This is a genomic window from Actibacterium naphthalenivorans (genome assembly GCF_014196965.1).
GTDB classification, from domain to species: domain Bacteria; phylum Pseudomonadota; class Alphaproteobacteria; order Rhodobacterales; family Rhodobacteraceae; genus Actibacterium_A; species Actibacterium_A naphthalenivorans.
The window spans coordinates 1,403,302-1,631,308 of record NZ_JACIEQ010000001.1 but is presented as its reverse complement, the minus strand read 5'-3'; the positions used below and the strand labels follow the sequence as shown (position 1 = coordinate 1,631,308).

The 228,007-nt window shown below is 63.8% G+C and carries 213 protein-coding genes, 4 tRNA genes, 3 pseudogenes and 1 riboswitch (1 of these 221 cut by a window edge); of the genes and pseudogenes, 121 read left to right on the top strand and 99 right to left on the bottom strand.

Translation table 11 applies throughout. From position 1 onward, the window contains the following. On the bottom strand, positions 1–460 hold the beginning of the coding sequence (locus tag GGR17_RS08025) for a porin (protein WP_054540131.1). 524 nt of this gene lie to the left of the window's left edge; the window shows 460 of its 984 coding nt (coding positions 1–460); it begins with the start codon at positions 458–460; its stop codon lies beyond the left edge, outside the window. 255 nt (positions 461–715) lie between these two features. Between GGR17_RS08025 and GGR17_RS08020 the strand changes: the two genes are divergently transcribed. The 5 genes from GGR17_RS08020 to GGR17_RS08000 all read left to right on the top strand — a co-directional run bounded on the left by GGR17_RS08020 (position 716) and on the right by GGR17_RS08000 (position 6,417). Next, positions 716–1,222 (top strand): DUF3576 domain-containing protein, encoded by a 507-nt coding sequence (locus tag GGR17_RS08020; RefSeq protein ID WP_054540132.1) that lies wholly within the window; start codon positions 716–718, stop codon positions 1,220–1,222. Positions 1,223–1,313: 91 nt separating this feature from the next. Next, a complete protein-coding gene (gene leuS, locus GGR17_RS08015; protein WP_054540496.1) occupies positions 1,314–3,869 on the top strand; it encodes a leucine--tRNA ligase in 2,556 nt (851 codons plus the stop codon). Then, positions 3,856–4,350: an LPS assembly lipoprotein LptE gene (gene lptE, locus GGR17_RS08010; protein WP_054540133.1), complete on the top strand. Its 495-nt coding sequence runs from the start codon at positions 3,856–3,858 to the stop codon at positions 4,348–4,350. Before leuS ends, lptE begins: the two co-directional genes overlap by 14 nt. Beyond that, complete coding sequence (gene holA / locus GGR17_RS08005) at positions 4,347–5,366, top strand: DNA polymerase III subunit delta (protein ID WP_054540134.1); 1,020 nt, start codon at positions 4,347–4,349, stop codon at positions 5,364–5,366. The genes lptE and holA overlap by 4 nt, the downstream gene beginning before the upstream one ends. Positions 5,367–5,424: 58 nt before the next feature. Further along, a complete protein-coding gene (locus GGR17_RS08000; RefSeq protein ID WP_054540135.1) occupies positions 5,425–6,417 on the top strand; it encodes an LLM class flavin-dependent oxidoreductase in 993 nt (330 codons plus the stop codon). Here GGR17_RS08000 and GGR17_RS07995 read toward each other — a convergent pair. The 3 genes from GGR17_RS07995 to GGR17_RS07985 are packed head-to-tail and all read right to left on the bottom strand — an operon-like array spanning position 6,414 to position 8,963. Then, positions 6,414–7,595: a TIGR03862 family flavoprotein gene (locus GGR17_RS07995; RefSeq protein WP_082386698.1), complete on the bottom strand. Its 1,182-nt coding sequence runs from the start codon at positions 7,593–7,595 to the stop codon at positions 6,414–6,416. The genes GGR17_RS08000 and GGR17_RS07995 overlap by 4 nt on opposite strands. Next, a complete protein-coding gene (locus GGR17_RS07990) occupies positions 7,588–8,211 on the bottom strand; it encodes an enoyl-CoA hydratase/isomerase family protein (protein WP_054540136.1) in 624 nt (207 codons plus the stop codon). The genes GGR17_RS07995 and GGR17_RS07990 overlap by 8 nt, the downstream gene beginning before the upstream one ends. Continuing rightward, the gene (locus GGR17_RS07985; RefSeq protein WP_054540137.1) at positions 8,208–8,963 is read right to left on the bottom strand and encodes an SDR family oxidoreductase; all 756 of its coding nucleotides are present in this window, start codon (positions 8,961–8,963) and stop codon (positions 8,208–8,210) included. Before GGR17_RS07985 ends, GGR17_RS07990 begins: the two co-directional genes overlap by 4 nt. 129 nt (positions 8,964–9,092) lie before the next feature. On the opposite strand from GGR17_RS07985, the gene GGR17_RS07980 reads away from it, so the two are divergent. The 6 genes from GGR17_RS07980 to lpxK all read left to right on the top strand — a co-directional run bounded on the left by GGR17_RS07980 (position 9,093) and on the right by lpxK (position 15,367). Continuing rightward, positions 9,093–10,607, top strand: a complete 1,515-nt coding sequence (locus GGR17_RS07980) for a DUF2125 domain-containing protein (protein WP_054540138.1) — start codon at positions 9,093–9,095, stop codon at positions 10,605–10,607. Between the two features lie 105 nt (positions 10,608–10,712). Further along, positions 10,713–12,065, top strand: coding sequence for a TldD/PmbA family protein (locus tag GGR17_RS07975; RefSeq protein WP_054540139.1), 1,353 nt, complete (start codon positions 10,713–10,715; stop codon positions 12,063–12,065). Next, positions 12,052–12,825 carry an inositol monophosphatase family protein gene (locus tag GGR17_RS07970; RefSeq protein ID WP_054540140.1) on the top strand — a complete coding sequence of 258 codons (774 nt, stop codon included), beginning with the start codon at positions 12,052–12,054 and terminating at the stop codon, positions 12,823–12,825. Before GGR17_RS07975 ends, GGR17_RS07970 begins: the two co-directional genes overlap by 14 nt. A 90-nt stretch (positions 12,826–12,915) precedes the next feature. Next, positions 12,916–13,161 carry a DUF4170 domain-containing protein gene (locus GGR17_RS07965; protein ID WP_054540141.1) on the top strand — a complete coding sequence of 82 codons (246 nt, stop codon included), beginning with the start codon at positions 12,916–12,918 and terminating at the stop codon, positions 13,159–13,161. 11 nt (positions 13,162–13,172) lie between these two features. Continuing rightward, positions 13,173–14,366, top strand: a complete 1,194-nt coding sequence (locus tag GGR17_RS07960) for a 3-deoxy-D-manno-octulosonic acid transferase (RefSeq protein ID WP_054540142.1) — start codon at positions 13,173–13,175, stop codon at positions 14,364–14,366. Continuing rightward, a complete protein-coding gene (gene lpxK, locus GGR17_RS07955; protein WP_054540143.1) occupies positions 14,366–15,367 on the top strand; it encodes a tetraacyldisaccharide 4'-kinase in 1,002 nt (333 codons plus the stop codon). The genes GGR17_RS07960 and lpxK overlap by 1 nt, the downstream gene beginning before the upstream one ends. Before the next feature lie 36 nt (positions 15,368–15,403). Here the strand turns inward: lpxK and GGR17_RS07950 are convergent, their stop codons facing one another. Together GGR17_RS07950 and GGR17_RS07945 are read right to left on the bottom strand one after the other, a co-directional pair. Next, entirely contained in the window at positions 15,404–16,039 is a 636-nt protein-coding gene (locus GGR17_RS07950; protein WP_054540144.1) for a DsbA family protein, read from the bottom strand. A 13-nt stretch (positions 16,040–16,052) separates the two neighbouring features. Further along, positions 16,053–16,574, bottom strand: coding sequence for a DUF721 domain-containing protein (locus GGR17_RS07945; protein ID WP_054540498.1), 522 nt, complete (start codon positions 16,572–16,574; stop codon positions 16,053–16,055). 87 nt (positions 16,575–16,661) lie between these two features. Between GGR17_RS07945 and mutY the strand changes: the two genes are divergently transcribed. The 4 genes from mutY (at position 16,662) to GGR17_RS07925 (ending at position 20,713) form a co-directional block, all read left to right on the top strand. Beyond that, on the top strand, positions 16,662–17,720 hold the full coding sequence (mutY, locus tag GGR17_RS07940; protein ID WP_054540145.1) for an A/G-specific adenine glycosylase: 1,059 nt from the start codon (positions 16,662–16,664) through the stop codon (positions 17,718–17,720). 12 nt (positions 17,721–17,732) lie between these two features. Next, complete coding sequence (locus tag GGR17_RS07935; RefSeq protein WP_054540146.1) at positions 17,733–18,890, top strand: alkane 1-monooxygenase; 1,158 nt, start codon at positions 17,733–17,735, stop codon at positions 18,888–18,890. 93 nt (positions 18,891–18,983) lie between these two features. Continuing rightward, positions 18,984–19,913 carry a diacylglycerol/lipid kinase family protein gene (locus GGR17_RS07930; protein ID WP_054540499.1) on the top strand — a complete coding sequence of 310 codons (930 nt, stop codon included), beginning with the start codon at positions 18,984–18,986 and terminating at the stop codon, positions 19,911–19,913. Continuing rightward, the gene (locus GGR17_RS07925) at positions 19,910–20,713 is read left to right on the top strand and encodes a metallophosphoesterase family protein (protein ID WP_054540147.1); all 804 of its coding nucleotides are present in this window, start codon (positions 19,910–19,912) and stop codon (positions 20,711–20,713) included. Before GGR17_RS07930 ends, GGR17_RS07925 begins: the two co-directional genes overlap by 4 nt. An 83-nt stretch (positions 20,714–20,796) precedes the next feature. Here the strand turns inward: GGR17_RS07925 and GGR17_RS07920 are convergent, their stop codons facing one another. Both GGR17_RS07920 and GGR17_RS07915 read right to left on the bottom strand, forming a co-directional pair. Then, entirely contained in the window at positions 20,797–21,909 is a 1,113-nt protein-coding gene (locus GGR17_RS07920) for a site-specific DNA-methyltransferase (protein WP_054540148.1), read from the bottom strand. A 90-nt stretch (positions 21,910–21,999) separates the two neighbouring features. Continuing rightward, positions 22,000–22,638, bottom strand: coding sequence for a ribonuclease HII (locus GGR17_RS07915; protein WP_037204617.1), 639 nt, complete (start codon positions 22,636–22,638; stop codon positions 22,000–22,002). 153 nt (positions 22,639–22,791) lie between these two features. On the opposite strand from GGR17_RS07915, the gene GGR17_RS07910 reads away from it, so the two are divergent. Continuing rightward, positions 22,792–23,082, top strand: a complete 291-nt coding sequence (locus GGR17_RS07910) for a hypothetical protein (RefSeq protein ID WP_054540149.1) — start codon at positions 22,792–22,794, stop codon at positions 23,080–23,082. 18 nt (positions 23,083–23,100) lie between these two features. Here GGR17_RS07910 and GGR17_RS07905 read toward each other — a convergent pair whose 3' ends face one another. Further along, on the bottom strand, positions 23,101–24,084 hold the full coding sequence (locus tag GGR17_RS07905) for an aldo/keto reductase (protein ID WP_054540500.1): 984 nt from the start codon (positions 24,082–24,084) through the stop codon (positions 23,101–23,103). 109 nt (positions 24,085–24,193) lie between these two features. Between GGR17_RS07905 and GGR17_RS07900 the strand changes: the two genes are divergently transcribed. After that, positions 24,194–25,054 (top strand): LysR family transcriptional regulator, encoded by an 861-nt coding sequence (locus GGR17_RS07900; protein WP_054540150.1) that lies wholly within the window; start codon positions 24,194–24,196, stop codon positions 25,052–25,054. Positions 25,055–25,061: 7 nt separating this feature from the next. Here the strand turns inward: GGR17_RS07900 and GGR17_RS07895 are convergent. Then, a tRNA-Arg gene (locus GGR17_RS07895) sits at positions 25,062–25,138 on the bottom strand. A gap of 139 nt (positions 25,139–25,277) precedes the next feature. On the opposite strand from GGR17_RS07895, the gene GGR17_RS07890 reads away from it, so the two are divergent. The 9 genes from GGR17_RS07890 to rfbA all read left to right on the top strand — a co-directional run bounded on the left by GGR17_RS07890 (position 25,278) and on the right by rfbA (position 34,823). Continuing rightward, entirely contained in the window at positions 25,278–26,315 is a 1,038-nt protein-coding gene (locus GGR17_RS07890; protein WP_054540151.1) for a LacI family DNA-binding transcriptional regulator, read from the top strand. Positions 26,316–26,393: 78 nt separating this feature from the next. Further along, entirely contained in the window at positions 26,394–27,125 is a 732-nt protein-coding gene (locus GGR17_RS07885; protein ID WP_081940063.1) for a glycosyltransferase family 2 protein, read from the top strand. Then, positions 27,118–27,426, top strand: a complete 309-nt coding sequence (locus tag GGR17_RS07880; RefSeq protein WP_037204657.1) for a lipid-A-disaccharide synthase N-terminal domain-containing protein — start codon at positions 27,118–27,120, stop codon at positions 27,424–27,426. The genes GGR17_RS07885 and GGR17_RS07880 overlap by 8 nt, the downstream gene beginning before the upstream one ends. Continuing rightward, on the top strand, positions 27,401–28,861 hold the full coding sequence (locus GGR17_RS07875) for an ArnT family glycosyltransferase (RefSeq protein ID WP_054540152.1): 1,461 nt from the start codon (positions 27,401–27,403) through the stop codon (positions 28,859–28,861). Before GGR17_RS07880 ends, GGR17_RS07875 begins: the two co-directional genes overlap by 26 nt. 129 nt (positions 28,862–28,990) lie before the next feature. Next, complete coding sequence (locus tag GGR17_RS20550; protein ID WP_054540153.1) at positions 28,991–31,345, top strand: calcium-binding protein; 2,355 nt, start codon at positions 28,991–28,993, stop codon at positions 31,343–31,345. Positions 31,346–31,479: 134 nt separating this feature from the next. Then, a complete protein-coding gene (gene rfbC, locus GGR17_RS07865; protein ID WP_054540154.1) occupies positions 31,480–32,046 on the top strand; it encodes a dTDP-4-dehydrorhamnose 3,5-epimerase in 567 nt (188 codons plus the stop codon). Further along, entirely contained in the window at positions 32,046–33,086 is a 1,041-nt protein-coding gene (gene rfbB, locus GGR17_RS07860; protein ID WP_054540155.1) for a dTDP-glucose 4,6-dehydratase, read from the top strand. The genes rfbC and rfbB overlap by 1 nt, the downstream gene beginning before the upstream one ends. Further along, positions 33,083–33,928, top strand: coding sequence for a dTDP-4-dehydrorhamnose reductase (gene rfbD / locus GGR17_RS07855; protein WP_054540156.1), 846 nt, complete (start codon positions 33,083–33,085; stop codon positions 33,926–33,928). Before rfbB ends, rfbD begins: the two co-directional genes overlap by 4 nt. Before the next feature lie 10 nt (positions 33,929–33,938). Then, on the top strand, positions 33,939–34,823 hold the full coding sequence (gene rfbA / locus GGR17_RS07850) for a glucose-1-phosphate thymidylyltransferase RfbA (RefSeq protein ID WP_054540157.1): 885 nt from the start codon (positions 33,939–33,941) through the stop codon (positions 34,821–34,823). A gap of 13 nt (positions 34,824–34,836) precedes the next feature. On the opposite strand, the gene GGR17_RS07845 is transcribed toward rfbA, so the two are convergent. Both GGR17_RS07845 and GGR17_RS07840 read right to left on the bottom strand, forming a co-directional pair. Then, the gene (locus GGR17_RS07845; RefSeq protein ID WP_054540158.1) at positions 34,837–38,586 is read right to left on the bottom strand and encodes a translocation/assembly module TamB domain-containing protein; all 3,750 of its coding nucleotides are present in this window, start codon (positions 38,584–38,586) and stop codon (positions 34,837–34,839) included. Further along, positions 38,586–40,376 carry an autotransporter assembly complex protein TamA gene (locus GGR17_RS07840; RefSeq protein ID WP_054540501.1) on the bottom strand — a complete coding sequence of 597 codons (1,791 nt, stop codon included), beginning with the start codon at positions 40,374–40,376 and terminating at the stop codon, positions 38,586–38,588. Before GGR17_RS07840 ends, GGR17_RS07845 begins: the two co-directional genes overlap by 1 nt. Before the next feature lie 336 nt (positions 40,377–40,712). Here GGR17_RS07840 and cysG point away from each other — a divergent pair, with 336 nt between their 5' ends. The 6 genes and pseudogenes from cysG (at position 40,713) to GGR17_RS07815 (ending at position 46,090) form a co-directional block, all read left to right on the top strand. Next, entirely contained in the window at positions 40,713–42,107 is a 1,395-nt protein-coding gene (gene cysG / locus GGR17_RS07835; RefSeq protein ID WP_054540159.1) for a siroheme synthase CysG, read from the top strand. Further along, positions 42,104–42,412, top strand: a complete 309-nt coding sequence (locus GGR17_RS07830; RefSeq protein ID WP_037204683.1) for a DUF2849 domain-containing protein — start codon at positions 42,104–42,106, stop codon at positions 42,410–42,412. Before cysG ends, GGR17_RS07830 begins: the two co-directional genes overlap by 4 nt. Next, positions 42,405–44,081, top strand: a complete 1,677-nt coding sequence (locus GGR17_RS07825) for a nitrite/sulfite reductase (RefSeq protein WP_054540160.1) — start codon at positions 42,405–42,407, stop codon at positions 44,079–44,081. The genes GGR17_RS07830 and GGR17_RS07825 overlap by 8 nt, the downstream gene beginning before the upstream one ends. Further along, positions 44,071–44,817 (top strand): annotated as a pseudogene (locus GGR17_RS20335) (phosphoadenylyl-sulfate reductase); the annotation flags it as partial. The gene GGR17_RS07825 and the pseudogene GGR17_RS20335, both read left to right, overlap by 11 nt. 9 nt (positions 44,818–44,826) lie before the next feature. Next, a complete protein-coding gene (locus GGR17_RS20330) occupies positions 44,827–45,252 on the top strand; it encodes a DUF934 domain-containing protein (protein WP_173585984.1) in 426 nt (141 codons plus the stop codon). 19 nt (positions 45,253–45,271) lie between these two features. Then, complete coding sequence (locus tag GGR17_RS07815) at positions 45,272–46,090, top strand: ferredoxin--NADP reductase (protein ID WP_037204688.1); 819 nt, start codon at positions 45,272–45,274, stop codon at positions 46,088–46,090. An 87-nt stretch (positions 46,091–46,177) separates the two neighbouring features. On the opposite strand, the gene GGR17_RS07810 is transcribed toward GGR17_RS07815, so the two are convergent. Then, positions 46,178–46,253 (bottom strand) — tRNA-Lys (locus tag GGR17_RS07810). Between the two features lie 108 nt (positions 46,254–46,361). Between GGR17_RS07810 and dapF the strand changes: the two genes are divergently transcribed. The 4 genes from dapF (at position 46,362) to GGR17_RS07790 (ending at position 49,826) form a co-directional block, all read left to right on the top strand. Further along, entirely contained in the window at positions 46,362–47,198 is an 837-nt protein-coding gene (gene dapF, locus GGR17_RS07805; RefSeq protein WP_054540161.1) for a diaminopimelate epimerase, read from the top strand. Continuing rightward, entirely contained in the window at positions 47,198–48,460 is a 1,263-nt protein-coding gene (gene mtaB, locus GGR17_RS07800; protein ID WP_054540162.1) for a tRNA (N(6)-L-threonylcarbamoyladenosine(37)-C(2))-methylthiotransferase MtaB, read from the top strand. Before dapF ends, mtaB begins: the two co-directional genes overlap by 1 nt. After that, on the top strand, positions 48,457–49,104 hold the full coding sequence (locus GGR17_RS07795) for a glutathione S-transferase (protein WP_054540163.1): 648 nt from the start codon (positions 48,457–48,459) through the stop codon (positions 49,102–49,104). The genes mtaB and GGR17_RS07795 overlap by 4 nt, the downstream gene beginning before the upstream one ends. A 113-nt stretch (positions 49,105–49,217) precedes the next feature. After that, entirely contained in the window at positions 49,218–49,826 is a 609-nt protein-coding gene (locus GGR17_RS07790) for a glutathione S-transferase (RefSeq protein WP_054540164.1), read from the top strand. Positions 49,827–49,829: 3 nt separating this feature from the next. Here the strand turns inward: GGR17_RS07790 and GGR17_RS07785 are convergent, their stop codons facing one another. Continuing rightward, positions 49,830–50,480: an outer membrane protein gene (locus GGR17_RS07785; RefSeq protein WP_054540165.1), complete on the bottom strand. Its 651-nt coding sequence runs from the start codon at positions 50,478–50,480 to the stop codon at positions 49,830–49,832. Between the two features lie 255 nt (positions 50,481–50,735). On the opposite strand from GGR17_RS07785, the gene petA reads away from it, so the two are divergent. The 5 genes and pseudogenes from petA to GGR17_RS20465 all read left to right on the top strand — a co-directional run. Continuing rightward, positions 50,736–51,308 (top strand): ubiquinol-cytochrome c reductase iron-sulfur subunit, encoded by a 573-nt coding sequence (petA, locus tag GGR17_RS07780; RefSeq protein WP_037204857.1) that lies wholly within the window; start codon positions 50,736–50,738, stop codon positions 51,306–51,308. 11 nt (positions 51,309–51,319) lie between these two features. Then, positions 51,320–52,666: a cytochrome b gene (gene petB, locus GGR17_RS07775; RefSeq protein WP_054540166.1), complete on the top strand. Its 1,347-nt coding sequence runs from the start codon at positions 51,320–51,322 to the stop codon at positions 52,664–52,666. A gap of 17 nt (positions 52,667–52,683) precedes the next feature. Further along, positions 52,684–53,472, top strand: a complete 789-nt coding sequence (locus tag GGR17_RS07770) for a cytochrome c1 (RefSeq protein ID WP_054540167.1) — start codon at positions 52,684–52,686, stop codon at positions 53,470–53,472. Between the two features lie 362 nt (positions 53,473–53,834). Then, entirely contained in the window at positions 53,835–54,038 is a 204-nt protein-coding gene (locus GGR17_RS20625; protein ID WP_369817425.1) for a hypothetical protein, read from the top strand. Between the two features lie 31 nt (positions 54,039–54,069). Beyond that, positions 54,070–54,315: pseudogene (locus tag GGR17_RS20465) on the top strand (transposase); the annotation flags it as partial. Between the two features lie 59 nt (positions 54,316–54,374). Here GGR17_RS20465 and GGR17_RS07755 read toward each other — a convergent pair. The 5 genes from GGR17_RS07755 to thiB all read right to left on the bottom strand — a co-directional run bounded on the left by GGR17_RS07755 (position 54,375) and on the right by thiB (position 58,571). After that, positions 54,375–54,476, bottom strand: a tRNA-Pro gene (locus GGR17_RS07755). A 52-nt stretch (positions 54,477–54,528) separates the two neighbouring features. Continuing rightward, positions 54,529–55,053 (bottom strand): hypothetical protein, encoded by a 525-nt coding sequence (locus GGR17_RS07750; protein WP_157445623.1) that lies wholly within the window; start codon positions 55,051–55,053, stop codon positions 54,529–54,531. Positions 55,054–55,349: 296 nt separating this feature from the next. Beyond that, a complete protein-coding gene (thiQ, locus tag GGR17_RS07745; RefSeq protein ID WP_054540169.1) occupies positions 55,350–56,042 on the bottom strand; it encodes a thiamine ABC transporter ATP-binding protein in 693 nt (230 codons plus the stop codon). Next, the gene (locus GGR17_RS07740) at positions 56,029–57,603 is read right to left on the bottom strand and encodes a thiamine/thiamine pyrophosphate ABC transporter permease ThiP (RefSeq protein ID WP_054540170.1); all 1,575 of its coding nucleotides are present in this window, start codon (positions 57,601–57,603) and stop codon (positions 56,029–56,031) included. The genes thiQ and GGR17_RS07740 overlap by 14 nt, the downstream gene beginning before the upstream one ends. Next, positions 57,579–58,571, bottom strand: a complete 993-nt coding sequence (gene thiB / locus GGR17_RS07735) for a thiamine ABC transporter substrate binding subunit (protein ID WP_054540171.1) — start codon at positions 58,569–58,571, stop codon at positions 57,579–57,581. Before thiB ends, GGR17_RS07740 begins: the two co-directional genes overlap by 25 nt. Positions 58,572–58,610: 39 nt before the next feature. Further along, a riboswitch (TPP riboswitch) is annotated at positions 58,611–58,710 on the bottom strand. 121 nt (positions 58,711–58,831) lie between these two features. Between thiB and GGR17_RS07730 the strand changes: the two genes are divergently transcribed. The 3 genes from GGR17_RS07730 to aroC all read left to right on the top strand — a co-directional run bounded on the left by GGR17_RS07730 (position 58,832) and on the right by aroC (position 62,362). Further along, positions 58,832–60,574: a SulP family inorganic anion transporter gene (locus GGR17_RS07730; RefSeq protein ID WP_054540172.1), complete on the top strand. Its 1,743-nt coding sequence runs from the start codon at positions 58,832–58,834 to the stop codon at positions 60,572–60,574. 120 nt (positions 60,575–60,694) lie between these two features. Continuing rightward, positions 60,695–61,135, top strand: a complete 441-nt coding sequence (locus tag GGR17_RS07725) for a c-type cytochrome (protein ID WP_054540173.1) — start codon at positions 60,695–60,697, stop codon at positions 61,133–61,135. Positions 61,136–61,258: 123 nt separating this feature from the next. Further along, entirely contained in the window at positions 61,259–62,362 is a 1,104-nt protein-coding gene (gene aroC / locus GGR17_RS07720; protein WP_054540174.1) for a chorismate synthase, read from the top strand. 53 nt (positions 62,363–62,415) lie between these two features. Here aroC and GGR17_RS07715 read toward each other — a convergent pair whose 3' ends face one another. The 3 genes from GGR17_RS07715 to GGR17_RS07705 form a co-directional block, all read right to left on the bottom strand. Continuing rightward, positions 62,416–63,282: a DMT family transporter gene (locus GGR17_RS07715; protein WP_054540175.1), complete on the bottom strand. Its 867-nt coding sequence runs from the start codon at positions 63,280–63,282 to the stop codon at positions 62,416–62,418. Between the two features lie 74 nt (positions 63,283–63,356). After that, positions 63,357–63,644 (bottom strand): HU family DNA-binding protein, encoded by a 288-nt coding sequence (locus tag GGR17_RS07710; RefSeq protein ID WP_037204725.1) that lies wholly within the window; start codon positions 63,642–63,644, stop codon positions 63,357–63,359. A 132-nt stretch (positions 63,645–63,776) separates the two neighbouring features. Then, positions 63,777–65,261, bottom strand: a complete 1,485-nt coding sequence (locus GGR17_RS07705; protein ID WP_054540176.1) for an AMP nucleosidase — start codon at positions 65,259–65,261, stop codon at positions 63,777–63,779. Positions 65,262–65,415: 154 nt separating this feature from the next. Here GGR17_RS07705 and GGR17_RS07700 point away from each other — a divergent pair, with 154 nt between their 5' ends. Further along, complete coding sequence (locus GGR17_RS07700; protein ID WP_054540177.1) at positions 65,416–66,276, top strand: SDR family oxidoreductase; 861 nt, start codon at positions 65,416–65,418, stop codon at positions 66,274–66,276. A gap of 47 nt (positions 66,277–66,323) precedes the next feature. Next, entirely contained in the window at positions 66,324–66,908 is a 585-nt protein-coding gene (locus tag GGR17_RS07695; RefSeq protein WP_054540178.1) for an exopolysaccharide biosynthesis protein, read from the top strand. Here GGR17_RS07695 and dxs read toward each other — a convergent pair. The 6 genes from dxs to GGR17_RS07665 are packed head-to-tail and all read right to left on the bottom strand — an operon-like array spanning position 66,901 to position 72,173. Next, positions 66,901–68,832 (bottom strand): 1-deoxy-D-xylulose-5-phosphate synthase, encoded by a 1,932-nt coding sequence (gene dxs / locus GGR17_RS07690; protein WP_054540179.1) that lies wholly within the window; start codon positions 68,830–68,832, stop codon positions 66,901–66,903. The two genes, GGR17_RS07695 and dxs, sit on opposite strands and share 8 nt — an antisense overlap. Before the next feature lie 24 nt (positions 68,833–68,856). Beyond that, positions 68,857–69,726: a polyprenyl synthetase family protein gene (locus GGR17_RS07685; protein ID WP_054540180.1), complete on the bottom strand. Its 870-nt coding sequence runs from the start codon at positions 69,724–69,726 to the stop codon at positions 68,857–68,859. Then, on the bottom strand, positions 69,726–69,968 hold the full coding sequence (locus GGR17_RS07680; protein ID WP_037204739.1) for an exodeoxyribonuclease VII small subunit: 243 nt from the start codon (positions 69,966–69,968) through the stop codon (positions 69,726–69,728). Before GGR17_RS07680 ends, GGR17_RS07685 begins: the two co-directional genes overlap by 1 nt. Further along, a complete protein-coding gene (locus GGR17_RS07675) occupies positions 69,965–70,900 on the bottom strand; it encodes a histone deacetylase family protein (protein ID WP_054540181.1) in 936 nt (311 codons plus the stop codon). Before GGR17_RS07675 ends, GGR17_RS07680 begins: the two co-directional genes overlap by 4 nt. A gap of 59 nt (positions 70,901–70,959) precedes the next feature. Beyond that, positions 70,960–71,664 (bottom strand): response regulator, encoded by a 705-nt coding sequence (locus GGR17_RS07670; protein WP_037204744.1) that lies wholly within the window; start codon positions 71,662–71,664, stop codon positions 70,960–70,962. After that, entirely contained in the window at positions 71,661–72,173 is a 513-nt protein-coding gene (locus tag GGR17_RS07665) for a MarR family winged helix-turn-helix transcriptional regulator (RefSeq protein ID WP_054540182.1), read from the bottom strand. The genes GGR17_RS07670 and GGR17_RS07665 overlap by 4 nt, the downstream gene beginning before the upstream one ends. Positions 72,174–72,356: 183 nt before the next feature. Here GGR17_RS07665 and GGR17_RS07660 point away from each other — a divergent pair, with 183 nt between their 5' ends. Beyond that, positions 72,357–73,223 carry a branched-chain amino acid aminotransferase gene (locus GGR17_RS07660; protein WP_037204749.1) on the top strand — a complete coding sequence of 289 codons (867 nt, stop codon included), beginning with the start codon at positions 72,357–72,359 and terminating at the stop codon, positions 73,221–73,223. Positions 73,224–73,294: 71 nt separating this feature from the next. Continuing rightward, a complete protein-coding gene (locus tag GGR17_RS07655) occupies positions 73,295–73,747 on the top strand; it encodes a hypothetical protein (RefSeq protein ID WP_054540183.1) in 453 nt (150 codons plus the stop codon). Between the two features lie 60 nt (positions 73,748–73,807). On the opposite strand, the gene GGR17_RS07650 is transcribed toward GGR17_RS07655, so the two are convergent. Further along, entirely contained in the window at positions 73,808–74,479 is a 672-nt protein-coding gene (locus tag GGR17_RS07650; protein ID WP_037204755.1) for an ABC transporter ATP-binding protein, read from the bottom strand. 7 nt (positions 74,480–74,486) lie between these two features. Then, complete coding sequence (locus GGR17_RS07645; protein ID WP_369817417.1) at positions 74,487–75,758, bottom strand: sugar transporter; 1,272 nt, start codon at positions 75,756–75,758, stop codon at positions 74,487–74,489. 93 nt (positions 75,759–75,851) lie between these two features. Between GGR17_RS07645 and GGR17_RS07640 the strand changes: the two genes are divergently transcribed. The 8 genes from GGR17_RS07640 to GGR17_RS07605 all read left to right on the top strand — a co-directional run bounded on the left by GGR17_RS07640 (position 75,852) and on the right by GGR17_RS07605 (position 85,960). Further along, positions 75,852–76,652 carry an ABC transporter permease gene (locus tag GGR17_RS07640; RefSeq protein WP_054540184.1) on the top strand — a complete coding sequence of 267 codons (801 nt, stop codon included), beginning with the start codon at positions 75,852–75,854 and terminating at the stop codon, positions 76,650–76,652. A gap of 224 nt (positions 76,653–76,876) precedes the next feature. Then, positions 76,877–77,860, top strand: a complete 984-nt coding sequence (locus GGR17_RS07635; RefSeq protein ID WP_054540185.1) for a glycosyltransferase family 2 protein — start codon at positions 76,877–76,879, stop codon at positions 77,858–77,860. Then, positions 77,853–79,667, top strand: coding sequence for an FkbM family methyltransferase (locus tag GGR17_RS07630; protein ID WP_054540186.1), 1,815 nt, complete (start codon positions 77,853–77,855; stop codon positions 79,665–79,667). Before GGR17_RS07635 ends, GGR17_RS07630 begins: the two co-directional genes overlap by 8 nt. An 80-nt stretch (positions 79,668–79,747) precedes the next feature. After that, a complete protein-coding gene (locus tag GGR17_RS07625) occupies positions 79,748–80,773 on the top strand; it encodes a sulfotransferase family protein (RefSeq protein WP_054540187.1) in 1,026 nt (341 codons plus the stop codon). A 120-nt stretch (positions 80,774–80,893) separates the two neighbouring features. Next, positions 80,894–81,910, top strand: a complete 1,017-nt coding sequence (locus GGR17_RS07620) for a hypothetical protein (protein WP_054540188.1) — start codon at positions 80,894–80,896, stop codon at positions 81,908–81,910. Beyond that, positions 81,907–83,712, top strand: a complete 1,806-nt coding sequence (locus GGR17_RS07615) for a glycosyltransferase family protein (protein ID WP_054540189.1) — start codon at positions 81,907–81,909, stop codon at positions 83,710–83,712. The genes GGR17_RS07620 and GGR17_RS07615 overlap by 4 nt, the downstream gene beginning before the upstream one ends. Positions 83,713–83,813: 101 nt before the next feature. Next, positions 83,814–84,839 (top strand): hypothetical protein, encoded by a 1,026-nt coding sequence (locus tag GGR17_RS07610; RefSeq protein WP_157445625.1) that lies wholly within the window; start codon positions 83,814–83,816, stop codon positions 84,837–84,839. Beyond that, entirely contained in the window at positions 84,836–85,960 is a 1,125-nt protein-coding gene (locus tag GGR17_RS07605) for a hypothetical protein (RefSeq protein WP_054540191.1), read from the top strand. Before GGR17_RS07610 ends, GGR17_RS07605 begins: the two co-directional genes overlap by 4 nt. 4 nt (positions 85,961–85,964) lie before the next feature. On the opposite strand, the gene GGR17_RS07600 is transcribed toward GGR17_RS07605, so the two are convergent. The 8 genes from GGR17_RS07600 to GGR17_RS07565 all read right to left on the bottom strand — a co-directional run bounded on the left by GGR17_RS07600 (position 85,965) and on the right by GGR17_RS07565 (position 95,717). Beyond that, entirely contained in the window at positions 85,965–86,909 is a 945-nt protein-coding gene (locus GGR17_RS07600; RefSeq protein ID WP_037204767.1) for a glycosyltransferase, read from the bottom strand. A gap of 10 nt (positions 86,910–86,919) precedes the next feature. Then, positions 86,920–88,074 (bottom strand): UDP-galactopyranose mutase, encoded by a 1,155-nt coding sequence (gene glf, locus GGR17_RS07595; RefSeq protein ID WP_054540192.1) that lies wholly within the window; start codon positions 88,072–88,074, stop codon positions 86,920–86,922. A gap of 743 nt (positions 88,075–88,817) precedes the next feature. Continuing rightward, the gene (locus GGR17_RS07590; protein ID WP_207642722.1) at positions 88,818–89,087 is read right to left on the bottom strand and encodes a hypothetical protein; all 270 of its coding nucleotides are present in this window, start codon (positions 89,085–89,087) and stop codon (positions 88,818–88,820) included. 81 nt (positions 89,088–89,168) lie between these two features. Continuing rightward, on the bottom strand, positions 89,169–89,831 hold the full coding sequence (locus GGR17_RS07585) for a YjbF family lipoprotein (protein ID WP_054540194.1): 663 nt from the start codon (positions 89,829–89,831) through the stop codon (positions 89,169–89,171). Beyond that, positions 89,828–91,975, bottom strand: coding sequence for a YjbH domain-containing protein (locus GGR17_RS07580; RefSeq protein WP_054540195.1), 2,148 nt, complete (start codon positions 91,973–91,975; stop codon positions 89,828–89,830). The genes GGR17_RS07585 and GGR17_RS07580 overlap by 4 nt, the downstream gene beginning before the upstream one ends. Before the next feature lie 115 nt (positions 91,976–92,090). Continuing rightward, positions 92,091–93,974, bottom strand: a complete 1,884-nt coding sequence (locus tag GGR17_RS07575; protein ID WP_054540196.1) for a polysaccharide biosynthesis protein — start codon at positions 93,972–93,974, stop codon at positions 92,091–92,093. A gap of 250 nt (positions 93,975–94,224) precedes the next feature. Further along, positions 94,225–94,836, bottom strand: a complete 612-nt coding sequence (locus GGR17_RS07570) for a sugar transferase (protein WP_054540197.1) — start codon at positions 94,834–94,836, stop codon at positions 94,225–94,227. Then, the gene (locus GGR17_RS07565; RefSeq protein ID WP_054540198.1) at positions 94,833–95,717 is read right to left on the bottom strand and encodes an NAD-dependent epimerase/dehydratase family protein; all 885 of its coding nucleotides are present in this window, start codon (positions 95,715–95,717) and stop codon (positions 94,833–94,835) included. The genes GGR17_RS07570 and GGR17_RS07565 overlap by 4 nt, the downstream gene beginning before the upstream one ends. Before the next feature lie 105 nt (positions 95,718–95,822). Here GGR17_RS07565 and GGR17_RS07560 point away from each other — a divergent pair, with 105 nt between their 5' ends. Next, the gene (locus GGR17_RS07560) at positions 95,823–96,947 is read left to right on the top strand and encodes a polysaccharide biosynthesis/export family protein (protein WP_054540199.1); all 1,125 of its coding nucleotides are present in this window, start codon (positions 95,823–95,825) and stop codon (positions 96,945–96,947) included. A 21-nt stretch (positions 96,948–96,968) separates the two neighbouring features. On the opposite strand, the gene GGR17_RS07555 is transcribed toward GGR17_RS07560, so the two are convergent. From GGR17_RS07555 to GGR17_RS07540, 4 genes are all read right to left on the bottom strand, one after another. After that, positions 96,969–98,792, bottom strand: coding sequence for a M10 family metallopeptidase C-terminal domain-containing protein (locus GGR17_RS07555; RefSeq protein ID WP_162231839.1), 1,824 nt, complete (start codon positions 98,790–98,792; stop codon positions 96,969–96,971). A gap of 320 nt (positions 98,793–99,112) precedes the next feature. Next, positions 99,113–100,240, bottom strand: a complete 1,128-nt coding sequence (gene ribB / locus GGR17_RS07550) for a 3,4-dihydroxy-2-butanone-4-phosphate synthase (protein WP_054540201.1) — start codon at positions 100,238–100,240, stop codon at positions 99,113–99,115. A gap of 298 nt (positions 100,241–100,538) precedes the next feature. Continuing rightward, positions 100,539–101,222: a GntR family transcriptional regulator gene (locus GGR17_RS07545; protein ID WP_054540202.1), complete on the bottom strand. Its 684-nt coding sequence runs from the start codon at positions 101,220–101,222 to the stop codon at positions 100,539–100,541. Between the two features lie 147 nt (positions 101,223–101,369). Then, on the bottom strand, positions 101,370–101,924 hold the full coding sequence (locus tag GGR17_RS07540; RefSeq protein ID WP_054540203.1) for an NADPH-dependent FMN reductase: 555 nt from the start codon (positions 101,922–101,924) through the stop codon (positions 101,370–101,372). A 135-nt stretch (positions 101,925–102,059) separates the two neighbouring features. On the opposite strand from GGR17_RS07540, the gene GGR17_RS07535 reads away from it, so the two are divergent. The 4 genes from GGR17_RS07535 to GGR17_RS07520 all read left to right on the top strand — a co-directional run bounded on the left by GGR17_RS07535 (position 102,060) and on the right by GGR17_RS07520 (position 105,804). Further along, a complete protein-coding gene (locus GGR17_RS07535) occupies positions 102,060–102,917 on the top strand; it encodes a fumarylacetoacetate hydrolase family protein (RefSeq protein ID WP_054540204.1) in 858 nt (285 codons plus the stop codon). A 60-nt stretch (positions 102,918–102,977) separates the two neighbouring features. Further along, entirely contained in the window at positions 102,978–103,574 is a 597-nt protein-coding gene (locus GGR17_RS07530) for a VOC family protein (RefSeq protein WP_054540205.1), read from the top strand. Between the two features lie 78 nt (positions 103,575–103,652). Continuing rightward, on the top strand, positions 103,653–104,585 hold the full coding sequence (locus tag GGR17_RS07525; protein WP_054540206.1) for a BKACE family enzyme: 933 nt from the start codon (positions 103,653–103,655) through the stop codon (positions 104,583–104,585). Positions 104,586–104,817: 232 nt separating this feature from the next. After that, the gene (locus tag GGR17_RS07520; RefSeq protein WP_162231840.1) at positions 104,818–105,804 is read left to right on the top strand and encodes a SphA family protein; all 987 of its coding nucleotides are present in this window, start codon (positions 104,818–104,820) and stop codon (positions 105,802–105,804) included. Positions 105,805–105,858: 54 nt separating this feature from the next. On the opposite strand, the gene GGR17_RS07515 is transcribed toward GGR17_RS07520, so the two are convergent. Further along, complete coding sequence (locus GGR17_RS07515; RefSeq protein ID WP_054540208.1) at positions 105,859–106,680, bottom strand: SDR family NAD(P)-dependent oxidoreductase; 822 nt, start codon at positions 106,678–106,680, stop codon at positions 105,859–105,861. Between the two features lie 388 nt (positions 106,681–107,068). Between GGR17_RS07515 and GGR17_RS07510 the strand changes: the two genes are divergently transcribed. Further along, positions 107,069–107,794 (top strand): alpha/beta fold hydrolase, encoded by a 726-nt coding sequence (locus GGR17_RS07510; RefSeq protein WP_082386708.1) that lies wholly within the window; start codon positions 107,069–107,071, stop codon positions 107,792–107,794. Between the two features lie 27 nt (positions 107,795–107,821). Here GGR17_RS07510 and GGR17_RS07505 read toward each other — a convergent pair whose 3' ends face one another. Next, a complete protein-coding gene (locus GGR17_RS07505) occupies positions 107,822–108,211 on the bottom strand; it encodes a winged helix-turn-helix transcriptional regulator (protein ID WP_054540209.1) in 390 nt (129 codons plus the stop codon). 119 nt (positions 108,212–108,330) lie between these two features. Here GGR17_RS07505 and GGR17_RS07500 point away from each other — a divergent pair, with 119 nt between their 5' ends. Beyond that, the gene (locus GGR17_RS07500) at positions 108,331–109,188 is read left to right on the top strand and encodes an NAD(P)H-binding protein (RefSeq protein ID WP_054540210.1); all 858 of its coding nucleotides are present in this window, start codon (positions 108,331–108,333) and stop codon (positions 109,186–109,188) included. 43 nt (positions 109,189–109,231) lie between these two features. Here the strand turns inward: GGR17_RS07500 and GGR17_RS07495 are convergent, their stop codons facing one another. The 3 genes from GGR17_RS07495 to GGR17_RS07485 form a co-directional block, all read right to left on the bottom strand. Continuing rightward, entirely contained in the window at positions 109,232–109,642 is a 411-nt protein-coding gene (locus GGR17_RS07495) for a MaoC family dehydratase (RefSeq protein ID WP_054540211.1), read from the bottom strand. Beyond that, positions 109,632–110,078: a hypothetical protein gene (locus tag GGR17_RS07490; protein ID WP_054540212.1), complete on the bottom strand. Its 447-nt coding sequence runs from the start codon at positions 110,076–110,078 to the stop codon at positions 109,632–109,634. The genes GGR17_RS07495 and GGR17_RS07490 overlap by 11 nt, the downstream gene beginning before the upstream one ends. Before the next feature lie 115 nt (positions 110,079–110,193). Continuing rightward, positions 110,194–111,072 carry an alpha/beta fold hydrolase gene (locus GGR17_RS07485; RefSeq protein WP_082386709.1) on the bottom strand — a complete coding sequence of 293 codons (879 nt, stop codon included), beginning with the start codon at positions 111,070–111,072 and terminating at the stop codon, positions 110,194–110,196. Between the two features lie 476 nt (positions 111,073–111,548). Here GGR17_RS07485 and GGR17_RS07480 point away from each other — a divergent pair, with 476 nt between their 5' ends. Continuing rightward, entirely contained in the window at positions 111,549–114,104 is a 2,556-nt protein-coding gene (locus GGR17_RS07480) for a helix-turn-helix transcriptional regulator (RefSeq protein WP_054540214.1), read from the top strand. Positions 114,105–114,200: 96 nt separating this feature from the next. Here GGR17_RS07480 and GGR17_RS07475 read toward each other — a convergent pair whose 3' ends face one another. From GGR17_RS07475 to GGR17_RS07450, 6 genes are all read right to left on the bottom strand, one after another. Then, positions 114,201–114,707, bottom strand: a complete 507-nt coding sequence (locus GGR17_RS07475; RefSeq protein WP_054540215.1) for a nuclear transport factor 2 family protein — start codon at positions 114,705–114,707, stop codon at positions 114,201–114,203. A 379-nt stretch (positions 114,708–115,086) separates the two neighbouring features. After that, on the bottom strand, positions 115,087–115,743 hold the full coding sequence (locus tag GGR17_RS20545) for a c-type cytochrome (protein ID WP_157445627.1): 657 nt from the start codon (positions 115,741–115,743) through the stop codon (positions 115,087–115,089). Positions 115,744–115,838: 95 nt separating this feature from the next. Further along, positions 115,839–117,455 carry an FAD-dependent oxidoreductase gene (locus tag GGR17_RS07465; RefSeq protein ID WP_054540217.1) on the bottom strand — a complete coding sequence of 539 codons (1,617 nt, stop codon included), beginning with the start codon at positions 117,453–117,455 and terminating at the stop codon, positions 115,839–115,841. 114 nt (positions 117,456–117,569) lie between these two features. After that, positions 117,570–118,544 carry a SphA family protein gene (locus tag GGR17_RS07460; protein ID WP_054540218.1) on the bottom strand — a complete coding sequence of 325 codons (975 nt, stop codon included), beginning with the start codon at positions 118,542–118,544 and terminating at the stop codon, positions 117,570–117,572. A 344-nt stretch (positions 118,545–118,888) separates the two neighbouring features. Continuing rightward, a complete protein-coding gene (locus GGR17_RS07455) occupies positions 118,889–119,116 on the bottom strand; it encodes a hypothetical protein (RefSeq protein ID WP_037204819.1) in 228 nt (75 codons plus the stop codon). A 19-nt stretch (positions 119,117–119,135) separates the two neighbouring features. After that, entirely contained in the window at positions 119,136–120,719 is a 1,584-nt protein-coding gene (locus GGR17_RS07450; protein ID WP_037204822.1) for a phytoene desaturase family protein, read from the bottom strand. Between the two features lie 271 nt (positions 120,720–120,990). Between GGR17_RS07450 and GGR17_RS07445 the strand changes: the two genes are divergently transcribed. Next, on the top strand, positions 120,991–122,217 hold the full coding sequence (locus tag GGR17_RS07445; RefSeq protein WP_054540219.1) for an acyl-CoA dehydrogenase family protein: 1,227 nt from the start codon (positions 120,991–120,993) through the stop codon (positions 122,215–122,217). Positions 122,218–122,311: 94 nt separating this feature from the next. Here the strand turns inward: GGR17_RS07445 and GGR17_RS07440 are convergent, their stop codons facing one another. The 10 genes from GGR17_RS07440 to GGR17_RS07395 all read right to left on the bottom strand — a co-directional run bounded on the left by GGR17_RS07440 (position 122,312) and on the right by GGR17_RS07395 (position 131,982). After that, on the bottom strand, positions 122,312–123,091 hold the full coding sequence (locus GGR17_RS07440) for an SDR family oxidoreductase (protein ID WP_207642723.1): 780 nt from the start codon (positions 123,089–123,091) through the stop codon (positions 122,312–122,314). 82 nt (positions 123,092–123,173) lie between these two features. Next, positions 123,174–124,349: a beta-ketothiolase BktB gene (gene bktB, locus GGR17_RS07435; RefSeq protein WP_054540220.1), complete on the bottom strand. Its 1,176-nt coding sequence runs from the start codon at positions 124,347–124,349 to the stop codon at positions 123,174–123,176. A gap of 72 nt (positions 124,350–124,421) precedes the next feature. Next, positions 124,422–125,195 carry an enoyl-CoA hydratase gene (locus GGR17_RS07430; RefSeq protein WP_054540221.1) on the bottom strand — a complete coding sequence of 258 codons (774 nt, stop codon included), beginning with the start codon at positions 125,193–125,195 and terminating at the stop codon, positions 124,422–124,424. Beyond that, positions 125,192–126,073 (bottom strand): 3-hydroxyisobutyrate dehydrogenase, encoded by an 882-nt coding sequence (mmsB, locus tag GGR17_RS07425; RefSeq protein ID WP_054540505.1) that lies wholly within the window; start codon positions 126,071–126,073, stop codon positions 125,192–125,194. Before mmsB ends, GGR17_RS07430 begins: the two co-directional genes overlap by 4 nt. A 29-nt stretch (positions 126,074–126,102) precedes the next feature. Further along, positions 126,103–127,155 carry an enoyl-CoA hydratase/isomerase family protein gene (locus tag GGR17_RS07420; protein WP_054540222.1) on the bottom strand — a complete coding sequence of 351 codons (1,053 nt, stop codon included), beginning with the start codon at positions 127,153–127,155 and terminating at the stop codon, positions 126,103–126,105. A gap of 10 nt (positions 127,156–127,165) precedes the next feature. Continuing rightward, positions 127,166–128,308 (bottom strand): acyl-CoA dehydrogenase family protein, encoded by a 1,143-nt coding sequence (locus GGR17_RS07415; protein ID WP_207642743.1) that lies wholly within the window; start codon positions 128,306–128,308, stop codon positions 127,166–127,168. Between the two features lie 43 nt (positions 128,309–128,351). Next, positions 128,352–129,278, bottom strand: coding sequence for an electron transfer flavoprotein subunit alpha/FixB family protein (locus GGR17_RS07410; protein WP_054540224.1), 927 nt, complete (start codon positions 129,276–129,278; stop codon positions 128,352–128,354). Then, the gene (locus tag GGR17_RS07405; RefSeq protein ID WP_054537793.1) at positions 129,278–130,036 is read right to left on the bottom strand and encodes an electron transfer flavoprotein subunit beta/FixA family protein; all 759 of its coding nucleotides are present in this window, start codon (positions 130,034–130,036) and stop codon (positions 129,278–129,280) included. The genes GGR17_RS07410 and GGR17_RS07405 overlap by 1 nt, the downstream gene beginning before the upstream one ends. 21 nt (positions 130,037–130,057) lie before the next feature. Then, a complete protein-coding gene (locus tag GGR17_RS07400) occupies positions 130,058–131,191 on the bottom strand; it encodes a CaiB/BaiF CoA transferase family protein (RefSeq protein ID WP_054540225.1) in 1,134 nt (377 codons plus the stop codon). Between the two features lie 2 nt (positions 131,192–131,193). After that, on the bottom strand, positions 131,194–131,982 hold the full coding sequence (locus GGR17_RS07395; RefSeq protein WP_054540226.1) for an SDR family NAD(P)-dependent oxidoreductase: 789 nt from the start codon (positions 131,980–131,982) through the stop codon (positions 131,194–131,196). A 341-nt stretch (positions 131,983–132,323) separates the two neighbouring features. On the opposite strand from GGR17_RS07395, the gene GGR17_RS07390 reads away from it, so the two are divergent. From GGR17_RS07390 to GGR17_RS07370, 5 genes are all read left to right on the top strand, one after another. Next, positions 132,324–133,592 (top strand): cytochrome P450, encoded by a 1,269-nt coding sequence (locus GGR17_RS07390; RefSeq protein ID WP_162231841.1) that lies wholly within the window; start codon positions 132,324–132,326, stop codon positions 133,590–133,592. Positions 133,593–133,610: 18 nt separating this feature from the next. After that, entirely contained in the window at positions 133,611–133,925 is a 315-nt protein-coding gene (locus tag GGR17_RS07385) for a 2Fe-2S iron-sulfur cluster-binding protein (protein WP_054540228.1), read from the top strand. A gap of 88 nt (positions 133,926–134,013) precedes the next feature. Next, the gene (locus GGR17_RS07380) at positions 134,014–134,793 is read left to right on the top strand and encodes an SDR family NAD(P)-dependent oxidoreductase (protein ID WP_054540229.1); all 780 of its coding nucleotides are present in this window, start codon (positions 134,014–134,016) and stop codon (positions 134,791–134,793) included. A gap of 146 nt (positions 134,794–134,939) precedes the next feature. Next, positions 134,940–136,583: an FAD-dependent oxidoreductase gene (locus GGR17_RS07375; RefSeq protein ID WP_054540230.1), complete on the top strand. Its 1,644-nt coding sequence runs from the start codon at positions 134,940–134,942 to the stop codon at positions 136,581–136,583. Between the two features lie 42 nt (positions 136,584–136,625). Then, entirely contained in the window at positions 136,626–137,585 is a 960-nt protein-coding gene (locus GGR17_RS07370; RefSeq protein ID WP_054540231.1) for a helix-turn-helix transcriptional regulator, read from the top strand. Positions 137,586–137,669: 84 nt separating this feature from the next. Here GGR17_RS07370 and GGR17_RS07365 read toward each other — a convergent pair whose 3' ends face one another. The 4 genes from GGR17_RS07365 to GGR17_RS20315 all read right to left on the bottom strand — a co-directional run bounded on the left by GGR17_RS07365 (position 137,670) and on the right by GGR17_RS20315 (position 140,876). Beyond that, positions 137,670–138,050, bottom strand: a complete 381-nt coding sequence (locus GGR17_RS07365) for a carboxymuconolactone decarboxylase family protein (RefSeq protein WP_054540232.1) — start codon at positions 138,048–138,050, stop codon at positions 137,670–137,672. 12 nt (positions 138,051–138,062) lie between these two features. After that, on the bottom strand, positions 138,063–138,896 hold the full coding sequence (locus tag GGR17_RS07360) for an NAD(P)-dependent oxidoreductase (protein WP_054540233.1): 834 nt from the start codon (positions 138,894–138,896) through the stop codon (positions 138,063–138,065). Positions 138,897–139,036: 140 nt separating this feature from the next. Then, the gene (locus tag GGR17_RS07355; protein WP_054540234.1) at positions 139,037–140,263 is read right to left on the bottom strand and encodes a cytochrome P450; all 1,227 of its coding nucleotides are present in this window, start codon (positions 140,261–140,263) and stop codon (positions 139,037–139,039) included. 298 nt (positions 140,264–140,561) lie between these two features. Next, positions 140,562–140,876: a 2Fe-2S iron-sulfur cluster-binding protein gene (locus GGR17_RS20315; RefSeq protein WP_054540235.1), complete on the bottom strand. Its 315-nt coding sequence runs from the start codon at positions 140,874–140,876 to the stop codon at positions 140,562–140,564. A 466-nt stretch (positions 140,877–141,342) separates the two neighbouring features. Here GGR17_RS20315 and GGR17_RS07345 point away from each other — a divergent pair, with 466 nt between their 5' ends. From GGR17_RS07345 to GGR17_RS07305, 9 genes are all read left to right on the top strand, one after another. Beyond that, a complete protein-coding gene (locus GGR17_RS07345) occupies positions 141,343–141,903 on the top strand; it encodes an NADPH-dependent FMN reductase (protein ID WP_052071184.1) in 561 nt (186 codons plus the stop codon). A gap of 105 nt (positions 141,904–142,008) precedes the next feature. Continuing rightward, complete coding sequence (locus GGR17_RS07340; protein ID WP_054540236.1) at positions 142,009–143,184, top strand: acyl-CoA dehydrogenase family protein; 1,176 nt, start codon at positions 142,009–142,011, stop codon at positions 143,182–143,184. Between the two features lie 94 nt (positions 143,185–143,278). Next, positions 143,279–144,046, top strand: a complete 768-nt coding sequence (locus GGR17_RS07335) for an SDR family NAD(P)-dependent oxidoreductase (protein ID WP_054540237.1) — start codon at positions 143,279–143,281, stop codon at positions 144,044–144,046. 131 nt (positions 144,047–144,177) lie between these two features. Then, a complete protein-coding gene (locus tag GGR17_RS07330) occupies positions 144,178–144,657 on the top strand; it encodes a VOC family protein (protein ID WP_052071173.1) in 480 nt (159 codons plus the stop codon). A gap of 171 nt (positions 144,658–144,828) precedes the next feature. Continuing rightward, the gene (locus tag GGR17_RS07325; protein ID WP_207642724.1) at positions 144,829–145,848 is read left to right on the top strand and encodes a quinone oxidoreductase family protein; all 1,020 of its coding nucleotides are present in this window, start codon (positions 144,829–144,831) and stop codon (positions 145,846–145,848) included. Between the two features lie 4 nt (positions 145,849–145,852). Then, positions 145,853–146,629: an SDR family oxidoreductase gene (locus tag GGR17_RS07320; protein WP_054540238.1), complete on the top strand. Its 777-nt coding sequence runs from the start codon at positions 145,853–145,855 to the stop codon at positions 146,627–146,629. Positions 146,630–146,722: 93 nt separating this feature from the next. Next, positions 146,723–147,886, top strand: coding sequence for an acyl-CoA dehydrogenase family protein (locus GGR17_RS07315; protein WP_054540239.1), 1,164 nt, complete (start codon positions 146,723–146,725; stop codon positions 147,884–147,886). A gap of 127 nt (positions 147,887–148,013) precedes the next feature. Further along, positions 148,014–149,639, top strand: a complete 1,626-nt coding sequence (locus GGR17_RS07310) for a class I adenylate-forming enzyme family protein (protein WP_054540240.1) — start codon at positions 148,014–148,016, stop codon at positions 149,637–149,639. Between the two features lie 47 nt (positions 149,640–149,686). Next, on the top strand, positions 149,687–150,037 hold the full coding sequence (locus GGR17_RS07305; protein ID WP_054540241.1) for a DUF4286 family protein: 351 nt from the start codon (positions 149,687–149,689) through the stop codon (positions 150,035–150,037). Positions 150,038–150,087: 50 nt separating this feature from the next. On the opposite strand, the gene GGR17_RS07300 is transcribed toward GGR17_RS07305, so the two are convergent. The 3 genes from GGR17_RS07300 to GGR17_RS07290 are packed head-to-tail and all read right to left on the bottom strand — an operon-like array spanning position 150,088 to position 154,626. Next, complete coding sequence (locus GGR17_RS07300; protein WP_054540242.1) at positions 150,088–151,245, bottom strand: acyl-CoA dehydrogenase family protein; 1,158 nt, start codon at positions 151,243–151,245, stop codon at positions 150,088–150,090. 13 nt (positions 151,246–151,258) lie between these two features. Further along, a complete protein-coding gene (locus tag GGR17_RS07295; RefSeq protein WP_054540243.1) occupies positions 151,259–153,400 on the bottom strand; it encodes a 3-hydroxyacyl-CoA dehydrogenase NAD-binding domain-containing protein in 2,142 nt (713 codons plus the stop codon). A gap of 17 nt (positions 153,401–153,417) precedes the next feature. Then, positions 153,418–154,626 carry an acetyl-CoA C-acetyltransferase gene (locus GGR17_RS07290; RefSeq protein WP_054540244.1) on the bottom strand — a complete coding sequence of 403 codons (1,209 nt, stop codon included), beginning with the start codon at positions 154,624–154,626 and terminating at the stop codon, positions 153,418–153,420. Positions 154,627–154,928: 302 nt separating this feature from the next. Between GGR17_RS07290 and GGR17_RS07285 the strand changes: the two genes are divergently transcribed. From GGR17_RS07285 to GGR17_RS07265, 5 genes are all read left to right on the top strand, one after another. Beyond that, positions 154,929–156,161, top strand: coding sequence for an ABC transporter substrate-binding protein (locus tag GGR17_RS07285; RefSeq protein WP_082386714.1), 1,233 nt, complete (start codon positions 154,929–154,931; stop codon positions 156,159–156,161). 75 nt (positions 156,162–156,236) lie between these two features. Beyond that, positions 156,237–157,136 (top strand): branched-chain amino acid ABC transporter permease, encoded by a 900-nt coding sequence (locus GGR17_RS07280; RefSeq protein ID WP_054540246.1) that lies wholly within the window; start codon positions 156,237–156,239, stop codon positions 157,134–157,136. Positions 157,137–157,138: 2 nt separating this feature from the next. Next, complete coding sequence (locus tag GGR17_RS07275) at positions 157,139–158,101, top strand: branched-chain amino acid ABC transporter permease (RefSeq protein WP_054540247.1); 963 nt, start codon at positions 157,139–157,141, stop codon at positions 158,099–158,101. After that, the gene (locus GGR17_RS07270) at positions 158,098–158,865 is read left to right on the top strand and encodes an ABC transporter ATP-binding protein (protein ID WP_054540248.1); all 768 of its coding nucleotides are present in this window, start codon (positions 158,098–158,100) and stop codon (positions 158,863–158,865) included. The genes GGR17_RS07275 and GGR17_RS07270 overlap by 4 nt, the downstream gene beginning before the upstream one ends. Continuing rightward, complete coding sequence (locus GGR17_RS07265) at positions 158,852–159,559, top strand: ABC transporter ATP-binding protein (RefSeq protein WP_054540249.1); 708 nt, start codon at positions 158,852–158,854, stop codon at positions 159,557–159,559. Before GGR17_RS07270 ends, GGR17_RS07265 begins: the two co-directional genes overlap by 14 nt. A 12-nt stretch (positions 159,560–159,571) precedes the next feature. Here the strand turns inward: GGR17_RS07265 and GGR17_RS07260 are convergent, their stop codons facing one another. The 7 genes from GGR17_RS07260 to GGR17_RS07230 all read right to left on the bottom strand — a co-directional run bounded on the left by GGR17_RS07260 (position 159,572) and on the right by GGR17_RS07230 (position 166,357). Continuing rightward, complete coding sequence (locus GGR17_RS07260) at positions 159,572–160,603, bottom strand: FUSC family protein (RefSeq protein ID WP_054540250.1); 1,032 nt, start codon at positions 160,601–160,603, stop codon at positions 159,572–159,574. A 9-nt stretch (positions 160,604–160,612) separates the two neighbouring features. Further along, entirely contained in the window at positions 160,613–161,761 is a 1,149-nt protein-coding gene (locus tag GGR17_RS07255) for an HlyD family secretion protein (protein WP_082386715.1), read from the bottom strand. 40 nt (positions 161,762–161,801) lie between these two features. Next, positions 161,802–162,401 (bottom strand): TetR/AcrR family transcriptional regulator, encoded by a 600-nt coding sequence (locus tag GGR17_RS07250; protein WP_054540251.1) that lies wholly within the window; start codon positions 162,399–162,401, stop codon positions 161,802–161,804. Positions 162,402–162,675: 274 nt separating this feature from the next. Next, positions 162,676–162,751: transfer RNA gene (locus tag GGR17_RS07245), tRNA-Thr, on the bottom strand. A gap of 44 nt (positions 162,752–162,795) precedes the next feature. After that, the gene (locus GGR17_RS07240; protein ID WP_054537516.1) at positions 162,796–164,289 is read right to left on the bottom strand and encodes a heme biosynthesis protein HemY; all 1,494 of its coding nucleotides are present in this window, start codon (positions 164,287–164,289) and stop codon (positions 162,796–162,798) included. Between the two features lie 11 nt (positions 164,290–164,300). Then, the gene (locus GGR17_RS07235; protein WP_054537517.1) at positions 164,301–165,542 is read right to left on the bottom strand and encodes a COG4223 family protein; all 1,242 of its coding nucleotides are present in this window, start codon (positions 165,540–165,542) and stop codon (positions 164,301–164,303) included. 86 nt (positions 165,543–165,628) lie between these two features. Next, positions 165,629–166,357 carry a uroporphyrinogen-III synthase gene (locus tag GGR17_RS07230; protein WP_162231799.1) on the bottom strand — a complete coding sequence of 243 codons (729 nt, stop codon included), beginning with the start codon at positions 166,355–166,357 and terminating at the stop codon, positions 165,629–165,631. 87 nt (positions 166,358–166,444) lie between these two features. Between GGR17_RS07230 and tsaD the strand changes: the two genes are divergently transcribed. The 4 genes from tsaD to GGR17_RS07210 are packed head-to-tail and all read left to right on the top strand — an operon-like array spanning position 166,445 to position 169,202. Further along, positions 166,445–167,542, top strand: coding sequence for a tRNA (adenosine(37)-N6)-threonylcarbamoyltransferase complex transferase subunit TsaD (gene tsaD, locus GGR17_RS07225; protein ID WP_054537519.1), 1,098 nt, complete (start codon positions 166,445–166,447; stop codon positions 167,540–167,542). Continuing rightward, complete coding sequence (locus tag GGR17_RS07220; protein WP_054537520.1) at positions 167,539–168,507, top strand: NAD(P)H-dependent glycerol-3-phosphate dehydrogenase; 969 nt, start codon at positions 167,539–167,541, stop codon at positions 168,505–168,507. The genes tsaD and GGR17_RS07220 overlap by 4 nt, the downstream gene beginning before the upstream one ends. Next, on the top strand, positions 168,508–168,783 hold the full coding sequence (locus tag GGR17_RS07215) for a YciI family protein (protein WP_054537521.1): 276 nt from the start codon (positions 168,508–168,510) through the stop codon (positions 168,781–168,783). Beyond that, a complete protein-coding gene (locus GGR17_RS07210) occupies positions 168,783–169,202 on the top strand; it encodes an EVE domain-containing protein (RefSeq protein WP_054537522.1) in 420 nt (139 codons plus the stop codon). Before GGR17_RS07215 ends, GGR17_RS07210 begins: the two co-directional genes overlap by 1 nt. A 268-nt stretch (positions 169,203–169,470) precedes the next feature. On the opposite strand, the gene GGR17_RS07205 is transcribed toward GGR17_RS07210, so the two are convergent. Continuing rightward, on the bottom strand, positions 169,471–169,812 hold the full coding sequence (locus tag GGR17_RS07205) for a DUF2853 family protein (RefSeq protein WP_037203828.1): 342 nt from the start codon (positions 169,810–169,812) through the stop codon (positions 169,471–169,473). Positions 169,813–169,963: 151 nt separating this feature from the next. Further along, positions 169,964–171,358, bottom strand: a complete 1,395-nt coding sequence (gene ahcY, locus GGR17_RS07200; protein ID WP_054537523.1) for an adenosylhomocysteinase — start codon at positions 171,356–171,358, stop codon at positions 169,964–169,966. A 208-nt stretch (positions 171,359–171,566) separates the two neighbouring features. Here ahcY and GGR17_RS07195 point away from each other — a divergent pair, with 208 nt between their 5' ends. Then, the gene (locus GGR17_RS07195; RefSeq protein ID WP_054537524.1) at positions 171,567–172,175 is read left to right on the top strand and encodes an HD domain-containing protein; all 609 of its coding nucleotides are present in this window, start codon (positions 171,567–171,569) and stop codon (positions 172,173–172,175) included. A 3-nt stretch (positions 172,176–172,178) separates the two neighbouring features. Here GGR17_RS07195 and GGR17_RS07190 read toward each other — a convergent pair whose 3' ends face one another. The 3 genes from GGR17_RS07190 to GGR17_RS07180 form a co-directional block, all read right to left on the bottom strand. Beyond that, positions 172,179–173,336 (bottom strand): glycosyltransferase 61 family protein, encoded by a 1,158-nt coding sequence (locus GGR17_RS07190; RefSeq protein WP_054537525.1) that lies wholly within the window; start codon positions 173,334–173,336, stop codon positions 172,179–172,181. 28 nt (positions 173,337–173,364) lie between these two features. Then, on the bottom strand, positions 173,365–173,919 hold the full coding sequence (locus GGR17_RS07185) for an ActR/PrrA/RegA family redox response regulator transcription factor (RefSeq protein ID WP_037203825.1): 555 nt from the start codon (positions 173,917–173,919) through the stop codon (positions 173,365–173,367). Between the two features lie 80 nt (positions 173,920–173,999). Next, positions 174,000–174,629 (bottom strand): SCO family protein, encoded by a 630-nt coding sequence (locus GGR17_RS07180; RefSeq protein ID WP_054537526.1) that lies wholly within the window; start codon positions 174,627–174,629, stop codon positions 174,000–174,002. 95 nt (positions 174,630–174,724) lie between these two features. On the opposite strand from GGR17_RS07180, the gene regB reads away from it, so the two are divergent. From regB to trxA, 8 genes are all read left to right on the top strand, one after another. After that, positions 174,725–176,125: a sensor histidine kinase RegB gene (gene regB, locus GGR17_RS07175; RefSeq protein ID WP_054537527.1), complete on the top strand. Its 1,401-nt coding sequence runs from the start codon at positions 174,725–174,727 to the stop codon at positions 176,123–176,125. 83 nt (positions 176,126–176,208) lie between these two features. Then, complete coding sequence (locus tag GGR17_RS07170; protein ID WP_054537528.1) at positions 176,209–177,783, top strand: PAS-domain containing protein; 1,575 nt, start codon at positions 176,209–176,211, stop codon at positions 177,781–177,783. Between the two features lie 42 nt (positions 177,784–177,825). Next, positions 177,826–178,335: a tRNA (adenosine(37)-N6)-threonylcarbamoyltransferase complex ATPase subunit type 1 TsaE gene (gene tsaE / locus GGR17_RS07165; protein WP_054537529.1), complete on the top strand. Its 510-nt coding sequence runs from the start codon at positions 177,826–177,828 to the stop codon at positions 178,333–178,335. Then, positions 178,328–179,359 (top strand): aminoglycoside phosphotransferase family protein, encoded by a 1,032-nt coding sequence (locus GGR17_RS07160; RefSeq protein ID WP_054537530.1) that lies wholly within the window; start codon positions 178,328–178,330, stop codon positions 179,357–179,359. Before tsaE ends, GGR17_RS07160 begins: the two co-directional genes overlap by 8 nt. Then, positions 179,335–180,033, top strand: a complete 699-nt coding sequence (locus tag GGR17_RS07155) for a nucleotidyltransferase family protein (RefSeq protein ID WP_054537531.1) — start codon at positions 179,335–179,337, stop codon at positions 180,031–180,033. Before GGR17_RS07160 ends, GGR17_RS07155 begins: the two co-directional genes overlap by 25 nt. Continuing rightward, a complete protein-coding gene (gene addB, locus GGR17_RS07150; protein WP_054537532.1) occupies positions 180,026–182,959 on the top strand; it encodes a double-strand break repair protein AddB in 2,934 nt (977 codons plus the stop codon). The genes GGR17_RS07155 and addB overlap by 8 nt, the downstream gene beginning before the upstream one ends. Further along, entirely contained in the window at positions 182,956–186,339 is a 3,384-nt protein-coding gene (gene addA / locus GGR17_RS07145) for a double-strand break repair helicase AddA (RefSeq protein WP_054537533.1), read from the top strand. Before addB ends, addA begins: the two co-directional genes overlap by 4 nt. Positions 186,340–186,396: 57 nt before the next feature. Then, positions 186,397–186,717, top strand: coding sequence for a thioredoxin (gene trxA / locus GGR17_RS07140; protein ID WP_037203817.1), 321 nt, complete (start codon positions 186,397–186,399; stop codon positions 186,715–186,717). Between the two features lie 56 nt (positions 186,718–186,773). Here trxA and GGR17_RS07135 read toward each other — a convergent pair whose 3' ends face one another. After that, positions 186,774–187,757, bottom strand: coding sequence for a glycosyltransferase family protein (locus GGR17_RS07135; protein WP_235974409.1), 984 nt, complete (start codon positions 187,755–187,757; stop codon positions 186,774–186,776). Between the two features lie 26 nt (positions 187,758–187,783). Between GGR17_RS07135 and hslV the strand changes: the two genes are divergently transcribed. The 3 genes from hslV (at position 187,784) to GGR17_RS07120 (ending at position 190,817) form a co-directional block, all read left to right on the top strand. Beyond that, the gene (gene hslV / locus GGR17_RS07130; RefSeq protein ID WP_037203816.1) at positions 187,784–188,341 is read left to right on the top strand and encodes an ATP-dependent protease subunit HslV; all 558 of its coding nucleotides are present in this window, start codon (positions 187,784–187,786) and stop codon (positions 188,339–188,341) included. Continuing rightward, positions 188,338–189,645 carry an ATP-dependent protease ATPase subunit HslU gene (gene hslU / locus GGR17_RS07125; protein WP_054537535.1) on the top strand — a complete coding sequence of 436 codons (1,308 nt, stop codon included), beginning with the start codon at positions 188,338–188,340 and terminating at the stop codon, positions 189,643–189,645. Before hslV ends, hslU begins: the two co-directional genes overlap by 4 nt. Positions 189,646–189,713: 68 nt before the next feature. Next, complete coding sequence (locus GGR17_RS07120; RefSeq protein WP_054537536.1) at positions 189,714–190,817, top strand: alpha/beta hydrolase; 1,104 nt, start codon at positions 189,714–189,716, stop codon at positions 190,815–190,817. A gap of 8 nt (positions 190,818–190,825) precedes the next feature. On the opposite strand, the gene GGR17_RS07115 is transcribed toward GGR17_RS07120, so the two are convergent. Genes GGR17_RS07115 through GGR17_RS07105 form a run of 3 tightly spaced genes read right to left on the bottom strand, consistent with a single transcriptional unit; the run spans position 190,826 to position 193,110 of the window. Further along, positions 190,826–191,407: a Smr/MutS family protein gene (locus GGR17_RS07115; protein ID WP_054537537.1), complete on the bottom strand. Its 582-nt coding sequence runs from the start codon at positions 191,405–191,407 to the stop codon at positions 190,826–190,828. A gap of 3 nt (positions 191,408–191,410) precedes the next feature. Continuing rightward, on the bottom strand, positions 191,411–192,445 hold the full coding sequence (gene mltA, locus GGR17_RS07110; protein ID WP_054537538.1) for a murein transglycosylase A: 1,035 nt from the start codon (positions 192,443–192,445) through the stop codon (positions 191,411–191,413). Next, entirely contained in the window at positions 192,442–193,110 is a 669-nt protein-coding gene (locus GGR17_RS07105; protein ID WP_054537539.1) for a Tim44/TimA family putative adaptor protein, read from the bottom strand. Before GGR17_RS07105 ends, mltA begins: the two co-directional genes overlap by 4 nt. Positions 193,111–193,218: 108 nt before the next feature. On the opposite strand from GGR17_RS07105, the gene GGR17_RS07100 reads away from it, so the two are divergent. Together GGR17_RS07100 and secB are read left to right on the top strand one after the other, a co-directional pair. Continuing rightward, complete coding sequence (locus GGR17_RS07100) at positions 193,219–193,695, top strand: FxsA family protein (RefSeq protein ID WP_054537540.1); 477 nt, start codon at positions 193,219–193,221, stop codon at positions 193,693–193,695. A 61-nt stretch (positions 193,696–193,756) separates the two neighbouring features. After that, positions 193,757–194,257 carry a protein-export chaperone SecB gene (secB, locus tag GGR17_RS07095; RefSeq protein WP_054537541.1) on the top strand — a complete coding sequence of 167 codons (501 nt, stop codon included), beginning with the start codon at positions 193,757–193,759 and terminating at the stop codon, positions 194,255–194,257. A 3-nt stretch (positions 194,258–194,260) separates the two neighbouring features. Here the strand turns inward: secB and dnaQ are convergent, their stop codons facing one another. Genes dnaQ through GGR17_RS07075 form a run of 4 tightly spaced genes read right to left on the bottom strand, consistent with a single transcriptional unit; the run spans position 194,261 to position 196,980 of the window. Continuing rightward, positions 194,261–194,956: a DNA polymerase III subunit epsilon gene (gene dnaQ / locus GGR17_RS07090; protein WP_054537542.1), complete on the bottom strand. Its 696-nt coding sequence runs from the start codon at positions 194,954–194,956 to the stop codon at positions 194,261–194,263. Continuing rightward, positions 194,949–195,554 carry a dephospho-CoA kinase gene (gene coaE / locus GGR17_RS07085; protein WP_054537543.1) on the bottom strand — a complete coding sequence of 202 codons (606 nt, stop codon included), beginning with the start codon at positions 195,552–195,554 and terminating at the stop codon, positions 194,949–194,951. The genes dnaQ and coaE overlap by 8 nt, the downstream gene beginning before the upstream one ends. After that, on the bottom strand, positions 195,551–196,384 hold the full coding sequence (locus tag GGR17_RS07080; protein ID WP_054537544.1) for a shikimate dehydrogenase: 834 nt from the start codon (positions 196,382–196,384) through the stop codon (positions 195,551–195,553). Before GGR17_RS07080 ends, coaE begins: the two co-directional genes overlap by 4 nt. Then, positions 196,381–196,980 carry a Maf family protein gene (locus tag GGR17_RS07075; RefSeq protein WP_054537545.1) on the bottom strand — a complete coding sequence of 200 codons (600 nt, stop codon included), beginning with the start codon at positions 196,978–196,980 and terminating at the stop codon, positions 196,381–196,383. The genes GGR17_RS07080 and GGR17_RS07075 overlap by 4 nt, the downstream gene beginning before the upstream one ends. Before the next feature lie 425 nt (positions 196,981–197,405). Here GGR17_RS07075 and GGR17_RS07070 point away from each other — a divergent pair, with 425 nt between their 5' ends. The 7 genes from GGR17_RS07070 to GGR17_RS07040 all read left to right on the top strand — a co-directional run bounded on the left by GGR17_RS07070 (position 197,406) and on the right by GGR17_RS07040 (position 204,795). Further along, positions 197,406–197,855: a CopD family protein gene (locus tag GGR17_RS07070; protein WP_054537546.1), complete on the top strand. Its 450-nt coding sequence runs from the start codon at positions 197,406–197,408 to the stop codon at positions 197,853–197,855. A gap of 130 nt (positions 197,856–197,985) precedes the next feature. Next, positions 197,986–199,257 (top strand): transcription termination factor Rho, encoded by a 1,272-nt coding sequence (gene rho, locus GGR17_RS07065; RefSeq protein WP_037203784.1) that lies wholly within the window; start codon positions 197,986–197,988, stop codon positions 199,255–199,257. 27 nt (positions 199,258–199,284) lie between these two features. Beyond that, positions 199,285–200,574 (top strand): tRNA uridine-5-carboxymethylaminomethyl(34) synthesis GTPase MnmE, encoded by a 1,290-nt coding sequence (mnmE, locus tag GGR17_RS07060; protein WP_054537547.1) that lies wholly within the window; start codon positions 199,285–199,287, stop codon positions 200,572–200,574. A gap of 12 nt (positions 200,575–200,586) precedes the next feature. Beyond that, complete coding sequence (mnmG, locus tag GGR17_RS07055; protein ID WP_054537548.1) at positions 200,587–202,452, top strand: tRNA uridine-5-carboxymethylaminomethyl(34) synthesis enzyme MnmG; 1,866 nt, start codon at positions 200,587–200,589, stop codon at positions 202,450–202,452. Further along, complete coding sequence (gene rsmG, locus GGR17_RS07050; RefSeq protein WP_054537549.1) at positions 202,449–203,066, top strand: 16S rRNA (guanine(527)-N(7))-methyltransferase RsmG; 618 nt, start codon at positions 202,449–202,451, stop codon at positions 203,064–203,066. Before mnmG ends, rsmG begins: the two co-directional genes overlap by 4 nt. Beyond that, the gene (locus tag GGR17_RS07045) at positions 203,059–203,868 is read left to right on the top strand and encodes a ParA family protein (RefSeq protein ID WP_037203781.1); all 810 of its coding nucleotides are present in this window, start codon (positions 203,059–203,061) and stop codon (positions 203,866–203,868) included. The genes rsmG and GGR17_RS07045 overlap by 8 nt, the downstream gene beginning before the upstream one ends. A 15-nt stretch (positions 203,869–203,883) precedes the next feature. Continuing rightward, positions 203,884–204,795 (top strand): ParB/RepB/Spo0J family partition protein, encoded by a 912-nt coding sequence (locus GGR17_RS07040; protein ID WP_054537550.1) that lies wholly within the window; start codon positions 203,884–203,886, stop codon positions 204,793–204,795. On the opposite strand, the gene GGR17_RS07035 is transcribed toward GGR17_RS07040, so the two are convergent. From GGR17_RS07035 to rph, 4 genes are read right to left on the bottom strand one after another with little or no spacing between them, the layout of a single operon-like run. Continuing rightward, complete coding sequence (locus GGR17_RS07035) at positions 204,770–205,123, bottom strand: YbaN family protein (RefSeq protein WP_054537551.1); 354 nt, start codon at positions 205,121–205,123, stop codon at positions 204,770–204,772. The two genes, GGR17_RS07040 and GGR17_RS07035, sit on opposite strands and share 26 nt — an antisense overlap. Positions 205,124–205,129: 6 nt before the next feature. Beyond that, positions 205,130–206,293, bottom strand: coding sequence for a radical SAM family heme chaperone HemW (hemW, locus tag GGR17_RS07030; protein ID WP_054537552.1), 1,164 nt, complete (start codon positions 206,291–206,293; stop codon positions 205,130–205,132). Next, positions 206,283–206,891: an RdgB/HAM1 family non-canonical purine NTP pyrophosphatase gene (gene rdgB / locus GGR17_RS07025; RefSeq protein ID WP_054537553.1), complete on the bottom strand. Its 609-nt coding sequence runs from the start codon at positions 206,889–206,891 to the stop codon at positions 206,283–206,285. The genes hemW and rdgB overlap by 11 nt, the downstream gene beginning before the upstream one ends. A gap of 4 nt (positions 206,892–206,895) precedes the next feature. Further along, positions 206,896–207,612 carry a ribonuclease PH gene (gene rph / locus GGR17_RS07020; RefSeq protein ID WP_037203775.1) on the bottom strand — a complete coding sequence of 239 codons (717 nt, stop codon included), beginning with the start codon at positions 207,610–207,612 and terminating at the stop codon, positions 206,896–206,898. Between the two features lie 135 nt (positions 207,613–207,747). Here rph and hrcA point away from each other — a divergent pair, with 135 nt between their 5' ends. Together hrcA and GGR17_RS07010 are read left to right on the top strand one after the other, a co-directional pair. Continuing rightward, complete coding sequence (gene hrcA, locus GGR17_RS07015) at positions 207,748–208,800, top strand: heat-inducible transcriptional repressor HrcA (protein WP_369817418.1); 1,053 nt, start codon at positions 207,748–207,750, stop codon at positions 208,798–208,800. Positions 208,801–208,803: 3 nt separating this feature from the next. Continuing rightward, on the top strand, positions 208,804–209,361 hold the full coding sequence (locus tag GGR17_RS07010) for a nucleotide exchange factor GrpE (RefSeq protein WP_054537555.1): 558 nt from the start codon (positions 208,804–208,806) through the stop codon (positions 209,359–209,361). On the opposite strand, the pseudogene mutS reads toward GGR17_RS07010, so the two are convergent. Further along, a pseudogene (mutS, locus tag GGR17_RS07005) lies at positions 209,358–211,988 on the bottom strand (DNA mismatch repair protein MutS). The gene GGR17_RS07010 and the pseudogene mutS overlap by 4 nt on opposite strands. Before the next feature lie 165 nt (positions 211,989–212,153). Here mutS and GGR17_RS07000 point away from each other — a divergent pair. Together GGR17_RS07000 and GGR17_RS06995 are read left to right on the top strand one after the other, a co-directional pair. After that, the gene (locus GGR17_RS07000) at positions 212,154–214,412 is read left to right on the top strand and encodes an NADP-dependent malic enzyme (RefSeq protein ID WP_054537557.1); all 2,259 of its coding nucleotides are present in this window, start codon (positions 212,154–212,156) and stop codon (positions 214,410–214,412) included. Position 214,413: 1 nt separating this feature from the next. Further along, complete coding sequence (locus GGR17_RS06995) at positions 214,414–215,277, top strand: ribokinase (RefSeq protein ID WP_054537558.1); 864 nt, start codon at positions 214,414–214,416, stop codon at positions 215,275–215,277. On the opposite strand, the gene msrA is transcribed toward GGR17_RS06995, so the two are convergent. Further along, positions 215,278–215,943, bottom strand: a complete 666-nt coding sequence (msrA, locus tag GGR17_RS06990; protein WP_054537559.1) for a peptide-methionine (S)-S-oxide reductase MsrA — start codon at positions 215,941–215,943, stop codon at positions 215,278–215,280. A gap of 203 nt (positions 215,944–216,146) precedes the next feature. On the opposite strand from msrA, the gene GGR17_RS06985 reads away from it, so the two are divergent. Continuing rightward, entirely contained in the window at positions 216,147–216,554 is a 408-nt protein-coding gene (locus GGR17_RS06985) for a DUF7282 domain-containing protein (protein ID WP_054537560.1), read from the top strand. Between the two features lie 48 nt (positions 216,555–216,602). Here the strand turns inward: GGR17_RS06985 and GGR17_RS06980 are convergent, their stop codons facing one another. Both GGR17_RS06980 and GGR17_RS06975 read right to left on the bottom strand, forming a co-directional pair. After that, positions 216,603–217,823: an argininosuccinate synthase gene (locus tag GGR17_RS06980; protein ID WP_054537561.1), complete on the bottom strand. Its 1,221-nt coding sequence runs from the start codon at positions 217,821–217,823 to the stop codon at positions 216,603–216,605. Positions 217,824–217,900: 77 nt separating this feature from the next. After that, entirely contained in the window at positions 217,901–218,236 is a 336-nt protein-coding gene (locus tag GGR17_RS06975) for an Hpt domain-containing protein (RefSeq protein ID WP_054537562.1), read from the bottom strand. A gap of 160 nt (positions 218,237–218,396) precedes the next feature. Between GGR17_RS06975 and GGR17_RS06970 the strand changes: the two genes are divergently transcribed. Then, positions 218,397–219,671 carry a SpoIIE family protein phosphatase gene (locus GGR17_RS06970; RefSeq protein WP_054540252.1) on the top strand — a complete coding sequence of 425 codons (1,275 nt, stop codon included), beginning with the start codon at positions 218,397–218,399 and terminating at the stop codon, positions 219,669–219,671. A 3-nt stretch (positions 219,672–219,674) separates the two neighbouring features. Here the strand turns inward: GGR17_RS06970 and GGR17_RS06965 are convergent, their stop codons facing one another. After that, complete coding sequence (locus GGR17_RS06965; RefSeq protein WP_054537563.1) at positions 219,675–220,121, bottom strand: NUDIX hydrolase; 447 nt, start codon at positions 220,119–220,121, stop codon at positions 219,675–219,677. A gap of 76 nt (positions 220,122–220,197) precedes the next feature. Here GGR17_RS06965 and hslO point away from each other — a divergent pair, with 76 nt between their 5' ends. The 6 genes from hslO (at position 220,198) to GGR17_RS06935 (ending at position 227,950) form a co-directional block, all read left to right on the top strand. Further along, positions 220,198–221,202 carry an Hsp33 family molecular chaperone HslO gene (gene hslO, locus GGR17_RS06960; protein WP_054537564.1) on the top strand — a complete coding sequence of 335 codons (1,005 nt, stop codon included), beginning with the start codon at positions 220,198–220,200 and terminating at the stop codon, positions 221,200–221,202. Continuing rightward, positions 221,186–221,791 carry a CoA pyrophosphatase gene (locus tag GGR17_RS06955; protein WP_054537565.1) on the top strand — a complete coding sequence of 202 codons (606 nt, stop codon included), beginning with the start codon at positions 221,186–221,188 and terminating at the stop codon, positions 221,789–221,791. Before hslO ends, GGR17_RS06955 begins: the two co-directional genes overlap by 17 nt. A gap of 53 nt (positions 221,792–221,844) precedes the next feature. Next, a complete protein-coding gene (locus GGR17_RS06950; protein ID WP_054540253.1) occupies positions 221,845–222,939 on the top strand; it encodes a CCA tRNA nucleotidyltransferase in 1,095 nt (364 codons plus the stop codon). A gap of 93 nt (positions 222,940–223,032) precedes the next feature. Further along, on the top strand, positions 223,033–224,877 hold the full coding sequence (locus GGR17_RS06945) for an ABC transporter ATP-binding protein (protein ID WP_054537566.1): 1,845 nt from the start codon (positions 223,033–223,035) through the stop codon (positions 224,875–224,877). After that, positions 224,874–226,742 (top strand): ABC transporter ATP-binding protein, encoded by a 1,869-nt coding sequence (locus GGR17_RS06940; RefSeq protein WP_157445485.1) that lies wholly within the window; start codon positions 224,874–224,876, stop codon positions 226,740–226,742. Before GGR17_RS06945 ends, GGR17_RS06940 begins: the two co-directional genes overlap by 4 nt. Next, positions 226,739–227,950 carry a class I SAM-dependent RNA methyltransferase gene (locus GGR17_RS06935; protein ID WP_054537567.1) on the top strand — a complete coding sequence of 404 codons (1,212 nt, stop codon included), beginning with the start codon at positions 226,739–226,741 and terminating at the stop codon, positions 227,948–227,950. The genes GGR17_RS06940 and GGR17_RS06935 overlap by 4 nt, the downstream gene beginning before the upstream one ends. Positions 227,951–228,007: the final 57 nt, after the last annotated feature.

Here is a 228,007-nt window from a genome sequence, read left to right as displayed (position 1 = left end):
AGTCGTAACGCAGAACCTGGTTGTCTTCGGTTCCGTCGAAGTTACCGTTGCCGTTGAAACCAGCGTGGGTGGTTTCATCGTCAGCGATCGTGCCGCCGGCCAGAGCAACTTCTTTCAGCTGCTTATCGAATGCACCGTCGGTTTCACCCAGGGTCAGCGTACCGAACGCACCCGAGATGAACGCGGCTTCGTTGTCGTACGAAGCGCCGCCGTTGATCGAATGGGGGCTGTTCGACTCTTCGAGTTCGATGTGCAGACCGAAGGTCAGGCCGTTGTCGGTTTCACCCGAACCATCGAAGGTGATGGTGAAGTCGTTGTGAAACTGCATGTCTTCGTTGTCGGAGCCGTAGAAATCACCGCCGACGACACCCATCTCGGCGAAACCGCTGATGGCCAATTCAGCAGAAGCGATGCCAGCGGATGCAACCAGCGCCGTGGTAGCAAGAAGAACCTTTTTCATGGTTTTCCCTCATTCATTAAAAGGAGCACCTCAATCCAAGGAGCGAATTGAGTATGCCGCTGTGTCGCTCTTTGACTGTCTGATTGCAAGAAAGCGGGAATGCCGCGATCCAATGCAGCTTCGATTGATGCAGCTTTGCCACACCGATGTCACACTGCTGACAGCATCCTGCGCAAGCCCGGACAGCCTGAAATCCCTTGTCCGCTTGCGCCGCCTCGGCTAGAGAACGGGGACTATCAAAGGGGGCGAAGTTTCATGACCTTCCAGAGCGGGGTTCTTTCGGCAGCCGTACTTGTGGTTGCACTAGGTCTGAGCGGTTGCGGCCGCAATCAGAATCCCACGGCTGCGCAAACCGCGCCCGATTCCGACAGGCCAGCGGCCAGTTCGAGCTATGATCCGGACAACACCAACAAAAACAGCTCTACCGTCTGGGATCTTTTCGCCAATGCCGATGATCCCAACACGACCATCGAAGTGAACAAATACCTCTGGAACGCCTCGCTGGAGGTTCTCAACTTCCTGCCGGTCGAAACGGTCGATCCGTTCTCGGGCATTATCGTCACCGGGTTCGGCACCCCGCCCGGCGGCGGCCAGGCTTACCGCGCCACGGTTTATGTTCAGGACCCCGCGCTTGACGCGCGCGCGCTGAAAGTGGCGCTGGCCACCCGCAACGGCCCGGTCAGCGCGGCCACATCGCGCGCGGTCGAAGACGCGATTCTGACCCGCGCCCGGCAATTGCGCATCCGTGACGGCAATCTCTGACCAGAACCGTGCTGGACGATCTCCCGCGCCGCCATTATCACCACGCCGGGCCGCCATCGCGCCCGGCGTTTGACTGACAAGGACCATGAACATGTCCCGTTTTGCACCCGGTGAGATCGAACCGAAATGGCAATCCGCCTGGGAAAAGGCCGGCACCTTCACCGCGACCCGCGATGAAACCCGCCCCAAATACTATGTGCTCGAGATGTTCCCCTACCCGTCGGGCAACCTGCACATGGGGCATGTGCGCAACTACACGATGGGCGATGTGGTGGCGCGCTACAAGGCATCGCAGGGGTTCAGTGTTCTGCACCCGATGGGCTGGGATGCGTTCGGCCTGCCGGCCGAGAATGCCGCGATGGAACGCAAGGTGCATCCCGGCGACTGGACCTATGCCAATATCGACAACATGAAGGCGCAGTTCCGCTCGCTGGGCCTGTCGCTGGACTGGAGCCGCGAGTTTGCCACCTGTGATCCGGAATATTACGGCCAGCAGCAGGCGATGTTCATCGACTTCATGGAAAAGGGCCTGGTCTATCGCAAGAACGCGGTGGTCAACTGGGATCCGGTGGACATGACCGTTCTGGCCAACGAGCAGGTCGAGGATGGCAAGGGCTGGCGCTCTGGCGCACCGGTGGAGCGGCGCGAGCTGACGCAGTGGTTCTTCAAGATCTCCGATTTCTCCGAAGAGCTGCTCGACGCGCTGGACGGGCTGGATAACTGGCCCGACAAGGTCAAGCTGATGCAGCGCAACTGGATCGGAAAGTCGCGCGGGCTGCAGTTCGCCTTTTCCACTGTCGACGCGCCTGATGGTTTCGACCGGATCGAGGTTTACACCACCCGCCCCGACACGCTGATGGGGGCGTCGTTCGTGGGCATCTCGCCCGATCATCCGCTGGCAAAGGCGCTGGAACGGGACAGCGCCGAAATCGCCGCGTTCAACGCCGAATGCCGCAAGATGGGCACCAGCGAAGAAGAGATGGAAAAGGCCGAGAAAAAGGGCGTCGACACCGGCCTGACCGTGCGCCACCCGTTCGACACGGGATGGGAACTGCCGGTCTATATCGCCAATTTCATCCTGATGGATTACGGCACCGGCGCCATTTTCGGCTGCCCCGCGCATGATCAGCGCGATCTGGATTTCGCCCGCAAATACGACCTGCCCGTCACCGACACGTTCGTGGCGCTGGAAAACGGCGCGCCGGTGGAAAACACCGCCTTCACCCCGCCCAAGACCGAAAAGGTCCGCTGGCTGAGGTCTTTCGCATGGGATGAGACCGCCACCGGCGAAGAGGCCATCGCCGCCGCGATCCGCTTTTGCGAGGAAAACGGCGTGGGCCACGGCGTCACCAAGTTCCGCCTGCGCGACTGGGGGCTGAGCCGCCAGCGCTACTGGGGCTGCCCGATTCCGGTGATCCATTGCGACGATTGCGGCGTGGTGCCCGAGAAGAAAGAAAACCTGCCGGTCGAACTGCCCAAGGATGTCAGCTTCGACAAGCCCGGCAATCCGCTGGACCGGCACCCCACCTGGCGCGACTGTGCCTGCCCCGCCTGCGGCAAGCCCGCACAGCGCGAGACCGACACGATGGATACGTTCGTCGATTCGTCCTGGTACTATGCGCGCTTCACCTCTCCGGGGGCGGCGACGCCGACCAACGCCGCGGATGCCGAATACTGGATGAACGTCGATCAGTATATCGGCGGCGTCGAACATGCGATCCTGCACCTGCTCTATTCGCGGTTCTTCGCCCGTGCGATGCAGATCTGCGGCCACCTGCCGCAAAAGGCGGTGGAACCGTTCGATGCGCTCTTCACGCAGGGCATGGTCACGCATGAGATCTATGTCACCCGCGATGAGCGCGATCGCCCGGTCTATCACCTGCCCGAGCATATCGAATGGACAGAAAGCGGCGCCCGCCTCGGCGCCACCGGCGAAGCGGTGGAGGTGATCCCCTCTGCCAAGATGTCGAAGTCCAAGAAGAACGTGGTCGATCCGGTGAACATCGTTCAGGCCTACGGTGCCGACACCGCCCGCTGGTTCGTCCTGTCCGACAGCCCGCCCGAACGCGATGTGGAATGGACAGCCGCCGGCGCCGAGGCCGCGTTCAAGCATCTTTCACGCGTGTGGCGCATCGCCACCGATATCGCCGGCGCCGAAGGCCCCGGCACAGGCGATGACGATCTGCTGCGCGCCATGCACAAGGCCATCCACGACGTGACGATGGGCATCGAAAGCTTCGGCTTCAACACCTCGGTGGCCAAGCTCTATGCCTTCACCAACACGCTGCAGAAATCCAAGGCCGGGGCCGACGCCCGGCGCGAGGCGATGCGCACCCTGGCGCAGCTCATGTCGCCCATGACCCCGCATCTGGCCGAAGAGATCTGGGCCCTGCTGGGCGGCGAAGGGCTGGTGGCGGCCGCGCCCTGGCCGCAGGCCGACCCGGCGATGCTGGTCGAGGACACGGTGATCATGCCGATACAGATCAACGGCAAACGACGCGCTGAAATCTCCGTTCCGAAGGACATGTCGAAGGAAGAGGTTGAAAAGCTGGCGCTGGCCCATGATGCTGTGATCAGGGCGCTGAACGGTGGCGCGCCGAAAAAGCTCATCGTCGTGCCGGGCCGCATCATCAATGTCGTCATCTGACCGCCGCGCGTTTCTGCTGTTACTGGCCGCCCTGCCGCTGGCCGGATGCGGGTTCGAGCCCGCCTATGGCACCGGCGGCCCCGCCGAACGGCTGAAAAACAGCATCCGCGTGGCCGACCCGACGGACCGCCACAGCTATAACCTTGTCGGCCGGCTGGAAGAGCGGCTGCGCCGCCCTGTCACCCCCCGCTATATGCTCGACTATACGCTGACGACTGAATCGGTACGGCTGGCCATCACCCCCGCCCAGGAAATCACCCGCTACAACATCACCGGGAAGGTGGATTTCACCCTGACAGAGATTGCCACCGGCGAAACCGTTTATACCGGTTCGGTCAACAGCTTTACCGGCTATTCCGCCTCGGGCACCCCCGTCGCCACCCAGACAGCCGAGCGTGACGCCTATGACCGGCTGATGATCATCCTTGCCGATCAGATGGTCACCCGCCTGATCGCCAGCTCGGGGAACTGGGGCGTATGAAACTCTCGGGCCGCGACGCCGCGCGCTATTTCGCCAAACCGGAGCCGCACCGCACCGGCGTGCTGATCTTCGGCGCCGACGCGATGCGGGTGGCGCTGAAACGGCAAGAGGTGATCGCCGGCCTGATCGGACCCGAGGGCGAGGCCGAAATGCGCCTGACCCGCATCGCCGCATCTGAACTACGTTCAGACCCCGCGCTTCTGTCTGACGCGATGAAGGCGCAGGGATTTTTCCCCGGCCCCCGCGTCGCCTTTGTCGAGGATGCGGCCGACGGGCTGGCCGGCACCATCGGCGCCGCCCTTGCTGACTGGCGCGAGGGCGACGCGCAGCTTATTGTCACCGCCAAACAGCTCAACGCCCGCTCGGCCCTGCGCAAGGCGTTCGAGGCGCATAACAACGCCTTCGCCGTCGGCATCTACGACGAACCGCCCAGCCGCGAAGAGATCGAGGCAGAGCTGGCCCGCGCCGGCCTGAAACCCGACCGCGATGCGATGATCGACCTGACCGCCCTGTCGCGGATGCTCGACCCCGGCGATTTCCGGCAGACGCTGGAAAAGCTCTCGCTCTACAAATATGGCGATGACAGCCCCGTCACCTCCGACGATGTGGCCGCCTGCGCCCCCAGCTCGACCGAGGCCGCGCTGGATGATGTGCTGAACATCGTGGCCGAGGCCCGCAGCGGCGAAATCGGCCCCGTGATGCGCAAGCTCGAAAGCCAGGGGGTGCAGCCGGTCGGCCTGTGCATCGGCGCCACCCGGCACTTCCGCACCCTGCATGCCGCCGCCTGCGATCCGGGCGGCGCCGGCGCGGGCATCGCCCGTGTGCGCCCACCCGTATTCGGGCCGCGCCGCGACCGGATGGTGCGGCAAGCCTCCAAATGGGGCGTGCACCGGCTGGAACAGGCCATCGGCATCCTGATCGACACTGATCTGCAACTGCGATCGGCCCAGCGGGCGCCCGCGATGGCCCTGATGGAGCGCGCGCTGATCCGCCTTGCGATGCTTGGCGCGCGCTAAGGCTTTTCCCGCGCCCGATCCGCCCCACATAAGGCAGAGTGAACAAGGATACCCACCCATGACACCCTATTCCCTGCTGGACCTCGCCCCGATCCCGGAAGGCTTCACCGCCGTCGACGCGCTGCGCAACACCGTCGATTTGGCCAGGCATGCCGAAACCTGGGGCTATCAGCGCCACTGGATGGCCGAACATCACAACATGCCCGGCATCGCCAGCGCCGCCACCGCCGTGCTGATCGGCCATGTGGCCGGGGCGACGCAATCCATCCGTGTCGGCGCGGGGGGCATCATGCTGCCCAATCACGCGCCGCTGGTGGTGGCCGAACAGTTCGGCACCCTGGCCACGCTTTATCCCGGCCGGATCGACCTTGGCCTGGGCCGCGCGCCAGGCACCGACGGTGCCACGGCCCGCGCCCTGCGGCGTGGCATGCAGGCCGGTGACACTTTCCCCCAGGACGTGCAGGAGCTGATCGGCTATTTCGGCGAGGCCGACCCCAAGGCGCATGTCCGGGCCATTCCGGGCACCGGCACCCATGTCCCCGTGTGGATACTGGGTTCAAGCCTCTACGGCGCGCAGCTTGCCGCCCATTTCGGCCTGCCCTATGCCTTTGCCTCGCATTTCTCGCCCGACGCGCTGGAACAGGCGTTCGAGGTTTACCGCCGCAGCTTCCGCCCCTCGCCGCATCTGGATGCGCCCTATGCGATGATGGCCATCAACGCCTTCGCTGCCGACACCGATGCCGAGGGCGTGCGCCTGAAAACCTCGATACAGCAAACCTTTGCCAACCTGCGGCTTGGACGCCCCGCCGCGCTGGCCCGGCCCGTGAACAACATTCACGATGTGCTCGATCCCGGCACCGCCGCCTCGGTCGACCGGGCGCTTTCGATCTCGGCCACCGGCGCGCCAGATACGGTGCGTGCAGCGCTTGCCGGATTTATCGAACGCCTCGCCCCCGACGAGATCATCATCACCGGCCAGATCCACGACCATGCCGCGCGGCTGAAATCATTCCGCCTCGTGGCCGAGGCAATGCAGAGCCTCGCGGGCTAGCGGCCCCATTCCGCCGCCGCCCGCCCGGCCCAGAGACCCGTCGCCAGACAGCCGGTCAGAAGATAGCCGCCGGTCGGCGCCTCCCAGTCGAGCATCTCGCCGGCGCAGAACACGCCCGGCAGATCGCGCAGCATCAACCCCGCGTCCAGCGCGCGCCACATCACCCCGCCCGCGGTCGAAATCGCCTCGTCCAGCGGGCGCGGCCCGGCATGGCGCACCGGCAGCGCCTTGATCAGCCGCGCCAGCGCCGCGCCCTCGGGCAGGGGCCGCCCGAATTCCATCAACAGCGCCAGCCGCGCCGGATCAAGCTGCAACGCCTTGCGCAAATGGTTGGAAAGGCTTGTCTTTCCGCGTGGCCGGGCCAGCCGTTCGGCAATCTGGCTTATGCTGCGATCCGGCATCAGATCAATCCACAGCGCCGCGCCTTCGCGCACCGCGCGCGAGATGGCATAGACGCCGCCGCCTTCCAGCCCGCGCCGCGAAATCACATATTCACCGCGCGCCACCTCATCCCCGGCCATCAGCGCCGTGCCCTTCACCGGGCGGCCGAACTGCCGCGCCATCGGTGCCGACCACTCCACCGCCAGGCCCATGTTCGCCGGCTTGAACGGCGCCACGGCAAAGCCGCGCTCTGCCAGCAGCCCGGCCCAGGCCCCGTCGGCGCCCAGCCGCGCCCAGCTTGCCCCGCCAAGCGCCAGAACCGTGACCCCGGGCGCGATCCGCGCCGCGCCCTGCGGCGTGTCGAACAGAAAATCCGCCCCCTCCCATCCGGTCCAGCGCCAGCGGGTGCGAAGCTCGACCCCCATACCCGCCAGCCGCCCCAACCAGGCGCGCAACAGCGGCGAGGCTTTCATCGCCACCGGAAACACCCGGCCGGAGCTTCCGGTGAACACCTCCTGCCCCAACCCGCGCGCCCAAACCTGAACGTCGTTCATATCAAACGCTTCCAGCATCGGCCGCAACGGTTCAGCAGCCTCGCCAAAGGCCGCAAGGAAGGTATCGAACGGTTCGTCCTTCGTCAGGTTCAGCCCCGACTTGCCCGCCATCAGGAACTTGCGCCCGGCCGATGGCTTGCCCTCGGCCACCACGACGCGCCGCCCGGCCTGCGCCAGGGCATCGGCCGCCATGAGCCCCGCCGGCCCGCCGCCGATCACCAGCGCATCCACCGCCTCAGCCATCCGTGCGGCACATGCCCTTGATCGCCACGCGCACCCCGGCATCGCCGGTCTCGGCGGCGGCGACAAGCGCATCCACCGCGTCGGGCAGATCGGCGCCCGGAACGATCCTGTCGATCAGGCCGAAGGCAAAAGCCTCTTCCGCCGTCAGCTTCGCCGCGCCTAGCAGGATCATCTTGGCCCGCGCCGGACCCACCAGCGCCACGAGGCGGCCCGGATCGGACGGCTGCGGCAGATAGCCCAACTGCATCACAGGGTAGAAGAATTTCGCGCCGGGCACCGCAATCCGCATGTCACAGGCCAGCGCCATGCCGAACGCACCCCCCGCCAGCGTGCCGTTCAGCGCCGCCACAGTCAGACAGTTCAATCCGGCGAGCCGCCCCGATACCCGCTCCCACACGCCATCGGTGGCCAGCCCGGCCCTGGCCTCGTCCAGATCGGCCCCGGCGGAAAAGACCTTGCCAGCCCCCGTCAGCACCAGCACCCGCACATCCGACTGCGCGGCATCGGCGAAGATCGCCTCCAGCTCGTCCAGCATCGCGCGCGTCAGCGAATTCGCCTTCGCGGGCCGGTTCAGCGTGACGGTCCAGCGGGCCGCCGTCTGCTCCAGCCCGATCACTGACCAACCCCGACGCGCGCGCGGATCGCCGGATCACGCAGCGAAATCTCCTGGCCGACAAACTCATCGGCATCCGCCGAACACATCCACAACAGCGCCTTGGCGGGCCAGTCCGGCGGAATATGATCCGACCAGTCCAGCGCGCTGACAGGGTTCAGCCCGCTGGCCTTGATCTCGCGCTGCATCCGGGTGGCCACCGTGCCGGGCGACAGGCCCATGGCGCGAATGCCCTTGCCGCGCGTCTCTTTATCCAGGCACATGGTCAGCATCGCGTCACCGGCCTTTGACGTGCAGTAATGGCTCCACCCTTCCAGCGCACTATGCGCCGCGCCCGAACTGATCGTCAGCACCGTACCGCCGCCCGCGGCCACCATCACCGGAACCGCCGCGCGCATCCCGTGGAACACGCCCTTCAGGTTTATGTCGATCACCTGGCCCCAGGCTGCGGGATCAACCTCCAGCATCGGCGCGATCGGCTCTATCACGCCGGCATTGTTGATCAGAACGTCCAGCCCGCCGAACCGGTCCACCGCCGTCCGCACCGCCTGTTCGACATCGCCGTAGCGGCTGACGTCGCAGGAAATCGCCAGGGCCGCCGGCCCGATCTCGGCCGCCAGTTGATCCAGCGCCGCGCCGCTGCGCGCAACAAGCGCCACCTGCGCCCCCGCCGCCGCGAACACCCGCGCCGCCGATGCCCCGATCCCGCGGCTGGCCCCGGTGATCAGCACGCTCTTTCCATTCATATCCGCCATGGTATTCATCCTTTCGGTCGCCCAGACCGTAACCCGCGCGACAAGGTGATTCCCAGCGCCATCCTGCCCTTGACCCTTCCCATTCGAAAGCCGAAGCTCCGGCCAACGAACGCATCGGAAGGCCGCGCCATGACTCACCGCAAACCCGCCTTTGCCGCGGCCCTGCTGGCCGCCGCCTTTTCGGCATCCGGCGCCATGGCCGATATCACCGCCGCGGAAGCATGGGAGAGCATCGGCGCCCTCGGGCAGAGCTTCGGCGAAACCATCACCGGCACGCCGACGATGGCAGGCAATGTGATGACGGTGCGGGGCGTTACGATCACGATGGACATGCCCGAGGCGCAGCTTCAGGGCAAAATCGGCGACATCACCCTGACAGAGCGCGGCGACGGCACCGTCGCGATCACACTTCCGCCGGAAAGCCGGTTCACCTATTCGGGTGGCGCCGACGGGCAGCGCCTGTTCGAGGCGGCGCTGACCATGGCCCAATCCGGCATGACGACCATCGTCAGCCGCACCGGTGCCGAGACCACCTATGATTTCACCGCTGACACGCTGTCTTTCGACATGCGCGATATGGACATGGCCGCCGAAGACAGGCCGGCGGATTTCGGCCTCAGCCTTACCCTGGGGGGGCTGGCCGGCCAGTATCTTGTCGGCGAAGGCCCGCTGATCAGTTTTACGTCGCAGATCAGCGCCGAAAACGCGGCGCTGAGCCTGAACGGCACCGATCCCGCCAGCGACAGCAAAGTCACCCTGTCCGCGCGCATGCAGGATCTGCAGGGCCAGTCCCGCGCCACGCTGCCCGAGGACACCCCGCTGTCTGAAGACATGGGCGCCCTGCTGCGCGCGGGCTTTGGCACCGACGGAGAGTTCCGCTATGGCGCCACGACCTATGCGCAAAGCCTGGATGGCCCCGACGGGCCCCTGCAGGTCATCGGCAGCGCGGCCGGCGGCACCCTGCAGGTTTCCATGATCGGCGACCACCTGTCGTACAGCGGCACGCAGAGCAGCACCGACCTGATCGTGTTGAGCGCGCAGCTTCCCGTGCCCGAGATCGGCGCCCGGATCGACGAAAGTGCCTTCAACCTGACCATGCCAGTCACCCCGACCGAAGAGCCCGCCGATTTCCGCCTGCTGACCGCGCTCAACGGGATCGAGATCGACGAAAAGGTCTGGGCGCTGTTCGACCCCGACAGCCTGCTGCCCCGCACCCCGGCCAACCTTGTGATTGATCTGTCGGGCAAGGCCCGCTGGCTGATCGACATCCTTGATCCCCGGGCTGTCGAAAGCGCCGAGGATCTGCCCGCCGAGATCGAAAGCCTGACCATCAACGAGCTGGAAGTCTCGGCCGCCGGCGCCGCGCTAACCGGGCGCGGCGCGTTCACCTTCGACAATGCGGGCCGCGGCCCGTTCAGCCCGCTGCCCGTACCGCAGGGCAACGTCAGCCTGCGCCTGTCGGGTGCCGATGCGCTGATGGATGCGCTGGTTCAGATCGGCCTGGTGCCCGAGGAACAGGTAATGGGTTATCGCATGATGCTTGGCATTTTCGCCACTCCGCTGCCCGGTGAGGATACGCTGGTGTCGGACATCGAACTGACGCCGGATGGCGGAATACTGGCCAACGGCCAGCCCCTGCGCTGAGGCAGGCACCGCCCCGCACGGCCAAAACGCCCCGTGTTTGCTTGCGCCGGGCGTTCGTGCGCATTACCTCCAACGGATCACAAGCAGAACCGGAACGCCAATTTCATGCCCGAAACCCTTGCCCCGCTTACCGCCCAGCTTCTGGAGGCCGCGAAACGCGCCGGCGCCGATGCCGCCGATGCCATCGCGGTTGAAGGCAGATCGCTGTCGATCGACGTGCGGCAGGGCCGGCTGGAGCAGGCCGAACGCTCCGAAGGGACCGATATCGGGCTGCGGGTGATGGTGGGGCAGCGTCAGGCCTGTGTGTCGGCCTCTGACACCCGGCCCGAAACCATGGCGGAAATGGCCGCCCGCGCCGTGGCGATGGCGCGCGAAGCCCCCGAAGATCCGACCATCGGCCTGGCCGATCCGTCGCAGCTGGCCACCGCATGGGATATCACCGCGCTGGAACTGGCCGACCCCGCACCGGAACCCGCCCCCGGCACGCTGGAAGAAGACGCCCGCCGGGCCGAAGCGGCGGCGCTGGCCGTGCCGGGAATCTCTCAGGTGCAATCGGCCTCGGCCGGGTATGGCCGCCGCCACATCCATCTGGCCGCGACCAACGGCTTCGCGGGCGGCTATGCCCGCACCGACCGGGCGCTGTCCTGCGTCGCCATCACCGGCACCGGCACCGGCAGCGCGATGGAACGTGACTATAACGGCGAAATGCGCATCTTTCAGGCCGACCTGCCCGATGCCGCCGAAATCGGCCGCATCGCCGCCGAGCGCACCGTGGCCCGCGCCGGGGCGCGCAAGCCCAAAACCGGTGCCTTTCCGGTGCTGTTCGACGAGCGTATCGCCGTATCGCTGATCGGCCACCTGCTGGGCGCGATCAACGGGAACGCCATCGCGCGCGGCGCCTCGTGGCTGCGCGATGCGATGGGCGAGCAGGTGCTGCCCGCCGGCCTGTCGCTGATCGAAGATCCGCATCGCCCGCGCATCGCCGGCTCGCGCCCGTTCGATGCAGAAGGCCTGCCGACCAGGCGCAATGCCATCGTCGAGAACGGCATCCTGCAACACTGGATCCTGGATCTTGCCACCGCGCGCAAGCTGGGGCTGGAAAGCAGCGCCAATGCCGCGCGCGGCACGTCTGCGCCGCCGTCGCCCTCTGCCACCAACGTGGCGCTGACCCAGGGCGGCAAAAGCCGTGAGCAGCTTCTGGCCGACATGGGCACCGGCCTGCTTGTCACCTCGATGATCGGCAGTTCGATCAACCCGACCACCGGCGACTATTCGCGCGGGGCCGCCGGCTTCTGGGTCGAAAACGGCCAGATCGCCTATCCGGTCAACGAATGCACCATCGCGGGCAACCTTCGGGATATGCTGAAAACCATCATCCCCGCCAATGATGCCCGCCCGCACCTGTCGCGCCAGGTGCCCAGCCTTCTTGTCGAAGGGCTGACGCTTGCCGGAGAGTGACCTTGCCCTGCTGATCGACGCCGCCCATGCGGCCGGTCACGTCGCCGCGCGCTTCTGGCGCCAAAGCCCCCGAACCTGGACCAAGGACGACCATCAAGGCCCGGTCAGCGAGGCCGACTATGCCATCGACAACATGCTGCGCGATACGCTCACCGCCGCCCGGCCCGATTACGGCTGGCTGTCCGAGGAAACCGAGGATGGCACGGCCCGCCTGTCGGCCCGGCGCACCTTCATCGTCGACCCGCTGGACGGCACCCGCGCCTTTCTGAACAGCGACCGCACCTTCGCGCATTCGCTTGCCGTGGCCGAAGAGGGGCGCGTCGTCGCCGGTGTCGTCTTCCTGCCGCTGCGCGACAAGCTATACACCGCCTCGCTGGGCGGCGGCGCGGCGTTGAACGGCACGCCGATCCGCAGCGGCAGCCGCAGCGGGCTGGACGGTGCCGAGCTTCTGGTCGCCGGGGCGGCGATGCAGCCGAAATACTGGCGGGGCCACGCGCCGCAGATCCACCGCCATCTGCGCCCGTCGCTGGCCTACCGGCTGTGCCTCGTGGCCGAAGGGCGGTTCGACGCGATGCTGACGATCCGTGACAGCTGGCACTGGGACATCGCCGCCGGCGCGCTGATCCTGTCAGAGGCGGGCGCCATCGTGACCGACCGTCTGGGCAGCGCGATCGACTTCAATACCGCGCATCCGGTGTCGCGCGGTGTCGTTGCCGCCGGCCCGGCCCTGCATGGCGAGATGCTCGCGCGGCTGACCTGAGCGGGGCCGGGCCCCGAACCGCCCCCTTTCGCCGCCACGCGGCATCGTCTAGTTTACCCACGACCCAGCGCACAGGAAGCGGAGAGCGACATGACCCAGCGCCTGCACCTTGTTTTCGGCGGCGAATTGGTGGACCCCACCAAAACCGCCTTCAAGGATGTCGATGACATTCATATCGTCGGCATCTATCCCGATTACGCCAGCGCCTTCGAGGCCTGGAAGGCCGAAGCGCATCGCACCGTGGACAATGCCCACATGCGCTATTTCATCGCCCATCTGCACCGCCTGCGCGACGAAGAGACCGAGGCCAGCCCGACCGAAGAGCTTGAGGCCTGAGCCAGCGCGCGATGAGGTGGTCGTCGTTCCTTCCCCGGCTGCGCGGTGCCGCGGCCCCGGCGCCTGCGGACGGCCCCGACCCCTCTGAAAGATTACGGCCTTCCGGCGATCTTGTCTGGATCCACGCGGCGGGCGCGGGTTCTGCCCGCGCGGTATCGGTTCTGGTTCAGGCGCTCAGCGAAGAGGATGACACGATCAGCGTCGTGGTCACCGGCATCGCCCCCGATTGCCCCGATCTGGCCGGCGCCGATATCCTTGTCGCCGATCTGGGCGGTGATCGCGCCGCGCAGGTGCGGGCGTTTCTCGATACGTGGCGGCCCGATCTTGGCCTGTTGGCGGCCTCGGCCATGGCCGGCACGCTGGTTGCCGAGGCGGCGGAGCGCCAGTTGCCGCTGTTCGTGCTGTGCGACACCCTGCCCCGCCGGATACCGCGCCGCACGCTGCGGCGGTTCCGGACGATCCTGGTGACCGACAGGGAGCACGAAGCCCGGCTCCGCAAGGCCGGCGTGCCCGCCGACCGCATCCTGCTGACCGGCCCGCTTCACCAGGAGCCGCCGGTGCCCGGCTGCAACGAAACCGAGCGGGAAAACCTGGCGCGGCTGCTGACCGGCCGCCCGACATGGCTGGCGGCGGGCATAACCGCGGCGGAAGATGCGATCATCGTGGCCGCCCATGCCACGGCGGCCCGGTCCACCCATCGATTGCTGCTGATCCTGGTGCCCGACAATCCGGCGCGCGGCCCCTTTCTGGCCGCACGCCTGCGCGATACGGGCTGGTGCGTCGCCCTGCGCTCTGCCGATGAAGAGCCCGAGGAGGAAACCCAGATCTACGTCGCCGATACCGAGGGCGAGGCCGGCCTGTGGTATCGCCTGTCGCCGGTTGCCTTTCTGGGCGGCACGCTTGCCCGCGCGGATCCTGCGGCGCTGGTCGATCCCGCCGCCGCCGCCGCGCTTGGCTCGGCCATCCTGCACGGCCCGCAGACCGGGCCTTTTTCAGAGTACTACGAACGGCTCGACACATCCGGCGCGACGCGGACGGTCAACGACGACGCCGCGCTGGCCGGGGCGGTCGAGCGGCTGATCGCGCCCGAGGCCGCCGCCGCACTGGCGATCAAGGCCTGGGAAGTTTCGACCGCCGGGGCAGACACGACCCGCCGGATCGTGGAGCGCATCATCGCGGCGCTGGACGACAGGGCGGCAGGCTGATGCGCGCGCCCGGATTCTGGTTTCGCCCGCCCGGCACGCCGGGCGTCCGCGCCCGGCTTCTGGCCCCGCTCGGCGCGGTCTACGCGGCCGCGACGGCCCGGCGCCTGCGGCAGGGCATGCCCTACCGCGCCGCAGTACCCGTGATCTGCATCGGCAATATCAATGCCGGCGGCACCGGCAAGACACCCACCGCAATCGCGCTGATTGCCCGCCTGGCCGAGCGCGGGCTTGCCCCGCATGTCGTGTCGCGCGGGTATGGCGGGCGGCTGGAAGGGCCGGTGCGTGTGGTCGAGCGGCGGCATGGCGCGGCGGATGTGGGCGACGAACCGCTGCTTCTGGCCGCCTTCGCCCCGACATGGGTGGCCCGCGACCGCGCCGCCGGGGTGCGCGCGGCCGAGGCGGCAGGCGCGGATGTGATCGTGCTGGACGACGGGTTTCAGAACCCCTCTGTCGCCAGGGATCTTTCGATCGTTGTAGTGGATGCCGCCCGGGGGTTCGGCAACGGCCGGGTCATCCCCGCAGGCCCCCTGCGCGAGCCGGTGAGCACCGGCCTTGCCCGCGCCGATCTGCTGCTGTCGATCGGCCCGAACGGCGCACAGCGCCGGTTCGCCGCGGAATGGGGCGGCGGGATTGACCTGCCGCATCTGACCGGCGCGCTGGAGCCGCTGCCCACCGGCATGGACTGGGCCGGCCAGCCGGTGCTTGCCTTCGCCGGGATCGGCCACCCGGAAAAGTTCTTTGCCACCATGCGCGGCCTCGGCGCGCGGCTGATCCGGGCCGAGGCGCTGGGCGACCATCAGCCCCTGACCGAAGCCCTGATGAAACGGCTGGAGCTGGAGGCAGCGGCCCTTGGCGCGCAGCTTGTCACCACCGAGAAGGACGCGGTGCGCCTGCCTGCGGATTTCCGGCGCAAGGTGCTTACGGTGCCGGTGCGGCTGACGCTGAGCGACCCCTCGGCGCTGGACCGCGCGCTGGATCAGCTGGGCCTCGCCCCCGGCTGAACCGGGCGCGGCGCGCATGGTCCGGGCATCGGCGGATCAGTCGACCAGCCGAGCGTCGACGATCTCGCGCAGATCCTTGTAGTTCATGTTGGAATGCACCTTGCCGTCGATCACCAGTGTCGGCGTGCCCGAGATGTCATGTTCCTTCATGACCTCTTCGTAATGCGCCACCATGGCCTGCGCCGTTTCGGCATCGGCAAAACAGGCATCGAGCTGTTCGTCGCTCAGCCCGGCCGTGCGGCCGATCTTCTTGAGGTTCTGGGCGATCTCTGCCGGTGTGCCATCGCCGATCCACTCGCGCTGTTTTTCGTACAGCATATCAACGATGCCGAAATACCGCATCTCTCCGCCACAGCGCGCGACCATTGCCGCCCAGAGACCAGGCCGATCGAAGTAAACCTCGCGGTAGATGAACCGTACCTTGCCGGTATCCACGTAATCCGCCTTGAAGCGTGACAGAACATTCTCGTGGAACGTCGCGCAATGCGGGCAGGTGAACGAGGCATATTCGATCACCGTTACGGGCGCGTCCTCGGCCCCCAGGGTCATATCCGCGATCACGGGGGCGTTGCCATCGCCGGCCATGGCCGCATTCTCCTGCGCGGAAAGCCAGGTGCCGCGGCCCATCACGAGCGCGGCGGTTCCCAGAGTCAGGGCGGTTCTGCGGTTCATCAATACGGGCTCCTTACCGTTTTTGCCGGGACAAGACGTTCCGGGCCAATGCCTCCAGGGCGCTGCGCAGGCCGTCGTCGGCGACGTCGCCGGAAAACTGCGCGGCGCGCGCCCGGGTTTCAGGGTCGATGGCGCGGGGCTGTGCCGGGGCCGGCGCGAATTGCGCCTGCCCTTCGGCAAAGCCGATGGGCGCGGTCTGGGTCAGGCGGATCCGCGAAATCGCGGAATAGCCGTAGCAGGCGTTCACCTTCTGGCGGATCTGCTCTTTCTGCATCTCCAGCATCGGCGCGTTCGCGCCGGTGGTCAGGATGGTCAGAGTCGCGCCGAACCCCTGACGCCCGTAATGCACCTTCACCGGGCGGGCCGCGCGGGCGGTATCCTCGCCGACAATCTCGGCCCAGTGGGTCAGAAGGCGGGTCACGGCAAAGCCGCGCTTTTCACCAACGTTGCGAATACGCTCTCCCAACAGGCTCGAAGTCCTTTCGAAGCCCCGCATGCGGCGGGGCGGGCGTTCGGATTGGGCTTTGACGCGCATCTTGCCTGTCATTTCCTTTTCTGTGCTTTATCCTAGTTCCACGCTGCCCCGGCAGCCAGCCAAAACCCGGCGCGAAGGAGATAAAGATTGCGTGACGAAGGGCCAAGCCGGGCGCTGCTTGACTGGTATGATGCGCATGCGCGGGCGATGCCCTGGCGCACCGGCCCCGCCGCGCGCAAGGCGGGCATCCGCCCCGATCCCTATGCCGTGTGGTTGTCGGAGGTGATGCTGCAACAAACCACCGTGGCCGCCGTGCGCGACTATTTCCACCGGTTCACCGCCCGTTGGCCCGGTGTCGGCGCATTGGCCGCCGCCAACGACGGCGACGTGATGGCCGAATGGGCCGGGCTTGGCTATTACGCCCGCGCCCGCAACCTGCTGAAATGCGCCCGCGTGGTCGTGGCGGAACATGGCGGCCGGTTTCCCGAAACCCGCGCCGCCTTGCTGAACCTTCCGGGCATCGGCCCCTATACCGCCTCGGCCATCGCCGCGATCGCCTTCGGCGAACAGGCCACCGTGGTGGATGGCAATGTCGAACGGGTGATGGCCCGTCTCTTTGCGGTGGAAACCCCGCTGCCCGCCGCCAAGCCGGAACTTACCGCGCTGGCCGAAGGGCTGACCCCGCCGGACCGCCCCGGCTGTCACGCGCAGGCGGTGATGGATCTGGGCGCGACGATCTGCACCCCGAAATCCCCCGCCTGTGGCATCTGCCCGCTGCGTGCGCCCTGCCGCGCCCGCGCCCTTGGCACCCAGGCCGACCTGCCCCGCAAATTGCCGAAAAAGCCGAAACCCACGCGCCACGGCATCGCCTATCTGGGGCGCCGTGCCGATGGCGCGTGGCTGCTGGAACGCCGCCCGGACAAGGGGCTTCTGGGCGGGATGCTGGGCTGGCCCGGCGCCGAATGGGGCGATGCCGCGCAAGAGGCCCCGCCACTGGCCGCAAACTGGCGCGACCCCGGCGCCGAGGTGCGCCACACCTTCACCCATTTCCACCTGCGCCTTGCCCTGCGCGTCGCCGATCTGCCGATGGATGCCGCCCCGGCCCGGGGCCGGTTCATCCCGGCGCAGGAGTTCCGCCCCTCTGGCCTGCCCACGGTGATGCGCAAGGCGTTCGACCTCGGGCAACCCGCCCTGGTTCCGGCATAGGGGCCCGACTTCATGCCAGGCCACACACCAGAGCCCCCCACCCGCCGGAGCGCGGATCTGCGCAACGCGCTGCCATTCTGGCTGTCGCTTCTGCTTTTCCCGCTGGTGGTTCTAGGGGCGGCCTACGGCGGCTGGGCCGTTCTTTTGCCGCCGCTCTACGCCTGGGCGCTGATCACGCTGCTGGATCTGATCACGGGTCTGAACCAGCAGAATGCCGACACCGGCACACCCGACGCATCCCTGTTCTGGTACCGGCTGATCACCCTGATCTGGTTCCCGCTCCAGGCGCTGACGATCTATGGCATGATCTGGTGGGTGACCCATACCAGCCACCTTTCGGCGTTCGAGATCATCGGGCTCTTTTACGGCGTCGGGGTGGTGTCGGGCACCATCGGCATCGTCTATGCGCATGAGCTGATGCACCAGAAAAACCGGCTTGAACGCTGGCTGGCCGATCTGCTGCTCGCCTCGGTTCTCTACAGCCACTTCCGTTCGGAACACCTGTTGGTGCATCACCGCCACGTCGGCACCCCGCGCGATGCGGTCACAGCGCGCTACAACGAAGGATTCCACCGCTTCTTTCTGCGCGTACTGCGGCAGTGCCCCCGGTCGGCCTGGCATGCCGAGACGCAGATGCTGGCGCGCAAGGGGCTGCCACGCTGGCACCGCGCAAACCCGTTCTGGCGCTACGGCGCGCTTCAGGCGGGCGCGCTGCTGCTGGCGCTGGCGGTCGGCGGATGGGTCGGCGCCCTGTTGTTTCTGTGGCAGGCGCTGGCCGCGGTCTGGCAGCTCGAACTCACGAATTACATCGAACATTACGGGCTGACCCGCAAATACCTTGGTGACGGGAAATACGAACACGTCCTGCCCCGGCATTCGTGGAACGCGGCGCACAGGGCGTCGAACTGGCTTTTGATCAACCTTCAGCGCCATTCCGACCACCATTACAAACCCGACCGGCGCTTTCCCCTGCTGCAGACCTATGCCGAAGACGCGGCACCGCAGCTTCCGTTCGGCTATCCGGCGATGGCGACGATGGCGATGTTCCCGCGCCTGTGGCGGCGGCGAATGAACCCGCGGGTGCGCGCCTGGCGCAGGCAGTTCTATCCCGAGATTGACGACTGGACGCCCTATAACAGGGGCGACACGCCGAAGCCGCGCGGGGCCTGACGCATCTTTACCGGAACAAGTCGGCCCCTGCCACGTTTGGCCTGCGTGATGCAACAGCTCGAACAGCCGGGCCCCAACCAGGCGGTCAGACATATGCCGGACGTAAACGCCGCCGCAGGGCGCGACCTGTGCGTGATCTTCAACCCCGGCGCCGGGGCCGAGGATGGCGCGCAAACCCGCGCAAGCCTTGAAGAATGGCTGCGCGACCATCCGGGGCGCAGCAACCTGAAACAGATCGGTGAAGGCAGTGATATCGTCGAAGAGACGCGCCGGGCGATGGACGAAGGATATGGCACCATCGTTGCCGCGGGCGGCGACGGAACCATCTGCGCCGTCGCCTCGCAACTGAAGGGTACGGATCATGTGATGGGCGTGCTGCCGCTGGGCACGTTCAACTATTTCGCGCGCGGACTGGGCATCCCCGAAGCCCCGGACGAGGCGATGGCCGTGATCCGCGGCGGGCAGACCGCGCCCGTTTCGGTAGGCGAGGTGAACGGCAGAACCTTTCTGAACAACGCCAGCCTTGGCGCCTATCCCGCGATCCTCGATCAGCGCGAGGGCGTCTATCGCCGCTGGGGCCGCAGCCGGATCGCGGCTTATTGGTCCGTCATCGTGGCGCTGGTGAATTTCACCAACCCGCTGACCATGCGCATCGTCGTGGATGGCGAGGTGCGCCGGATGCGCTCTCCCTTGGCCTTTGTCGCCAACAGCGCCTATCAGCTTGAACAATTCGAACTGGAGGGCGCCGACCACGTGCGCAACGGCAGGTTCGCCCTCTATGTCGCCGCCGATCACGGGCGCCTGGGGCTGGTGCGCCATGCCCTGATGCTGGCCAACCGCAGCATGCAGGTGGGCCGCGATGTGGAGCTGATCGGCGGCCGCGACATCGTGATCGAAACCCGGCGCAGCAAGAACCTGATCGCCCGCGACGGCGAAAAGGAAGTGATGACCGCCCCGCTGCATTTCCAGCTGCGACGCGACGCGCTGACCGTGATCGTCCCGGCCGGCGACGGGGGCGCATGAGGCGGATCGTCCACATGTCGGATCTGCATTTCGGGCGCACGCGGCCTGAATTGCTGGATCCGCTGCTGACGGCCGTGAACGATGCCGCGCCGCATCTGGTGGTGATCTCGGGCGATCTGACCCAGCGCGCGCGGCACAGTCAGTTTCAGCAGGCCCGCGCCTTCATCGACAGGATCGAAGCACCCAGCCTGATCGTGCCGGGCAACCATGACATTCCGCTGTACAATCCCCTCTTGCGCTGGATCACGCCCTTCGCCCGCTACCGGCGCTGGATCGGCGACCAGTTGGAGCCGGAGCATAACGATCCGCAAATGCGGGTGGCCGGGCTGAATACCGTCAACCCCTACAGCGGGCAGCGCGGCCGGATCCGCCCCCGCGCGGTCACGCGGGTCTGCCAGACCTTTGCCGAGACCGGCCCGATCAACATTCTGGTCGCGCATCACCCGCTGGAACAGGGGCCGGACGCGCGCAAGAAACTGATGCGTGGCGCCTCGGGCGCGATCGACAGGTTGGCCGGTTGCGGCGCGGATATCGTGCTGAGCGGGCATCTGCACAGCTGGAACGCCGGGCCGTTCGTGTCTCGTACCAACCAGAGGCGGATGTTGCAGCTTCACGTGGGCACCGGCCTGTCGACGCGGCTGCGCGACGAGCCCAACGATTTCGCCATTCTGACGCTGAAAGGCGACGAGGCGGTTATTCAGCGCATGACGGCAGAGGGGGAAACACCGCAGTTCCGGCCGGCCACCACACATGTCTTCCGCCGCAGCCCCGCGGGCTGGGCGGCCATCGCGCCCGGTTGAGCAAAAAAGCCCCGCCGAAGGGCGGGGCAAGTTGATGCCGTGGTGTCAGGCCACAGGCACCGGCGGTAAACCGTGTGTTGAAATCAGTTCGGGCGCTCGGACATTTCGGCGCGGATCTGCTGGCGCAGCAGATCGATCGGCACCGCCTTGCCATCACGCTTGAAGCACCAGTAGGTCCAGCCGTTGCACGAGGGCGCGCCTTCCAGCGCGGCGCCGACCTGATGGATCGAGCCCCTCACATCCTGCGCCACGAGCGTGCCGTCGGCGCGCACCTTGGCCGTCTTGCCGCGCGGCGAGGTCAGAACCTCGCCCGGCTGCAACATCCCGCGCTCTACCAGCTGGCCAAACGGCACCCGCGGCTCGGCCCGCTTGGAGGTGGTAACGGCGAGCGATTCCCTGTCGAACTTGCGCACCTTGGCGATGCGTTTCTCGGCCACCTCGCGATAGGCCTCTTCGCGTTCGATCCCGATGAACTCGCGGCCCAGCTTCTTGGCCACCGCGCCGGTGGTGCCGGTGCCGAAGAACGGATCGAGCACCACATCGCCGGGGTTGGTCGAGGCGACCATCACCCGGTGCAGCAGGCTTTCGGGCTTTTGCGTCGGATGCGCCTTGTCGCCGTTTTCGTCCTTCAGCCGCTCATGCCCGGTGCAGATCGGCAGCACCCAGTCACTGCGCATCTGGATACCTTCGTTCAGCGCCTTCAGCGCCTCGTAGTTGAACGTGTATTTGCTGGCTTCTTCCTTGCTGGCCCAGATCATCGTCTCATGCGCGTTGGTCAGGCGCTTGCCGCGGAAATTCGGCATCGGGTTGGACTTGCGCCAGACAACGTCGTTGAGGATCCAGTAGCCGGCATTCTGCAACGCCGCGCCGACGCGGAAGATGTTGTGATAGGATCCGATCACCCAGATCGCGCCATTCGGTTTCAGGATGCGCCGCGCGGCGGTCAGCCATTCCTGCGTGAACCTGTCATAGGCCTGAAACGAGGCGAACTGATCCCACGCGTCATCCACGGCATCGACGCGCGAATTGTCGGGGCGGTGCAGCTCTCCCTTGAGCTGCAGGTTATAGGGCGGGTCGGCAAAGATCAGGTCGACGGAGTTTTCCGGGAGGCTGTTCATAACCTCCACGCAATCGCCGGCCAAAATCTGATTCAGCGGAAGCGCAGGCGCCCCCTTTTGTTTGGTCATCGTCTTCATCTCTGCCTCTGTGCCGCGCCGATTTGGGCGTCGTGTTTGTTGAGGTCAAAGATGAGTCAAAGGCGATTCGCCGTCAAATTCTTTTTTGAATCAGTCACTTACAGATTTGTCTTGATACAAGATATTGTAGACGGGCTTGAAGGAACGTCTATGGTGTGGGGTCACACCAAGATTTCGCAGCGCCTCCATATGCGCTTTGGAGCCGTATCCTGCGTTCGTCTCCCAGCCATAGCCCGGATGCTGTTGCGCCAAATCCACCATGATCCGGTCACGGCATATCTTGGCCGCAATCGACGCCGCCGAAATCGACAGTGAACGGGCATCGCCCTTGATGATCGCCTCGCCCGCGCAGGGCAGATCCTTTGGCAGAAGATTGCCGTCGATCAGCGCAAGGTCGGCCCGCGCCGGCAGCCCCGCGATGGCGCGGCACATGGCAAGATGCGACGCGGCAAGGATGTTGATCCGGTCGATCTCTTCCACGCTGGCATGGGCGACCGACACATCGGCAACCTCGATCAGCTCGGCATAGATCGCTTCGCGGCGTCGGGCGCCCAGCTTTTTGGAATCGTTCAGCCCGGCGGGAATGCGCGCCGGATCGAGCCGCACCGCGGCGGCGGTCACCGGACCGGCGAGCGGGCCGCGGCCCACCTCGTCCACGCCGATGACGGTGCGGGCACCGCGCGCGAACGCGGCCTGTTCGAAGCTGAAATCAGGGGCAGTGGTGATCATGACCCGACATCGCCCGCCGCCGGACCCGCCGCAAGTGAAAACCGTCGGCTCGGCAGGCAGGTGCCGGGGCGCGGCCCCCCGGCGGGCCGATAACCGGGGCATGACGCAGGAAGATTGTTGAATAACACCCGCCGGATCGCCACACTCACCCCCATGAACAGCCGCTTCGTAATCCCGCTTTGCCTGGCCTTGCTTTCGGCCGTTCCGGCCTCGGCCGCCTGTTTCGCCGACTACAAGGCCAAGCGGGACAATCCGCTGCGTCTTCACTACGGCGTCATCGAGCTTCCCGATTCCGCCTGCGCCAGCACCGCCGCCGCGGCGGCGGAGATCCGCACCCGCCTCGCACGGGACGGCTGGACGCTGCTCAACGTCATGTCGATCTTCGAGCGGGACGGGCTGGCCGAACGCAAACCAAGCGCCGGCCAGTTCTTCCTGCGCTACTGAGACAGCGCCCGGACAGGGTCAGACATTGACCCCTTTCATCCCCTCTTCGCTATACCGCGCGCCGATGACGGGCAGGCTGCCCGATGCCTCGGTCAGTGCGGCCATCTGCGCGTCGCTCAGTGTCAGGCCCACGGCGCCCACGTTGTCCTCAAGGTATTTCACCCGCTTGGTGCCGGGGATCGGCACGATATCGTCGCCCTGCGCCAGCAGCCATGCCAGCGCCACCTGCGCCGGTGTCGCGCCCGCATCTTGGGCCACGTCGCGCACCTTGTCGGCCAGGGCCAGGTTGGCCTGCAGGTTGTCACCCGCAAAGCGCGGCAGGGCAGCGCGGAAATCACCCGCCTCGAAATCCTGCGCGCCGGTGAACCGCCCGGTCAGAAAGCCGCGGCCCAGCGGCGAATAGGGCACGAACCCGATGCCAAGCTCGCGGCAGGTCGGCAGGATTTCGGCCTCCACCTCGCGCGTCCACAGGGAATATTCGGTCTGGAGGGCGGTCACGGGATGCACCGCATGGGCCCGGCGCAGGGTTTCGACGCTGGCCTCGCTCAGCCCGATATGGCGGATCTTGCCCTCGGCCACGAAGTCCGACAGGGCGCCCATCACCTCTTCGATCGGGCGGTCGGCCTCGATCCGGTGAACATAGTAAAGGTCGATATGGTCGGTGCCGAGCCGGGTCAGCGACGCCTCCAGCGCCTTGCGGGCATAGGCCGGGCTGTTATCCACACTGCGGCCATATGCGCCGGGGTCGCGCACGACGCCGAACTTGGTCGCCAGCACCACCCGGTCGCGCTTGTCCTTGATCCAGCCGCCCAGCAGCTCTTCGTTATGGTGCGGGCCATACATGTCGGACGTATCGTAGAAGGTGATCCCAAGCTCCAGCGCCCGGTCGAGCACGCGCAGCGATTCCGCATCGTCGCGGGCGCCGTAGAATTCGCTCATACCCATGCAGCCGAGCCCTAGGGCCGAAACGGTCAGGTCTTTCGTCAAATTGCGGGTCTGCATCATGCACCCTCCTTTTCAAGCAACACAGCAGAGCTAGGTGTCCCGCAATCGGGGCGTTATAGTCAAAAACGGCAATCCGTTTTCCGATACCGGAACAGGAGGCGGCACGGTGAACTGGGACGATGCCAGGGTCTTTCTGTCAGTGGCGCGGGCCGGCAGCCTGCGCGGAGCGGCGGAAACGCTGGATCTGGGGCTGGCCACCGTCGCGCGGCGGATCGAGCGGCTGGAGGCCGCGCTGGGTGTGCCGCTTTTCCTGCGCCATCAATCGGGCTACCGGCTGTCGGACGAGGGCGCCGCGCTTGTGCCCCGTGCCGAGGCGCTGGAGACCGCCGCCCATGCCTTTGGCGCCGGGGCCAGCGCCCGGTCTCAGGTGGCCGGCCAGGTGCGGCTGGCAACCGCCGAAACACTGGCCTCCAACCTGATCCTGCCCGCCCTGCCCCGGCTTCTGGGCCGCCATCCGCAACTGTCGCTGGCCATCTCGACCGATATCGCCTCGGTCGATCTGAACCGGCATGAGGCCGACCTGGCGCTGCGGATGCAAGCGCCGGTGCATGGCAATGTCACCCGGCAGCGGCTGGCACGCGTGGGCTATGGCCTTTACGGCAGCCCCGATCTGGTGGCCGCCAGTGACCGTGGCGCAGAGGTGCCGCTGATCGGGTGGGACGCAAGCCACGCCAACCTGCTCGTCGCGCGCTGGATCACTGCCCGTCTGGCCGGCCGCCCGCCGGTGCTGGCCACCACGACGCTCTCGGCCCAGGCCCAGGCCGCGCGTATCGGGCTTGGCCTCGCGGTGCTGCCGGATTTTCTGGGGCGCGGCACGGGGCTGACCCGCGCGCGCGAGCAAACCGGGATGACGCAGGATATGTGGCTGGTGATCCACCGCGATCTTGCAACGGTGCCGCGCGTCCGCGCCGTGGCCGGTTTTCTGCGCGACCTGATCGCCGAACACCGGGCCTTGCTGAACGGATAGCGCGGAATGGTGACCCCGAGTGGATTCGAACCACTGACCTACCGCTTAGGAGGCGGTCGCTCTATCCTGCTGAGCTACGGGGCCGGTGGCGTAGTTGTTGCCGGAAAGCGGCGCGGTTTCAACCCTGCCTGTTTCACCCGTGCGCCCGCCGCGCTTGGCCCTTGGACAATCGGCACCTTTACCGCTAACTAGAACCAGAGTTTGCAAGCGACAGGGCACGCCATTGAACGACGCACCTCCCCCCCGGCCACGCCGCCCGCTGACCCTTCGCGATGTCTCGGAAGCGTCGGGGGTCAGTGAGATGACCGTCAGCCGCGTACTTCGCAATCGCGGCGATGTCAGCCAGGCCACGCGGGAACGTGTGCTGGCCGCCTCCAAAAGGCTGGGCTATGTGCCCAACAAGATCGCCGGCGCGCTGGCGTCGCAACGGGTGAACCTCGTGGCGGTGATCATTCCGTCGATGTCCAACATGGTGTTCCCCGAGGTCATGACCGGCATTTCCGAGGTGCTGGAGGAAAGCCCGCTGCAGCCGGTGGTGGGCATCACCCATTACCGCCCCGAACGCGAAGAGCGTGTCTTGTATGAAATGCTGTCATGGCGGCCGTCGGGCGTGATCATCGCCGGGCTGGAACACAGCGACGCCTCCCGCGCCATGCTGGAGAACGCGGGCATCCCGATTGTCGAGATCATGGATACCGATGGCACCCCGGTCGATTCCGTGGTCGGCATTTCGCACCGCCGCGCGGGCAAGGAAATGGCCAATGCGATCGCTGCGGCAGGGTACAAGCGCATTGCCTTTCTGGGCACGAAGATGCCGCTGGACCACCGCGCGCGCAAACGGTTCGAAGGCTTTACCGGCGCGCTGGCCAAGGCGGGCATCGAAATGGCCGATCACGAGTTCTATTCCGGCGGTTCAGCCCTTCTGAAAGGGCGCGAGATGACCGAGACGGTTCTGAAACGCACCCCGGATATCGATTTCCTCTACTATTCGAACGACATGATCGCCGCGGGCGGGCTGCTTTACTGCCTGGACAATGGCATCGCGGTGCCCGGCCAGGTCGGGCTGGCGGGGTTCAACGGCATCGAACTTCTTGACGGCATGAACCCGAAGCTCGCGACGATGGATGCCTGCCGGCGCGAGATCGGCAGAAAGGCGGCCGAGATCATCGCCCGCTGCACCGAGGCCGGCCTGGACCACGCCGACGAGCGGATCGAACTGACCCCGCGGCTGAGCATCGGCGACACCCTGCAACGCGGCTGATCTTCCGCCTTTGCGCGGTAGACAATGCCGCGTCATTCGTGTTTAACCCGCGTGAATTTCCGCCCCCGAGAGGCCCCCATGACAGCAGTCTCGATCGTTATTCCGATGAAAAACGAGTCCGGGAACGTCGAGGCCGTGCTGGGCGAGATCGCGCAGGCCTGTGACGGCCTGACCGAATACGAAATCATCGTTGTTGACGACGGTTCCACCGATGACACGGCGGCCAAGGTGAAATCGCTGATGGCCCGCCACCCCACGCTGCGGCTGTTGCAGCATCCCACATCTGCCGGGCAAAGCGCCGGTGTGCACAGCGGCACCCTGGCCGCGCGCGGCCGGATCATCTGTACGCTCGACGGCGACGGGCAGAACCCGCCATCGGAGCTGCCGAAGCTGTTCACCCCGCTTCTGGAGGATCAGACCGGGCGCCTCGGCCTTGTCGCCGGGCAGCGGGTCGGGCGGCAGGATACGCTGTCAAAGAAGCTCGCCTCGCGCTTTGCCAACGGGTTGCGGGCCCGCATTCTGAAAGACGGCACGCGCGACACCGGCTGCGGGCTGAAGGGCTTTCGCCGCGACGCGTTTCTGGCCTTCCCCTATTTCGATCATATGCATCGTTACCTGCCCGCGCTTGCCAAGCGCGACGGGTGGGAGGTGGCGCTGGTGGATGTCGCCCATCGCGAACGCCACGCGGGCCGCTCGAACTACAGCAATTTCCAGCGCGCGCTGGTCGGCATCTACGATCTGATCGGCGTCGCCTGGTTGATTCGGCGCCGCAAGAAGGCGCAGCCGGTGGAGGCCGGGGCCGATGTTTGAGACCCTCTTTTCCTGGCTGCATGTGGAAACATGGCTTGAATTCTGGTGGGTCATGATCGGGCTTGGCGGGCAGCTTTTGTTCACCGCGCGGTTTCTGGTGCAATGGATCGCATCCGAAAAGGCCGGGCGTTCGGTGGTGCCGCTGGCCTTCTGGTATTTCTCGATCGGCGGCGGGATCATCCTGTTTGCCTATGCGCTTTACCGCAAGGACCCGGTGTTTGTTCTGGGCCAGGCGATGGGCCTGTTCATCTATCTTCGCAATCTCAGCCTGATCTATGCCGAAAAACGCCGCGCGAGCTGAACAGGCCGGGTGGCTGTGGCGCGCAGCGGCGATCGTTCTGGCGCTGACGGCACTGCGGGTGGCGCTGCTGGCCGTCACCCCGCTGGATCTGTTCGTGGACGAGGCGCAATACTGGCTCTGGGGGCAGGAGCTGGCCTTCGGCTATTATTCCAAGCCGCCGATGATCGGCTGGGTGATCCGCGCCGTAACCGAACTGGCCGGCAGTGACGCGCCGTTCTGGGTGCGCCTGCCCGGCCCGCTGTTTCACGCCGCCACCGCGCTGATCCTCGCCGGTATTGCCGCCGGCCTGTTTGGTGCGCGGGCGGCGGTTCTGGTCGCGGCGGGCTATGCCACCTTGCCGATGGTGGCGCTGGCCTCGATCCTGATCTCGACCGACACGGTGATGTTTCCGTTCCTGGCGCTGGCGCTGGCGGGGTATGTGCGGCTGCTGAGCAAGGGCGGCACGGCCCCGGCGGCGCTGCTGACCGGGCTGGCGCTTGGGCTGGCGTTCCTGTCGAAATACGCGGCGATCTACTATCTGATCTGTGCCGCCCTGGCCGCCGCGATCCTGCCCGGGGCCCGGCCGCGCCCGCGTGACGCGCTGATCGTGCTGGCCGCGTTTGCAGTGACTATCGCGCCCAATATCGGTTGGAATATCCTGAACGGGTTTTCCACCGTCGAACATACGCTCGACAATGCCGATTGGGTGCGCGACCCCGCCAGCCGGGCCGGGCTGAACGTTTCCGGGTTCCTGAGTTTCTTCGCTAGCCAGTTCGCCGTGTTCGGGCCGGTTCTGTTCGGCGGGCTGCTCTGGATGGCGCTGCGCGCGCGCGGCGCGGGACCCGAGCGGCAGGTTCTGCTGATCTTTTCGCTGCCCATCCTGGCCATCGTCTGTGTGCAGGCGCTTTTGTCAGGGGCCTATGCGAACTGGGCGGCGGCGGCCTATCTGGCCGGAACAGTCACTGTTCTGCCCTGGCTTTCACGGCCCTGGCTGATCCTGTCCTTCGGCATCAACGGCGCGCTGAGCCTTGCCCTGCCGCTGGCCGGGGCGCTGGCGCTGCACCCGGCGCTTGACGGCAATCCGGCCCTTGCCCGCTATCTTGGCCGCGCCGCGATGAGCACGCAGATCATTACCGCCGCGCGGCAGGCGGGGCTGAGCACGGTCGTCGCGCAAAACCGCGATGTTCTGGCCGACCTTTTCTATACCGGACGCAACAGCGGGCTGCGGTTTTACGCCCCGCCCGCAACGGGCCGCGCCCCGCATCACTATGCGCTGAAATACCCGGTTCCGGCCGACGCGGCGGGCCCGGTTCTGTTTGTCTCCGACATTCCCGCCGGCCCCGGTTGTGCGCCGGATGCGGCGCCGCTTGGCACGATCGCGCCCGACAGCGGCGCCTATCGCGGCAAGGTGAAATACCTGTTCGCCGTTCCGGCCACCTGCTGGGCAACCCCGTAGGGACGCGCGCCGGATTCGTTCGGATTTTCCGTATCCGCCACAATTCCGCCGCGCGCCGGCAATCTCCGGTTAAGCCCGCTCTGCCAGCCTTGGCCCAACGCAGGGGTGCGTGGAAAGGTGTGGTAAGGGGTGGGCTATTTCTCCTATCGGGGCACGGTCTTTGACGGCGTGCTTGCGAGCGCGTCGGTCGTCGCCCGGCTGGACGCGGGCAATGATCGCACGGGCGCGGATCTGGTGCTGACAGACAATGGCGCCGGTACGCGGGTGAAATTCGTTCTGAACGAGGCGGCATTGCCGCTGGTCGGCGGGGTGCGGGACTATTCCCCTGCGCTTCCCAACGGCCTGACCGTTACGCTCGGGGATGGCCCGGTGACGCTGAGCCGGGATGATGTCGCCGCCGTTGCCGCGATGGCCGAGGCCGACAGCCAGACGATCTATGCCACCCGCACCGGCCAGGCGGTTGACCGGGTCGAGGCGCTGGCGTTGAGCAAGGGCGGGGCGACTTTCATCTATCTTGCGAAAACCGACGGCGCGGGCCTGTCGGCGTTCCGCCTTGAGGCGGACGGCACGCTTGCCCCGGTGACGCAGGTCGGGGGTAAAAACAGTCTCTATTCCACTGGAATAACCTCTCTTGCCCATGTCAGCGTAGAAGGGCAGGATTTTGTCATCACCGCCTCGGCCACCGAACATGGCGTCAGCAGTTTCCGGGTCGGGGGCAAGGGCGGGTTGAGCGCCGCGGCCTCTGTCGGCGCGGCCGAGGCGCTGCCGGTCGGCGGGCCGCAAGCGCTGGAGGTGGTCAGCGCCGGGGGCAGGCAATATGTGATCCTCGCCTCGGCCCAATCCTCCAGCCTGACGGTGCTGACGGTGGACGGCACCGGCGCTCTGACCCCGGTCAGCCAGGTGATGGACGATCTCACCACACGGTTTGCCGGCGCTTCGATCCTGGAAAGTTTCAGCTTCGGCGGGCGCGTCTTCGTTCTGGCCGGCGGCAACGATGACGGGCTGAGCCTGTTCACCCTGCTGGACGATGGCCGCCTGATGCATCTGGAAACGGTGATGGACACCACCGAAAGCAGCCTGTCGAACATCACCGACATCGCGGTGCGTGTCGTGGGGGCGGAGGTGCAGCTTTTCGTTCTGTCCGGGGCAGAGGCGGGCATGTCGCAATTCACCCTGTCGCCGGGCGCTTTGGGTGATGTGCTGATGGGCACCCATGGCGACGAGGCGCTGACCGGCGGCATTGGCAACGACATTCTGTTCGATGGCGCCGGGCAGGACGTGATGGCGGGCGGTGCGGGCGCCGACACCTTCGTGCTGGCGGCCGATGGCGAGAGCGAGAAGATAACGGATTTCGAAGCCGGGAAAGACCGGCTGGATCTGTCCGACTGGGGCATGATCCGTGACATTTCGGCGATCACCCTGACGCCGCGCGCGGCGGGTGCGATCCTGCGCTACGGTGATGAATCGGTGGTTTTGAAAAGCGCCGATGGCAGCCCGATCACCGGCGCGCAGCTGACCACCGGCGACATTCTCAACGTGACCCGCATATCGCTCGCCACCGAGTCACTGGACGGCGCCCCGAAACTTCGGGGCAGCACATCGGGCGACCGCATCGTCGGCGGCGCGCGCGATCAGGAGCTTCAGGGCTATCGCGGCGATGACATCCTGACCGGTGGCGGCGGCGCAGATACGCTTCACGGTGGAATAGGCACTGATATTGCCGATTACTCCACATCTCCCGCCGGGGTGCGCGCCAGCCTGTCCCGCCCCGCTGGCAACACCGGCCACGCGGCGGGGGATCGGTATATCGAGATCGAGGGCCTGTCGGGCAGTGATCATGCCGACACGCTCATCGGTGATGAAAACGCCAACACGCTGGATGGCCGCGACGGGCGCGACCGGCTGGAGGGTGGTGGCGGCGGCGACCTTCTGCGCGGCGGCGCGGGCCATGACAGGCTGCTGGGCCAGGGCGGGAACGACACGCTTCATGGCGATGGCGGCCGCGACAGGATCATTGGTGCCGCCGGCAGCGATCTGGCCTATGGCGGCGGCGGGCGCGACCGGCTGCGGGGCGGCGGCGGTGGCGATACGCTTTTCGGTGAGGCCGGCCAAGACAGGATCCGCGCGGGCAAGGGCCGCGACACCATCGACGGCGGCGATGGCGACGACAGGCTATACGGCGGCGGCGGCCGGGACAGGCTGACCGGCGGCGCGGGCGACGATCTGCTGATCGGCGGCGCCGGGGCGGACACGTTCATCTTTGACGATTTCACCCGCGCAGAGACCGACACGATCAAAGCATTCGACGACGGGGCGGACATGATCAGGCTAACCGATGGGCCCGGCGCCTTCACTGCGCTTGAAATCAGCGAGGTGACTGTCGGCAGCAGCCCTTTTGTTCAGGTGACATACGCGGGCCACACGATACTGGTCGGCGGGGTCAGCCAGGCGGAACTGGACATGGCGGATTTCACGTTCGCATGAACCGGATCTCGGTCAACCGCTGATGTCGGGGCTGCCCCCCACGCAAAGCCCCGCATCACACCGTGACAGCGCCCGGCCGACTTGCTAATTGAAACCCATGGATTTTTCCAATTCGGGTTTTGGAGGCAGGTGCGGTGCAGGTTCAGGATACGAAACTGGCGGGGGTGAAGCTTCTCACGCCAAAACGCTTTGGCGATCATCGCGGTTTTTTCTCTGAAAGCTGGAACCGTCGCACGATGGAAGCGGCCGGGCTGTTCTATGATTTCGTGCAGGACAATCACTCGGTTTCCGGCGAGATCGGCACAGTGCGCGGGCTGCATTTCCAGTCGCCCCCGCATGCGCAGGCAAAGCTGGTGCGCTGCGGGCGCGGGCGGCTGTTTGACGTGGCGGTTGATATCCGCAAGGGCTCGCCCACCTATGGCCAATGGGTGGGTGAGGAGCTTTCTTTTGAAAACGGCAGGCAGCTTTTGATCCCGGCGGGGTTTCTGCATGGTTTCGTGACGCGCGAGCCGGATACCGAGATCATCTATAAGTGCACCGATTACTATGCACCCGAATGCGATGGCGCCGTGCGGTTCGATGACCCCGATATCGGCATCGACTGGGGAATGGAGGGCACCGCAGCCATCCTTTCCGAAAAAGACGAAGCGGCACCTTTTCTTCGCAATTTCGACACACCCTTTCAGTATCGGCCAGCGTGATGAAGATTTTGGTGACAGGTGGCGCAGGGTTTATCGGCTCTGCCGTGGTGCGCTTGGCCGTGGCGCGCGGGCATGAGGTGATCAACCTCGATGCGCTGACCTATGCCGCGTGTCTGGATAATGTGGCCAGCGTGGCCGAAAGCCCGGCCTATACGTTCGAGCGGGCCGATATCCGCGACCGCGCCGCGCTGGACCGGATCTTTGCCGCGCATCAGCCCGACACGGTGATGCATCTGGCCGCCGAAAGCCATGTGGACCGCTCGATCGACGCGCCCGGCACGTTCATCGAAACCAATGTGAACGGCACCTATCACCTGCTGGAAGCCGCCCGCGCCTATTGGGATGGCAAGGGCCGGCCCGAAGGGTTCCGCTTTCACCACATCTCGACCGATGAGGTGTACGGAACATTGGGGGCCGAGGGGCAGTTCACCGAAGATACGCCCTATGCGCCGAACAGTCCCTATTCCGCCTCGAAAGCGGCCTCTGACCATCTGGTGCGGGCCTGGCACGAAACCTATGGCCTGCCGGTGGTGCTGACAAACTGTTCCAACAATTACGGGCCGTTCCACTTTCCCGAAAAGCTGATCCCGGTGGTCATCCTCAAGGCGCTGGCCGGAGAGCCGATCCCGGTTTACGGCAAGGGCGAGAATGTGCGCGACTGGCTTTATGTGGAAGATCATGCCGACGCGCTGTTGCTGGTGCTGGAAAAGGGCGCGCTTGGCCGCAGCTACAATATCGGTGGCGAGAACGAGGCGCGCAATATTGATCTGGTGCGCATGATCTGTGCCATTCTGGATGAAAAGCGGCCGGGCGCGACGGCCTATGCCGATCAGGTCACCTTTGTCACCGACCGGCCCGGCCATGATCTGCGCTATGCTATCGATCCTTCGCGCATCCGCACGGAACTGGGCTGGCGACCCTCCGTGACGCTGGAACAGGGTTTGGAAAAGACGGTGCAGTGGTATCTGGACAACGAAGACTGGTGGCGCGCCCTGCAGGCGCGTGACGGTGTTGGCCAGCGGCTGGGGAAAACTGCATGAGGCTGGTGGTTTTCGGCAAGTCCGGCCAGGTCGCGACAGAGCTGCAGCGGCGCGGTGATGTGGATGCATTCGGGCGGGAGAGTGTCGATTTTTCCGATCCGGGCGCCGTGGCCCGCTTTGCCGAAACCGTGGAAGCGGGCGCGTTCATCAACGCCGCCGCCTATACCGCCGTCGACAAGGCGGAAACCGAAGAGGCGCTTGCCAACACCGTGAACGGCACATCCGTCGCGGCGCTGGCAAAGGTTGCGGCAGAGCGCGGCCTCCCGCTGATCCATATCTCCACCGATTACGTGTTTGACGGCGCCGGCACCGCGCCTTTCCCGGTGGATGCGCCCACCGGCCCGCTGGGCGCCTATGGCCGCTCGAAGCTGCTGGGGGAGGAAGGCATTCGCGCGGCGGGTGGCCCCCACGCCATTCTGCGCACCTCTTGGGTGGTGTCGGCTCATGGCAACAATTTCGTCAAGACGATGCTGCGTCTGGGCACCGAGCGTGACGCGCTGACCGTCGTCGCCGATCAGGTGGGCGGGCCGACGCCGGCCGCCGCCATCGCCGACGCCTGCCTCGCCATCGCCGCACAGCTTGCCGGTGATACGGGACTGACCGGAACCTATCACTTTTCCGGCGCACCGGATGTCAGCTGGGCCGATTTCGCGCGGGAAATCTTTCGCCAGGCGGATCTGGGCTGCGCCGTCACCGACATTCCGACCACCGCCTACCCGACCCCCGCGCGGCGCCCGCTGAACTCGCAGATGGATTGCGGCGCGACCGAAGCCGCCTTTGGCCTGCCGCGCCCGGACTGGCGCGCGGGGCTTGCCGATATTCTTGACGATTTGAATGTTTAACGAGGACCGAATGACCGAGCAATCAACGCTGAAGCGAAAAGGCATCATCCTGGCGGGGGGCTCGGGCACTCGGCTCTACCCCATCACGCTCAGCGTCTCGAAACAGCTCGTTCCGATCTACAACAAGCCGATGATCTATTACCCGCTGTCGGTGCTGATGCTGGCCGGCATTCAGGAAATCGCGATCATCACCACCCCCGCCGATCAGGATCAGTTCCGTCGGCTTCTGGGTGACGGCACCCAGTGGGGGCTGCGCTTTACCTATATCACCCAGCCCGCGCCCGACGGGCTGGCCCAGGCCTATATTCTGGCGGAAGAGTTCCTTGCCGGCGCGCCTTCGGCCATGGTGCTGGGCGACAATATCTTCTTCGGCCACGGCCTGCCCGACCTGATGGCAGAGGCCGACAAACAGGCCGTCGGCGGCACTGTTTTCGGCTATCGTGTCGCCGATCCCGAACGCTACGGCGTGGTGGATTTCGACGAGAAAGGCACCGCGCGGGCCATCATCGAAAAACCCGAGGTTCCCCCGTCGAGCTACGCCGTGACCGGGCTCTATTTCCTCGATGGCACCGCCCCGGCCCGCGCGCGCAGGGTAACACCCTCTGCCCGCGGCGAGTTGGAGATTACCACCCTGCTGGAAATGTATCTGGCAGAAGGGCTGCTGAACGTGCAGCGCATGGGGCGCGGCTATGCCTGGCTGGACACGGGCACACACGATTCCCTGCTCGACGCCGGTAATTTCGTGCGCACCCTGGAAAAACGGCAGGGCCTGCAAACCGGCAGCCCCGACGAGATTGCCTTTGAAAACGGCTGGATCACCCGCGAAGAGCTGATCAAGCGGGCCGAGATGTTCAAGAAGAACGAATACGGCCGCTATCTTCAGGGCCTTCTCTGAGCCGCCCCCCGGCTCAGTAATCCCGCTCATAGAAAATCCCGAGGCTGGTGTCGCCCAGGCTATCGGCGCTGCCCTTGACCGTGACGTTGTTGATGACGTCCAGATTGAGGTTGATCTCGCTCTTGCCGGCGGAATCGACCGTGACATCGGTATAGATATTCTCCGACAGGTATTTGCCCGCGCGCAACGACGTGGCGCCCTCGGCATCCGAGCTGACATCGAGATCATCCAGCCCGAAATTCCGCCGCAATTGTGAAACAAGGCCACCGCCGCCGCGCCCGGCCAGCGTGGAGACGGCGCCGGCAAGCTGCGCCGCCTGGAAAGGCGACAGGGTGGCGATGCCACGGCCGAACAGCAGCCGTGCCAGAACCTCGTCTTGCGGCAATTCAGGGGTGGATTCGAAACGCACCTCGGGCGCGTCGACCGGCCCTTCGACGATCACCTGAATGTCGATATCCTCGGCCCGGGATTCGGCCACGAGGCGGATATAGGGGCTGAACCGGCCTTCCAGACGGATCTGGCCATCGGTCAGCGTCAGACGCTTGGTCAGCACATCCAGCCGCCCCCGCACCAGATCGAACCGCCCGATCGGAATAACATTCGACGTTGTGCCAACCAGGCGCAACTGCCCGCCCAGTTCCGCGTCCAGGCCGCGCCCGCGCACGAAAATCTGGTTCGCCGCGATGATCCGGATATCCAGCCCCAGCCCCAGCCCGCCGCCCCCGCTGCCATCACCGTCATCGCCGGTGCCCAGAAGGCCGGCCCGCGCCCGTGTCGCCCGGACGTTACCGGCTTCGTTCAAATGGGTCAGATTGTCGGGGATCGTGCCGGTGACCGACAGGCCCGTCGATGGCACCTGCACTTCGGTATGGCCCAGTTCGAGCGTTCCGCGGATGGTGCCGCCCCCCTGCAACGGCCCGCGAATATCGACCTGCCCGCTGAGGCTGGTTTGATACAGTGCCGGATCGCGCAGCACGAACCTGTTGAAGACAATTCTCAGATCCGCCTCGTTCGGCGCCGACAGGCCGACAGGCCCGGCTACACTCATCGTTCCGCCATCAGCGCTGCGGGCGGTCACGTCGATCACGGCGCGCCCGCCCGAAAGGTTGATCGTGGCCCCGATATTGCTCAGCGCCAGCCCCAGCGTCGGCGCGGCAAGGCGCGCGTCGGTGGTGGAGATCACGCCCGAAAGCGCCTGAAGCCCCGGTTTTCCGTCCACCCGCAGGTCATAGCGCAGCGTTCCCAGCAGGGACCGTGGCGCGATGAATGTATTCGCAAGCCCCAGCGGCGCCGCCCCCGCCAGCGCAAGGTTCACGGTTTCGGCGTTTTCCGCCACCCGCCCGGAAATCGTACCGGTCGTGCCCCCCGGCCCGGTGGCATTCAGGTCAACCAGCCAATCGCGCCCATCCGGCCGCGCAGTGCCGGTCACCGAGGCGGGTCCGGGAAAATCGGGGGCGAGAAGCGCCAGATCCGACAGGTTTGCCGTGAACTCCAGGCTGTCGCTCTGGCCGCTTTCCACATTCGCGGTCAGCGCGGGGGATTGAAGCCGAAGGTGGCCGATACGCAATTGCCCGTCGGCCTGTGCCGCGGCGACGGAGAGGGTGGTCTGCCCCCTGAAGAGTTTGTCGATATCGCCCATGCCGCCGGCAAGGTTCTGCCCCTGTGCCTCCAGCGTCACATCGAAATCGCTGCCTTTTACCGCCCCTGCGCCGGAAATCACGGCCTCGAGCGCCCCGCCCAGCGGCCGCCCCGCAAGGGCCGAGAACCGCCCCAGATCGGCGGCCGAAACCCGCAGCGTACCGGAGGCGGGCAGGGTTTCATCCGCGAGATCCAGCGTGCCCTCACCGCTCAGTTGCGTGCCCATGGCCTCTGCCTCCAGCCGGTCGAGGATGACGGGCGCGTCTTTCGCCCAGCGTATCGCAGCGTCCAGTGTCGCGGGCCCCGAAAGTTCCGGCATGACGAGCGAAAGCTCCGACAGGCGTGCCTGCAGATCGAGGTTTGCCGCGTTGCTGTCGATGGTGCCCTTCGCGGTGGCGGAAACCGCGTCATTCGTGATGACGAAACGGTCCAGGGTGGTGCCGTCTTCATCGCGCCGGGCCGTCGCCTCGAGCACGGTTTCGCCGCCCAACAGCGGGTCGATCTGTGCCATCCCGATGCCCAGCCCGGTTGTGCGGGCGATCACATCCGCGTCGAACGCACCGCTCAAGGCGGTTGCGCGCCCCGTCACCGTCACTTCGGCCGCGCCTGAAAGGTTTTGTCCGGCCAAGCCCGAAAACCGGGAAATATCGTCACTGATCAGGCGCAAACTGCCATCGACGGGGAAACCGGCCTCGACGCCGCCAATCTGCCCTTGTGCCGCCAACTGCAGCCCCGCGCCGTCGACGTCCAGCCGGGTCAGCCTGAGCGCCTCGCCCTCTTGCGATACCAGCGATGCGCTGACGGTCAGGTCTTCGCCGAGGGCGCGGGCGAGATCGGCATTCGCATGCGCGATGCCACTGGCGGTGGCGTCCAGATCGGCGGTCACGCTTTGCAGATCGCCCCGGCTGATCGTACCGCCCCCCGCTAGGGTGATGGCGTCGATCGACAGCCCGTCGCGCAACAGCCCCGCAACGGCGGCGCTCAACGTCCACTGATCGCCATCGGAGGCATCGAAGCTTGCCGCGATCTCGGCCTGCTCCACCCAGGTTTCCGGGCCCGAGACCGGCAGCAGAACCGGCCCTTCCGCCCCGATCAGCCCGTCAAGTCCGAACCGTTCGGGCAGGCCATCCGCGCCGATCACCAGATTGCCCCCCAGCACCATCGCGGAGGACGAAAGGCTGAAACTGCTCAGCTCAAGCCGACCGTCCGGTTCCCGCATTCCGGTGAAAGAGAGACTGACATAGGGGCCGAAGAAGGGGCGCAGATCGGGTGCGAACAGCGGCGTTATATCGCCGCCCACATCCCCTGAAAACTGACGCACCGGCGGTGCGCCCTCTGCGCTTGCCACTGCGGTTTGACGGATCTGGCCACTCAGCCGCTCCTGCCCGTCCGAAGAGAGCAGGATTTCGGCGGTATAGTCGGAAAGCGGCGCCTCGCCCACGACCGTGAGATCCAGTGCAGGCGTGCCCGGAAGGCCGATCAGGTTGCTCAGAATGCCGTCTTCCTCTTCCGACAGATCCAGATCGAGCTTCAGCACGTCGGTTTCATTGGAATAGGCCGCATCAAGCACGAAGCGGCCCGCCGTCCCGTCGATGCGCAGGATGGTCAGCGCGGCCTGGCCGGCGCCACCGGCCAGCTCCATGCTCCCCTCAAGTGACACGTCCGCCGCCGCACCGAGCAGCGCCGCGCCAAGGCTGACCTTTTCGGCCCTGATCAACCCGATCTGGACAGAAACAGGCAGGTCGGGCAGCTGAAACGGCGTGGCCTCCGTCTCCGGCGGCTTGGCCCCGGTTCCCGCCCCGGGCAGGCGTGGCAACAGGATTTCGGCCGCCGAAAGCTCCCGCACCTCAAGGCGGCCGCGCAGCAGCGCGGCCCGCGACCAATCCAGCACGACACCGCGCAGGGTCAGCCAGATTCCATCGTCATCGGCGATGGTCAGTTCGTCGATCGTGGCGCGCGAGGAAAGCGCGCCCTCAAACCCGGATATCCGCACCTCGCGCCCGGCATCAGACAGGTTGTCTTCGATAAAGCCCTGCAACAGCCCGCGATCGGTTTCGGACGTGTCCTGCGCCAGCGCGGCCAGCGGCAGAAAAAGGGCAAACAGGATCGTGAGGAAATGCCGCATCAGAACGCCTGCCCAATACCGATGTAAAACTGAACCCCGTCGCCGGTGCTTCCGCTGACCGGCGCCGCGATATCGAACCGGATCGGGCCGATCCCGGTGTCATAGCGCAGGCCAAGCCCGGCGCCCGTGTGCCAGTCGCCGCTTCCGCCCGGCCAGCTGTCGGGGCCCACATAGCCCGCATCGGCGAACCCGACCACCCCGATGCTCTCGGTGACGCCAACCCGCAATTCGGTGGACAGCCCCAGAAAGCCCCGCCCGCCGATCGTGTCGCCACTCGGGAGATCGACCCCGAGCGATTGATACGGCTGGCCGCGAACCGTGCCGCCGCCGCCGGAAAAGAACAGGATGTCGGGCGGCACTTCTCCGGTGGATGCCCCCACGACCGAACCGAGCTGCACCCGCGCGGCAAGCACCGTGCGATCGTCGGCGCCGAACCCGCGATAGACGCGCGTATCCGCCACGATCTGCGCGCCCGATGTGCTGTTATCAATGCCGACGAACGGTGTCGCGGCCAGATGCACATAGGTGCCGTTGCTCGCGTTCAGCCTGTCATCGCGCTTGTCGCGGGTTGCGAACAGCGGAAAGGTGATATGGTTGAAGCTGCGGTCGCCGAGCGCGTCCTCGACTTCGCTGTAGCGATAGGTGACGCCCGCGCCCACCGTCAGGTCATCGGATATCTGCCGGCTCAGCCCGAAGCCAAACTCGAACTTGTGTTCGAAATACTCGGGCTCATCCAGTTCCTCCAGATTGCCGAAAACGCTCAGGCTCGTGTCCGGGCCGAAGGTCGCGGGGCGGGTGATATTGGCCCCGAGCCGATAGTCGGTGCCACCCGACTCGCCGCCGATCCCGCCTGCTTCGGCGTCAATGCGCAACCGCTCGCCGCCGCGCATCAGGTTCCGGTGCAGCCAGAACGTCGACAACCGCAGCCCTTCGAGCGATGACAGTTCCGCCCCGACCCCGAGCCGGCGCTTCTTGTCGTCCACCAGCGCGGCTTCGATATCAAGCGTGCCATCGGGGCCGGGCGTCGCCGCCTCGTTCAGCGTGACCGAGCGGAAAACGCCGCTGCGCCGCAGGCGGGTGGCGCTGCGTTCCAGCGCGTCGGGAGAGAAGGTTTCGCCGCTGGGCAGGCCCGCGATGGCGCGCACCCGTTCTTCGCGCATCCGCGTCGTGCCGCTCAGCGTCAGCCTGCCGAAGGTCAGGCGCGGCCCCGGGGCCAGCCGGATATCGGCATCCAACGTGTTTGTGGCGTGATCGGCCACAAGCGATTGACCGGCCGGCGCGGCCTTCGCATGCCCCTGCGCGCGCCAGCCGTCGATGCCCGCGGTAACCGCATCGACGATCACGCCGCTTTCCGCCGTCTTGCCCGCGGCAAACGCTTCGGGCAGCTCGGTTCCCGGCGCGAGCGGCGCCAGACGGGCCCGAGAGAAGGCAAAGCGCGGGCCGGTCGTGACCGAAAGCGCGATGGTGTCGATCCGCGCCGGGGCGCCATAGGGCGGGATCACCGCGGCCTCGGCCCCATCCACGATGATATGCACAACCGGGCTGTAATAGCCCGCGCCGTAGAGCACGCCGACCAGCCGGGCATAATCCGCGCGCGCCGCGGAAAGCAGATCCTGCGGGTTGGCTTTTTCATCCTCGGCGGTGGACACCACGAGAGAGGCGGCACGCAGATCCCCCTCCAGCCCCTGCCCGGCGCCGGAAACGGTCAGCCGCACCTCGGTGCCGGAGGCCATACCAGCCCAGCCCGCGATGACGATCGCCACGGCGCATCTGCCAAAACCTCTGCCCATCAAAAACACCCACCGAAACCAGCCTGACCGCACATCTATCATCGCGCCCGTAGAGAGAGAATGCCAAGCGTGAAAATCAGTTCCCGACAAGCCGTACATCGTTTCGCAGCGGCCCCGGATTCGCCCCAACCCCCGGCAGCGTGGCGGATTTGCCATCGCTCGGGGTTTTCCTGCGTGGCGCACCGGGAAACACCGGACCATCTGCGCGCCAGAACCCGGAATGCCGTTCCGGTTTGCGCAGGGCTGGCCCGACCAAGTCCTTATTTCTTCCCGCATATGGCGCCGATTTGGAACAATCCCCTATTTTAAGCCCAGACAAACTGGAGCCTGGCCGACGTGAAATATTTTCCGATCTTCCTGTCCGTTCAGAACCGACGCATCCTTGTGTCCGGCGGCGGCGCGGCGGCGATTGCCAAGCTGCGCCTGCTGCTGAAGACCGAAGCGCGGATTACCGTGTTCGCCACGCGACCCGCGCCCGAGATTTCCGCCTGGGCCGATACAGGGCGGCTGATCCTTGCGCAACGCGGCCTCGCGCGCGCCGACCTCAAGGATGCCGCGCTGCTTTACGCGGCCGATGAAGACGCCGCACAGGATGCGCGGATCGCCGCGATGGGGGCCGAGGCCGGGGTTCCGACCAATATCGTCGATAATCTCGATGGCAGCAGCTTTCTGACCCCTGCCATCGTCGATCGTGATCCGGTGACGATCGCCATTGGCACCGAAGGCGCGGCCCCGGTTCTGGCGCGCTCGATCAAGGCCGGGCTGGAGGAGCGGCTGCCGCAGACGCTCGGCATTCTGGCCCGCGCGGCAAAGGCGTTTCGCCCGTTGGCCGAACGTCTGGCACCGGGCCGGGTGCGGCGGGCGTTCTGGGCGGAATATTATGACTATTCCGGCCCGAAAGCGCTGAATGCGACTGGCGAGGCGGCCTTGCCCGATGCGCTGAACGCGCTTCTGTCGCGCCACATGTCGGCCCCCACGCCGGTGGGCCGGGTCGATCTGGTGGGCGCCGGCCCCGGCGACCCCGACCTTCTGACGCTGAAGGCGCGCAAGGCGCTGGACGCGGCCGATGTGGTGATCCACGACCGGCTTGTCACGCCCGAGATCCTGGAACTCGCCCGGCGCGAGGCAACGATCATCGAGGCGGGCAAAACCGGTTTCGGCCCCGCGATGCAACAGGATGACATCAATGCGCTGATGATCGAACATGCGCGTGTGGGGGCCCATGTGGTGCGGCTCAAATCCGGCGATCCAGCGGTGTTCGGCAGGCTGGACGAAGAGCTTGACGCCCTGACCGCCGCCGGCATCGACTGGCAGATCGTGCCCGGCATCACCGCCGCCTCCGCCGCCGTGGCGCAGATCGGCCAGTCCTTCACCAAGCGCCAGCGCAATTCCTCCGTCCGGCTGCTGACCGGGCATGACGTGGCGGGCTTTGCCGAACATGACTGGCGCGCGCTAGCCCGCGCGGGCGAGGTCGCCGCCATCTATATGGGCAAGCGCAGCGCCCGGTTCGTTCAGGGCCGATTGCTGATGCATGGCGCCGATCCCGCCACGCCGGTGACCGTGGTCGAAAACGCCTCGCGCCCCGACAGCCGGTTGCGGGCGGTCACGCTGGCCGATCTTCCGGCAAGCCTTGACGGCGTGGACGGCCCCGCCGTGCTGCTGCTCGGCCTGGCGCCGCGCGCAGCCCAACCCGCAACCGCCACCGCACACCCCAAGGAGTTGGCCCTATGAGCCGTAAATTCACCCCGAAGGTCGTGACCGCGAATGACCTGCTGGATGGCGACACCATCTGGCTGACCGAAGACGACCGCTGGACCCGCCACATGCACGAGGCCGAGTTGATCGAGGATGAAGCGCACGCTCAGATCCGCCTGATTTTCGCCGAAAGCCAGCAATCGCGCATTGTTGGTGCCTATCTGGCCGATGCCAAGGCGGGCCCGAACGGCCCCGAGCCGGTGCATTTCCGCGAAACCTTCCGCACTCGCGGCCCGTCAAACTATGCCCATGGCAAGCAGGTGGAGATCGGCAATGTATAAGTACAATGATTTCGACGAAGCCTTCGTGCGGGAACGTGTCGCCCAGTTCAGCGCTCAGGTCGCGCGCCGCATCGACGGTTCGCTGAGCGAGGAGGAGTTCCGCCCGCTACGCCTGATGAACGGCCTGTATCTGCAACTGCACGCTTATATGCTGCGCGTCGCGGTTCCCTATGGCACGCTCAACAGCCGGCAGATGCGGCAACTGGCCTATATCGCCGAGCGGTGCGACAAGGGTTATGGCCATTTCACCACCCGCCAGAACATTCAGTACAACTGGCCGAAACTGCCCGATGTGCCGGATATGCTGTCGGCGCTGGCCGATGTGGAAATGCACGCCATCCAGACCAGCGGCAACACCATCCGAAACGTGACGTCCGACCATTTCGCGGGCGCTGCGGCGGATGAGATCGAGGACCCCCGCCCCTGGGCCGAGCTGATCCGGCAATGGTCGACCGACCATCCCGAGTTTCAGTTCCTGCCGCGCAAGTTCAAGATCGCCGTCACCGGAAGCCCGAACGACCGCGCCGTGGTCAAGGCGCATGACATCGGTCTGCGCATGATCAGAGACGAAAATGGCGAAGCCGGGTTCGAGGTGATCGTGGGCGGCGGCCTTGGCCGCACCCCGATGGAGGGCAAGGTCATCCGCCCCTTCCTGCCCAAGGCCGATCTGCTGCCCTATCTCGAGGCGATCGTCAGCGTCTACAACCTGCTGGGCCGGCGCGACAACAAATACAAGGCGCGCATAAAGATCACCGTCCATGAAAACGGCATCGAGACTGTGCGCGCCATGGTCGAGGAGGAATTCCTGCTGCGCCGCACCGCGTTTGGCGGGGCGGATCAGGCCCTGTTCAGCCAGATCAGTGACGCATTTCGGGCCCCTGCCTTCAGCGTGGGACCGACAGTTGCTTATGACAGCGCCCATGCCGGCGACCCCGTGTTCCGTGCCTGGGCCGATACCAATCTGGCGCGGCATCGCAACCCTGATTACGCCATCGTCACGATCTCGCTGAAAAAGCCGGGTGCCACCCCCGGCGATGCCACGGCCGCACAGATGCGCGTGATGGCCGATCTGGCCGAGGAATTCGGCCATGACGAGCTGCGCGTCAGCCATGAGCAGAACATCGTCCTGCCGCATGTGCATCGCGCGAACCTGCCCGCCCTGCACGCACGGCTGATCGCGGCGGATCTTGCCACGGCGAATATCGGGCTGGTGTCCGACATCATCGCCTGCCCCGGCATGGATTACTGCGCGCTGGCCACCGCCCGCTCCATCCCCGTGGCGCAGGAAATCGCCACCCGGTTCGAAGAGCTGCGGCTGGCGCATGATATCGGCCCGCTGAAGATCAAAATTTCCGGCTGCATCAACGCCTGCGGCCATCACCACGTCGGCCATATCGGCATTCTGGGCCTCGACCGGGCCGGGGTGGAAAACTATCAGATCACCCTGGGCGGCGATGGCACCCAGGATTTCGCCATCGGCGAGCGCGCGGGGCCGGGTTTTGCCTATGACGAAATCGTGCCGGCCATCGAACGGCTGCTTCTGGCCTATCTCGACCTGCGCGACGGACAGGAGGAAACCTTCCTCGACGCCTATCGCCGGCTGGGGCCGGGCCCGTTCAAGGCCGCGCTCTACCCCGAGGCCGAAAGGGGCCGGAAACATGCCGCATGATCCCATGATCCACCCGGTCGCCGACCGGGTAGCAGGCCTGAACGCGCGCTACCGCAACCACGCGGCGCAGGCGGTGCTGGAACGCGCCCTGACCGATCCGCATGTGGGGCGCATCGCGCTGGTCTCGTCCTTCGGGGCCGAATCGGTTGTGCTGCTGCACATGCTTTCGGTCATCGACCGCAGCGCGCCGGTGCTGTTCATCGACACCCAGATGCTGTTCCCCGAAACCCTGAGCTATCAGGCAGAGGTCGCCACCGCGCTCGGCCTGACCGACGTGCGCACGATCCGCGCCCGCCCCGAGGCCGTGGCCGCGCGCGATCCGGAGGGGCTGCTGCACCAGGCAGACACCGACGCCTGCTGCGATCTGCGCAAAACAGAGCCGCTGGAACGCGCCCTGGCCGATTTCGACGCCTGGATCACCGGACGCAAACGGTTTCAGGGCGCCACCCGCGCCACGCTGGACTTCTTCGAAAATGAGGGCGACCGCCGGATCAAGGTCAACCCGCTGGCGCATTGGGCGCCGCAGGACGTGCAGGACTACATGATCAACAACCGTCTGCCCCGCCATCCGCTGGTGGCAAGGGGCTATCCCTCGATCGGCTGCGCGCCCTGCACGTCGCGCGTGGCACCGGGCGAAGACCCGCGCGCCGGGCGCTGGCGCGATGCCGAAAAGGAAGAATGCGGAATTCACTTCATCAACGGCAAGGTCGTGCGTGGCCCGCTGCCGAAAGAGGAGGAACAGCCAATGAATATGCTCGTCACCGATCAGGGATTCGGCAAGGACGACTGGACCAACGGCTTCGTCAGTGCCGAACAGATCGGCGCACCCGCCGATGCGCCCATGCTGGCTGTCGATCTGCCCTCGGATACCGACCCCGCCAGCCTGGCGGGGCTGCTGCAGGGCATTGCGCTGATTCGGGTCGAGTTTCCGTCTTTCGCCGACGGGCGCGGCTTCACCCTGGCCCGGCGCCTGCGGCTGATGGGGTTCAACGGGCGGCTTCGGGCCCGCGGCCATGTGCTGGCCGATCAATATGCGATGGCCCGCCGCGCGGGCTTTGACGAAGTGGAGATTTCGCCCGAACTGACCGCGCGCCAACCCTGGGAACAATGGCAGGCCCGCGCCGGCTGGCAAAGCCACGATTACCAAAGCCGCCTGCGCGGCACCGCCTGATTTGGCAAGGATAGAGACGATGAATGACACTCGCCCCGTAAAATCCGACAGCGCGAAAGCGGTGCCCACCCTCCCCGACGCGCAAACCGTGACTTCGGTGCGTCACTGGACCGACCGGCTGTTTTCGTTCCGCGTCACGCGGCCGCGCAGCCTGCGCTTCCGCTCGGGCGAGTTCGTCATGATCGGCCTGATGGGCGACACCGGCAAACCCCTGCTGCGCGCCTATTCCATCGCCAGCCCCGCCTGGGACGAAGAGCTGGAGTTCTACTCGATCAAGGTGCCCGACGGCCCCCTGACCAGCCGGCTGCAGCATATCCGGCCCGGCGATCAGATCATCCTGCGCCCCAAGCCCGTCGGCACCCTGGTGCTCGACGCGCTGCTGCCGGGCAAGCGGCTGTGGCTGTTCGCCACCGGCACCGGCATCGCCCCCTTCGCCAGCCTGATGCGCGACCCCGACACCTATGAGCGGTATGACGAGGTCATCATGATGCACACCTGCCGGGATCTGGCAGAGCTGGACTATGGCCGCGAGCTGGTCGAGGGGCTGCCCGACGATCCGCTGATCGGCGAGATCGTCGCCGGCAAATTGCGTTACTATCCCACCACAACCCGCGAGCAGAGCCCGTTCATGGGCCGGATCACCGACAACCTGCGCACGGGCAAGGTGTTCGCCGATCTGGGCCTGCCGCCGATGTCGCCCGAAACCGACAGGGGCATGGTCTGCGGATCGCTGCAGTTCAACAAGGATATCATGGCCATCCTCGAAACCTTCGGCCTGCGCGAGGGCGCGAATTCAGAGCCAAGGGAATATGTCGTCGAGAAGGCGTTCGTGGGCTAGGCCAGCACGGCGAGCGACCGGACCCAACGAAAAACCCCGCACCAGTGATGGCGCGGGGTTTTTTCCGTGCCCCTTTCGGGGATCAAGTGGTGAGCCGTGCTGGATTCGAACCAGCGACCCACTGATTAAAAGTCAGTTGCTCTACCAACTGAGCTAACGGCCCACTCGAGGCCTGCTACCTAGAAAAAGCCGCAGGGGCGGTCAAGGCCCATAATGCGCTTTTTTCACGGGTCTCTGGATTCACCTCGCACCCCACGCTATATGCCGCCCCATGCGCAAGGCGGAAAACACCCCAGGCCTGCCCTTCATGAAAATGCATGGGCTTGGCAATGACTTCGTGGTCATCGACCAGCGGGCAGGCTCTGCCCCGCTGCCCGCCGCGCTTGTCACCGCCATCGCCGACCGTCATCGCGGCGTGGGATTCGACCAGCTTGCCGTCATCGAAGCGGCGCCGGATGCCGATGCGCGCCTGACCTTCTTCAATTCCGACGGCTCGCTTTCCGCCACCTGCGGCAACGCCACGCGCTGCATCGCCCGCCACATCATGGACGAGTCCGGCAAGCCCGCCCTGACCCTGATCACCGAACGGGGGCGGCTGACGGCCGAGGATGCGGGCGGCGGGCTGACCCGCGTGAACATGGGCGCGCCGCTGCTGAGCTGGCAGGAGGTGCCGCTGGCCCGCGCGATGGACACGCTGACCCTGCCCATCGAAGGTGCCCCCGTGGCCACCGGCATGGGCAACCCGCATTGCACCTTCTTCGTCGATGACGCCGAAACGGTCGATCTGGCGGCGCGCGGCGCGGAAATCGAACATCACCCGCTGTTCCCCGAACGCACGAATGTGCAATTCGCCAGCCTGATCGGCCCCGATCACCTGCGCATGCGCGTGTGGGAGCGTGGTGTCGGGGTCACGCTGGCCTCGGGCTCCTCCTCCTGCGCCACGGCGGTGGCGGCGGCGCGTCGCGGGCTGACCGGGCGCAAGGTGACGATCGAGCTTGACGGCGGCACCATCACGATCGACTGGCGCGATGATGGCGTCTGGATGGCCGGACCCACCGCGCATGTCTTTTCCGGCAGGTTCACGCCCGCCTTCCTGGGATCGGCCTGATGGCACCCACCGCCCCGAAGTTCACCACCCTCGGCTGTCGCCTGAACGCCTATGAGACCGAGGCGATGAAAGAACTCTCCGCCGCCGCCGGCGTGGAGAACGCCGTGATCGTCAACACCTGCGCCGTAACGGCAGAGGCCGTGCGCAAGGCGCGCCAGGAAATCCGCAAACTGCGACGCGACAACCCCGGCGCCAAGCTCATCGTTACCGGCTGCGCGGCACAGACAGAGCCTGAAACCTTCTCGAACATGGCCGAAGTCGATCTTGTCATCGGCAATACCGAAAAGATGCAGCCGCAGATATGGGCGGCGATGAAGGGGCCCGATTTCATCGGCGATACCGAAAAGGTGCAGGTCGATGACATCATGTCCGTCACCGAAACCGCCGGCCACCTGATCGACGGGTTCGGTTCCCGATCCCGCGCCTATGTGCAGGTGCAGAACGGCTGCGACCACCGCTGCACCTTCTGCATCATCCCCTTTGGCCGGGGCAACTCCCGCTCCGTCCCCGCCGGCGTGGTGGTGGATCAGATCAAGCGGCTGGTGGATCGCGGCTACAACGAGGTTGTCCTGACCGGCGTCGACCTGACAAGCTGGGGCGCAGACCTGCCTGCGGCGCCCCGGCTGGGTGATCTGGTCATGCGCATCCTGAAACTGGTGCCCGACCTGCCGCGCCTGCGGATCAGTTCGATCGACAGTATCGAGGTGGATGATAACCTGATGCAGGCCATCGCCACCGAACCACGCCTGATGCCGCATCTTCACCTCAGCCTGCAGGCCGGCGACGACATGATCCTGAAGCGTATGAAACGCCGCCACCTGCGCGACGATGCCATCCGGTTCTGCGAAGATTCCAAACGCCTGCGCCCCGATATGACCTTCGGCGCCGATATCATCGCCGGCTTCCCGACAGAGACCGAGGCGATGTTCGACAATTCGCTGAAGCTGGTGGACGACTGCGACCTTACCTGGCTGCATGTCTTTCCCTACTCTCCCCGCCCCGGCACGCCCGCGGCACGCATGCCCCAGGTCCACGGCACGGCCATCAAATCCCGCGCCGCCCGCCTGCGCGCGGCGGGCGAGGCACAGGTGGCCCGGCACCTGACCGCGCAGCTTGGCCAGACCCACCATATCCTGATGGAAAACCCCCGCATGGGCCGCACCGAACAGTTCACCGAGGTCACATTCGGCGCCGACCAGACCGAAGGCGGCATCGTCACCGCACGGATCACCGGACAGCACGGCCATCAGCTCACCGCATGACCCTGCCCATCCTCTATTCCTTCCGCCGCTGCCCCTATGCCATGCGCGCGCGGCTGGCGCTGGCCAGTGCCGGCATCCCGTGCGAGCTGCGCGAGGTGGTGCTGCGTGACAAACCCGCGGAACTGCTGGCCGCCTCGCCCAAAGGCACGGTGCCGGTGCTGGTGGCAGCGGACGCCACCGTCGAGCAAAGCCTGGAGATCATGCTCTGGGCGCTCTCGCGCAACGATCCCGAAGGCTGGCTCGATATGCCCGGCGAAGGCCACGCCCTCATCACCCAGATCGACGGCCCCTTCAAATCCGCCCTCGACCGCTACAAATACGCCTCCCGCCACACAGAGACCGACCCGGCACAGCAACGTGAAGACGCGGCTCTGATCCTGCTGGATTTCGACAAGAGACTCGCCCAAAACCCATGGCTGCTCGGTCCACGCCCGACTCTGGCCGACATGGCAACACTCACCTTCGTCCGCCAGTTCGCCATGGTTGACAAACCATGGTTCAACGCACAGCCCTGGCCCTGCCTCGCGCGCTGGCTCGCGGCTTTTCTGGCCTCCGGCAGGTTCACGGCGATCATGACGAAATACCCGCAATGGCACCCCGGCGAGTCCGCCACGCTCTTTCCCCCGCCCTCTTCATCTTTCTGAAAATATCCCCGCCGGAGGCATGAAACTTCTCCGCCGCACACACGCGGTGGTGAATGGACAGGGCGCATCCGGCACCATACCCTGCGCCCCGGTGAATCGACCCGAGGACGCACATGCAGCTTTTCCACTCCCCCACCTCGCCTTTCGTGCGCAAGGTCATGGTGGTCCTGCACGAAACCGGACAACTGCCGGCGGTAGAACTCCTCCCTGCTTCGGGCCATCCCCTCGCCTCGCAGAATATGCCGACCGCGCATAACCCGCTCGGCAAGGTTCCCACGCTGCTTCGCGACGATGGCCCGGCGATCTATGACAGCCGGGTGATCTGCCGCTTCCTCGACGCCCGGGCCGATGGCACGCTTTATCCCGAGGCGGGTATCTGGGAATCGCTGACGCTCGAGGCGACGGCAGACGGCATCATGGATGCCGCCGTCCTGATGATGTACGAGATACGCTGCCGGCCCGAAGAGATGCGCGTGGAAGACTGGGGCGAGGCGCAGTGGCAAAAGATCGTACGCGCGCTGGATGCGCTCGAAACCCACTGGATGGATCATCTGGCCACCGCCCGGCTGGACATCGGGCAGATCGCCACCGGCTGCGCGCTGGCCTATCTCGATTTCCGCCTCGGCAACCGCGACTGGCGCGGCGATCGGCCCGCGCTGGCAGGCTGGTGCGCCGAATTCACTCAGCGGCCGTCGATGCAGGCCACGATACCCGTGGGCTGATCGTCAGAAGCGGAAGGTCAGCCCGATGTTCAGCGCATTGGTGATGAGGTCCGTCTCCAGCGTTCCGCCGTTATCAAGATCCGCCTCGTTCTGGGTATAGGTGCCCTTGTATTCGCCGAACACCGCCCATTTGTCGTTCAGGTCATAGCTTGCACCGGCAACAAGCTGAAGCGCGGGCCCTGTCAGCTGATACTCGAATGTCTTGCCCCCGGCCGACTGGATATCGACATGCGGAATGGCAACACCGGCCCCCGCGCCGACATAGGGCGTCCACCGGCGCGACTCGGACGGCCAGCGATAGAAGGCGTTCAGTGTCACGATGTTCAGGCCATCGGTGAACTCCAGCCGGCTGAACCCGGTGTCCGCCAGCGTCTCGTCATCGGCATAGACCTTGGCGTGGTTGAACTCCAGCGCGAAGCCGACACGCTCGGTGCGCCACCAGGTCGCGCGAAAGCCGTAATAGGGCGGCATGTCGAACGATTTGCCGTCCCAGCCCGCGTTATAGTCGAACACCCCGACACCGCCCGGATCGTTGCCCTTGATCGTGCTGTGCGGCGCGCTCTGCACACCGGTGTAAACGCTGATCTCCACCTCTGCGGCCGCCGGGGTGGCAAGAAACGCGACAGGGAGGATGGCAAGGATGAGGGGCTTCATGGGAGACTCCGATCAAGGCGGTATGCCGGATTGCACGGCATGCTGGCAAAACCCGCCCGCAGGCGCAACCGCAAAACTCCGCATCACTTCGTCGCGGGGCTGCGGAAAATGCCGCCCCCGGCGCCACAGGGTTGTGAAATCGTCTCATGCGGGCAATGACTTCTAGACGTTGGCTTACAACCCCGCTAAGTAACCGCGCGTGAGGCTGCGCTGCCGTCGTGGCCCGATAGAATGGCCAAAGAAGGGAGTTTTCTCTTGTCCCACGCAGAAGCAGAAAGTGACCACGGCAGCACCCGCCGCGATTTTCTCTACTACGCCACGGCAGGCGCTGCCGCGGTAACCGCAGGCGCCGCTGTCTGGCCTCTGGTAAATCAGATGAACCCATCGGCCGACGTGCAGGCGCTCAGCTCCATCCGCGTCGATGTGTCCGGTGTCGAGGTCGGCACCCAGCTGACCGTCAAGTATCTTGGCAAGCCGATCTTCGTGCGCCGCCGCACCCAGGAAGAGATCGAAGCCGCCCGCGCCGTGCCGCTGTCCGACCTGATCGACAAAACCTCCGAAAACCCCAACCTGTCTCCCGACGCCACCGCCGAAGACCAGAACCGCACGCTGGACGAAGCCGGCGAATGGCTGGTGATGATCGGTGTGTGCACCCATCTGGGCTGCGTGCCGATCGGCAATGCCTCGGGTGATTTCGGCGGCTGGTTCTGCCCCTGCCACGGCTCGCATTACGACACTGCCGGGCGCATCCGCAAAGGCCCCGCGCCCGAGAATCTGTGGATTCCCGTCGCCGAGTTCGCGGATGAGACGACGATCAAGCTGGGTTGAGGGAGAACACGATGTCCGGAATTCCGCACGACCATTACGAACCGACGACCGGGGCCGAGAAATGGCTTCATCGCCGCCTGCCCATCGTTGGGCTGCTTTATGACACGCTGATGATCCCCACCCCCAAGAACCTGAACTGGATGTGGATCTGGGGTATCGTCCTGACCTTCTGCCTGGCGCTGCAGATCGTCACCGGCATCGTTCTGGCGATGCACTACACCCCGCATGCCGACATGGCCTTTGCCTCGGTCGAGCATATCATGCGCGACGTGAACGGTGGCCACATGCTGCGCTACCTGCATGCCAACGGCGCCTCGCTGTTCTTCGTGGCAGTCTATCTGCACCTGTTCCGCGGTTTCTACTACGGCTCTTACAAGGCGCCGCGTGAAGTCACCTGGATCATCGGCATGCTGATCTATCTGTGCATGATGGGCACCGCCTTCATGGGCTATGTTCTGCCCTGGGGCCAGATGTCGTTCTGGGGTGCCACGGTGATCACCGGCCTGTTTGGTGCGATCCCGTTCATCGGCGACAGCATCCAGACCTGGCTGCTCGGCGGGCCTGCGGTGGACAACGCCACGCTGAACCGCTTCTTCAGCCTGCACTACCTGCTGCCCTTCGTGATCGCGGCGCTGGTGGCGGTGCATATCTGGGCCTTCCATTCCACCGGCAACAACAACCCCACCGGGGTCGAGGTGCGCCGTAGCTCGAAAGCCGAGGCCGAGAAAGACACTGTTCCTTTCTGGCCCTATTTCGTGATGAAGGACCTGTTCGCGCTGGGTGTGATCCTGGTGGTGTTCTTCGCGATCGTCGGCTTCATGCCGAACTATCTGGGCCACCCCGACAACTACATCGAGGCGAACCCGCTTTCGACGCCCGCGCATATCGTTCCGGAATGGTACTTCCTGCCCTTCTACGCGATCCTGCGCGCCTTCACCTCCGAAGTCTGGGCGGTGCAATTCGTCGAATTCATCACCTTCGGCATCGTCAATGCCAAGTTCTTCGGCGTGCTGGCCATGTTCGGCTCGATCGTCGCGATGGCGCTGGCTCCCTGGCTCGATACCTCTTCGGTGCGTTCGGGCAAGTACCGGCCGATGTTCAAATGGTGGTTCGCCCTGCTGTGCATCGATTTCGTGGTTCTGATGTGGGTGGGTGCGCAAAGCACAGAGTTCCCGTATGACTGGATCTCGCTGATCGCCGCGACCTACTGGTTTGCCTATTTCTTCGTGATCCTGCCACTGCTCGGCGTGATCGAGAAGCCGACGGCACAGCCAGCCACCATCGAAGAAGACTTCAACGCCCATTACGGCAAGGGCGGAACCGACGGGGCCGCGGCCCAGCCGGCCCCGGCCGAGTGAGAGAAAGGATCAAAAACATGATCAGGAAACTCACCCTTTCGGCGCTTTCCGCCCTCGCCCTGACCACGGGCGCCGCGTTCGCGGCAGGCGGCGAAGCCACCACCCACGACGTGGACTTCTCGTTCGAAGGCCCGTTCGGCAAGTTCGACCAAATGCAGCTGCAGCGCGGCCTTCAGGTTTACACCGAGGTCTGTGCTTCCTGCCACGGTCTGCGCTACGTGCCGCTGCGCGCCCTGGGCGACGAGGGCGGCCCCGCGCTGCCCGAGGATCAGGTTCGCGCCTATGCGGAGTTTTACGAAGTGTTCGACCCGGCGCTGGATGATTACCGCCCCGCCACCCCGACCGATCACTTCCCGACCTCCAGCCTGGACAACGCGCCCGACCTCAGCCTGATGGCCAAGGCGCGCGCGGGCTTCCACGGGCCCTATGGCACCGGTCTCAGCCAGCTGTTCAAGGGCATCGGCGGGCCGGAGCATATCGTCGCGATCCTCACCAGCTTTACCGGCGAGGAAAAGGAAGAGGCCGGAACGCTCTACTACGGCAACACCGCCTTCCCCGGCGGCTGGATCGCCATGGCCCCGCCGCTGGTCGGCGAGGATGTGGAATATGCCGATGGACATTCCAACGAGATCCACCATGAGGCGGAAGATGTCGCCGCCTTCCTGATGTGGGCCGCAGAACCCAAGATGATGGCCCGCAAACAGGCCGGTTTCACCGGCGTCGTGTTTCTGGTGATCCTCACGGTTCTGCTCTATTGGACGAACAAACGGATCTGGGCCCCGCTCAAGGGCAAGAAAACGGCCTGAGGCCGAACCGATCCGGGAATTGAGAAGGCGGGCCACAAAATGGCCCGCCTTTTTCTTAGAGATATTATACTTGACGTACCCACTCCAAATATGAGCTACCCCCCGAAATTCGGACACTGACGTAAGCTACGATTTGTTGTCAGCTGATCTCCCAGCCACGTTCCGATGAACCTCTGGCTGCAGGCCGTCTACCTGATGTGCGCCAGCAAGAAGGGTATCAGCAGAATCAACTTCACCACACCCTCGGCGTCACACTTAAGACCGCATGGTTCATGTCGCACCGTATCCGCGAAGCTATGCGCTCAGACCGCACTTTCCAGTTCGGATCTGGCGGTGGGGTTGTCGAAGTTGACGAAACATTCATCGGCCAGAAGCACAAGAAAGCCGAGGCCGCACGTGGCTACGCTCACAAGAACGCCATGCTAAGCCTTGTAGACCGCACAACGGGCCGCTCAAACTCTTTCGTTGTTAAGGATGTGTCTAAGGCCACGCTTCTCCCTGTCCTTCGCGAAAAATATCGCCAAAGAAGCAATTGTCCACACGGACGAGGGGGGCCAGTATTCTAAGATGGGCTAAGACTTTGCGACGCATAGCAAGGGCAACTACGTTCGCGGTAACGTTCAGACAAACACGATTGAATGCTATTTCAGCATCTTTAAGCGCGGCGTGAAGGGCGTCTACCAGCACTGCGCCAAGAAGCATCTCCACCGCTATGCGGCTGAGTTTGAGTTCCGGCATAACAACCGTATAGCTAATGGTGCGGATGATCGACTTCGGGCTGACCTTGCTCTGCAGTCGATCGTAGGAAAAAGGCTGACGTATAAGCAGCCCCTAAACGACTAAGTTATTGGCAATCCTATCTACTTAGGAATTGCCAATGGAGTCAGTATGTTATAAAAAAGTGGTGCGGACGACCGGACTTGAACCGGCACGGGGCGAGTGCTTCCTAGGGCGGCCCCCGTAGCATCCAAAGCTACTATGTCTACCATTTCCACCACGTCCGCAGTGGTCCGCCCCAACCCTACTAGCGCTGGGTGAAGGGCGGTTTGCTTGATACTATATCAAGTCGTCAGCATCTACGGAGGGGGCATCTTTTGTCCTTTCGTGGTTAGAGTTCGAAGCGGAGGGTTCTCCAGGCAAGGATTGTTCCTCCGCTTCACCTTTATTCGTTTGCGCCAAGAACCAGCGACCGCTGTCCTCTCTGTATTTCCCCGATGCTTTTCCGTTGCGCAGTTCGCTTCTGATGGACGTAGCCTTTATCATCTTCTCAAAATCCGTTGCCGCACGATTGGAGATTTCCTTCGGGGTTAAGCCAGGATTTGACGCCAGAACTTCCATCACAAATCTTGGAACAATGCCTTTAGGAGCGCGCTTTCGCTCCGATGCTGGTCTATCATCGATATGCACAGGATCAGAAACCTTGTGCGCTCTAGGTTCTGCAACTGGCGCTTTTATATCAGAGTCTACAGATGTAAGATGCGCCAGCATTTCACGCTTGGCGTCCACTTTGCCGCGCTCATATGCAGCCGATTCAATACGGCGAATAATCGCGGCAATCTCGTCAATGTTGGTGCTGCTCATGAGTCGCCCCTTCTTAATGCTGCGGAGACGTTATGACGAAAACCATAACAACGCAAGGTGAGATTATGATCGGTAAAAAACAAATGAAGAACAAGTAAAGCGCTTCAAAGAAGCCGCCAGCGAGGTAGAAACGGACACGTCCGACGATGCCCTTGACAGGATCATGGGCAAGCTCGACCTGACAAAGAAGCCGGAAGCAGACGACAAGAAGGAAGACTAACCGCACGCCATTTCTGATGCGTTCAGGTTAACCACGGCGGCGGGTACGCAAAGTATAACATCGTCTTTTTCTTTGCCTAACCCAGATAGGCACGCAGGGCGGCGGGCGGATCCGCGAACAGCGCCTTGGTATCGCGCGGCGGATGCGCCATGCCTTCCGCCACCAGAATCGTCTGCCCGGCCACCATCACCGCTTCCTGCGGGTCATGCGTCACCATCAGAACCGTTGCGCCGGTTTCCTGCGCCAGCTCGCAGACAAGCGCCAGCATTTCCGCCTTCAGCGCCGGACCCAGCGCGCCGAACGGCTCGTCCAGCAGCAGCAATGGCCGCGCCCGCAACAGCACCCGCGCCAGCGCGACCCGGCTGCGCTGTCCGCCGGACAGGGCCGCCGGCTTGCGCGCGGCCAAACCGCCCAACCCAACCCGATCAAGGCTCTGTTGCACCTTGACCTGCTCTGCCGCGCTTAGTCGCAGATCGGGCCGCAGACCAAGGCCGACATTCTGCGCCACGGTCATATGCGGGAAAAGATTGTTGTCCTGAAACAGAACGCTGATCGGCCGACCGCCGGGGGCCAGCGGCGCCAGATCCTGCCCGTTCCACAGCACGCGCCCCGACTCGGGCGCGAAAAAGCCGGAAATCACGTCCAGCAGAGTGGATTTTCCGGCCCCCGAAGGCCCGATCACCGCCACCCGCGCGCCGGCGGGCACGCTGAAATCCGCGCGCAACACGAACGTGCCCTGACGGATCACGATCTTCTCAAGCGTCAGCATCCACACGCCCCCCTCTGTCGAACAGCCAGAACAGGCCGAGGCTCAGGATCAGCAGCAACAGTGCCGCGCCTGCCGCCTGTTCCATCCGGTAAGCCGCCATCAGCCGGTAAAGCTGCAACGGCAGCGTCGCCTGCGACGGATCGGCGAACAACGCGATCACCCCGAGATCGCCCATCGACAGCGCCGCCGCCAGCCCGGCCGAAAACCCGATCGGGCGGCGCAGGCGCGGCAGCAGCACAAGGCGCAGATGGGTAAAGCCGCGCATGCCAAGGCTTCGGGCCAGCTTGCCATAGCTCTCCTCTGCATCGCGCAGCGCGGGCACCAGCGCGCGGGTGGCAAAGGGCAGGCTCATCACCGCATTCACAACCGCCGTGACCGGCAGGGCCAGCGCCACGGGATCGGCGATTGGAAACAGCAGAATGAACAGCCCCGTGCCGATCACCAGCGGCGAGGCGGCGATGGCCAATGCGCCCACCCCCTCCATCATCCCGCCCGCGATGCCCCGGCCCAGCCGCACGGCCGCCAGCGAGAGCGGCAAGGCCAGCGCCAGGGTCAGCACGGCAGACCCAAGCGCCACCGCCACCGACCGCCCTGCCGCCGCGAAAACCGATGGGGGCAGCGTGAACAATGCACGCAGCCCGTCTGCCACGATCATCGCCAGCGGCAGGATCAGGAACAGCGCGGCCAGCGCGATCCAGGCGCCGTCCAGCAGCCTCAGGCCCCGATGCCGCGCGTCCCAGCGGGCGACGATCCGGTCAAGCCCCGCACCGCTGACACTCGGCACCGCCACCCACAACGTGAGCGCCGCCGCGATGGCCGACAGGCCGAATTGCACCAGTGCCAGAAGCGCCGCACGCGACAGGTCGAACTCGAATCGAAACGCCTGATAGATCGCCAGTTCCACGGTGGTCGCCTTCGGCCCGCCGCCCAGCGTCAGTGCCACCGCGAAGCTGGTCATGCAGATCACGAAGATCACCATGAAGGCGCCCGGCACAACCGCGCGCAGCATCGGGCGTTCCAGCCAGCGGGTCACATCGCGGGCGGCAAACCCGAGCGACGCCGCCAGCCGGAACCGCTCTGCCGGGATCGAAAGCCATCCTTGCAGGATCAGCCGGGTTGCCAGCGGCAGGTTGAAGAACACATGCGCGATCAGCACGCCCTGCAACCCATAGACGGAAAGCGGGCCGATCCCGACCACACCAAGAGCCGAATTCAAGAGACCATTCCGCCCGAATACGGCCAGAATTCCCAAAACCACAACGATGACGGGCAGAATGAACGGCGCCCCGAGCAGCGTGATCAGCAGGCCCCGGCCAGGAAATCGCCGCCGTGCCAGCGCCCGCGCGACCGGCACCGCCAGCGCGACGCTCAGAAAAGCCGACAGGGTGGCCTGCATCAGCGTGAACCGCACCGCCGCCCAATCCGCCGGGCCAAGCGCCGAGAACCGTTCGGCGCGCAGGAACACCGCCCCCAGCGTGCCCAGCGTCAGCGACAGGATCAGGGCGGCCACCGCCGCCCCGACCCAGACGCTGGCGCCTATCGGCTGAGCGCGGCGCGCCATTCCTCTAGCGCCTTGTCACGCATCGCCGCAGCCTCCGCGGCCGGGTAAATCAGGGACTGTTCCGGCGGAAGTGGCGCGGAAAACCCTTCGGGCAGGCCGCCATCGGGGATCACGGCGGGATACATCCAGTTGGTCGTAGGGATGATCGACTGGAACGTCTCCGACAGCATGAACCGCAGAAACTCCTGCGCCAGTTCCGGCTGATCGGAAGAGGCGATCCGGCCCGCCACCTCGACCTGCATGTAATGCCCCTCGGCGAAGGGCGCGGCGGCCTTGGTGTCATCCCCTTCCGCGATGATGTGATAGGCGGGCGAGGTGGTGTAGGACAGCACCATATCGGCCTCGCCCTCAAGGAACATGCCATAAGCCTCCGACCAGCCTTTGGTCACGGTCAGGATATGCGGCGCCAGCCCCTGCCACATCGCCTGCGCCCCGTCACCATAGGCCGCCTTGACCCACAACAGCAGGCCTAGGCCCGGTGTGGAGGACCGCGGATCCTGAATAACGATCTTCAGCGCCTTTGGCGCGGCGGCCAGTTCGGCAAAACTGGCGGGCGGGTGCGGCAGTTTCGTCTTGTCATACACGAATGCGAAATAGCCCCAGTCGTAGGGCAGAAAGAGCTCATCTTCCCACGAAACCGGCAAAGATAGAGCCACATCCGCCACCCCATGCGGCGCGAACAGCCCGGTTTCGGCGGCGGCGGCTGTCAGGTTGGTATCGAGCCCCAGCACCACGTCGGCATGTGTCCGCTTGCCCTCGAGCCGCAGCCGGCCCAGCAGCGCGGCGCCATCCCCCGCGCCGACGAACTGCAGATCGCAGCCGCATGTCGCCTCGAAGGCGGCCTCCACCTGCGGCCCCGGCCCCCATTCGGAAATGAAACTGTCATAGGTATAAACGGTGAGCACAGGCGTCTGGGCACCAGCCATGGTGGCAAGCAGGGCTCCCGCAGCGAAAATCGGATATCTCATGGTCATCCTCCATCCACGACGGGCGGGGTCAGGGTATGGAGTTTGTCCAGTTACCTTCCCTCCGCCGGTCTTAACCGGTTCAGGTTCAACGGGTTCGCGGATGCATCTCAGCCCGGACAGGGCACCCCGAGGTATCGCCGACCGTAATACACCGCTTGACGCGGGGCAAGCGAACGCGGTTGTTGGGGCCATCGTTCTTGTAATTCCGGGCGGGCAGCCTTAATCACATCATAAATTCTGAATATGAAAGACACCTTCCCGTGCGCCTTCCAGCCCTGAGAGCTTTCGAACGCTACCTGCCGATCCTTGATTGGGGGAAACGCTACAACCGCGATACATTCACCAATGACATCGTCGCAGCGGTGATCGTGACGATCATGCTGATCCCGCAGTCGCTGGCCTATGCGCTGCTTGCGGGCCTTCCGGCCGAGATGGGGCTTTATGCCTCGATCCTTCCGCTGATGGCCTATGCCATCTTCGGCACCTCCCGCGCGCTGGCGGTGGGGCCGGTCGCGGTGGTCTCGCTGATGACGGCGGCCGCGGTGGGCAACCTGGCGCTGCAGGGCACACCGGAATATGCCGCAGCCGCGATTATCCTGGCGTTCCTGTCGGGGCTGGTGCTGCTGGTGATGGGTTTTTTCCGGCTGGGCTTTCTGGCCAACTTTCTCAGCCATCCGGTGATCGCGGGGTTCATCACCGCCTCGGGGATCATCATCGCCACCAGCCAGCTCAAGCATATCCTGGGCATACCGGCCTCGGGCCACAACCTGCTGGAACTGGTGCACTCGATCCTGGCGCATCTGGCCGAGGTGAATTTCTGGACGCTGGCCATCGGCGTGCCGACCACGGCCTTTCTCTTCTGGGTCCGCAAGGGGCTGAAGCCACGTCTGATCGCCGCCGGCATTCCGCCGAAACTGTCGGATATCCTGGCCAAGGCCGGGCCGGTGGCCGCGGTGGTCGTGACCACGCTGGTAACCTGGGCACTCGGGCTGAACGATCGCGGCGTCGCCATCGTCGGCGACATCCCGAAGGGCCTGCCGCCGCTGACCATCCCGAAATTCGACATGGAGATCTGGACGAGCCTCATAGGCTCGGCGGTTCTGATCTCGATCATCGGGTTTGTCGAATCCGTCTCTGTCGCGCAGACACTGGCCGCCAAGAAACGCCAGCGCATCGTCCCGGATCAGGAACTGATCGGGCTGGGGGCCTCCAATATCGCGGCGTCGATCAGTGGCGGTTACCCGGTCACCGGCGGGTTTTCCCGGTCGGTGGTGAATTACGACGCCGGCGCCGAAACCCCCGCCGCCGGGGCCTTTACCGCCGTGGGCATCGCGCTGGCCACGCTCGCGCTGACGCCGCTCATCTTCTTCCTGCCCAAGGCCACGCTTGCGGCCACCATCATCGTGGCGGTTCTGTCACTCGTCGATTTCTCGATCCTGCGCACCACCTGGACCTATAACAAGGCCGATTTCGCCGCCGTCGCCGCAACCATCCTGCTGACCCTCGGCTTCGGGGTCGAGCTTGGCGTTTCTTCCGGTGTCCTGATCTCCATCCTTCTGTATCTCTACCGCACCTCGCGCCCGCATATCGCCGAGGTCGGCCTGGTGCCCGGCACCGAACATTTCCGCAATATCGAACGTCACAAGGTAGAAACCTCGCCCGAGATCCTGACCATCCGGGTGGACGAGAACCTCTATTTCGCCAATGCCCGCTATCTGGAGGATTACCTTTATGACCGCGTCGTGGGCGACAAGCAGCTCAAGCATGTGATCCTGATGTGCTCTGCGGTGAATGACATCGACACTTCCGCGCTTGAATCGCTCGAGGCGATCGACCACAGACTGACCGATATGGGCCTGAAACTGCACCTTTCAGAGGTAAAGGGCCCGGTGATGGACAGGCTCAGCCGCACCCATTTCCTGCACGAACTTTCGGGCCGGGTGTTTCTGACCCAGTATGGCGCCGTCAGGGAACTGACGCCCGCAAAACAAAAACGGGCCTGATTGGCGGCACGTTGTCGCGATCGGCGGAAAGTTGTGCCGGAACAGAGCCAGCAGGTTTGACCAGCGCCCGCGTACACTTAATGTTACACGGGAAATTCGAGAAACTCAGGGAGTGACCCAATGAAGCTTAAACTCGCCCTTGCCACCGCCGGCCTTCTGGCCGCCGCGCCCGCCTTCGCCGACAGCCACGGCGCGTCGGGCGACGTGGCCGCCGGGGAAAAAGCGTTTCGCCAGTGCATCGCCTGCCATGTGGTGGTGAATGACGCCGGCGAAACGCTGGCCGGGAGAAAGGCCAAAACCGGCCCGAACCTTTACGGCATCGCGGGGCGCCCGGCCGGGTCTGTCGAGGGGTTCAAATACTCCAAGGGCCTGCAGGCCGCCGGCGAGGCCGGGCTGGTCTGGAATGAAGAGGCTTTCGCGGAATATGTAAAAGACCCGAGCAGCTTCCTCAAGGAAGTGACCGGCGACAGCGGCGCGCGTTCGAACATGTCTTTCAAGGTTCGCAAGGAAGGCGACGCAGAAAACCTGTACGCCTATCTGGCCAGCCTTTCGGCCATGTAAGCGACCCCAACGAAAGCATGAAGGCCGCCCGGGTTTCCCCACGGCGGCCTTTTTCATGGGCCTGTCCAGGCTTGCGGCACACGGCCCCTGCGGCTATTCCCGCCGTGAAAAGGAGCACAGCGCATGAGCATCAACACCTTCGGCCACCTGTTCCGCGTCACGACCTGGGGCGAAAGCCACGGCCCCGCGCTCGGCGCCACGGTCGACGGCTGCCCGCCGGGCGTGCCGGTGGACGCGGCGATGCTGCAGCACTGGCTGGACAAGCGCAAACCGGGGCAGAGCAAGTTCACCACCCAGCGGCGCGAGGCCGATGAGGTGAAGATCCTGTCAGGCGTGTTCGAGGGCCAGACGACGGGCACGCCGATTCAGCTGATGGTCGAAAACACCGACCAGCGTTCGAAGGATTACGGCGATATCGCCGAGAAATTCCGGCCCGGCCATGCCGATATCACCTATTGGCAGAAATACGGGATACGGGACTATCGCGGCGGCGGCCGGTCTTCGGCCCGCGAAACCGCGGCGCGCGTGGCCGCCGGCGGCGTGGCACGCGAAGCGCTGAAAACGCTGGTGCCGGGGCTGGAGATCACTGGCTACATGGTTCAGATGGGCCCGCACGGCATCGACCGCGCCCGCTTCGACCGGGACGAGATCGGGCGCAACCCGTTCTGGACGCCCGATGCGAAAGCCGCCGAGGACTGGGCCGCCTATCTGGACGATCTGCGCAAGAGCGGCAACTCCGTCGGCGCGGTGATCGAGGTCGTCGCCCGTGGCCTGCCCGCCGGGCTCGGCGCCCCGGTTTATGGCAAGCTGGACACGGATCTGGCCGCCGCGATGATGTCGATCAACGCGGTGAAGGGCGTGGAAATCGGCGATGGCATGGCCAGCGCCGCGCTGACAGGCGTCGAGAATGCCGATGAGATCTTCATGGGGAACGACGGGCAGCCGGTGTTTTCCTCCAACCACGCCGGCGGCATTCTGGGCGGCATTTCCACCGGCCAGGAGGTTGTGGTGCGGTTCGCGGTAAAGCCGACCTCGTCAATCCTGACACCGCGCAAGACGATCACGCGTTCGGGCGCGGCGGCCGAGATTGTCACCAAGGGCCGGCACGATCCCTGTGTCGGCATCCGGGCCGTGCCGGTGGGCGAAGCGATGATGGCCTGCGTTTTGCTGGATCATGTGCTGCTGCACCGGGGGCAGATCGGCGAAAACCGCGGAAAGATCGGATAGGGCGCGCCGGCGACTTCATGCCTCCGGCGGGGATATTTTCGGAAAGATGAAGCTCAGCGCGGCTGTTTGGCCAGTTGTACCGCGAGAATGCCCGCGGCGATGATCAGCACACCGGCGATATCCATGGGGCCGAGCGCCTCTCCCAGAAAGAGGGCGGCGATAAGCACGCCGAGAAACGGGTTGAGAAAATGGAAGGTCGCGGCGCGGACCGTACCGATGCGGCGCACCAGCAGGAACCAGGTGAGCGTTGCCGCCAGCCCCGGCACGAGGGTTGTATAGATGAAGGCGGCGATCAGAGACCCGCTCCACGTGACCTCCCAGGTTTCGAGGCTCAGGGCGGCGACGCTCAGGACCGCGCTGCCGACCAGCATCTGCAGACCGACGATCATCAGGACGTTCCCGCCCGACGAGGCGCCGCGCACCGCCAGCGTGGCGAAGGTGAGGGCCAGCACCCCCAGAAGGCACAGGGCCAGCCCGTAGGTATCGGCGCCGCCCTCGATCCGGCTGGCCATGATCACCGCCACCCCGGCAAAGCCCGCGACCAGCCCGGCGATGCCCAGGGCGGGCAACCGCTCTCCATAGATCAGCCAGCCGGCCGCCCCGACCATCAGCGGCATGGACGACGCGATGATTGCGGCCAGCGAGGCCTCGATCGTCTGCATCGCCACGAAGTTCAGGCCGAGGTAGAGCGCGTTCTGGCAGATACCGAACAGCACCGTCGCCCGCCATTGCGCCCGCGTCAGGCGCCAGCTTTGCCCCATCGCGCGGGCGATGGCCACGCCCAGCAGGCCGGCGATCAGAAAGCGGATGGCCAGCGCGGTGAGCGGCGGGGCGTCGGCCACGATGAACCGCGCCGAGGTAAAGGCCGAGGACCACATGAGGGCAAAGGCCAGCCCCATGCCGAGCGCACGGATATCCATCATTCCTCCCAAACGAAAAGGGCCGCCGAAAGGCGACCCTAGAGTATTCTGCGGTCCGGGCAACCCCGGCCGTATCAGCCGTTGACGCTGTCTTTCAACGCCTTGGCGATCGTCACCTTGACCACCTTGTCGGCTTCCTTCTTGATCTGCTCGCCGGTGGCGGGGTTGCGCACCATACGCTCGGGCCGTTCGCGGCAATAGATCTTGCCAACGCCGGGCAGCGTGACGGCACCGCCATCGGCCACTTCCTTGGTGATCACGCCTGTGATCGCATCCAGCGCGGCGGATGCGATTTTCTTGTCAGCACCCATTTCATCGGCCAGGGCGGCAACCAGTTGGGTTTTGGTCATCGGTCTTGCCATTTCTGTCTCCTCGTTCCTGCCCTCTCGCGTCGGGGCTCATCCGCGTAATTTAGCGGGATATTGGGTGCGGACACAACGATTAGTGGGAGGCGAGAGGGTGATTTCCCGCATTTTGTGCTGATTTCCGCCACGTCAAAGGAAGGCGGTTTCCTCGAAACTGCGCAATTTGCGGCTGTGGATGCGTTCCAGCGGCATATCGCGCAGCGCTTCCATCGCCCGGATCCCGATCAGCAGGTGTCGCGACACCTGTGTCTTGTAGAAATCGCTGGCCATGCCGGGCAGTTTCAGCTCGCCGTGCAGGGGCTTGTCGGACACGCACAAAAGCGTGCCATAGGGCACCCGGAACCGGTAACCATTCGCGGCGATCGTGGCGCTTTCCATATCCAGCGCGATGGCGCGGGATTGCGACAGGCGCTGCACCGGGCCGGACTGATCGCGCAGTTCCCAGTTGCGGTTGTCGATGGTGGCCACGGTGCCGGTGCGCATGATCTGCTTCAGATCATAACCTTCGAGCTGAGTCACCTCTTCCACCGCGTCTTCCAGCGCCACCTGAATCTCGGCCAGCGCCGGGATCGGCACCCAGACCGGCAGGTCATCATCCAGCACGTGGTCTTCGCGCAGATAGGCATGGGCCAGCACGAAATCGCCAAGCCGCTGGCTGTTGCGCAGCCCGGCGCAATGGCCCACCATCATCCAGGCATGGGGCCGCAGCACGGCAATATGATCGGTCGCGGTTTTGGCGTTGGACGGGCCCACGCCGATGTTCACCAGCGTGATCCCGGCGCCGCCCGCGCGTTTCAGGTGATAGGTCGGCATCTGCGGCAGTTTCGCGGGCGTGGGCATCGGGGCATCGGCATCGGTGATCTCGATATTGCCGGGGCCAACGAGGCTGACATAGCCGCTGCCGGGCGTTTTCAGCATCTTGCGGGCATAAAGCTCGAACTCTTCGACGTAGAACTGATAGTTGGTGAACAGCACGTGGTTCTGGAAATGCTCCGCCCCGGTGGCGGTGTAGTGGCTGAGCCGCGCCAGCGAGTAATCGACCCGCTGCGCGGTGAAGGGCGCCAGCGGCGCGGCGCCATCGCCATACTGAAAGCCATAGCCGTTGACGATATCGTCATTGGTGGTGGACAGGTCGGGCACGTCGAAGACATCGCGCAGCGAAAACGCCAGCACCCCGTCCTGCGGCACGGTGACCGATGCATCGCCGGCCACTGCGAAATGCACCGGGATCGGCGTGCGTGACGAACCGACGCTGACCGAAACCCCGTGGTTTGAAATCAGCAGGCCGATCTGCTGGCGCAGATAGTTGCCGAACAGATCGGGCCGGGTGACGGTGGTGGCATAGGTGCCCGGATCGGATACATGGCCAAAGCTCAGGCGGCTGTCGACCTGCGCATAGGTCGTGGTGACGAACCGCACCTCGGGGTAGTAGGCGCGGTAGCGCGCGGTGCGCGGCTTGCCCGACAGCGTTTCCTGAAACCTGTCGCGCAGAAATCCCGTCGCATCCTCGTAGAGCTGACACAGCCGGGCGACAGCCGCGGCCGGATCGCTGAAGCTTTCCGGTTCCACAAGGGGGGGCGTTTCGATCGGCAGGTTCTGGTCAGAGGCGGTCATGCGCGGAAAATCCTGAAGGCAAAAGGGGGCCAGCGAAAAAGGGGCCGGTGCTCTGGCGGGTCGTCATATGATCCATGGCCCCAATGTCATGACTTGGCCGCCCGGATCAAGCCCCGCCCTTGCAGTCGGGCAAAGATGGCCCGATGATCCGCGCATGACAAAAACGCTTCTCTCCATCGGCCATGGCTATAGCGCGCAGGCGCTGGCGCGGCTTCTTCTGCCACGCGGCTGGCGCATCATCGCCACCACGCGAAGCCCCGAAAAAGCCGCCCGGCTGTCGGCGGAAGGGGTGGAGCCCGTCATCTGGCCCGGCACCGATCTGGCGGGCCTGCTGGCCGGGGCGACGCATCTTCTCAGCTCTGTCTCTCCGGGCGCGGAAGGTGACCCTGTTCTTGCCGAACTCGGCCCGGAACTGGCCAGGGCGCAGCATCTGGAATGGGCCGGTTACCTTTCCACCACCGGTGTCTACGGCGATCATGGCGGCGGCTGGGTGGATGAGGATACACCGCTGACCCCCGCAACCGAACGGGGCAGTGCCCGCGTCACGGCAGAGACCGGGTGGCAGGCGCTGAACCTGCCGCTGCACATCTTCCGGCTGGCGGGGATCTATGGCCCCGGCCGCGGTCCCTTTGCCAAGTTGCGCGCGGGCACGGCGCGGCGGATCATCAAGGACGGCCAGGTGTTTTCCCGCATCCATGTGGACGACATCGCGCAGGTTCTGGCCGCCTCCATCGCCCGCCCCAACCCCGGCGCCATCTACAATGTCTGCGATGACGATCCCGCCCCGCCGCAGGATGTGATCGCCCATGCCGCCACCCTGCTTGGCCTGCCCGTGCCCCCCGCCGTCGCGATAGACGCGGCCCCGATGAGCCCGATGGCCCGCAGTTTCTATGCCGAGTCAAAGATGGTGCGGAACGATCGCATCAAGGCCGAGCTGGGCGTCGCGCTGAAATACCCCACCTACCGCGACGGTCTTTCTGCATTGCTTGCCGAAGAAGGGCTGGACCCGGCCTGATCCAGGCACCATCTTGAATGTGTAGGCGTAACGGGCAGGAACGAGTCATGACCGCAGAGGCGGATTTGGGCAGCATCACCGAAGTGCTGGAGGCCCTGCTGGACGCCAGCAATGACGACCGGGTGACTGTCCGGCAAATCGTGGAAAAGATGGGCGAACGCTCGTTCGCGCCGCTTTTGCTGATCCCCGCGATGATACTGGTTTCGCCGGTTTCCTCGATCCCCGGCATGCCGACCTTCGGCGCGATCATCATCGCCCTGGTAACGGTCCAGATGCTGTTGGGGCGCAAGCATCTGTGGCTGCCGGAAAAACTGGCCGAACGGTCCATCACCGCCGACAGGCTGGAACGCGCGGTGAACTGGCTGCGAAAGCCCGCCGCCTGGATCGACAGGCATGTGCATCAGCGCCTGTGCTATCTGACGTTCCGGCCGCTCAGCCACTTTGCCTTGCTGACCTGCCTCGCAGTGACGATGGTGATGCCGCTGATGGAATTCGTGCCCGCCCTTGCCACGGTGGCGGCCTTTGCCATCACGCTGTTCGCCATCGGGTTGATGACCCGTGACGGCGTGTTCGTGATCGGCGGCTACAGTTTCACGGGGCTGGGCGTACTGGCGGCCACGCTGATCATCTGACGCGGCGTTCGACAAGCTGGACCACGCCCAGCACCGCCAGCACCTTCGCCTCGATATCCGCCGCGTTCAGCTTTGCCACCGCGTACATATCCGCCGGGCTGGCCTGATCTATGAAATTATCCGGCAGCACCATCGAACGGTATTTCAGCCCGGTGTCGAACACGCCTTCCTCGGCCAAAAGCTGCGCGACATGTGAGCCGAACCCGCCGATGGCGCCTTCCTCGATGGTGATCAACGCCTCATGCTCTTTCGCCAGCGTCAGGATCATCTCACGGTCCAGCGGTTTGGCAAAGCGGGCGTCGGCCACGGTGGGCGTGATGCCGCGCGCCGCCAGGCTTTCGGCCGCCGCCTGAACCTCTTGCAGCCGCGTGCCGAACGACAGCAAGGCGATGCGCGATCCCTCGGCGATGATCCGGCCCTTGCCGATCTCCAGCGCCCGCCCGCGTTCAGGCAGCTCAACCCCCGCACCTTCGCCGCGCGGAAAGCGAAAGGCGATCGGGCCGTCGTCATGCGCCACTGCGGTGGCGACCATGTGCTTGAGCTCGGCCTCGTCGGCCGCCGCCATCACCACGAACCCCGGCAGGTTGGCCAGAAAGGCCACGTCGAAACTGCCGGCATGGGTGGCGCCGTCGGCGCCCACCAGCCCGGCCCGGTCGATGGCGAAGCGCACCGGCAGGCGCTGGATCGCCACGTCATGCACCACCTGATCATAGCCGCGCTGCAGGAACGTGGAATACATGGCGCAGAACGGTTTCATCCCGCCCGCGGCCATCCCGGCGCAGAAGGTCACGCCGTGCTGCTCGGCGATGCCCACGTCGAAACAGCGGGCGGGAAAGCGCTCGGCGAACAGGTTCAGCCCGGTGCCGTCGGGCATCGCGGCTGTCACCGCGACGATCTTGTCATCCCGCGCGGCCTCTTCGATCAGCGCCTGCGCAAAGACCTTGGTGTAGGACGGCGCGTTGGAGGGGGCCTTTTTCTGCTCGCCCGTCACCATATCGAATTTCGCGGTGGCATGGCCCTTGTCATCGGCCAGCTCGGCCGGGCGATAGCCCTTGCCCTTTTTCGTGATCGCATGAATCAGGATCGGCCCGTCGGCCCGCGCCTTGACCGTGCGCAGCACCGCCAGAAGCTGTTCCATGTCATGCCCGTCGATCGGCCCGACGTAGGAAAAGCCCAGTTCCTCGAACAGGGTCCCGCCCACGGCCATATGCTTCAGCATGTCCTTGGCCCGCCGCGCACCATGCTGAAGCGGCTGCGGCAGCAGGCTGACGGCGCCCTTGGCCGCGGCCTTCAGCTCCTGGAACGGCGCGCCGGCGTAGAGCCGTGACAGGTAGGATGACATCGCCCCCACCGGCTGTGCGATCGACATCTCATTGTCGTTCAGAATGACAATCAGCCGCTTGTGCAGGTGCCCCGCGTTGTTCAGCGCCTCATAGGCCATGCCCGCGCTCATCGCGCCATCGCCGATCACGGCGATCGCATCACCCAGCGCGGGTTCCGGCGCGCCGCCCAGATCGCGCGCCACGGCAAAACCCAGCGCGGCGGAGATCGAGGTGGAACTATGCGCCGCGCCGAACGGATCATAGGGCGATTCAGAGCGTTTGGTGAATCCGCTCAGCCCGTCTTTCTGGCGCAGGGTGCGAATACGGTCGCGCCGCCCGGTCAGGATCTTGTGCGGATAGCATTGATGCGACACGTCCCAGATCAGCCGGTCGCGCGGCGTGTCGAACACCGCGTGGATCGCCACGGTCAACTCGACCACGCCCAGACCGGCGCCCAGATGCCCGCCGGTCTGCGATACCGCCGAAATCGTCTCTGCCCGCAGTTCATCGGCCACCTGCTCCAGCTCGCGGTCGCTGAGCACCTTCAGGTCGGCCGGGCTGTGCACACGGTCCAGCAGCGGCGTATCGGGTCTGTCGCTCATCGCGGGCCCTCCTTGGCGGGCGGATCAATTCTCGCGGGAGATAACGAAACGGGCGGCCTCCCGCAAGCTTTCGGCCGCCGCGCCATAGGGCGACAATGCCGCCTCTGCCTCTGCGGCAAGGTTCTGCGCCCGAACCTTGGCCGCTTCGAGACCCAGCAGAGACACAAAGGTGGCCTTGCCCGCCTCGGCGTCCTTCTGCAGCCGCTTGCCCGCCTTTTCGGCATCGCCTTCGACATCCAGAATGTCGTCGGCGATCTGGAACGCGAGGCCCAGCGCGGAGGCATAGGCCCGCAGCGGCCCGGTATCGGCCTGCCCCAGCACCGCGCCCGCCTCGGCCGACCAGCGGATCAACGCGCCGGTCTTGTTGGCCTGAAGCGCGGTGATCTCCTTCAGCGTCAGGGGCCTGCCGGCGGTTTCGGCGGCAATGTCCTGGGCCTGGCCCAGCACCATGCCCGCCGCCCCCGACGCGCGTGCCAGCGAAGACACCAGCGCGATTCGCACCGCCGGATCGGGATGGGTGCGCGCATCCGCCAGCAGATCGAAGGCCAGAGTCTGGAGCGCATCGCCCACCAGAACCGCCGTCGCCTGATCCCACTTCACATGCACCGTGGGCAGGCCCCGGCGCAGATCGTCATCATCCATGCAGGGCAGATCGTCATGCACCAGCGAATAGGCGTGCAGCGCCTCGACCGCCGCCGCCGCCTGAACCGCCTGTTCCGGCGCGACGCCATGCAGCGCGGCCCCTTCCATCACCAGAAAGGCCCGCAGCCGCTTGCCGCCCTGAACGGCATAGCGCATCGCATCCACCACCGGCTGATCGGGATAATCCGCCAGCACGTCGCGCAGATGCCCCGCAACCCGTGCGGCGGCGATCTCTAGCCGCTCGGAAAACATCAGAGCCCTTCGACGGGTTTCGTCCCTGCCGGGTTGCCGTCCGCGTCCAGCGTGATCGCGGCGACCTTTTCCTCGGCGTCCTTCAGCTTTTCCTCGCAGCGCTTTTTCAGCGCCGCACCGCGTTCATACAGCGTGATCGACTGCTCCAGCGGCACATCGCCCCGCTCAAGCTGGTTCACCACGCGCTCCAGCTCGGCCATCGCCTCTTCAAAGCTCATCTCTGCCACCGGCTTATCGCTCACGATCCCCGCTCCATCAGTACCCGCACATGCGCCGCAGCGCTTTCAGCGAGCGCATCCAGATCATATCCGCCTTCGAGTGTCGAGACCACCTTGCCCCCCGCATGGGCGTCGGCAATGTCGCACAGCCGCTCGGTGGCCCAGACGAAATCCGCCTCGTGCCACTGAAGCTGCGCCAGCGGATCGGCGGCATGGGCATCAAACCCGGCGGAGATCAGCACAAGCTCTGGCCGGAACGCATCCAGCGCCGGCAGCACCTGCCGCTCCATCTCGGCCCGGAACCGCGCGCCGCCCGACATTGGCGGCAGCGGCACGTTCAGCACGTTGCCATGCGCGCCGCGCTCCTCCGCCGCGCCGGTGCCCGGATAGAGCGGCATCTGATGGGTCGAGGCGAACAGAACCCGCGGCTCGTCCCACAGCAGATCCTGGGAGCCGTTGCCGTGATGCACATCGAAATCCATGATCGCGACACGCGCCAGCCCGTGATGATCCAGCGCATATCTGGCCGCGACAGAGACGTTCCCGAACAGGCAGAACCCCATGGCCACTTCGGTTTCGGCATGATGGCCGGGCGGGCGGACCGCGGCGAAGGCATTCGCGGCCTCGCCGCCCAGAACCATGTCCACCGCTTTCAGATTGGCCCCCACTGCGCGCAACGCGGCGGTGAAGGAACCGGGGGAAAGATGTGTATCGGCATCCAGCACGGCAAACCCCTGTGCGGGCACCGCCGCCCTGATCTTGTCGATATAGGCCTGGGGGTGACAGCGCGCCACCTGCGCCACATCGGCCAGCGGCGCCTCGACCCGCAGCAGCCCGTCAAACTCGGGCGTGTCCAGACGCCGCAAGATCGCCTCCAGCCGGGCCACGCGCTCGGGGTGGCCCGCCGGCGTGACATGGGCAAGACAGTCTGCATGGGTCAGGAACGCGGTGCTCATGCCGCAAAGCTAGGCCCGCACCCGGGCCGGGGCAAGAATCCATTGCGCCCCGGCGCCGGCTATTCGGGCGCCAGCATGTACCCGGCGCCGCGCACCGTCTGAAGATAGCGCGGCTGTTTGGGATCGCTTTCTATCTTGCGCCGCAGCCGCGTGATCTGAACGTCCACCGCGCGTTCCTGTGCCTGCCCCCGGTCGCGGCCCAGATCCTCCACCAGTTTGGCGCGGGTCACCGGCTCGCCCGGACAGGCGGAAAAGATGCGCATCAGCTGGCTTTCGGTCGCCGTCAGGCGCACCGGGTCTTCGCCGCGCCACAGCTCTCCGCGCTCGGTATCATAGCGCACCTGGCCCATATGCAGCACCTTGGGGCCGACCACCCCGGTCTTTTCATGCGGCACCCGGCGCAGGATCGCGTTGATCCGCAGCAAAAGCTCTTTCGGCTCGAACGGCTTGCCCAGATAATCATCGGCCCCGGCCTCCAGCCCCGCGATGCGGTCGCTCGTCTCTCCACGGGCGGTCAACAGCAGGATCGGGGTGGAAATCGCCTGCCGCAGCTCGCGGGTCAGGCTGATACCATCCTCGCCCGGCATCATCACATCCAGCACCAGCAGATCGAACGCCAGCCCGCCCAGCAACCGGCGCGCCTGCGCCGCGTCCCGCGCCACGCTGACAAGAAACCCCTGCCGCACCAGAAACTTCTGCAACAACCCGCGAATACGCTCGTCATCATCGACGACGAGCAGATGCGCATCTGCATCAACGCTCATGCCTCATTATCCTTGAGCGTGTTGAAATGGCGCCGCAGTTCGGGATCCATCATCGCCTCGAGCACCTGCCGGAACCCCGCCACCGCCTCCGGCCCCGCCACCCGGTAAGCCGCGCGCATCCGCGCCCGTTGCGCGCCCGAAAGCTCTCGCTCCAGCTTGCCGCCCGTCTCTGTCAGGAACAGATGCCGCTCGCGCTTGTCGCGCTTGCCGATCCGGCTTTCGACCAGCCCGTCTTCGATCAGCGTGCGCAGAACACGGTTCAGCGATTGCTTGGTGACGCCCAGCACCGACAGAAGATTGTTGACGGTCATGCCCTGCGAGCGGTTGATGAAATGGATCGCCCGGTGATGCGCCCGGCCATAGCCGTATTGATGAAGGATCCGGTCAGGATCGGCGGTAAAGCCGCGATAGGCGAAATACATCGCCTCGACCCCTTTGCGGATCTGTTCGTCCGTCAGGAATAACAGGCTCTCGCCGCTTTGCGACGTTGCAATCGCACCTTCGGCCATGTTGTGCTCCTCCCGATCACATTTTCTTCTTCCATGGTGGATTTTATGTCAGCTTCGTTGACTTTCCAAGAATCAATTGTTACCGATCCCTGAAATTGGCGCAATAATATGTCCATAACGGACCTTTCGCGCGCAATAATCGGAAATCCTGGAAAGCCGGGTTCACTATGAAAGGAAGGGCCGATGTCTGGCTACGATGATCGCGACGGACAGATCTGGATGGATGGCAAGCTGATCCCCTGGCGGGATGCGAATGTGCATATCCTGACCCACGCGCTTCACTACGCCTCCAGCGTGTTCGAGGGAGAGCGGTGCTATAACGGCAAGATCTTTAAATCCGTCGCCCATTCCGAGCGGTTGAAGCGGTCGGCCAACATGATCGACTTCGAAATCCCGTTTTCCGTCGAAGAGATCGAAAAGGCCAAATACGACGTGCTGCAGGCCAATGGCTGGACAGACGCCTATGTGCGCGCTGTTGCCTGGCGCGGCGCGGGCGAGGAAATGGGCGTCGCCTCTTCGCGCAACCCGGTGCGCCTTGCCGTCGCGGCCTGGGAATGGGGCGCCTATTACGGCGACGCCAAGATGAAGGGCGCCAAGCTGGACATTTCCAAATGGAAGCGCCCCAGCCCCGAAACCGCGCCCAGCCAGGCCAAGGCCGCCGGCCTTTACATGATCTGCACCATGTCCAAGCACGCGGCCGAGGCGAAAGGCTGTTCCGACGCGATGATGTTCGACTATCGCGGCTACGTGGCCGAGGCGACCGGCGCCAACATCTTTTTCGTCAAGGACGGCGAGGTTCACACGCCCGACCCCGATTGCTTTCTGAACGGGATCACCCGGCAGACCGTCATCGGAATGCTCAAAGACCGGCAGATCAAGGTGCATGAGAGACATATCATGCCCGAAGAACTGGAAGGGTTCGAGCAATGCTGGCTGACCGGCACCGCCGCCGAGGTTACCCCGGTGGGCAAGATCGGCGACTATAATTTCGAGGTCGGCGCGCTGACCCGCGAAATCGCCGAAGATTACGAAAAGCTGGTGCGCGCCTGACCACGGGTATTAGCGCCTCGTAAACGAATTTCCGCCATCCTGGCCCCGTCCACGATGGCGGAAATGCGCTGATGAAACTTCAGAACGGGCCGCTGGCCCTGCTTGTCATATTTCTGGTCACGGCGCCGTCCGCCGCGTCGCGGATGTACTACCACATCACCAAGGACCCGACGTTTCAGCCGCTCGGCATCACCAAGGAACGCCTGTCCGCCTTTGATCGGGGTCCCGTGGATGACGGCATCCTGACCGAAATCCGCTGGGGTTCTGGCGGTTCGGGCTCCCGCCTCGCGCTGGAACAGGCGCTGGCCGGGTCCTTCGCGGCATACGGTGTTGAAAGCCGGTTCCGCCATATCACCGATCCCGGCCAGGCCGGTGTCACCATAAGGTTTCGCGTAGGACCCACCGATCTGGGGCCCTATTCGGTGGGTCAGGCACCGCATGGGGTTCAGGCCGCCGTGGCGGCCTTTGGCATCTATGATGGCAGAGAGCGTAAATCCCGCGTCGCGCGGTTTTTCGGCCGGTAAAGCCCCGGGGCATGTGGCGCGCCGTGCGGACAGGCGGGCCGCGCCGATACCCATGCGCCTTCAGTCGTCGTCATCATCCGCGCCCATGTTTTCCTGATGCCGGGCGATGGCCTCTTCTATATCTTCGTAATAGGTGAGCTGCCCGTTTTCCAGAACCGCGCCCGCATCGCAAAGCTTGCGGACCTGACGCATCGAATGGCTGACCAGAATGGCACCGCTTTCGGCCATGCGTTCGCGGAACACCACCTGGCTTTTCATCTTGAAGGCCGCGTCGCCGACGCTTGTCACCTCATCCACCAGATAGGTGTCAAAGCGGATGCCCATCGACACGCCGAACGCCAGCCGCGAGCGCATGCCGGAGGAATAGTGGCGGAACGGCATATGAAAATGCGCCCCCAGTTCGGCGAAATCCTCGACAAATTCCAGAAGGGCGTCGGTATCCACGCCATAGACGCGGGCGATGAAACGGGTGTTCTGGGCGCCGGTCAGATCACCGTGAAAACTGCCGCGAAACCCGACCGGCCAGGAAATCGTTCCATCCGTCTCGATCTCTCCGGCGGTGGGCTCGACGGTGCCGGCGATCATCTGCATCAACGTCGATTTCCCCGCGCCGTTGCGCCCCAGAAGTGCGACCGCGACGCCGGTGGGAAAGGTGATCGAGATGTCATCGGCCACCACTTTGCGGTTGCCCTTTGTCCAGAAGCTTTTCGAGAGGTTCTTCAGCCGGATCATGGCGGGGTCAGCGTCTGTCGCGCAGGCTGTAATAGATCAGCGCCAGGATCGACCACAGCAGCGTCAGGAACAACGCGGTCAGCCCCAGCAGCATGGCGCGCTGCGGGTATTCGGCCTCTTCGGCGAGGGTGGGCTTGATATAGGCGGCCAGATAGCGGCTTTGCCGCTGCGCCTCGGCCTGGGCGCCATCAAAGGCCGACAGCGCGGCGGTATAGGATTGCTCGGCAAACTCGCGATCCACCGTCAGGCGCTCGTACTCGGCAACCAGCGTGGCGTAGTCGCGGCCGCCGGGGCCCTGCCCGCCGATCCCGAATTTCTGCCGCTCTTCGTCGATCCGGTTACGGATCACGGCGATGCGGCGTTCACCCTGGGCGATGCGCGGATCATTCTCGCGCGAGGTTTCGCGCAACAGGTCCAGCTCGATCAGCGCTTCGGCGAGTTGTTGCTGAAGCGTATTCAGAAGGCCCATCTGCCCCTGGATATCGGCCGATGGATCCACGATCTGGGTGCGCGAACGGAAGGCGGTGACCGCCTCGCGCGCCTGCTTCAACCGCTCGACCGCCCGTTCCAGCTCTTCGCGGGCATAGCGGGTAGCGTCGTCACGGGCGATGGCCGACAGCTCGTTTATCATCTGCGAGCTTTCGTCGAAGATCAGCCGGGCGATGGCCCTGGCATCCTCGGGGGTGAAGGCCAGCACGCGCAGCTCGATCAGGCCGGCGCCGGCGTCATAGGAAATCCGCACCATGCGCTGCCAGAATGCCAGCAGATCTTCAATGCCGCCCTCGGGATCGAAGGCAAAGACCGGATCATCGGGCCAGGCCTTGGAATAGAGCGCCTTCAGCCCGATCTGGTCATCGATCTTGCGCACCAGCTCCTGGCTCTGGATGAACTCATAGAGGATATCAGTGTCCGACGAGCTGGAGGATGAAAACTGGCTGAGCCCGCCCAGGATATCGGCGGCGGGGCTTGTCTCTTCGCGGCGGACGGTAAAGCCGGTGGTCGAGCCATATTGATCAGCGGCGCGCATCCACAGATACCAGCCGGTCAGCAAAAGCGGCGCGATGACCAGAACTACAAAGCTGAGCATCAGGCCGCGATGGCGGCGTTTGGGCCGCGCCGGTCCGGCCACCGGCTTGATGGCGACGGTGGCGGCAGGCGCCTGGGCGGACTTGCGCGGGCCGGCGGCCCGTTTGCGGGCGCCACCCTTTTTCCCGAGCGGACCCGCCGGGGCCTGCCGTACTGCGGCTGAAAGTCTGTCGGGGGTGTTGTCTTCGGTCAAAGGTCGTTTTCCGCCAGAGAGAGCAAATTGCAACTATCGTGCAAGGCTTACATAATGCAAGAACGCAGGAAGAGACAGGACTGAACACCGCCGATGACCAGTTATCTTGCCCCCGACGCGATGCGCGCGCGCCGCTTCAAGACGGCCCGCACGGTGCTGGCGCTGATGCTGCGCGAAATGTCGACGACCTATGGCCGGTCACCGGGCGGCTATCTGTGGGCGGTGCTGGAGCCGGTGGGCGCCATCGCGGTGCTGTCGTTCGGGTTTTCGCTGCTGGTGCGCAATCCCGCGCTTGGCACCAGCTTCATTCTTTTCTTCGCCACCGGCTTTCTGCCGTTCGGGATGTATAACGTGCTGGCCAACACCATCGCCCGTTCGCTGCGGTTCTCGAGGGCGCTGCTGGCCTATCCGGGTGTCACCCCCGTCGATGCCATCCTGGCCCGGTTCTTCCTGAACGCACTGACCCAGATGATGGTGTTCTATCTGGTGATCGCCGGCATCCTCATCCTGTTCGACACCCGCACCATCCTGGATTTCCCGCCAATCCTTCTGTCGTTGCTGATGAGCGCGCTGCTGGGGCTGGCGGTCGGCACGATGAACTGTGTTCTGCTGGGCCTCTTCCCGATCTGGGAGCAGATATGGAGCATCGTCAACCGGCCGCTGTTTCTGGCCTCGGGCATCCTGTTCCTGCTTGAGGATCTGCCGCCGCTGGCGCAATCCATCCTGTGGTTCAACCCGCTGGTGCATATCACCGGCATCATGCGCACCGGGTTTTATTCGACCTATGACGCCGCCTATGCCTCGCCCGTCTATGTCTTCGCGCTGTCGGCGGTGCTGATGTTTTTCGGCCTTCTACTGCTGCGCAGATACGACAGGATCATCCTGAATCAATGATCGTTTCTGCACCTGCATCCTCTTGCCTTGTGCTGGCGGTGGAAGCCTTTTACAAATCCTCGTGAACACAGAGAGGCATGCCGAAAACGGCGGGAAACAGGGTTTGCAGGCGGTGCGAAAAGACATTGAAAGCGGGGCGGGTGACGCGCGGTTCCAGTGGAAACCGGCCGTGATCCATCCATGATCGTGGGCAACTAAGGCAAAGACCGGGGCGCAACTACCATATGACGAAACTCACGTGCATTACGACGACGTTCAACGACGGCAAGGCCCTCTACAACAGCGTCAATTCCATTCTGAATCAAAGCTACGAAAATTTTCAGTATATCATTGTCGATGACGGCTCTTCGGATGAAACCCGCGATATCGTTTCGTCGATAAAGGATGAGCGGGTTCAAGTCATTATGCAGGCAAATGATGGTGTTTCGGGCGCGCGCAACAAGGGCATGGAGCACATCGCGGGAAGCTATGTTTGCTTCCTCGATTCCGACGACACGCGCCCAAACTGGGCATTTCAGGCCATGGTCGACGTTGTCGAGAGAGAGGATCCGGACCTTCTGCTTTGCAGAGGCACCCTGTCAGAGCTGCGCGGCGATCTCTTTCCTTTCTATGACGACCGGGTTTTCGAGATCATACGAAACAGCATTGGCACGCAGCCGGCCGTTCAGGGAGATCCGGGAACACAGGCGGCGCTTCGCCTTTCCCAGCTTGTCGAGCCTCAACCCGCGAACAAACTCATTCGCACCAGCCTAATCAAGAGAAACAGGATCGAGTTTCCCAACACTCATTTTTTTGAAGATATTTTCTTTCACAGCAATGTTCTGGCGCGTGCGCAGAAGGTTTCATTTTTACACACCTCCTGCTTTTCGTACTTCAGACGCTATGTCCGCCCGCAAACCACCAGTTCAAGCTCGGATCTTCGGTTTGACATCATTCCCGTAACGAAACTCACCCTCGAGACATTTGAAAAATTGCCGCAGTTCCATGACCCCTATCACAGGGCTGCGGTTGTCGCGTCCTGCTTCAAGATCCTGGAATGGTGCGAACAATCGATCTCGCTTCACTACCGATATCACTTCCGCGAAGCCGCGCGGGCGCTTCTGACCTTGATCAACCCGCTGTTTTTGCATTTCCCGCACGACACGCCGGATGGCATGGAAGTTATCAGATCCGCAGAGAAATATATCGGAGGGCTGAGCCATGCTTGATAAAACGGCTGTATTCCAGATGATCCAAACCAGTCTGTTCGGCCAGGCGCTTGAGTTGAAATCGGCACCCGACGAATTCACCATCAATGACAGCAACTGGCGCACGAAAGCCATCTATGAACCGTTCCTGTCAGCATATCCCTTGCCGAAATCCGGTGTGGCGATCGACGTCGGCGCCGCTTATGGCGGCTTTGCCATCCCCTTTGCGCTGGCCTACCCCTCTTGGACGATCTGGTGCTTTGAGCCTGACGACAAAGCCTTTGCCGCCCTCAGCGCCAACATCAGCGACCACAAGCTGAAGAACGTGATTGCCGTCAACGCCGCGGTGGGCGGCGAAGGCGGCAAGCCTTCGGCGGCGTTGCTTCGCGCGCTGAAAGCGAAAGACGGCGAGAAGGTGAAAAGCGCGCTGGCGAAAGGGCCGTTTTTCCAGCACCGTGAAAAACGCGGCTACGTAGAGGCGCATACGCCGCCGGAATTCCACGAGGAATTCGATCAGATAGCATTCCCAGCTTTTCCGCCCGAGGCGCTGAACGAACTGGGCGCCACCTTGCTGAAGATCACCGCGCCGGGCAGCGAGAACAACATTCTGGCCGCTGTGCGCGACAGCTCTATCGAATTCATCGTCGGGGAACTGTGGAAGCCGGTTCCCTCGGGCCTGACCTACCGTAGTGATGGCGTCGCGCGGCAAGTCTATCTGCCGCTTGCGGGAACCACGCTCAAGCTGCGGCAATCGCGGGATTCTCTGGCAAGCCGAGCCGGGCTCGATGTCGTTGTAGCGATGTACAATACCGCCGGCTACATTCAGGAGTGTATTGACAGCATCATCAACAACAGCGCCGAAGATGTCCGGGCGATCGTTGTTGACGACGGTTCGACCGACGGCTGTGGCGATATCGTGAAAGAGCTTTATGCCGACAACCCGCGGGTAACCCTGCTGCGCAAGCTCAACGGTGGCTGCGCGTCGGCACGAAACTACGGGCGGTTGCATTCGAATGCCACCCATATCACCTTCATTGATGCCGACGACGTGGTCGATGCCGACCTATACCCTGTGCTTCTGGAAATCGCCCGCTATTCAGGATGCGAGTTGACTCAGGGCGGCTTCGCCTTCCTGCATGAAGATGAAAATGGCGAACGGCGGCTAGAGCCCAGCTACGAAGACCGCGACTTTGGCCATTTCGAGCGGCAGCACTTCGGGGATGTTCCCTTCTTCGTGGTACCCAACAACGTGCTGATGATCGGCCAGCCGACAATCTGGCGGCGCGTCTATCGCCGCGATTTCCTTGACAACAAGAAGATCTGGTTCCCCGAGCACATCCGCGCCTTCGACGACCAGATTTTCCAGATGCTTACCCTGCTTTACGCATCGGATGTCTATTGCACCGACAAGGTGAAATACCAGTACCGGCAGCATCCGGGCCAGGACATCAAGCAGGGGGACGAACGGTTCTTCTATTCACTGGAAATGTTCCGCATGATGCTGAAGCGCGGGCTTTCAGAAGGCTGGAACGATTTCGACCCCATCCTGCAATCCTATGTCAACACGGTGAACTGGATCTACGGCGGGTTGCGGCCCGAGCTGAAGCCGATCTTCATCAAGGGCGCGGCAGAGCTTTGGGTCTATATGCAAAAGGCGCTGGGGCCGGGTCCGTTCCGGAAATACGGCGCGAGGGTGTTTGACGCGGTCGATTTCGCTTACCATGCGCAGAGATGTGCCGACAAACTGTCGGCCTATGGAGATTCCTACATGTGGGCCTATCTGGATTCGAAGCTGATGCATGTGGAGATGGTTCGGGGGAATAAGTGAGTGTCCAACTCCGCGAATGCGCTACACTTGAGCGAAGAGACGTATCCGTTTGAATCCTCAAGGATAGAGAGTGCCAAAAAATGAAAAAACGAATTATCATTCATATCGGCTATCACAAAACGGGGTCGACTTCCTTGCAATCGTACATGGAAGAAAACCGGGATTTTTTGAGCAAGCGGGGTTTGTACTATCCCGTGACAAAGCGTGATCACGACAGAGATTATTTTAACAAGCACCTGAAGCTTTTCAATGATCTCATAGTCATTGATCACCACGATGATGAGTTTTTTGAGAAAGTGGCCACCGTTTTCGAGCCGTATTTGAACGAGATCGAAAAGTCCGGCTGCAACTTAGCAGTGCTGAGCGAAGAGAGCTTTAGTGCTTTTGGCCCGAAAATGATTGAAGCACTTGGCTTCCTTCGGAAAACCTATGACGTGAAAATTCTTGCGGTGCTGAGAAGGCAAGATGAATTCTTGCAGTCATGGTATCATCAGACCATTAAGGATTTTCGCGAGGTTCGGGACTTCTCCCAGTTTTTGAAGGATGAAAACTGGCGAAGACTCCGTTACGATGAAGCATTGGCGCATTGGGCGGCCGCATTTGGTGATGAAAATCTTATCGTAAGATCGTACGACCTTATAAAGAAAGAGAAAACGGAAAATATTCTCTCGTTTCTTCTGGGTGAAATACTGGGGAAGCACCCCGATTGGACGATCGAGCAAAGGGTGTGGAATTCTTCATTTTCCAGCATCGGCTACGAAGTGTTGAAGTATGTGTCACGTCAAGGGATGCCTGAGGCGGAGTATCGCCAACTAATTCAGACGCTTCATGCTCAGATACGTCGACTTCCCGATGTCAAGACGAATCCACTTTTTCTACGCCCCTATCTGGATCAAGATCTCTGCAACGTGATCTATAGCTGGTTCTACGAATCCAATGTCCGCACTGCCGAAAAATATTTCGGCAGTCAAAATATGTTCCCCGGATTTTCTGGCTCTGAGATCCCTCCGAAGGTCGTAAAAAGTTTCGAAAATAAAATAACGTTTTTCCCTCGGGAAGTTGTCACAGCACTTGTCCAACTCCTGTTAAACAACGAGCCGCGCTAAACTAAGGGAGAAGGGATTCAGTCAACTTGCAAGCGTGAGCCAACAAAGTACCTGAAAGCCCACTCTGCGTTAAAGGCGGCAATAGTAACTTCGAACGGACGCAAAAGACATAATACTTCCATGAGAACACTCTACCTGCACATCGGTACCCACCGGACCGCCACAAGCTCCATTCAGGCCTTCCTGCACGGCAATTTCCGCAACCTCATCACCAAGGGGTTCTTGTACCCGCTCGGGGCGAAGCGCCATATCGTGCTGGCCAACAAGCTTTTGTCGGGCGCGGTCGATGCGGAAGCCGTTGGGGCGGATCTGGAAAAACGCGCCAGCGACAAGCCTAATGAAATCCATTCCCTCATCCTCAGTGACGAAGATATCTGCATGCGGCGTGACCTGTCGCGGCTGAAAGGGTTTTCAGAACATTTCAACGTCAAGGTCGTCTACGCCCTGCGCCGGCAGGATCTCTGGCTTGAAAGCTGGTATCTTCAGAACGTCAAATGGCAGTGGAACCCAGAGCTGTGCCACCTCACGCTGGATGAGTTTCTGGGCCGCCAGGCGGATTTTCACTGGATCGACTACAACGGCTATGTCGCGCATCTCGAAGAGGTGTTCGGGCGGGAGAACGTCATCCCCTATGTGTTCGAGAAAGAGCAGATGCCCGAAGGCCCCGTCATGCATTTCTGCAATGTGGTCGGGCTCACGGATCGGACGGGGTTCAACCCGCCGCAGCACAGCAACTCGAGCCTGTCGCCGCTGATCTCGGAATTCATGCGCTGTCTGCCACTGGACGAGGCGCCCGCCCCTTATCGCAGCGTGCTGGAAGCGGCCTGTACGCAAGTCGACGATAGCCTGTCAGGGAACCGGACCGGTTCCCTGATTCTGAACGCCGTTCAACGGGCCGAGATTCTGGAAACCCATGAAGCTGGCAACAGGGCGCTCGCGCGTCGCTACTTCGGACGCGACGAACTGTTCCACGCCCCTCTGCCCGCGCCCGACGCGCCGGTCGCATCCATGAACCTGCCCGCCGACAGCTACGAGCTGATGCAGGAATTCGTGACCCCCTTGGTGCGTGAGCTGATCAGCGAATACAAGAAACGCGAAGCCAAGCCCCCTGCCCGATCCCCGGAGACGTCCAAGTGATCACCCTTCAGAACCTGCTGTTCCCGGAACGGGATATTTGCACGGAGTTCGATCTTTATTTTCACCTGAATGATGGCGCCGCCGTCAGCCTTTCGGAGCCGGCACTGCATCTTGCCCCCGGCGGCAAGGCGCGGCTGGGCACCTATTTCAACTCTTTCAGCCTGGGCAAATGGCATGAGGCCGGCGCGCTTGACGGGCTGTTCTTCGCGCTCACCGGCACCGGCAAGGTCGAGGTGAAGCTGTTTCTCGCCATCCCCGACCGGTCGTGGGAGATTCTCTACTGCGAGATCCTGACACTCGATCCGGAACAGGAAAGCCTGGCCGACCTTTCGCATTATGCCGCGCTCTCTGAACGCGGCGTTATTTTCGCCGAGGTCAAGGCCGCCGAAGCCGCGGCCACCGTCACCGGCGGCGGCTTCAAGACGGACAAACAGCCCAAGCATCTGCCCCGGCTCGCCGTCAGCATCACCACGTTCAAACGCGAAGAGGCGGTGCGCGAAACCGTGGCGCGACTGGACGCGTTCATAAAGTCATCGCCCTTTGGCGCCGGCATCCACGCCTTTGTCGTCGACAATGGTGCCAGCGCCGATATCGCGGCCACATCCAACATCACCCCGATCACCAACAAGAACCTGGGCGGGGCCGGCGGCTTTGCCCGTGGCCTGCTGGAGGCGTCGCAGGCCGGGTTTACCCATTGCTTGTTCATGGATGACGATGCCGCCTTCCACATGGAAAACCTGCACCGCACCTATGCCTTTCTGGCCCTGACCGAACACCCCGACACCGCCGTCGCCGGGGCGATGATCAACAACACCCATAAATGGGCGATGTGGGAAAACGGCGCCTGGTTCGAAAAATCCTGCCACCCGCTGTTCTGCGGCGCCGATCTGCGCCGCCTGGAAGAGGTCGTGGGGATGGAGCTTGCGACCACCGGCCCGGCCCACCGCAAGGCCTATCCGACGCTTTACGGCGGCTGGTGGTTCTTCGCGTTCCGCATCGATCAGGCAAAGCACCACCCCTTCCCCTTCTTCGTGCGTGGCGATGACATCAGCTTTTCGCTGGCCAACGGGTTTCGCATCACCACGCTGAACGGGGTCGTGTCGTTTCAGGATGATTTCTCGGAAAAGGAATCGCCACTGACCCTGTATCTCGATCTGCGCAACCACCTGCTGCACCACCTGATCTTCGACACGCTCGATCTGGGCCGGGTCGGCACTGCCAAGGTAGCGCTGCGGTTCATCATGCGCAGCTTGGTGCGGTTTCACTATGAAACCGCCGAGGCGCAGCTTTTGTCTTGGCAGGACGTGATGCGCGGCCCGGAATTCTTTGCCAGCAACGCCGACATGGCCGAGCGGCGCGGCCGCATCAAGGCGATGACCGACGTCGAAACCTGGCGCCCGGCCGATGATTTCGACCTGACCGAGCGGCGGCGCTACACGCTTCGCCGCGGCCGGGGCTGGATGCGGCTTTTCGTCTACAGCCTGAACGGCCATCTTCTGCCGTTCTGGAACCGCCGCGCCGACCGGATCGTGGTGGGCATGGGCGAGCGTGGCACCCTGCACCCGACATGGGGCGCGCAGCAGATCACCTATCTGAACGCCACCCGCGACAAAGCCTATATGGTCAAACAGTCCAAGCGCCGTTTCTTTGGCTTCGCCTGGCGGCTTATGGGCACGACGCGCCGGTTCCTGCGCGACTATAAAGAGCTGAAGGCAGCCTATCGCACGCAATACCCGCAGATGACGTCAAAAAGCTTTTGGGAAAAGACATTATATGCCGAGCCGACGGACAAGGCGGCCTGAACCTCACCTCTGACACGAAAGGGCAGAAATTGGTAAAATCCCTTGTTTTTCACATAGGTGATCCCAAAACCGGCTCGACCTCGATTCAGGATGCGCTGGCGATGCAGAACTGGACCTGCGCGGGGCCCTCGGTCGTCTATCCTGCGCGCCTGAACGACATCCCGCTCAGCAAGACGTTTTACGACGATGCACATAAAGGCGAAAAATCAGCCCGGATGCTCAAACTTGCTGGGCGGATCGCCGCCTCGAACGCAGATATCGCCGTAATCTCGGCGGAAACCTTCGAACATGCCGATCCCGCTGACGTGAAATCGGCGATCAAAACCTATCTGCCCACTTATGGAAACAATGTCCGCGTGATCGCCTATGTGCGGCCCCATGCCGATCGTCTGGTTTCCGCTTATGCGGAGCGTCTGAAACAGGGCTTTTTCACCGGAAGCCTTGATGAGTTGCATGAGCGGACCAAGAGCGCCGGCAATTTTCAATACTACCCCCGCTTTTCCAAATGGCGCGAAGCCTTTGGCCCCGCATTCGAATTGCGGCTGATGAGCCGCGACAGACTTTATCAGCAGGATGTGGTTCAGGATTTCCTCAGCTTCGTTCTGGGCCATACGGATTTCACCATGAACGGCGATCAGGGCAGCAATGAATCGCTCAGCCTTGAAGATCTTGCCATGCTGCGGGAATTTCATCTGCTGGTCCGCAATATGAAGATGCACAAGAAACTGATCCCGGCGCGAAAGGCGGTCGGCTGGAACTTCGCCAAGCTGCTGACCGAGATGCCCCGCAAAGAAAGCACCCGGTTGCGGCTGCACCGCGCGTTGGTTCCTGATGTCATTGAGACCTACCGAGAGGATGCCGCGCAGATGGACAGTGCGTTCTTCGAGGGCACGCCGCTGTCTGACGCTTTGCTTGAGGCCGGGGCAAAGGCAGTGGATGAACCCCAGTCGTTCAACGCCGAAGACCATTTTTCAAAGGACGATCTGCGCTATATTCGCGGCTGGTCAAACTTGATTGCCGATATGCTGAAACTGAGTCCTGAAGGAATACCTGCGCATTTTAGGGCGGCACAGGCGACAAAACTGGCAACGAAACGAAAGCAACTGGCCGGCGGCATGGCAAAATGAAATTTCCCCGATTCCGCGATCAAAATAAGGGCAATGCGCCGGCGAAGAAGCTTGTTTTTCACATTGGTGATGCAAAGACCGGCTCTTCATCGATTCAGCAGGTGCTTTTCACTGGTGGCTATGATTGTCCCACGGTTAAAACCGCCTATCCGGACAGCATGGCACAAATTCCGCTGGCCCGCTCTCTGTACGTGCCGGAGGAGAAAAGCCGCGCGAAAAACAGATTCAAGGCAACCTCTTCCTGGGTCGACAAGGTGGATGCCGATCTGGCCGTTATTTCGGCCGAGCATTTTGAAAATGTCCCTCCCGAAACCTTCAAAGCCGCGCTGGAGAAATACTTCTCGGACTATGCCGAAGAAGCGCTGGTCGTCGCCTATGTACGCCCCCACGCTGATCGGTTCGTCTCTGCCTTCTCTCAACGTACAAAAACCGGCCTCTTCTTTCGTCAGATGGATCACTTCCACAAACGAATGTCCGACAAGGGGCGGTTCATGTATACGCCACGCTTCGCCGCCTGGCGCGATGCGTTCGGAGATCGTTTTATCCTGCGGCCGATGATCCGCAGCGAATTGCACGAAGGCGATGTGGTGAAGGATTTCCTTCACACCATTCTCAACGGGGCCCCTTTCGAACTTACCGGGCTGGGCACGGCGAATGAGTCTCCGTCTTTGGAAGAGCTCTCCGTGCTTCGGGAGCTCAACCTGGCCTTCAAGAAGCGCGATCTGCCGCATGGCGTCTACCATGCCGCAAGCGCCCATTTCTCTCGCGTATTGCCCCCGCCCGCCATCGGGGAAACCCGCACCAAGCTGCGGCTGCACCGCGCCTTGGCCGAGGACATCGTCAGCACCTATCGCGACGACGCGCAAAAGCTGGATGCGATGTTTTTCCCCTCCGGCCTGATGAGCAAGGCGCTGGAGGCGTCTGTGGAAAAGGCTGTCGATACACCGATGTCGACAAAGGCCGAGGCGCATTTCACGCCCGACAGCCTGCGTATGATCCGTGCGTGGAGCGCGCTGACAGCGCAGATCCTGACCATGGAGCCGGAAAAATGGCCGCCGCATTTCCGAGGGCTGCGGCGGCGCAAGCTGCTTGAGGATGCAAAGGCGGAAAGCGGCGCCTGAGCCGCTATCTGCCGTGCTCGATCCGGCATTGCCGCGCCCGGCGGCCCAGCAGCCCGTCACGCACGGCATCCCACAGCAGGCGGTAATAGGTGCCCCGGTCTTCCTCTCCCTGAAGCCGGCCCTTCAGCACCCATTTGGGCACAACGATGATCAGCGCCGGCCAGAACAGCCAGCCCGCCGCCAGCCGGTAGAGGAACATCAGGTTGCGGTAGTAGTAATAGGTCTTCCACACCGGCGTGAACCCGCCCCGCGCGCCGGCAAAGGTAGAACAATCATGTTCGAACCGAACCTCGGATGAAAAGGCCATCCGCCCCCCGGCCTGGGTCAGGCCCAGCGTGTAAATCCCGTCTTCGGCATAGATGAACAGCCGGCCATCGGGATAGCCCGCCTTGGCAATCGCCCCGCGCGACAGGAACAGCCCGACGAAAGACGCCCCGTCGACCGGGCGCAGCGTGGTATCGGCGAAGGCGGCGTTGTCGAGGTGAAACGCCGGCCGCCCGCCGCCCAGCATGGTGCGCAGAAACACGTTGCGGTGCTGAAACGGGTTCAGCACCGGCCGGTTCATGTCACAGACCTGCCCGTCAGGCTGGCGCACCGCCGCGGCCACCGCATCCCAGCCCTCGAGCGAAAGCTGCCGGAACGCGGTCATCGCGCCGGGTTCGGGGCGGGCATCATCATCCAGCACCACGATCCAGTCGGGGTCAAACCGCTCTACCGCCAGGCGCATCCCCTGTTCAAAGCCGCCGGCGCCGCCAAGGTTTTCACCCGGCAGCAGCAGCACGAGCCGCGGGTCATCGACCCCGGCCAGCCATTCGCGCGTGCCATCGGTAGAGCCGTTGTCGACTACGATCACATGATCCACCTGCTCGCCCAGCAGCCGCGGCAGCGTCACCCCGATCTGGTCACGCCGGTTATAGGTTACCACAACAGCGGCTATGCGCAGTGTCATCCCCCCGGCCTCAGAGCGGCTGCACGGCGAAGGCGGGCATTTTCGTGCCGGCCTCACGCGCGTCAAGGAAGGCGCGGGCGGTATCCAGCGCCTCGCGGATGGTGACGTCCATATCGAGGTAACGATAGGTGCCCAGCCGGCCAACAAAGGTCACGCCGTCGGTTTGCGCGGCGCGCTCGACATAGCGGCCCAGCAGCTCTTTCTCCTTCACCTGGCGGATCGGGTAATACGGAATGTCGTCCGGCTCTGCGGCGCGCGAGAACTCTCGGTAACAGACCGACCCCTCGTGGCTTTCCCAGGGCGCGAAATGCTTGTGCTCGGTGATGCGGGTGAAGGGCACCTCTTCCTCACCATAGTTCATCACGGCGCAGCCCTGATAATCGCCCTCGAAGGTGAAGCGCTCGAAATCCAGCGTGCGATAGCCCAGGCGGCCGAGATCGAAATCGAACCAGCCATCCAGCGGCCCCGAATAGAACACATGGTCATATTCGGCCGCCTGATCGCGGGTGAAGCGGGTGTTCAGATGTACGGTGATATTGGGATGGTCGAGAATGCGCTCCACCATCACGGTGTATCCGTTTTCCGGCATGCCCTGAAACCGGTGGAAGAAATAATTATCGTCATAGTTGAAGCGCACCGGCAGCCGCTTGAGGATCGAGGCCGGGAGTTCGGTGGGCGAGCAGCCCCACTGCTTTTGCGTGTAGCCCTTGAAGAAGGCCTTATACAGATCCGGCCCGACAAAGCGCAGCGCCTGATCTTCGAACGTCTGCGGTTCGGTGATCGTGGTATCGGCCTGCTCTTCGATAAAGGCGCGGGCCTCATCCGGGCGCATTGTCTTGCCATAGAACTGGTTGATCGTATGCAGGTTGACGGGCAGCGAATAAACCGCACCGCCAGAGGTCGTCTTGACGCGGTTCTTGTAGGGCATGAACGTTTCGAACCCGTTCACGTAGTTCCACACCTCTTCATCATCGGTGTGAAAGATGTGGGGCCCATAGACATGCACCATCACGCCGGTATCCGCATCACGCTTTGAATAGCAATTACCGGCGATGTGGTCGCGGGCATCGACGATGGAGATGTCATAGCCTTGTTCGGCCAGATAGCGGCCGATCACGGCGCCGGACAGACCGGCCCCAACCATCAAGAGTTTGCCCGATGACATATGTTAGCTCCTCATTTCTGTCAGACCTGGGACCGTCTGTCTTTTACCCAGATACCAGCACCACGCCGGCATGGAAGTGAACGGGACGCGAGGCCGGCGCGGTTCCGCCGACGGCTTGCGCGCGCCCTGTCGTCAGAACAGCATTCAGGGCTCTCAGGACAGGGGAAAATTCCGGCAAGGTCGCGGCAGCGGTGCCCGGACCATGGCCTTTTGCCGGCCCGTCGGGTTTCACGCCCGAGTTCAAGCGCCGCCCTCCGTGGCGGTGGCGCCGGCCCTTTTCAGCCGCGGCGCAAAGGCGAATTTCCGGGAATGCGCCACTATCCGCCGCGCAGGCGGGCCATGGTGGCTTTTCCGAAAATCGGGCCAAAGCCGGGCGCCTGATTCATTGTCGGGAAGAACTGTTTTAATCATCATTTCTTGTCATAAATCAGTCCCACGAACGCTCTCACTTATCAGTGATTGACGGGAGTTCGACAAGCCCTTGGCGAAAAATTCCGCGCCGAAAGGAGCTTTTCTGCCCAGCCTGAAAAATCGGATTTGGGGGGGTGAGCCCGGGCAAACGAATCAATCGAAGAAAGATCTTTACCCTGTGCGGCCACGTATCGGCGCGGGGCAGATACAGGCCTACGTAACGTCAACTGTTTCCATTCCGGCGCCATACGGGGCCCGCCGAAGCGCTGAGGGTTACGCAGCACAAAAGATGGGCCCTGACAGGCCCATCTTCACAGCAGATGACCGAGTGCTTACTTGGTCGTGGTTGTTGTGGTGGTAGTCGTGGTAGTCGTGCTGCTGCTGCTGTCGTCATCGGCGACAATGGCAACAAGCAAGAGCGCGCCAACACCCGCAGCGATTGCGCCGGTGCTAAGACCACCAACAAGCGCCCCGTTGGGGGCACCGGGGGTTGCGACCACCGTGGTCTCTGTCTGCGCCTGGGAAACAATCTGCTCTGCAGCGAACGCAGGAGCCGTTGCCAAGGCGAGGCAAGCGAAAGCCGGTACGAGAACTTTCTTCATGTCGTACTCCGTGAAATCAATTGAACTCTGTGACTGTAGGTAGCACATTTGCTGCGACTGCAAAAGTTTCTATTCCTCGAATTAATCTTTTAGTTTCTGCAGTTCCAAAAAACCCACAGTCTCGCTGACCCATTGCACAGATTTTCGCATCTGCCCGCCGGCATCGAACCAGTAGTCGTTAACAAAGCTCTGCCCGGCCCCGTGGCAGGATTCGCTGATATGGCGGGCGTTGTAGTGGTGCCCGAGCAGCACGATATCCTCCGCCCCCAAATCGCTCAGATCGCAGGTGTATTTCCGCCGGATCGTCTGCTCATCAGGGCCGATGTGATAATATTCGCGCTGCGTGACCCCGGCCGCGGCAGCGATTTCGGCGCTGTCAGGTGTGCTGGCAGACATCAGATCTTCGCCCAGCCCGCGCGTGGCGCGCAGGACGCCGTCCCGAATGATCACGGTGATCTGGTCGGCGGTTACCCAAGTGACGTCAGCCCCGTTTTCGCCGATCGGGAACAGCAGGGCCTGGGCACCCCGGCTTTCCAGACGGGCCAGATACAGCGGCACCTGAATCGGTTCGATCATATCGCGGGTCAGGGCCGGCGGCGGGGCGGCACCATGCTCGTCCACGCGCTGTTTCAACGCATCCAGCGCCAGCAGCACCGGATGCTCTCTGCGGTTGCCGTCGGATGAACAGCCGGCAAGACCGGCTAGGCCCAGGGCAAGCGGAATGACAAACCAGCGGTGTCTCATCGCCACACTTTCCCCCATTGCGTATCGAGCCGCTCCCGGTGGTAGCCGTTCACCAGCCCGAAAAGCCGCCCGTTCACGGCCAGCCGCGCGCCGCCGTCGCGCGTGATCGGTCGCACCGTATTCGAGAAGGCCGCGCGCGATGGCTTGCCCGTCAGCCAGGACATCGGGATCACCATGAAGATCCCCTTGTCGAACGAGCCTTCGCCGAATTCCTCGGCCGAGACATCGGTAAGCGTGGCAAAGCCGCCGACCCGCCAGCCATTGGCGAACACACGCTCGAGCGTCAGGGTCGAGCCCCAGTCGCCGGCCAGATAGCGCCCGGCATCCACCTGCGCCTGATAGCCACTGCCGAAATCGTAATAGGCAGAGAGATGGCCCGTCGTGATCTCATAATCCTGAAAGCCGAACATGCCGTCGAAATCGCGCTGTCTGGTCCGGTTCACCTCTGCCCCCAGGCCCAGACGGCTGTTCACCGGTTTCCACAAAAGCTCCGCCGACACGCCGCCGAACATCCGCTCCAGATATCCCGCCGTCACCCGGCCATAGAGATCGCGGGCGGGGTGCGAATACCATGCCATCGTCAGGGTCTCGATACCCGGATCCCCGTCGCGGACGTATCTGGGGGTTTCGGTGCGCACATGGGGCAGGACGGAATTGTTCGGCCGCTCGAACTCATCCAGAGTTCCGAACAGCCGCTTGGTCAGCGACCCCGACAGGGCAAGCCCCGGCGCGAATTCATACTCTGCGGAAAGCCGCAGGCTCAAGTCGGCGCGATAGGGTTCGGCAGGGTCGAACAGCTCCTGTTGCAGATAGGGGTTCAGCGACCAGTTGAACCGGGGGTAGAGTTCATCGGCGCGCTCAAGCTCGGGCGGGGTCGGATGTGCGGCGGAAATATCCGCGACGCTGCGCAGCCGCGCGGCGCCGTTCGGCGCGTTTTCCAGCGTTTCGACATCGGTGCGCCGCAGCGTGACCTTCGCGGCGGGAATGCCCTGCTCCACCGGCACGATCTCGAAAGTCTCGACAGAGGGCGGCATGGTACGGGTCAGGATGCGGGCGGCGCGGCCGATGGCCTCTGCGTTATTGTCATAGCGCAAGTTGCGCAGCCAGAGCTGAACCCGGTCGGCCGACACCGCCATCGCCTCCAGCGTCAGGCCTGCCTCGTTCAGCAGCGCGGCGGTATTGGCCCGCAAAATCTCGCTTCCATCCGGTTGCAGCACCCATTCCTCGGTCCATGCGTCAGGGTTGGTGGCGCGATCGGGCCGTGGCTGAACCGGATAGGTCGCCACCCCGAAATCGCCGCCGCCGGGGCGGTTCCTGGGGTTGAACGAAAACTGCGCATTGATCCCGATCTCGGAGCCGTAGAGGTAATAGGCCCCGACGCGCCAGTATTCCGACGCCTGATATTCCATGCCGAAATTCCACGGGCTCTTGTGCTCGAAAACCTTCTGCCGGGTTTCGAGCGTGTAGGCATCGGAAGAATATTCGGCCTTCAGGCCAAGCCGGTCGGTCGGCTGCCATTCGACCCCGGCGAAGGGGGCGGCCGGGCCACGGAAGAACAGATCCGCGTTGAGATCGCCGCCGGTATCCTCCTCGATCCGTGGCCGGTCGCCAAACGGAGAGCCGAAGGATTCATAGGTTCCCAGCCGCCCCCAGCCCAGGCCGGCCGTCACCGTGAGGTTCGGCCGCAGGTGTTTTGTCGCCACCAGATACTCGGCCGAGGACACACCCGTGCCGGCGAAATCCTGCAGGCCCACGGTGAAATCGGGCAGATAGCGGCCTTCGTCGAGCAGCCGGTACCGGGCATCGAAGCTGCGGTCATAGTAGTCACGGAAACCGGCATAGTTCAGATCCTTGGTGCCGGTATAGCGAAAGCTGCCCGAAAGCCGGGAAGAGATCTGGAAGGTCAGCGTGGTGCGCGTCAGCCCGGCGAAATTCGACACTGTGAGCGAGAGCTGGCCGTCCGGCTGGCTCTGGGCCGTGGGCATGTCGATCAGGCCGGTCACGCCGTAGAAGTTGAGCGTCGGGCGCCCCGCCGGCGGCGTGTCGGCCAGCGTTTCGCGCGGCAGCGCCAGCGCGGCGATCAACAGCGCCCCTCCCCGGGCAAAGCGCCGGCGCCCGGCACCGGTCTGTTCTAGTGTCGTCATCACCGCCCTCGTTCCCTGCGCCACGCTTGCCAATTCCCCGGCGTCATTCAACCCCGCCGGGGCCTGCGCACGATTTCGCCTTGGGTTTTTTTGATTTTTTGCGCCTCAGTGATGCTCAGGACCCACGCGCCGCGTCCGGCGGCACATAGCCCTCGACCCAGCGCGACACCACTTCACGCGCGGCCCCCTCATCGCCGGCGGCCACCGCCTGGCGCAGGGCGCGCAGGGCGCCGGCCACTTCGATCTCGGAAAGCCAGGCCTCTTTCGCCCGCAGGATCTTGGGGTGCGGCGTGGTCAAAAGCCCTTCGCCGATCAACAGTTCTTCATGCATCTTTTCGCCGGGGCGCAGACCGATCGAGACGATTTCGATATCGCCATCCGGGTTGTTCTTGTCGCGCAGGGTATAGCCCGACGCCTCGATCATCTGCAGCGCGAGGTCGCGGATCTTTACCGGCTTGCCCATGTCCAGAACGAAGACATCGCCGCCTTCGCCCCTGCCCCGCTCGAACGACCCGGCCAGCAGCACCAGTTGCACCGCCTCGCGGATGGTCATGAAATAGCGGGTGACATCCTCATGCGTGAGTGTCACCGGGCCGCCCTTGGAAATCTGATCGTGAAACAGCGGAACCACCGACCCGGAAGAGCCTATGACATTGCCGAACCGCACCATCGAAAAAGATGTGCTGTCCGAGCGCATGGCCAGATCCTGCACCACCAGTTCCGCCAGCCGCTTGGACGCGCCCATGACATTGGTGGGCCGCACCGCCTTGTCCGATGAAATCAGGATGAACCGGTCCACCCCGGCCTCGCGCGCCGCTTCGGCGATGGTGCGCGTGCCCAGCACGTTGTTGGCCAGCCCGGCCAGCGGGTTCGCCTCGACCAGCGGCACGTGCTTATAGGCGGCGGCGTGAAACACTGCATCCGGGCGGTATTCGCCCAGCACCTTGCGCGCCATGCGCGGATCGGTCGTCGAGCCCAGAACCGGGGTGATCTCTGTCTTGCTGTCTTCGGTCAGAGTGCGCAGTTCCATGTCGACGGTATAAAGCGCCGCCTCGCTCATCTCGAACAGAACCAGCCGCGCCGGGCGGCACAGCAAGAGCTGCCGGCACAGCTCCGACCCGATGGAGCCACCGGCCCCGGACACCAGGATGGTCTTGCCGCGATAGGTGCGCCCGCCGGTGCCGAACTGGCGGTCAAGCTGGGCGCGGCCCAGAAAATTGGCGGGCACGACCGGGGTCAGCTTGTCGACCAGCGCCTCTTCCCCGACCAGCTGCGCAAAGGACGGCAGCACCTGAACCTCGACCCCGAGTTTCTGCATCTTGCGCACGATCTGCGCCAGTTTCGGCGGCGAGAGTGACGGCATGGCCAGCAGAACGCGGTTGATTTCCTTTTCCTCGATGATCGACTTGATCTTCACCGGCCGCAGCACCGGCAGACCCGCAACGGTCATGGATTGCATCGCCGGATTGTCATCGACGAAGGCCACCACCTCGATCCATTCATGGGTTTTCAGCGCCGAGGCAAGCTGCATCCCGGTGGTGCCCGCACCATAGATCAGAACCCGGCAGCGCGGCTGGGCGCGGCGGTGCAGCGCCAGAAGCGCCTGAAGCATCACCATCTTGCTGCTGGCCGACAGGACCACGAAGATCAGCCCGAACACAAGGCTGTTGCCCAGCGGAATATTCTGATGGCTGATCCGGCCCAGCGCGACGTTGACCACCACCAGAAGCACACCAAAGATCGCCGTCTTGCCCAATGCACGGGTTTCATAGGCCTTGAGCTGAATCTTCGGAATGCCCAGCCACATCGCTATCGGGATGCCCGCGAGGATCTGAAACGCGATCAGAAGCGAAATATCACTGAGCATCGCCAGGGATGGGGGGGAATTGCTGAACGCAGTCAACGTCAGAAGCTGCGCGACCAGAACCAGAACCAGGTCAACACACAGCAAGAACGCCCATTTCTGAGAGCGCGACAGGGAGTTTACGAGCTTTAGCACGGCAGCCGATGTCCCATATTAATTGCTTAATTCTTAGGCAAGCTCTCCGAGGGCGGCAAGCCTAGAATTGCTGCATCTGCAAAATAGGGTGTTTTTCGCCGATTCTCGTAAATTTCTGATGCAGATCAGCCGCTTTTGGCACAGGTCTCATGCTGCTTTTTGCTGAACCTACGGCCCGGTCCGGCCGGTGAAACCCCATGCTTGCCGGGCGATTCTGCACCGCTGGCGCCAAAGCAGGCAGGCCGCCCGGCTATCGCCGCCGCACCATGCGGGCCGCCGTTTGCCACAGCAGGGCGATATCGCCGCAAAGCGACTGATGTTTCTGATAGATCAGATCCAGCCGGGCCTTGCGCGGCACGCAGGCACGGGAATAGACGGCGTCGGTGTCCTCGGCGGTCTTGCAGCGGGCCAGAAGCCGCTCTTCATGGCTGTGATAGACCAACGTCGCCAGCCCGGTGATGCCGGGGCGGCTGCGCAGAACCTCGCCATAGAGCGCCGGAAACCGCTCTACATAAAGCCGCAGCGGCGGGCGCGGGCCGACAAAGCTCATGTCACCCTTCAGCACGTTCCAGAGCTGCGGGATCTCGTCCAGCCGAAACCGGCGCAGCACGTGGCCCATGCGTGTTACCCGGTGCGCCTTGTCGCCGCCCGATACGCCACTGTCGGCAAGATCAGGCTTCATCGTGCGCAGCTTCCACAGGCGGAAGGGCCGGTCGACGCCCTTCATCCGCTCGGAGGTATAGAACAACGGCCGCCCGTCCAGCGCCCACATCGCCACCAGAAGCACGGCCAGAAACGGGGCCATCAGGATGCCGAGAACAAGCGCCAGAGCGATGTCAAAAAGCCGTTTCGCCATGGTCATCCCTGCCCGTATCTTTGCCATTCCGCGGCCATGGTGGCCGGATCGCTGTCAGCCTCGGTGAACCGGTGTAACCGCGAAAGGCGGGTGACATCCAGCGTCACCGACTGCCGCGCCTCGGGCGGGGCGGGGCTCCAGCGCCAGTCGCGGCCCCACGCGGCCAGAAGCTGTTCCATGGCCACCGGGCGCGGCCCCGCGACGTTGAGGGTGAAGGGCAGCGGGGTGCCGGCGCGCGCATGGGCCAGAAGCGTCGCCAGCACCCGCGCGAAACCGCCCGCACCCATGTAGGAGCGTTCGGGCCCGCGCCCGTCGGCGAACTGGTCGAGCACGACGGGCTTGCCGGTGGCGGCGGCCTTTCCCAGCAGATCCGACCCGGCGATATTGCCGATCCGCAGGCAGGTGACGCCCGTGCCCGCCTGTTCGGCCTGCGCCGCCGCCGCCTCCATCGCGGCCTTGGCGGCGCCATAGGGATTGGTGGGGCCCAGCGCGCTATCCTCGCTCAGCGGGGCGGCGGAGGGCGCGTAGACGGCCTGAGATGAACACAGGAACACATGCCGCGCGCCCGCGGCCGCCGCGGCCTTCATCCCGGCCAGCGCCAGCGCGGTGTTTGCCGCGTAATCGGCACCGGGGCCCGGGGTGACGCCAGCCAGAACCACCACGGCATCCAGCGGCGCAAGCACCGGAGGCGCCTGTTCCAGAATGCGCCATGTCAGCCAGTTCCGCACGCCCTCGGGCGCCGGGCCGCGCCCTTGCCACAGCGGCGCGATGCTGGCCGGCGGCTGATCGGCCCAGACCGCCCGAAGACTGCGCCCGACCAGCCCGGTTGCGCCCAGCACAAGCACCGTCTGCACATCCTGCGGCGCGGCGCGATATTGATCACTCATTACCAGCATTCCGGTTGACCAGATGGTTCCTCTTAGTATCTTGCGGCGGACGCAAAATCCATGGGCCGGAACGGAATGCCCGTGGAATATCGTCGGGGGACGTGAATGTCAGATATCGGACGCCGCCATTTTCTGGCGATCGGGGCAGGGGCGCTTGTCGCGGGCTGCGATGTGCCGCGCGGGGCGGCGCGGGAAAACGAGATTCTGAAAAGCGCCGAAAAAGACACGCTTTCGGGCTATGCGATCTACCCGGTCAGCCGGGCCTTTCTGCCGCAGGCCGCGCTGTGGCCGGTAACCGGCAGCGGCCCGCGCGGCGACTGGATCGCCCGGCAGAAGGGTGCGCAGCATCAGATCATCGCCCCCGGCGACAAGGTCAATCTGGTGATCTGGGACAGCGAGGATAACTCGCTTCTGACCGCGCCCGAGCAAAAGGCGGTAAGGATGGAGGGCATGACCGTGGCGCCCGACGGCACCATCTTTGTGCCCTATGTCGAAGCAATCCGCATTTCCGGCATGACGCCAGAGACCGCCCGCAGCCAGGTTCAGGAGAAGATGGAGGCGATCATTCCGTCGGCCCAGGTGCAGCTTTCGCTGGACACGGGACGGCAGAACTCGGTCGATCTGGTCGGCGGCGTGGCCTCGCCGGGCAGCTATCCGCTTGTCGACCGCGACATGACGGTGCTCAACCTGATCGCGATGGGCGGCGGCGTGGCGTCGGGGCTGCAGAATCCGCTGATCCGGCTGATCCGCAACGGCACGCTTTACGTCACCACGGTGTCGCGCCTCTATGCCAACCCGGCGCTGGACACGACGCTGCGCGGCGGTGACAAGGTGATTGTCGAGGAAGATCCGCGCCGCTTTCTGGCGCTCGGGGCTGCCGGGCGCGAGCAGCTTGTCCCGTTTCCGAAAGACGACGTGACGGCGCTGGATGCAATGGCGCTGATCGGCGGGGTATCGGATGCCCGCGCCGATCCGAAGGGGGTTCTGATCCTGCGCGAATATCCCCCAAGCGCCACCCGCGCCGGGGTGCAGGGCCCGCGCGAGACCCGCGTGATCTTCACCATTGATCTGACCACGGCCGACGGCCTGTTCAGCGCGGGCAAGTTCGGCGTCAACCCCGATGATCTGGTTTACGTATCCGAAAGCCCGCTCAACACGATCGATACGATTTCGCGCATTCTCGGCAACATCCTTGGCGCCGGCGCGCGGGTGAACAACGTGGCCAACTGATCGCCACGTTACCGCGGCGGCTCAGGCAAAGGCGATGTCGGTGTAAAGCTGATCCAGCGCCGCGACATTCTGCACGGTCAGGGTGCTGCCGTCGTCGAAGGCGAAAACCGCATCACCGGCCACGATGCTGGCAAAATGGTCGACCACGTCGCGCGCACCCAGATCGGCGGTCCAGAACCCGTCATCGAGCAGGATACTGTCCCTGCCGCTGCGGAAATCGGTGATCGTGTCGTGGCCGGCGTTGAAGATGAACACGTCGCGCCCCTTGCCGCCGGTCAGCGTATCGTTGCCCGCCTGGCCGTTCAGCCTGTCATTGTGGCTGCCGCCGCTCAGCGTATCACCGCCGGCGCCGCCCAGAAGCTTGTCGCGCCCGGCATTGCCCAGCAACGTATCCTTGCCCCCCGCGCCCAGCAGCTTGTCGCGCCCCTCCTGCCCGGCCAGCCGGTTCGCGGCGCCATTCCCCTGCACCCGGTCATTGCCGGCGCCCGCGATGAATTTTTCGATCACGGTGCCTTCGGCGATCAGCAAATTACCCCGCAGCCCCATCACGTCGGAAATGCCGCCCGCGCGCAGGTCGACGCTCTGGTCGAACTGGTCGGGGCGCAGGTCGATCTTGTCGATGCCGCCACTGTCGTAGAGGGTCACGGCCACGGGCGTGTTTCCGTCCACGAAACGCGAACTGCCGCCATCAACAATCACGTCGAACAGTGTTTCCAGATAACCGCCGGCGTTGGAGTTGTGTCCATATCGGGTGTTGCCGGCATGGGCGTTTCCTTCGCCATAGATCGCCTGCGCGGCGATGATATCGGCCATCATCGGGGTCACGGCAAAGGCTTTGCTGGCATCGACATCGGTATTGTCGGACTGGCTGAAATACGACATCAGCGACATTTGCCAGCTATCATTGGCATACTCGTTATCGACGCCATAATCGGCGGCGGTATTGTAATAGCCCGCGTGGCCCAGCCCCAGCGCATGGCCGGTTTCGTGCATATAGGCCTGAAAGCTGTAGCTATCGATCGTGGTGCCGTGGGTCTGCAGCATATCGGTGCCGATATTGACGCTGGCCGACAGGATTTCAGTACCGCTTATCATGGAACTGGCAAAACCACCCGCCCCGCTTTCGGAATAGATGATATCGGCGGCGGCCGTGGTTTCCTGGAATGTCAGGCCGGTGACATCGGCCCAGGCGTCAAGCGCCCAACGGGCGAGCTGTTGCCCGTCGGCGGACAGGGCGGTCAGGTTGACGCTGACGACATTGGCGGGTCCGGGGACGAGCGCATGGGGGATGCGCCCCGCGTCCAGCCAATAGCCGGTGGTCAGATATTCAGCGATATCGCTGGCGCTGAGGATTTCGGCGGTGTCGGGGGCCGCGACCTGCCGCAGGGCCAGCGCGTATCCGCCGGTGTCGCTGATGCTGGCCGAGCTGGTGTAGTGGCTTTGCGCCGCCAGATAATAGGTGCCGCTGCTTGTCGGCGTAAAGGTAAGTTGCGAATTGGCGCTAACGCCGCTGTCGTCGTTCTGAAGCAGAAGGCTGCCGTTTCCGGCGTGGATCTTGAGCAGCGGATCGACCACCGCGCCGGTGCTGCCCTCGCCATAGAGATCGACGACATAGCTTTCACCGGCCACGAGCGTCACGGCGACCCAATCGGTATCTGCGCTGTCGGACAAGGTGCCGTGAAAAACCTGATCGGCGGCAAGGCTATAGGCGGTCTGGCTGCCGGCGGCGGCATCGGCGAGTTCGGTCAGGCCAATGCTGTCGTCATAGGCGTTGATCGCCGCGCTGGCGGTATCATAGGGGCAGGGTTCGGAGTGGGCGCGCAGCATGGCGCAGGTTGTGCACATCGGTCCGGGGGCCTCGTTCGCAAGCGATATCGGTTTCGGCGCGCAGATCTTGCGCGGGGCTATTGTTTCCATTTCTGACGGGGAAATCGGGCAGAAGTTTGGCCCCTGCCGCGAAATTCACGGTGCAGTCGGCGCTGCGCAAATGATGCGCAAATATTGGCCATCCGTCGGCCTGCCTCGCCCGGAAGCTTCCAATTCCGGGCGCACGCTCCGATGCCCGAACGGGCGAGGTGGCCGCAGAAAACACGGCCACCTCTGCGGGCCCCTGGGGCCTGTCTTGTTTCCGCGCTATGCAGGCCTCGATCGTGATCCTGACAGGATCAGTCGATCGGGCGTTCACCCAGAATCGTCAGACCGTAGGCATCCAGACCGACAAGGCTGTGCTGCGTGTTGGTGAGCAGAATCATCTCATGAATGTCCAGCTCCGCCAGGATCTGGGCGCCGACGCCGTAGTCGCGCATGTCATCGTCGGGGGTGTTCCGCTCGCCGCGGTGCATCTGGATCGCGCGCGAGATATAGTCCTGCCCGACCTTGTTCAGAACGACAACGACGCCCGCCCCCTCTTGCGCGATCATCTCCATGGAGCGTGACAGCAGATCGCTGCGCTCGCCCACTTCGGCGAACAGATCGGCAAAGGGGGTGATCTGATGCATCCGCACCAGCATCGGCTTGTCGGGATCAACCTCGCCCTTTTGCAGCGCGAGCTGTTCGCTGCCGTCGGCGCGGTTGCGAAAGGCCTTGACCGTCCAGTCGCCGCCCCAGCGGCTGTTGAATGTCTGTTCGGTCAGAAATTCGATGATCCGGTCATGTTTGCGGCGATAGGCGATCAGGTCGCGGATGGTGCCGATCTTGAGATTATGCTCTCTGGCAAACCCGATCAGATCGTCGAGCCGCGCCATCGTGCCGTCTTCCTTCATGATTTCGCAGATCACGCCCGCAGGGGTCAGACCGGCAAGCCGCGACACATCGACGGCGGCTTCGGTATGTCCGGCGCGCACCAGAACGCCGCCATCCCGCGCAATCAGCGGAAACACATGGCCCGGCGTCACGATATCGTGGGCCGTCTTGCCCGGGTCGATCGCCACATTGATCGTGCGGGCCCGGTCGGCGGCGGAAATACCCGTTGTCACACCTTCGCGGGCCTCGATCGACACGGTAAAGGCGGTTTCATACTGGGTTTCGTTCTTCTTGCTCATCAGATCGAGGCCCAGCGCCTCGATCCGCTCTCTTGGCATCGCAAGGCAGATCAGGCCGCGGCCGTACTTGGCCATGAAGTTGATCGCGTCGGGTGTTGCCATCTGGGCGGGAATGACCAGATCGCCCTCGTTCTCGCGATCCTCGTCATCGACCAGAATGAACATCCGGCCGTTGCGCGCCTCTTCGATGATTTCTTCCGGGCTCGAGATTGCGCTGCCGCGAATCGTGCCAGGCTCAGCCGGTTTGTTCATGTCTTCCCTCCGCGTTTTATCCGACGGCCGAATGATCCGGGTCTCCGGATCACGGCCCGCCGTATTGGCAATCTTGCTAAGAAGATCTCCCCTCATGCTTCTGCACCTCCCAATGCCTGCCCGTATCGCGGCACATCATGTGACACCTCACGGGCTGTAGATCGTATACTGATTTGGCCCGCCAACACGTGGTTCCCCGGCGTTTCCCCCAAGGAACAAAGGGCCGTCGTCTTCAATTTCGTCCTTCTCGCCACCGGCCGGAAACGCTCCGGCCCGCGTTTCGGCCGCCCCCCCCCGGCTACGCGATCTCGCGTTTCAGCGTCTCCGTCATCTCCAGAACATCGCTGGTGGTGCGGCTGAAATGCGCGGCCAGTGCGGAGCGGGCCGCCGCCGTATCCCGCGCCAGGGTGGCTTTCATGATGGCTTCATGCTCTCGCCCCACATCGCGGGCGCGCGGCGCGCGGCGCAGCGATACCGACCAGTGACGATAGCGCTCGCTCTGGGCGTAGAGCTGTTCGCGCAGGCGCAGCAACAAGAGGTTGGGGCAGGCGGCCACCAGCGCGTTGTGAAAATCGCTATGGGCCACCGACCAGTCGGGGTTGAGCGTCTGCTGATCGTTCGCATCCTGTTCGGAAATACGGCTGAGCCGGTGGAAGGCCGCTACGATATTGCCTTCCCAATGCACGTCTCCGTGCCGGATTGCCTGTTCCAGACACAGGAACTCGATCTCGATGCGCGCCTCTGTCAGGTCGGTGAGTTCCTTGCGTGAGATCGGCGCTACGGCGAACCCCTTTTGCGGCTCCATCAGCACGATGCCGTCCGCCACCAGGCGCGACAGAGCCTCGCGCGCGGCCCCAAGGCTGACCTCGTATTTCGCGCAGATGTCATTGATCTTGATCTTGGCCGAGGGTGGAATACGGCAGGCCAGAATATCGGCGCGCAGCCCCTGATATGCTTGGCCGGCTTGCGTCTTTTGCGTCATGTTCCACCTCGTTACCCGATAGTCGGCCAAGAGCCATAGCGATCCCCGCGCTCAGGGCAATGTATTTTTTTCGCTTATGTGCACTTTTTGGCAAGCCCGTGCCCTGCGGGAAGGAACATGTTTCCGGGCCGCTGAAATCGCGGGCGATCAGCCTCGCATTTTGGCCACATACCCCGCGAAACGATCGATAAACTCTTTCAGGAAAGCCTCTGTCGATGCCTCGCTGACCACGCCTGTTTCACTGATGAGATCGGGGGTCTTGAAGCTGATATAGCATTCGCCCGGCAGCACATGGGCCCGCAGGACAGACAGGACCTGGCGCAGATGCTGCTGGCCCACGGCCGTGCCGATCGCGCCGGGCGAGGTGCCCGCCATCGCCACGGGCATGTCACGCCAGACGTTCTTGTCGCCCGGCTTGGACACCCAGTCGATTGCATTCTTCAACACGGCGGGGATCGAGCGGTTGTACTCCGGCGTCACGATCAGCACCGCGTCGGCCTTGGCCAGATCCGATGCCAGGCGGTTCACGGCCTCGGTTCGCGCCGGTTCGATATCCTGATTGTAAAAGGGCAGATCATCCATCCGCAGCTGGCGAAAATTCAGGCTGTCCGGCGCGAGCCGGACGATAGAATCAGCCAGCCGCTGGTTGAGCGACCCGGTGCGGAAACTGCCCACCAGCAAAGCGACATCATATTTCGACATGGTTGTTCCCCTGAGTGACGTGCCCCGACCCTACAGAAAAATCCGCCACTCAGTCAAAAATATATTTTCTAGTTGACTTCATAAGGCCCTTCCCCGACTTAGAGTCGCAACAAAACGGAACAGAGGGGATCCACGATGCGGTTTGCATCCATTTGCAAAGACGGGAAAACAGGCATCGCGCTTGCAGACACGAACGGCGGCTGCAAGGCCCTTTTTGAAGGCGATGCCGGCTATCCCGGCACTCTGGATGACATCATTGCACAGGGTCCGGAAAAGCTGACCGAGGCCGGCAAAGCCCTGGCCTCCGCCCCGGACATCGACGCCGGCACCATCGAATACCTGTCGCCGCTGGTGAAATGCCCCAAGATCATCTGCATCGGCCTGAACTACAAGGCGCATGCCAAGGAAAGCGGGATGGAACTGCCCGAGTATCCGGTGATTTTCGGACGCTACAATTCCAGCCTGATCGGCCATGGCGCGCCGATCATCCGGCCGCGCGTGTCCGAGCAGCTTGACTATGAAGGCGAACTGGTCGCAGTGATCGGCAAGGGCGGGCGCGACATTCCCGAATCCGAGGCGCTGGACCACGTGGTCGCCTATTCTGTTTTCAACGACGCCTCGATCCGCGACTATCAGCTGAAAACCCATCAGTGGACCATCGGCAAGACCTTCGACGATACCGGCGCCTTCGGCCCCTATCTGGTCACCACGGACGAGTTGCCCGCGGGCTGCAAGGGCCTCAAGCTGGAAACGCGCCTGAACGGTGAGGTGGTGCAAAGCACCTCTCTGGACGACCTGATCTTCGATGTGGCCAAGCTTGTGTCGCTGCTGAGCGAGGCGATGACGCTGGAACCCGGCGATCTGATCGTCACCGGCACGCCCTCGGGCGTCGGCATCGCGCGCAACCCGCAGCTGTGGATGAAGCCCGGTGACGTCTGCGAAGTCGAGATCGAACGGATCGGGGTTCTGAGCAATCCGGTGGCCGCCCAGTAAGCCCGAATGTGAAAAGCGATAGCCGGCGGCGTGTCGCTGGCCCGAGAGGAGGAGAAAGAAATGACCGACACCATCATTCATCCGAAGATGCACCACGTGAACCTCAAGACGATCCGTCTTCAGGAAATGATCGACTGGTACGGCAAGGTGATCGGCACCCGACCGCTCCACCAGTTCGAAGGCGGCGCATGGCTGTCGAATGACGAGGCCAACCACCGTGTGGCGCTGATCGCTGCCCCCGGCCTGAGCGACGATCCCGAGAAGGTGACGCATTGCGGCATGCACCATTCGGCCTTCGAATACGAATCGCTCGACGATCTTCTGGCCAGCTGGGAACGTATGGACAAGCTGGGCATCAAGCCGCACATGACGCTGGATCACGGCATGACAACGTCGTTCTACTATCTGGATCCCGACGGCAACAGCGTCGAACTGCAAAGCGACAACTTCGGCGACTGGAGCGAATCGGCGGCCTTCATGATGGAGTCCAAGGAATTCTCGGCCAACCCGATCGGCGTTGCCGTGGACCCCGCCAAGATGCTGGCTGCGCGCCGCGCCGGCGTTTCGATTGAAGAGGTGCAGCGCCGCGCCTATGCCGGCGAATATCCCGCGACCGAGCCGCAGGACCCGCGCATGCCGATCGAAATCCCGGCCTGACAGGCCGCGCCGATCCGATAGCGATGCCGGCCGTTCCGCGGCCGGCGTTCACATTTCAGCTCCGAAGGAGGCCCGAGAGTGAAGCGCCAGAGCAAAGTCATCATCAGTTGCGCAGTCACGGGATCGATCCATACTCCCACCATGTCGCCCCACCTGCCGATCACGCCGCAGCAGATCGCCGATCAGGCCGTGGGTGCGGCGCAGGCGGGCGCGTCGATCCTGCACCTGCACGCGCGCGTCCCCGAAACCGGCGAACCGCTGGCCACGCCCGAAGGGTATCAGCGGTTCCTGCCCTCGATCGCCGAGCGCACCGATGCGATCGTGAACATCACCACCGGCGGCGGGCTTGGCATGTCGCTGGAAGATCGGTTCGCCGCCGCGAAATGGGCCGCGCCCGAGCTGGCCTCGATGAACATGGGGTCGATCAACTTCAACATCTCGGGCGCCGCCAGGCGCTTTCCGGAATTCAAGTACGACTGGGAAAAGCCCTATCTGGAACGCACCGAGGATTTCATCCTGTCCAACACCTTCGCCCAGATCGAATGGGGCATGAAAGAGCTGGGCGACCTGGGCACGAAGTTCGAGTTCGAGTGCTACGACGTCGGCCATCTTTATAACCTGGCGCATATGGCCGACCGCGGGCTGGTGAAGGCCCCGTTCTTTGTGCAGAGCATCTTTGGCATCCTGGGCGGCCTGCAGCCCGAGCCCGAGCATCTGATGCACATGAAAGCCACCGCCGACCGGCTGTTCGGCGAGGACTACCTGCTGTCGGTGCTCGCCGCCGGGCGGTTCCAGACCTCGATGGTGACGATGGGCGCGATTCTGGGCGGCAACGTGCGGGTCGGGCTGGAAGACAGCCTGTACCTGTCCAAGGGCAAGCTGGCCGAAAGCAATGGCCAGCAGGTCGCCAAGATCCGCCATATCCTGGAAGAACTGTCGCTCGAGATCGCAACGCCGGACGAGGCGCGCGTGATGTTGGACACCAAGGGGCGTGCAAACGTCGCTTTCTGACCCGCTACGCGCAACGCTGAACTAAGTTAGAGCCTGCTGAACCGCGACGTATTCCGCCGCGGTTTGGCGCGCTGACTTGTGCCTAAAAGACTGTAATCAATCATAATAAATAGTCGCTTCTATCCGCGACCTACCTTTCGAAAGGTTCAGATCGTCGCGCCGCGCGTCATAATCCGTGGAATGGGAGAAGAAGCAAAACACCCATAACCATCTCACTGGGAGGAGAGAGAAGTTGAAGACAGCAATAAAATTGGCAGCCGCGCTATCTTGCGCTCTGATCGCGGGCACCGGTCAGATCGTTCACGCAACCGAAGGCGGGCAGTTTTACGGCCCCATCGGCGGTGTAGACCAACGCGCCTCGCTTATTCCGCCGCCCGGCACCTATGGCCGGTTGCGATATGTGACGGTCAGTGCGCCGCAACTATCCGGTCTTGACGATGAACCCAGCCCCTATGTGGACGAATTCGACCTAACGGTCACGCTTTACAACTTCTCCCTCATCAAGGTCTGGGACCGAGAGCTTTTTGGTGGTCGCTGGGCGTCGATCTGGTCTTCGTCTTTCTCCAACAACGAGCTCTCGACTAATGGTTCGGGCGACAGCACATTCGCTTTCCACGATTCCTATTTCGAGCCGATCTTCTGGGGCAAGTACCTGGGGCTCAAAGGGGCAAAGCCGCCGTCGGCCGACCCGAGCACGTGGACCATGCGCTATGGCCTGAGCATCTCTGCCGGTCTGGCCTTCAACCTACCCACGGGGAACTACGACGCGGACCGGAACTCGCAAACCAGCAGTAACACGACCATCATCATCCCACATGTGGACATGACCTATCAGACCGGTCCCTGGTGGGCGGATGGCACCGAGTTCAGCGCGCGCCTGTCCTACAACATCTCGACCAAGAACGACGACACCGGATATCAGAGTGGCGATGTCATCGGTCTGGACGCATCGGTTTCCCAGCGGTTCGGCAATTGGCAGATCGGTCCAAGCCTGACCGTGGCGAAGCAGATCACCGACGATGATTCCGAAAACCCGCTCGTCAAAGCCTCGTTCCAGAACGGCAACAAGTTCACGCTTGTGCAGCCCGGCATCGTGTTCACGCGCAGTTTCCCGAAAAAGCGCATGGCCGCGTCGTTCAAGGTGGTGACAGACGCCTATGTCGAAAATCGCATCGACGTCGATTACGGCTTTATCGCGGCAATTGGCTTCACCTTCTGACGGCAAGCAATATCGAATGGAAAAGGGCGGGTCGTTGACCCGCCCCTTCTTCGTTCAGCCCTCGGGCTGATCTGCGGCGAACATCCGCATCATATCCGCGAAGATCGGCGAATGCGCGGTGAACCCGCCATCCACGGGCACGGCCGCGCCAGTGACGAACCCTGCGGCGTCCGAGGCCAGGAAGGCGATGACCTCGCCCACCTGCTCGGGTGTGCCGATGAAGGGGGTCAGGTGGTGCTCCTCGATCATCTTGCGCGCCTCTTCGGGCATACCGACCTTCAGCGCCTCGGTCATCACGAGGCCGATCACGGCGGCGTTGGCCCGGATGCCCTGCTTGCCGTATTGAGTCGCGATATAGCGCATCAGGTTGTTCAGCCCCGCCTTCGACGTGCCATAGGCCGGGTTGGTCAGATCGCCCTGCAACCCCTTGCCCGAGCTGGAAAAGACGATCGAGCCGCCACCGGCCTGAATCATGTGCGGGATCACGTGCTTGCAGCAGTACATCGCGCCGCGCAGGTTCACCGCCATGGTCTTGTCCCAGGTCGCGGCCTCCATATCGGTGATCATCGCGTCCTGCGCCATGAACCCCGGATCGGTCATCGCCGCGTTCGATGCCAGCACGTCGATCTTGCCGAATTTCTCGGCCACCGTCGCGGCCATGGTGGCCACCGTCTCTTCCTGCTCAAGATCGGCGGGCACGGCCAGCGCCTCGCCCCCTGCCCCGGTGATGGCAGCCACGGTATTTTCCAGGCTCTCGACCCGGCGCCCGACAACGGCGACCTTCGCCCCCCGCTGCGCCATCAGCAGCGCCGCCGCCGCCCCGATGCCCGATCCGCCTCCGGTTACGATCGCCACTTTGCCGTCAAGTTGTGCCATTCTCATCTCCCTTGGTTTGTTCGTTTCGCCTGTCGCGGTGCGCCGTGACCGGCGCGCGACGACTCGGCGGTAGTGCACTGTGCCCCGAAACAGACGCCCCGGCGGCCTGTCTCGCACCTATCCATCGGAATGCCATTTTCACCCGGCCGAGCGAAAACGCGCCCCCGGCCCCTTCAACAGCCCCTTTTTCGCCCGCGCCTATCGGGCGACAGGAGAGGGCGCGCCGGATAGACGCAATGGTATCCACGCGCGGGCAAGCAGCGCCCTGCCCGTCGCATGATCCGCAAAACGCGGGAGGAGACCTTGGCACAGGGCAGGCGCAATCCGCCGAAGCCTTTGCCGCGATCCGGCCCCAGGGGGACGGGTCCGCAGATCAGGAGAGGCAAGAATGACCACATTCGTATTGATGCATGGCGGCGGCATGGGCGGCTGGACCTGGAGATATGTGCGCGAGTTGCTGCGCGCCGAGGGCCACGAGGTCTTTACGCCCAGCTTTACCGGCTTTGCCGAACATGTGCACCTGATGAGCCGAGACATCACCAACGCGGTGCATGTGCAGGACATCGCCAACCTGCTTGAGGCCGAAGACCTGAAAGGCGTCGTTCTGGTCGCGCACAGCTATTCCGGCACCGTCGCCCCCGGTGTAGTCAAGGCCCAGCCCGACCGCATCAAGCGCGTGATCTATCTGGATGCGATCGTTGCCAACAGCGGCGAGCGGATCAATGCCCTGCTGGGCATGGCCCCGGACGAGGTCGAAAAGCTGGATACCATGCTGGCCGCAGGCGAGGGCCCCATTGGGTCGGGCGTGCACGAGATGCAGCGCGGCATGGCCAAGGAGCACCCCTTCCTGATGCCGCCCGAGCGTCAGGAATGGCTGCTGGATCACCTGTCGGACATGCCCCTGCGTTGCACCGTCTGCCCGGTCGAGGTCGGCGCCGAAGCACTCAGCGTTCCGGTCGATTACATCGCCGCCGAGCATACGATGATGGTGCCCATGCACGCCCGCGCAAAAGAGCTGGGCTGGACCATGCACAGCCATCCGGGCGATCACGCCTTGCTGGTGGGCGATCCCGAAGGCACCGCCAAACTGATCATGGATATCGCGGCAAGCTGACCCGGGGCCGCCGTGACCTGCCCCGGCTCACCTTTCCTGCGCGGCGTCATACTGCGCCTGCGCCGCCGTGATCCGGGGGCGGTTCTGCTCTGCCCAGCGGGCCAGCGCGCTCAGCGGCACGATCAGCGACTGGCCGGTTTCGGTCAGCGCATATTCCACCTTCGGCGGCACGGTCGGATAGACCGTGCGCGTTACCAGCCCGTCGCGCTCCAGCCCGCGCAGGGTCAGGGTCAGCATCCGGTGCGACACGCCATCCACGGTGCGCATGATCGCGTTGAACCGCATCGGCCCCTGCGACAGCACGCCGACCACCATCACGGTCCACTTGTTGCCGATCCGCTCAAGCACCCGGCCCAAGGCGCGGCAGTCGGTTTCGGCTCCATCGGCGGGGCCGTTCTGCGGTGTGATCTGGGCCATGGTCTCTCCGTTGTCGGTTCGGGGGCGATACGCACATTCTTGTGCGTTCTTGTGCGGCAAAGGCAATAACGATGTAATCGTTACGAACAAATTGTTATCTTCATGAAAAGGAACATCCCATGAAAATCGGTGTCAGCGGCGCAAGCGGCCATCTTGGCGGAACCCTGCTTTCCGAACTTTTCACGCGCGCCGAAGGGGCCGAGATCATCGGCGTCTCGCGCACCCCTGAAAACGTGGCCGCCCCGGCGCAGGGGCGTTTCGGCGACTATGACAAACCCGAAAGCCTGTCCGAGGCCTATGCCGGTCTGGACGCGCTTGTGCTGATCCCCAGCGCCGATGTGCGCGAGGGCGTCCGCGCCCGCCAGAACGTCGCCGCGATCGACGCGGCCGTCGCCGCCGGGGTGGGCCATATCGTGCTGATCTCGGGCACCGGCACGCGCAAGATGCCCGAGCCCCACATCTGGGCGCCCTACTTCGCGTCGGAACAGCGGCTGATGCAGACAGCGCCGAAATGGACGATCCTGCGCATGAACTACTATACCGAGGCCCTGGCGGACGAGGCCAAGATGTCGGCCGGCGCGGGCGTACCGCTGACCGGGCTTGCGGAAAACAAGGTGGCTTTCGTGTCGCGCGACGATGTCGCCGCCGCCGCCGCCGGCATCCTGACAAGCGAGGGGCACGACGGGGCGATCTATGCCGCCTGCGGCCCCGAAAGCCTGAGCGGAGCAGAACGTGCCGCCATCATTTCAGAGGTGCTTGGCCAGCCGGTCACCTTCATGGCCATCCCCGAAGAGCACCTGCGCGGCGGGCTGGCGCAGGCCGGGTTGCCTGAGGATATCGTCAATGCGGTTGTGGCGATCCAGCAGGGCTTTGCCATGGGCGGGTTCGACATCGTCACCGGGGATGTCGAGAAGCTGACAGGCCGTCCGCCCGTCAGCTTCCGCGATGCCCTGAAAGCCGCGCTGGCGGCGTCCTAGGCATTTGGCGGGCCCTGCCATGGCGCGGGGCCCGTTCAACCTGTCAGGTATTGGGTACCGCCACCACGGCCGTGCCCGAAATGACCACGCTGCGTTCGTCGGCCTTCAGCGCGAAATCGCACGAGACGCGGGTTTCATCTCCGGCCTGCTCAACGCCGGTGACCGTCGCGGTGGCTTCGACCGCGTCGTCTTCATAGACATTGTCCACAAAGCGGTTGGTCATCGAAACGATCCGCCCCTGCGGGAAATTGCGCATCAGCATATCCATCACATAGGCCACGTTGATCGGGCCCTGATTGATCAGCCGCTCGCCCAGGCCCTTGGCCTTCACGACCTCGCGGTCCAGATGGATCGGGTTGGGGTCGCGCAGGATCGGGGCCCAGACCTTCATGGTCTCGGGGCTTACGCTTTCGATACGATAGGCGGGCAGCTCAGCGCCGATTTCAATCTTCATTCTTTTGCCCCCGCGGAAAGATCCAGGAATTCGTGGCCGAGCACATGCGTTCGCCGTTCAGCCGGTCGAGATGCAGCGTATAGGTCATGATATCCATGATCCCCAGCTTGCGGCTTTCCTTGCGCACGATGCTGTCGATCTGGCCGCGCACCTGATAGGGTTCGCCCACCATCAGCGGCGCGTTGAACGACGGGTTGCTGCCGCCCATCATCGGGCCGTCCTCGATATCGAAGGCGCAGACGTTGCACAGGCCGGCGACGGTTTCGCCCATGGCGACCTGAGTGGCGATGTAATAATAGATCGGGTGTGCCTTTCCCTCGGGGTCGGGGGCAACGCCCAGGGATTCGCACAAGTCCCGGTTTTCGTCGCTCTCGATCGTGTATGTCTCACCGTCGAGCGAATAGCCGGCGACATCTGGAAGATCCGGTATTGTCATGTGGGCTCCTGCATTGGGTTCACGTCAGCCGCAGAAAACGAAGTTCCGCGAGGGTGCGGCATCGCATCTAACCCGGCGCTCGCCACGGCACACCTGCCTGCCGATAGGCCGCGTATCACCTGCCGGTGTTTGCTTTCAGGAACGCCAGGGTCGCCGCGCAATAAACATTCAGATCCTGCGCCTTCATCAGATGTCCGCTGCCCGGAATGCTGACAACCTCGGCCGCGGGCTGACATTCGCGGAAATGCGCGACGCTCTGATCCGTGACCAGATCGCTGTCGGTGCCGCGCACCAGCAGCGTCGGCACAGCCAGCCGGGCCGCCGATTCCGAAAGCCGCGCCTCGAGATCGGGCGGGGTGAAAAACCCATCCGACCCGACCCGGGGATCCCAGCGCCAGTAGAACCGCTGATCCGGCCCGATCCGAAGCAGGCCGCGCAGCTTGAAGAAATTCCGCGTCATACTGCGCTCGGCATATTGATCCAGTGCCGCACCGGCCTGTTCGATGCTGTCGAACCCATCCCGGCTTACCCGGAAAAAAGATCTGACGCGCTCTATGCCGGCCGGATCAAGCCGCGGGGCCAGATCCACGAGCACCAGATTTCGCACAAGATCGGGCCCCAGCGCGGCGGTGGCCTCCAGCGCGACCCGGCCGCCGAACGCGGCGCCCACGATGCTGGGGCGCGACGGCAGTGATTCGATGATGGCTTTCAGATCACGCACATGGGCATCGAGCGAATAATCGCCGTCCGGGGCCCAATCACTGTCGCCATGTCCGCGCAGATCATAGGATAAAACCGAAAACCCGTTGCCGACCATATTGCGGATCGCCCGGTGCCACGAGCGCCGGCTTTGTCCGCCCCCGTGCAGAAAAAGCACGCGGTGCTGCCAGGGATTTCCGGCAAGATCCACGGCGAGCCGGAACCCGTCAGGTACGTTGATATGGCCCGATACGACGGCAGCATCCGCGTCTGAATGTTTCTTAACGACTGCCAAACGTCTCTCCCGTCAGTAAAAATCGGCGCCTGCGTTACTGCCACTGGCATCTTGCACGGAACGCACACCTGTCAAGCCGGTATATTGTCAGGCTAGGAACTTCTCCTCGCTTCGACACCTGTCTCACGGTAGGAAAGCAAGTCAGGTGTTCGATCGCAACCGGCTTTGCCAAGGCCAGAGAACAAAAGGGCGATCAGGCGCGGACCAACAGTGTTGCGAGGCGGGGTTCGTACGCGTCTTGTAAAAAATATATAATAAGATACAAAAAAGATCATCGCCGGATGGGAGCCGGTGGTGCCAAGGGAGGAGATAATATGACTGTCGTAAAGACGGCTTTGTTGCCACCACGTCTGGGATCCGGCATCGTGCCGCGGCCCCGTTTGATCCAAAACCTGCCTATGCCGGGCCGGAAACGCATGTCTCTGGTGCGCGCTCCCGCAGGGTATGGAAAGACGACCCTGCTCCAGCAATGGCGGATGTCGCTGAGCGAACGGGGCGAAAGAACGGCCTGGCTGTCTCTCGACCGGTATCTGAGTGACATCATGACCCAGATCGCGGCGAGCCTTGCACATAACGTGCCCGAATTTCAACATGCCCTGAACGAACGCGGACAGGACAAGAGTTTCGTCACCACCGAGGAGCAGCTGGTGACCTGCGCCGATTGCCTCGCGGAGCTGGAGCGCGACGTGACGCTCTTCATGGATGACGCGCATCTTTTGCAGCCCGAGGATCTGCGGGTGTTTCAGCGGTTTCTGACCCGGATCCCGGCGAACACGCATATCGTCGTGGCATCGCGCGAGGCGCCGAATCTGGCGCTGGCGCGGCTGCGCGCGCAAGGAGAGCTGAGCGAGATCGGGATGGATGCGCTCAAATTCACCGCCGAGGAAACCTGTGCGCTGTTGAAGGCGTCCAGCGTGGATGGGCTTTGCGCCGAGGATGCCCCTGCCCTGGTAGAGCAGACCGAAGGCTGGGCCGCCGGCCTGCGGCTGGCAACCATGAACATGGTGCGCAATCAGAAAGGGGCGATACTGGACGTGTCGTTTTCCGGCAGCAACAGCATCGTCGCCGACTTTTTCGCCGAAGACATATTCGGCGCGCAACCCGCCGATGTTCGCGATTTCCTGCTGGCGACCTGCCTGCTGGAGCGGTTCACCCCCGACCTGTGCAACGCCATGACGGGCGGCACGGACGCGCGCGAGATGCTCGACCGGATCGAGGCCGCCGGGCTGTTCCTGATCAGCCTGGACGAAGAGCGCATGTGGTACCGCTATCACGGCCTTTTCGCAGAGTTCCTCCTGCGCCGCCTGACCGACATCGACCCCGACAGGATCGCCCAAAGCCACATCATGGCCAGCCGCAGCTATCACAGGATCGGCCTGGTGGTGGAGGCGCTGGATCACGCCGTCCGGTCCGGCGAGCAGGCCTGGCTGGCCCAGTTGCTGGACGATTCCTGCGAAAAGCTGATCTACGAAGGCAAGATCCTTTATGTGTTTGAGCTGGCAAAAGCCTTGGACAAGGCAACCATTGCCGGCCATCCGCGCATACAGCTTGCGATTGCCTGGATGGAGCTGCGCAACCTGAATTTCGACAAGGCCCGCCGGCTGATCGCCCAGGCGGAAGAGTGGATCGCAAACCGGGCCGCCGAGGGGCTTTGCGCCGAGGTCGAGGCAGAGTTGCGCTTTCTTGCGCTGCACCGTCGCATGATGCTGGCGGGAGCCACGGACGATTTTCTGACCGTTGACGAGATCGCCGAAACCCTGATGAAGCAGTTCGACGAAGAGCATACCTTTCTTGCCTGCACGGTCTATGGTCAGCAGATCCGGGCGCAGCGCGAGCGTTTCAGGCTGCAGGATTTCGAACGCAACGAAGCCCGCGCCCGTACGATCGGGCGCCAGTCTCAGCACAAGTTCGCCTTCATCTCGCAAAAAACCATCGTCGGAAAGACATGGTTCGCCAAGGGCGACAATGATGCCGCCATCGAGGCGCTGGAATTCGGCTATGGGCAGGCGCTGGATTTCGCGGGTGAGGACACCGCGATCGCGGCCTTTGCCGCGCTGCCCCTGGCCGAGGTGATCTATGAGCGCAACGAGCTGTCGCGGGCGAAATCCCTTGTGGACAGATACCTGCCGCTCGCCCGCGCCTTCGCTTTCGCCGACGAGCTGCTCGCGGGGTACCTGGTGTCGGCCCGCATCAGTTTCAACGATGGCGACAGCGCCGGCGCGATCAAGACGCTTGATCTGGCCCGCTCCGTGGGGCTGGAGCTGGGGCTGAAGCGCATGCAGATGAAGGCGCTGGCCGAAAAGGTCCGTATCCTTCTGCGCAGCGGGAACATCGAACGTGCGGCCCGTCTGGCCCTTCTCGAAGGTATTCCGACCGACGTGAATGCCCTAAAGCCCGACATCAACAGCAGCACGACCGACGAGGCGCGTGCCTTGGTCCGTGCCCGCATCCTGATCTCCGAAGGCAATCTGAACGACGCTTTGGCCCTGTCGCAGCGGTGGAAGCAGTTCTGCCAGCATCGCGGCGCCATGCGCTCTCTGGTGCGCTGGAGCCTGATCCGCGCCCAGATTCTGGTGCTGGCCTGCGATACCCGTGCCGCTCAGCGCAGCCTGCGCGATGCGCTGCTCGCGGCGCTGGACGGCCGCAGCGTCCGGATCTTTCTGGATGAGGGTCCGCATATCCAGCAGCTTCTGGAAGATGCCTATGGCAGCGGGCCGATGACCAACCTGCCGGTCGATCTCTACGCCTATGACGTGCTGAACGCCTTCACCATCGCGATGGGCACGCGCGCCAGCGTCGAGGTGGACGATCTTGCCGATCAGGAGACAGGGATCGACGGCAAGATGACGGGCCGCGAGCTGGAGATTCTCAGCTTTGTCGCCTCGGGATTGCGGAACCGCGAGATCGGAGACAGGCTGGGCCTGACCGAAGGCTCCGTCAAATGGTACATGCAGCGCATTTACGACAAGGTGGGCACCCGCCGCCGGTCGGTCGCCGTGGACCGTGCCCGGCAGTTCGGGCTGCTTCAGTAGGCAGCCGGCGCAGGCGGGATCGCCCTCTGCCGTCCGCACAAAAAAACACCGGCATGGTTTCATGCCGGTGTTTTTCGTTGTCTTTATGGCCGTGGCTTATCCGTAGGGGTTGGCCGGCAGACGCGGGATGACCTCGAGATCCATGACCATGGTCAGAATGTCCGAGATCGAATAGATGTGGAAGATCTTGCCTTCCTTCATCTTCAGGGTCGAATACCACCAGACGTTGATCTCATTGCCGGTCGGCTCTTTGCCGTAATAAGTGCCGCCGGTGTGCTTGCCCCAGTGGTGGCACAGAACGGTAACTTCGTCATCGCCACGGCCCCAGGCACCAACGGTGCGGTAGACACAGGGCGGGAACAGTTCGTACAGCTTCATCGGCGACGTTTTCCACGTGTCATACGTGCTCAGGTCGGGACGGTTGGGGTTGCTGTAGGTCATCTCCGGGTGGAAGAAATCATCCACGGCGTCGAAATCGCCACGGTTCAGAACCTCGTGCAGTGCCATCCAGTGACGCACGGCCTTTTCCTGCGGCGCGGTCAGGCCGTTGCAGATTTCCGCCTTTTTTTCTTCTGAGAGTGTGAAGTCTTCAAGTGTAGTCATTGGTTTCTCCCTTGATTTAACGCTACCAACACATCTCGTGTCCCGGCATTCTCCGTAAGAGGTGGTGCAAAAGCCAAATCACCGAAATCTCAGGCCAGCGGCCCCCGTGACTTGCTGTCAAACAATCCCGGGGCATCAACCTGTTCAACTCGTTGTCATAGCGGCGACCATCTTCGGTAGTCTCGTGTACATTTCGGGCCCGGCGGCCCTGAGAACCGCTTCGCCTGTGTATGGAGTAGTCAGGTAACGCGCATCTTGGACCTATCTAGCGTCGGGGATTTTCACCCGGACCGGAAAGTTTTTCATCAGGCCCCCAAGCGCGCCGGACGACGGCGCCCAGAGGCCAAATCCGCCCGTCCGTTCAATTCGCTGGCCACCGTCAGCGCAGCCCCGCAAGATAGGCCGCGATGGCCTCGATCTCGTCATCGCTGACCCCGCCCATGATCCCGGACATGTCCTCGCTGTTGGTGCGTGTTCTATCCCGGAAGGCTCGAAGCTGCTGCGCGGTATAGGCCGCATGCTGGCCGTGCAGATCGGGCGACGCCTCGGGCCGGGCGTCCGGGTCCGGGGCGTGGCAGGCGACGCAGGCGGTCACGGATCTGTCGTCGGTCTCGATACCTTCGTGAAAGATCGCCTCTCCCAGCGCGGCCTGTTCGGCATCAGGGGGCGGCGCAGGGGCGAACTCCTTTTGCGCGTAGAAGGCGGCAATGTTGCGGATGTCGCTTTCTGTCAGCCCGCCGACGAGGCCCTGCATCACCGAGTTCAGCCGCAGCCCGGCCCTGAAATCATTCAGCTGCTTGATCGTGTAATCGGCGCTCTGCCCCTGCAGGATCGGAATCGACCGCATGCCGCGGCTGCCATCCGCCGTGTGGCAACTTGCGCATCGCTGCAGGGCGAGCCGCCCGCCCGCCTGCGGATCGGGCAGCGCCTGCTGCGCCGCGACGGGGGCGACACCCCCCCAGATTACAAGACACAGGGCAAAGCTGCGGGCGAATGCGCGCGGCTGTGGTTTCAGCCGTGGAAATACTTCTGGCACAGGTTTGAGCTCTCTGCTGTTTTCATGGAAAAGCGAGCGCGAAAGCCCTTCGCGCCCGCCAGTGCCAATCAGGCAGCCATGCCCCGAACGGGGCCTTACAGGCTGGTTTCAGTTACGGCGTTCAGCGCCGCGATCCGGCCGAAAGTGATGCCAAGGCCCACGCTATAGCCGCTCGCCGCCACGATATCGCCGCTGAAGCCGCCGGTGATCGACATCCCCGCCGCATAGAGACGCGGAATGGGATTGCCATAGGTATCCACCACGCGCGCCTGGGTATCGATCCGCAGCCCGCCGGCATTGATCAGCATGCCCGGCCGGGTCTTGATCGCGTAGAATGGCGCGGTATCGACCGTTCCCAGCTTTTCGGTCTTGCCGAATTCGGGGTCCTTGCCGTTTTTCGCGTGCATGTTGTAGTCGCGCATGGTGGCCTCGAACACGTCTGCATCCACGCCCATCTTCTGCGCCAGCTCGCCGAAGGTGTCGGCCTTGAACACAAGCCCCTGTGCCTCTTCCTCGGCCAGATCGTGGCTCCAGGTCTGGGTGGGGTCGGTAAAGCCGGGGAACAGCACACCCATTTCCGAGGTCCGGGCGCGTTCGTCGAACACGGTCCAGGCGAAATTACCCGGCTGATAGAACACCTCTCGGTTGGCGATCGGATAGCCGACGGTTTCGTTGAAGAAGCGTTTGCCGCGCGAATTCACCGCCACGTTTGCCGCGTTCCCCGCCGTCGGGTATTTCGGCAGGTAGAAGGTGAACATGACCGGCTTGCCCTCGGGGGCGGGAATGCCCGCGATGGCATAGGTGCCCATCAGATCGGCCCCCCAGGCCTGCGCCATCGTCAGCCCGTCGCCGGTGTGGTTCAGCGGGCCGATGGGTTCGGCGGCGATCGCCATGTTGGAAAAGGCGCGGCGCTTTTCGGGGCTGCGGTTGAAATCGCCCGAAGTCACGATCACGGCCTTGTGGGCGCGGATGTTGATCTCGCGGCCGTCCTTGGTCTTGGCCTTAACCCCGCCGACCACACCGTCTTCGTTGGGCAGAATCTCGATCGCCGGGGTTTCCAGCATGACGCGGGCGCCCTTTTCCTCGGCCGCCATGCGCAGGGTGGTGAACACGCCATAGCCCGCGCCCACGGGGGAATGGCCCCGAATTGGCGCGGGAAGCGTGGACGCATATTCCTCCATATGCTCCAGCCCGCTCTGATAAAGCTGTTCGGGCGGGAATTCGACGCCAAGCTCGATCAGCCGCTCGACGGTCTGTGTCGCGTTGTCGACATAGGCCCGGACCAGCTCTGGCACCACGCTTTTGCCTCCGACATTCATCAGGAACTGGTACATGTCGTCTTTTGTGTCGTTGAGACCGGCAGCCTTCTGGACTGTCGTTTCCGCCGCATAGACCACGCCGCCGCTGAAGCGCGTGGCGCCGCCCGGCTCCGCGCCTTTCTCCAGGACGATCACGCTTGCGCCCGCAGCCGTCGCCTCCAGCGCGGCCGAGGCACCGGCGCCGCCCATGCCAACTACAATAACATCGGCCTCGTCATGCCACTCTTCGGGCGGAGAAACCGGCGCCGCCTGCGCCATCGCCCCGACCGGCGCGACAGCCGCAGCAGCCCCCAGCGCCTTGAGTACATCGCGGCGGCGCAGCCGCTCTTCCGGCGCGGCGCCGGCATCCGTGTCACCCCGCGCAATCCCGGCGCGGTTTTTGGAACTGTTCATGTTTTCCTCCCATGGTGCAGACAGTTAGACTGCTCTTTTTTGCAAATCCGATGGTATCAACTGTATTAAAGAAGCAATCATCCAAAACCCGACGGAAGATAGGGACGGGGCGTTTCAAAACTTGAAACCGACGCGCAGAACGAAACCGTAATCGGTCTTGGTTCGGTTCTCATCGTAAAGGTCGGTTACCAGCTTTAGCGAAGTGACAAGGTTCTTCTGGGGAAAATACCGCGTGAACACCAGGCCGGGCTGAACCAGGGTCATCCTGTTACCATCCAGCATTGACGCCGCAATCAGCGGATCGTCGGATTTGTCATCCTCCAGCTGCCGGGCCAACGTGAGGCTTGGCCCGATCTGCCACAGCCCGAAATACTGCGAGATCGAAAAATCCCCGCCGATCACATCGCCGTTCTTGTATCCCGCGTCGTCATTCTTTTGCGAGATGTTGTAGGATATCCTTCCGCTGAACTCGGTTCCCTTGCCGGTCACATAGGTGAAATCCACATGCGGGATGGTGATCAGCGCGTTGCCGCTGGTTTGTGTGATGCGTCCAACCTCGTACGATCCGGTCGGCACCATGAACGCCAGCCCCACGCCAACGCTCAGCCCATAGGGCAGCTGCCATGTGGCGGGATCGGACGAGGGGGGCCTGGCCCCCTTCAGCCCCAGATGGCGGCCCCAGTAGAGCGGTTCGACATATGTATCGAACACAGAGGATTCGCACACCTCGCCCGCCCCCATCGCGGCACAGGAGCGGGCATAGGAAACCGACAGGATCGAGGCGACGTTGCCGCCCCAGAGCGTGCGGTCCCAGACATGCAGAATGGAAAGGTTCGGCATGTCGAAATCAAGCTTGAAGTCGGGAATGCCGGGATGGGTTTTGTCATCCGGTCCGACATATTCCTTTGACCGGGAATGCACATATTGGAACAGCCCGTAGGTTCCCGGTTGCGGGATCAGGGCCGCGCGCTGATCGACGCCGCCGATCGGACCATAGAATTGTCCGCCCTCTGTTGCACGCGCAACGCCGGGCTGTGCCATGCAAAACATGAGGGCGCACAGCCGTGTAAGAATCTTGCTCCGGATCATAATTTCCTCCCTGGCATTCGTAAAAAGTCACTTGAATTAACGGATCTGCGACAAATTGCCTTATTGAGCTTTGACTTTACGGCTGGGAGGCGCGCCGCGACCTGCCGAAAGATAGGGTGGAGAGCCGCAAGGGGAGCTCATCCTAGGGGTGATTTTTCGAATTGTCGTGCAATTCTGACGGCTTGGCGGATCTTTGTAAGGCTGGCCGGACAATGAAAAAAACCGGGTACGAATATCATTCTGAGGTGCTCGGCTGACGCCCGCCCAAAACAAAAGCGCGGCCCCCTTGCCGGGGACCGCGCCGTTTCTCGCGCAATCGAAAGCGCCGCAAGGACGCCCTGGGCTCAGCCCTTCTTCTTGCCGCCCAGGGCGCCCTTGATCAGCATTCCGACAAGGCCGAAACGGGTTTTCCAGGACAGCATCTTGAACGATTCCCATATGGCGTCGGGCCCGATGTGGATGGTGGCCGGCATCGACCCCATCATCTTGCCCTTGACCACCAGAACGTCGCCCTGCTTGTCGATGGACTTCACGTCCATCATCTCGATTCCGTCTTTGCTATGTACTTTCATTCGCTTTGGTACGCCCTGCTCAGCCGATAAGCTCGTCGAAGTCGATCCCGAGGTCTTCCAGAACCACCTGGGCCACGTTGCGCCCCGGCCCGCCTGTCACGCCGCCACCCGGGTGGGTGCATGACCCCGACAGGTACAGCTTGTCGATCGGCGATTTATACTGGGCATAGCCCGGTACAGGGCGCATCCCGCCCAGTTGCCACGAGAACAGCCCCAGATGCCCGATGTCGGCACCGATCATCGAGGTATCGTGACGCTCGAGATCCAGCGGCGTGTGGAACTCCATTCCCAGAATATTGTCGTCACCCATGTTGGTGGTGAACTTGCGCATGTCCTCGATGAAACCCTGCGCAACCTCGGCGCCGATCTCGTCCCATTTCTCGGGGCCGCCGTCCTTGAGGTTATAGGGCGCGAAGGCATAGATGTGCATCGCGCTCTTGCCTTCGGGCACACGCGAGGGATCGACGCGGTGCTGGCCGACATAGGCGGCGAAGTCACGCTTGGGATAACCATATTCCAGATCGCGGAACGCCTGCTGGAATTCCTCGACGTCGGAATGCGACCGCTCGACCCAGAAGTAATCGTCGACCATCGGGCCGACCTTGTATTTCGGCTCTTCCTTCAGCGCCAGCTGAATGACGAAAGGCTGGAAATCGGCCAGTTTCAGCGTGTCGATATGATGCTGGAACATATCCGGCAGTTCCGTGCCCTGAACCATGTGCGGGAACACCTGCTTGACGTGCAGGGTCGAGATCACGCCTGTCTTGGCGGTGATCTCGGTGCCGTCTTCCAGAATGACGCCGGTGGCCTTGTCGCCCTCGATCTTGAATTCCTTGATCGTGCTGTTCACGCGCACTTCGCCGCCATGATCGGCAAAGCACTTGCCCAGCGCGTCCATCAGCGCCCAGGACCCGCCGACCGGGATACCCGAGCCGTAGCGGTGCATGTAGGGCAGGATGATGTAGAAACCGAAGCCGGTGCCGTTGTCGAACGGATTGGTCATCGCTTCCGACGCATAGCGGGCCAGCGCGATGCGAATCTTGGGATGCTCGAACCATTCGCAGATCAGATCCCACGAGCTGATCGACTGCAGCCGCATCAGTTCGCGCCCCTGGGGGCTGGCATCCATCATCGCGGCCTGCATGCCGGGGGTCGGCGGAATCGAGAACATGCCCATCACAAGCATATCCAGCGCGGCGAACACGGTTTCGTTGAACTTGCGGTAAGCCTCGCCGTCGCGGGGGGAAATCTTGGCGATCGACGCAGCGGTCTCTTCCATCCCGGTGTGGAATTCAAGCACATCGCCGTCGTCGAACACCACGGCGGTCATCTTGTCGGGATTCACATATTCGAGGCCGTATTTCGATTTCAGGCCCAGCTCGTCATTCAGAATCAGCGGGTTTGCCTGAATCATCGTGTGGGCGATCGAATGCAGATCGTGCTTGAAACCGGGAAGCGTGTTTTCCCTGGTCATCACGCCGCCACCGATGATGTCATTGCGCTCCAGCACGCAGACGGATTGACCCGCTTTGGCCAGATAACACGCCGCGATCAGGCCGTTATGGCCGCCCCCGGCGATGACCACATCATACGAATTGCCCATAAGCTTTCTCCTCCCGTACAGAACGCCCTGTTGCTCAAGCGGACCTGATACCAGAGAGCGGCCCCGGTTAACCTCTCGAAAGATAGGTAGAAGCCAGCACGCCAGACCACATGATGCAGGCGATGTGGCGCCTTCGGAAACGCAAGCCCGGGAGGCTCAGGTTTTGTCTCCGTTCCTGTCGGTCGATAGGGGAGCCGCTCCGATTTACATGCGAAACAAGAAAAACACGCGAATTAGGTCATCGACTGACACTACGAAATGTGAGGAAAAAATGGCGACTCTTTTGAAAGCGGATACCAAACCGACCCCGTTTGCCGACCACAAGCTGCCCGGCCTTCTGGATCAGGCGATAGCCCTGCAGCCCCTTTTGGAGGAGAAAGCGGCCGAGGCCAACGAGCTGCGCAGCCCGACCAAGGCCGTGGAAGACGCGTTCCGCGAGATGGGCGCCTTTTCGCTGCTGCTGCCCGAGCGGCTGGGTGGTGTCGGCCTGTCGCTGAGCTCGTTCGCGCGTATCCAGATGGAGATCGGCAAGGGTGATCCGTCGATGTCGTGGGTGCTGCAGATCATCAACGGCACGAGCTGGATTTCCTCGCTGGCGTCGGATGCGATTCAGGATGAGCTGTTCGCCAACGGCCCCACCAATGTCTGCGGCGCCTACAACCCCCCGGGCAAGGCCGTGCGGGTCGAGGGCGGCTACAAGGTCACCGGTGCCTGGCCCTATTCGTCGGGCTCGCGCCAGGCCAACTGGGCGCAATGCGGCATCCTGTTCGAAGGCGACGACGTGCCGACAGCGCCCGGCATCAGCATGGCCTATATCCCGATGGATCAGGTCACGATCAAGGATAGCTGGTACGTGACCGGCATGCAGGCGACCGGCTCTGACACCACCTGCGCCAATGATGTGTTCGTGCCCGAGCACCTGATCGTCACGATGGACAAGCCCTATGGCACGATCGTGCCGGGCAAGCGGCATTTCGGCGCCGCCTCGGACTGGCTGGCCCCGGTGCCCAGCGTGCGGGCAACCGGTCTGGCGCAGCTTCTGGGCGCGGCGCGCAAGATGCAGGAGATCTGCGAGGCGGAGTCCAAGAAGAAACCCGTGGTGACGACGATGTTCAAGACGCGTCTGGATTCGGCTGTCTACCTGCATGATCTGGGCAAGGTCGCCGCACAGCTCGACTCGGCCGAAACGCTGCTGTTTGATGCGCTGGACACGCTGGACGGGATCGCGCTTCAGGGTACGAAGCCGGATGTCGCGGTCTGCTCGAAACAGCGCGCGCAATGCGCCCAGATCGTCGAGCTGATCCACGCCTCGATCGAGAAGATCATGTTCATCTCGACCTCCTCGGCCTTCGCCTTCAGCAACCCGCTTCAGCGCTACTGGCGCGACATTCACGTGGGCCTGCGCCACATCCAGAACGTTCCGATGATCGGCTATGAGATCTATGGCCGCGACAATCTGGGCGCGTTGCCGAACATCACGCCCGTGGGCGCCTACTGACCCCACAGCCAGCCAATACGCCCGATGCAACTAAAAAGACCGGCCGGGATATTCGGCCGGTCTTTTTCGTTTTCCCTGCACCGCCAGCCGCAGGTTACAGCGACATTCCGCCTTCGACCGGGATGACCGTTCCCGTCATGTAAGACGCCGCCGGCGAGGCCAGGAAGACGGCCAGCCCGGCCAGATCCAGCGGCTGCCCGACCCGGCGGCGCGGGACCATCTGGATCAGCATGTCGTGCATCTCGTCCGATGTGATCTGCGTCATGTCCGAGGGGAAGAAGCCCGGCGCGATGCTGTTGATGGTGATGTTCTCGGGGGCCAGGCGTTTGGCCATGGATTTGCTCAGGTGGTGCAGCCCGGCCTTGGCGGCGGCATAGGCATAGGTCTCTTTCGGGCCGATCCGCAGCGCACCCACCGACCCGATGTTGATCACGGTCGAGGGGCGTTCCCCTGTCGCGCCCGCACGCATCAGCGGCAACAGCTTCTGCGTCAGGAAAAAGCAGCTTTTGAGGTTCAGCGACAGCACGCTGTCCCAGCCATCCTCAGGGTACTCGTCAATCGGCGCTTCGCAGATCGTCCCGGCGTTGTTGACCAGAATGTCGACCTGCTTTTCGTGGTTCGACAGTTCGGCCACCAGTGCCTCGATGCCGGCAACGGTCGAAACGTCGCCCGGCAGCGCGATGACGTCGCCCGAAGTCTCTTGCCTGATCTCGGCAACCGCTTCTTCCAGCCGCGCGGCGGTGCGGGCGCAGGCATAGACGCGCGCGCCGCAGGCGGCGAGCCCGGTTGCGATCATACGGCCGATCCCGCTGCTGGCACCGGTCACAAGCGCGACGCGGCCGTTGATGGAAAACATTTGGGCGGGATCAATCATTGGGGGGTCTCCGGAAACCGAACAGAACATTTGGAGCGGAGCCGCCGGCCCTTTCGGGGGGCGGCTCCGCGATGAGGATGGATCACATCGTCTCGAAGGCCACGGCGATGCCCTGACCGCCGCCGATGCACATGGTGCAAAGGGCCTTGCCGCCGCCGATGCGCTCCAGCTCATAGAGCGCCTTGATGGCGATGATCGCGCCGGTGGCGCCCACCGGGTGGCCAAGCGCGATGGCGCCGCCGTTGGGGTTGACCTTGTCACCGTTCAGGCCAAGCTCTTTGGCCACGGCGCAGGCCTGGGCGGCGAAGGCTTCGTTGCTTTCGATCACGTCGAACTGATCCGCCGTCATGCCAAGCTTTTCCAGCAGCTTGCTCACCGCGGGCACGGGGCCGATGCCCATGACATCGGGGCGCACACCTGCATGGGCATACCCCAAAATACGCGCGCGCGGCTTCAGCCCCGCCCTGGCCGCCGCATCCGCCGTGGCCAGCACCAGCGCGGCCGCGCCATCGTTGATCCCCGAGGCGTTGCCCGCCGTCACTGTGCCGCCCTTCTGGAAGGCCGGGCGCAATCCGGCCAGAGCCTCGGCCGTGGTGTCCTTGGGATGTTCGTCGGTGTCAAAGGCCACCATATCGCGCTTGACCTTCACGTCGATGGGCGCGATCTGGCTGGCAAAGCGGCCCTCGGTGATGGCGGCGCGCGCGCGGCGCTGGCTTTCCAGCGCGAAGGCGTCCTGTTCCTCGCGGCTGATCTGATGTTCGCGCGCGACGTTTTCGGCGGTGACGCCCATGTGGCCCGTGCCGAACGGGCAGGTCAGCGTGCCGATCATCATGTCGATCGCGCTGGTGTCGCCCATCTTCTGGCCGAAGCGGACGGCGGGCAGGATATGCGGCCCTCGAGACATGGTTTCGGCGCCCCCGGCCAGGGCGAATTCGGCCTCGCCCAGCATCAGCGACTGTGCGGCGGAAACCATGGCCTGAAGCCCCGAACCGCAGAGCCGGTTCACGTTCATCGCCGGCACATGATCCGGAATGCCCGCCTCGATGCCGGTGACGCGCGACAGGTACATGTCGCGCGGTTCGGTGTTGATCACATGCCCCATCACCACGTGGCCGATCTGGCCGGGCTCGACCCCGGCGCGATCCATGGCCGCGCGCGCCACATGGGCGCCCAGGGCGGTGGGCGGGACAGATGCGAGCGCACCGCCGAATGTGCCGATTGCGGTGCGGGCACCGTCGAGAATGACGATATCGTTCATGCTTGGGTCTCCTTGTGGCAGCCGGCGGATAGCGGCCCCTGCGGTCGGGGCCGGGCCTCCGCGCGGGCGGGACTATTTATGGGTAAACTGCGGCTCTCGTTTTTCCACGAATGCGGCCATGCCCTCTTTCTGGTCGTCGGTGGCGAAGAGCGCGTGAAACACGCGGCGTTCGAAGCGGACGCCTTCGGTGAGGGGCATTTCCTGCGTGCGGCGAATGGCGTCGCGGATGCTCATCAGCGCGGGCAAGGCCATGTTGGCGATCGTGTCGGCGGTTTTCAGCGCCTCGTCCAGCAAATCGTCCGCGGGGATCACACGGCTGACAAGGCCTGCGCGCTCGGCTTCTTCGGCGTCCATCATGCGGCCGGTAAAGCACATCTCCATCGCCTTGGCCTGACCGATCAGGCGGGTCAGGCGCTGCGATCCGCCCATGCCGGGCATCACGCCCAGCTTGATCTCGGGCTGGCCGAACCTGGCACTGTCCGAACACAGGATGAAATCGCACATCATCGCCAGTTCGCAGCCGCCGCCAAGCGCATAGCCCGACACCGCCGCGATCGTGGGTTTGCGCAGGGTCGCCACCTTGTCCCACTGGCCGAAGAAATCGGTGCCGTGCATGTCCATGTAGGACTGGTTCTGCATTTCCTTGATGTCGGCCCCGGCGGCAAACGCCTTTTGCGACCCGGTGATCACGATGCAGCCCACGCCGTCATCGTCGTCGGCCTTGGTCAGCGCGTCGATCAGCTCGTGCGAGAGCTGCGTGTTCAGCGCGTTCAGCGCCTTGGGCCGGTTCAGCGTGATCAGCAGAACCCGGCCCTTCTGTTCAGTCAGGATGGTTTCATAAGTCATTTATCAGCCCCGCGCAGGAAGTTGATGATGCCCGAGAAATCCTCGCCGCCATGGCCCAGCGATTCAAACAGGCCGAACATCTGCGCCGCCTCCGCGCCCAGCGGGATTTGCGCGCCGCGCGACAGGGCCGCCTCTTGCGCCAGGCGCAGATCCTTGAGCATGAGCGCCGCCGCAAAGCCGGGCTTGTAACCGTTGTTGGCGGGCGATGTCGGCACCGGACCCGGCACCGGGCAATTGGTGTTGACCGACCAGCACTGCCCCGAAGAGGTCGAGATCACGTCGAACAGCGCCTGATGCTCCAGCCCAAGCTTTTCCCCCAGGGCAAAGGCTTCGGCCGCGCCGATCATGGAAATGCCCAGAAGCATGTTGTTGCAGATTTTCGCCGCCTGCCCGGCGCCTGCGCCGCCGCAGGGCACCACGCGGCCCGCCATGGGCTCAAGCACTTCGCGCCCCTTGGCGATGGCGTCGTCGCTGCCGCCGACCATGAAGGTCAGCGTGCCGGCCTCGGCCCCGCCGGTGCCGCCCGAGACGGGCGCATCCAGCGTCAGGCAGCCCTTTTCGGCCATCATCGCATGGGCGGCGATGGCGCTGTCCACGTCGATGGTCGAGCTGTCGATCATGATCGTGCCCGGGGCGACGGTTTCGGCGATCTGGGCCCAGACCTTCTTCACCAGCCCGCCATTGGGCAACATGGTGATCACGGCATCGGCGCCGGTGACGGCGGCGGCCATATCCTCGAAGGGCGATACGCCGCGCTCGGCGGCGGCGGCGCGCGCCGCCTCCGACAGGTCGAACCCGTTGACGCTATGCCCCGCCTTGATCAGGTTTCCGGCCATCGGGCCGCCCATGTTGCCAAGGCCGATAAATGCGATTGTCATGGTCATGCCGTTGTCCTCCCTCGATGGGTTTAGCTGTTGAAAAGTGTGTCATGGGCCGCGGCGAGCGCGCCCAGATCGGGCGCCTTTGCCTCGGCCAGCGTGGCGGGCACCCATGTGGGGTTGCGGTCCTTGTCGATCACGGCCGCGCGCACGCCTTCGTAGAAATCGGGGCCTTCAAGAATGAGGCCCGTGGCAGCGAACTCGCGGTCCAGACATTCCTTCAGGTCCTTGCTGCCGCGCGCCGCGCGCAGCAGGCCAAGGGTGATCTTCAGGCTGGTGGGCGATTTCTGGCCAAGGGTCTTGAGCGTCTTTTGCGCGAATTCGGTGCCCTGCGCCTCGAGCGCGGCGATGATCTCTTCGACCGTATCCGCCGCGAAAGCCGCATCAATGGCGGCGCGATTTTCCGCGATGGTCGCGCCTGGCGCACCCTCTGCCAGCCCCTTGATCGCCGCGTCCACCTCTGACCCGCCCGCGTCTGCGGGCAGGCCCGCCAGGGCGGCGGCCAGATCGCCCAGCTTGCCCGCCGGCATGTAATAGTCGGCAAAGCCCGCATAGATCGCATCGGCCGCGCCGAAGCTGGCGCCGGTCAGCCCGATATAGGTGCCGACCTCGCCCGCCGCGCGGCCCAGAATCCAGGTCCCGCCCACATCAGGGAAGAACCCGATGCCGGTTTCGGGCATGGCCAGGCGGGTACGGTCGGTGACGATCCGGTGGCTGCCATGGGCCGACACGCCGACGCCGCCGCCCATCGTGATCCCGTCCATGAAGGCCACATAGGGCTTGGGATAGGCGGCGATACGCGCGTTCAGCACATATTCCTCGGCCCAGAACCGTTCCGCATCGGGCGTCTTGGCCTTGCCCGACTCGTAAAGTGCGATGATGTCGCCGCCGGCGCACAGGCCGCGCTCGCCCTCGCCAGTGATCAGCACGCTTGCGATGCTGTCATCCCCCTCGAACTCGGTCAGGCCCTTGTCGATCAGCCGGACCATCTCGAGCGTCAGGCTGTTGATCGCCTTCGGACGGTTCAGGTGCAGCCGGCCCAGGCTGCCCTCGCGGCTGATGATTACCGGTTCTTCACTCATTTTCCGCCCTTCAGTTTTCCGCGATCACAGACCGCGACACGATCAGCCGCATGATCTCGTTCGTGCCTTCCAGAATCTGATGCACCCGCAGGTCGCGCACGATCTTCTCGATCCCGTATTCGCTCAGGTAGCCATAGCCGCCATGCAGCTGCAACGCGTCATTGGCGACGTTGAAACATTCGTCCGTCACGAACTGCTTGGCCATGGCGCACAGCGTCGTGGCCTCGGGGGCCTTGGCATCCAGGCTGGAGGCCGCGCGCCACAGGATCGTGCGCGCCACTTCCACCTTGGTCGCCATCTCGGCCAGCCGGAACTGCAGCGTCGGCATCGCGATCAGCGCTTTGCCAAAGGCCTTGCGGTCGCGCATGTAGGCAACGGTGGCATCCAGCGCCGCCTGCGCGCCCCCAAGCGAACAGGCCGCGATGTTGATGCGCCCGCCGTTCAGCCCCGACATCGCGATGTTGAACCCCTTGCCCTCGGCCCCCAGCATGTTGGCCGCGGGCACGCGCATATTATCCATGTTCACCGTGCGCGTGGGCTGGGCGTTCCAGCCCATCTTGCGTTCATTCGCGCCAAAGCTCAGGCCGGGCGTGTCCTTCTCCACCAGAAAGGCCGAGATCCCCCCCGGCCCCGCATCGCCCGTGCGCGCCATCACGATATAGACATCCGAGGTGCCCGCCCCCGAGATGAACTGCTTCTGACCCGTCAGCAGGTAATCGTCGCCATCCTTCACCGCCCGCGTGCTCAGCGCCGAGGCGTCCGAGCCCGCGCCCGGTTCGGTCAGGCAATAGCTGGCCAGCGTGTCCATCGTGGCCAGCTTCGGGCACCAGGCGGCGCGCTGGTCTCCGGTGCCGTAGGTGTCGATCATCCAGCAGCACATGTTGTGGATCGAGATATAGGCCGCGATCGTCGGGCAACCCTTCGCCAGGGCCTCGAAGATCATCACCGAATCCACCCGGCCAAGCCCCGACCCGCCCACGTCGTCGCGCGTGTAGATCGCGCCCAGACCCAGGGCCCCGGCCTGCGCCAGAACATCGGTGGGGAAATGTTTGGCTTCGTCCCATTCGATGGCGTTGGGCCGCAACTCGTTCAGCGCGAACCCCTCCGCCATCTCCCGAAATGCCAGTTGATCCTCGCTGGGTGTGAAGTCTATCATGCGCGCCCTCCTCCTGCTTCGCCGTAGATACCGCCCCTTCTTACAGCTTGTCGATCAGCTCTGGTACTGCCTTGAAGAGATCGGCGACGAGGCCGTAATCGGCGACCTGGAAGATCGGGGCGTCTTCGTCCTTGTTGATGGCGACGATGATCTTGCTGTCCTTCATGCCGGCGAGGTGCTGGATCGCGCCCGAGATGCCGACCGCGACATAGAGCGCCGGGGCCACCACCTTGCCGGTCTGGCCCACCTGCCAGTCGTTCGGCGCATAGCCCGAATCGACCGCCGCGCGCGAGGCGCCAACGGCGGCGCCCAGCTTGTCGGCCAGCTGCTCGATCAGCGCGAAATTCTCTTCCGAACCCACGCCGCGCCCGCCCGAGACCACCACGCCGGCCGAGGTCAGCTCGGGCCGGTCGGAGGCGGCGACCTTGTCTTCCACCCATTCCGAAAGGCCCGGATCGGCCGCCGCGCCGATGGGCTCGACAGCCGCCGAACCGCCCGCGCCCGCCGCGTCGAAGGTCGAGGTGCGGATCGTCAGCACCTTTTTCGCATCCGTCGATTTCACCGTCTGGATCGCGTTGCCGGCATAGACCGGCCGCTCGAACGTATCGCCCGAAACCACGCCCGACACATCGGAAATCACCATCACATCCAGAAGCGCCGCCACCCGCGGCATGATGTTTTTCGCGCTCGCCGTGGCCGGGGCAACGAAATGTTCATACTCCCCCGCCAGGCTGACGATCAGAGCGGCGACCGGTTCGGCCAGACCGTTGCCATAGATCGCATCATCGGCGCAGAGCACCCGTGCCACGCCATCAAGTTCCGCCGCGGCCCCGGCCGCATCCGCACAGGAGGCGCCAGCGCACAGAACCGTCACATCGCCCAGCTGTTTCGCGGCGCTCAGCGCCTTTGCGGTCGCGTCCACGGCCAGGGCGCCGCCCGTGAGTTCCGCCAGAAGAAGTACAGCCATCAGATCGCTCCCGCCGCTTTGAGTTTCGCCACCAGCTCGTCCACCGAGCCGACCATTTCGCCGGCCTGGCGCGCGGCGGGTTCGGCGGTGCCGACCACCTGCAGGCGCGGCGTGACATCGACGCCGTAATCGGCCGCCGTCTTTTCCTCCATCGGCTTCTTCTTGGCTTTCATGATGTTGGGCAGCGACGCATAGCGCGGCTCGTTGAGCCGCAGATCCGCGGTGACGATCGCCGGAAGCGTGACCTTGATGGTCTGCAGCCCGCCATCGACCTCGCGGGTGACGGTGGCATGATCGCCCTCGACCGTCAGCTCCGAGGCGAAGGTCGCCTGGCCCCAGCCCAGCAGCGCCGCCAGCATCTGGCCGGTCGCGTTCATGTCATTGTCGATCGCCTGCTTGCCCGCGATCACCAGACCGGGCTCCTCGGCGTCGATCACGCCCTTGAGGATCTTGGCCACCGCCAGCGGCTCGATGTCCTGATGCACGTCATCGGCGGCCACCACAAGAATGGCGCGATCGGCGCCCATCGCAAGCGCCGTGCGCAGCGTCTCCTGCGCCTGCTTCACGCCGATCGAAACCGCAACAATCTCGGTCGCGACACCCGCCTCTTTCAGACGGATCGCCTCTTCCACCGCGATCTCGTCGAACGGGTTCATCGACATCTTGACATTCGCAAGATCGACACCGCTCCCGTCCGCCTTCACGCGAACCTTCACGTTATAGTCGATCACGCGCTTGACAGGTACCAATACCTTCATACTTCCTACCTTCGATTGTCTTCATTTCGAATTTATGTCGTCGTCGGCGCCATAAGACCGGCCGGTCGTCCAAACCGCAAGCATCTCGGCGGCGGTCCGTGTCGCGGCCGGGCGGATCGCCCCCGGAGTGCGCGAGAATCGCGGCGCCGGGGCCGGATGCACGACCCCCTCGTGGCGGAGGAATGTGCCGCGCCCCGCGTTATGGGGGTGATCTGCCGCGTCCAGCAGATCCAGCACCGGCGACACACAGGCATCGCTGCCGTCGAACACCCCGGCCCATTCATCCCGGCTTTTGCTGCCAAAACAGGCGGCGAACCGGTCGCGCATCGCGGGCCAGCCCGCCTTGTCCATCTGCGGGAATTTCGCCGGATCAAGGCCAAGCCCGTCCAGCAAAGCGCGGAAGAACTGCGGCTCGAGCGCGCCGACCGCAACATAACCGCCATCGGCGCATTCGTAGCAGCGATAGAAGGGCATCCCGCCGTCGAGCAGGTTCGCTTCCCGCTCCGGCCCCCAGCCGCTGCCTTGCCGCAGCGCGATGAAGAGACTCATCAGCATCGCCACCCCGTCGGTCATCGCCGCATCAACCACCTGCCCCTTGCCGGAGCTGCGCGCCTCGATCACCGCCGCGAGCACGCCCATGGCCAGGAACATCGCCCCGCCGCCATAATCGCCGACAAGGTTCAGCGGCGGCATTGGCGGGCGGCCGGCCTCGCCCATCGTGCCCAGGGCACCCGCGATGGCAATATAGTTGATGTCGTGCCCGGCACGCGGCGCCAGCGGGCCGGTCTGGCCCCAGCCGGTCATCCGGCCGTAGATCAGCGCAGGATTCACCGCCATACAGTCGTCGGGGCCCAGGCCCAGCCGCTCCATCACGCCGGGGCGGAAGCCTTCGATCAGAACGTCCGCCGCGCCGATCAGGTCAAGCGCCGCCGCGCGGTCGGCCGGGTCCTTGAGGTTCAGTTCGACGGCGGTGCGGCCCCGGTGCAGGATCGCCCCGCCCACATCCGCATAGGCGGCCTGACCGCCCGCACGGGCAAGACGCACGATATCGGCGCCAAGATCGGCCAGGATCGTCGCGCACAGCGGCACCGGGCCGATTGCGTCGAACTCGACAATACGGATACCGGCAAGCGGGCCCTTCGGGGTCTCGGTCATGGTTATTTATTCTCGATCTTGTTGGCCGCGCTGCTTTTCGATGTTGCGATATTTGCGCTGATTCCACCATCCACCAGCAGGTTCACCCCGCTGATATGGCTGGCGTCCGGCCCGGCCAGAAAGCGGATCGCGCGCGCCAGATCCTCGGGCGAGCCGACCCGCCCCAGCGGAATCTCGGCGGCGCGCGCCGCCCGCGCCTCGGGGTCGTCATAAGAAGCCGCCGTCATCGCCGTATGGGTGGGCCCGGGCGAGACACAGTTGCAGCGGATGCCCTCGGGGCCCCATTCCGCCGCCATCTGCCGCATCAGCATCACAAGAGCTGCCTTGCTGGCGCTATAGGCCCCCAGCGGGACGATCGGGTTCTCCGCCGCGGTCGAGGCCGTCGCAATGATCGCACCGCCCGACTTTGCCAAATGCGGCCGCGCGGCCTGCCCCAGCACCAGCGTCGCCCGCGCGTTGATGTTCATCAGCATGTCGAACTGGCCGGTCGTCATCTCGGCCAACGGCACCATGTGGATCGCGCCCGCATTGCTGATCAGCGCGTCGATACCGTCAAAGGCGGCCAGAGTGGCGGAAACCACAACGTCGCCCGCCTTTGGGTCCATCAGATCGGCCACGCATGTCGCCGAGGCCGCGCCCAGCGCGTCCAATTCGGAGGTCAGGGTCGCAAGACCCGCCTCGTCGCGGTCCACCAGCACGAGCTTTGCCTGATCGCCCAGGGGGTGTTTCGCAAATTCTATAGCGGTTGCGCGTCCGATCCCGCTTGCAGCACCTGTCACGATGACCGACATAATTCCTCCATATCCATGCGTTTTGCGCGACAAACAGCGCGGAACCCCCCTGCCGGTCACCTGCCGGGCGATAGGTGTCCGGCAGGTGAACCCCGGTGATAAAGACAGAACGAGCAAGGCGCTCGCCGGTGTGCAGAGACACATGGTGAGTGGGCATTTGCGCCCGCTTGGACATGCCCGTCTCGGCGCTATTCGAACGAATAGCCTTGCAATCCGAACGCGCGGCACTGGACAGTGTGCGGCATTGAGAAAATATATGTTATTGCGACAAAAAGATGTTTGCGGTCATATTCCGATGCTCCGCACAGTCGTCAGTGCAATGCAAAATGGGAGGAAGTTTCATGGAAGCCACTTTAGACACAGTGACCGAACAGGCCACCGGCCCCCGGCTCGAGGATCTGGATCAGCAGTACTATATTGATCTTGACCTGGCCGAGGAAAGCGTCCGCCAGAACGGCATTCAACATATGCGTGACTGGGCAAAGCGCGGCCCGTTCTACTGCAACCGCCGCGGCATCCCCGTGGTCGTCTGCGGCCGCTATGCCGACGCGCAGGAGGTCTATCTCAATCCCGACGTCTACTCGGTCGAGATGCCGCCGATCCCCGGCTACGAGATCTTCGACTTCTTCGGCGGCCTGAAGGCGGTCGCGCAGATGGATGGCGCCGACCATGCCCGGATCCGTCGCCTGATGATGCCCGCATTCATGCCTGCCGGCGTCAAGGCGCTGGAGGAAGCGACTGCGAAGATCATCGAGGCCAAGCTCGACGCCATCGAGGCGAACGGCGACACCTTCGAGGTGATGAGCGACTTCTCGGGTGACATCATCGGCCATGTCCTGCTAGGCGCGGCGTTCAACCTCACGCCCGAGCAGCAAAACGCCTTCAAGCGTGCGCATGACAGCTTCGGCCTCATCATGGGTCTCGCGCCCGGCGAGCCCTATCCCCAGGAATTCCTGGAATCGGCTGGCGCGCTGCAGCAGGTGATGATGGAGATCCTCGAGGATCGTCGCAAGAACCCGACCAACGACATGATCGGCAAGATGGTTCACGCGCGCGACAACGACGACAAGCTCACCGACGAGGAGCTGTTCGGTCAGATCAACGCCGTCTGCGGCGCGGCCCTTGGCACCACCGCAACCAGCATCGCGACCGCGCTTCTGAACCTTGGTCGTCACCCCGATCAGTTCGACATGCTCAAGGCCGATCCGTCGATGACCGACATGGCCGTGACCGAATGCCTGCGCTATCAGAGCACCGGGTTCTTCACCTTCCCGCGCTATGCCACCCGCGACACCGAGCTTGCCGGCGTCAAGATCCCGAAGAACATGGTGGTTCTCGCGTCCGCCCAGGCGACCAACTATGACCCGGCCGTCTATGACAAGCCTGAGACGTTCGACATCAAGCGCAACCCGCAGGCGATCATGACCTTCGGCGCCGGCGCGCATCACTGCATCGGCAACCGGCTTGCCCGCATGGTGATCCGCAAGAGCCTGGAACAGATGATGGCACGGTTCCCGAATCTCCGCCTCGCGGACCCGGATTTCGATCCTGTCTATCAGGGCATGTTTGGCGAGATGGCACCGGACCGCGTTCCGATGCAGACGAACTGAGGCGGAGAAGAATACAGAATGCCTATTTTGAACGTAACCGACCGGGACGGGTCGGAGAAGCAAGTTGACGTAACGATGACGGAGTCCCTGATGCATGTACTCAGGGATGCCGGGTACCATATCGCGGCGGAATGCGGCGGGGCCGCGGCCTGCGGCACCTGTCATGTCTATGTGGATGAAGCCTGGCTCTCGAAACTGCCCGAAGCAGGTGAGATCGAGGCCGAGATGGTGGACCTGCTCGAGGAAACCAAACCCACGTCGCGTCTGTCGTGCCAGGTCCAGATGGATGACTCGCTTGATGGCCTCAAGGTGACACTGGCGCCAGAGGAATAGGCATTTTGAATGAAGCAGCCGGGGAACGCATCGAAGGAGGTCGGTGCGTTCTCCGGTGTCTTTCACTCTCATCAAGAAAGAAACACAAATGCAGAAAAGATTTGACGGGAAGGCTGTTCTTGTAACGGCTGCTGCGGGGGGAATTGGCGAGGCTGCCGCGATTGGCTTCGCCACGGAAGGCGCCCGTGTCATGCTTTCGGACATCAATGCCGAAGCCGGTGAAGCCGCCGCGAAACGCCTGCGCGACGCCGGCGCGGACGTCGAGTTCATCCAGGCCGACGGCACGAACGAAGCCGATGTCGACCGTATCGTGAACGCCACCGTTCAGAAATTCGGCGGCCTGCACATCGCCGCCAACGTGATCGGCGAGGCGATCGGCGATGCGGCCCACGGCCCCGAGTTCCACACCCAAAGCCTGGAGGGCTGGGACGGCACGATGGCGATCTGCCTGCGCACCGCCTTTCTGGGCATGAAGTACCAGATCGGCCACATGATCGAGAACGGCGGCGGCAGCATCGTCAATGTCTCGTCCCTGGCGGGGATGGCCTTTGTCCCGGAATCGGGCGCGGCCTATTCGGCGGCCAAGGCGGGGCTGATTCAGCTGACGCGTTTTGCCGCGGTCCAGTATGCCGAACGCGGCGTACGGGTGAACTGCATCGCGCCGGGCGTCACGCCGACCAAAGCCTATTACAAGGCCGGTCCCGAGATCGCCGAGATGATCATCAACCGCATGCTGGAAGAACAAGCCATCAAGCGCCCCATCGAAACCGCGGAACAGGCCGCAGCAATGCTGTGGCTGTGCTCGGACGAGGCGTCGATGGTGACCGGCCACCTGCTGCCCGTGGACGGCGGCTGGAGCGCGCGCTGATCTTTTCGGACAAGGGCCCCGATCTTGAGGGTCCGATCTGAAGCGAACGACCTGGGGCCCCAGTCCTGACCAGGGCCCCAGGTGGAACAGCCGGAAGAAACCGATGACCGATCATCGCAAGACCGGCGCAAACGGGAGGAAAAACCATGTGGGATCGCGAAGTTGATGTCCTGTGCGCCGGCTCGGGCGCCGGCGGGCTGGCGGCCGCCATTGCTGCCGCGGAATTCGGTGGCACCGTTCTGGTCGCCGAGAAAGACGAACTTTTGGGTGGCGTTCAGGCGCTTTCGTCCGGGCAGATCTGGTTCGGCGGCAATCGCTATGCCAAAGAGGCCGGCGTCGAAGACAGCCTTGAGGAAACCAACGAATACATGGAGGCCCTGTCTCAGGGTCTGGCCATCCCAGAGCTGCGCGACGTCTATGTCCAGCGCGGCAACGAAGTGCTGGATTTCTTCGAAGACCGGATCGGGATCCGGCTGCAGGTCATCCGCGACCTGCCTGATTACTACTATCCCAAGCTGCCCGGATCGAAACCCGAGGGCCGCTATCTTGAGGTCGAACCCTTCGACGCCACCCAACTGGGCGAGTGGGCCGCGCGCTGCCGGACCTCGCCCTATGGGCATGGCTACAGCTATGTGACCTCGAACGAATTCAACGCGATGCAGACCGGCAAGGGCCCGTTCGTGGGTGACCTTCTGGCCGAGCATATCGGCAAGGACGAACGCTGTGCGGGCGCCGGGCTGGCGGCCTGGATGCTCAAGGCCGCGCTGGACCGGGGGGTCGAAATTCTGGCCGAAAGCCCGGTGACGCGCATCATCAGCGAAGAGGGCCGCGTGGTCGGCGCCGAGGTCACCACCCCCGAGGGTGTGATCCGCGTGCGCACGCGCCGCGGCGTCGTTCTGGCCACCAGCGGCTATGACTGGAACGCCGATCTTGTGCGCTCGCACGAAACCATGCCCGGCGCCGGCAGCATGTGCCCCCCCTCGGTCGAGGGCGACCATTTCGCGCTGGCCTCCGATGCGGGCGCCATTCCGGTGGCGGTACGCGCGCCCGCGCAGACGCCGATCTTCGTGGGCTACAAGGTGCCCTCCGAAGAAATCTACGGCAAGATGTCCCAGCGGATGCTGGTGCCCGGACAGCCCCATTCGATCATCGTCAACAAGACCGGCAAGCGGTTCGCCAACGATGCCTTCTACCCGGATGTGGCCACCAAGGCCTGGCGCTTCGACGGTCAGGGCGAGGCGCTGGTGAACTGGCCCGCCTGGCTGGTCTTTGACGAGAACTTCCGCGAGAAATATTCGCTGCTGCCGTCCTATCCCGGCATGCCTCTGCCCGAAGGCGTGGCCGAACAGGCAGACACGCTTGAGGAACTGGCCGCAAAGACCGGCATCGACGCGGAAGGGCTGAAGGCGCAGGTCGATCGGTTCAACGGGTTCTGCGAAACCGGTGAGGATCCGGATTTCGGCCGCCACGAAACCCCCTGGGGCACGCTGATGACGGGGGACGGGCGGATGCCGGTGCACCCCAACTTCGGCCCGCTGGAGCGCGGCCCCTTCTATGCCGTCCCGCTGGTGCGGGTGGTGATGGGTGTGCCCAGCGCCGGGCTGCGGGTGGACGAAAACGCCCGCGTGGTCAACGCGCGCGGCGACGGCGTGCCTGGCCTTTTTGCCGCTGGAAACGCGGCGGCCTGGCTGGATATCGGCGGCGGCTATAACAGCGGCATCGCGAATATGCGCGGACTGCTGCAAGGCTATCTGTCGGCCCAGACGATGATGCAATCCAACGCAGGCTAGAGGCCGGTTGACAGGCCCCCCCGGCCGGGATCATGCAAGGCTATGACAGACAGGGCGCCGACGAATATCGACATCTCCCCGTCCGCGACCGCGGGCGGGGTTACAGAGGCCCAGCCGGGCGGCCCCGTCACATCCAAAAGCTGGGAGGCCCTGCCGGATCTGCTCGACACGATCCATTGCGAAACCTATTCCTTCTTCACCGCCTCTTACGCGGCGCCGTGGGCGCTTTCGTTTTCAGGGCAGGGCGAGGTTTTCAGCTATGAGCTGCGCGAGGGCAGCGCCATCATCGAAATCGCCGGCGCCGAATTCATGCTGGAGGTTGGCGATCTGTGCCTGATCCCGCATGGCAAGCCGCACAAGCTCTATAGCAGCGCCGACAGCAAGGGGGCCGCGATCGGCCATGCCATATGCCGGGTCGACGTTCAACGGGCCAATCCGCTGCTCAAGCTGCTGCCCTTCGCGCTGATCTTCCGGGCCGAAGACGGCGCGCTGGTTTCGTGGATGCGCACCATGGCGGGGTTCATCGAGGATCTGCGCAACTCCACCGACCCCGGCGATCAGGCGATCCTGCGCCGCATGACCGAGGCGGCGATCATCCGCGCGATACAGGAATACTTCCAATCCGAACACGCCAAGGACCGCACCTTCGGCCGCGCCGCGCTGTTCCGGATCACGCCTGTCCTGCGGGCCATTCACCGCGCGCCCGAGAAGAAGTGGAGCGTCGCCAGCCTGGCGCGCGAAGCGGGCATGTCGCGCACCGTCTTCGCCACCACCTTTGCCGAAACCATGGGCGAGACCCCGGCGCAATATCTTCTGGGGGTCCGGATGGCCGTTGCGCAGGATCTGCTTCGGTCAAGCCCGATGTCTGTGTCGGATGTGGCCTGGCGTGTGGGATACGCGAATGAAGGCGCCTTCGGACGGGCGTTCAAGCGCTATTTCGGCATATCACCGATCAATTTCCGCGCCAGCGAGGTGGTCAGCGATTTCGGGCCCGAAACCTGAACGCCCGGCGGGATCACGTGCGATCCGCCGGGCGTTCGATCTGGCAGGCGGGCCGAGGCGGCGCCGCTTTGAAGGCCGCAGCGCCTATCCCCTGCGCTTGGCTTTCGCCGTCTGGATGCCCTGGAACACCGCAGAGGCATTGCCCGCCCCCACGTAATACATCAGAAAGCGCGGAATTTCCGCCAGTTCAGCCTCCGACAGCTCGTCATTGGCCAGCGCGCCGGCGATCTGTGTTTCGATCAGATCCATGCGGCCCAGACCGGCGGTCACGCCGATCACCATCAGCCGCTTGTCACGCATCGAGATGGTGGGGTCCTTCCAGACCTCACCGAAAAGCTGGGCGACGGTGTCATGGACGAAAGGCGAGCCTTCCAGCCCCTTCATCATGCCCGACGCGCCCGCGCCATAGACGGAATCGACGACCTCAAGCCCGTTGTTCCAATCGGTTGTCTTGTCGTTGCTCATGGGACTTCTCCGTTACGGCTTTTTGGTGCCGACAAGGGTGTCGGCATCGGTGATGTTCAGATCGACCAGAGGCAGTTCGATCCCGGTATCCCCGGCCATGTCCTTGGCCGCCTGCAGATCCTTGAGCATCAGCTGCTTCATGCCCTGACGGATCCTGAATTCGGTCTCATCGGTCATCGGGTCGGCGCGGTTGGCCAGCATCATCGGGCCGCCGACGCCTTCGGCGCTTTCGTCGATCACCTTGGTCAGAACGGCGATATCGACACCGGCCGCCCGACACAGCGCGGCGGCTTCCTGACCGGCGCGATAGGTGCCATAGACCACCACGTTGCGCGCGATCTTGGCCGTCATCCCGGCGCCGCTGTCGCCCATGCGCGCGACGTGTTGCGAGAACCCGTTCAGAACCGGCATGATCCGTTCAACCACGGCCGCGTCTCCGCCGACCATGCTGACCAACCCGCCTTCCTTGGCCTTCAAGCCGCCGGTCACACCGGCATCGACCAGACCAACGCCGGCCGCATCGGTCACGGCGCGGATCCTTTCCAGCTCGGTCAAGGACACCGTGGCCAGAACCACGATCGTCATCTCGGGGCGTGCATGGGTCAGCACCCCGTCGGGGCCCGACAGCACGTCAATCACCTGCTGGGCGCTGACCACCGCGACCAGGATCGTATCCGAAACCTTGGCCAGTTCCGCCGGAGAGGCCACGACCGCCGGCACACCCTCGAGCGCATCCGCCGCGTCCGGCCGGATGTCGTAGACCGCCGCAAGCTGACCGGTTCGGGCCAGGCAAACGGCAACCCCGCCGCCGATCATGCCAAGTCCGATAACCCCCGCATTTTTCATTCCGAGTTCTCCCTAAGTGTCTCTGCCCGCCCAAAGTCGGGCGGCGCCAGCGTTCTGGCGTTTTTTGTCTTGTGGAAAGATGCGGCAATTGCTGCCGCATCTGCTGCGTTTGGCGTGGAGAAGATCAAGCCCCCAGAGGCTTACCAGACGAGATCGACCGCCGTGGGCTGGATCATGCCCAGATAGTGCTCAACCTCGACGCCGTCCTTGAGCCGGAACTCGGGAACGGCGCGCAGGAACTCCTCCATCGCGATGCGCATTTCCCGGCGCGCCAGGTGCATGCCCAGGCACAGATGCGGGCCATAGCCAAAGCTCAGGTGCCCGTCGGATTCCCGGTCAAACCGGATCTCGTTGGCGGCATCGTATTCAGCCGGATCGCGCCCAGCCAGCGTGGCCGACATCACCACCTTGTCGCCGGGCATGAACTTGACGCCCTTCAACTCGCACGGCTGCGTCACGGTCTTGAACACCGTCACGGCGGGATAGGCGCGCATCAGCTCGTCGATGGCCGCGGGGATCAGCGAAGGATCATCGCGCAGCATCTTCTGGTGCTCGGGGTTGCGGGCCAGGTGCAGGAACTGCAGACCCATCTGGGTCGAAACCGTATCCAGACCGCCGATGAACAGGTTGAAGGTAAAGCCGACCAGTTCGTCATCGGTCAGTTCGCGCCCGTCGATCTTGGCCTGCACCCCGTAGGTGAACAGATCGTCCGTCGGGTTCTCGCGGCGGTCGGCCAGTTCCTCGCGCAGGTAATCAACGACAGAACGCGTCGCGACCGCCATCTTTTTAAGGTCATGGCTGTGCAGCATGGCCTCTTCCCATTCCAGGAACTGCTTGGTCCGCGATTGCGGCAGGCCCATCAGTTCCATGAACACCTTGATCGGGAATTCGAAGGCGAAATCGCGCATGAACTCGCATTTGCCCTTGTCTTTCAACCCTTCGACATACTCGCGGGCATAGCCACGGATCTTGTCTTCCAGCTTGGCGATGGCGCCCGGAGAGAACACCCGGCTGACGAAAGCGCGATAGTGCGCGTGAATGGGCGGATCGGATTCGGCCGGTACCAGATTCCATGTTTCGCCGATGATCATCGAGAAGGGCGAAAAGCCCTTGTTCGAGAAATTCTCAGTGTCGAAGTGAATGGTTTTCAGATCTTCCGCGGTGCGGACAACCCAGGCCGGAGTGCCACCCGGATAAGCGTGTTTCGAATAGAAGATCGGCGGCGTTTCGGCATGCACCTGCGCGGCAAGCTCGCCAAACGGGTCCTGTTTGGTCTTTACGCCGAAAAGGAACGGAAACGGCAGCACAAGTTCGTCAGGAACATGTGCCGGAATTTCCACTTCTTTGGGTGACAGGTCTAATTCCATTTTTTTCTCCTCCACTGGGCTCATACGTCGCTTTCGGCGTTTTCTTGATCATGCCCGGAACCAAGCAGGGACAGAATCCGGGTTTCGGCGGTAATGACACCTACCCAAGGTTAGGTCGCGGCCCGGCACGGGGCGCTCCGCAGGCCCGGTAAACAAGTGCAATGCGTGGAGGCGGAGGCAGCAGGATGGACTTCGGGCGCAACCACGCCGCTCAGCCCGGCAACGACCGGGGCAATGCGGCATGGATTGCTTCGTTTCAGCATCGGGCGCGGCCCGAAAGCGCCCGGCGATCCGGCCTTCAGTATTGCGTGGCCGGGATCTTGACGACCATCCCGTCAAGCTCCGCCGTCACCTCGATCTGGCACGACAGCCGGCGGTCATCGCCCTCGACATCTTCGAGCATGGCTTCTTCCAGAACCCCCGGCGCCGGCAGCTTGTCGCGCCACTCTGCGCCGATGACGACCTGGCAGGTCGCGCAAGCGCAGGCACCGCCGCATTCGGCCACGATCCCGTCAATTCCGTTGTCGACAGCGCCACGCATCACGCTCATCCCTTCTTCAACCTCCAGTTCCGCGCGCGTACCATCGGGTTGCTCATAAGTAATTTTCGGCACGTTTTCTTCCTCTGCTTCTCGATCTGCCAACGGGTGCGCCGATGCGCCCCGCCGACGTATTTCTGACGGCCATCGCCAACCTGCTTCAGGGCGGTGATGCCCGAACCCGGCGCACGGCGTCCGGATCCGCGCTGCCCGCCCTATCCCCATGCCATGTCTTGCCCGCACGGAATCCATCCGCGCAGGTCCGGCCAGGGCCAATAAACAGCAGTCATCGCCGAAGCTGACCTATCCTAAGAAGGGGCGCCGCCAAATTTATTGCACCAGGAACCGGCGGCAGCCCCGACCGCTTCAAGACAGGCCGCGCAGGATCGCGACCCGCGCGCATATCCACCGGCCGGACCCGTGCGGCCCGGACTCAAAAGACCTGTCTTTCGGCAGGGCAGGTTTTTACCGGACCCTGTATTGTCGCCTCGAGAACCACAACCCAAGGCCCGTGGAGCCGGGCATGAGGCGAAGGATGAACATGACGGAGAAATTCATTGTCGGCATCGGCGGCACGACGCGCGGCGGATCCAGTACAGAGCTGCTGGTTCGTGCGGTTCTGGACGCATGCGCGCGGCAAGGCGCCAAAGTCGAGATGTTTGGCGCGAAAGAGCTGGTGGCCCTGCCCTTCTACGCCCCCGAAAACGAAGAACGCAGCGATGCGCAGCGCCACTTCATAGACAGCGTGCGCCGGGCCGACGGGTTGGTGATCGGCTCGCCCGGCTATCATGCGGGTATCTCGGCGCTGGTGAAGAATGCCATCGATCTGATGCAGGACACGATGACCGACAAGCGGGTGTATCTCGATGGATGCCCGGTGGGTCTGGTGGTCAGCGCCGCCGGCTGGCAGGCCACGGGCACCACGCTCAGCTCGCTGCGCGATATCGTGTGTTCCCTGCGCGGCTGGCCGACTCCGGTCGGCGTGACGATGAACAGCCTGCAGCAAAAGCCGTTCGATGCGGACGGCAAGCTGATCGACGATGCGCTTTCGACCATGATCGAGAGCCAGGCAAAGCAGTTGATGGGGTTTGGTTACGCATGACCCCCGGCGCCGGTTTTTTCGAAAGGCATTCGCAAGGCGAATACCGACGAAGCGCTGTGATGACAAAATCTGTGGATAGGAGGAACAACGATGGGAGGCGAGATAATGAATATTGAGGCTGTTTCCTCGCAAACGACACCTGAAGACCTGATCAGGGCGGCGCGGGACATGATCCCCACCTTGCGCGAGCGCGCGGCCCATTGCGAACAGATTCGCAAGATCCCCCAGGAAACCTGGAACGATTTCCGCGATGCCAAGCTGCTGCGCGCCGCGCAGCCGCGCAAGTTCGGCGGCTTTGAATTCGGCATCGACACCATTGCCGAGATCGGCATGGAAGTGGGCCGTGGCTGCGGTTCCTCGGCCTGGATGGCGGGGCAGTGGCCGGGGCACCAGTTCATGGTCGGCTATCTGCCGCTGGAGGCGCAGCACGAATATTGGGACGCCAATCCCGACACCATGTCCTCGACCGCCTCGGCCGTGGCCAAGCTGAACATCGAGCCCGAGGGCGATGGCTGGCGCATCACCGACAGCCAGATGCGGTTTTCCAGCGGTTGCGATTATGCCGAATGGATCCACTTCATCACCATGCACGGGCTGTGCCTGATTCCGAAATCCGATTTCGAGGTGGTGGACGACTGGTATGTCTCGGGCCTGCGCGGCACCGGCTCCAAATCCATCGTGATCAAGGATGCCTATGTCCCACCGCACCGGTTCGTGTCGCTTGAGCAGCTGAAAATGTGCTCGACCCCGGGCGCCGAGATCTATCCCGACAATCCCTATTACCGGGCGCCGTTCAACCTGGTGGTCAACCAGTTGCTGCTCAGCGCGACGATCGGCATGGCGCGCGGCGTTCTGGACATCTTCGAAGAGCGGGTGACCGGCCGGATCAACCTGCACACGTTCGAATCCGCCGCGCTGAGCGCAGGGGCGCAGATGCGCTTTGCCGAATCGCATGCAGAGGTAACCGCCGCGATGATGTATGTGCGCCACAACTGCCAGCAGATGAAGGAATGGGGCGAAGCGAACCACGTTCCCGATCAGGCCGAGCGCGCCGAGGCGCGCCGCAACGTGGCCTATGGCGCCCTGCTGGCCGTGCGCGCCGCCGAGCGTCTGCTGACCGCGGGCGATGCGAAAGGCATGTATGAGGATCATCCGCTGGGCCGCCTTGGCCGCGACGTACACATGGCCGGCCTCCAGGCGAACCTGACGTGGGATGAACCGGCACAAAGCTTCTCGCGCGCGCGTTGGGGCGTGGAACAGCCGCTGTCCTACCTGACCTGACACCGGCCGGAGAGCGCCGCAAGACAAGGCAGTGGCCCCGATGGAATCCGTTGGGGCCGCTGTTTTACGGTGAAATCGTGACGAAAGGGGTGGCATGACGGAAACCGGCACATCCACACAGCCTGTCTTTGTCACGGGTGGGACCGGCGGGCTGGGGCGCGCGATCTGCACTGGCATGGCACAGCGCGGCCACCCTGTCTTTTTCACCTATCGCAGCAACGCCGACGCCGCGCAGGCCCTGGCCGACGAACTAGGTGGCCCCGGAATGGCGCAATGCGCGCAGGCGGACACCACCGACGCGGGCTCGATCACAGCCGCCGTGGCCGCCGCGACCGCGTGGAAAGGCGCGCCGCACAGTGCGATTTTCGCTTCGGGCGCGCATATCGCCCAACCGTTCGTGTCTCAGATCACCGAGACCGACTGGCAAGGCGTTCTCAATATCGAGCTGATGGGGCTGACGCGTTTCGTCTCGGCGATCCTGCCGGGTTTTCGCGCCGCCGGGCACGGGAATTTCGTCTGCATCACCAGTATCGCAACGGTCAGCTACCCGCCCGGCGATGCGCTGTCGGCCGTGCCGAAGGCCGGGATGGAAATGCTGATGCGGGCCATCGCCCGTGAGGAAGGGCGCTATGGCATCCGGGCCAATTGCGTGGCGCCGGGGCTGATGGATTCCGGGCTGGGGGCGGAATTCATCCGCGACCTTTACACCCCCGACATCTGGGAAACCCAGCGCAAGCGCATCGCGCTGCGCCGCTTCGGCTCGGCCGACGAGCTGGCCGATGTCGTGGCGTTTCTTGCGGGCGACGAGTCGCGCTATGTCACCGGCCAGACGATCTATGCCGATGGTGGTTTCCGGCTGTGATCGCCCCACCGCGCTGAAATTGTGCATTCGACCTATCGAGCGTCGGGTGCCGATCGGTGCGGCATCGCCGTATCTGGGCCAAGCACCCCGCATTCGCGGTTCAACAAACTAGAATATCTGAAAGGAACACCATGCCGAGCGGACCCTTTGCACATGTATGCCTGCTGGTACGTGACCTCGACGTAGCCGTCGACCACTGGACCAAGATCCTCAAGATCCTCGATCCCAAGCAGGTTGAGAAAAAGATCGTCAGATACGAGGATTTCGAAGGTGGCGAAGACAAGATGCGCTGGGCCACGTTCGTGTCTGATCACGGTGCGGAAATGCAGTTCATCGAACCGGGCGAAGGCACGCCCCTGTACAAGCGTCTGGAAAAGCATGGCGAGCATGTGCACCACATTTGCCTGACCACCGACGACGTGCCCGGAACGCTTGAAAAGCTGCGCGCCGAAGGCATCGAAACCGTGGGCACGATCAGCCAGGACCCCGACATGACCTGGCAGGAATGGGGCTGGGTATCACCCAAAAGCGCGCATGGCGTGCTGATCGAGGTGGCCAAGCCCTACAAGAGCAAGAATGACGGAAAATGGTATCCCGCATCTGAAGAATAAGGCTGGGGCGGCCCGTGTCCTGCCCCGGGCACCGCGGGCCGCACCCATCGACCGAGAAACCGCGCAAGGCGCCGCCCGGAACTCCGCCCCCGGGTTGGCGCCCCGCCCCGGCAGCGCCGGTTTTGGGGCCCGCCCCGAATGCTCACCTTCGTTTCCAAGGAGACCAGAGAAATGATGAAAGCTGTTGTGCTTTCCGAAGCCGAAGGCCCCGAAGCCGCCCGCCTGCAGGATGAGCCTGTGCCCCAACCCGCCGCCGGCGAGGTGCGTGTCGCACTGCGCGCGGCCTCGTTGAACCACCGGGAATTGTGGATCAGCCGCGGGATGTACCCCGGCATGAACCTGCCCAGCATCCTGGGCGCCGATGGCGCGGGCGTGGTCGACGCGGTCGGTGACGGGGTCGATGCATCAATGGTCGGCCAGGAGGTGGTGCTTTACCCCGCGCGCGACTGGGGCGACAACCCGGATTACCCCTCGGGCAAGTTCTGCCTGCTGGGGATGCCGATCCCCGGCACTTTGGCGCAATATATCTGTGTGCCCGCCGAAAACGTCTGCACAAAACCCGCGCATCTGAGCTTTGGCCAGGCCGCGGCCCTGCCAACGGCGGCGCTGACCGCCTGGCGCGCACTGACGCGCAAGGCCGGGCTCAAGAAGGGCGACAAGGTGCTGATCACCGGCATCGGTGGCGGTGTCGCGACCTTTGCCCTGGCCTTCGCCGTGGCCAAGGGCGCGGAGGTCTGGGTGACCAGCGGCAACCCCGACAATATCGAACAGGCCATGGCATTGGGCGCCAAGGGCGGTTTCAACTATCGCGAAGAGGGCTGGGGCAAAGCCGCCGGCAAGGCCTCGGGCGGGTTCGATGTGATCATCGACGGCGCACCAGCGGCCTCGTTCGCGGCCTATACACGATCTGTGGCCATGGGCGGCCGGGTGGTGATCTATGGTTCGACCCAAGGCCCCAAGTTCGAAGTCAACGCGCCGGAGTTTTTCCTGCGGCACGCCACGATCTTCGGCACCGCAATGGGCACCGTGGCCGATTTCAACGAGATGATCGGCTTTGTCAGCGACAACACGCTGGAACCCGTGATCGAGAGCACCTTCCCGCTTGACCAGATCGCACAGGCCTTCACCGCATTGCAGGGCAACCACTTTGGCAAGGTCATCGTGGACATTCCCGCCCCGAACGGAGCCTGAGCCGATGAAGAACCTGTTTGACCTGACCGGCAAGACCGCGCTTGTCACCGGCGGCGCCAACGGCATGGGCCGGATGATCGCCCAGGGCCTGATCGAGGCCGGCGCGCATGTCATCGTGACCTCGCGCAAGGAAACCGACGTGGCCGAGGCCGTCGCGGCCCTGTCGCAGTTCGGCTCGGCCGAAGGCATGACGGCGGATCTGTCCTCGGCCGAAGGCGTGGGCGCGCTGAGCACGGCGCTGATCGCGCGCGGCAAGCCGCTGCATATCGTGATCAACAACGCGGGCCGCACCTTCGGCGCGCCGCTTGCCGAATTCCCCGACACCGCCTGGAGCGGTGTGATGATGGTGAACGTGCAGGCGCCGTTCACGCTGGTGCGCGACCTGCTGCCCCTGTTCAAGACGTCGGGCACCGCCGAAGACCCGGTGCGCATTATCAATATCGGGTCGGTCGCGGGCGCGCGGGTCGAGAACCTGCCGGCCTATTCCTATGCCGCCAGCAAGGCCGCGATCCACCACCTGTCCAAGGTGCTGGCGATCGAGCTGGCCGATGAGGCGATTACCGTCAACACGGTGCTGCCGGGTTACTTCCCCACCAAGATGACCACGCATATCCGCGCCGACGACGACCGGCTGGCCGAACTGCGCGATCACATCCCGATGGGACGAATGGGCACAGCCGACGACATCGCCGGCGCCTGCATCTTTCTGTGTTCGCGAGCCGGGGCCTATGTGACCGGCGCGCAGATCCCGGTGGATGGCGGCGTTCTGGCAGGCGGCTAGGCGGCCACTCACGCCTCCCGCGCCTATCCGGCGTCAGGTGCGGGCTTGGCAGCTACTGGAGATACTTCTGCCAAAGGGAGCAGGATTCGGCATATGGATTTCAATCTGACAGAAGAACAGGCCGCCTTCCGCGACATGGTGCGCCGGTGGGTGGACAACGAACTTCCCAAAAGCCTTTCGCGTGAGCTTGAGGCACGGGAAAAGGAATACCCCTTCGAGCTTTGGGAAAAACTGCGCGAAGCGGGTTTTTTCGGGATCGGTATCGATGAGGAATACGGCGGCCAGGGCGGCGATGTGATGATCCAGATGATCCTGGCGCGCGAGCTGTCGCGTTCGCTGGGCGGGCTGCTGTGGGTCTGGGGGCTGACCTCTTTCGCCGGCGCCAAATCCATCGGGCTTTACGGCACCGACGAACAGAAGGCCGAATTCCTGCCCAAGATCGCGGCGGGCGATTGCCGCGTCTCGATCGGCTTTACCGAGCCCGGCGGCGGCACTGATGTGCTGGGCGCCATGAGCACGACCGCCAAGAAGGTTGACGGCGGCTGGGTGCTGAACGGCGAAAAGATGTGGTCTTCGGCCAGCCATGTGGCCGACTATATTCTGCTGCTGGCACGCACCGACAAGGATGTCGAAAAGCGGCATCAGGGCCTGACCCTGTTCTTCGTGCCCACGAAATCCGAGGGCATGGAAAACCACCTTCTGGAAAAGCTCGGGATGCGCGCTGTCGGGTCAAGCCGCGTCGTGCTGAACGATGTTTTCGTCCCCGACAACCTGGTGCTGGGCGAGCCCGGCAATGCCTGGTACATGCTGCTGCCCACGCTCAACAACGAGCGGATCATGGTCGGCGCGCAATGTCTGGGCGCCATCGACGGCGTGCTGGAAGACGCGGTGGACTATGCCAAACAGCGCAAGGCCTTTGGCAAACCCATCGGACAGTTCCAGGCCATTCAGCACTACATCGCCGATATCGCCACATGGCAGCAACAGGTCGAACTGATGCTCTACCATGTGTCCTGGCTGCAATCGACCGGGCAGGAATGCGGCGTACAGGCGAACATGCTCAAGATGGTGGCGTCTGAATCCGCCGTGAAAGCGGCCGATCTGGGCATTCAGATTCTGGGCGGCATGGGCTATTCCGCGGAAACCGACATGCAGCGCTACTGGCGTGATCACCGGATCCTGCGGATCACCCCGATCTCGAACGAGATGGTTCGGAACTCGATCGCCGAGTCCTTCGGTCTGCCCCGCTCGTTCTGACGGGGCCGGTGCGGATGGTCCGTACCTTTCCCCTCTGCCGGTATCCCGCCGCCGCGCGGGGGCCGGTTTTGCGATCACGGCCAGTGCCTGGCGGAACAGAAGATACTGCGAGATAAGGAATAACGGCGTGTTGGAGATCACCCAGAACCTTCCCGGATATGCGGAACAGCTCATCAAGACGGCGCAGCAGTTCCCCGACAGGGTCGCGGTCGTTCTGGACAAGGATCGCAGCACCTATGCCGAACTGGTCGAGGCCGCGAAATGGCGTGCGCGTGAGCTACGCGCGCTTGGCCTGAGCAAGGGTGACAAGCTGGCGCTTCTGATGCCCAATTGCATGGAGTTCGTCGAATTCTTCATCGGCGCCTCGTTCATCGGCGTGGTGGTGGTGCCGATCAACACCCGCTTCCGCGCTTTCGAGCTGGCCCATATCATCCGCGATTCCGGCGCGCGCTGCGTGGTGACGACAGGCGCCGTGGATGAGCATGTGAACTTCAAGCAACTGCTGAACGAGGCGCTGCCCGGTCTGGCCGATGCGAGTTGCGAGGGCCGTCTGGCGATCGAGGGCTTCCCCGCGCTTGAACATATCATCCATTTTCACGACGGCACCCCGCCCTGCATGATCAGTTCCGAGGCACTGCGCGACCGCGCCGGATCGGCCCCGAAACCGGACATGGGCCCCCTGCCCGGCCCGCAGGCCCTGCAACTGATCATGTATACCTCGGGCACCACGGCGGCGCCCAAGGGGTGCCTGCTGCCCAACCGCTGTCTCGTGACCACCGCGCAGCTGACGGCCGGGCTGTTCGACGTGGGCCCGGATGACACCTGGTGGTGCCCGCTGCCGATGTTCCATATCGGCGGGCTGCTGTTCATGACCGTCTGCCTTGCGGTCGGCGCGCGCTTTGTCGGCATGAGCCACTTCGACGTGGATATGGCCTACGCGCAATTCGCCGAATACCCGCCCACGGTGCTTTACCCGCTGTTCCCGACGATCCTGCTGCCACTGATGAGCGCGCCAGAGTTCAAGAACACCGATTTCTCGCGCGTGCGCTTCGTCTTCAACGTAGGCCCCGAGGAAATTCAGCGTCGCATTCAGGCCGCATTCCCCGATGCGCTGCTTCTGTCGGCCTACGGCATGAGCGAAACGACCGGCATCGTGACCTTTAGCCACCCCACGGACACGCTTGAGGAGCGCACCACCACGGTGGGCCATTTCCTGCCCGGCTGGTCGGCGCGGATCGTCGATCCCGAAACCCGGCAAGAGGTCGCTCCGGGCGAACCGGGCGAGATCGCGGTGAAGGGCCCAAGCCTGTTTGCAGGCTATCTGAACCAGCCCGAATTGACCGCCGAAATGCACACCGAAGACGGCTACTTCATGACCGGCGACTATGGCGCGATGGCCGAAAGCGGGCTTTTGCGCTTCCTTGGACGCCTGAAGGATCAGATGAAGGTCGGGGGCGAAAACGTCTCGGCGCTCGAGGTGGAATCCTTCCTGGCCCAGAATGACGCCGTGCGGCTTGCGCAGGTGGTGCCCATCCCGGACGAACGCTATGGCGAGGTTCCGGCGGCCTTCATCGAGCTGGCCCCCGGCGCCACGCTGACCGAGGAAGACGTGCTTAGCCACTGCAAGGGGCGCATCGCAAGTTTCAAGGTGCCCCGCCACGTGCGTTTCGTAACCGAATGGCCGATGTCGGCCACCAAAGTTGCCAAGTTCCGGCTCCGGCAAAAACTGTGTGAGGAGCTGGGTCTTGGCTAAGCGCCCTCGGGCGCAGCCCGCGCCCGTTTTGAACGGAGAGCACAGCCATGACGGCCGAGAAGCATATCTTCATCGTCTATACCAATGCCGTGGACGGGCAGGACGACGCCTTCAACGACTGGTATGACAACCAGCACCTGAACGATGTTCTGAAAATCCCCGGCGTGGTCGCCGCCCAGCGGTTCGCGCTGAGCGACAAGCAGCGGCTCGACCCGCCCTTTCCGTGGAAATACGCTGCGATCTATGAGGTCGAGACCGACGATCTTGATCCGGTGATTGATGCGCTGAAAACCTGGATCGGGACCGAGAAGATGCCGCGTACGGATGCGATGAACCCGCATCGCGAGGCCTATTTCTTTCACCCGATCACAGACCGGCGCCAAACCCCGCAAGAGTAAAACAGACAGGTCGTCAAAGGCCGGCGCCAGGCCGGCCCCCGCAGAGGCCGTCAGTTCAGTTTGCGCTCGTCCAGCCCAAGGCCGCGACCGATGATTTCAAGCATGATCTCGGATGTCCCGGCAAAGATGCGCGACACACGTGCGTCCGTATACATGCGGCAGATCCGGTATTCCTGCATATAGCCCGCGCCGCCATGAAGCTGAACGCAGCGGTCCATGACGGTGCCCTCAAGCTCGGTCGCCATCAGCTTGGCGGCGGCGGCGGTGTCACCATCCAGCGCCTTGTCGTTCTGCAGCATCACGCATTGGTCCACAAAGGTCTGAACCGTATCGATCTCGGCCCGCATCCGGGCCAGCTCGAACCGCGAATTCTGGAACATCCCGATGGGGCGCCCGAACGCGCCGCGCTCTTTGACGTAGTCCAGCGTCAGATCGAACGCGGTCTGCGCGGCTGCCAGGGCGGCAATCGCAACGACAACCCGTTCACCGGCCAGGAACTCGGTCAGATAGTGGAACCCGCGCTCGGGGTCGCCCAGCACGTTGTCCTTGGGCACGCGCACATCCTCGAAGAACAGCTCGGACGTGTCTTGCGAGTCGAGACCCATCTTCTTGAGCCGCTGCCCGCGCGCGAACCCGGCCTGACCGGCCTCGACCACGAAAAGCCCCACACGGTGCTTTTCGGCCTTCGAGGTGCGGGCTGCCACGATCACCAGATCGGCAAGCTGCCCGTTCGAGATATAGGTCTTGGACCCGTTCAGCACCCAGCAATCGTCTTCCTCGACGGCGGTGGTGCGCATCGCGGCCAGATCGCTGCCCGCGTGGGGCTCGGTCAAGGCGATCGCAAGGATCTTGTTGCCCGAGATGCAATCGGGCAGCCAGCGCGCCTTTTGCTCGTCATTTCCCAAGTGGCCCAGATAGGGGGCCACCAGGTTGGAATGCAGGTGGATATAGAACCCCGGATCACCGTGGCGCATGTTTTCCTCGGACACGATCTGCTCGTAGCGCAGATCGCTGATGCCGGCCCCGCCGTATTTCTCATCAGCCCAGGTCAGAAGCAGGCCAAGTTCGCCTGCCTTGACATAGGCCTCACGGTCCACATGACCCTGTTCGCGCCAGCGCTCTGCATGTGGTCCGATCTCGTTCTGGAAGAACCGCCGGACGGTATCGCGAAACTGCTCGTGCTCGGGTTCGAAAATCGTTCTTTTCATGCCTGGCTACCGATCACGCAAAGATTTTGCGGGCGTCGGCCGCACGTTCGCGCAACCAGGGCGACGGGGTGAACCGGGGGCCGTATTTCGCCGCCAGCGCATCGCATTCCTCGACAAAGGCCGCCACGCCCACTGTGTCGATCAGCGACATGGTCCCGCCGGTATAGGTCGGGAAGGCCCAACCCAGAACCGACCCGATATCGCCGTCCTCGGGACGGGTCAGAACGCCCTCTTCCAGACAGCGCACGGTTTCCAGCGACTGGATATACAGCAGACGCTTTTTCAGCTCTTCGATGTCGGGCTGGGTTTCGGCAACCGGGAAGGCCTCGGCCAGACCTTTCCACAGATGCTTTTTCCCGTCCTCGGGGTATTCAAAGAACCCCGCGCCTGCCTTGCGGCCGGGGCGCTTGAACTCGTTCATCATGCGATCCATGACCTTGTAGGACACGGGCACGGTATAGGCGTCGCCCTCTTCCTTGATGGCCTGATTGCAGATCTTCAGCGGCAGCTCGATCGACACCTCGTCGGTCACCTGAAGCGGGCCGACCGGCATGCCGGCCATCTTGCCGGCGTTTTCGATCATCGCAGGCAGAACGCCCTCTTGCAGCATCGCCATGCCTTCGTGGATGAAGGTCTGGAACACGCGGCTGGTGTAGAAGCCGCGGCTGTCGTTGACCACGATCGGGGTCTTGCGGATCTGTTTCACGAAATCCAGCGCCTTGGCCAGCGTCGCGTCAGAGGTTTTCTTGCCCATGATCACCTCGACAAGGGCCATACGGTCCACTGGCGAGAAGAAGTGCAGGCCGATGAAATCCTCGGGGCGTACAAACGCTTCGGCCAGGGTCGAGATTGGCAGGGTCGAGGTGTTCGACGCAAAAGGCGCGGTGCCCGGAATGACGGCGGCGGCCTTCTTGGTCACGTCGGCCTTGACGCCTGTGTCTTCGAACACGGCTTCGATCACCAGATCGGCGCCTTCAAGCTGTGCGTAATCGGTGGTGGCGGTGACACGGGCCAGAACAGCGTCAGCCGCGTCGCGCGTACGCTTGCCGCGATCGACCATCTTGTCCAGAACCTTGGCCGAATAGGCCTTGCCCTTGTCGGCATTTTCCTGGGTCGCGTCGATCAGCACGACTTCGATGCCCGCGGCAGCGGCCACATAGGCAATGCCCGCGCCCATCATGCCTGCCCCCAGTACGCCCAGTTTCCTGGTCGTGTAGGTGGGCACGCCTTCGGGGCGCATTTCCAGGGCGTCGTTCTTGCCCTTGTTCAGGAAGGTCGTGCGGATGATGTTGCGCGACACAGGGTCGGTGACCAGACGGGCGAAATACTTGTTCTCAAGCGCCTGCGCCCCGTCAAAGGTCAGCTGCATCCCTTCGAACACCAGGCTCGCGATAGCAATCGGCGCGGGATAGTTCTGATAGGTCTTTGCGCTGAGTGCGGGGCCCTGCATGGTGAACGTGATCGCGGTCTTGGCGTCCAGCAGACCGAACGAGGCCAGCGGCGCATAGCCTTTCACGTCCCACGGCTTGACCGGATCGGGTCCGGTGGCCAGCCAGGCGCGCGCGGCATCCATCAGCTTGTCAGCCGGGACGACCTCATCCACGATGCCTTTTTCCAGCGCTTCGGCCGGCGGCATGGTCTTGCCCGACAGCAGTACGTCCAGCGCGGTTTCCGTGCCGACGATGCGCGGCAGACGCTGCGTGCCGCCGGAACCGGGCAGCAGCCCCAAGTTGACCTCGGGCAGGCCGACCACGGCCTTGGGATCGTCCACCAGGATACGGTAGTGGCAGGCCAGCGCCAGTTCGAACCCGCCGCCAAGCGCCAGGCCGTTCATCACACAGACGAAAGGCTTGCCGCAGGTTTCCATCAGGCGGTGCATGTCGCTGGGCTTCTTGCAGAAGGCGACAACATCGTGAGGCGACATGCCCCGGTCATAGGCCGAGCCGATGAATTTCAGATCGGCGCCAGCCATGAAGGCCTTCTTGCCCGAGGTGACGATCGCACCCGTGATCGCCTCGTCATCGGCGACGCGCTGCACGGCCTCGGTGAATTCGGTGATGAACTCGGGTGACACCAGGTTCATCGACTCGTCGGCATTATCAAGGGTGAGAACGGCAATGCCGTTCTCTTCGACGTCGAATTTAATGTGCTTCATTTACTTTGGTCCCCGGATCAGACGCGTTCGATAATGGTTGCCGTGCCCAGGCCGTTGCCGGCGCACAGCGTCACAAGGGCGGTGTTCAGGTCGCGCCGCTCCAGCTCGTCCAGAACGGTGCCCAGGATCATCGCGCCGGTTGCACCCAGCGGGTGACCCATGGCAATCGCGCCGCCGTTGACGTTCACGATCTCGGGGTCGAGGTCGAGCGCGTTCATGAACCGCATCACAACCGAGGCGAAGGCTTCGTTGATCTCGAACAGGTCGATATCGTCCAGCGTCATCCCGGCCCGCTTGAGCGTCTTGCGGGTCACGTCGGCGGGGGCGGTCAGCATGATCGTGGGTTCGGACCCGATCGAGGTGAAGGCGCGGAACTTGGCGCGCGGCTTCAGCCCCGAGGCCTTGCCGAAGGTTTCGTTGCCGACCAGAACGGCGGCGGCGCCATCAACGATCCCGCTGGAGTTGCCGCCGGTGTGCACATGGTTCACCGCTTCGATCTGCGGGTAGCGCATCATGCCGACCTTGTCGAACCCGGCCTTTTCGCCCAGCGCCGTGAACGCGGGCTTGAGGTTGCCCAGCTTTTCCAGCGTGGTGCCGGGGCGCATGTATTCGTCGTGATCCAGGATCACATCGCCCAGCTTGTCCTTGATCGGCGCGATCGAGCCCGAAAAGCGCTGGCCCTGCCATGCGGCGGCGGCGCGGCGCTGGCTTTCGACAGCATAGGAATCGACATCTTCGCGCGTATAGCCATCCAGCGTCGCGATCATGTCGGCGCCGATGCCCTGCGGGGCGAAATAGTTGTGATAGTTCACCCAAGGGTCGGCCGACCATGCGCCGGTGTCCGCCCCGATATAGGTGCGCGACATGCATTCCACGCCGCCCCCGATAGCCGCATCGGTCTGACCGCTCATGATATGCGCGGCGGCGGTGTTCACGGCCTCGAGCGCCGAGGCGCAGAACCGGTGCACCTGCTGGCCGGCGACGCTTTCTTCGTAGCCTGCGTTCAGCACGGCGCCGCGGGCGATGTTGCCGCCCTGCTCGCCCACCGGCTGCGCACAACCCAGGATGACATCGTCAAGCAGCGCGGTATCAAGCTCGTTGCGGTCCCGCATGGCGCCCAGAACCTGCGAAGCGAGATCAACAGCAGTGATTTCATGAAGCGAGCCATCAGCGCGCCCCTTCCCGCGGGGCGAACGGACGTGATCATAGATATATGCCTCGGGCACAGCGACCTCCTGTTTCAGATATCGGAAACTTCTTACCGTGTAGCTAGACCGCCGCGCCCCGATGCTCACCTATCGCAAGGCAGGCCTTGCAGGTGAATCCCGCCCTGCCTTTTCCGCCCCAAGAGCCCCGGTTTGCGCCCGGGCCCGGGCGGCATGGTCGACACGTGGCCGATGGCCCGCCACCTAAAATCTATAATACCTTGACGCGGCGCAGATTTGTGGAAGAAATATATCTGGGCACAAAAATAATATTTAACTTGCCCGGGTTTGACACAAACATCTGACTATTTTTGGGGGGAAGAATGACGATACGAATTGTGATCGGGCGCGTCCTGAAAGGTGTGGCGGTGAGCATGGGCCTGGCGGCATCGGCCCTTGGTCAGACGACAACCGGCGTCACCGACGACGAAATCCTGATCGGTATGTTCGCGCCGCTTTCCGGCCCGCTTGCCGCCTATGGCACGGACCCGATAAATGCCGCGCGGGCCTATTTCGACGACATCAACGCCAAGGGCGGCATCCACGGCCGCACCATCCGCTATCTGGTCGAAGACGACAAATGCACTCCCGCTGCGGCCAATACGGTGGTGCGGAAATTCATCACCGTGGAAAAGGTGTTCCTGCTGCTGGGCGGGTCATGTTCGGGATCGACGGTTTCGATTCAGGAACTGGTGAATCAGGAAAAAGTGCCGCATTTCATGCTGAACGCCTCGGGCGATGCGGGTGTCTATCCGCCCACGACATATCAGTTCGGCTCGGCACCCGGCACACAGCGCGCCACGCTGGCTGCCGTGATGATGTATGCGATCGAGGGGCTGGGCGCGAAATCCGTCGGGGTTCTGGGCCCAAATGACGCGATGGGCACCTCGGCGCTGGAAATGATCACGGCGATGGCCGAGAAATACGACATCAAGGTCGTCGCGAATGAGATCGTGCCGAACAATGCCACCGACGTGACCGTGCCCGTGCTGAACGTGCATTCGGCCAATCCCGATGTGATCATCCTGACCACCTATGCGCCCCCGACCACGCTGGTGATGAAAAAGCTGACCGAGTTTGGCCTGCTGGACAAGCCGGTGATCTCGGCCATTCAGGGCGTTTCCAACACCGAGGCGTTCGTGGGCAGCCTTGATGGCAACACCGCCGGTCTGGGCAAGTTCTATTACGCCCATCCGCTGGTGGCCGAATCGATGGACGATCCGGCGCTGAAGCCGTGGAAGGATCTGATGGTGAAATACTATCCCGACCGCCCCGAGCCCGGCATCGTCGGGGCCTATGGCTTTCCCCATGCGATGGCGATCGTCGACGCACTGGAACGCGCGGGGCCGGATCTGACGCGCGAGGCCTTCATGGAAGCGATCGACCAGACCAACCTTGAGACCGGCGTCATGGCCACACCAACGGTCTTCACGCCCGAGCGGCGCGATTCCAACCGCGGACAGATCATCGTCAAGTTCGACGGCTCGACCGTGACCCGTGTCGGCGGCCCCTATACCTGGGACGCGCTGATCGACCCGGCGGTGTTCGACGACTGACCCTTGTTCGCGCCGCTCTGTCGGCGCGGGCACCGCTATTGCCGCCCCTCAACGCAGTCGAAAGGAAAGCCCCCAATGTCCACGACGCTGGCCTTGGTGATACTGAGCGGGATCGCGACCGGATCGGTCTATGCGCTGATCGCGCTGTCCATCGTGATCGTCTACAAATCCTCCGAAGCGGTCAATTTCGCGGCCGGCGAGCTGGTCATGATCGGGGCCTATGTCGCGCTGTTTCTGGTCGTCTCGTCCTCGGTGCCCTACTGGCTGATCTTTCCCATCGTCGCGGTGGCTACATTTGCCCTGGGCGCTGCCTTCGAAAGGCTGGCGATCGTGCCCATCACCCGCCGCATGAGCGGGCGTGAAAGCCCGCTGATCCCCATCGTGATCGCCACTTTCGGCCTGTCGCTGATGCTGAAAGGCATCGTGCGGGTGATCCCCTATACCGAAGAGGTCCGGTCGCTGCCGCCACTTGTCACCGGCCCGCCGTTTTTCGTGGGCGGCGTACCGATCCTGCGGGCGGATGTGGCGATTGTCAGCATCGCGGTGCTGGCCATTCTGGGGTTCTGGCTGTTCTTCACGCGCACCTTGCTGGGCCGGGCGCTTCAGGCCTCAAGCCAGAACCCGCTGTGCGCGGCGCTGTCGGGCATTCCGGTGGCGCGGATGCGCATGATCGTCTGGGGCATCGCCGGGGTGATGGCCGGGATCTGCGGCGTGCTGGTGGGGCCCAAGCTGGGGCTGACCCCCGATATGGGCGGGGTCATCATGACCGCGCTGGCCGCGGCCGTGATCGGCGGGTTCAGCAACCTGCCCGGCTCGATCATCGGGGGGTTCGTCGTGGGGGTGGTGCAAAACCTGATCGGCTATTTCTTCGGGTCCGACACCATCATCGTTGCCCCGTTCATCATCATCATGATCGTGCTTGTGCTGCGCCCGCAGGGGCTTTTCGGCGGCACAGCCTCTGTCAAGAAAGTCTGACCATGTATGGACGCCTGTCTATCGCCGAGCTTGCCTGGCCGGCCGGCATTCTTCTTCTGGGCCTGCTGATCCCGCAGGTCGCCAATGATTATCAGCTTTATATCGGCTGCGGGCTGATCACCTATGTGGTGCTGGCCATCGGGCTGGACATCATCATGGGCCGCGCGGGGCAGTTCGCCTTCAGCCATGTGGCCTTCTATGGGATCGGTGCCTATACGACCGCGATCCTGCAACAGCGCTTCGGCATCCCCTTTCCGGTCGGCCTGCTGTTGGCGATCCTCATGTCGGCGCTGCTGGCCTGGGTCGTCGCGCTGGCCTCGGTGCGGCTGCGCAACATCTATCTGGGTCTTGCCACCGTGGCCTTTGCCTCGGCGATGCACTGGCTGGCGCAAAGCTGGAAAACCGTGACCGGCGGGGTAGACGGGCTGCGGCTGCAACCGTCGGATTTCATCTTCTTCACCTCGACCACCGACGCCAGCAATTTCCGCGTCCTTGTCGTGATCCTGACCGTCGTCCTGCTGGCCACGTTCCTGCTGAACCGGTCGAAACTGGGCCGATCCATGGCCGCGTTGCGCGACAGCGAACATGTGGCCTCGGTCTCGGGCGTCAACGTGCGCCGGACCAAGGCCTGGGCCTTCGTGATCTCAAGCGCCTACGCCTGTATCGGCGGCGGCATGCTGGTGGTGTTCAACTCGTTCATCGACCCCGAGAACTTTACCTTCGCGCCCGCCGTCCTTCTGCTGACCATGATCGTGGTCGGCGGCATGGGCACGGTGGCGGGTGTCGTGATCGGCGCCATCGTCCTGGGCATCCTGCCCGAGGTCCTGGGCGCGACCATGGGTGATTTTCTGGTCTGGCAGGAATTCGTCTACGGGCTGATCCTTGTCCTGTCGATCACGCTTATGCCCAATGGCATCCATGGGCTTGTCACCTCTCTTATCTCCAAGAACCGGACATCGACATGAGCCTGCTTGAACTGGACGAGGTGACCATCAAATTCGGCGGCCTCACCGCGCTTGACCACTTTTCCCTCTCGGTCCAGGAGGGCACGATCCATGCGCTGATCGGCCCCAACGGCGCCGGGAAATCCACCGCCTTCAACGCCATCACGCGGGTCTATAACCTGACCGGCGGGCAGGTGCGCTTTGCGGGGTCGCCGATTTCCACGCTGCCGCCGCATGCGCTGGCGGGGCTGGGCATCGCGCGCACCTTTCAGAACATCGAACTGTGCGGCCGCATGACGGTGCTGGAAAACCTGCTTTTGGGCATGAGCAGCCGGATCGAGACTTACAACCCGTTCCTGCCCGGCCCCGGCCGGTCCCGCATCGAGGCCGCCGCCATCGCCGAGGCCGAGGCGTTGCTAGAGCGCATGGGCCTTAGCGACATGCGCGACACCAAGGCCAATGCGCTGGATTTCGGGCGTCAGAAGATGCTGGACATCCTGCGGGCGCTGGCCGCCAAGCCGCGGCTTTTGCTGCTGGACGAACCGGCCGCAGGGCTGCGCAACCGCGAGATCGCCGCGCTGGACAAGCTGCTGACGGAACTGCGCGACCGCGAAGGGATCACCATCCTGCTGGTCGAACATGTGATGCAGCTTGTCATGGCCATCGCCGATCGGATCACGGTGCTGAATTTCGGAACGAAGATCGCCGAAGGGTTGCCGCAGGACGTGCGCGAAGACCCCAAGGTCATCGAAGCTTATTTGGGAAGTGGCTATGCTGAAGCTTGACGATGTCGGGGCCGGCTATGGGGCCGTCAAGGCGCTTGAGGGCGTAAGCCTTCAGGTGGAACAGGGCCAGATGGTCTGCCTTCTTGGGGCCAATGGCGCGGGCAAAAGCACCACGCTGAACTGTATTTCGGGGATCGTGCCCTTGCGCGGGGGCGACATCACGCTGGACGGCGAAAGCATCGCAGGCAAAAGCACCGAAGACATCGTGCGGCGCGGCATCGCCCAGGTGCCCGAGGGGCGAGAGACCTTCCCCGAAATGTCCGTGGCCGACAATCTGTTGCTGGGCGGGTGGATTCACCGGCGCCAACGCAAACAGCTGCGCGATGATCTGGACCGGGTCTATACCACCTTCCCGCGCCTCAAGGAACGCGAACAGCAACACGCGGGGCTGCTGTCGGGCGGCGAGCAGCAGATGCTGATGATCGGCCGGGCGCTGATGTCGCGGCCGCGGATATTGCTGATGGACGAGCCCAGCCTGGGCCTGTCGCCCGTGCTGGTCGAGCACCTGTTCCAGACGATTGTCGAACTGAACCGCAGCGGGCTGACCATCCTGATCGTCGAGCAGAACGCCCAGCTTGCCCTCAAGGTCAGCGAATACGGCTATATCCTTGAAAACGGCGAGATCGCGTTTCACGGGGTCTCGGCGGCGTTGCGCGAAGACCCCAAGGTGCACGAGGCCTATCTGGGCACCTGACCCGCGCGGGCCTCAGCCCAGTGCCGCGGGGTTGTCGGGCTGTTCGGGGCCAAGAAAGATCGCGTCCAGCAGCGCCACCAGAAACGCTGCGGCGACCGCCCCGCCAAAGACCAGCACGATGCGCGTAAAGGCGGCGTAGCCGGGGCTTTGGGTGGAAAGCGCGCTCATGACCAGGGCCAGCGTGGTGGTCAGGGCGAACTGATACACCATCGCCTCGTAGCGCCCGTGGATCATCCGGTCGGCCAGAAACAGCCCGGCCAGGAACACCAGGCCGATCAGCACCTCGAAATGCGAACTGAAGGTCAGGATCGTCAGGATCACCATGCTTAGCCCCGCGCCATAGGCGGTTGCGATCACCCGTTCGCGCGCTTCGGAAAAGACCTGTTCACGGGTGGGAAAGACAAGCACGAAGACCGCCGCCACCGCCAGCAGCATATCCGAGGCCGGAAGGATCGCGTGCAGCCAGAAGCTGAGCAACATCATCACCACGGCCCGGATCAGAGACCCCTTGCCATGATGGCCCCAGGCGGGCTCGGGTTCGTCCACATGAACCTGGTTCGAGGCGGCTGGCAGCAGGTAATACAGCACCGGCACGGCGACCAGCGCCACCAGCGACCCTTCGATGAACCCGTCGCGGAAATAGAACAGCGCGGCGCGTTCCTTCATGCCCATGATCGACATCAGCGACGCCGCCACAAGGATGAGCATCCCGAACGGGCTGCCCGTGCGGCGCGTGATATAGAAGGCCAGGAAATAGACGCAGAACACGAGGGCCAGCATCAGCACCGGCACATCCCGTGTCAGCGCCACCAGCGCCGTCATCAGCCAGATCGCCGCGATAAAGGCAATCGGCGCGCCAATGGCCCGCGCCGGGCTGAAGGCCTTGCGGCTGCCCGCCATCAGACCGACCGGCAGCGCCGCGATCAGGGGCGGTATGGCCGGATGGGTGATCTGAATGACGATGATGCCGATGACCGACATAAAGGCCATGCGCACCGCAAAGAGCGGATCGTCGGCAAGCACCGGCCTTGGGGTCACATACATCTTGCTGCCTCAGTACAGGGCGGTGGCGAAACCCTGCAGCCGCAGGAAGAACGCAGCCAGAAGCGAAATCGGATGCCCCGGCCTTTGGGCATGGATCAGCACGCTGACCTTGCCGCCCAGGCGCGCCTTTTGCGGCCACATCCCGGTGCCTTCGGTGTCAAGGTTGATGCGCACGGGAATCCGGCGTGCGGGTTCGAACCACTGTGTCGCGGGCTTGTTGACCGGCAGCCCTCCGACCTCGGTCTGGCCGGGGTTGATCCCCCAGGCGATACTATCCACCCGGCCCTGGAAGATCCGGCCCGGCAGGGCGTCGAACAGAATCTCCACCGTGTCGCCCGGATCGACATTCACCAGCTGGTTCTCGCGCAGATCCGCGTTGATCCAGAAGCCTTCGGATTCGATGAACGTCATCGCCGGGCTGCCGGCGCCCATGAACTGACCCACCGACAGTTTCAGGTTCGTCACCACGCCCGGGCGCGGCGCGCGCACCGTGGTGGACAAAAGGTCGTAATTCGCCTGCTCCAGCCGCAGCTGCGCCGCGCGGATCTGCGGGTTGTCGTCCCCCGTGACCCCCAGCTGGCGTTTGGCGCTGTCAAGCTGCGCCAGGGCGGCATCCAATGTGGCCTGCGCGTTTTCCAAAGCGGCGCGCGCGTTGTCCACCTGGGCTTTGGGCACCAGACCGCGCCGGGACAGGGCCAGGGTGCGGTCATTGGCGGCACGGGCATTTTCCAGACTGGCGCGCGCCTGCGCGACATTGGCCTGGCTGGCCACAAGCTGGGCCGAAGACGCATCAAGAGACTGATGCGCCTGTTGCAACTGTGCCTTGGCCTGTTCGACAACCAGCTGAAACGGGCGTGCGTCAATGTGGAAAAGCGGCGCGTCGGCGGCGACAAAGGCGTTATCGTCGACCTCAACCCGCATCACGCGGCCGGAAACGCGCGGGGCGACCTGTGTCACGTTGGCCATGACGATGCCCCGGTTCGTGCCCGGCGCGTAGCGGTCGGAGGCCACGTACCACCCGACGATGCCGGCAAGGATCAGCAGTACGAGCAAACCGACTTTCTTGGCCGGATTGCCGGCCTTTGCCTCGTCTGCCACGGTTTCCGAAGCCGGGGTGCCGGGGCCGGGCGTCGTTTCTGTATCGGGGGTGTTCGTCATGTCCGGGTCGTTTCCATTCTGTCTTATCACTTTGGGCAAATTACTTTTGGAATGAACCGTTTTCGGCCCAAACCGCGACGCCATCCACCTTCGGCGAGGCGGCAATGCCGTGAATCACGATGTCCAGCGCGCGCTGGCAGGTTTGCTTCCGGGTGGCCGCGTCCCTGTCCTGCAGAACGCCGGCGAACATCCGAAAGGCCAAAAGCATGTCCGGTGTCCCGACCGTCGCGCGGATCAGACCGGCCTGTCGCGCCCGTTCGATCGGCGCGTCCAGCACCACGGCCAATCGGGCCCGGCTGGCCGACACCGTCTCGACCGAGATATCGGCGGTGCTCAAGTAATCGAACAAGGCCATGCTGTCCGCCATCTCCTCGGCCACATGCGCCAGCAGCGCAAAAACCGCGTCATCCCTGCCACCCAGAGCAACCGCTGCCGCTTCGAGCCGTTCAAGCGTTTCGTCCAGCAAGGCCAGCATCAACGCCTGCCGGTCGGGAAAGTTCCGGTAAAGGGTCGCGCGCCCGACGGCGGCACGCGCGCACACAAGATCAAGAGGCACCGAAGTGCCCTCTTCAGCGACAACATCCGCCGCGGCGGCCAGAATCCTGGCGCGATTTTGACGTGCATCCGCGCGCTTGCTCATTCCCCGCTCATACGGACATCGGTGTCCGGATGTCAACAGGCAAGGATTTGGCACGGCCCTTGATATTTCACTGCGGGCCCAAGGCGCGCGGCTAGCTGGCGATCAACCGCGGGGGTTGGCGCGTTTGCCAAGGTGGTTCGAGCGAAAAGGAGCGTGGCCGATCGCGTGCCGGACCCCTGCAGGGGCTGGGCCTGTATCATCACCAGGCGCGAGCTGCGTGTGCTTTGCTGAGGGATAAAAACCAAGAGGGTCCGGGATGCCCGCTTGATTTTAATGGTGCCGCTGAAGGGACTCGAACCCCCGACCCCATCATTACGAATGACGTGCTCTACCATCTGAGCTACAGCGGCGTGGTGGCGCGCTCTTTAGCACCCTCCGTCTGGGCTGTGTAGCCCTAATTTACGGCTTTTTCCTGTTCTTCCGGCGCAAGCACCTCGGCCTCGGAAACACTCTCTTCCGCGCCGCCCTCCTCAACAGACTCGGCCGGTTCGATATCTTCAGGCGTGTCTTCGATCGCACCCACGATCAGCGGGAGCATCTCGGTGGAATGCGGCATCGTCAGCTCGCCCGTCGGCGCGATTTTCCACGATAGCGTGTCGAAGCTGCCGCACTGGCCGCAGATCGGCGCCCAGGCCGCGTGAACGGTGCCGCAATTGTCGCAGATCCACTGCGGCCCGCGCGAGGCGGTCAGGGCGCGCGTCAGCCAGCCCCGCACGACGCTGTCATCGGCGCCCTGGCCACGCTCGATCGCCGCCATCAGCGTGAGCGCGCGGGCGGTCGGATCGGTTTCGGCAAGATTGCCCAGCGCCTTGCGCGCCTCGGGAAAGTCCTCGGCCGCGATATGAAGCTCGGCCAGCAACATCCGGGTTTCGGGGTGATCCGGCGCAAGGCTGGTCAGCGCCCGGAACCGCTTGACCCGCTCGGCCGGGGATTCATCGGGCTTGATCTCGGCAAAGGCGGTTGCAAGCTCGGGGTGCGGCTGTGCCTCCCACGCCTTTTTCAGAACGCGGGCGGCGTAGCGGGGCTTGCCCTGTTCGATATAGGTTCGCGCGGCCATCGCGGCGGCGGGGATCAGATCGGGCGACAGGCGGTTCGCCTCGACCGCGGCTTCGCGGGCTTCGATCGTCTTGCCCTCGGCCAGCACATCGCGCGCTCCGGACAGGGCCAGAACCGCATCGCGCCGCTTGTGAACATCGCGGGGCAGCGCGCCATGCTTCAGCTTGGCGTTCAGCGTCTTGCGCGCACCCACCCAATCGGCATGTTCGGCCTGAAGCCGCAGAAGCGTATCCTGCGTTTCCACATGGCCCGGTTTCAGGGCAAAGGCCTTTTCGGCCAGCTTCAGCGCGGTGTCAGTGTCACCTTCGGCCAGCTTCTGCTTCATGATCCCGCGAATGCCGACAAAGCGCGTGCGGTCATCCGACAGAAGCTGCTTGTAAACCTCCTGCGCCTTCTTGCGGTCGCCGGCCAGTTCCGCGGCCTGGGCGGTCAGAAGGTTGGTCAGCTCGGGCCGGTGCAGCAGACGCTCCGCGCGGGCGGCCTTGGTCATCGCCTCGCGCCCATCGCCCGAGGCCAGCGCCATCATGCTGTCGGCCAGCGCCTTGAACCCGCGCCGTTCCCGGTTGCGGTTGAAATAGCGCGACAGGGCGGTTTCGTCTCCCATCACAAACCGCAACAGCGCCACGAGAAAACCGGCAAGCTTGAGCACGGCCCAGATCAGAACGAGCAGCAATAGCGCCACGATCACGGCCTGAAGCGGGCCGAGCGTGAATTCCCATCCGGCAAAGGCGATGCGCAGCCCGGTGTCGATTTCCATCAGGAAACCGGCCCCCAGGGTCAGCCCCGCGACAAGGACAACGAAGAGCAGGATCTTGAGCAGGGACCAAAGCATTCGTTACGTCCTCAGTTCAGGTTCATTGTGGCCGCGAGGGCCTTTGCCGCGGCAACCGCCTCGATCCGGGTTTTGGCATCCGCCACCCAGCCCGCCATCTCGGCCTGCCCTTCGTCGGGCAGCGCGGCGATCTCGGCCAGCGCATCTTGCAGCCGGCCCTCGGCAACCGCCGCTTCGGCACGCGACAGGATGGCATCGGGATCGTTGCCTTCGCGCGGGGTCAGCGAACGTGCCCCGACCTGCGCGCGCAGGAAAGCGCTCAGCCGGTCGCCGGGGTTGTCACCCGCCTCGACCCGCAACGAGGCGTCGAGCGCGGCGCGGGCCGGTTCGGCAAACTGTTCTTTCAGCGCGGCGATCGTCGGCACGCCGTCTGCGGCGGCCGAAAGCGCGGCGGGCACATCCCGCCCGGACAGCACGTCGAGCGCCGGGGCAAACCCGCCGCCGGTTTCGAGAGATGCCAGAATGCGCATCATCGCGCCCCGCTCTTCCAGCTCATGCGCGCGCTGCGCGGCGGCGTCGATCTCGGCGCTGGCGCTTTCGGCGGCGGCGGTGATCCCAGCCGCAAGCTCGGCGTTCTGCGCGCGCTGCGCCACAAGCTCGCTGCGCATCGCGTCAAGCTCCCGCTCATAGGCGGCGACGGCGCCAGAGATATCCCCGGTTTCGGCCACCGGGCGCTTTTCGAGCGTGGTCAGGCGGGTTTCGAAACCGGCCAGTTCGTCACGAACTCCTCCGAATTCGGTCTTCAGCGCCTCAATCTGATCGGTCAGCGAAGTTTCCAGACCGGCGATCCGGTCCGAAAGCTCGGCCCCCCGATCGCGGCTTTCGGCGGCGGCCACCGCATCGCTCAGGCGCGAGACCTCGGCCGACAGCGCCGTCAGCCTTTCCTGCTGGCCAGCAAGCGTTTCCGCCATTCCGGTGTCGGCGCGATTGTTCAGAAACGGCAGATCCAGCGGCCCGGCAAACTGCGCGGCGCCGAACCCGATCACGGCGGCCAGCACCCCGCCCAGCAAGGTGCCCCAGAACCCGACGCGTCCGCGCCTGGCAGGCGGCGGCGCCATCGGAGCAACCGGTTCTTCGGTCGGTTCAGGCTCTTCCGAAGCGGGGGGAAGACCTTCTTCCTCTGCCATTTCGGCGATCGAGGCTTCGTCGGTTTCGCTGATGCCGGGGGTCGTCTCGGTGGTTTCCGCCGGGCTCTCCTCCGGTTCTATCGAGGATGTGCCCTCTTCGTCAGGAAGCGAATCGGACTCGCTCATCTTCGATGACTCTTCTGGTCGTGCCACGGAACCCCACCCTTTCTATCGCCAAACCCAATACCAACGCCCGGCTGCGCCAGGGCAGCTTAGCTTGGGTGGTCGCCTCCCTCAAGGCGCTGCACTGCGTCAATAAGCATCTTCAGCGCATCAAGCATCGCATCGCTGTCGGGGCGGTGCGCCGTACACTCCAGCGCGGGCTCCGGCCCGGCCCAGGCCGCGCGTACCGCCGGGCTCAGCGCCGCGAGGGCAAGCGGGGCGGTTGCGCTCTGCGCCGCTTCGGCAACAAGCGCGGCGCTGCGTGGCGAGAACAGCGGCAAAAGCACCGTCGCGCGGCCCGACAGAACGCCCCGTGCCTGCAGGCTCAATCCCTGCGCAACCTGATCATAGATCACCTGCGCCCGGCACAGCTGGCCGCCCGCCGTCAGACGCTGCGCGACAGCACCGCGCGTATGCACCCCGTGCAGATGAAGCAGAACCCCGCCCGGCGGCGCCGCCAGCAGACCGGCCACGAGATCATCGGCATTCTGCGTCACGAGAGCCACCTCAAGCCCCGCCCCGCGCGCCACAGCGGCCGTCGCCGCGCCCACGCAATAGGCGGAGAGCCGCCTGTCATCCGTCAGGTTGGAAAACACCTCCACCCCGTTGGCGGAGGTGAATATCAACCCCGAAATCCCATCGAGCACCGGCGGGTCGCCCGCAGGCGCGACCTCGAGCACCGGGGAAATGACGATCGGCACCTCTTCGCCGAATCGCACCCGAAAGGATCTGGCGAACCCCACGGCCTGCCGGCGCGGGCGCGTTACGAGAAGGATCATCTGCTGTGTCATCGCGCTGCACGCCGGGATTGTCTGGAACCTTCCCCGGTGTTACCTGCCGGGGATGACCCAAGCAACGGCAGACATATGGCTGACCCCCTGACGATACTCGGGCTGGAAAGCAGCTGCGATGATACGGCGGCCGCCGTTGTGCGCCATGTCCCCGGGCGGGCGCCGGAAATCCTGTCTTCCGTCGTGGCCGGGCAGACGGCGCTGCACGCGGCCTATGGCGGTGTCGTGCCCGAGATCGCGGCCCGCGCCCATGCCGAAAAGCTCGATATTTGCGTGGAAGAGGCACTTTCCAAGGCGGGTCTGGGCCTTTCCGGGCTTGAGGCCGTGGCCGTCACCGCCGGGCCGGGGCTGATCGGCGGGGTTCTGTCAGGCGTCATGTGTGCCAAGGGTATCGCGGCGGCCTCCGGCTTGCCGCTGATCGGGGTGAATCACCTGGCCGGGCATGCGTTGACACCGCGGCTGACCGATCAGCTTCGCTTTCCCTATCTGATCTTGCTGGTGTCCGGCGGGCATTGTCAGTTTCTGCGCGTGAACGGGCCCGACGATTTCACCCGCCTGGGCGGCACGATCGACGATGCACCCGGCGAGGCCTTTGACAAGACCGCGCGGCTGTTGGGCTTGCCGCAGCCCGGCGGGCCATCGGTCGAGGCGCAGGCCGCCAAGGGTGATGAAACCCGTTTCGCCCTGCCGCGCCCCCTGCTCGACAGGCAGGGCTGCGACATGTCCTTTTCGGGGCTCAAGACAGCGGTGCTGCGCGCCCGCGATGCGCTTGTGGCCGACAAGGGCGGGCTCACGGTGCAAGACCGGGCAGATCTTTGCGCGGGCTTTCAGGCGGCCGTCCGCGATGTGCTGGCCGAGAAATCACGGCGGGCCCTGGCCGAATACATGGCCGGCGCACCTGCGGAACCGGCCTTTGCCGTCGCTGGCGGCGTTGCCGCGAACAAGGCCATTCGGGCCGGGTTAGAGACGGTTTCCGACGCTCTTGGTGTGCGTTTCACCGCACCTCCCTTGCCGCTTTGCACCGACAATGCCGCGATGATCGCCTGGGCGGGGATCGAGCTTTTCCGGCTGGGCCGACGCGATGACATGACGCTTGCCGCGCGGCCGCGCTGGCCGCTGGACCGCAACAGCCCGGCATTGCTGGGATCGGGCAAGAAAGGCGCGAAGGCATGAGCAGGATCGGCATCGCGGGGGCGGGTGCGTTCGGCACGGCGCTGGCCATAGCGCTGGGGCTTGCCGGGCGCAACGTCACGCTTTGGGCCCGCGATCGGGCGCATGTGGCGGAGATGCAGGCCCGGCGCGAAAACCGCGCGCGCCTGCCGGGCTGCGCCCTGCCCGACGTCGTGACCGTGACAGGCCAAGCCGCTGACCTGAGCGGGGTGGATGCGGTTTTGCTGGCGGTTCCCATGCAAACCCTTTCGGATTTTCTGGCCACGCATCGCGGTGCTCTCGACGGCGCCCCGCTTGTCGCCTGTTCAAAGGGTGTTGATCTTGTCACCATGCGCGGGCCGACCGCGATCATCGCAGATATCTGCCCCGCCTCTATCCCCGCCGTCCTGACCGGGCCGAGCTTTGCCGCCGATATCGCGCGCGGCCTGCCCACCGCGCTGACGCTGGCCTGCGCGGATGCCGAGGCCGGAAAACGGCTTCAACAGCTTCTGTCCGCCCCCAACCTGCGGCTTTACCGAAGCGCCGACACGATCGGGGCGGAACTGGGCGGCGCGCTGAAGAACGTGGTCGCGATTGCCTGCGGTATCGTCATCGGCGCGGGGCTGGGCGATAGCGCGCGCGCCGCGCTGATGACCCGCGGCTTTGCCGAGATGCAGCGCCTTGCCCTCGCGTTTGGCGCCGAGACAGAGACGCTTTCCGGCCTGTCGGGGCTGGGCGACATGGTGCTGACCTGCACATCGGCGCAATCGCGCAACTTCCGGTTCGGCCTTTCACTGGGCCGCACGGAGGAGTTCGACCGCACGATCACCGTCGAGGGGGCCGCCACGGCAAAGGCCGTGGCCATGCTCGCCCGTGAACGCGGGATCGACATGCCGATCACGACTATGGTAGCTGCTGTTATTGATGAAAAATGCACAATTGCCGAGGCTACAGAGGCGCTTCTGGCCCGGCCGCTGAAGGAGGAATGAATGCCGCTGTTCGCTGTGATCTGCAAAGACAAACCCGGCCATCTGGAAACGCGCAAGGCCAACCGCGATGCGCATCTTTCCTACCTCAAGGAGACCGGCGTGGTCACCCAGGCCGGCCCGTTTCTGGACGAGGCCGGCGATATGTGCGGATCGCTTCTGATCCTCGAGGTTGGCGCGCTGTCGGATGCGCAGGCCTGGGCAGAGGGCGATCCCTATGCGCAGGCGGGGTTGTTTGAAAGCGTGGCAATCCAGCACTGGAACCGGGTGATCGGCTGATGGCCTTCTGGTTGTTCAAATCCGAGCCGAACACCTGGAGCTGGGACGATCAGGTGGCGAAAGGCGACGCGGGCGAGGAATGGGACGGTGTGCGCAACTATCAGGCCCGCAACAACATGCGCGCCATGCAGGTTGGCGAGCGCGGGTTTTTCTATCACTCGCTGAAGGAAAAGGCGATTGTCGGCATTGTCGAGGTCATCGCCCCGGCCCATCCCGACAGCACAACCGACGATGAGCGCTGGGAATGCGTGGATATCAAGGCGGTCAGACCCCTGCCCCGGCCGGTAACGCTGGAGATGTGCAAGGCGGACGCGCGGTTGAAAGACATGGTACTGGTCAACAATTCGCGGCTGTCGGTACAGCCGGTATCCGACGCCGAATGGGATATCGTCTGCGCAGTTGGCGGGCTGCCCTCCTGACGGGTTTGTGAAATGGAGGGCCCCGGATACCGGGACCCTCCTCCACCCCACGCGCTCCCACAGCACCGCACGTGTTCAGAAATAAGGTCTCGGCCATCCTGGCCTTTGTCTTGTCTCAGCATGGCGCGCGGAAGCTTTCCATTCGGTGAACACCGGGCGTGCTGGGCCGAAATGACCTTTAAAATTCTAGGAAAACCGCACCACATCGCGACGGGCCACAAAAAAACGCCCGCTGTTCCGGCGGGCGTTTTGATCATCTCAAAGGCAATCAGCCGTAGATCGACTCTTTGCCGAAATGTTTGGTCAGCATGTAATAAACAACCGCGCGGTATTTGTTCCGCTCGGATTTGCCATAGGTCTCGATCACCGAATTGATCGCATCCATCAATTCGGGCCCATCGCTCAGGCCCAGCTTCTTGATCAGGAAGTTTTCCTTGACCGTTTCCAGCTCTGCGGCCTGCGAACCCGCCACGGTGGACGCATCGGCGTTGTAGATCGCCGGGCCGCAGCCAATCGTGACCTTCGTCAGAAGCGCCATATCCGGCTCGATCCCGCATTTGCCGCGCAGATCATCCGCATATTGCGCGATCAGATCGTCTCGCTTACCCATTTTTGTCTCCCGTCCTTTTTTGCTCTGCTTGCCGCTCAGGGCATGCACCCTGACGTGTGCGGGGGATCGTAATGACGAATTCCGCGTGAACAAAGGGATTTTTGGCACGGTCTTCCCCCTGAAACGCAGGGGAAAGCCACATGGGCGCCTGTCAGTAGCGGTAATGCTCGGGCTTGAAGGGGCCTTCCTGGGCAACACCGATGTAGTCGGCCTGATCCGGCAGAAGCTCTGTCAGCTTCACGCCGATCTTCTTGAGATGCAGCCGCGCGACCTTTTCGTCCAGATGCTTGGGCAGCACATAGACCTCGTTGGCATAGTTTTCACCCTTCGCCCAAAGTTCGATCTGGGCCAGAACCTGGTTGGTGAAACTGGCCGACATCACGAAAGACGGGTGGCCGGTGGCATTGCCGAGGTTCAGCAGACGGCCTTCGGACAGCAGGATGATCCGCGCGCCCGAGGGCATCTCGATCATATCCACCTGATCCTTGATATTCGTCCACTTGTGGTTTTTCAGAGCCGCAACCTGAATCTCATTGTCGAAATGGCCGATGTTGCCGACGATCGCCATGTCTTTCATCGCGCGCATATGCTCGATGCGGATCACGTCCTTGTTGCCGGTGGTGGTGATGAAGATGTCAGCATCGCCCACCACATCTTCCAGTGTCGTCACCTCGAACCCGTCCATCGCCGCCTGAAGCGCGCAGATCGGATCGATCTCGGTCACTTTCACGCGGGCACCGGCGCCGCGCAGCGAGGCGGCAGAGCCTTTGCCGACGTCGCCATAGCCGCAGACAACGGCAACCTTGCCGGCCATCATCGTGTCAGTGGCGCGGCGGATGCCGTCGACCAGCGATTCCTTGCAGCCGTATTTGTTGTCGAACTTCGACTTGGTGACGCTGTCGTTCACGTTGATCGCGGGGAAGGGCAGGTGGCCCTTTTCCATCATCTTGTACAGGCGATGCACGCCGGTGGTGGTTTCCTCGGACACGCCTTTGATCATGTGGCGCTGTTTCACGAACCAGCCGGGGCTTTCGGCCATCCGCTTGCGGATCTGTGCGAACAGCGCCTCTTCCTCTTCGCTGGTAGGCACGGCGATCAGATCTTCCTCGCCTTCCTCGACGCGGGCGCCCATCAGGATATAGAGCGTGGCGTCGCCGCCATCATCCAGGATCATGTTGCAGCCGCCGTCCTCGAACTGGAAGATGCGGTCGGCATAGTCCCAGTATTCTTCCAGCGTCTCGCCCTTGACGGCAAAGACCGGCGTGCCCGTCGCGGCAATGGCCGCCGCGGCGTGATCCTGGGTGGAAAAGATGTTGCACGAGGCCCAGCGCACATCGGCGCCCAGCGCCACCAGCGTTTCGATCAGCACCGCGGTCTGGATGGTCATGTGCAGCGATCCGGCGATGCGCGCGCCCTTGAGCGGCTGCGCTTCGCCATATTCTTCGCGCAGGGCCATCAGGCCCGGCATTTCCGTCTCGGCGATGTCCAGCTCCTTGCGGCCGAAATCAGCTAGGGAAATGTCTTTTACAATATAGTCGCTTGCCATCTGAGCGGCTCCGTACGGTTTACGATGATTGATCGGCACATAGCACCGGGGTCTGCTCTGGGCAACTCACGCGGTTCAAAATCGGCTGGCCGTGTCGCCCTGCGGCACAGTGGCCGGATTTTGTTGCGAATGTATGTCATGGGCCGGCGGATTTACACGCCGGCCCCGATTGGGTAGGCAGCAGCCATTCCAACACCGGAGACCCGACATGCCCAAGGAAGCCCGCGCCTGGCAACGAATGCTTTCGGGCCGGCGGCTTGACCTTCTTGATCCCACGCCCGTGGATATCGAGATCGAGGATATCGCCCATGGCCTTGCCTTCGTGGCCCGCTGGAACGGGCAGACCAAGGGCGATTTCGCCTATTCCGTCGCCGAGCATTCCCTTCTGGTCGAGGCGCTTTTCGCCAGAATAGTGCCGGAGGCGCCGGTGAAATGGCGGCTGGCGGCGCTGCTGCATGACGCACCTGAATATGTGATCGGCGACATGATCTCGCCGGTGAAGGCGGCGGTCGGGCCGAATTACGGCCTGTTGGACGAAAGGCTGGCGGCGGCGGTTCACATCCGCTTTGGCCTGCCGGCCATCGTGCCGGTCCGTGTCAAGAAGCAGATCAAGAAGGCCGACAGGATTTCCGCCTGGCTGGAGGCAACGCAGATCGCCGGGTTCACCACGGCCGAGGCCGACAGGTTCTTCGGGAAACCGAAGCCCGAGTTGATTGACGGGCTGGGCATCACGCTGCGCCCGCCGGTTGAGGTGCGCGCGGCCTATACCGCGCGGCACAACGACCTGCTGGCACAGCTCGGAAATTCCGAAAAATAGACCCTATTGCGCGGCTTCGGCCTGTATTTCGGGGGCGCCGGGTTTGGTGCCAAGGCCTTCGGCTGCGATATAGGCGCGCCGGCCCACAAGGCCTTTTTCCGCGAAGATCGCGTTGCGCTGATCCTCGGCCAGGGGCGACCAGTGGCCCTGATGCGTGATGAACCCGTGGCGAACCAGTTTGCGTTGCAATCGGGGCAGGTGCAGCTCGCCAAAGGACAGGCGGCTGGAGCGCTGCTTGGTCTTGGGCACCCATTCGCGGTGCAGCGTGTTCAGCACCAGCGGCGCGCGCCCGCAGAAATGGGTCAGATGGGTGATCAGGTTGTCGGCCACGTTGGACGACCGGCGCAAGACCACCGCGACCTGCTGCTCAGGGCCCCCGACCATTGCAAAGAGATGCAGCGCCGAGCCATCCGCCGCTATCACCTGCCGCGCCGCCTTGTAGCGGGCGATCTGGGTTTTCATGTCGTGCTTTTGCGGATGAAAAATCTCGTACCCCTGCGCGGCAAGCTGCTCTTCCACGAAGGTTTCGCCCAGAAGGCCGCCCTTGCGAAGGCCGAGCGCCGAACGCGAGATATAGAGTTTTTCCGGCCCGTCGGCCGGAACTGACGCCCCGAACCGTTCGTGAAAGGCCGCGCGGAACGCTTCGGTGCCCTGCGATATCGCGCCAAGGCCGAACCCCTGGCCGGGCACCAGAAGCTCTTCCACCTCGCCGGGCGTGTCCATCACGTGAATCGGCAGGTCACATCCCAGAAGATCCAGAAAACCGCGATGAAAGCCTTTGACCTCATCCCCCAGGCGTGGGCGCTTGGGGATGTAGAGAACACCGTCCAGCTTGCCCCCGACATGATCCAGCGCCCAGAGCCGCGCGGTGCTTTCGGCAAGGAAATGCCCGAAATGCGCCCAGAGCATCCCGCCCCACAGCCAACGCCCCTGCAGCCGGGTCAGCGGCTGTTGCGGCGCCGCAGGCGCAAGGGTGATCGGGCGCTTGCCGCGCCAAAGCGCGCCGTGGCCGCAATATTGCCCATCGGGATAAAGTACACCGGCCGGCTGACGCATCGCAGAGATTTCGGGCGGAACGACCACCGCGCCTTGCAGCGTCTCGATCTCTGTCGACCAGCCGCCTGTCGGGTCTGGCGCGGTTCCGGTGTCGCTGCGTGCCAATGCCTGTTCCCTCGCTGACCGGGGGCCCTTATCGCGGGCTTCTCTTGGCCAGAATACGCTGAAGGGTGCGGCGGTGCATGTTCAATCTGCGCGCGGTTTCCGAAACGTTGCGGTCGCACAACTCATACACCCGCTGGATATGCTCCCAGCGCACACGGTCGGCCGACATCGGATTTTCCGGCGGCGGCGGCAGGGCATCGGACGGGGCAAGAAGCGCGGCGGTGATGTCATGGGCATCGGCGGGTTTCGAAAGATAGTCGGTCGCGCCCATCTTCACCGCGGCCACAGCGGTGGCGATGGCGCCATATCCGGTCAGCACCACGATCCGGGCATCGGGGCGTTTCTCTCTCAGCGCCTCGACAACATCGAGGCCGTTGCCATCTTCCAGACGCAGGTCGACAACCGCATAGGCCGGCGGGCGGGCCATCGCGATGGCCTTGCCCTCGGCCACGGATTCGGCCGTTTCAGGCTCGAACCCGCGCTTTTCCATCGCGCGTGCAAGGCGGCGCAGAAACGGTTCGTCGTCATCCACCAGCAGAAGCGACCTGTCTTCGCCGATATCCTGCAAATCGCGCTCTGCCATTCCCCAACCTCCGGTTCACCCGTGTATTCAATGGAATACTTCTAGGGTGTTACAGATGGGGGGTCAATTTAGCGGTTCAATCACTTTCCGGCCGCATCAACGAAACAGGCGACACGATCGGCCATTTCTTCGGGCGTATCCTCGCGCCGGAAGAATTCCACGAAGCCTTCGCCGGGCAGAACCAGATAGGTAAAGGTGGAATGGTCGACCAGATAGTAATCCGGATCGTCAGAGTCCTGCTTCTTGAAATAGGTGCGATAGGCGATCGAGGCGGCCTTGACCTGTTCGGGCGTGCCGGTCAGCCCGATCATCTTGGGATGCATGTAATCGGTGAATTCGGCCATCACCTCGGGTGTGTCCCTTTCGGGGTCGATCGAGATGAAGATCGGCGTCACGTCATAGCCGCGTTCGTCCAGCAGCGTCACGGCCTCGGCGTTGCGGGCATTGTCGAGAGGGCATACATCGGGGCAGAACGTATAGCCGAAATAAAGCAGAGACGGTTTGGTGATCACATCCTTGTCCGTCACGGTTTCGCCGGTTTCGCTGATCAGGGTGAACGGGCCGCCGATCGCATCGCTGCCGCCGGCAACCTTCGCCCCCCGGCATTGCGCGAATTTGTCCTGCGGGCCGGGGGCAAAGGCGAAATAGGCGGCAATGCCCAGAAGGACGGCAACCACGATGGCGGCGATTGCGGCATAGGTGCGCGTCATGATCTCTCTCCCTTGCGATCGGTCTGGGCACATTGATCCTGCGGATTGCCGGGATATACAAGGGAACAGCTTGCCACAGGGGAACGGGCAGCCGCATGGCGGGACAGACCAGCATCGAGATTCCGGGGATCTGGGCGCGCAGCCAGTGGGTGCGGCTGCGCACACTGATCTGGCTGCGCTGGATCGCGATCGTCGGTCAGATCGTGGCGATCACGGTGGCCCAGCAATGGTTCGGCCTTCAAATGCCCGTGGGCCTGTGCTTTCTGGCGGTTGGCGTCGCGATTATCGCCAACCTGCTGGCCATTTTCATCTTCCCCGAAAACAAGCGCCTGTCGGAAACCGAGGCGATGCGGATGCTGCTGTTCGATCTCGCGCAGCTTTCCTTCCTTCTGTTCCTGACCGGCGGCCTGCATAATCCGTTCTCACTGCTGGTGCTCACGCCGGTCACCATCTCGGCAACGGCGCTCCGGCCGAAATCGACCCTTGTTCTGGGCGTTTCCGCCATTGCTTTCGTCACTATTCTGGCGGTTTTCCACCTTCCGCTGCTGAATACCGCCGGTCAGGTCCAGCAATTGCCCGCGATCTTTCTGTTCGGTTTCTGGGCCGCAATCCTGATCGGGGTTTCGTTTCTGGCGCTCTATGCGGGGCGCGTGACGTCGGAAATCAATTCGATGTCAGAGGCGCTTCTGGCCACGCAGATGGCGCTGGCGCGGGAGCAGAAGCTGACCGATCTGGGCGGCGTGGTCGCCGCTGCCGCGCATGAACTGGGCACGCCGCTTGCCACGATCAAGCTGGTCAGCTCCGAACTGATGGAAGAGCTGGAGGATATGCCCGAACTGCGCGACGACGCCGCGCTTATCCGTGAGCAGGCCGACAGGTGCCGGGATATCCTGCGTTCGATGGGCCGGGCCGGAAAGGACGATCTGCACATGCGCATCGCGCCTCTGGCGAATGTCGTCAGCGAGGCCGCCGAGCCACATCAGGACCGTGGCAAGATCATTCATTTCGAGATTTTCCCCGAAGAGGGCAGCGACCCGCGCGAACCCAGCATAGAGCGGCGCCCCGAGATCATCCACGGGCTGCGCAACCTGATCCAGAACGCCGTGGATTTCGCCCATCGCAACGTCTGGATCGAGGCGCAATGGTCCGACACCCAGATCGGCGTGCGGATCATGGACGACGGCGCGGGATATTCGCCGCAGGTTCTGGGCCGCATCGGCGATCCGTTCGTGCGCCGCCGCAACAATGATGCGGATCAGCGCGACAGGCCGGGGTACGAAGGGATGGGGCTTGGCCTTTTCATCGCGAAAACGCTGCTGGAACGGTCGGGCGCCGAGCTGAGCTTTGCCAATGGCTTTGACCCGTTTCAGGAAAACACCGAACGGCCCGAACGCTGCGGTGCCGTGGTCGAGGTGGTCTGGCCGCGCGACGCGATCTCGCCCGACGGCGACCGGGCAAAAGCGGCGCTGGGTGAAAACCAGCGGTTCGAGGCCTGAGCCCTCCTGCGATCTTAACCTCCGATTAACCATTCTCGCCAACTACTTACGGCAAGGGTTCTGGATAATCGCGGTAGACAAATATGTGGTCTGAGATCAGCTATGGCGTCTTGTTGATAGCAACATCGTTTCTGACGGCGCTCGCCGCGCTTTATGTGGTGGCACTCCGACAGGGCGCTTCGCGGCGAGAGGCGCGCGTCATCGCGGATATGGCGGCGGAGGATACCGTGTTTCTGTTTGACGGGCGGCATCTGGTCGATGCCACGCCGAAAGCACGCGGATTGCTGGCGCTGGGGCCACAGGGCGTCAGCGACTGGAACCGCCTTTCGGCCCTGCTGACGCCCCGGTTTCCCGGATTTTCCGCAGAAATGGAGCGGTTGGCTGAGACCGGCATCGCGCTACTGGAAGGCGCAAACGGCAAAGAGGCGGTCCGGGCCTGGTGGCTCGGGGGCATCGCGCGCATCGCCGTGCTGGATGCTCCGCCCGGCCCGGACAACGCGATCACCGATCATCAGACGCTGAGCGCGCTGAATTCCGAACTGGCCATATTGCGCAAAGTGGCCGCGCATATGCCTGCCCTGACCTGGCAGCAAGACGCCGAGGGCAAGGTGACGTGGGCCAATCGCGCCTATCTGAAACTCGTGGGAGAATCGCGCCCCGACGAGGATGATCTGACATGGCCGCTGCCGCGCCTGTTCGATACGATGCGGCCAACCGGAATGTCCGATGATCTGGCACCCCGGCGAATCTCGATCACGGTTCCCGGGGGGGAGGTCCAGTGGTTCGACTGTATCGCGATCCGGCAGAACGATTCGGCGATGTTTTTCGCGCTTCCCGCCGATGCCACGGTTTATGCCGAATTGTCGTTGCGGAACTTCGTTCAGACGCTGAGCAAGACATTCGCCGATCTGCCAACCGGTCTCGCGATTTTCAACCGGTCGCGCCATCTGGTGATGTTCAACCCGGCGCTGATCGACCTGTGCATGCTCGATCCGGCCTTTCTTGCGGCGCGCCCGACGCTGTTTTCCTTTCTCGATCAACTGCGCGAAAAGCAGATGATCCCGGAGCCGAAGAACTACAAATCCTGGCGCCAGAAGATGACGACGCTCGAAGAGCAAGCCGCAAACGGGGTTTTCGAGGAAAACTGGACCCTGCCGACCGGCCAGACCTACCGCGTCACCGGGCGCCCGCATCCCGACGGGGCTGTCGCGTTCCTGTTCGAGGATATCAGCTCCGAAATCTCGCTGACCCGCAGGTTCCGCGCCGAGCTGGAGATGAGCCAGGCCGTGATCGACAGCATGGACGAAGCGATCGCCGTGTTTTCGCCCGCCGGGATTCTGGCCATCTCCAACGATGCCTATACGGATCTGTGGCACAGCAATCCTTCGGAAACGCTGGGCGAAATCGGCATACACGATGCGGCCCGGCTCTGGCGCGAAGGCGCAGCGCCCAGCGGGTTCTGGGATCAGGCGCAGGCCTTTGTCGGCAACCCCGACGAGCGCGAGGAACTGCGCGCGGCGGTGACGATGGCCGATGGCCGCGCGGTGACCTGCCGCCTGACCACCATCGCCGGCGGCGCCACGCTTGTGGGGTTCAGCGTCGCCGCCCTTTTGCCCGGCGAGGCCCGTAAGCCGGCGCAGCACGGCGTGGCGGGCTGAACCCCCCTTGCGGGTCCGCCACGGGGCGTTAAAACTGGCGCCATGTCTGACAGTCCCGCGCCGTTTTCCACCAACCTGACCCTCGGTTCCGAGGCGGCGACGGCCAATCTCGCGCAGCGGATCGCGCCGGTTCTGGCCCCCGGCGATGTGTTGCTTCTGGAAGGTCCGATCGGCGCCGGAAAGACCCATTTCGCGCGCGCCCTTATCCAGTTTCTGCTGGCCCGCGCGGGCACGGTCGAGGATGTTCCCTCACCGACCTTCACGCTGGTGCAAACCTACGATGCCGGCGGGCTGGAAATCTGGCACAGCGATCTTTACCGCCTGACCCATGTCGACGAGGTGCTGGAGCTTGGGCTCGAAGAGGCGTTCGAAACCGCCATCTGCCTCGTCGAATGGCCCGACCGGCTGGGCGATCTTGCCCCGCCGAACGCGCTGCACCTGCGGTTTTCGCAGGCAGAGGCGCCCGACGCCCGCCATGTCTGCATCACCGCCACCGACCCGCACTGGCACGAACGGCTGAGCCCCCTGCTAAAGGCGAATGCGAATGACTGACCGGCAAGCACTTGCAACGGCTTTCGTCGCAGCGGCCGGATGGGGCGCGGCCCGGCGCGATGTGCTTGCCGGGGACGCGTCGAACCGCAGGTATGACCGGCTGACCGATCCGGTTTCCGGTACCCGCGCTGTGCTGATGGATGCCCCGCCGGACAAGGGCGAGGATGTCCGGCCCTTCATTCGGGTGGCGCGCCACCTGACCTCGCTCGGGTTGAGCGCCCCGCGGATTCTGGCCGAAGATGCGACCGCCGGATTTCTTCTGCTCGAGGATCTGGGCGACGATCTCTTCGCCCGCGCGATACCGGCCGCGCCGCAGATCGAAGAGCAGCTTTACACCGCCGCGACCGATCTTCTGGTCGCACTCCACCAGCATACCACGCCAGGTGATCTTGCGGTTTACGACCCGCCGACCATGGCCAATCTGGCCGCGCTCGCGCTGGACTGGTATGTTCCCGCCGCAACCGGCGCGCCTGTCAGTCTGGCCGAAAGAGACGCGTTTTGCGCTGTGTTCGAGACGATTCTGGCCGCAATGGAACCCTTCACACCAGTGTTGATTCAGCGCGACTATCATGCCGAAAACCTGCTTTGGCTGCCACAGCGGGAGGGCATCGCGCGGGTCGGGCTTCTCGATTTTCAGGATGCGATGGCCGGGCACCCGGCCTATGATCTGGTATCCCTGCTCGAAGACGCGCGCCGCGACGTGCCCCCCGCATTGCAGGCCGCAATGCTGACGCGCTATATCACCGCCACGGGGCAGGACGAGGCGCGGTTCCGCATGGCTTTTGCCGCGCTTGGCGCCCAGCGCAACCTGCGCATCATCGGCGTTTTTGCCCGGCTTTGCGTGCGGGATGGCAAGCCGCACTATATAGATCTGTTGCCGCGGGTCTGGGCGCATCTGATGAACGATCTTGCGCATCCGGGGCTTGCACCGCTGCGCCGGAAGGTCGAAACGCTGCTTCCGCCGGTGACGGCGGCGATATCACAAAGGATCAGGGAAAAATGCATGACAGCCCCGACGCACTGATGCTGTTCGCGGCAGGCTTCGGCACCCGCATGGGGATGCTGACAGCCGAATGCCCGAAGCCGCTGATCCAGGTTGGCGGGCGCCCCCTGATCGACCACGCGCTGGCACAGGCGGCGGGGGCCGGGGTGCGGCGGGTGGTCGTGAACACGCATTACAAGGCCGAACAGGTAAAGACGCATCTCGAAGGCCGCACCGATATCGCGATCTCGGATGAGCAGCCCGAGATCCTCGACACCGGCGGCGGGCTTCGCAAGGCGCTGCCGCTGCTGGGGGACGGGCCGGTTTTCACGCTGAACACCGATGCCGTCTGGACCGGCGCAAATGCGCTGGCACAGCTTGCAAACGCCTGGGATCCGGCGCGCATGGATGCGCTGCTGCTGCTGGCGCCGCGCGAACGGGCCGTGGGCCATTCCGGCGCGGGTGATTTCATGCTGGGCGAGGGCGGGCATCTGACGCGCGGGCCGGGGCTGATCTATACCGGCGCCCAGATCATCCGCACCGAAGGGTTGAAAACCGTGCCGGAAGAGGCGTTTTCGCTGAACCTGCTGTGGGATGCCATGCTGCTGGACGAACGGATTTTCGGCGTCGTTCACGACGGCGGATGGTGCGATGTGGGCACGCCCGAAGGGATACCCCTTGCCGAGGCCATGCTGTCAGAGCCCGGCAATGTTTGACCGGCCCGGCCCCCGGATCTTTGGCCTGCCGCCCGGAACGGACTTTCCGCGCGAATTACTGATCGGGCTGGAACAGAGACTGTCCGAGCATCCGCCGGAAGACTGGGCCCGGGTCGAAATCTATGTGAACACGCGGCGGATGCAGCGCCGGCTGATCGCCCTGTTCGCCGAAGGCCCGCCGCGCCTGCTGCCGCGTATCCGCCTTGTCAGCGAACTGGGGCAGGGCGCCACGATGGCCGATCTGCCGCCACCGGTCTCCGCGCTGCGCCGGCGGCTTGAACTCAGCCAGCTTGTGGCGGGGCTGTTGCAGCGCCAGCCCGATCTTGCGCCCAGCGCCGCGATCTATGATCTTTCCGACAGCCTTGCCGCGCTGATGGACGAAATGCAGGGCGAAGGCGTTCCGCCCAGGGCCCTGCAAGAGCTCGACCTGTCGCATCTCTCCGCCCATTGGGAACGGACACGCCGTTTCCTTTCGATCGTCGACCGCTTCTTCGGCGACGATGCGCTGGACAAGGAGGCACACAGCAGGCTGGCCGCGGAACGTCTGGCCCGGCTTTGGCAGGTCGCGCCGCCCTCGCATCCGGTGATCGTCGCCGGCTCCACCGGGTCGCGCGGGGCGACCGCGCTTTTCATGGAAGCCGTGGCGCGGCTGCCGCAGGGGGCGGTGGTGCTGCCCGGGTTCGATTTCGATCAGCCCGAAAGCGTCTGGTCTGCCATGGATGATGCGATGACGGCCGAGGATCATCCCCAGTTCCGGTTCCGCAAGCTGACAGAGGCGATGGGCACGAAGCCTGCGGACGTGCGCTGTTGGAACGATACGGCCCGCCCGGCGAATCCGACACGAAACCGCCTGATTTCGCTTGCGCTGCGCCCTGCGCCGGTTACCGATCAATGGCTTGATGAGGGGCGCAATCTGCACGGGGTCGATACCGCAACGGCGCGGATGACCCTGATCGAGGCGCCCTCGCCACGGGCCGAGGCGCTGTCGATTGCGCTGCGCCTGCGCCAGGCGGCCGAAGACGGCGTGACCGCCGCGCTGATCACGCCCGACCGGATGCTGACCCGGCAGGTGACCGCCGCGCTTGATCGCTGGGGGATCGAACCGGATGATAGCGCCGGGTTGCCGCTTCAGCTTTCGGCGCCGGGGCGTTTCCTGCGCCACGTCGCGGCGCTTTTCGGTCAGCGGCTCACGGCCGAGGCGCTGCTGGCGCTGCTCAAACATCCGCTGACAAGTTCGTCCAAGGGGTTGCGCGGCCCGCATCTTCTGTGGACGCGCGAGCTGGAGCTGCATGTCCGCCGCGTCGGGCTGCCGTTTCCGCTGGGCAGCGATCTCATTCGCTGGGCCGAGGCGGGCACCGATGGCCGCGCGGATTGGGCGCGCTGGCTGGCGGGGCTGCTCGACGGTCTCGCCGATATCGGGCCCCGGCCGCTCTGCGATCACATCGCCCATCACCAGACCCTTGCCGAGGCGCTGGCGGCCGGCGCCGATGCCGCCGGTTCGGGCGATTTGTGGGACAAACCCGCCGGAAAAGAAGCGCAGAAGGCCGTCGCCGATCTCGTCGCCGAGGCCCCCCATGGCGGCACGCTGACCCCCGGTGATTATGGCGACCTGTTCCGTTCGGTCCTGAACCGCTATGAGGTGCATGACCCGATCCAGCCGCACCCGAGGATCATGTTCTGGGGCACGCTGGAGGCGCGGGTGCAGGGGGCCGATCTGGTTATTCTCGGCGGGCTGAACGAAGGAAGCTGGCCCGCGATGCCGCCGCCCGATCCATGGCTGAACCGCGAGATGCGGCGCGACGTGGGGCTATTGTTGCCGGAACGCCGTATCGGCCTGGCCGCACATGATTTTCAACAGGCCATCGCCGCGCCCGAAGTGTTCCTGACACGCGCCATCCGCGATGCCGAGGCAGAGACCGTTCCCTCGCGCTGGCTGAACCGGCTGACCAACCTGCTGAACGGTCTTTCCGGCCAGAACGGTGCAGAGGCGCTGGCGCAGATGCGGGCACGCGGGCGCGAATGGCTCGCGCTGGCCACCACGCTGGAAGAGCCGGAAGCGCGGCGGGATCCCGCACCGCGCCCCTCGCCGCGCCCGCCGGTGCCCGTTCGGCCAAACCGGCTCTCCGTCACCCGGATTCAGACGCTTATCCGCGATCCCTATGCGATTTACGCGCGCTATGTGCTGAACCTGAACCCGCTTGACCCCCTGTGGCAGGAACCCGACGCCCCGCTGCGCGGCACCATCCTGCACAAGGTGTTCGAACGGCTGTTGCGGGGCGGCGTGAACCCGGACCCGGCGCAGGCCAAGGCCGATCTTCTGGCCATTGCCGACGAGGTGTTCCAAAGCGATGCGCCCTGGCCCGCCGCGCGGCGGATGTGGCGGGCGCGGCTGGCGCGGGTGGCGGACTGGTTCCTGACCGGAGAGGCCGAGCGGCAGGCCCAGGCGCATTGGATCGCGCTCGAGCGCAAAGGCGCGGTTCACCTGCCCGATGGTTTCATGCTGACCGCCGAGGCTGACCGGATCGACCAGCGCGATGACGGGCGGCTGGTCATCTACGACTACAAGACCGGGACGCCGCCGACGCTGGCACAGATGAAAGAGCTGGACAAACAGCTTTTGCTGGAAGCCGCGATGGCCGAACGCGGCGGGTTCGAAGGGCTGGCGCCCGCGCCGGTGGATCATGTCGCCTATATCGGGCTTGGCGCCTCGCCGAAGATCGTTGTCAACGCGCTGGAAAACGGGCTTGTGGATGAGACATGGGCCGATCTTGCCGCGCTGATCGAAAAATACCACGCCCGTGATCAGGGATATACCGCGCGGCGGGTCATCTTCAGTCGCGAAGAGGTTACCGATTACGATCACCTCTCGCGCTACGGCGAATGGGACGAAAGCCAGGCGCCGCAGCCGGTGGAGGTGGGCCGATGATCCGCGACGCGGCAACGGAACGGCAGGTGCAGGCGGCCGACCCCGATACCTCGACCTGGTTGTCGGCAAATGCGGGCTCCGGCAAGACCCGGGTGCTGACCGACCGGGTGGCGCGGCTGTTGCTGAGCGAGGTGCTGCCGCAGCACATCCTGTGCCTGACCTATACCAAGGCCGCCGCCAGCGAGATGCAGAACCGGTTGTTCCGGCGGCTGGGCGAATGGGCGATGCTCGAAGAGGATGCGCTGCGGCGCAAACTGCGCACGCTCGGGACGGATCAGAGCCTTGATGATGATGTGCTGCGCCGGGCGCGGCGGCTGTTCGCGCGTGCCATCGAAACCCCCGGCGGGCTGAAGATTCAGACCATCCATTCCTTCTGTGCCTCTCTTTTGCGGCGTTTCCCGCTAGAGGCCGGCGTTTCGCCGCAGTTTGTCGAAATGGATGACCGCGCCGCGCGGCACCTGCGCGAAGAGATCGTTGAAACGCTTGCCGACGGCCCCAACCCGGTGGCCTTTGACGGGATCGCGCGATGGTATACCGGCGATGATCTCGCCCGGCTGACCGAAGAGATCGCCAAACACCGCAACCTGTTCCCCGGCGCTGCCGATGCAGCCGCGATCTGGGCGCAGTTCGGCCTGCCGCCCGGCTATTCCGCGGGTGAGTTGAACCGCGCGGTTTTCCTTGGCGGCGAGGCGGCGTTGATTGCCCGGCTGATCGCGGCCTTGCGCGGTGGCTCTGCCAATGACGTGAAGGCGGCCGACAAGCTTGCCGCTCTGGGCGGCGGCGCTCTCGATCATCAGGCGCTTGCCCTGCTCGAAGGTATGTTTCTGACGGGACGCGGCGCGAAATCGCCCTATTCGGCAAAGATCGGCTCTTTTCCGACCAAGGCAACGCAGGCGGCTTGCCCGGATATCATGCCCGAGCTCGATGCTCTCATGGCGCGTGTCGAGGCGGCGCGTGAACGGCGGGTGGCGCTGGCGGCGGCGGAAAAGACGCTGGCCCTGCACCGGTTCGCCGCAGAGTTTCTGCCCGAATACGCGGCGGCGAAACTGCGCCACGGATGGCTCGATTTCGACGATCTGATCCTCAAGGCGCGTGACCTGCTGACCGATCCCGGCGTCGCCGAATGGGTGCTGTACCGGCTGGACGGCGGCATCGACCACATTCTGGTGGACGAGGCGCAGGATACCAGCCCCGTGCAATGGGAAATTATCGACCTGCTGGCGCAGGAAATCACCTCTGGCAAGGGCGCGCGGGCGGACGTTCGCCGCACGATCTTCGTGGTCGGAGACAAGAAACAGTCGATCTATTCCTTCCAGGGCGCCGATCCCGACGGGTTCGACCGGATGCGCGATCAGTTTTCCGGCAGGTTGCAGGATGTCGCGGACCCGCTGCAGGAACTGCTGCTCGAGTTTTCGTTCCGGTCGTCGGGGGCGATCCTGCGAACGGTGGATTGCACCTTTCAGGAAAATGCGCGCAAGGGTCTCGGCAATGAGGTGACGCATCGCGCGTTCCGCGACCAGATGCCGGGCCGGGTGGATCTGTGGCCGGTGATCGACAAATCGCCCGACCCGGAAAAGCCGCACTGGACCGATCCGGTCGATACGCCCGCGCCGGAACATCACACTGTGCGTCTTGCCGCACGCGTGGCCGCTGAAATCGGCCGGATGATCCAAAGCGGCGAAACCCTGTGGGAAGAGGAGGGCGGCGAGAGCCGGCGCCGCCCGGTGCGCGCCGGGGATTTCCTGATCCTGGTGCAGCGACGCTCTGGCCTGTTTCACGAGATCATCCGTGCCTGCAAGGCCGAGGGCCTGCCCATCGCCGGGGCCGACCGTCTGAAGATCGGCGGCGAGCTGGCGGTCAAGGATCTGAGCGCGCTTCTGTCCTTCCTCGCCACGCCGGAAGACAGCCTTTCGCTGGCCTGCGCGCTGCGCTCGCCATTGTTCGGCTGGGACGAGAGCGCAATCTATGATCTGTCCGCCGGACGGGCCGAGAAATACCTTTGGGCCACGCTCCGAAACCGGAAAGACGGTTATACAGAGACGTTTTCGATGCTCGACGCCCTGATGGGCGACGCCGATTTCCTGCGCCCCTATGATCTGATCGAACGCATCCTAACCCGCTATGACGGGCGGCGGCGGCTGATCGCGCGGCTGGGCGAAGAGGCCGAGGATGGTATCGACGCGCTGCTGTCGCAGGCGCTGGCCTACGAGCGGATGGAGGTGCCGAGCCTGACGGGTTTTCTAAGCTGGCTGGCCCGTGACGAGGTCGAGATCAAGCGCCAGCTTGACAGTGCGGGCAACCGCATACGCGTGATGACCGTTCATGGCTCCAAGGGGCTGGAGGCGCCGATCGTCATCCTGCCCGACACCGGCAAGCGCGACGTCCGGGTTCAGGATGAGGTGCTGCAAGGCCCCGGCGGTCTGCCGCTTTGGAAGACCGGAAAAGACGACAGCCCGCAGATGATCACAGAGGCCCGCGACCATCTGATCGCCCGGCAGGAAGAGGAACGGCAGCGGCTGCTCTACGTCGCCATGACCCGAGCCGAACAATGGCTGATCACCTGCGCCGCCGGCGATCTTGGCAAGGGCGAAAGCTGGTACGATCAGATCAAGGCGGGGATGACCCGCGCCGGGGCGGGTGTCTTCCGTTTTCCCTTTGGCGACGGGCTGCGGCTGGAAACCGGCGATTGGCATATGGCCGGCGTCGGCGCCGCCGACGAAACCGAACCACCCGCGCCGGCCTTGCCGCTCTGGGCCCGCCAGCGCGCGGCCGTACCGGAAAAGCCGCCCGCGCCGCTGTCGCCCTCCGATCTGGGCGGGGCCAAGATCGTCGCGGGCGAGGCGGCCGGGCTGAGCGAGGAGGCGGCGAAGCTGCGCGGCACACGCCTGCATCTGTTGCTGGAACACCTTCCCGCCTTCGACCGTGCCGTCTGGCGCGACACCGCCGAGACCTTGCTGTCAGGCGATGAAACGCCCTGCGCGCCAGAGGAGTTGGCCGCGATTTTGGCGGAAACAGAGACTGTTCTGACCGCGCCGGCGCTGGCCACTCTGTTTGTCGAAAGCGCGCTCACAGAGGTCGAGATCACCGCCGCGCTTCCCGAGCTTGACGGAAGGCGTATTCAGGGTGCCATCGACCGGCTGATCGTCGGAGCCGACCGCGTTCTGGCGGTGGATTACAAATCCAACGCGCTGGTGCCGAAGCGGCCCGAAGACGTGCCCGAAGGCATCCTTCGGCAGATGGGCGCCTATGCGGCGGCGCTGGCGCGGATCTATCCGGACAAAATCGTGGAAACCGCTATCCTGTGGACGCGCAGCGCAGAGCTGATGCCCCTGCCATCACAACTTGTTGCTTCTGCGCTTGGCCGGGCGACGACATCTTGACGGGGCCCGGGTGGCTCCATAGTTTTCAGGGCAACCGAGATTCCAAGGAGAACACTCATGGCAACCGTTCCCGTTACCGATGCCACGTTCGACGATGAAGTAAAGGCCTCCGACATCCCCGTCGTGGTGGATTTCTGGGCCGAGTGGTGCGGCCCCTGCAAACAGATCGGCCCCGCGCTTGAAGAGATCGCCGCCGAGATGGAAGGCAAGGTCAAGATCGTCAAGGTAAACGTTGACGAAAACCCCGACAGCCCGGCCCAGATGGGCGTGCGCGGCATCCCCGCGCTGTTCCTGTTCAAGGATGGCCAGGTTGTATCCAACAAGATCGGCGCCGCGCCCAAGGCCGCGCTGAAAGGCTGGATCGAAGAATCGATCTGAGCTGATGTATCATCGCGAATTCGGGGCGCTTCGGCGCCCCTTTTCGTTTGCTGCGCTCACAGATCCCAGCCACCCCGCCGCAGCGCCCGCAGTATCTTTTCCTCGGCTTCCGGGCGGCCCGCGTTGATCGCCATCCGCTGTAGAAACCAGAACAGATAGCGCGCGTAATCCGGGCGCATCTGCCCGGCCATGTCAAACGCGCGGCCCGCGCCGAGCTGCCCGACATTGGCCGCGATATGGTGAAAATCGATCCGGCCGAACAGCACGGCGGGCTTTTCAAAGAAATACCCCGAAAACGCGACAGAGGAATTCTGCGTCACCACCATGCGGCAGCGGGGCAGAAGCGCCTGCATCCCGCCGCTGCGAAGCTCCAGGTTGGGATGCGCCGCCTGAAGATCGGCCAGCGCCGCGTGATCCTGCGGCGTATAGGTTTCACGAGGGTGCAGCGTTGCGATAACGGGGCGGTCCGGGAAACGCCGCGCGGTCTGCGCGATCATGTCCAGCGGGCTGCAGCTTTGAAAGCTGCGCTGGCGGCTCAGGATCCCTTGCAGGGGCACATAGATGAACCCGTCATCGCCCGGCTCGGCACCCGGGAACTGTCTTTCGCGGTGACGGCTGACAAGGCGGCGCGCCTGTTCCGGGTCGATGCGATCGGGATCGAACCGGGTCCGGGCGGCGTGAAACTCCCACCGGCGCGCGGTCGGTTCGATTGTCCAGAACGGATAGAAATAGGCGCGCCGAAAGCTGAGCGCGCGATTGTGAAGCGGGTCGTCCATGTGAAACAGGGCATGGCCGGGGTGATCGGCCGATCGCTGCCGCGCGGCCCCGGTGGCGGGGTGGTATTCCACGGCAACGCCGCAAGAGGCCAGCGCCGCGCTCACCCGGTTCAGAAAATTGTGCCGCCCGGCCACCGCGCTTTCGCGCAGCCCGTTCTCCAGATAGATCCCGACCGTTTTCACCTTCGCCATCGCGGTCAGGGTAGAGCCCGCCTGACGGGCCGACAAGCGAAACGGGTTGTGCGCCCCGGCACCCGTGGCCATATAACCCCCAAGCAAAGGAGGCCCCGATGGCAGAGAGTGATTTTCCCGGCTGGCATGGCACCACGATCCTGGGTGTGAAACGCGGGGACGAGGTGGTGATCGCCGGTGACGGGCAGGTCAGCCTGGGCCAGACCGTGATCAAGGGCACCGCGCGCAAGGTGCGCCGGCTGTCGCCCGGCGGATATGACGTGGTGGCAGGCTTCGCCGGATCGACCGCCGATGCCTTTACCCTGCTGGAACGGCTGGAGGCCAAGCTGGAGGCGACGCCGGGCCAGCTTCAGCGCGCCGCGGTCGAACTGGCCAAGGACTGGCGCACCGACAAATATCTGCAAAAGCTGGAGGCGATGCTGATCGTCAGCGACGGGGCCGAGATCTATGTGATCACCGGCGCGGGCGATGTGCTGGAGCCCGAGCATGACGTGGCCGCCATCGGCTCTGGCGGCAACTATGCCCTCGCCGCCGCGCGCGGGCTGATGGAAACCGAGCTTTCCGGCGAAGAGATCGCACGCAAGGCAATGGCCATCGCCGCCGATATCTGCGTGTACACAAATGGACATCTGACGGTAGAGAAAATCTCCAAATGACCGACCTTACCCCCCGCGAAATTGTTTCGGAACTCGACCGGTTCATCATCGGACAGGCAGACGCCAAGCGCGCCGTGGCCGTGGCCCTGCGCAACCGCTGGCGGCGCAAACAGCTTGGCGCGGACCTGCGCGACGAGGTGTATCCGAAAAACATCCTGATGATCGGCCCCACCGGCGTCGGCAAAACCGAGATCAGCCGCCGCCTTGCAAAGCTGGCCCGGGCGCCTTTCATCAAGGTCGAGGCAACAAAATTCACCGAGGTCGGTTATGTCGGCCGTGACGTGGAACAAATCATCCGCGATCTGGTGGACAGCGCCATCGCCCAGACCCGCGAGCAAATGCGCGAAGACGTCAAGGCCGCCGCGCATCAGGCCGCCGAAGACCGGGTGATCGAGGCGCTTACCGGCAAGGACGCCCGCGAGCAGACGCGCGAAATGTTCCGCGGCAAGCTCAAGCGCGGAGAGCTGGACGACACCGTGATCGAGCTGGAGGTGGCCGACACCTCCAACCCGATGCCGATGTTCGAGATCCCCGGCCAGCCCGGCCAGAACATGGGCATGATGAATCTCGGCGACATTTTCGGCAAAGCCTTCGGCGGGCGCACCGTGAAGCGCAAGATGAGCGTTGTCGACAGCTATGAGCTTTTGATCGGCGAAGAGGCCGACAAGATCCTGGATGACGAAACCGTCAATCGCGCGGCGCTGGAATCGGTTCAGGAAAACGGCATCGTGTTTCTCGACGAGATCGACAAGGTCTGCGCCCGGTCGGATGCGCGCGGCGCCGATGTCAGCCGCGAAGGGGTGCAGCGCGACCTGCTGCCGCTGATCGAGGGCACGACGGTTTCCACCAAATACGGGCCGGTCAAGACCGACCATATCCTGTTCATTGCCTCGGGCGCGTTTCACATCGCCAAACCGTCGGATCTGCTGCCCGAGCTTCAGGGCCGGCTGCCGATCCGGGTGGAACTGCGCGCCCTGACCGAGGGTGATTTCGTGCGCATCCTGACAGAGACCGACAATGCGCTGACCCGGCAATATACCGCGCTGATGAACACAGAAGAGGTGACCGTCAGCTTCACTGATGATGGCATCGCCGCGCTGGCCCGGATCGCGGCGGAGGTGAACCAGAGCATCGAGAATATCGGGGCGCGCCGCCTTTACACGGTGATGGAACGCGTGTTCGAAGAACTCAGCTTTACCGCGCCCGACAGATCGGGCGATACCGTCACGGTTGACGCCGGTTTTGTCGATCAGAATCTCGGCGAGCTTCTGAAATCCGCCGATATGAGCCGCTACGTTCTGTAATATTCGGGGTGGCATGAAGCCCCTGCTTGTCGTATCCGTCGTGCAACGAGCGGCAGGTTACAGGACTTATGAACAAGGTTTTCATGTTTCTCTGCGCCAGCATAATGCTGGCCGCCTGTACACCGCGCCCGGGCACCATGCTGGTGCCCGAGGCCGCGGAAATCGGCGATACCGTCAAGGTTTACTACGGCAGCACGCGCACCTCTGAAAAGAACCGGCCGGAGGGGATCGGCCGCGCGCTCATGCCGACCTATGGCGAGGTTTCGGTTTCGGTTCCGCCAGAGCACAAGGTCGGCCGGATGGAGGTTTCCGGCAACCCAGATCCCGAAAAGCACTTCGCGCTGTCGTCCAGCCAGTTTTTCGGCGATCCGAAAACCTTTCGCAGCGCGCTTTCGCATGAATTCCGCAAACGGCCGGTGGGCAAACGTGAAGCGGTGATATTCGTGCACGGGTTCAACACCAATTTCGCCGAAGGGGTGTTTCGCGCGGCGCAGCTTGATCATGACTTCGATATTGATGCGGTCTCGATAACCTATACCTGGCCGTCGCGCGCCAACCCGGTCGCCTATGCCTATGACCGTGACAGCGCGCTGTTCGCGCGCGACGGGCTGGAAGAGCTGATAACCGAGGTACGGCGCGCGGGGGCCGACAACATTCTGTTGGTCGGGCATTCCATGGGCGCGCAGGTGACGATGGAAACCCTGCGGCAGATGGCCATCCGCTCACCAGCCGAGCTTCACCGCACCGTCGATTCCGTCGTTCTGCTTGCTCCGGATATCGACGTCAATCTGTTCCGGGCGCAGGCCGCGCGGATCGGGCGGCTGCCCGAGCCCTTCGTCGTGATCGTGTCGGAACGTGACCGGGTGCTGGATCTTTCGGCCCGGCTGACGGGCGAACGCAACCGGCTCGGCAACGTCCGAAGCATCGAGAAATTCGCCGATCTGAACGTGACGATCGTGGATGTCACCGGGTTCTCCGGGGTCCGGGATCTCGGGCATTTCACGATCGGATCCTCGCCCGCGCTGATCAGCATTCTGGGTAAGCAAAAGGCCCTGGAAACGCTGATCAAGGGCGATACCTCGGGGCAGACCGGGCTTGTTCAGGGCACCGTGCTGACCGTGCAGCAGGCCACCGAAATCGTGCTGTCGCCCATCACCTCGCTGGCGCAATAGCCCGAAACTCAGCGCTGGCGCTTGAGATAGACGTAATAGGCCCCGGTGCCGCCATGTTTGGCATGGGCCGGCGTGATCTGCAGCACCGCGCTGCCAAGCGGCGGCGAGGTCAGCCAATGCGGCACCTGATGCTTCAGAACACCGCGCCGCACCGGGATGGGCCCGTCATCCTCGGCCCGCTTGCCCTTGCCGGTGATCACCAGCACCAGACGTTTTCCATCTGCATGGGCGCGCAGGATGAACGATGTCAGCGCCGGATGCGCCTGCGCAACGGTCATCCCGTGCAAGTCGATCCGCGCTTCGGGCGACAGCTTGCCGCGCTTCATGCGGTCAAAGCTCTTGCGATCCATCCGCACCGGCGCGTGCGCCGGATCGGGCGCGGCCGGGTGGGCAGGGGCCGTTTGCGCGGCCTTTTGCCCGATCCTGAAGCGCGGCGGTGCCTCGCCCGGTTGATGTGATGGCCGCGGCTGTTTGGCGTCTTTCGTGACTTTCCGGGGATGGTCGGGATGCATCGGAACCGCGGTCTCGGTGACCTTTTGCCAAAGGGCGCGTTCCTCGGCGCTCAGGCCTCGCGGCGGGCGACGCTGCACCGCTCAGCCCCCCGGCACCAGCGCAAGCGCCTTGTCGATCGGCAACAGCACGACCATGCGGCCCGGATCGCGCACATGGCCCGCCTTGCGGCCGGCGGCATCCCCCGTGCCATAGAAAATATCCGCGCGCTGCGGCCCCTTGATGGCCGATCCCGTATCCTGCGCGATCATCAGCCGCCGCAGCGGATCCTTGCCCGCCTTTTCAATCCAGACCGGCGCACCCAGCGGGGTAAAGGCCGGATCCACCGCCACAGTCCGCATCGGGCTGATGGAGCGGTTCATCGCCCCGAGCGGGCCTTTTTCGGCGGGCACGCCGCGCACCACCCGAAAGAACACGAAAGACGGATTGTGGCGCAGAAGATTGCGCCCATCCAACGGGTTCCGCTTTACCCAATTGCGGATCACCTGCGCCGAAACCTGGTGCGGCTGGTAGATTCCCCGGCGCACCAGCTCGGCGCCGATGGATTGATATTTATGCCCGTTGGAGCCGCCATAGCCGACCCGGATCGCCGTGCCATCCCGCAACCGGATGCGGCCGGAGCCCTGGATCTGAAGAAAGAATGCTTCCACCGGGTCATCGACCCAGGCGATTTCCAGACCGCGCCCCTGCAAAAGGCCCTGATCCTCAAGCTCGGCGCGGCTGACCCAGGCCTCGCCCTCGGGCAGTTCGGGCGGTTTGCGGTAAAGCGGCGTGCGGAAACGGCCACCGGGGTGGCGGGCGCCCTCCAGTTCCGGTTCGAAATATCCGGTGAACAGCGCCGGCTCGCCGCCGCCGATCAGAACCGGGCGAAAGAAGATTTCGAAAAAGGATTTCGCGGCGGGCCGCGCCTGCGCCAGAGCACAAAGCGGGCCCCAGTCGACAGGGTCCAGATCCGGGCAGGTTTCCAGAAAAACAGAAAGGGCCTGCGCGTGATCATCCGTTGCCCAGCCTTCGAGATCGTCGAACCGAAGAATTTCGGCCGATGCGCCCAAGGCTCCGCCCGGCGTGATCATCGCCAGGGCCGCCGCAGCGGCAACAGCCCGCAGGCCACGGATCATCCCCCCGTTGCCACCAGCTGCCAGTTCGGATCATTGGCGCCCATCACCCTGGCGAAGGTCCAGACATCGCGCTGGCGCTTGATCTCGTTCGGGTTGCCCTCGACGATATTGCCATCCTGGTCGCGCACCACCGACGTCAGCTCGCCCACGAACTTGACCGTCAACTCGGCCTCGTTGGTATCACGGGCGAAATGCGCATCCTGAAGCGCAAGCTCGCGCACGCCGACGAAATTCGCCTCGACCGACAGGTTCTTCGCCTCGCGGATGGCGATGCCATGGGCGAAGCTTTCATGAACATCAGAAGACAGGAACGGTTTGACCTGACTCAGATCGCCATTCTCATAGGCCATCAGGATCATCTCATAGGCGCCGCGGGCGCCCGACAGAAATTCCGTGACGTTGAAGCCCGGTTCCGTCAGCTTCATCGCGGCCAGCGCTTTCGCCGCCTCGGTGCCGTCTTCGACATGGTCGGTGATATCGGTATCGACGCCACCTTCGATCACCTCGAACTCCCGGCGGGCCGACGTCTTGCTGTTCGACGGGCCTTGCATCGGGACAGGCGGCTTTTCAAATCCTTCGCGCGTTCCGAGCGTGGAACGCAGGCGCAGAATGAGAAAAACGGCAATCCCGGCCAGAACCAGAAGTTGGATGATGGCGGAGTTCATATAAGCCTCGTCTTGCACGGGGGGTTGGTAACAGGTCTTTAACGCACATATGTAGGGCAGGGGGATGGTCAAGTCTACCGGCCACCCAGTGACGTGAGAGGGTTTGCCATGTGGCTTTTCGTGCTTTTTCTGACAATACCGCTGATCGAGATCGCGCTGTTCGTTCAGGTCGGCGGGCTTATCGGGCTGTGGCCGACACTTGCCATCGTGGTGCTGACGGCCATTCTGGGCACTTCGCTGATGCGAAATCAGGGGGCGCTGGCGATGGGGCAGATCCGTTCGTCGTTCAACGAGCTGCGCGACCCGACAGAGCCACTTGCCCATGGCGCGATGATCCTGCTGGCTGGCGCGTTGCTTCTGACGCCAGGGTTTTTCACCGATTCGTTCGGCTTTTTGCTGCTGATCCCGGCGTTCCGGGCGCTGGCCTACCGCTGGGTCGGCGCGCGGGTGCAGGTTCAGACATTCACAACCGGGCCGGCGCCGCGCCCGGGCAACGCCTCCCGCGATGTGATCGACGGCGAATATGAAGAGGTCCGCAAGGACAATCCGCCAATTAACGGCAGTTCCGGCTGGACGCAGCATTGAGGCACTTGCGGCTTCCTGCTAAGCACCGGCGCGAGAGCCGAAACCCAATCCGGAGCCAACCATGACCGAGACCGCCAAAAACGGCGCAGAGCCGGCAGCGGCCGCACAGCCCAAGATGCAGATCCTGGGCCAGTTCATCCGCGACATGTCGTTTGAAAACTTCCTGATGCAGAAAGGCGTGACCGGAGAGGTGACGCCCGATATTCAGGTTCAGGTCGCCCTCGATGCCAAAAAGCGCCCCGTGGATCATCAGTTCGAGGTGATCACCAAGTTCACCGTGCGTTCGACCAACAAGTCCGACAACGCGCCGCTGTTCCTGATCGAACTCGAATATGCCGGTATCTTCCATATCGAGAATGTACCGGAAGATCAGCTTCATCCGTTCCTGCTGATCGAATGCCCGCGGATGCTGTTCCCCTTCGTGCGCCGGATCGTGAGCGATCTTACCCGCGATGGCGGCTTCCCGCCGCTGAACCTGGAGATGGTGGATTTCGTGGCGCTCTACCGCCAGGAAATTGCCCGCCGGGCCGAAGCGCAGAAAACCGCGCAGCCGGCCAACTAGGCCTCAGCCGAACTTCTTCCAAAGCGCGCCGTCGCCCATCGTCTCGACAAAGGCGGTATGGGCGGCGGTTTCGGCCTCGGTTATCCGGCCGGGCAGGGGCGACGGGCGTGGCTTTGGCCGCCATTCATCCTGCCCGCCGCCCGCTTCGGAACGATCCGCCGAAGACGTGCCCAGCGCGAAATCCGGCTGACGCCCGCCGACCAGCTCCAGATAGACCTCTGCCAGAATTTCGGAATCGAGCAGCGCGCCATGCTTTTCCCGCGCGGAATTGTCGATGCCGAACCGGCGGCACAGCGCATCCAGCGACGCGGGAGAGCCGGGAAACCGTTTGCGCGCGATGGCCAGCGTATCGATCGCCTGATCCCAGGGCAGGGTAGGCAGGTTGATCCAGCCCAGCTCGGCATTCAGGAATTTCATGTCGAAGGCCGCGTTGTGGATCACCAGCTTGGCGTCGCCCACGAAATCAAGGAACGCCTGCCCGATATGGCGGAACACCGGCTTGTCGCGCAGAAAATCATCGCCCAGCCCGTGCACCTCGAACGCCTCTTTCGGCATCATGCGTTCGGGGTTGATATATTGGTGATAGGTCTTGCCGGTCGGCAGATGGTTCCACAGCTCCACCGCGCCGATCTCGACGATCCGGTCGCCCTGTCCGGGTTCGAACCCCGTTGTTTCAGTGTCCAGAACGATTTCACGCATTCCGCATCTTCCCCCTGATATCCTCGATCACCGCAAGAACGGCCGCCCGCGCACCCTCCGGCGTCAGGGTTTCGATCACGTAATCGGCCCTGGCCCGTTTTTCGGCATCGGGCACCTGCTTGGCAAGAATGGTTTTGAGATGCGCCTCCGTCATGCCGGGCCGTGCCATGACGCGGGCATGTTGAATATCCTCGGGCACCGACACAACGACAATCGCATCGATATCCCGGTCGCCGCCAATCTCGAACAAAAGCGGCACGTCGAGCAGCACGATATCCCCCGCGCCATGCCCCGCGATGAAGGCCCGGCGATCCGCGGCAACCAGCGGATGAACAACGTTCTCGATCTTTGCCAGCGCGGTGCCATCCTCGGCGATCCAGGCCTTCAGCGCCTCGCGGCTGACCGCGCCGTCAATCACCGCTTCGGGTCGAAGCACGGAGATTGCCGGCACCGCCGCACCGCCGAAGCCATAAAGCCTGTGAACCGCCGCATCCGCATCCCAGACCGCGATCCCGGCCTCGGCGAACATCTTCGCGGTGGTGGATTTGCCCATGCCGATGGAACCGGTCAGCCCGATGATGAACGGCCGCCCGCTCATGGTTCCAGAATGACCGCGCGGGTTTCTTCATCCACCTCGGGGCGCTTGCCGAACCAGCGCTCGAACCCCGGTGTGGCCTGAAACAGCAGCATCCCCAGCCCGTCGACGATCGTGCATCCCGCCGCTTCGGCCTGTTCCAGAAAGGCGGTGCGCAGCGGCGCATAGACCAGATCCGTCACCACCGCGTCGGGCGACAGGGCGGCTAGGGAAACCTTGAATTCCGGCTTGCCGACCATGCCCAGCGATGTCGTGTTCACAACCGTCGCCGCGCCGTCGATCATGTCGCCGGCCTGCACCCAGTCGTACACCGTGATCTTGGGCCCGAATTCCGCCCGGATCGCCTCTGCCCTGGCGCGGGTTCTGTTGGTCAGCCGGATTTCCGTCGCTCCGGCCTCGGCAAGCGCGGCGACAACGGCCCGCGATGCGCCGCCCGCGCCGAACACCGCCGCCGGCCCGGCCGACGCAACCCAATGCGGCGCGCCCTGGCGAAGGTTTTCCAGAAACCCGTAGCCATCCGTGTTATCGGCGTGGATCTTTCCGTCCTTGCGAAAGATCAGCGTATTCGCCGCGCCAATCAGCGCCGCGCGATCCGTCACCACATCGGACAGTTTCAACGCCTGCTCTTTATGGGGGATCGTGACATTGACGCCGACAAACCCAAGCTTGGGCAGCGCCTGCAGCGCCTCTTTCAGATCGCTCTGCGCAACATCCATCGGAATGTAATATCCGGCGATACCGTATTTCTTCAGCCAATAGTTCTGCAGCTTCGGTGATTTCGAATGCGCCACCGGCGATCCGATGACACCGGCAAGCGGTATCTTGTCGGTCATGCCTGCAACGTCCCGCGGGTGGTCAGATAGGAAAGAAGTTCAAGAAGAGGCAGGCCAAGCACGTTAAAATAATCTCCTTCGATACGAGAGAACAGGCGAACGCCTTCTTCCTCGAGCTTATAGCATCCCACGGCATGCTTCACACTGTGCCAGTTCCGGGCGAGATAATCATCCAGATATGTGTCGGAAAACCCGCGCATCGTCAGGCGCACCTCTCCCACATGCCGCCAGAGCGGTTTGCCGGCCTCGCAGATCACCACTGCCGACAGCAGATGGTGGCGATTGCCGCGCAACTCTTGAAGCTGACGGCGGGCATCGCCCGGATCGGCGGCTTTCGACAGGATGCGCCCGTTGAGCGCCAACACCTGATCACAGCCGATCACCAGCGCGTCGGGCTGTTTTTCGCTGATCTTGCGCGCCTTGAATTCGGCCAGCGTATCGGCCACGTCGCGGGCCGTCGCGCTTTCGGCCTCCAGCGCCGCGCGGATCGCCTCTTCGTCGATGCGGGCAGGCTGCACCTCGAACTCGACCCCGGCCTGCCGCAGCAGCGCCTGACGAATTTCCGAGCCGGACGCGAGGATGACAGTTTGCACCATGTTGAAAACCCTGTGGACTGTCCCACGAAGAAGAAGAGGACGGGATTGGGGAAATCCCCACATTCCGGCCGACTTGGTAAATCTCACCCGGTTTTGTCAAGCGATACAAGGCGGTCATCCCATGGGGAAATCCTGGAAATGCGCGCGGGAAAACGCAGCGTCTCGGCGATTTCGCGCAATTTTACTCACAGAAGAATTAACTTTGGTTAAAAATAACTATCTGATAAATATAGTAAAAATCTACTTCTCTCAAGATTCTTCAAGTTTCTCCCACAGTTATACACAGGCACGGATTTCTGTGAACGAAACCGGGGATGACTCAATAATCCCCACTATCCACAGCCCCTACTAAATCATCATCTTTTCTTTTCTTCTTTATTTATCTTAGAAGGAAGAACCGATCAGGGTGGGGAGAAATACGAGCGATGGGTGATTTTCTGGCGGGCATCTATCCCTGGACGAAATCCTTACATATCGTCGCCGTCCTGACCTGGATGGCCGGGCTGTTCTATCTGCCGCGTCTGTTCGTCTATCATACCGAGCAGGTGGAAACCGGAACCGAGACCGACGCGCTGTTCCAGACCATGGAGATGAAGCTGCTGCGCTTCATCATGAACCCGTCGATGATCGCGGTCTGGATCTTTGGTCTGATGCTGGTCTTCACACCCGGCATCGTCGATTGGTCGGCTGTCTGGCCCTACACCAAGGGGGCGTCTGTTCTGGCGATGACCTGGTTTCATCATTGGCTTGGCCTTCGACGCAAGGATTTCATATCCGGCACGAACAGCCTCACCGGAAAAAATTACCGGATGATGAACGAGGTGCCGACGCTTTTGATGCTGGTGATCGTTTTTTCCGTGGTCCTTAAATTCTGAATTCGTTGACTCGGCGGTCATCTGGCCTTATGTCATCGCCGAAAGGGCGTTCCTGCCCGCGATTTCCCAAACTTGACCGACCCGTTGCCGCCAATCACTGCGCAGGGTCACAGCGTAGTTCCATTATTCCATGACCCAAGATTGCCTCAACCTGTCCGACCTTAAGGCCAAGAGCCCCAAGGATCTCCTCGCTATGGCCGAGGAGCTGGAGATCGAGAACGCCTCGACCATGCGCAAGGGAGACATGATGTTCTCCATCCTCAAGGAGCGCGCGGAAGAGGGGTGGGAGATTTCCGGCGATGGCGTGCTCGAGGTGCTTCAGGACGGCTTCGGTTTCCTGCGCTCGCCCGAGGCGAACTATCTGCCCGGCCCCGATGACATCTATGTGTCGCCCGAGATGATCCGCCAGCACAGCCTGCGCACCGGTGACACGGTCGAAGGCGTGATGCAGGCCCCGCGCGAGACAGAGCGCTATTTCGCGATCACCAAGGTGACGCAGATCAATTTCGAGGATCCGGAAAAAGCCCGGCACAAGATCAACTTCGACAACCTGACGCCGCTCTATCCCGACGAGCGTCTGAAGATGGAAATCGAGGATCCGACGATCAAGGACCGTTCGGCCCGGATCATCGATCTGGTCGCGCCGATCGGCAAGGGCCAGCGTTCGCTCATCGTGGCGCCGCCGCGCACGGGTAAGACGGTTCTGCTTCAGAACATCGCCAACTCGATCGAGAAGAACCACCCGGAATGCTATCTGATCGTCCTGCTGATCGATGAACGCCCCGAAGAGGTGACGGACATGCAGCGCAGCGTGAAGGGCGAGGTTATCTCCTCGACCTTCGATGAACCTGCCTCGCGCCATGTGGCGGTTTCCGAAATGGTCATCGAAAAGGCCAAACGCCTGGTCGAGCACAAGCGCGATGTGGTGATCCTGCTCGATTCGATCACCCGCCTGGGCCGCGCCTACAACACCGTCGTGCCGTCGTCCGGCAAGGTTCTGACCGGCGGCGTCGATGCTAACGCGCTGCAACGGCCCAAGCGTTTCTTCGGTGCCGCGCGGAATATCGAAGAGGGCGGCAGCCTGACCATCATCGCCACCGCGCTGATCGACACCGGCAGCCGGATGGACGAGGTGATCTTTGAAGAATTCAAAGGCACCGGCAACTCCGAGATCGTGCTGGACCGCAAGGTGGCCGACAAGCGGGTGTTCCCGGCGATGGATATCCTCAAGTCGGGCACCCGGAAAGAAGAGCTTCTGGTGGACAAGGGCGATCTGCAAAAGACCTTTGTTCTGCGCCGGATCCTCAACCCGATGGGCACGACGGATGCGATCGAGTTCCTGATTTCCAAGCTGAAACAAACCAAAAGCAACGCGGAATTCTTCGACTCCATGAACACCTGACGGGTCGCCCGTCAAAGGGGTTTTGCGGTGGACACGATTTATGCCCTTGCAACGGCGCGCGGCAAGGCCGGGGTGGCCGTCATCCGCCTGTCCGGGCCCGATGCGCGGACGGCCGTGATGGCGCTTGGCGCCCGCCTGCCCGAACCGCGGGTTGCGGCGGTGCGCAAGCTGCACGGGGCCGACGGTACGCTGCTGGACGAGGCGCTGGTGCTGTGGTTCGAAGCCGGGGCGAGCTTCACCGGCGAAGAGGTGGCGGAGCTTCACACCCACGGCAGCCCCGCGACCGTCAGCGCCGTATTGCACGCGCTTTCCGAGATCGAGGGTTTGCGTCTGGCGGAGCCGGGCGAGTTTACCCGCCGCGCGCTGGAAAACGAGCGGCTGGACCTGACGCAGGTCGAAGGGCTTTCCGATCTGATCGAGGCCGAGACCGAGGCGCAGCGGCGTCAGGCGCTGCGGGTTCTGTCGGGCGCGATCGGTGTGCGGGCGGAGGCGTGGCGCGCCGATCTCATCCGCGCGGCGGCGCTGCTCGAAGCGACGATTGATTTCGCAGATGAAGAGGTTCCCGTCGATGTCTCGCCCGAGGTGCTGGAGCTGCTCGACAGGGTCGAGGCTGATCTGACGCGCGAGGCAGAGGGGGTTTCCGCCGCCGAACGCATCCGCGACGGGTTCGAGGTGGCCATCGTCGGCCCGCCGAACGCGGGTAAATCCACGCTTCTGAACGCGTTGGCCGGGCGCGAGGCGGCGATAACCTCGGAATACGCGGGCACCACCCGCGATGTGATCGAAGTGCGGATGGATCTTGGCGGGTTGCCGGTGACCGTGCTGGATACCGCCGGGCTGCGCGAAACCGATGATGTGGTCGAGGGTATCGGTATTGATCGGGCCAGGCAGCGGGCTTTGGCGGCGGATCTTCGGGTGTTCCTTTTGGATTCGAACGGCTCCACCCTCGGCCTTGCGCCAGAGGCGGAGGATATCGTGCTGCAGGGCAAGGCCGATCTGCACCGCACGGACGCGCCAGCCGTGTCGGGAAAAACCGGGGCGGGGGTTGCAGAGCTGATCGCCGCCATTACCTCTCGGCTGGAAACCCGCGCGGCGCGGGCGGCGACGGCGACGCGGGAACGTCACAGGTTGGCGATTCTCGGCGCGCTCTCCTCTATTGCCCGGGCACGGAATCAGGTATGGAGGGGAGAGGACAGCGCGGAGCTTGCCGCAGAGGAGATCCGGGGCGCCATCCGGGCGTTGGATTCCCTCGTGGGGCGGGTGGATGTAGAACATATCCTCGATGAGATTTTCTCGAGCTTCTGTGTGGGTAAGTAAGGAGTGTTTCACGTGAAACATCGCGACTTTGACGTTGTGGTGATTGGCGGCGGTCACGCCGGTGCGGATGCGGCCCATGCGGCGGCCCGCCTTGGTGCGCGCACTGCGCTGATCACACTGCGCCGCGATGGCATTGGCGTGATGTCCTGCAACCCGGCGATCGGGGGGCTTGGCAAAGGCCATCTGGTGCGCGAAGTGGATGCGATGGATGGCCTGATGGGCCAGGCCGCCGACCGCGCCGGTATCCAGTTTCGCCTGCTGAACCGGCGCAAGGGCCCGGCGGTGCAGGGGCCCCGCGCGCAGGCCGACCGCAAGCTTTACCGCGAGGCCATGCAGGGCTTCATCGCCGCAACGCCCAATCTGACGGTGATCGAGGGCGAGGCGACCGACCTTCTGATGCAGCGCGACACGGTGACCGGCGTCGCCCTCGATGACGGGTCAGAGCTGACGACGGGCGCGGTGGTTCTGACCACCGGCACCTTCCTGCGCGGCGTCATCCATATTGGCGATGTGCAGCGGCCGGGCGGGCGGATGGGCGACAGGCCATCGGTCAAGCTGGCCGAGCGGATCGATGGCTTCGGCCTTCCCCTCGGCCGGTTGAAAACCGGCACGCCGCCGCGGCTCGACGGGCGGACGATCGACTGGGCCGCGCTGGAAACCCAGCCGGGCGACGATGACCCGGTGTTGTTTTCGTTCCTCTCCACCGCGCCAGTCGCGCGGCAGATCGCCTGTGGCATCACCCATACGAATGAAAAAACGCATGAGATCATTCGCGGCAACCTGAGCCGCTCGGCGATGTATGGCGGGCATATCGAAGGCGTCGGCCCGCGCTATTGCCCCTCGATCGAGGACAAGATCGTGCGGTTCGCCGATAAAACCTCGCATCAGATCTTTCTGGAACCTGAGGGGCTCGACGATCACACGGTGTACCCGAACGGGATTTCCACCTCTCTGCCGGTCGATGTGCAGGCGGATTACGTGCACTCGATCCGGGGGCTGGAGACAGCGGATATCCTGCAGCCCGGCTATGCGATCGAATATGATTACGTCGATCCCCGCGCCCTGTTGGCGACGCTTCAGGTGCGGGATGTGCCCGGGCTTTATCTGGCCGGGCAGATCAACGGCACAACCGGATATGAAGAGGCCGCCGCCCAGGGGCTGGTCGCCGGGCTGAATGCGGCGCGCGCCGCCCTGGGCGACGCGCCGGTTCTGTTCAGCCGGACGGACAGCTATATCGGCGTGATGATCGACGATCTGGTGACCCGCGGCGTGACGGAACCCTATCGCATGTTCACCTCACGCGCCGAATTCCGCCTGTCGCTGCGCGCCGATAACGCCGATCAGCGGCTGACGCCTTTGGGGCTGGAGCTTGGATGCGTGGGGGCCACGCGCGCCCGCGTCTTTGCCGAGAAGATGGAAAAGATCGGTGCCGCGCGCACCCGGCTGGATGCGATGTCGCTGACACCCGGGCAGATCGGCGCGGCGGGCATCCGCATCAGCGCCGATGGCAACCGGCGATCGGGGTTCGATCTGCTGGCCTTTCCGGATGTAGGCTTCGACGATGTCATCGCGCTGGAGCCTGCGCTTTCCGATGTGCCCGCCGACATCCGCGCGCAGGTGGAGCGGGACGCGCTCTACGCGAATTACATCAAGCGGCAGCAACAGGACGTCGCCGCGATGAAGCGGGACGAGGCGCAGGCAATCCCGGCGGATTTCGATTACGACGCGCTGAACGGCCTGTCCAATGAGCTGAAGGCCAAGCTTTCGCGCGTGCGCCCGGCGACGCTGGGGCAGGCGGGGCGTGTTGACGGAATGACGCCGGCGGCGCTGACGCTGATCCTCGCGCGGTTGCGTCTGGCGGAGCGGAAATCCGCATGAGCGATCTGGCCGGGGCGGATCTGAATGTTTCACGTGAAACACTGGACCGGCTGACCGCCTATGTGGCGCTTTTGAAAAAATGGAACCCGGCGATCAACCTTGTCGCCAGATCCACGCTGGAAAACGCGTGGTCCCGCCATATCGCCGATTCGGCGCAGATTTTCGATCTGGCGCCGCAGGGCGCGCGTCATTGGGTTGATCTGGGCAGCGGCGGCGGATTTCCGGGGGCGGTCGTTGCCATCCTCGCCGCAGAGCGCGCGCCAGAGATGCGACTCACGCTGGTGGAAAGCGATCAGCGCAAGGCGATTTTCCTGAGAACCGTAGCGCGCGAGCTCGGCGTACCGATGACCATCATCGCCAGGCGAATCGAAGATGTTTCGCCACTTGCCGCCGATGTGGTTTCCGCGCGCGCGCTGGCCTCGCTGTCTGTTCTGCTTGGCTATGCCGCACGGCATCTCGCGCCGGGCGGCGTGGCGATTTTCCTCAAGGGCGCAAACCATACGGCGGAAATACAGGAGGCGCTTGCCTCCTGGCGCTTTGACGTTCAGAAAACAGCAAGCCGCACCGCGCCCGATGCGGTCATCCTCACCATCGGAGAGCTTTCCCATGTCTGATCCGACGCGCACAGGGGCCCCAAAGATCATTGCGATCGCCAACCAGAAGGGCGGCGTCGGGAAAACGACGACGGCCATCAACCTTGCGGCGGCGATGGCCGAGGCGGGGCTGACCGTTCTGATCGTGGATATTGATCCGCAGGGCAACGCCTCCACCGGGTTGGGCATTGATCCAACGCAGCGGGCGCGCACAACATATGACCTGCTGATGGAGGACGCCCCGCTGAACGAGGTGATCCGCGCCACGAATGTCGAAGGGCTGTTGATAGCCCCGGCAACCACCGATCTCAGCTCTGCGGATATCGAGCTTGTGGCGAATGAAAAGCGGAGTTTCCTGCTGCATGACGCACTGCGCCAACCCGCGATGGAAGGTTACGGGTTTGATTATATCCTGATCGACTGTCCGCCGTCGCTCAGCCTGCTGACGGTCAACGCGATGGTCGCGGCGCATTCCATTCTGGTGCCGCTGCAGAGCGAATTTTTCGCGCTCGAGGGGTTGTCGCAGTTGATGCTCACGATCCGCGAATTGCGCCAGACCGCGAATCCGGGCTTGCGCATCGAGGGCGTCGTGCTGACGATGTATGACAAGCGCAATAACCTGTCGCAACAGGTGGAAAACGACGCGCGCCAATATCTGGGGGAGCTGGTGTTCGATACCGTGATCCCGCGCAATGTGAGGGTCAGCGAGGCGCCATCCTATGCGATGCCGGTGCTGGATTACGATACCACCTCGCGCGGGGCCGAGGCCTATCGCAGCCTTGTGCGCGAGATGCTGAAACGGGCCGAGCCGGTAAGCGCATAAAAAGGAAGACACGGGATGAGCAGGAAACCGGAGAAACGGGGTTTGGGGCGCGGGCTGTCGGCCCTGATGGCCGATGTGAACATGGCGCCGCAAGTGGCGGTGGATGATGCGCAGCCGCGCCGGTCGGATTTGATCGTGCCGATCGAAAAGCTGGAGCCGAATCCCGATCAGCCCCGCCGCAGGTTTTCGCAAGAAGCACTGGGAGAGCTTGCCGCCTCGATTCGCGAGAAGGGGGTGATCCAGCCGCTGATCGTGCGCGAAAGCAAACGCCAGGCCGGAAACTTCGAGATTGTCGCGGGGGAACGCCGCTGGCGCGCCTCGCAGATGGCGCAGCTTCATGAGGTGCCGGTGATCATTCGCGATCTGGATGATACCGAAGTGCTCGAGGTTGCGATCATCGAAAACATCCAGCGGGCCGATCTGAACCCGGTGGAAGAGGCGCAGGGCTATCGCCAGTTGATGGATCGGTTCGGCCATACCCAGGAAAAACTGGCCGAGGCGCTGAGCAAGAGCCGCAGCCATATCGCCAACCTGATGCGCCTGTTGCAACTGCCCGAAGAGGTGCAAGAGCATCTGCGCGAAGGCCGGATTTCGGCTGGCCACGCGCGCGCGCTGATCACGACGGGCGATCCCGCCGCGCTGGCGCGCGAGGTGATCGCCAAGGGCCTGTCCGTGCGCGAGACGGAAAAGCTGGCCAAGGGGCCGAAAACGTCATCGCCCAGGCCGGTCAGCGCGCCGATGGGGGAAAAGGATGCCGACACCCGCGCGCTGGAGCAGGATCTTTCCGCAAATCTGGGCATGAAGGTCGAGATTGATCATCCCGAGGGTCAGGAATCCGGCGCGATGGTGATCCGCTACAAAACGCTGGAAGAGCTGGACGAGCTTTGCCGCGTGCTCAGCGCTACGCCTCTGGACGTGTCCAGATGAAAACGGTGACTGCGGCCAGCGTGGTGGCCTGAATCACCAGCAGCGTCGGCCTCAGGCCCAGAAACAATGCGATCCCGAATGACCCCATGATAGAGAGGCTGGCGAGCCATTTCACCGACCTGCGGATGGCGCCGCGTTCCTGCCAATCCATGATCTGTTGCCCGAAGGCCGGGTGCGACAAAAGCCAGTGATGCAGCCGCTCGGACGAGCGCGCGAAAGAGAACGTTGCCAGAAGAAGAAACGGAACGGTCGGCAGCAGGGGCAGCGCGGCGCCGATCACAGCGAGCCCAAGCGACAAGAGGCCGAACAGAAGCCAGAGCAGCCGCATCTTCGCTTACTCCGGCAACAGGTCGCGCAGAATCGCGTTCAAAACCGCGCGGCCCGAAGATGTGGTGCGAAGGATGTCGCCGCGGATCTCTACCATCTCGATTTCCTTCAACATATTGATTTTATTATCGTTAAGCGGTTCGCCGGTCAGTGTCTCGTAGCGGCTCAGGCTGATGCCTTCGTTCAACCGAAGCCCCATCATAACATATTCCGATCCCTGATCTTTCAAGGGCAGGGGCGCGCGCAGGCTCTCGCCCCTTCCCCGATTTTCCACGGCGTCCATCCAAGCGCCGGGCTGCAGCGGGGTTTCGGTGGCGAAGCGGCGCCCGCCAAGCGTCAGCCGCCCATGCGCGCCGGGGCCGATCCCGGCATAATCGCCATAGCGCCAGTAAATCAGGTTGTGCCGTGATTCCGCGCCGGGTTTGGCGTGGTTAGAGACCTCATAGGCCGGCATACCGGCGGCCTCGCACAACTCTTGCGTCAGGAAATACATATCGCCGGCGTTGTCTTCGTCCGGCAGGCCCGGAAGCTTGCCGCGGGCATAGCGATCCCCAAAGGCCGTGCCCTCTTCGATGGTCAGCTGGTAGAGCGACAGGTGATCGTTCGCCATGCAAAGCGCTTCGGTCAATTCGGATCGCCATGCGGCGAGGCTCTGGTCCTGCCGCGCGTAGATCAGATCAAAGCTCAGCCTGTCGAACGTGTTCCGCGCGATGTCAAACGCCGCGCGGGCCTCGGCCACGCTGTGCAACCGGCCGAGCCGCCGCAGATCATCATCGTTCAGCGATTGAACGCCAAGCGACACGCGGTTGACGCCCGCCTCGCGGTATCCGGCGAACCGCCCGGCCTCGACAGATGTGGGGTTCGCCTCGAGCGTTACCTCAAGATCATTGGCCTGGGGCCAGGTGGCGCGCACCTTGTCGAGGATCGCGGCGACAAGGGCGGGCTCCATCAGGCTGGGCGTGCCGCCGCCGAAGAACACCGAATTCAGCACCCGGCCTTCGGTTTCAGCCCCGACGCGGGCGATTTCGGACAAATAGGCGCGCTGCCAGCGCTTCTGGTCGATCGAGGCCACGACATGCGAGTTGAAATCGCAATAGGGGCATTTTGCCTGACAGAAGGGCCAGTGGATATAGAGCCCAAAGCCCCCGTTGCGCCAATCTTCAGTTGCCAAAGACCCTCACGAGTTTTTCAAACGCTTTCGCGCGGTGGCTGATCTTGTTCTTTTCCCAGCGGCTCATCTCTCCGAATGTGGTGTCGAAGCCATCGGGTTGAAAGATCGGGTCATAGCCATGGCCCATCTCGCCGCGCATCGGCCAGACGATCTGGCCCGGCATCTGGCCTTCGAACACCTCGTCATGCCCGTCGGGCCAGGCCAGGACGAAGGTGCAGCAAAACCGTGCTGTGCGGGGGTAGGGGGCGTTTGCGGCCTCCAGCTTTTCCCATGTTTTCGTCATGGCCATTTCGAAATCGCGGCCCTGGGGCGTTTCGGCCCAGTCGGCGGTATGCACGCCCGGCGCGCCGTTCAGCCCGTCGATCTCGATGCCGCTGTCATCGGCCAGCGCGGGCAGGCCCGTGGCCTTCGCCGCCGCATGGGCCTTGATCCGGGCATTGCCCACAAAGGTCTCTTCGGTTTCTGCGGGTTCGTCCAGCCCCAGCTCACCGGCAGAGATCACGGTGATGTTGTAGGGCTCCAGCAGATGCGCGATCTCTTCCAGCTTGCCCTTGTTATGGGTCGCGACCAGAAGCTTTTCACCCTCGAACCTGCGCATCCTGCTACCCTTCCACGGCGGCTTTCTGGGCGGCGACCAGCCCGGCCACACCCTTTTCGGCCAGCCCCAACAGTTCATCCATTTCACCGCGAGAGAATGTGGCGCCCTCTGCCGACATCTGCACTTCGATCAGGCGGCCCCCGCCGGTCATCACAAAGTTACCGTCAACCCCGGCTTCGCTGTCTTCGGGATAGTCCAGATCCAGCACCGGCTGGCCGGCGTAAACGCCGCAGGAAATGGCGGCCACGTGATCGAACAGCGGATCAGAGATGATATCACCCGCCTTCATCAGCTTGTTGACGGCCAGCCGCAGCGCGACCCAGCCGCCGGTGATCGAGGCGCAGCGGGTGCCGCCATCGGCCTGGATGACATCGCAATCCACGGTGATCTGCCGTTCACCCAGCGCCACGCGATCCACCCCGGCACGCAGCGAGCGGCCGATAAGACGCTGAATTTCCACCGTACGGCCACCCTGTTTCCCGGCCGAGGCTTCGCGCCGCATCCGGGTGCCGGTCGAGCGCGGGAGCATCCCGTATTCGGCAGTAACCCAGCCCAATCCGGTGTTTTTCAGAAACGGCGGAACACGCTCTTCCAGCGACGCGGTGCACAGCACATGGGTGTCCCCCATGCGGATCAGGCAAGAGCCTTCGGCGTGCTTTGTCACACCGGTTTCAATTGAAATCGGGCGCATTTCGCTTACATCACGGCCAGAGGGGCGCATCGGGAATTCCTTTCGGTAGGTTGGCGACTTGCTCCCATGACCGGCCGGGCGATGCAAGCCCGATTGACGCCGGTCGCGCATGCTCTTTAATGGCGGGGCTTCAAGGGGACGTGACGGTTGAGTGACGGTTCGGACATGCTGAACGAGATGAACGCGCGCAGCCGCGAGGTGTTTCGCCTCGTGGTCGAGGGCTATCTTGAATCCGGTGGCCCGGTCGGGTCGCGTTCTCTGACCCGAACGATGAACGAAAAGGTCAGCGCGGCCACGATTCGCAACGTGATGCAGGATCTGGAGTATCTGGGCCTGCTCGACAGCCCGCATGTGTCGGCCGGCCGCATTCCCACGCAGCTCGGGCTACGGATGTTCGTCGACGGGCTTCTGGAAGTGCGGGATCTGGATATCGACGACCGCGAAAAGATCGATGCGACGCTTGGCAACAACAACGGCGATGTCGGCAGCCTGCTGGATCGGGTCGGATCCGCGCTGTCGGGCGTGACGCATGGCGCCAGCCTTGTGCTGACGCCCAAGCACGAGGCGCCGATCCGGCATATCGAATTCGTCAGCCTGGGCCATGAACGGGCGCTCGTGGTGCTGGTCTTTGCCGACGGGCATGTGGAAAACCGGGTGTTTCAGCCGCCGCTGGGGCAAACCCCGTCGTCGATGCGGGAGGCGGCGAATTTTCTCAACGCGCTGGCCGAGGGCCGCACCCTGACAGAGCTGCGCGGCGTGATCGAAACAGAGATCGCCGCCCGCCGGCAGGAGCTGGACAGCCTGGCCCGCGATCTTGTCGAAAGCGGTCTGGCGATCTGGGAAAACGAGGGCCAGCCCTATGAAAGGCTGATCGTGCGCGGGCGGTCGAATCTGCTCGAGGAAACGGCGGAGGCCGAAGAGCTGGAACGTATCCGCTCCCTTTTTGACGATCTGGAGCGCAAGCGGGACATCGCAGAGTTTCTGGAACTGACGGAAGAGGGCGACGGTGTGCGCATTTTTATTGGTTCGGAGAACAAGCTTTTTTCACTTTCGGGTTCCTCTTTGGTGGTCTCTCCATATATGAACGCTGACCGTAAGATTATTGGTGCCGTGGGTGTGATTGGTCCGACGCGGCTGAACTATGGCCGCATTGTCCCGATCGTGGACTACACGGCTCAACTGGTTGGAAAATTGATTTCCGACCGGGGCAAGGGGTAGAAGATGGCAGAAGCAAAGAAAGACGAGTGTTTGGAACCGGAAAACGGGTTCGCCGAAGGCGCGGAACCGTTTGAGGGGATCGAACCCGAACCGGTTGACGAGCTGGAAGAGTTGCGCGCCGAGCGTGACGATCTGCGCGACCGGTTCATGCGGGCGCTGGCGGATGTGGAAAACACCCGCAAACGTGGCGAGCGGGACCGGCGCGAGGCCGAGCAATATGGCGGCTCCAAGCTGGCACGCGACATGCTGCCGGTGTTCGACAATCTGACCCGCGCGCTCGAGGTTGCGACCGAAGAACAGCGCGCCGCCAACAAGCCTTTGATCGAAGGCGTGGAACTGACCCTGCGAGAGCTTCGGAACGTGTTTGCCAAGCACGGCATCACCCCGATCGCGCCCGCGGTGGGCGACGCCTTTGATCCGCAGCTTCATCAGGCGATGTTCGAAGCGCCGGTGCCCGATACCAAGGCGGGAGAGATCATCCAGGTGATGACCGAAGGCTTCATGCTGCACGATCGCCTGCTGCGGCCGGCGCAGGTGGGCGTCTCCTCCACCCCCGGTTAATCGGGGGCGCTCAGCGCCTTGAGCTCATAGATCAGGTTCAGCGCCTCTTTCGGCGTCAGCTCGTCGGGATGGATCCCGGCGAGCTTTTCTTCGGCCGCCGAGGCTGCGTTTGGCGCTGGTTTCGGCGCGGGGGCCGGGCTGGCCGCGAACAGCGGCAGATCGTCAATCAGCGCCTTCTTTCCGGTGCCGCCCTCACGCTCGCCCTTTTCCAGCGCATCCAGCACGATCCGCGCCCGTTCCACCACCGCATGGGGCAATCCGGCCAGCTTGGCCACCTGCACACCGTAAGACCGATCCGCCGCGCCTTTGTGCACCTCGTGCAGGAAGATCACATCGCCCTCCCACTCCTTTACCGCCACGGTCGCGTTCTCGACCCCGTCGAGCTTGCCGGCCAGCGCGGTCATCTCGTGGTAGTGGGTGGCGAACAGGGCGCGGCAGCGGTTGGTGTCATGCAGATGTTCCAGCGTGGCCCAGGCGATCGACAGCCCGTCATAGGTGGCGGTGCCGCGCCCGATCTCATCGAGGATGACCAGCGCCCGGTCATCGGCCTGATTCAGGATCGCGGCGGTTTCCACCATTTCCACCATGAAGGTCGATCGCCCGCGCGCCAGATCATCCGCCGCGCCCACCCGGCTGAACAGCTGTGAAACAAGCCCGATAAGGGCCTTGCGCGCCGGCACGAAACTGCCCGCCTACGCCAGCAGGGCAATCAGGGCATTCTGGCGCAGGAAGGTCGATTTACCCGCCATGTTCGGCCCCGTCAGCAGCCAGATCGCGGCGTTCTCGTCTTGTGCCGACAGATCGCAGTCATTGGCGATGAAGGGCGCGCCGCCCTGACGGCGCAGCGCGCGTTCGACGACCGGGTGCCGCCCGCGCTCGACCAGAAAGGCGCGGCTTTCGTCGACCTGCGGCTCGCACCAGTTTTCGCCCTGCGCCAGATCGGCGAAAGCGGTGGCAAGGTCGATCTCGGCCAGCGCGGCAGCGGCCTGCCCGATGCCGGCCGCATTTTCCAGAATAGCCGCTTTCAGGCTTTCATAGAGCCGCTTTTCGATCTCCAGCGCCCGCCCGCCCGCGTTCAGAATCCTTGTTTCCATCTCGGAAAGATCGACGGTGGTGAACCGCACCGCATTGGCGGTGGTCTGCCGGTGGATGAAGGTCTCTGACAGCGGGGCCGACAGCATCCGTTCGGCATGGGTGGCGGTGGTTTCGATGAAATAGCCCAGCACGTTGTTATGCTTGATCTTCAGCGCCTGAATACCCGTGAGCGCGGCATAGTCCGCCTGCATCCGGGCAATCACCCCGCGCCCTTCGTCCCGCAGGGTGCGGGCCTCGTCCAGATCGGCGTTATATCCCGGCGCGATAAAGCCGCCGTCCCGCGCCAGAAGCGGCGGATCGGCGACCAGCGCCTGGTCCAGCAGATCCAGCAGGGCGTCGTGGCCCACAAGCGCCCCGGCCGTTTCCGCGATCAGTGCCGGGGCCGCCGCGCCCGCCAGATCCGCCGCCACCTCGGCGGCCTGGGCCAGCCCGTTGCGAATGGCGCTCAGATCGCGCGGGCCGCCCCGATCAAGCCCCAGCCGTGAAAGGGCGCGGTCCATGTCGGGCGCCTTGCGCAGATGCCCGCGCAGCGCCTCGGCCAACCGGGGTTGTTCGGTCATGAAACGTACCGCGTCCAGCCGCGCGTGGATCACCGGCAGATCGCGCGACGGGCTGGACACGCGCCGTTCCAGCAACCGCCCCCCGGCGGCGGTCACGGTGCGGTCGATCGCCGAAAGAAGCGAGCCGTCGCGCCCGCCCGAAAGGCTCGCCGTCAGTTCCAGGTTGCGGCGGGTCGCGGCGTCGATCTGTACGGTGCGCGACGCGGCCTCGCGCACCGGCGGGCGCAAAAGCGGCAACCTGCCTTTCTGGGTGATGTCCAGATATTCGACGATCGCGCCCATCGCCGACATCTCGGCGCGGGTGAAGTTTCCGAAAGCTTCCAGCGTGCCGACACCGAACAGCCCGGTCAGCCGGCTTTCCGCGGCGGTACTGTCGAAGGCCGATCGGGCCAGCGGCGTCAGCGCGGCCCCTGATTCAGAGACTATTTCGGCCAGTTCCCGCTCTTTCGCTTCGGAAACGACCACCTCGCGCGGGCCCAGCCGGGCCAGTTCCGGCGACAGGCGCACCGGCGGGCAGGTCATCACCCGGAACGCGCCGGTGGAGATATCGACCCAGGCCAGCGCCGCTTCGTCGCGCACCTCGGCGAAAGCGGCCAGAAAGTTGTGGCGCCGCGCCTCCAGCAGGCTTTCCTCTGTCAGCGTGCCGGGCGTCACCAGCCGGACAACGCCGCGTTTCACCACCGATTTAGACCCCCGCTTTTTCGCCTCCGCCGGGTCTTCCATCTGTTCGCAGACGGCAACGCGAAAACCTTTGCGGATCAGCGTCAGCAGATACCCCTCGGCGGAGTGAACCGGCACGCCGCACATCGGGATGTCCTGGCCCAGATGCTTGCCGCGTTTGGTCAGCGCGATATCCAGCGCCTCTGCCGCCGCGACCGCATCTTCAAAGAACATCTCGTAGAAATCGCCCATGCGGTAAAACAGAAGCGCGTCTTTGTGCGCCTCCTTGATTTCCATGAACTGCGCCATCATCGGCGTTACGGCTGTGCTGACGGTTGTCACGAAATCCCTCGGCTGTTTGGTAGGGTTGACCATACAAATCGCGCAAAATGTGCGAAAGGCGGAATTCGATCTTTTGTTGAGGCGGCTGCCGCAGGGCGCTAAGACGCTGTGACCTGAGCGGAGGAGACGGGCGCGATGTCGACCAAGAACAAGATCACCAGCGAAGAGGCGCTTGCCTATCACCTCGATCCCACGCCGGGGAAATATGAGGTTGTGGCAACCACCGCGATGACCACCCAGCGCGATCTTTCGCTTGCCTATTCGCCCGGTGTCGCCGTTCCGGTCGAGGCCATCGCCGAGAACCCCGAGACCGCCTATGATTATACGGTCAAGGGCAACATGGTGGCGGTGATTTCCAACGGCACCGCGATCCTGGGGCTGGGCAATCTGGGCGCGCTTGCCTCCAAGCCGGTGATGGAGGGCAAGGCGGTTCTGTTCAAGCGTTTCGCCGACGTCAACGCCATCGACATCGAGCTGGATACCGAAGATCCCGAAGAGATCATCAAGGCGGTGCGCCTGATGGGCCCCAGCTTTGGCGGGATCAATCTGGAAGACATCAAGGCGCCCGAATGTTTCATCATCGAGCAGCGCCTGAAGGAAGAGATGGATATCCCCGTCTTCCATGACGATCAGCATGGCACAGCGGTTATCTGCGCCGCGGGGCTGATCAACGCGCTGCACCTGTCTGGCAAGAAGATCGAGGATTGCCGCATCGTGCTGAACGGCGCCGGTGCTGCGGGCATTGCCTGCCTCGAACTGATCAAGGCGATGGGCGCCAGGCATGACAGCTGCATCATGTGCGATACGAAAGGCGTTATTTTTCAGGGCCGTACCGAGGGTATGAACCAGTGGAAATCGGCCCATGCGGCCAAGACGGGCGCGCGCGCGCTGGAAGATGCGATGAAGGGGGCGGACGTGTTTCTTGGCGTGTCGGCCAAGGGCGCGGTGACGGCGGAGATGGTGGCCTCGATGGCGGATAACCCGGTGATCTTCGCCATGGCCAACCCCGACCCCGAGATTACGCCGGAAGAGGCGCATGCGGTGCGGGCGGATGCGATCGTTGCCACCGGGCGTTCCGACTATCCCAATCAGGTGAACAACGTTCTGGGCTTTCCGTATCTGTTCCGCGGCGCGCTCGATATTCACGCGCGGGCGATCAACGACGAAATGAAAATCGCCTGCGCCGAGGCATTGGCCAAGCTGGCCCGCGAAGACGTGCCGGATGAGGTTGCGGTGGCCTATGGGCAGAAGCTGAGCTTCGGGCGGGACTATATCATCCCCACGCCGTTCGATCCGCGGTTGATCCACGTGATCCCGCCGGCGGTGGCGCGGGCCGGGATGGACACGGGCGTGGCGCGGCGGCCGATCATCGATATGGAAGGCTACGAGCAGACGCTGAAGGCGCGGATGGATCCGACCGCTTCGGTGCTTCGCGGTATTTCGGCGCGGGCCCGCGCGGCGCAGGCGCGGATGATCTTTACCGAAGGCGATGATGAACGTGTACTGCGCGCGGCGGTGAACTATCAGCGCTCCGGCTATGGCAAGGCGCTTGTCGTCGGGCGTGAGGCGGATGTCCGGTTGCGGCTGGAAGCGGCCGGGCTGGGCGATGCCTATCGCGAGCTGGAGGTGGTGAACGCCGCCAAGACCCGCCATCTGAATGCCTACAAGGATTTCCTGTACAAGCGCCTGCAGCGCGACGGGTTCGACATGGTCGACAGCCACAGGCTTGCCGCGCGGGACAGGCACGTGTTTTCGGCACTGATGCTGGCCCATGGTCATGGTGACGGGATGGTTACGGGTGCGACGCGCAAATCGGCGCAGGTGATGGAGTTGATCAATCACGTGTTCGATGCCCGGGCCGAGGATGGCGCGGTCGGCGTGACGGCGCTGTTGCACAAGGGGCGCATCGTGCTGATCGCCGATACGCTGGTGCACGAATGGCCTGATGAACAGGATCTGGCCAATATCGCGGAACGCGCGGCAGGCGTGGCCCGTGGCTTGGGGCTGGAACCGCGCGTTGCCTTTGTCAGCTTCTCCACCTTCGGCTATCCCGTCAGCGAGCGGGCGACGAAAATGCATCTGGCGCCGCTGGTGCTGGACGAGCGCGACGTCGATTTCGAGTATGAGGGCGAGATGGCCGTCGACGTTGCGCTGAACGTGGATGCGATGGCGAAATACCCGTTTTCGCGCCTGTCGGGGCCGGCGAATGTACTGGTGGTGCCGGCGCGGCACTCGGCCTCGATCTCTGTCAAGCTGATGCAGGAGATGGCAGGGGCTACCGTCATCGGGCCGATCCTTGCGGGCGTCGACAAGCCGATTCAGGTGTGTTCGACAGTGTCGACAGTGAATGACATCCTGAACATGGCGCTTCTGGCCGCATCGAAGGTGGGATGAGATGACCATCTATAACCTCGGTTCGATCAATGCGGATTACGTTTACGACGTGCCGCATCTGCCGGCCGGAGGAGAGACGATCGCCGCCACAGCGCATCGCGTCGGGCTGGGCGGCAAGGGCGCGAACCAGTCGGTTGCGGCGCGGCTTGCCGGGGCCGAGGTCCGGCATATCGGGGCCGTCGGCGCGGATGGGCGCTGGGCCGTTGAGCGGTTGCGCGGCTTCGGCGTGGACGTGGCGCATGTGGCCGAGGTTGGCGGGCCCACCGCGCATGCGATCATCAATGTGGACCCGCAGGGCGAAAACATGATCGTCCTGCTGGCCGGGGCGAATGCGCTGCAGGATGAGGCGCGGATCGGCGCCGCGCTGGCCGATGCCGGCCCCGGCGATACGCTGCTTTTGCAGAACGAAACCACCTGTCAGCTGAGCGCCGCGCAGAGGGCGGGCGCCTGCGGGATGCGGGTGATCTATTCGGCGGCCCCGTTTCAGGCGGAGGCGGTGAAACAGATGCTGCCGCTGACCACGATCCTGGTTCTGAACGAGGTCGAGGCCGCGCAACTCTCGGATACGCTGGGCGGGCGGATGTTGCCCGACATGATCGTCACGCGCGGCGCCAGGGGGGCAAGCTGGGCGGTGCGTGGCGGAGAGACTGTGGAGATTCCCGCCTTTGCGGTCGAGGCCGTGGATACGACCGGGGCAGGGGATTGCTTTATCGGCTCGGTCGCGGCCTGTCTTGACCTCGGGATGGGCCGTGAAGAGGCGCTGCGTTACGGCGCCGCCGCCGCCGCGCTTCAGGTCAGCCGGCCCGGCACCGCCGATGCGATGCCGCCGCGCGATGAGGTTCTGGCCTTTCTCGGCCGCGCCTGATCACGATCCGGCAAAGGCCGCCGCGCTGCCCCAAAGCTGGCGCACGCGCTGATCCCGGCCGCAGGCGTCGCGATAGCGCTTGTAGGCTTCGGCCTTGGTTTTGGGGCCGAACCGGGTCAGGATAAGATCGTCCTTCTTGTAGTAATCCTGATGATAGCTTTCGGCGGGATAGAACGGCCCGGCGGGCAGGATCGGGGTCACGATCGGCTTGCCCAACGCGGCTTCGGCATTTGCCCTGGCTTGTTGGGCAATATCCTTTTCGGCCGGATCAGAGACGAAAATCGCGGTTCTGTAACTGTCTCCCTTGTCGCAAAACTGCCCGTAGGCATCGGTCGGGTCGACGCTGCGGAAGAAGAGGCTCAGAAGCGTGTCATAGCTGACCGCTTCGGGGTCATAGGTAATCTCGACCGCTTCGAAATGGCCGGTGCCGCCCCTTACGACCTGTTTGTAGGACGGGTTGGCGACAGTGCCGCCGGTAAAGCCGGAGACCACCTCTTTCACCCCCGGCACTTTCTCGAAATCGGCCTCGACACACCAGAAGCAGCCGCCGGCCAGAACGGCTTTTTCCAGCGTCGCGGCCTTGGCCGTGCTGCAATTCACGCTGACGCCGAACAGGATGGCGAGCATCAGCGTCAGGGTTTTCAGGTTCTGCAATGTCTGAGGCATGTCGCCCTCCTTGGGTTGGTCTGCTGCAACCTAGGGCCGGCAAGGGTGCAAGCGGTACTGACAAGCGCGTGAGGTCACGAAGCTTCGAACGGCTGTAACATTTCGCCTGTTTCGGGGGTGCGGTGAAACTCTGTGGCTGCTGCGTCCGTGTCTTTGCACAGATGGGTCATCCGGCCTGTCATGTGAAACCACGGGAGTTTGTTATGAAAACCGTTTACGCCGCCGCCTTTTCCCTGTTCGCCGGTTCCGCCTTTGCGGGCGGGCATATGATGCTGAATGTGGATGCGATGGATCAGGATGTTTCCGGCGGCACCGTTGTTGCCGGTTCCGTCGTCGCCCCGGCCAATGGCTGGCTGGTGGTGCATCGCACCGGCGACGAGATGAAGCCCGGCCCGGTCGTCGGCCATGCACCGCTGATGAAGGGCGAGAATACGGATGTCGCGGCCATTCTGACCGAAGAGGTGAAGCCGGGTGAAAGGCTGATGCTGATGCTTCACGGCGAAGAGGGCGGCATGAAGACCGGCATCTTCGAATATACGCTGGGTGCGAAAGAGGATGGCCCGGTGAAGGTTGACGGCAAGCTGGTGATGGCCGTGGTCAGCGCGCAGTAACGCGCGCAAGCGTGGCCCGGCCCGTGTTCTGCGGGCCGGGCGGCAACGTCAGCCCTTGAGCCGGCGGTTGCGCATCGCGATAAGGCGCAGGCGCAGGGCGTTGAGCTTGATAAAGCCCGCCGCGTCTTTCTGATCATAGGCGCCGGCGTCATCCTCGAAGGTCACATGCTCTTCGGAATAGAGCGACTGATCCGACCACCGGCCGACGGTGCGGGCCAGGCCCTTGTAAAGTTTGAGCCGGACGGTGCCGGTGACATGTTCCTGGCTCTTGTCGATCAGCGCCTGCAGCATTTCGCGCTCGGGGCTGAACCAGAAGCCGTTGTAGATCAGCTCGGCATATTGCGGCATGATCTGGTCTTTCAGATGCGCCGCGCCACGGTCGAGCGTAATCTGCTCGATCCCGCGATGCGCCTCGAGCAGGAGAGTGCCGCCGGGCGTTTCATAGATGCCGCGGGATTTCATGCCCACGAACCGGCCTTCGACCAGATCCAGCCGGCCGATGCCGTGTTTGCCGCCCAGTTCGTTGAGCTTGGTCAGCAGGGTGGCGGGGCTCATGGCCTGGCCGTTGATGCTGATCGCATCGCCCTTTTCAAACCCGATTTCGACGAACTCCGGTTCGTTCGGCGCATCTTCGGGATTGACGGTGCGCTGATAGACGTAGTCGGGCGCGTCCTGTGCGGGGTCTTCCAGCACCTTGCCCTCGGACGAGGTGTGCAGAAGGTTGGCGTCGACGCTGAACGGTGCCTCGCCGCGCTTGTCCTTGGCGACGGGGATCTGGTTCAGCTCTGCGAATTCCAGAAGCTTGGTGCGCGATGTCAGATCCCATTCGCGCCAGGGGGCAATCACCTTGATATCGGGGTTCAGGGCATAGGCGCTCAACTCGAAGCGCACCTGATCGTTGCCTTTGCCGGTGGCGCCATGGGCCACGGCATCGGCGCCGGTCGCCTCGGCGATCTCGATCAGGCGCTTGGAGATCAGCGGCCGTGCGATAGAGGTGCCGAGCAGGTACAGCCCTTCGTAAAGCGCGTTGGCGCGGAACATCGGAAAGACGAAATCGCGCACGAATTCCTCGCGCAGATCCTCGATGAAAATATCCGAGGCGCCCATCATCTCGGCCTTTTTGCGGGCAGGTTCCAGTTCTTCCCCCTGACCGAGATCGGCGGTGAAGGTCACGACCTCGCAGCCATATTCGGTTTGCAGCCATTTCAGGATGATGGACGTGTCAAGGCCACCGGAATAGGCCAGGACGACTTTCTTGGGGGCAGACATGCGCAAGACGCCTTTGGTTCAGGAAGGGTTCCGGCGGCGTTTATTGGGTTTTTGCCGGGCGGGCAAGGGCCGGGCGTTCAGGCGGCGGCGCCAAGGCGGGCCAGCCGCGCCGAAAATGTTTCCTTCGAACGCTGGTAGCAATCGGTGAGCGCGACGCGATCAACCGCGGCCGGGCCCCTTGTGGCGGCGGCCTGTTCCTCTTCATGGCAAAGCTGCGCGAACTGCCGGAACCCCAGGTTGAGCGCCGAGCCCTTGAGGAAATGCAGCTCTTCCTGCAGGCTGGCGGTCGAGGAGGCGCGGGGAAGACGCCCGATCCCCTCTTCCACCTCTTCGAGGAAAAGCTCCACGACTTCGGCAAAAGCCTCTGTTCCGACCTCGCCCTGTAATTCCTTTATGCGGTTCCAATCAATCATCACTGCTTTCCTGCCTGATCCTGCCCTTGCGAGAACGCTAGATCAGCGAACTTAACAAGTGATGAGTCATGCCGGCGAATTGGATAGAAGCTTAATTTTCACCTCTTCTTAAGTGCGCTGCGTGTACCGCTGTGCCCAGAGCATTGAGGAAGGTGTGAATTTGAAAGCGCTTGCTGAAAACCCGGTACAGCCTGATGCCAGTGCCGAACAGGGGACCGCAGGTGCCGTTCTTCTGGTCGATGACAGCCGTGTCCAGCGGCGCATCCTGCGGCTTCTTCTTGAACGATGGGGATATGCCGTGACAGAGGCCGCATCGGGGAACGAGGCGCTTGAAATCTGCCACAGGCGCAACGTGGATTTCATCATAAGTGACTGGATGATGCCGGGGCTGACCGGGCTGGAATTCTGCACCCGCTTCCGGGCGCTGGAGAAGGCCGACTATGTCTATTTCATCCTGCTGACGTCCAAATCCGAAACCGGCGAGATCGTGCACGGGCTGGAAGTGGGGGCCGATGATTTCCTGACCAAGCCGGTCAACGCGAACGAGCTGCGCGCACGGCTGTCGGCGGGGCGGCGGATTCTGGGCATGCAGAATGCGCTGAACGAGAAGAATCAGATGATCAGCGCCGCGCTGGACGAGCTTCAGGGGCTGTATGACACGGTGGACCGTGACCTGATGCAGGCCCGCAAAATTCAGGAATCACTGCTGCCCGAGCGAATGAACCGATTCGGAAAAACGACCGTTTCAATGCTGATGAAGCCCTGCGGACATGTCGGCGGCGATCTCGTCGGGGTGTTTTCGCCGGGGCCAAACCGGCTGGCGTTCTACAATATCGATGTGTCGGGCCATGGCGTGACTTCGGCGCTGATGACAGCGCGCCTTGCGAGCTATCTGAGCGGGCGGTTTCTGGAACAGAACATCGCGGTGATGAAGCGGTTCGATCGGTTCTTTGCCCTGCGCCAACCGCAGGAAGTCGCGCATATCCTGAACGAGCGGCTTCTTTCCGACAACGGCGTCGAGGAATATTTCACACTGGCCTATGGTATTGCGGATCTGATGACGGGAAAGGTGCGCATGGTTCAGGCGGGCCATCCTTATCCGGCGGTTCAGCGGCGCGATGGCAGCGTCGATTTCGTCGGCGATGGCGGCCCGCCCGTCGGCCTGCTGCCGGGGGTGGAGTATCAGAGCTTTGAGATCCAGCTTTATGAAGGAGACCGTATTCTGCTCTATTCCGACGGGTTCACCGAAAGCGAATGCGAAACCGGCGGGATGCTCGAGGAAGAGGGGCTCAAACAGATGCTCGTCGCAGGCGCCAGCTCGACCGGCCCCGAAGTGCTGGACGAACTTTTCTGGCTGCTGAACATGCGCCGCAAGGACGAACCCTTGAAGGATGATGTCTCTGCGGTGCTGCTGGAGTACGGGGGGCCGGAATAGGGACTATCGCGCGCGGCGCAGAAAATCTGAAACGAAATACCGATCACCGGCGTTGCCGAGCTCTTCCGTGGCCAGCTCGGCGGGCATCCACAGGGCGGTATGGGCCGGCTCCGTCGGGGCGCCGTGCGGGCGGATCGGGCGGGCCAGGTAGATGTGGCACAGCTTTTCGGCCCAGATGTTGTAGTCGGGCATGAAGGTGAAGCGGCGAAAGGCGCCGAGGCGGCGCATCGGTGCGATGTGCCAGCCGGTTTCTTCGAACACCTCGCGGTGAAGCGCGGCAAGCGGCGATTCGCCTGGATCGATGCCGCCGCCGGGAAGCTGGAATTCGGGCACCGGTGCGGCCTGATGCGTCAAAAGAAGCGATCCGCCGAGCGGCAGGATGGCATAGGCCCCGTGGCGGATCTGATAGCTCTGGCCCTTCACGACCGTCTCGCCGAATCGTCTGATCATGGCCGCCCCCTTGGTGTGCCGGTTGTACCGCCTATATAGTCGCGGTATGCCAAGGCCAGGCGCACAAGGAAACCCCATGTCACTCGGATCACAAATCGCCTGGGACGATACAGTCCTGCCCTTTCAGCTTGACCGGAGCGATATTCGCGGCCGGGTGGCCCGCTTGGACGGGGTGTTGGATCAGGTTCTGGCCCAGCACAACTATCCCCCCGTGATCGAGGCACTGGTGGCGGAAGCGGCGCTTCTGACCGCGTTGATCGGCCAGACCATCAAGCTGCGCTGGAAGCTATCGCTGCAGATTCGCGGCGACGGGCCCGCCCGCCTGATCGCGACCGATTACTACGGGCCGACCGACGATGGCCAGCCCGCCCGGATTCGCGCCTATGCCAGCTATGATGCCGACCGGCTTGTGGATACGGGGCGCCCGTTCGAGCAGATCGGCGGCGGGTTCTTTGCGATTCTGATTGATCAGGGGCGCGGCATGGTGCCGTATCAGGGCATTACGCCGATCGCCGGCGGCTCGCTTGCGGCCTGTGCAGAGACGTATTTCGTGCAATCCGAGCAGCTTCCGACACGGTTCGAGCTGACGTTCGGCCGATCGCAAAAGCCGGGAGAACAGGAACATTGGCGCGCCGGCGGCGTGATGTTGCAGCATATGCCCGAGGCTTCACCCCTGATGGCAACCGATGGCGCCAGCGGCGAGGCCGGATTGCTGCAGGCCAATGATGTGCTTTTCGGGGAAGAGGAAGAAAACTGGAATCGCGCGAACCTTCTGCTTGATACGGTCGAAGAGATCGAACTGGTTGGCCCCAAGGTGCATCCGACCGATCTTTTGGTCCGCCTGTTCCACGAAGAGCGGCCGCGGGTGTTCGACGCGCAGCCGATCACCTTTGGCTGCACCTGTTCAGAGGATCGCGTGCGCCAGAGCCTGTCGATCTATTCGGCGAAGGACATTGGCCATATGACAACCGATGACGGGCTTGTCACCGCTGATTGCCAGTTCTGCGGCGCGCATTACGAGCTTGATCCGAAAACCCTGGGGTTCGAGGCAGAGGAGACGCCGGGTGACGACGCGGAATGACGCGCTCGACCAGCTGAGGCGGGTGTTGTCGCGGCCCGGCGGCGCCTCGTCCGATTTTGATCTGAACCCGGGCTATGCGCCGCCCGAGGGCCGCCCCTTGCGCCCGGCCGCGGTGCTTGTTGCATTTCAGGAGGGCGCTTCGGGGCTCGATCTGCTGCTGACCAAGCGGTCGTCGCGCCTGAAGCATCACCCGGGGCAGATCGCCTTTCCCGGCGGCAAGCAGGATGAGGTGGACAGCGGCCCGGTGGCTGCCGCCCTGCGCGAGGCATCCGAAGAGGTTGGCCTGCCGCCCGCATCGGTAGAGGTTCTGGGCCAGATGCAAACCCATGAAACCGTCACGGGGTTTCTGATCACGCCGGTAATCGGGTTTATCAGGGACGCATTCGAGCCGATCCCCGAGGCGGGCGAGGTGGATGAGGTCTTTTCGGTTCCGCTTGCGCATGTGACCGATCCGGCGCGGTTTTCGATAGAGGCCCGGATTTGGCGCGGGCAGGAACGGCAGTATTACACTGTTCCCTATGGCCCCTATTACATCTGGGGCGCGACGGCGCGGATTCTGCGGGGGCTGGCCGAAGGGATGGCCGCGTGACCCGGATCGCCGACGCCTGGGTCTCCGCGCCCGAAACCCAGGCCGTGTGCGCCATGCTTTCACAAGCCGGATACAAGGCGCTGTTTGTCGGCGGCTGCGTGCGCAACGCGCTGTTGGGGGTGGCGGTGAACGATATCGACATTGCCACCGACGCGCCCCCGGAAACGGTGATGGCCCTGGCGCAGGCGGCGGGCCTGCACCCGGTGCCGACGGGAGTGGATCACGGCACGGTCACCGTGGTGTCGGACCATGTTCCGCATGAGGTGACGACCTTTCGCCGCGATGTAGAGACGGACGGGCGGCGCGCCGTCGTGGCCTATGCGACCGGGCCCGAGGAAGACGCGCATCGCCGGGATTTCACCATGAACGCGCTTTACGCCACACCGGAGGGCGAGATTGTCGACCCGCTTGGCGGGTTGGCTGATCTGCGCGCGCGGCGGGTACGTTTCATCGACGATGCCGATGCGCGGATCCGCGAGGATTATCTGCGTATTCTGCGCTTTTTCCGGTTTCATGCCTGGTATGGTGATCCCGGCCTGGGGCTGGATGCCGAAGGGCTGGCCGCCTGCGCGGCGAATTCCGCCGGAATAGAGACGCTTTCGAAAGAGCGTATCGGGGCGGAGATGAAAAAGCTTCTGGCTGCGCCAGACCCGGCGCCGGGCGTTGCGGCGATGGCGCAGGCGGGGATTCTGGCACGGGTGATTCCGGGGGCCGATGCGCGGGCGCTGCCGGTTCTGGTGCATCTGGAGGGGGACGAAGCGGTGGCCCCCGAGCCTGTCCGGCGGCTTGCCGTTCTGGGCGGCGCGGATCTGGTGGATCGCCTGCGGCTGAGCCGGGATGACGCGCGGCGGCTTGATCTGCTGCGGAGGGCTATCGGCAGCGCTCAGCCGCCATCGGCGCTGGGCTATGCCCTTGGCGCGGATCTGGCGCGCGATGCGGTGCTTCTGCGTGCCGCGGTTCTGGAAACGCCCCTGCCGCAGGGTTGGCGCGACCAGATTGCCGAAGGGGCGGGGGCGGCATTTCCCGTTCGGGCGGCCGATCTGATGCCCGCCCTTTCCGGCCCGGCGCTGGGCGCGCGGCTGAAAGAGCTGGAGGCGCGATGGGTCGCGTCCGGCTTTTCGCTGACGCGGGATGAGCTTCTGGGCTGAACCTCGCCCGGACCGCCCGTCATTTTACTGTTTCTCGACTGTGGGCGGTGCGCGGGTTATATCCCCCGCATAGTCGTCAGAAGGCCTGACCCCGTGCTTCGTTTTTTTGAGAACCTTGTCGATCCTTATACGCCGTATAAGGACAGCGATCACCCGCCCCAGCGTCTTTGGCCGTTCCTTTGGGAATACTCCAGGCCTTTCAAGCGCGTGTTTGCCGTGACGGCGGTCTTGTCGATCCTCGTTGCGGGGATCGAGATCTGGCTGATCGCCTATATGGGGCGGTTGGTGAACGTGCTGGGCAGCGGCGCGCCGGCGCAGGTGTGGCAGGATCACCGGGTCGAACTGATTGCGGTGGCGGTGTTCATCCTGTGCCTGCGGCCGCTTGTTCAGGGGGCGGATGCGGCGCTGTTGAACAACACCATCCTGCCGAATTTCACCACGCTGATCCGCTGGCGTTCGCATTCGCATGTGCTGCGGCAGTCGGTTGGCTGGTTCGAGAATGATTTCGCCGGCCGCATCGCCAACCGCATCATGCAGACCGCGCCAGCGGCAGGCGAGGTGGTGTTTCAGGTGTTCGACGCGATTTCATTCTCGATCGCCTATCTGATCGGCGCGCTGGTTCTGCTGACGGATGCCGATCCGCGGCTGGCGGTGCCGCTGCTGATCTGGTTCGTGCTTTACGCCGCGCTCGTCCGCTGGACCATGAAGCGGACGGGGCCGGCGGCAAAAGCCTCTTCCGACGCGCGCAGCCAGGTCACCGGGCGGGTGGTGGACAGCTATAGCAATATCCATTCGGTGAAGATGTTCGCCCATGACGACCGAGAGCTCGACTATGCCAAGGAGAGTATCGAGAAGGCGCGGGTGGCGTTTTTCGGCGAGATGCGGATTTTCACCATCATGGATATCGCGCTGACCGCGATCAACGGATGGCTGATCGTGGGCGTGGTCGGCTGGGCTGTGGCGCTCTGGATGCAGGGCGCGGCCAGCGTGGGCGTGGTCGCTGCGGCGACGGCGCTGACGCTGCGGCTGAACGCGATGACCGGCTGGATCATGTGGGCGTTGTCCTCTCTCTTCCGCAACCTCGGGGTTGTGGCCGAAGGGATGGAGACGATTGCCCAGCCCGTTGACCTGGTCGACCGGCCGCAGGCAAAACCGCTTGTGCTGCGTGAGGGTGAAATCCGGTTTCAGTCACTATCGCACCACTATGGCAAGGGTCACGGCGGGCTGGACGATATCAACCTGACGCTTCGGCCGGGCGAAAAGCTGGGGCTTGTCGGGCGGTCGGGGGCCGGCAAGTCGACGTTGGTAAAGTTGTTGCTGCGGTTTTACGACATCGAGAAGGGCGCGGTTCTGATCGACGGTCAGGATATCGCGGACGTGTCGCAGGAAAGCCTGCGGCGGCAGATCGGCATGGTCAGCCAGGACAGTTCGCTGTTGCACCGGTCGGTGCGCGAAAACATTCTTTACGGGCGGCCCGAGGCCAGCGAAGAGGCGCTTTTCGACGCGGCCCGCCGGGCCGAAGCGCATGAGTTCATCCTTGATCTGCAGGATCCGAAAGGCCGGCGCGGCTATGACGCGCAGGTGGGTGAGCGCGGCGTTAAACTCTCGGGCGGGCAGCGGCAGCGTGTGGCGCTGGCGCGGGTCATTCTGAAGGACGCGCCGATTCTGGTGCTGGACGAGGCGACCAGCGCGCTGGACAGCGAGGTGGAGGCCGCGATTCAGGAAACGCTTTACGGGGTGATGCAGGGCAAGACGGTGATCGCGATTGCGCACCGGCTGTCCACCATTGCACAGATGGACCGGATCGTGGTTCTGGATGGCGGGCGGGTGGCCGAAGATGGCACCCATGAGGAGCTGCTGGCGCATGGCGGGCTATACGCGCGGTTCTGGGCGCGGCAATCCGGCGGCTTTATCGGAACCGAGGAGGCGGCCGAATGACGTTCGAGATATTCTTCCAAAAGCTGGGCCTGCCCCGGCTTGCAACGCTGATCCCCGCGTTCGAGCGCAATGAAACGCCGCCGCCGCGTGTGCTTGTGCCGTTCATGCTGTGGTGTCTGCGCGGCGCCTATCCCTTGCTGATCGTTGGTGTGATCGCATCGGTTTTCGGCGGTGTGTTCGAGATCGCATCGGCGTTTCTTCTGGGGCGGGTGATCGACACCGCGCTGGAAAACGGGCCAGACGCGCTGTTTTCCAGCCATGCGGGGCTTTTCATCGGCATATGTGGCTTTCTGCTTGTGCTGCGGCCGCTTGTTTTCGGAACGACATCGGCGCTGCAATCCATCGTCATCGGCCCGAATGTGAATGTTCTGGCCCTGTCGCGCCTGCACCGCTGGACGCTGGGCCAGGCGGTGACGTTTTTCGACAACGATTTCGCCGGGCGGATCGCGCAGAAACAGATGCAAACCTCGCGCGCGCTGACCGAGGTGACGATCGAGGGGCTGAATACGGTTGTCTTCGCGTTGGCCTCGATCGCCGGGGCGACGCTGATGCTGGCGACGGTGGACTGGCGTATCGCGCTGATCCTGTTCGTTTGGCTGGCGCTCTATCTGCGGTTCATCACCTATTTCCTGCCGCGCATCCGCACCCGCTCGGCGGCGCGCGCGGGGGCGCGGGCGGCGGTTTCGGGGCAGGTGGTGGATACGATCACCAATATGCGCACCGTCAAGCTGTTCGCCCATGCGGAGTTCGAGGATCAGGCCGCGATCCGCGCGATGAGCCGTTACCGCAACAGCGCGCTGGATTTCGGCTATATGGCCACGAGCTTCCGGTTTCTCCTGATCACGCTGGCCGGTCTGTTGCCGGTGGTGCTGGTCGGGATGGCCCTGTATCTGTGGACGAAGGGCGGCGCCACGCCGGGGCAGATCGCAGCAACCGGAACGATTACGCTGCGGCTGTCGCAGATGACCGGCTGGGTCAGTTTCGCGCTGATGGGGATCTATGCCAATATCGGCGAGATCGAAGACGGGATGCGCACCCTGACGCCGCTGCATGAGCTGACCGACGATCCCGGAGCGGTCGACATGGCCCGCCCGAAAGGCGAGATCGTGTTCGACGACGTGGGCTTTTCCTATGGCCGCAAGACGGGCGGCATTTCAGACATCCGGCTGACCATTCATCCCGGCGAAAAGCTGGGGATCGTGGGGGCCTCGGGTGCCGGTAAATCCACGCTGGTTTCCGTGCTTTTACGGCTCTATGACGTCGAGGATGGCCAGATCAGGATCGACGGTCAGGATATTCGCGGCGTGACACAGGAAAGCCTGCGGCGGCAGATCGCGATGGTCACGCAGGAAACCGCAATGTTCAATCGGACCGCGCGGGACAACATCCTTTACGGCCGCCCCGACGCGACCGAAGAAGAGATGATCGACGCCACCAGACGGGCCGAGGCGCATGAGTTCATTCTGGGCCTGAAAGACCACAAGGGGCGCACGGGCTATGACGCCTATCTGGGTGAGCGCGGGGTGAAGCTTTCGGGCGGGCAGCGGCAACGCATCGCCCTGGCGCGGGCCTTTCTGAAAGACGCGCCGATCCTGGTGCTGGACGAGGCGACATCGGCGCTGGATTCCGAGGTCGAGGCATCCATTCAAGAGGCGCTGACCCGGGTGATGGAGGGAAAGACAGTGCTGGCGATCGCGCACCGCCTTTCGACCATCGCGCAGATGGACCGGATCGTGGTGCTGGACGCGGGGCGGATCGTCGAGCAGGGCACGCATGCGGAGCTTCTGAAGCTGGGTGGCCTTTACGCGACATACTGGGAGCGGCAGTCGGGCGGGTTCCTGGCCGCTGACGAGGCCGCGGAATGACGCTGACAATACGCCGGCTGGGCCATCTTGGCGACGGCATCGCCGATGGGCCCGTGTTCGTGCCGCTGAGCCTGCCGGGAGAGGTGGTCGAGGGCGAGATCGCCGACGGGCGCATGGCGCAGCCGCGAATCATCACCCCGTCGCCCGACCGGGTGCGCCCGCCCTGCCCGCATTTCAAAAGCTGCGGCGGCTGCGCGCTGCAGCATGCGTCGGACCCGTTCGTCGCGGAATGGAAGCTGGATGTGGTGCGCACCGCGCTGGCGGCGCAGGGGCTGGAGGGCACGTTTCGCCCGATCATAACCTCGCCGCCGCAGTCGCGCAGACGTGCTGTTCTGGCGGGGCGGCGCACGAAAAAGGGTGTTCTGGTCGGCTTTCACGCCAGGGCGTCGGATGTGGTGGTGGGCATTCCCGATTGCCGGCTCTTGCACCCTGATCTGATGGCCGCGTTGCCCGCGCTGGAGGAGATCGTGCCGCTTGCCGCTTCCCGCAAGGGCGAGGTGAGCTTTACCATCACCCGGTCGGAGGCGGGGGTTGATGTTGCCGTGGCGAATGCAAAACCGCTGGATGGGCAGCTTTGGGCCACGTTAGGCTCGCTTTCGCAACGTCATCACCTGGCCCGGCTGGCCTGGGACGGCGAGCTGGTCGTGGAGCTGAACCCGCCGGCCCAGCGGTTCGGTGCGGCCCATGTGGTGCCGCCGCCCGGCGCGTTCCTGCAGGCCACGGCCGAGGGGCAGGCCGCCCTGACCGCGGCGGTTCTGGAGGCGGCCGAAGATGCTGGCACTGTCGCCGATCTGTTCGCCGGGTGCGGAACCTTTGCCTTGCCGCTGGCCGCGCGGGCCGAAGTTCATGCGGTGGAGGGCGACGCCGCGATGCTGAAGGCGCTGGATCAGGGCTGGCGCCGGGCTGCCGGCCTGAAAGCGGTAAGCACGGAAACCAGAGATCTGTTTCGCCGCCCGCTGATGCCCGATGAGCTGAACCGCTATGATGCCATCGTCATCGACCCGCCGCGCGCCGGGGCAGAGGCGCAGATGGCCCGGATCGCCGACTCAGGCCTGGCCACGGTCGCCGCCGTGTCTTGCAACCCGGTCACATTCGCCCGCGATGCCCGGATGCTCTGCGATGCCGGGTTCCGGCTGAACTGGGTGCAGGTGGTCGACCAGTTCCGCTGGTCGCCGCATGTCGAGCTGGTCGCGCATCTGAGCCGGTGAAACGGTTGCTTTGGGGATGCGGCGCGGATTGATTGGCGTTATGATCGGTTCAACAAG

Coding starts and splice junctions, on each gene's coding strand:
- GGR17_RS07930 (WP_054540499.1), top strand. CDS start 18,984: ATGCCGGACGTAAACGCCGCCGCAGGGCGCGACCTGTGCGTGATCTTC.
- GGR17_RS06940 (WP_157445485.1), top strand. CDS start 224,874: ATGACGTTCGAGATATTCTTCCAAAAGCTGGGCCTGCCCCGGCTTGCA.
- rdgB (WP_054537553.1), bottom strand. CDS start 206,891: ATGCGCAGGTTCGAGGGTGAAAAGCTTCTGGTCGCGACCCATAACAAG.
- GGR17_RS07905 (WP_054540500.1), bottom strand. CDS start 24,084: ATGCAGACCCGCAATTTGACGAAAGACCTGACCGTTTCGGCCCTAGGG.
- GGR17_RS07450 (WP_037204822.1), bottom strand. CDS start 120,719: ATGGGCAATTCGTATGATGTGGTCATCGCCGGGGGCGGCCATAACGGC.
- GGR17_RS08000 (WP_054540135.1), top strand. CDS start 5,425: ATGACACCCTATTCCCTGCTGGACCTCGCCCCGATCCCGGAAGGCTTC.
- secB (WP_054537541.1), top strand. CDS start 193,757: ATGACCGAGACCGCCAAAAACGGCGCAGAGCCGGCAGCGGCCGCACAG.
- GGR17_RS07045 (WP_037203781.1), top strand. CDS start 203,059: ATGTCTGATCCGACGCGCACAGGGGCCCCAAAGATCATTGCGATCGCC.
- GGR17_RS06975 (WP_054537562.1), bottom strand. CDS start 218,236: ATGATTGATTGGAACCGCATAAAGGAATTACAGGGCGAGGTCGGAACA.
- GGR17_RS07340 (WP_054540236.1), top strand. CDS start 142,009: ATGAATATTGAGGCTGTTTCCTCGCAAACGACACCTGAAGACCTGATC.
- GGR17_RS07010 (WP_054537555.1), top strand. CDS start 208,804: ATGGCAGAAGCAAAGAAAGACGAGTGTTTGGAACCGGAAAACGGGTTC.
- GGR17_RS07260 (WP_054540250.1), bottom strand. CDS start 160,603: ATGTATGTGACCCCAAGGCCGGTGCTTGCCGACGATCCGCTCTTTGCG.
- hrcA (WP_369817418.1), top strand. CDS start 207,748: ATGCTGAACGAGATGAACGCGCGCAGCCGCGAGGTGTTTCGCCTCGTG.
- leuS (WP_054540496.1), top strand. CDS start 1,314: ATGTCCCGTTTTGCACCCGGTGAGATCGAACCGAAATGGCAATCCGCC.
- GGR17_RS07160 (WP_054537530.1), top strand. CDS start 178,328: ATGACTGACCGGCAAGCACTTGCAACGGCTTTCGTCGCAGCGGCCGGA.
- GGR17_RS06965 (WP_054537563.1), bottom strand. CDS start 220,121: ATGATCAGACGATTCGGCGAGACGGTCGTGAAGGGCCAGAGCTATCAG.
- msrA (WP_054537559.1), bottom strand. CDS start 215,943: ATGCCTCAGACATTGCAGAACCTGAAAACCCTGACGCTGATGCTCGCC.
- GGR17_RS07070 (WP_054537546.1), top strand. CDS start 197,406: ATGGGTGATTTTCTGGCGGGCATCTATCCCTGGACGAAATCCTTACAT.
- GGR17_RS07715 (WP_054540175.1), bottom strand. CDS start 63,282: ATGGATATCCGTGCGCTCGGCATGGGGCTGGCCTTTGCCCTCATGTGG.
- GGR17_RS07400 (WP_054540225.1), bottom strand. CDS start 131,191: ATGACCGAGACCCCGAAGGGCCCGCTTGCCGGTATCCGTATTGTCGAG.
- rfbB (WP_054540155.1), top strand. CDS start 32,046: ATGAAGATTTTGGTGACAGGTGGCGCAGGGTTTATCGGCTCTGCCGTG.
- GGR17_RS07570 (WP_054540197.1), bottom strand. CDS start 94,836: ATGACCATGGCGAAACGGCTTTTTGACATCGCTCTGGCGCTTGTTCTC.
- GGR17_RS07670 (WP_037204744.1), bottom strand. CDS start 71,664: ATGAGCGTTGATGCAGATGCGCATCTGCTCGTCGTCGATGATGACGAG.
- GGR17_RS07620 (WP_054540188.1), top strand. CDS start 80,894: ATGAGAACACTCTACCTGCACATCGGTACCCACCGGACCGCCACAAGC.
- GGR17_RS07255 (WP_082386715.1), bottom strand. CDS start 161,761: ATGACGAACACCCCCGATACAGAAACGACGCCCGGCCCCGGCACCCCG.
- GGR17_RS07555 (WP_162231839.1), bottom strand. CDS start 98,792: ATGTGCACAACCTGCGCCATGCTGCGCGCCCACTCCGAACCCTGCCCC.
- GGR17_RS07750 (WP_157445623.1), bottom strand. CDS start 55,053: ATGAGCAGCACCAACATTGACGAGATTGCCGCGATTATTCGCCGTATT.
- GGR17_RS07295 (WP_054540243.1), bottom strand. CDS start 153,400: ATGAAGCACATTAAATTCGACGTCGAAGAGAACGGCATTGCCGTTCTC.
- GGR17_RS07250 (WP_054540251.1), bottom strand. CDS start 162,401: ATGAGCAAGCGCGCGGATGCACGTCAAAATCGCGCCAGGATTCTGGCC.
- mltA (WP_054537538.1), bottom strand. CDS start 192,445: ATGATCCGTGGCCTGCGGGCTGTTGCCGCTGCGGCGGCCCTGGCGATG.
- dapF (WP_054540161.1), top strand. CDS start 46,362: ATGCGCAAGGCGGAAAACACCCCAGGCCTGCCCTTCATGAAAATGCAT.
- addA (WP_054537533.1), top strand. CDS start 182,956: ATGATCCGCGACGCGGCAACGGAACGGCAGGTGCAGGCGGCCGACCCC.
- GGR17_RS07830 (WP_037204683.1), top strand. CDS start 42,104: ATGAGCCGTAAATTCACCCCGAAGGTCGTGACCGCGAATGACCTGCTG.
- GGR17_RS07100 (WP_054537540.1), top strand. CDS start 193,219: ATGTGGCTTTTCGTGCTTTTTCTGACAATACCGCTGATCGAGATCGCG.
- GGR17_RS07840 (WP_054540501.1), bottom strand. CDS start 40,376: ATGGGCAGAGGTTTTGGCAGATGCGCCGTGGCGATCGTCATCGCGGGC.
- GGR17_RS07390 (WP_162231841.1), top strand. CDS start 132,324: ATGGAAGCCACTTTAGACACAGTGACCGAACAGGCCACCGGCCCCCGG.
- GGR17_RS07785 (WP_054540165.1), bottom strand. CDS start 50,480: ATGAAGCCCCTCATCCTTGCCATCCTCCCTGTCGCGTTTCTTGCCACC.
- GGR17_RS07920 (WP_054540148.1), bottom strand. CDS start 21,909: ATGAAGACGATGACCAAACAAAAGGGGGCGCCTGCGCTTCCGCTGAAT.
- GGR17_RS07335 (WP_054540237.1), top strand. CDS start 143,279: ATGACGGAAACCGGCACATCCACACAGCCTGTCTTTGTCACGGGTGGG.
- GGR17_RS07325 (WP_207642724.1), top strand. CDS start 144,829: ATGATGAAAGCTGTTGTGCTTTCCGAAGCCGAAGGCCCCGAAGCCGCC.
- GGR17_RS07635 (WP_054540185.1), top strand. CDS start 76,877: ATGACGAAACTCACGTGCATTACGACGACGTTCAACGACGGCAAGGCC.
- GGR17_RS07185 (WP_037203825.1), bottom strand. CDS start 173,919: ATGGCAGAGCGCGATTTGCAGGATATCGGCGAAGACAGGTCGCTTCTG.
- GGR17_RS07120 (WP_054537536.1), top strand. CDS start 189,714: ATGAACAAGGTTTTCATGTTTCTCTGCGCCAGCATAATGCTGGCCGCC.
- GGR17_RS07585 (WP_054540194.1), bottom strand. CDS start 89,831: ATGAGACACCGCTGGTTTGTCATTCCGCTTGCCCTGGGCCTAGCCGGT.
- GGR17_RS07105 (WP_054537539.1), bottom strand. CDS start 193,110: ATGAACTCCGCCATCATCCAACTTCTGGTTCTGGCCGGGATTGCCGTT.
- GGR17_RS07770 (WP_054540167.1), top strand. CDS start 52,684: ATGATCAGGAAACTCACCCTTTCGGCGCTTTCCGCCCTCGCCCTGACC.
- GGR17_RS07300 (WP_054540242.1), bottom strand. CDS start 151,245: ATGAAAAGAACGATTTTCGAACCCGAGCACGAGCAGTTTCGCGATACC.
- GGR17_RS07035 (WP_054537551.1), bottom strand. CDS start 205,123: ATGCGGCTGCTCTGGCTTCTGTTCGGCCTCTTGTCGCTTGGGCTCGCT.
- GGR17_RS07945 (WP_054540498.1), bottom strand. CDS start 16,574: ATGCGCGTCAAAGCCCAATCCGAACGCCCGCCCCGCCGCATGCGGGGC.
- GGR17_RS08020 (WP_054540132.1), top strand. CDS start 716: ATGACCTTCCAGAGCGGGGTTCTTTCGGCAGCCGTACTTGTGGTTGCA.
- GGR17_RS07395 (WP_054540226.1), bottom strand. CDS start 131,982: ATGTCGGTCATCGTGACAGGTGCTGCAAGCGGGATCGGACGCGCAACC.
- GGR17_RS07980 (WP_054540138.1), top strand. CDS start 9,093: ATGACTCACCGCAAACCCGCCTTTGCCGCGGCCCTGCTGGCCGCCGCC.
- GGR17_RS07845 (WP_054540158.1), bottom strand. CDS start 38,586: ATGCGGCATTTCCTCACGATCCTGTTTGCCCTTTTTCTGCCGCTGGCC.
- GGR17_RS07495 (WP_054540211.1), bottom strand. CDS start 109,642: ATGAAGATTGAAATCGGCGCTGAGCTGCCCGCCTATCGTATCGAAAGC.
- mtaB (WP_054540162.1), top strand. CDS start 47,198: ATGGCACCCACCGCCCCGAAGTTCACCACCCTCGGCTGTCGCCTGAAC.
- rfbD (WP_054540156.1), top strand. CDS start 33,083: ATGAGGCTGGTGGTTTTCGGCAAGTCCGGCCAGGTCGCGACAGAGCTG.
- GGR17_RS07320 (WP_054540238.1), top strand. CDS start 145,853: ATGAAGAACCTGTTTGACCTGACCGGCAAGACCGCGCTTGTCACCGGC.
- GGR17_RS07410 (WP_054540224.1), bottom strand. CDS start 129,278: ATGGCTGTACTTCTTCTGGCGGAACTCACGGGCGGCGCCCTGGCCGTG.
- GGR17_RS07440 (WP_207642723.1), bottom strand. CDS start 123,091: ATGATTGATCCCGCCCAAATGTTTTCCATCAACGGCCGCGTCGCGCTT.
- GGR17_RS07365 (WP_054540232.1), bottom strand. CDS start 138,050: ATGAGCAACGACAAGACAACCGATTGGAACAACGGGCTTGAGGTCGTC.
- GGR17_RS07965 (WP_054540141.1), top strand. CDS start 12,916: ATGACCCAGCGCCTGCACCTTGTTTTCGGCGGCGAATTGGTGGACCCC.
- GGR17_RS07380 (WP_054540229.1), top strand. CDS start 134,014: ATGCAGAAAAGATTTGACGGGAAGGCTGTTCTTGTAACGGCTGCTGCG.
- GGR17_RS07375 (WP_054540230.1), top strand. CDS start 134,940: ATGTGGGATCGCGAAGTTGATGTCCTGTGCGCCGGCTCGGGCGCCGGC.
- GGR17_RS07675 (WP_054540181.1), bottom strand. CDS start 70,900: ATGAGCACCGCGTTCCTGACCCATGCAGACTGTCTTGCCCATGTCACG.
- thiB (WP_054540171.1), bottom strand. CDS start 58,571: ATGAGATATCCGATTTTCGCTGCGGGAGCCCTGCTTGCCACCATGGCT.
- GGR17_RS06980 (WP_054537561.1), bottom strand. CDS start 217,823: ATGTCTGCCCCCAAGAAAGTCGTCCTGGCCTATTCCGGTGGCCTTGAC.
- rph (WP_037203775.1), bottom strand. CDS start 207,612: ATGCGCCCCTCTGGCCGTGATGTAAGCGAAATGCGCCCGATTTCAATT.
- GGR17_RS07370 (WP_054540231.1), top strand. CDS start 136,626: ATGACAGACAGGGCGCCGACGAATATCGACATCTCCCCGTCCGCGACC.
- GGR17_RS07445 (WP_054540219.1), top strand. CDS start 120,991: ATGGCGACTCTTTTGAAAGCGGATACCAAACCGACCCCGTTTGCCGAC.
- GGR17_RS07910 (WP_054540149.1), top strand. CDS start 22,792: ATGAACAGCCGCTTCGTAATCCCGCTTTGCCTGGCCTTGCTTTCGGCC.
- GGR17_RS07515 (WP_054540208.1), bottom strand. CDS start 106,680: ATGGCACAACTTGACGGCAAAGTGGCGATCGTAACCGGAGGCGGATCG.
- GGR17_RS06985 (WP_054537560.1), top strand. CDS start 216,147: ATGAAAACCGTTTACGCCGCCGCCTTTTCCCTGTTCGCCGGTTCCGCC.
- GGR17_RS07205 (WP_037203828.1), bottom strand. CDS start 169,812: ATGGGTAAGCGAGACGATCTGATCGCGCAATATGCGGATGATCTGCGC.
- GGR17_RS07625 (WP_054540187.1), top strand. CDS start 79,748: ATGAAAAAACGAATTATCATTCATATCGGCTATCACAAAACGGGGTCG.
- thiQ (WP_054540169.1), bottom strand. CDS start 56,042: ATGCTGACGCTTGAGAAGATCGTGATCCGTCAGGGCACGTTCGTGTTG.
- GGR17_RS07275 (WP_054540247.1), top strand. CDS start 157,139: ATGTATGGACGCCTGTCTATCGCCGAGCTTGCCTGGCCGGCCGGCATT.
- GGR17_RS07795 (WP_054540163.1), top strand. CDS start 48,457: ATGACCCTGCCCATCCTCTATTCCTTCCGCCGCTGCCCCTATGCCATG.
- GGR17_RS07540 (WP_054540203.1), bottom strand. CDS start 101,924: ATGTCGAAATATGATGTCGCTTTGCTGGTGGGCAGTTTCCGCACCGGG.
- trxA (WP_037203817.1), top strand. CDS start 186,397: ATGGCAACCGTTCCCGTTACCGATGCCACGTTCGACGATGAAGTAAAG.
- GGR17_RS07950 (WP_054540144.1), bottom strand. CDS start 16,039: ATGAACCGCAGAACCGCCCTGACTCTGGGAACCGCCGCGCTCGTGATG.
- GGR17_RS07885 (WP_081940063.1), top strand. CDS start 26,394: ATGACAGCAGTCTCGATCGTTATTCCGATGAAAAACGAGTCCGGGAAC.
- tsaD (WP_054537519.1), top strand. CDS start 166,445: ATGGCTGACCCCCTGACGATACTCGGGCTGGAAAGCAGCTGCGATGAT.
- GGR17_RS07630 (WP_054540186.1), top strand. CDS start 77,853: ATGCTTGATAAAACGGCTGTATTCCAGATGATCCAAACCAGTCTGTTC.
- GGR17_RS07385 (WP_054540228.1), top strand. CDS start 133,611: ATGCCTATTTTGAACGTAACCGACCGGGACGGGTCGGAGAAGCAAGTT.
- GGR17_RS07330 (WP_052071173.1), top strand. CDS start 144,178: ATGCCGAGCGGACCCTTTGCACATGTATGCCTGCTGGTACGTGACCTC.
- GGR17_RS07665 (WP_054540182.1), bottom strand. CDS start 72,173: ATGGCCGAAGGTGCGATTGCAACGTCGCAAAGCGGCGAGAGCCTGTTA.
- holA (WP_054540134.1), top strand. CDS start 4,347: ATGAAACTCTCGGGCCGCGACGCCGCGCGCTATTTCGCCAAACCGGAG.
- GGR17_RS06950 (WP_054540253.1), top strand. CDS start 221,845: ATGCTTTCACAAGCCGGATACAAGGCGCTGTTTGTCGGCGGCTGCGTG.
- lpxK (WP_054540143.1), top strand. CDS start 14,366: ATGCGCGCGCCCGGATTCTGGTTTCGCCCGCCCGGCACGCCGGGCGTC.
- GGR17_RS07155 (WP_054537531.1), top strand. CDS start 179,335: ATGCATGACAGCCCCGACGCACTGATGCTGTTCGCGGCAGGCTTCGGC.
- hslO (WP_054537564.1), top strand. CDS start 220,198: ATGTCACTCGGATCACAAATCGCCTGGGACGATACAGTCCTGCCCTTT.
- GGR17_RS07710 (WP_037204725.1), bottom strand. CDS start 63,644: ATGGCAAGACCGATGACCAAAACCCAACTGGTTGCCGCCCTGGCCGAT.
- GGR17_RS07535 (WP_054540204.1), top strand. CDS start 102,060: ATGCGGTTTGCATCCATTTGCAAAGACGGGAAAACAGGCATCGCGCTT.
- ahcY (WP_054537523.1), bottom strand. CDS start 171,358: ATGGCAAGCGACTATATTGTAAAAGACATTTCCCTAGCTGATTTCGGC.
- GGR17_RS07230 (WP_162231799.1), bottom strand. CDS start 166,357: ATGATCCTTCTCGTAACGCGCCCGCGCCGGCAGGCCGTGGGGTTCGCC.
- GGR17_RS07510 (WP_082386708.1), top strand. CDS start 107,069: ATGACCACATTCGTATTGATGCATGGCGGCGGCATGGGCGGCTGGACC.
- GGR17_RS07580 (WP_054540195.1), bottom strand. CDS start 91,975: ATGACGACACTAGAACAGACCGGTGCCGGGCGCCGGCGCTTTGCCCGG.
- GGR17_RS07545 (WP_054540202.1), bottom strand. CDS start 101,222: ATGACGCAAAAGACGCAAGCCGGCCAAGCATATCAGGGGCTGCGCGCC.
- GGR17_RS07725 (WP_054540173.1), top strand. CDS start 60,695: ATGAAGCTTAAACTCGCCCTTGCCACCGCCGGCCTTCTGGCCGCCGCG.
- GGR17_RS07650 (WP_037204755.1), bottom strand. CDS start 74,479: ATGATCCGGCTGAAGAACCTCTCGAAAAGCTTCTGGACAAAGGGCAAC.
- GGR17_RS07935 (WP_054540146.1), top strand. CDS start 17,733: ATGCCAGGCCACACACCAGAGCCCCCCACCCGCCGGAGCGCGGATCTG.
- GGR17_RS07460 (WP_054540218.1), bottom strand. CDS start 118,544: ATGATCCGGAGCAAGATTCTTACACGGCTGTGCGCCCTCATGTTTTGC.
- GGR17_RS07480 (WP_054540214.1), top strand. CDS start 111,549: ATGTCGCTGAGCGAACGGGGCGAAAGAACGGCCTGGCTGTCTCTCGAC.
- bktB (WP_054540220.1), bottom strand. CDS start 124,349: ATGAACGATATCGTCATTCTCGACGGTGCCCGCACCGCAATCGGCACA.
- GGR17_RS07505 (WP_054540209.1), bottom strand. CDS start 108,211: ATGGCCCAGATCACACCGCAGAACGGCCCCGCCGATGGAGCCGAAACC.
- GGR17_RS07705 (WP_054540176.1), bottom strand. CDS start 65,261: ATGACCGCCTCTGACCAGAACCTGCCGATCGAAACGCCCCCCCTTGTG.
- GGR17_RS07240 (WP_054537516.1), bottom strand. CDS start 164,289: ATGCTTTGGTCCCTGCTCAAGATCCTGCTCTTCGTTGTCCTTGTCGCG.
- GGR17_RS07565 (WP_054540198.1), bottom strand. CDS start 95,717: ATGAGTGATCAATATCGCGCCGCGCCGCAGGATGTGCAGACGGTGCTT.
- GGR17_RS07975 (WP_054540139.1), top strand. CDS start 10,713: ATGCCCGAAACCCTTGCCCCGCTTACCGCCCAGCTTCTGGAGGCCGCG.
- GGR17_RS07345 (WP_052071184.1), top strand. CDS start 141,343: ATGACGGAGAAATTCATTGTCGGCATCGGCGGCACGACGCGCGGCGGA.
- GGR17_RS07455 (WP_037204819.1), bottom strand. CDS start 119,116: ATGAAAGTACATAGCAAAGACGGAATCGAGATGATGGACGTGAAGTCC.
- GGR17_RS07355 (WP_054540234.1), bottom strand. CDS start 140,263: ATGGAATTAGACCTGTCACCCAAAGAAGTGGAAATTCCGGCACATGTT.
- GGR17_RS07925 (WP_054540147.1), top strand. CDS start 19,910: ATGAGGCGGATCGTCCACATGTCGGATCTGCATTTCGGGCGCACGCGG.
- dxs (WP_054540179.1), bottom strand. CDS start 68,832: ATGAGCGACAGACCCGATACGCCGCTGCTGGACCGTGTGCACAGCCCG.
- petB (WP_054540166.1), top strand. CDS start 51,320: ATGTCCGGAATTCCGCACGACCATTACGAACCGACGACCGGGGCCGAG.
- GGR17_RS07815 (WP_037204688.1), top strand. CDS start 45,272: ATGAATGACACTCGCCCCGTAAAATCCGACAGCGCGAAAGCGGTGCCC.
- GGR17_RS07360 (WP_054540233.1), bottom strand. CDS start 138,896: ATGAAAAATGCGGGGGTTATCGGACTTGGCATGATCGGCGGCGGGGTT.
- GGR17_RS07880 (WP_037204657.1), top strand. CDS start 27,118: ATGTTTGAGACCCTCTTTTCCTGGCTGCATGTGGAAACATGGCTTGAA.
- GGR17_RS07215 (WP_054537521.1), top strand. CDS start 168,508: ATGCCGCTGTTCGCTGTGATCTGCAAAGACAAACCCGGCCATCTGGAA.
- GGR17_RS07210 (WP_054537522.1), top strand. CDS start 168,783: ATGGCCTTCTGGTTGTTCAAATCCGAGCCGAACACCTGGAGCTGGGAC.
- GGR17_RS07285 (WP_082386714.1), top strand. CDS start 154,929: ATGACGATACGAATTGTGATCGGGCGCGTCCTGAAAGGTGTGGCGGTG.
- GGR17_RS06935 (WP_054537567.1), top strand. CDS start 226,739: ATGACGCTGACAATACGCCGGCTGGGCCATCTTGGCGACGGCATCGCC.
- GGR17_RS07040 (WP_054537550.1), top strand. CDS start 203,884: ATGAGCAGGAAACCGGAGAAACGGGGTTTGGGGCGCGGGCTGTCGGCC.
- glf (WP_054540192.1), bottom strand. CDS start 88,074: ATGTCATCGGGCAAACTCTTGATGGTTGGGGCCGGTCTGTCCGGCGCC.
- tsaE (WP_054537529.1), top strand. CDS start 177,826: ATGTCTGACAGTCCCGCGCCGTTTTCCACCAACCTGACCCTCGGTTCC.
- GGR17_RS07170 (WP_054537528.1), top strand. CDS start 176,209: ATGTGGTCTGAGATCAGCTATGGCGTCTTGTTGATAGCAACATCGTTT.
- GGR17_RS07500 (WP_054540210.1), top strand. CDS start 108,331: ATGAAAATCGGTGTCAGCGGCGCAAGCGGCCATCTTGGCGGAACCCTG.
- GGR17_RS07825 (WP_054540160.1), top strand. CDS start 42,405: ATGTATAAGTACAATGATTTCGACGAAGCCTTCGTGCGGGAACGTGTC.
- GGR17_RS07080 (WP_054537544.1), bottom strand. CDS start 196,384: ATGACCGACAAGATACCGCTTGCCGGTGTCATCGGATCGCCGGTGGCG.
- GGR17_RS07000 (WP_054537557.1), top strand. CDS start 212,154: ATGTCGACCAAGAACAAGATCACCAGCGAAGAGGCGCTTGCCTATCAC.
- GGR17_RS07265 (WP_054540249.1), top strand. CDS start 158,852: ATGCTGAAGCTTGACGATGTCGGGGCCGGCTATGGGGCCGTCAAGGCG.
- GGR17_RS07405 (WP_054537793.1), bottom strand. CDS start 130,036: ATGAAGGTATTGGTACCTGTCAAGCGCGTGATCGACTATAACGTGAAG.
- GGR17_RS07700 (WP_054540177.1), top strand. CDS start 65,416: ATGACAAAAACGCTTCTCTCCATCGGCCATGGCTATAGCGCGCAGGCG.
- GGR17_RS07915 (WP_037204617.1), bottom strand. CDS start 22,638: ATGATCACCACTGCCCCTGATTTCAGCTTCGAACAGGCCGCGTTCGCG.
- GGR17_RS07430 (WP_054540221.1), bottom strand. CDS start 125,195: ATGACTTATGAAACCATCCTGACTGAACAGAAGGGCCGGGTTCTGCTG.
- mmsB (WP_054540505.1), bottom strand. CDS start 126,073: ATGACAATCGCATTTATCGGCCTTGGCAACATGGGCGGCCCGATGGCC.
- rfbA (WP_054540157.1), top strand. CDS start 33,939: ATGACCGAGCAATCAACGCTGAAGCGAAAAGGCATCATCCTGGCGGGG.
- ribB (WP_054540201.1), bottom strand. CDS start 100,240: ATGAACAAACCGGCTGAGCCTGGCACGATTCGCGGCAGCGCAATCTCG.
- GGR17_RS07235 (WP_054537517.1), bottom strand. CDS start 165,542: ATGAGCGAGTCCGATTCGCTTCCTGACGAAGAGGGCACATCCTCGATA.
- GGR17_RS07280 (WP_054540246.1), top strand. CDS start 156,237: ATGTCCACGACGCTGGCCTTGGTGATACTGAGCGGGATCGCGACCGGA.
- GGR17_RS06995 (WP_054537558.1), top strand. CDS start 214,414: ATGACCATCTATAACCTCGGTTCGATCAATGCGGATTACGTTTACGAC.
- GGR17_RS07560 (WP_054540199.1), top strand. CDS start 95,823: ATGTCAGATATCGGACGCCGCCATTTTCTGGCGATCGGGGCAGGGGCG.
- GGR17_RS07465 (WP_054540217.1), bottom strand. CDS start 117,455: ATGAACAGTTCCAAAAACCGCGCCGGGATTGCGCGGGGTGACACGGAT.
- coaE (WP_054537543.1), bottom strand. CDS start 195,554: ATGAGCGGGCGGCCGTTCATCATCGGGCTGACCGGTTCCATCGGCATG.
- GGR17_RS07195 (WP_054537524.1), top strand. CDS start 171,567: ATGCCCAAGGAAGCCCGCGCCTGGCAACGAATGCTTTCGGGCCGGCGG.
- GGR17_RS07695 (WP_054540178.1), top strand. CDS start 66,324: ATGACCGCAGAGGCGGATTTGGGCAGCATCACCGAAGTGCTGGAGGCC.
- GGR17_RS07640 (WP_054540184.1), top strand. CDS start 75,852: ATGACCAGTTATCTTGCCCCCGACGCGATGCGCGCGCGCCGCTTCAAG.
- hslV (WP_037203816.1), top strand. CDS start 187,784: ATGGCAGAGAGTGATTTTCCCGGCTGGCATGGCACCACGATCCTGGGT.
- GGR17_RS07220 (WP_054537520.1), top strand. CDS start 167,539: ATGAGCAGGATCGGCATCGCGGGGGCGGGTGCGTTCGGCACGGCGCTG.
- GGR17_RS07530 (WP_054540205.1), top strand. CDS start 102,978: ATGACCGACACCATCATTCATCCGAAGATGCACCACGTGAACCTCAAG.
- GGR17_RS07305 (WP_054540241.1), top strand. CDS start 149,687: ATGACGGCCGAGAAGCATATCTTCATCGTCTATACCAATGCCGTGGAC.
- lptE (WP_054540133.1), top strand. CDS start 3,856: ATGTCGTCATCTGACCGCCGCGCGTTTCTGCTGTTACTGGCCGCCCTG.
- GGR17_RS07315 (WP_054540239.1), top strand. CDS start 146,723: ATGGATTTCAATCTGACAGAAGAACAGGCCGCCTTCCGCGACATGGTG.
- GGR17_RS07655 (WP_054540183.1), top strand. CDS start 73,295: ATGAAACTTCAGAACGGGCCGCTGGCCCTGCTTGTCATATTTCTGGTC.
- GGR17_RS07685 (WP_054540180.1), bottom strand. CDS start 69,726: ATGTTTTCCGAGCGGCTAGAGATCGCCGCCGCACGGGTTGCGGGGCAT.
- dnaQ (WP_054537542.1), bottom strand. CDS start 194,956: ATGCGTGAAATCGTTCTGGACACTGAAACAACGGGGTTCGAACCCGGA.
- GGR17_RS07875 (WP_054540152.1), top strand. CDS start 27,401: ATGCCGAAAAACGCCGCGCGAGCTGAACAGGCCGGGTGGCTGTGGCGC.
- GGR17_RS07790 (WP_054540164.1), top strand. CDS start 49,218: ATGCAGCTTTTCCACTCCCCCACCTCGCCTTTCGTGCGCAAGGTCATG.
- addB (WP_054537532.1), top strand. CDS start 180,026: ATGTTTGACCGGCCCGGCCCCCGGATCTTTGGCCTGCCGCCCGGAACG.
- aroC (WP_054540174.1), top strand. CDS start 61,259: ATGAGCATCAACACCTTCGGCCACCTGTTCCGCGTCACGACCTGGGGC.
- GGR17_RS07985 (WP_054540137.1), bottom strand. CDS start 8,963: ATGGCGGATATGAATGGAAAGAGCGTGCTGATCACCGGGGCCAGCCGC.
- GGR17_RS07420 (WP_054540222.1), bottom strand. CDS start 127,155: ATGAGTGAAGAACCGGTAATCATCAGCCGCGAGGGCAGCCTGGGCCGG.
- GGR17_RS07995 (WP_082386698.1), bottom strand. CDS start 7,595: ATGGCTGAGGCGGTGGATGCGCTGGTGATCGGCGGCGGGCCGGCGGGG.
- regB (WP_054537527.1), top strand. CDS start 174,725: ATGGCGGGACAGACCAGCATCGAGATTCCGGGGATCTGGGCGCGCAGC.
- GGR17_RS07270 (WP_054540248.1), top strand. CDS start 158,098: ATGAGCCTGCTTGAACTGGACGAGGTGACCATCAAATTCGGCGGCCTC.
- GGR17_RS07740 (WP_054540170.1), bottom strand. CDS start 57,603: ATGGCGCGCCGCGCTCAGCCGATAGGCGCCAGCGTCTGGGTCGGGGCG.
- rsmG (WP_054537549.1), top strand. CDS start 202,449: ATGAGCGATCTGGCCGGGGCGGATCTGAATGTTTCACGTGAAACACTG.
- GGR17_RS07660 (WP_037204749.1), top strand. CDS start 72,357: ATGTCTGGCTACGATGATCGCGACGGACAGATCTGGATGGATGGCAAG.
- GGR17_RS07135 (WP_235974409.1), bottom strand. CDS start 187,757: ATGGCCACGGGTGCCGGGGCGCACAACCCGTTTCGCTTGTCGGCCCGT.
- GGR17_RS07490 (WP_054540212.1), bottom strand. CDS start 110,078: ATGACAATACCGGATCTTCCAGATGTCGCCGGCTATTCGCTCGACGGT.
- GGR17_RS07960 (WP_054540142.1), top strand. CDS start 13,173: ATGAGGTGGTCGTCGTTCCTTCCCCGGCTGCGCGGTGCCGCGGCCCCG.
- GGR17_RS07475 (WP_054540215.1), bottom strand. CDS start 114,707: ATGACTACACTTGAAGACTTCACACTCTCAGAAGAAAAAAAGGCGGAA.
- rho (WP_037203784.1), top strand. CDS start 197,986: ATGACCCAAGATTGCCTCAACCTGTCCGACCTTAAGGCCAAGAGCCCC.
- GGR17_RS20330 (WP_173585984.1), top strand. CDS start 44,827: ATGAATATGCTCGTCACCGATCAGGGATTCGGCAAGGACGACTGGACC.
- GGR17_RS07075 (WP_054537545.1), bottom strand. CDS start 196,980: ATGGTGCAAACTGTCATCCTCGCGTCCGGCTCGGAAATTCGTCAGGCG.
- GGR17_RS07610 (WP_157445625.1), top strand. CDS start 83,814: ATGCAGAACTGGACCTGCGCGGGGCCCTCGGTCGTCTATCCTGCGCGC.
- GGR17_RS07590 (WP_207642722.1), bottom strand. CDS start 89,087: ATGAAGAAAGTTCTCGTACCGGCTTTCGCTTGCCTCGCCTTGGCAACG.
- GGR17_RS07605 (WP_054540191.1), top strand. CDS start 84,836: ATGAAATTTCCCCGATTCCGCGATCAAAATAAGGGCAATGCGCCGGCG.
- hslU (WP_054537535.1), top strand. CDS start 188,338: ATGACCGACCTTACCCCCCGCGAAATTGTTTCGGAACTCGACCGGTTC.
- GGR17_RS07600 (WP_037204767.1), bottom strand. CDS start 86,909: ATGACACTGCGCATAGCCGCTGTTGTGGTAACCTATAACCGGCGTGAC.
- GGR17_RS07180 (WP_054537526.1), bottom strand. CDS start 174,629: ATGACGCGCACCTATGCCGCAATCGCCGCCATCGTGGTTGCCGTCCTT.